Annotated in this window: 215 protein-coding genes, 4 tRNA genes and 1 pseudogene (2 of these 220 cut by a window edge); 122 read left to right on the top strand and 98 right to left on the bottom strand. The window is 48.9% G+C overall.

The genetic code is table 11. The annotated features are described in order from the left end of the window. On the top strand, nt 1-913 hold the end of the coding sequence (locus tag ACZ5ZS_RS02250) for a 4Fe-4S binding protein (protein WP_188596265.1). 1001 nt of this gene lie to the left of the window's left edge; 913 of the gene's 1914 nt are visible here — the last part of the coding sequence; its start codon lies beyond the left edge, outside the window; it ends in the stop codon at nt 911-913. A 160-nt stretch (nt 914-1073) separates the two neighbouring features. After that, entirely contained in the window at nt 1074-1886 is an 813-nt protein-coding gene (locus tag ACZ5ZS_RS02245) for a hypothetical protein (RefSeq protein ID WP_188596264.1), read from the top strand. Here ACZ5ZS_RS02245 and ACZ5ZS_RS02240 read toward each other — a convergent pair. Both ACZ5ZS_RS02240 and ACZ5ZS_RS02235 read right to left on the bottom strand, forming a co-directional pair. Continuing rightward, nucleotides 1843-3315, bottom strand: coding sequence for a hypothetical protein (locus ACZ5ZS_RS02240; RefSeq protein WP_188596263.1), 1473 nt, complete (start codon nt 3313-3315; stop codon nt 1843-1845). The two genes, ACZ5ZS_RS02245 and ACZ5ZS_RS02240, sit on opposite strands and share 44 nt — an antisense overlap. A gap of 225 nt (nt 3316-3540) precedes the next feature. Then, nucleotides 3541-4281 carry an ABC transporter ATP-binding protein gene (locus tag ACZ5ZS_RS02235; protein ID WP_188596262.1) on the bottom strand — a complete coding sequence of 247 codons (741 nt, stop codon included), beginning with the start codon at nt 4279-4281 and terminating at the stop codon, nt 3541-3543. A gap of 228 nt (nt 4282-4509) precedes the next feature. On the opposite strand from ACZ5ZS_RS02235, the gene ACZ5ZS_RS02230 reads away from it, so the two are divergent. Beyond that, nucleotides 4510-4839: a hypothetical protein gene (locus ACZ5ZS_RS02230; RefSeq protein ID WP_075058975.1), complete on the top strand. Its 330-nt coding sequence runs from the start codon at nt 4510-4512 to the stop codon at nt 4837-4839. Here the strand turns inward: ACZ5ZS_RS02230 and ACZ5ZS_RS02225 are convergent, their stop codons facing one another. Beyond that, nucleotides 4840-6255, bottom strand: a complete 1416-nt coding sequence (locus ACZ5ZS_RS02225) for a phosphohexomutase domain-containing protein (protein ID WP_188596261.1) — start codon at nt 6253-6255, stop codon at nt 4840-4842. Nucleotides 6256-7111: 856 nt separating this feature from the next. Continuing rightward, entirely contained in the window at nt 7112-7735 is a 624-nt protein-coding gene (locus ACZ5ZS_RS02220; protein ID WP_075058971.1) for a superoxide dismutase, read from the bottom strand. Nucleotides 7736-7819: 84 nt separating this feature from the next. Here ACZ5ZS_RS02220 and ACZ5ZS_RS02215 point away from each other — a divergent pair, with 84 nt between their 5' ends. Beyond that, complete coding sequence (locus ACZ5ZS_RS02215) at nt 7820-8539, top strand: endonuclease III domain-containing protein (protein WP_188596260.1); 720 nt, start codon at nt 7820-7822, stop codon at nt 8537-8539. A gap of 258 nt (nt 8540-8797) precedes the next feature. After that, nucleotides 8798-9424: a 6-phospho-3-hexuloisomerase gene (hxlB, locus tag ACZ5ZS_RS02210; protein WP_188596259.1), complete on the top strand. Its 627-nt coding sequence runs from the start codon at nt 8798-8800 to the stop codon at nt 9422-9424. Between the two features lie 76 nt (nt 9425-9500). Here the strand turns inward: hxlB and ACZ5ZS_RS02205 are convergent, their stop codons facing one another. Beyond that, nucleotides 9501-10604 carry a PhoH family protein gene (locus ACZ5ZS_RS02205; protein WP_188596258.1) on the bottom strand — a complete coding sequence of 368 codons (1104 nt, stop codon included), beginning with the start codon at nt 10602-10604 and terminating at the stop codon, nt 9501-9503. Nucleotides 10605-11059: 455 nt separating this feature from the next. Here ACZ5ZS_RS02205 and ACZ5ZS_RS02200 point away from each other — a divergent pair, with 455 nt between their 5' ends. Next, the gene (locus ACZ5ZS_RS02200; protein ID WP_188596257.1) at nt 11060-12025 is read left to right on the top strand and encodes a ParA family protein; all 966 of its coding nucleotides are present in this window, start codon (nt 11060-11062) and stop codon (nt 12023-12025) included. Nucleotides 12026-12042: 17 nt separating this feature from the next. Here the strand turns inward: ACZ5ZS_RS02200 and ACZ5ZS_RS02195 are convergent, their stop codons facing one another. After that, a complete protein-coding gene (locus tag ACZ5ZS_RS02195) occupies nt 12043-12426 on the bottom strand; it encodes a hypothetical protein (protein ID WP_188596256.1) in 384 nt (127 codons plus the stop codon). 230 nt (nt 12427-12656) lie between these two features. Here ACZ5ZS_RS02195 and ACZ5ZS_RS02190 point away from each other — a divergent pair, with 230 nt between their 5' ends. Next, complete coding sequence (locus ACZ5ZS_RS02190) at nt 12657-13526, top strand: DMT family transporter (protein WP_188596255.1); 870 nt, start codon at nt 12657-12659, stop codon at nt 13524-13526. On the opposite strand, the gene rpoA2 is transcribed toward ACZ5ZS_RS02190, so the two are convergent. The 3 genes from rpoA2 to ACZ5ZS_RS02175 form a co-directional block, all read right to left on the bottom strand. Further along, nucleotides 13510-14670, bottom strand: a complete 1161-nt coding sequence (gene rpoA2, locus ACZ5ZS_RS02185; RefSeq protein ID WP_188596254.1) for a DNA-directed RNA polymerase subunit A'' — start codon at nt 14668-14670, stop codon at nt 13510-13512. The two genes, ACZ5ZS_RS02190 and rpoA2, sit on opposite strands and share 17 nt — an antisense overlap. A gap of 122 nt (nt 14671-14792) precedes the next feature. Next, nucleotides 14793-15914: a hypothetical protein gene (locus ACZ5ZS_RS02180; protein ID WP_188596253.1), complete on the bottom strand. Its 1122-nt coding sequence runs from the start codon at nt 15912-15914 to the stop codon at nt 14793-14795. Between the two features lie 205 nt (nt 15915-16119). Next, the gene (locus ACZ5ZS_RS02175; RefSeq protein ID WP_188596252.1) at nt 16120-16593 is read right to left on the bottom strand and encodes a hypothetical protein; all 474 of its coding nucleotides are present in this window, start codon (nt 16591-16593) and stop codon (nt 16120-16122) included. Between the two features lie 287 nt (nt 16594-16880). On the opposite strand from ACZ5ZS_RS02175, the gene ACZ5ZS_RS02170 reads away from it, so the two are divergent. After that, the gene (locus tag ACZ5ZS_RS02170; RefSeq protein WP_188596251.1) at nt 16881-17879 is read left to right on the top strand and encodes a hypothetical protein; all 999 of its coding nucleotides are present in this window, start codon (nt 16881-16883) and stop codon (nt 17877-17879) included. 63 nt (nt 17880-17942) lie between these two features. Here the strand turns inward: ACZ5ZS_RS02170 and bgaS are convergent, their stop codons facing one another. Further along, on the bottom strand, nt 17943-19397 hold the full coding sequence (bgaS, locus tag ACZ5ZS_RS02165; RefSeq protein ID WP_188596250.1) for a beta-galactosidase BgaS: 1455 nt from the start codon (nt 19395-19397) through the stop codon (nt 17943-17945). Nucleotides 19398-19533: 136 nt separating this feature from the next. Here bgaS and thsA point away from each other — a divergent pair, with 136 nt between their 5' ends. Both thsA and ACZ5ZS_RS02155 read left to right on the top strand, forming a co-directional pair. Next, complete coding sequence (gene thsA / locus ACZ5ZS_RS02160; RefSeq protein WP_188596249.1) at nt 19534-21204, top strand: thermosome subunit alpha; 1671 nt, start codon at nt 19534-19536, stop codon at nt 21202-21204. Between the two features lie 43 nt (nt 21205-21247). Continuing rightward, nucleotides 21248-21520 (top strand): DNA-directed RNA polymerase subunit K, encoded by a 273-nt coding sequence (locus ACZ5ZS_RS02155; RefSeq protein ID WP_188596248.1) that lies wholly within the window; start codon nt 21248-21250, stop codon nt 21518-21520. A gap of 137 nt (nt 21521-21657) precedes the next feature. Here ACZ5ZS_RS02155 and ACZ5ZS_RS02150 read toward each other — a convergent pair whose 3' ends face one another. Together ACZ5ZS_RS02150 and ACZ5ZS_RS02145 are read right to left on the bottom strand one after the other, a co-directional pair. After that, nucleotides 21658-22872 carry an NAD(P)/FAD-dependent oxidoreductase gene (locus ACZ5ZS_RS02150; RefSeq protein WP_188596247.1) on the bottom strand — a complete coding sequence of 405 codons (1215 nt, stop codon included), beginning with the start codon at nt 22870-22872 and terminating at the stop codon, nt 21658-21660. Between the two features lie 100 nt (nt 22873-22972). After that, nucleotides 22973-23173 (bottom strand): SDH family Clp fold serine proteinase, encoded by a 201-nt coding sequence (locus tag ACZ5ZS_RS02145; RefSeq protein WP_229657677.1) that lies wholly within the window; start codon nt 23171-23173, stop codon nt 22973-22975. Nucleotides 23174-23438: 265 nt separating this feature from the next. On the opposite strand from ACZ5ZS_RS02145, the gene ACZ5ZS_RS02140 reads away from it, so the two are divergent. The 3 genes from ACZ5ZS_RS02140 to ACZ5ZS_RS02130 are packed head-to-tail and all read left to right on the top strand — an operon-like array spanning nt 23439 to nt 26184. Next, entirely contained in the window at nt 23439-23888 is a 450-nt protein-coding gene (locus tag ACZ5ZS_RS02140; protein WP_188596246.1) for a RecB-family nuclease, read from the top strand. A 14-nt stretch (nt 23889-23902) separates the two neighbouring features. After that, on the top strand, nt 23903-25117 hold the full coding sequence (locus tag ACZ5ZS_RS02135) for an acyl-CoA dehydrogenase family protein (RefSeq protein ID WP_188596245.1): 1215 nt from the start codon (nt 23903-23905) through the stop codon (nt 25115-25117). 41 nt (nt 25118-25158) lie between these two features. Further along, nucleotides 25159-26184 carry an MFS transporter gene (locus tag ACZ5ZS_RS02130; RefSeq protein WP_188596244.1) on the top strand — a complete coding sequence of 342 codons (1026 nt, stop codon included), beginning with the start codon at nt 25159-25161 and terminating at the stop codon, nt 26182-26184. Between the two features lie 210 nt (nt 26185-26394). On the opposite strand, the gene ACZ5ZS_RS02125 is transcribed toward ACZ5ZS_RS02130, so the two are convergent. Both ACZ5ZS_RS02125 and ACZ5ZS_RS02120 read right to left on the bottom strand, forming a co-directional pair. Next, nucleotides 26395-26871 (bottom strand): aminoacyl-tRNA deacylase, encoded by a 477-nt coding sequence (locus tag ACZ5ZS_RS02125; RefSeq protein WP_188596243.1) that lies wholly within the window; start codon nt 26869-26871, stop codon nt 26395-26397. After that, entirely contained in the window at nt 26868-29393 is a 2526-nt protein-coding gene (locus tag ACZ5ZS_RS02120; RefSeq protein WP_188596242.1) for a YncE family protein, read from the bottom strand. The genes ACZ5ZS_RS02125 and ACZ5ZS_RS02120 overlap by 4 nt, the downstream gene beginning before the upstream one ends. Nucleotides 29394-29570: 177 nt before the next feature. Between ACZ5ZS_RS02120 and ACZ5ZS_RS02115 the strand changes: the two genes are divergently transcribed. Beyond that, a complete protein-coding gene (locus ACZ5ZS_RS02115) occupies nt 29571-30545 on the top strand; it encodes a hypothetical protein (protein ID WP_188596241.1) in 975 nt (324 codons plus the stop codon). Between the two features lie 97 nt (nt 30546-30642). Here the strand turns inward: ACZ5ZS_RS02115 and ACZ5ZS_RS02110 are convergent, their stop codons facing one another. The 3 genes from ACZ5ZS_RS02110 to ACZ5ZS_RS02100 all read right to left on the bottom strand — a co-directional run bounded on the left by ACZ5ZS_RS02110 (nt 30643) and on the right by ACZ5ZS_RS02100 (nt 34279). Beyond that, nucleotides 30643-31473: a hypothetical protein gene (locus ACZ5ZS_RS02110; protein ID WP_188596240.1), complete on the bottom strand. Its 831-nt coding sequence runs from the start codon at nt 31471-31473 to the stop codon at nt 30643-30645. Nucleotides 31474-31567: 94 nt separating this feature from the next. Continuing rightward, nucleotides 31568-33571, bottom strand: coding sequence for a (Fe-S)-binding protein (locus ACZ5ZS_RS02105; protein ID WP_188596239.1), 2004 nt, complete (start codon nt 33569-33571; stop codon nt 31568-31570). Nucleotides 33572-33676: 105 nt separating this feature from the next. Beyond that, nucleotides 33677-34279, bottom strand: a complete 603-nt coding sequence (locus ACZ5ZS_RS02100; RefSeq protein WP_188596238.1) for a cyclase family protein — start codon at nt 34277-34279, stop codon at nt 33677-33679. Between the two features lie 302 nt (nt 34280-34581). Between ACZ5ZS_RS02100 and ACZ5ZS_RS02095 the strand changes: the two genes are divergently transcribed. Continuing rightward, nucleotides 34582-35379, top strand: coding sequence for an MBL fold metallo-hydrolase (locus ACZ5ZS_RS02095; RefSeq protein ID WP_188596237.1), 798 nt, complete (start codon nt 34582-34584; stop codon nt 35377-35379). Nucleotides 35380-35423: 44 nt separating this feature from the next. On the opposite strand, the gene ACZ5ZS_RS02090 is transcribed toward ACZ5ZS_RS02095, so the two are convergent. Then, complete coding sequence (locus tag ACZ5ZS_RS02090) at nt 35424-35891, bottom strand: flavin reductase family protein (RefSeq protein WP_188596236.1); 468 nt, start codon at nt 35889-35891, stop codon at nt 35424-35426. A 155-nt stretch (nt 35892-36046) separates the two neighbouring features. Between ACZ5ZS_RS02090 and ACZ5ZS_RS02085 the strand changes: the two genes are divergently transcribed. The 5 genes from ACZ5ZS_RS02085 to ACZ5ZS_RS02065 all read left to right on the top strand — a co-directional run bounded on the left by ACZ5ZS_RS02085 (nt 36047) and on the right by ACZ5ZS_RS02065 (nt 41243). Further along, entirely contained in the window at nt 36047-37279 is a 1233-nt protein-coding gene (locus tag ACZ5ZS_RS02085; RefSeq protein WP_188596235.1) for a metallophosphoesterase family protein, read from the top strand. Beyond that, nucleotides 37263-39689, top strand: coding sequence for an AAA family ATPase (locus ACZ5ZS_RS02080; protein ID WP_188596234.1), 2427 nt, complete (start codon nt 37263-37265; stop codon nt 39687-39689). Before ACZ5ZS_RS02085 ends, ACZ5ZS_RS02080 begins: the two co-directional genes overlap by 17 nt. Nucleotides 39690-39787: 98 nt before the next feature. Beyond that, nucleotides 39788-40183 carry a 30S ribosomal protein S8e gene (locus ACZ5ZS_RS02075; RefSeq protein ID WP_188596233.1) on the top strand — a complete coding sequence of 132 codons (396 nt, stop codon included), beginning with the start codon at nt 39788-39790 and terminating at the stop codon, nt 40181-40183. Between the two features lie 8 nt (nt 40184-40191). Then, nucleotides 40192-40497 carry a signal recognition particle subunit SRP19/SEC65 family protein gene (locus ACZ5ZS_RS02070; protein ID WP_188596232.1) on the top strand — a complete coding sequence of 102 codons (306 nt, stop codon included), beginning with the start codon at nt 40192-40194 and terminating at the stop codon, nt 40495-40497. Then, on the top strand, nt 40491-41243 hold the full coding sequence (locus tag ACZ5ZS_RS02065; protein ID WP_188596481.1) for an ATP/GTP-binding protein: 753 nt from the start codon (nt 40491-40493) through the stop codon (nt 41241-41243). Before ACZ5ZS_RS02070 ends, ACZ5ZS_RS02065 begins: the two co-directional genes overlap by 7 nt. Before the next feature lie 20 nt (nt 41244-41263). Here the strand turns inward: ACZ5ZS_RS02065 and ACZ5ZS_RS02060 are convergent, their stop codons facing one another. The 5 genes from ACZ5ZS_RS02060 to ACZ5ZS_RS02040 form a co-directional block, all read right to left on the bottom strand. Beyond that, the gene (locus ACZ5ZS_RS02060; RefSeq protein WP_188596231.1) at nt 41264-41554 is read right to left on the bottom strand and encodes a hypothetical protein; all 291 of its coding nucleotides are present in this window, start codon (nt 41552-41554) and stop codon (nt 41264-41266) included. A gap of 174 nt (nt 41555-41728) precedes the next feature. After that, entirely contained in the window at nt 41729-42475 is a 747-nt protein-coding gene (locus ACZ5ZS_RS02055; RefSeq protein WP_188596230.1) for a hypothetical protein, read from the bottom strand. Nucleotides 42476-42673: 198 nt separating this feature from the next. Continuing rightward, on the bottom strand, nt 42674-44365 hold the full coding sequence (locus ACZ5ZS_RS02050; RefSeq protein ID WP_229657676.1) for a hypothetical protein: 1692 nt from the start codon (nt 44363-44365) through the stop codon (nt 42674-42676). A 154-nt stretch (nt 44366-44519) separates the two neighbouring features. Next, nucleotides 44520-45605, bottom strand: coding sequence for a threonine synthase (gene thrC / locus ACZ5ZS_RS02045; RefSeq protein ID WP_188596228.1), 1086 nt, complete (start codon nt 45603-45605; stop codon nt 44520-44522). A 115-nt stretch (nt 45606-45720) separates the two neighbouring features. Continuing rightward, the gene (locus ACZ5ZS_RS02040; protein ID WP_188596227.1) at nt 45721-46440 is read right to left on the bottom strand and encodes an RAD55 family ATPase; all 720 of its coding nucleotides are present in this window, start codon (nt 46438-46440) and stop codon (nt 45721-45723) included. Between the two features lie 151 nt (nt 46441-46591). Here ACZ5ZS_RS02040 and ACZ5ZS_RS02035 point away from each other — a divergent pair, with 151 nt between their 5' ends. Continuing rightward, the gene (locus ACZ5ZS_RS02035; RefSeq protein ID WP_188596226.1) at nt 46592-47272 is read left to right on the top strand and encodes a metal-dependent hydrolase; all 681 of its coding nucleotides are present in this window, start codon (nt 46592-46594) and stop codon (nt 47270-47272) included. Nucleotides 47273-47287: 15 nt separating this feature from the next. Here ACZ5ZS_RS02035 and ACZ5ZS_RS02030 read toward each other — a convergent pair whose 3' ends face one another. From ACZ5ZS_RS02030 to ACZ5ZS_RS02010, 5 genes are all read right to left on the bottom strand, one after another. Further along, nucleotides 47288-48193 carry a DNA-directed RNA polymerase subunit D gene (locus ACZ5ZS_RS02030; RefSeq protein WP_188596225.1) on the bottom strand — a complete coding sequence of 302 codons (906 nt, stop codon included), beginning with the start codon at nt 48191-48193 and terminating at the stop codon, nt 47288-47290. A gap of 274 nt (nt 48194-48467) precedes the next feature. Continuing rightward, entirely contained in the window at nt 48468-49097 is a 630-nt protein-coding gene (locus tag ACZ5ZS_RS02025; RefSeq protein WP_188596224.1) for an acetate uptake transporter, read from the bottom strand. A gap of 174 nt (nt 49098-49271) precedes the next feature. Beyond that, nucleotides 49272-50912, bottom strand: coding sequence for a cobalamin-dependent protein (locus tag ACZ5ZS_RS02020; protein WP_188596223.1), 1641 nt, complete (start codon nt 50910-50912; stop codon nt 49272-49274). A 91-nt stretch (nt 50913-51003) separates the two neighbouring features. Further along, complete coding sequence (locus ACZ5ZS_RS02015) at nt 51004-51921, bottom strand: homoserine kinase (RefSeq protein WP_188596222.1); 918 nt, start codon at nt 51919-51921, stop codon at nt 51004-51006. A gap of 23 nt (nt 51922-51944) precedes the next feature. Beyond that, a complete protein-coding gene (locus ACZ5ZS_RS02010) occupies nt 51945-52709 on the bottom strand; it encodes a thioredoxin family protein (protein WP_188596221.1) in 765 nt (254 codons plus the stop codon). 341 nt (nt 52710-53050) lie between these two features. Between ACZ5ZS_RS02010 and ACZ5ZS_RS02005 the strand changes: the two genes are divergently transcribed. From ACZ5ZS_RS02005 to ACZ5ZS_RS01970, 8 genes are all read left to right on the top strand, one after another. Next, a complete protein-coding gene (locus ACZ5ZS_RS02005) occupies nt 53051-53509 on the top strand; it encodes a hypothetical protein (protein WP_075058927.1) in 459 nt (152 codons plus the stop codon). 429 nt (nt 53510-53938) lie between these two features. Next, entirely contained in the window at nt 53939-54976 is a 1038-nt protein-coding gene (locus tag ACZ5ZS_RS02000; protein WP_188596220.1) for a 50S ribosomal protein L10, read from the top strand. Then, complete coding sequence (locus ACZ5ZS_RS01995) at nt 54951-55499, top strand: hypothetical protein (RefSeq protein ID WP_188596219.1); 549 nt, start codon at nt 54951-54953, stop codon at nt 55497-55499. Before ACZ5ZS_RS02000 ends, ACZ5ZS_RS01995 begins: the two co-directional genes overlap by 26 nt. A 58-nt stretch (nt 55500-55557) precedes the next feature. Further along, a tRNA-Arg gene (locus ACZ5ZS_RS01990) sits at nt 55558-55637 on the top strand. A 183-nt stretch (nt 55638-55820) separates the two neighbouring features. Next, the gene (locus tag ACZ5ZS_RS01985; protein WP_075058924.1) at nt 55821-56237 is read left to right on the top strand and encodes a hypothetical protein; all 417 of its coding nucleotides are present in this window, start codon (nt 55821-55823) and stop codon (nt 56235-56237) included. Nucleotides 56238-56738: 501 nt separating this feature from the next. Further along, nucleotides 56739-57326 carry a hypothetical protein gene (locus tag ACZ5ZS_RS01980; RefSeq protein ID WP_188596218.1) on the top strand — a complete coding sequence of 196 codons (588 nt, stop codon included), beginning with the start codon at nt 56739-56741 and terminating at the stop codon, nt 57324-57326. A 78-nt stretch (nt 57327-57404) separates the two neighbouring features. Continuing rightward, a complete protein-coding gene (locus ACZ5ZS_RS01975) occupies nt 57405-58751 on the top strand; it encodes an NAD(P)-dependent malic enzyme (protein ID WP_188596217.1) in 1347 nt (448 codons plus the stop codon). Next, complete coding sequence (locus tag ACZ5ZS_RS01970) at nt 58752-59225, top strand: GNAT family N-acetyltransferase (protein WP_188596216.1); 474 nt, start codon at nt 58752-58754, stop codon at nt 59223-59225. Nucleotides 59226-59267: 42 nt separating this feature from the next. On the opposite strand, the gene ACZ5ZS_RS01965 is transcribed toward ACZ5ZS_RS01970, so the two are convergent. Then, the gene (locus ACZ5ZS_RS01965) at nt 59268-60128 is read right to left on the bottom strand and encodes a metallophosphoesterase family protein (RefSeq protein ID WP_188596215.1); all 861 of its coding nucleotides are present in this window, start codon (nt 60126-60128) and stop codon (nt 59268-59270) included. 58 nt (nt 60129-60186) lie between these two features. On the opposite strand from ACZ5ZS_RS01965, the gene ACZ5ZS_RS01960 reads away from it, so the two are divergent. Continuing rightward, a complete protein-coding gene (locus ACZ5ZS_RS01960; RefSeq protein ID WP_188596214.1) occupies nt 60187-61110 on the top strand; it encodes a hypothetical protein in 924 nt (307 codons plus the stop codon). Between the two features lie 299 nt (nt 61111-61409). On the opposite strand, the gene ACZ5ZS_RS01955 is transcribed toward ACZ5ZS_RS01960, so the two are convergent. Next, the gene (locus ACZ5ZS_RS01955; RefSeq protein WP_188596213.1) at nt 61410-61643 is read right to left on the bottom strand and encodes a TRAM domain-containing protein; all 234 of its coding nucleotides are present in this window, start codon (nt 61641-61643) and stop codon (nt 61410-61412) included. Nucleotides 61644-62015: 372 nt separating this feature from the next. Here ACZ5ZS_RS01955 and ACZ5ZS_RS01950 point away from each other — a divergent pair, with 372 nt between their 5' ends. The 3 genes from ACZ5ZS_RS01950 (at nt 62016) to ACZ5ZS_RS01940 (ending at nt 64435) form a co-directional block, all read left to right on the top strand. Next, on the top strand, nt 62016-62216 hold the full coding sequence (locus ACZ5ZS_RS01950; protein WP_425445008.1) for a chromatin protein Cren7: 201 nt from the start codon (nt 62016-62018) through the stop codon (nt 62214-62216). 248 nt (nt 62217-62464) lie between these two features. Further along, nucleotides 62465-63154 carry a UMP kinase gene (gene pyrH / locus ACZ5ZS_RS01945; RefSeq protein WP_188596212.1) on the top strand — a complete coding sequence of 230 codons (690 nt, stop codon included), beginning with the start codon at nt 62465-62467 and terminating at the stop codon, nt 63152-63154. A 72-nt stretch (nt 63155-63226) separates the two neighbouring features. Continuing rightward, nucleotides 63227-64435 carry a M20 family metallo-hydrolase gene (locus ACZ5ZS_RS01940; RefSeq protein WP_188596211.1) on the top strand — a complete coding sequence of 403 codons (1209 nt, stop codon included), beginning with the start codon at nt 63227-63229 and terminating at the stop codon, nt 64433-64435. Between the two features lie 64 nt (nt 64436-64499). On the opposite strand, the gene ACZ5ZS_RS01935 is transcribed toward ACZ5ZS_RS01940, so the two are convergent. From ACZ5ZS_RS01935 to ACZ5ZS_RS01900, 8 genes are all read right to left on the bottom strand, one after another. Next, nucleotides 64500-65342, bottom strand: a complete 843-nt coding sequence (locus ACZ5ZS_RS01935) for a DUF4097 family beta strand repeat-containing protein (RefSeq protein WP_464858444.1) — start codon at nt 65340-65342, stop codon at nt 64500-64502. Next, nucleotides 65339-65629 carry a hypothetical protein gene (locus ACZ5ZS_RS01930; RefSeq protein WP_075058918.1) on the bottom strand — a complete coding sequence of 97 codons (291 nt, stop codon included), beginning with the start codon at nt 65627-65629 and terminating at the stop codon, nt 65339-65341. Before ACZ5ZS_RS01930 ends, ACZ5ZS_RS01935 begins: the two co-directional genes overlap by 4 nt. Continuing rightward, nucleotides 65619-65933 carry an ArsR/SmtB family transcription factor gene (locus ACZ5ZS_RS01925; RefSeq protein WP_188596210.1) on the bottom strand — a complete coding sequence of 105 codons (315 nt, stop codon included), beginning with the start codon at nt 65931-65933 and terminating at the stop codon, nt 65619-65621. Before ACZ5ZS_RS01925 ends, ACZ5ZS_RS01930 begins: the two co-directional genes overlap by 11 nt. Nucleotides 65934-66085: 152 nt before the next feature. Continuing rightward, nucleotides 66086-66604 (bottom strand): methyltransferase family protein, encoded by a 519-nt coding sequence (locus ACZ5ZS_RS01920; protein ID WP_464858616.1) that lies wholly within the window; start codon nt 66602-66604, stop codon nt 66086-66088. Nucleotides 66605-67198: 594 nt separating this feature from the next. Continuing rightward, on the bottom strand, nt 67199-68788 hold the full coding sequence (locus tag ACZ5ZS_RS01915; RefSeq protein ID WP_464858441.1) for a hypothetical protein: 1590 nt from the start codon (nt 68786-68788) through the stop codon (nt 67199-67201). A 201-nt stretch (nt 68789-68989) separates the two neighbouring features. Beyond that, nucleotides 68990-69613: a KEOPS complex kinase/ATPase Bud32 gene (locus ACZ5ZS_RS01910; RefSeq protein WP_188596207.1), complete on the bottom strand. Its 624-nt coding sequence runs from the start codon at nt 69611-69613 to the stop codon at nt 68990-68992. Beyond that, complete coding sequence (locus tag ACZ5ZS_RS01905; RefSeq protein ID WP_188596206.1) at nt 69601-70728, bottom strand: DNA topoisomerase IV subunit A; 1128 nt, start codon at nt 70726-70728, stop codon at nt 69601-69603. The genes ACZ5ZS_RS01910 and ACZ5ZS_RS01905 overlap by 13 nt, the downstream gene beginning before the upstream one ends. After that, nucleotides 70694-72268 carry a DNA topoisomerase VI subunit B gene (locus tag ACZ5ZS_RS01900; protein WP_188596205.1) on the bottom strand — a complete coding sequence of 525 codons (1575 nt, stop codon included), beginning with the start codon at nt 72266-72268 and terminating at the stop codon, nt 70694-70696. Before ACZ5ZS_RS01900 ends, ACZ5ZS_RS01905 begins: the two co-directional genes overlap by 35 nt. A gap of 130 nt (nt 72269-72398) precedes the next feature. Between ACZ5ZS_RS01900 and eno the strand changes: the two genes are divergently transcribed. From eno to ACZ5ZS_RS01845, 11 genes are all read left to right on the top strand, one after another. Continuing rightward, nucleotides 72399-73649, top strand: a complete 1251-nt coding sequence (gene eno / locus ACZ5ZS_RS01895; protein ID WP_188596204.1) for a phosphopyruvate hydratase — start codon at nt 72399-72401, stop codon at nt 73647-73649. A 91-nt stretch (nt 73650-73740) separates the two neighbouring features. Continuing rightward, nucleotides 73741-76542 carry a DEAD/DEAH box helicase gene (locus tag ACZ5ZS_RS01890; protein WP_188596203.1) on the top strand — a complete coding sequence of 934 codons (2802 nt, stop codon included), beginning with the start codon at nt 73741-73743 and terminating at the stop codon, nt 76540-76542. 164 nt (nt 76543-76706) lie between these two features. Beyond that, nucleotides 76707-77078 (top strand): hypothetical protein, encoded by a 372-nt coding sequence (locus ACZ5ZS_RS01885; protein ID WP_075058909.1) that lies wholly within the window; start codon nt 76707-76709, stop codon nt 77076-77078. 229 nt (nt 77079-77307) lie between these two features. Beyond that, complete coding sequence (locus tag ACZ5ZS_RS01880) at nt 77308-78033, top strand: ABC transporter ATP-binding protein (protein ID WP_188596202.1); 726 nt, start codon at nt 77308-77310, stop codon at nt 78031-78033. Further along, nucleotides 78033-79538 (top strand): hypothetical protein, encoded by a 1506-nt coding sequence (locus ACZ5ZS_RS01875; protein ID WP_162508189.1) that lies wholly within the window; start codon nt 78033-78035, stop codon nt 79536-79538. The genes ACZ5ZS_RS01880 and ACZ5ZS_RS01875 overlap by 1 nt, the downstream gene beginning before the upstream one ends. Before the next feature lie 242 nt (nt 79539-79780). Then, entirely contained in the window at nt 79781-80194 is a 414-nt protein-coding gene (locus ACZ5ZS_RS01870; RefSeq protein WP_188596201.1) for a hypothetical protein, read from the top strand. A 70-nt stretch (nt 80195-80264) separates the two neighbouring features. Next, complete coding sequence (gene tnpA, locus ACZ5ZS_RS01865) at nt 80265-80678, top strand: IS200/IS605 family transposase (protein ID WP_188596480.1); 414 nt, start codon at nt 80265-80267, stop codon at nt 80676-80678. Continuing rightward, the gene (locus ACZ5ZS_RS01860; protein WP_464858437.1) at nt 80665-81996 is read left to right on the top strand and encodes an RNA-guided endonuclease InsQ/TnpB family protein; all 1332 of its coding nucleotides are present in this window, start codon (nt 80665-80667) and stop codon (nt 81994-81996) included. Before tnpA ends, ACZ5ZS_RS01860 begins: the two co-directional genes overlap by 14 nt. Then, nucleotides 81993-82580, top strand: coding sequence for a hypothetical protein (locus ACZ5ZS_RS01855; protein WP_188596200.1), 588 nt, complete (start codon nt 81993-81995; stop codon nt 82578-82580). The genes ACZ5ZS_RS01860 and ACZ5ZS_RS01855 overlap by 4 nt, the downstream gene beginning before the upstream one ends. A 92-nt stretch (nt 82581-82672) precedes the next feature. After that, nucleotides 82673-83206, top strand: a complete 534-nt coding sequence (locus ACZ5ZS_RS01850; protein ID WP_229657674.1) for a THUMP domain-containing protein — start codon at nt 82673-82675, stop codon at nt 83204-83206. Nucleotides 83207-83496: 290 nt separating this feature from the next. Next, nucleotides 83497-84066, top strand: a complete 570-nt coding sequence (locus ACZ5ZS_RS01845; protein WP_188596199.1) for a DJ-1/PfpI family protein — start codon at nt 83497-83499, stop codon at nt 84064-84066. A 113-nt stretch (nt 84067-84179) separates the two neighbouring features. On the opposite strand, the gene ACZ5ZS_RS01840 is transcribed toward ACZ5ZS_RS01845, so the two are convergent. From ACZ5ZS_RS01840 to ACZ5ZS_RS01830, 3 genes are all read right to left on the bottom strand, one after another. Next, entirely contained in the window at nt 84180-84872 is a 693-nt protein-coding gene (locus ACZ5ZS_RS01840; protein WP_188596198.1) for an acyltransferase, read from the bottom strand. Next, on the bottom strand, nt 84818-85720 hold the full coding sequence (locus ACZ5ZS_RS01835; protein ID WP_188596197.1) for a zinc ribbon domain-containing protein: 903 nt from the start codon (nt 85718-85720) through the stop codon (nt 84818-84820). Before ACZ5ZS_RS01835 ends, ACZ5ZS_RS01840 begins: the two co-directional genes overlap by 55 nt. A gap of 239 nt (nt 85721-85959) precedes the next feature. Beyond that, nucleotides 85960-86412 (bottom strand): hypothetical protein, encoded by a 453-nt coding sequence (locus ACZ5ZS_RS01830; protein WP_188596196.1) that lies wholly within the window; start codon nt 86410-86412, stop codon nt 85960-85962. 122 nt (nt 86413-86534) lie between these two features. On the opposite strand from ACZ5ZS_RS01830, the gene ACZ5ZS_RS01825 reads away from it, so the two are divergent. After that, nucleotides 86535-87293, top strand: a complete 759-nt coding sequence (locus ACZ5ZS_RS01825; RefSeq protein WP_188596195.1) for a hypothetical protein — start codon at nt 86535-86537, stop codon at nt 87291-87293. Between the two features lie 120 nt (nt 87294-87413). Here ACZ5ZS_RS01825 and ACZ5ZS_RS01820 read toward each other — a convergent pair whose 3' ends face one another. Next, on the bottom strand, nt 87414-88049 hold the full coding sequence (locus ACZ5ZS_RS01820) for a peroxiredoxin (protein WP_188596194.1): 636 nt from the start codon (nt 88047-88049) through the stop codon (nt 87414-87416). A 139-nt stretch (nt 88050-88188) separates the two neighbouring features. Here ACZ5ZS_RS01820 and ACZ5ZS_RS01815 point away from each other — a divergent pair, with 139 nt between their 5' ends. After that, nucleotides 88189-89028, top strand: a complete 840-nt coding sequence (locus ACZ5ZS_RS01815) for a metallophosphoesterase (protein ID WP_188596193.1) — start codon at nt 88189-88191, stop codon at nt 89026-89028. A gap of 1 nt (nt 89029) precedes the next feature. On the opposite strand, the gene ACZ5ZS_RS01810 is transcribed toward ACZ5ZS_RS01815, so the two are convergent. Continuing rightward, complete coding sequence (locus ACZ5ZS_RS01810; protein ID WP_188596192.1) at nt 89030-90118, bottom strand: NAD(P)/FAD-dependent oxidoreductase; 1089 nt, start codon at nt 90116-90118, stop codon at nt 89030-89032. Between the two features lie 203 nt (nt 90119-90321). Here ACZ5ZS_RS01810 and ACZ5ZS_RS01805 point away from each other — a divergent pair, with 203 nt between their 5' ends. Further along, complete coding sequence (locus tag ACZ5ZS_RS01805) at nt 90322-90813, top strand: hypothetical protein (RefSeq protein ID WP_188596191.1); 492 nt, start codon at nt 90322-90324, stop codon at nt 90811-90813. A gap of 105 nt (nt 90814-90918) precedes the next feature. Here ACZ5ZS_RS01805 and ACZ5ZS_RS01800 read toward each other — a convergent pair whose 3' ends face one another. Continuing rightward, on the bottom strand, nt 90919-92127 hold the full coding sequence (locus ACZ5ZS_RS01800; protein ID WP_229657695.1) for a cation:proton antiporter domain-containing protein: 1209 nt from the start codon (nt 92125-92127) through the stop codon (nt 90919-90921). A 271-nt stretch (nt 92128-92398) separates the two neighbouring features. Here ACZ5ZS_RS01800 and ACZ5ZS_RS01795 point away from each other — a divergent pair, with 271 nt between their 5' ends. Then, complete coding sequence (locus ACZ5ZS_RS01795; protein ID WP_188596189.1) at nt 92399-93169, top strand: enoyl-CoA hydratase/isomerase family protein; 771 nt, start codon at nt 92399-92401, stop codon at nt 93167-93169. A gap of 124 nt (nt 93170-93293) precedes the next feature. Then, on the top strand, nt 93294-93779 hold the full coding sequence (locus ACZ5ZS_RS01790) for a hypothetical protein (protein WP_188596188.1): 486 nt from the start codon (nt 93294-93296) through the stop codon (nt 93777-93779). A gap of 16 nt (nt 93780-93795) precedes the next feature. Here ACZ5ZS_RS01790 and ACZ5ZS_RS01785 read toward each other — a convergent pair whose 3' ends face one another. From ACZ5ZS_RS01785 to ACZ5ZS_RS01755, 7 genes are all read right to left on the bottom strand, one after another. Further along, nucleotides 93796-94539, bottom strand: a complete 744-nt coding sequence (locus ACZ5ZS_RS01785) for an ABC transporter ATP-binding protein (RefSeq protein ID WP_188596187.1) — start codon at nt 94537-94539, stop codon at nt 93796-93798. 72 nt (nt 94540-94611) lie between these two features. Continuing rightward, nucleotides 94612-95514 (bottom strand): FecCD family ABC transporter permease, encoded by a 903-nt coding sequence (locus ACZ5ZS_RS01780; protein WP_464858432.1) that lies wholly within the window; start codon nt 95512-95514, stop codon nt 94612-94614. Then, a complete protein-coding gene (locus tag ACZ5ZS_RS01775; RefSeq protein WP_188596185.1) occupies nt 95511-96500 on the bottom strand; it encodes an ABC transporter substrate-binding protein in 990 nt (329 codons plus the stop codon). The genes ACZ5ZS_RS01780 and ACZ5ZS_RS01775 overlap by 4 nt, the downstream gene beginning before the upstream one ends. Before the next feature lie 286 nt (nt 96501-96786). Beyond that, entirely contained in the window at nt 96787-97671 is an 885-nt protein-coding gene (locus ACZ5ZS_RS01770) for an EF-Tu/IF-2/RF-3 family GTPase (protein ID WP_188596184.1), read from the bottom strand. Between the two features lie 280 nt (nt 97672-97951). After that, nucleotides 97952-98395 (bottom strand): hypothetical protein, encoded by a 444-nt coding sequence (locus ACZ5ZS_RS01765; protein ID WP_188596183.1) that lies wholly within the window; start codon nt 98393-98395, stop codon nt 97952-97954. Between the two features lie 27 nt (nt 98396-98422). Further along, nucleotides 98423-98689: a hypothetical protein gene (locus ACZ5ZS_RS01760; RefSeq protein ID WP_075058883.1), complete on the bottom strand. Its 267-nt coding sequence runs from the start codon at nt 98687-98689 to the stop codon at nt 98423-98425. 159 nt (nt 98690-98848) lie between these two features. Beyond that, nucleotides 98849-99673 (bottom strand): inositol monophosphatase family protein, encoded by an 825-nt coding sequence (locus ACZ5ZS_RS01755; RefSeq protein ID WP_188596182.1) that lies wholly within the window; start codon nt 99671-99673, stop codon nt 98849-98851. A gap of 271 nt (nt 99674-99944) precedes the next feature. On the opposite strand from ACZ5ZS_RS01755, the gene ACZ5ZS_RS01750 reads away from it, so the two are divergent. From ACZ5ZS_RS01750 to ACZ5ZS_RS01740, 3 genes are all read left to right on the top strand, one after another. Further along, nucleotides 99945-100559 (top strand): restriction endonuclease, encoded by a 615-nt coding sequence (locus ACZ5ZS_RS01750; RefSeq protein ID WP_188596181.1) that lies wholly within the window; start codon nt 99945-99947, stop codon nt 100557-100559. A 72-nt stretch (nt 100560-100631) separates the two neighbouring features. Further along, on the top strand, nt 100632-101726 hold the full coding sequence (locus ACZ5ZS_RS01745) for an S-methyl-5-thioribose-1-phosphate isomerase (RefSeq protein ID WP_188596180.1): 1095 nt from the start codon (nt 100632-100634) through the stop codon (nt 101724-101726). A gap of 2 nt (nt 101727-101728) precedes the next feature. Next, nucleotides 101729-102082 (top strand): hypothetical protein, encoded by a 354-nt coding sequence (locus ACZ5ZS_RS01740; protein ID WP_075058880.1) that lies wholly within the window; start codon nt 101729-101731, stop codon nt 102080-102082. Between the two features lie 44 nt (nt 102083-102126). Here the strand turns inward: ACZ5ZS_RS01740 and ACZ5ZS_RS01735 are convergent, their stop codons facing one another. From ACZ5ZS_RS01735 to ACZ5ZS_RS01725, 3 genes are all read right to left on the bottom strand, one after another. Further along, nucleotides 102127-103176 (bottom strand): sn-glycerol-1-phosphate dehydrogenase, encoded by a 1050-nt coding sequence (locus ACZ5ZS_RS01735; RefSeq protein ID WP_188596179.1) that lies wholly within the window; start codon nt 103174-103176, stop codon nt 102127-102129. A 225-nt stretch (nt 103177-103401) separates the two neighbouring features. Then, a complete protein-coding gene (locus ACZ5ZS_RS01730) occupies nt 103402-104175 on the bottom strand; it encodes a CoA-transferase subunit beta (RefSeq protein WP_188596178.1) in 774 nt (257 codons plus the stop codon). Continuing rightward, nucleotides 104172-105182, bottom strand: coding sequence for a CoA transferase subunit A (locus ACZ5ZS_RS01725; protein ID WP_188596177.1), 1011 nt, complete (start codon nt 105180-105182; stop codon nt 104172-104174). Before ACZ5ZS_RS01725 ends, ACZ5ZS_RS01730 begins: the two co-directional genes overlap by 4 nt. A 527-nt stretch (nt 105183-105709) precedes the next feature. On the opposite strand from ACZ5ZS_RS01725, the gene ACZ5ZS_RS01720 reads away from it, so the two are divergent. Next, on the top strand, nt 105710-106141 hold the full coding sequence (locus tag ACZ5ZS_RS01720; RefSeq protein WP_188596176.1) for a hypothetical protein: 432 nt from the start codon (nt 105710-105712) through the stop codon (nt 106139-106141). A 98-nt stretch (nt 106142-106239) separates the two neighbouring features. On the opposite strand, the gene ACZ5ZS_RS01715 is transcribed toward ACZ5ZS_RS01720, so the two are convergent. Beyond that, nucleotides 106240-106497 carry a hypothetical protein gene (locus ACZ5ZS_RS01715; protein WP_188596175.1) on the bottom strand — a complete coding sequence of 86 codons (258 nt, stop codon included), beginning with the start codon at nt 106495-106497 and terminating at the stop codon, nt 106240-106242. Nucleotides 106498-106779: 282 nt separating this feature from the next. Further along, a complete protein-coding gene (locus tag ACZ5ZS_RS01710; RefSeq protein WP_188596174.1) occupies nt 106780-107754 on the bottom strand; it encodes an RIO1 family regulatory kinase/ATPase domain-containing protein in 975 nt (324 codons plus the stop codon). Between the two features lie 253 nt (nt 107755-108007). Between ACZ5ZS_RS01710 and ACZ5ZS_RS01705 the strand changes: the two genes are divergently transcribed. From ACZ5ZS_RS01705 to ACZ5ZS_RS01685, 5 genes are all read left to right on the top strand, one after another. Further along, entirely contained in the window at nt 108008-109141 is a 1134-nt protein-coding gene (locus ACZ5ZS_RS01705) for an AAA family ATPase (protein ID WP_188596173.1), read from the top strand. After that, on the top strand, nt 109131-110471 hold the full coding sequence (locus ACZ5ZS_RS01700; protein WP_188596172.1) for a vWA domain-containing protein: 1341 nt from the start codon (nt 109131-109133) through the stop codon (nt 110469-110471). Before ACZ5ZS_RS01705 ends, ACZ5ZS_RS01700 begins: the two co-directional genes overlap by 11 nt. Nucleotides 110472-110702: 231 nt before the next feature. Continuing rightward, nucleotides 110703-110793 (top strand) — tRNA-Gly (locus ACZ5ZS_RS01695). Nucleotides 110794-111041: 248 nt separating this feature from the next. Next, nucleotides 111042-111518 carry a DoxX family protein gene (locus tag ACZ5ZS_RS01690; protein ID WP_229657673.1) on the top strand — a complete coding sequence of 159 codons (477 nt, stop codon included), beginning with the start codon at nt 111042-111044 and terminating at the stop codon, nt 111516-111518. Between the two features lie 112 nt (nt 111519-111630). Continuing rightward, on the top strand, nt 111631-113223 hold the full coding sequence (locus ACZ5ZS_RS01685) for an NAD(P)H-hydrate dehydratase (RefSeq protein ID WP_188596171.1): 1593 nt from the start codon (nt 111631-111633) through the stop codon (nt 113221-113223). Here ACZ5ZS_RS01685 and ACZ5ZS_RS01680 read toward each other — a convergent pair. The 3 genes from ACZ5ZS_RS01680 to tes all read right to left on the bottom strand — a co-directional run bounded on the left by ACZ5ZS_RS01680 (nt 113168) and on the right by tes (nt 116521). Next, a complete protein-coding gene (locus ACZ5ZS_RS01680; RefSeq protein WP_188596170.1) occupies nt 113168-113644 on the bottom strand; it encodes a PUA domain-containing protein in 477 nt (158 codons plus the stop codon). The two genes, ACZ5ZS_RS01685 and ACZ5ZS_RS01680, sit on opposite strands and share 56 nt — an antisense overlap. A 5-nt stretch (nt 113645-113649) precedes the next feature. Further along, a complete protein-coding gene (locus tag ACZ5ZS_RS01675; RefSeq protein WP_188596169.1) occupies nt 113650-114687 on the bottom strand; it encodes a hypothetical protein in 1038 nt (345 codons plus the stop codon). Between the two features lie 121 nt (nt 114688-114808). Next, nucleotides 114809-116521, bottom strand: a complete 1713-nt coding sequence (tes, locus tag ACZ5ZS_RS01670) for a tetraether lipid synthase Tes (protein ID WP_188596168.1) — start codon at nt 116519-116521, stop codon at nt 114809-114811. Nucleotides 116522-116580: 59 nt separating this feature from the next. Here tes and ACZ5ZS_RS01665 point away from each other — a divergent pair, with 59 nt between their 5' ends. Beyond that, a complete protein-coding gene (locus ACZ5ZS_RS01665; RefSeq protein WP_188596167.1) occupies nt 116581-117324 on the top strand; it encodes a TrmB family transcriptional regulator in 744 nt (247 codons plus the stop codon). Between the two features lie 71 nt (nt 117325-117395). Here ACZ5ZS_RS01665 and ACZ5ZS_RS01660 read toward each other — a convergent pair whose 3' ends face one another. Beyond that, nucleotides 117396-117845: a UPF0179 family protein gene (locus ACZ5ZS_RS01660; RefSeq protein WP_188596166.1), complete on the bottom strand. Its 450-nt coding sequence runs from the start codon at nt 117843-117845 to the stop codon at nt 117396-117398. Between the two features lie 593 nt (nt 117846-118438). Further along, nucleotides 118439-118840 carry a DUF1641 domain-containing protein gene (locus tag ACZ5ZS_RS01655; protein WP_075058994.1) on the bottom strand — a complete coding sequence of 134 codons (402 nt, stop codon included), beginning with the start codon at nt 118838-118840 and terminating at the stop codon, nt 118439-118441. A 353-nt stretch (nt 118841-119193) separates the two neighbouring features. Between ACZ5ZS_RS01655 and ACZ5ZS_RS01650 the strand changes: the two genes are divergently transcribed. The 8 genes from ACZ5ZS_RS01650 (at nt 119194) to mobA (ending at nt 127473) form a co-directional block, all read left to right on the top strand. Beyond that, nucleotides 119194-119589 carry a hypothetical protein gene (locus tag ACZ5ZS_RS01650; protein WP_188596165.1) on the top strand — a complete coding sequence of 132 codons (396 nt, stop codon included), beginning with the start codon at nt 119194-119196 and terminating at the stop codon, nt 119587-119589. Between the two features lie 200 nt (nt 119590-119789). After that, nucleotides 119790-120587 carry an ATPase domain-containing protein gene (locus ACZ5ZS_RS01645; protein ID WP_188596164.1) on the top strand — a complete coding sequence of 266 codons (798 nt, stop codon included), beginning with the start codon at nt 119790-119792 and terminating at the stop codon, nt 120585-120587. Nucleotides 120588-120599: 12 nt separating this feature from the next. After that, entirely contained in the window at nt 120600-121928 is a 1329-nt protein-coding gene (locus ACZ5ZS_RS01640; RefSeq protein WP_188596163.1) for a signal recognition particle protein Srp54, read from the top strand. Between the two features lie 19 nt (nt 121929-121947). After that, a complete protein-coding gene (locus ACZ5ZS_RS01635) occupies nt 121948-122448 on the top strand; it encodes an RNA methyltransferase (RefSeq protein ID WP_188596162.1) in 501 nt (166 codons plus the stop codon). A 257-nt stretch (nt 122449-122705) separates the two neighbouring features. Beyond that, nucleotides 122706-124571, top strand: coding sequence for an ATP-dependent DNA helicase (locus tag ACZ5ZS_RS01630; protein WP_188596161.1), 1866 nt, complete (start codon nt 122706-122708; stop codon nt 124569-124571). A 148-nt stretch (nt 124572-124719) separates the two neighbouring features. Further along, nucleotides 124720-125829 carry a glucose ABC transporter ATP-binding protein GlcV gene (glcV, locus tag ACZ5ZS_RS01625; protein ID WP_188596160.1) on the top strand — a complete coding sequence of 370 codons (1110 nt, stop codon included), beginning with the start codon at nt 124720-124722 and terminating at the stop codon, nt 125827-125829. Further along, nucleotides 125830-126375: an HD domain-containing protein gene (locus tag ACZ5ZS_RS01620; RefSeq protein ID WP_075059000.1), complete on the top strand. Its 546-nt coding sequence runs from the start codon at nt 125830-125832 to the stop codon at nt 126373-126375. A 333-nt stretch (nt 126376-126708) separates the two neighbouring features. After that, nucleotides 126709-127473: a molybdenum cofactor guanylyltransferase gene (mobA, locus tag ACZ5ZS_RS01615; protein WP_229657672.1), complete on the top strand. Its 765-nt coding sequence runs from the start codon at nt 126709-126711 to the stop codon at nt 127471-127473. On the opposite strand, the gene ACZ5ZS_RS01610 is transcribed toward mobA, so the two are convergent. Together ACZ5ZS_RS01610 and ACZ5ZS_RS01605 are read right to left on the bottom strand one after the other, a co-directional pair. Continuing rightward, nucleotides 127463-129133: an ABC transporter permease gene (locus ACZ5ZS_RS01610; RefSeq protein WP_188596158.1), complete on the bottom strand. Its 1671-nt coding sequence runs from the start codon at nt 129131-129133 to the stop codon at nt 127463-127465. The two genes, mobA and ACZ5ZS_RS01610, sit on opposite strands and share 11 nt — an antisense overlap. A 54-nt stretch (nt 129134-129187) precedes the next feature. Further along, a pseudogene (locus ACZ5ZS_RS01605) lies at nt 129188-130653 on the bottom strand (ABC transporter substrate-binding protein). Nucleotides 130654-130834: 181 nt separating this feature from the next. Here ACZ5ZS_RS01605 and ACZ5ZS_RS01600 point away from each other — a divergent pair. Together ACZ5ZS_RS01600 and albA are read left to right on the top strand one after the other, a co-directional pair. After that, nucleotides 130835-131359 (top strand): hypothetical protein, encoded by a 525-nt coding sequence (locus ACZ5ZS_RS01600; protein WP_188596156.1) that lies wholly within the window; start codon nt 130835-130837, stop codon nt 131357-131359. A 180-nt stretch (nt 131360-131539) separates the two neighbouring features. Beyond that, a complete protein-coding gene (gene albA, locus ACZ5ZS_RS01595) occupies nt 131540-131827 on the top strand; it encodes a DNA-binding protein Alba (protein ID WP_188596155.1) in 288 nt (95 codons plus the stop codon). A gap of 107 nt (nt 131828-131934) precedes the next feature. Here albA and ACZ5ZS_RS01590 read toward each other — a convergent pair whose 3' ends face one another. Beyond that, a complete protein-coding gene (locus tag ACZ5ZS_RS01590; RefSeq protein ID WP_188596154.1) occupies nt 131935-133008 on the bottom strand; it encodes an aminopeptidase P family protein in 1074 nt (357 codons plus the stop codon). 85 nt (nt 133009-133093) lie between these two features. Continuing rightward, nucleotides 133094-134161, bottom strand: a complete 1068-nt coding sequence (locus tag ACZ5ZS_RS01585; RefSeq protein WP_188596153.1) for an inositol-3-phosphate synthase — start codon at nt 134159-134161, stop codon at nt 133094-133096. A 96-nt stretch (nt 134162-134257) separates the two neighbouring features. Between ACZ5ZS_RS01585 and tmk the strand changes: the two genes are divergently transcribed. After that, a complete protein-coding gene (gene tmk / locus ACZ5ZS_RS01580) occupies nt 134258-134881 on the top strand; it encodes a dTMP kinase (RefSeq protein WP_188596152.1) in 624 nt (207 codons plus the stop codon). On the opposite strand, the gene ACZ5ZS_RS01575 is transcribed toward tmk, so the two are convergent. Further along, nucleotides 134829-136949, bottom strand: coding sequence for a hypothetical protein (locus tag ACZ5ZS_RS01575; protein WP_188596151.1), 2121 nt, complete (start codon nt 136947-136949; stop codon nt 134829-134831). The two genes, tmk and ACZ5ZS_RS01575, sit on opposite strands and share 53 nt — an antisense overlap. Continuing rightward, nucleotides 136888-137733, bottom strand: a complete 846-nt coding sequence (locus ACZ5ZS_RS01570) for an ABC transporter ATP-binding protein (RefSeq protein ID WP_229657671.1) — start codon at nt 137731-137733, stop codon at nt 136888-136890. The genes ACZ5ZS_RS01575 and ACZ5ZS_RS01570 overlap by 62 nt, the downstream gene beginning before the upstream one ends. A 233-nt stretch (nt 137734-137966) precedes the next feature. On the opposite strand from ACZ5ZS_RS01570, the gene ACZ5ZS_RS01565 reads away from it, so the two are divergent. The 4 genes from ACZ5ZS_RS01565 (at nt 137967) to ACZ5ZS_RS01550 (ending at nt 140398) form a co-directional block, all read left to right on the top strand. Continuing rightward, the gene (locus ACZ5ZS_RS01565) at nt 137967-138524 is read left to right on the top strand and encodes an SLOG cluster 4 domain-containing protein (protein WP_229657670.1); all 558 of its coding nucleotides are present in this window, start codon (nt 137967-137969) and stop codon (nt 138522-138524) included. A gap of 53 nt (nt 138525-138577) precedes the next feature. Next, complete coding sequence (locus ACZ5ZS_RS01560) at nt 138578-139627, top strand: TIGR04084 family radical SAM/SPASM domain-containing protein (protein WP_188596150.1); 1050 nt, start codon at nt 138578-138580, stop codon at nt 139625-139627. A 95-nt stretch (nt 139628-139722) separates the two neighbouring features. Continuing rightward, nucleotides 139723-139798 (top strand) — tRNA-Gln (locus ACZ5ZS_RS01555). A 360-nt stretch (nt 139799-140158) separates the two neighbouring features. After that, the gene (locus ACZ5ZS_RS01550; protein WP_188596149.1) at nt 140159-140398 is read left to right on the top strand and encodes a sulfurtransferase TusA family protein; all 240 of its coding nucleotides are present in this window, start codon (nt 140159-140161) and stop codon (nt 140396-140398) included. A gap of 48 nt (nt 140399-140446) precedes the next feature. Here ACZ5ZS_RS01550 and ACZ5ZS_RS01545 read toward each other — a convergent pair whose 3' ends face one another. Further along, nucleotides 140447-140869: a DsrE/DsrF/DrsH-like family protein gene (locus ACZ5ZS_RS01545; protein ID WP_188596148.1), complete on the bottom strand. Its 423-nt coding sequence runs from the start codon at nt 140867-140869 to the stop codon at nt 140447-140449. A 291-nt stretch (nt 140870-141160) separates the two neighbouring features. On the opposite strand from ACZ5ZS_RS01545, the gene ACZ5ZS_RS01540 reads away from it, so the two are divergent. From ACZ5ZS_RS01540 to ACZ5ZS_RS01525, 4 genes are all read left to right on the top strand, one after another. Next, a complete protein-coding gene (locus ACZ5ZS_RS01540) occupies nt 141161-142441 on the top strand; it encodes an MFS transporter (RefSeq protein WP_188596147.1) in 1281 nt (426 codons plus the stop codon). Then, a complete protein-coding gene (locus ACZ5ZS_RS01535) occupies nt 142434-143348 on the top strand; it encodes a carbohydrate kinase family protein (RefSeq protein WP_229657669.1) in 915 nt (304 codons plus the stop codon). The genes ACZ5ZS_RS01540 and ACZ5ZS_RS01535 overlap by 8 nt, the downstream gene beginning before the upstream one ends. A gap of 91 nt (nt 143349-143439) precedes the next feature. Continuing rightward, nucleotides 143440-143934: a nucleotidyltransferase domain-containing protein gene (locus tag ACZ5ZS_RS01530; protein WP_188596146.1), complete on the top strand. Its 495-nt coding sequence runs from the start codon at nt 143440-143442 to the stop codon at nt 143932-143934. Between the two features lies 1 nt (nt 143935). After that, the gene (locus tag ACZ5ZS_RS01525) at nt 143936-144358 is read left to right on the top strand and encodes a HEPN domain-containing protein (RefSeq protein WP_075059016.1); all 423 of its coding nucleotides are present in this window, start codon (nt 143936-143938) and stop codon (nt 144356-144358) included. 49 nt (nt 144359-144407) lie between these two features. Here the strand turns inward: ACZ5ZS_RS01525 and ACZ5ZS_RS01520 are convergent, their stop codons facing one another. After that, nucleotides 144408-145433, bottom strand: a complete 1026-nt coding sequence (locus ACZ5ZS_RS01520) for an aldo/keto reductase (RefSeq protein WP_188596145.1) — start codon at nt 145431-145433, stop codon at nt 144408-144410. 135 nt (nt 145434-145568) lie between these two features. After that, entirely contained in the window at nt 145569-147245 is a 1677-nt protein-coding gene (locus ACZ5ZS_RS01515) for a hypothetical protein (RefSeq protein ID WP_188596144.1), read from the bottom strand. Between the two features lie 104 nt (nt 147246-147349). On the opposite strand from ACZ5ZS_RS01515, the gene ACZ5ZS_RS01510 reads away from it, so the two are divergent. Beyond that, a complete protein-coding gene (locus ACZ5ZS_RS01510) occupies nt 147350-148078 on the top strand; it encodes a coiled-coil domain-containing protein (protein ID WP_162508237.1) in 729 nt (242 codons plus the stop codon). Nucleotides 148079-148325: 247 nt separating this feature from the next. On the opposite strand, the gene ACZ5ZS_RS01505 is transcribed toward ACZ5ZS_RS01510, so the two are convergent. After that, a complete protein-coding gene (locus ACZ5ZS_RS01505; RefSeq protein ID WP_188596143.1) occupies nt 148326-148724 on the bottom strand; it encodes a winged helix-turn-helix transcriptional regulator in 399 nt (132 codons plus the stop codon). 144 nt (nt 148725-148868) lie between these two features. Here ACZ5ZS_RS01505 and ACZ5ZS_RS01500 point away from each other — a divergent pair, with 144 nt between their 5' ends. Both ACZ5ZS_RS01500 and merA read left to right on the top strand, forming a co-directional pair. Next, a complete protein-coding gene (locus ACZ5ZS_RS01500) occupies nt 148869-149108 on the top strand; it encodes a heavy-metal-associated domain-containing protein (protein ID WP_188596142.1) in 240 nt (79 codons plus the stop codon). After that, entirely contained in the window at nt 149105-150526 is a 1422-nt protein-coding gene (merA, locus tag ACZ5ZS_RS01495; protein WP_188596141.1) for a mercury(II) reductase, read from the top strand. Before ACZ5ZS_RS01500 ends, merA begins: the two co-directional genes overlap by 4 nt. Nucleotides 150527-150678: 152 nt before the next feature. Here merA and ACZ5ZS_RS01490 read toward each other — a convergent pair whose 3' ends face one another. Next, nucleotides 150679-151257: a hypothetical protein gene (locus ACZ5ZS_RS01490; RefSeq protein ID WP_188596474.1), complete on the bottom strand. Its 579-nt coding sequence runs from the start codon at nt 151255-151257 to the stop codon at nt 150679-150681. Nucleotides 151258-151348: 91 nt separating this feature from the next. On the opposite strand from ACZ5ZS_RS01490, the gene fdhF (ACZ5ZS_RS01485) reads away from it, so the two are divergent. The 4 genes from fdhF (ACZ5ZS_RS01485) to ACZ5ZS_RS01470 all read left to right on the top strand — a co-directional run bounded on the left by fdhF (ACZ5ZS_RS01485) (nt 151349) and on the right by ACZ5ZS_RS01470 (nt 155827). After that, nucleotides 151349-154291 carry a formate dehydrogenase subunit alpha gene (fdhF, locus tag ACZ5ZS_RS01485; protein WP_188596140.1) on the top strand — a complete coding sequence of 981 codons (2943 nt, stop codon included), beginning with the start codon at nt 151349-151351 and terminating at the stop codon, nt 154289-154291. Continuing rightward, nucleotides 154288-154611, top strand: coding sequence for a helical membrane plugin domain-containing protein (locus ACZ5ZS_RS01480; protein WP_188596139.1), 324 nt, complete (start codon nt 154288-154290; stop codon nt 154609-154611). Before fdhF (ACZ5ZS_RS01485) ends, ACZ5ZS_RS01480 begins: the two co-directional genes overlap by 4 nt. Continuing rightward, nucleotides 154604-155371, top strand: coding sequence for a formate dehydrogenase accessory sulfurtransferase FdhD (fdhD, locus tag ACZ5ZS_RS01475; protein WP_188596138.1), 768 nt, complete (start codon nt 154604-154606; stop codon nt 155369-155371). Before ACZ5ZS_RS01480 ends, fdhD begins: the two co-directional genes overlap by 8 nt. 380 nt (nt 155372-155751) lie before the next feature. Beyond that, nucleotides 155752-155827 (top strand) — tRNA-Gln (locus ACZ5ZS_RS01470). A gap of 290 nt (nt 155828-156117) precedes the next feature. On the opposite strand, the gene ACZ5ZS_RS01465 is transcribed toward ACZ5ZS_RS01470, so the two are convergent. Together ACZ5ZS_RS01465 and fdhF (ACZ5ZS_RS01460) are read right to left on the bottom strand one after the other, a co-directional pair. After that, nucleotides 156118-157002: a hypothetical protein gene (locus tag ACZ5ZS_RS01465; RefSeq protein ID WP_188596137.1), complete on the bottom strand. Its 885-nt coding sequence runs from the start codon at nt 157000-157002 to the stop codon at nt 156118-156120. 296 nt (nt 157003-157298) lie between these two features. Further along, nucleotides 157299-159317 carry a formate dehydrogenase subunit alpha gene (fdhF, locus tag ACZ5ZS_RS01460; protein WP_188596136.1) on the bottom strand — a complete coding sequence of 673 codons (2019 nt, stop codon included), beginning with the start codon at nt 159315-159317 and terminating at the stop codon, nt 157299-157301. Nucleotides 159318-159416: 99 nt separating this feature from the next. Here fdhF (ACZ5ZS_RS01460) and ACZ5ZS_RS01455 point away from each other — a divergent pair, with 99 nt between their 5' ends. Together ACZ5ZS_RS01455 and ACZ5ZS_RS01450 are read left to right on the top strand one after the other, a co-directional pair. Next, nucleotides 159417-160355, top strand: a complete 939-nt coding sequence (locus ACZ5ZS_RS01455; protein ID WP_188596135.1) for a 4Fe-4S dicluster domain-containing protein — start codon at nt 159417-159419, stop codon at nt 160353-160355. Beyond that, on the top strand, nt 160348-161148 hold the full coding sequence (locus ACZ5ZS_RS01450) for an FAD/NAD(P)-binding protein (protein WP_229657666.1): 801 nt from the start codon (nt 160348-160350) through the stop codon (nt 161146-161148). Before ACZ5ZS_RS01455 ends, ACZ5ZS_RS01450 begins: the two co-directional genes overlap by 8 nt. Before the next feature lie 55 nt (nt 161149-161203). Here ACZ5ZS_RS01450 and ACZ5ZS_RS01445 read toward each other — a convergent pair whose 3' ends face one another. The 5 genes from ACZ5ZS_RS01445 to ACZ5ZS_RS01425 all read right to left on the bottom strand — a co-directional run bounded on the left by ACZ5ZS_RS01445 (nt 161204) and on the right by ACZ5ZS_RS01425 (nt 169820). Beyond that, nucleotides 161204-162415, bottom strand: coding sequence for an MFS transporter (locus tag ACZ5ZS_RS01445; RefSeq protein ID WP_188596134.1), 1212 nt, complete (start codon nt 162413-162415; stop codon nt 161204-161206). A 72-nt stretch (nt 162416-162487) separates the two neighbouring features. Next, nucleotides 162488-163585 (bottom strand): MFS transporter, encoded by a 1098-nt coding sequence (locus ACZ5ZS_RS01440; RefSeq protein ID WP_188596133.1) that lies wholly within the window; start codon nt 163583-163585, stop codon nt 162488-162490. A 376-nt stretch (nt 163586-163961) separates the two neighbouring features. Continuing rightward, entirely contained in the window at nt 163962-165137 is a 1176-nt protein-coding gene (locus tag ACZ5ZS_RS01435; protein ID WP_229657665.1) for an MFS transporter, read from the bottom strand. Nucleotides 165138-165177: 40 nt separating this feature from the next. Further along, on the bottom strand, nt 165178-167496 hold the full coding sequence (locus ACZ5ZS_RS01430) for a thermopsin (RefSeq protein ID WP_188596132.1): 2319 nt from the start codon (nt 167494-167496) through the stop codon (nt 165178-165180). After that, nucleotides 167493-169820: a M1 family metallopeptidase gene (locus ACZ5ZS_RS01425; RefSeq protein WP_188596131.1), complete on the bottom strand. Its 2328-nt coding sequence runs from the start codon at nt 169818-169820 to the stop codon at nt 167493-167495. The genes ACZ5ZS_RS01430 and ACZ5ZS_RS01425 overlap by 4 nt, the downstream gene beginning before the upstream one ends. 382 nt (nt 169821-170202) lie before the next feature. Between ACZ5ZS_RS01425 and cobA the strand changes: the two genes are divergently transcribed. After that, a complete protein-coding gene (gene cobA / locus ACZ5ZS_RS01420) occupies nt 170203-170931 on the top strand; it encodes a uroporphyrinogen-III C-methyltransferase (RefSeq protein ID WP_188596130.1) in 729 nt (242 codons plus the stop codon). Nucleotides 170932-170987: 56 nt separating this feature from the next. Next, the gene (locus ACZ5ZS_RS01415) at nt 170988-171743 is read left to right on the top strand and encodes a recombinase family protein (RefSeq protein ID WP_188596129.1); all 756 of its coding nucleotides are present in this window, start codon (nt 170988-170990) and stop codon (nt 171741-171743) included. Nucleotides 171744-171766: 23 nt separating this feature from the next. Here ACZ5ZS_RS01415 and ACZ5ZS_RS01410 read toward each other — a convergent pair whose 3' ends face one another. Then, the gene (locus ACZ5ZS_RS01410) at nt 171767-173323 is read right to left on the bottom strand and encodes a sodium:solute symporter family protein (RefSeq protein WP_188596128.1); all 1557 of its coding nucleotides are present in this window, start codon (nt 173321-173323) and stop codon (nt 171767-171769) included. Further along, complete coding sequence (locus tag ACZ5ZS_RS01405) at nt 173320-173538, bottom strand: DUF3311 domain-containing protein (protein WP_229657664.1); 219 nt, start codon at nt 173536-173538, stop codon at nt 173320-173322. Before ACZ5ZS_RS01405 ends, ACZ5ZS_RS01410 begins: the two co-directional genes overlap by 4 nt. Nucleotides 173539-173886: 348 nt before the next feature. Between ACZ5ZS_RS01405 and ACZ5ZS_RS01400 the strand changes: the two genes are divergently transcribed. Next, nucleotides 173887-175257 (top strand): MmgE/PrpD family protein, encoded by a 1371-nt coding sequence (locus ACZ5ZS_RS01400; protein ID WP_188596127.1) that lies wholly within the window; start codon nt 173887-173889, stop codon nt 175255-175257. 43 nt (nt 175258-175300) lie between these two features. On the opposite strand, the gene ACZ5ZS_RS01395 is transcribed toward ACZ5ZS_RS01400, so the two are convergent. Further along, entirely contained in the window at nt 175301-177217 is a 1917-nt protein-coding gene (locus ACZ5ZS_RS01395; RefSeq protein WP_229657663.1) for a DEAD/DEAH box helicase, read from the bottom strand. 187 nt (nt 177218-177404) lie between these two features. Between ACZ5ZS_RS01395 and ACZ5ZS_RS01390 the strand changes: the two genes are divergently transcribed. The 3 genes from ACZ5ZS_RS01390 to ACZ5ZS_RS01380 all read left to right on the top strand — a co-directional run bounded on the left by ACZ5ZS_RS01390 (nt 177405) and on the right by ACZ5ZS_RS01380 (nt 180053). Beyond that, the gene (locus ACZ5ZS_RS01390) at nt 177405-178289 is read left to right on the top strand and encodes a dihydropteroate synthase (RefSeq protein WP_188596126.1); all 885 of its coding nucleotides are present in this window, start codon (nt 177405-177407) and stop codon (nt 178287-178289) included. A gap of 40 nt (nt 178290-178329) precedes the next feature. Beyond that, nucleotides 178330-179163, top strand: a complete 834-nt coding sequence (locus ACZ5ZS_RS01385; protein WP_188596125.1) for a DMT family transporter — start codon at nt 178330-178332, stop codon at nt 179161-179163. Between the two features lie 248 nt (nt 179164-179411). Further along, nucleotides 179412-180053 (top strand): methyltransferase domain-containing protein, encoded by a 642-nt coding sequence (locus tag ACZ5ZS_RS01380; protein ID WP_188596124.1) that lies wholly within the window; start codon nt 179412-179414, stop codon nt 180051-180053. Between the two features lie 264 nt (nt 180054-180317). Here ACZ5ZS_RS01380 and ACZ5ZS_RS01375 read toward each other — a convergent pair whose 3' ends face one another. From ACZ5ZS_RS01375 to ACZ5ZS_RS01365, 3 genes are all read right to left on the bottom strand, one after another. After that, the gene (locus ACZ5ZS_RS01375; protein ID WP_188596123.1) at nt 180318-180659 is read right to left on the bottom strand and encodes a zinc ribbon domain-containing protein; all 342 of its coding nucleotides are present in this window, start codon (nt 180657-180659) and stop codon (nt 180318-180320) included. A 71-nt stretch (nt 180660-180730) separates the two neighbouring features. Continuing rightward, nucleotides 180731-181246, bottom strand: a complete 516-nt coding sequence (locus tag ACZ5ZS_RS01370; RefSeq protein ID WP_188596122.1) for a nucleoside-triphosphatase — start codon at nt 181244-181246, stop codon at nt 180731-180733. 1 nt (nt 181247) lies between these two features. Next, nucleotides 181248-181934, bottom strand: a complete 687-nt coding sequence (locus ACZ5ZS_RS01365; protein WP_188596469.1) for a nucleotidyltransferase family protein — start codon at nt 181932-181934, stop codon at nt 181248-181250. Nucleotides 181935-182059: 125 nt separating this feature from the next. Here ACZ5ZS_RS01365 and ACZ5ZS_RS01360 point away from each other — a divergent pair, with 125 nt between their 5' ends. After that, a complete protein-coding gene (locus ACZ5ZS_RS01360) occupies nt 182060-182932 on the top strand; it encodes a putative RNA uridine N3 methyltransferase (protein ID WP_229657662.1) in 873 nt (290 codons plus the stop codon). Between the two features lie 22 nt (nt 182933-182954). Here the strand turns inward: ACZ5ZS_RS01360 and ACZ5ZS_RS01355 are convergent, their stop codons facing one another. Together ACZ5ZS_RS01355 and ACZ5ZS_RS01350 are read right to left on the bottom strand one after the other, a co-directional pair. Next, nucleotides 182955-183539 (bottom strand): indolepyruvate oxidoreductase subunit beta, encoded by a 585-nt coding sequence (locus tag ACZ5ZS_RS01355; RefSeq protein ID WP_188596121.1) that lies wholly within the window; start codon nt 183537-183539, stop codon nt 182955-182957. Further along, complete coding sequence (locus tag ACZ5ZS_RS01350; RefSeq protein ID WP_229657661.1) at nt 183536-185386, bottom strand: thiamine pyrophosphate-dependent enzyme; 1851 nt, start codon at nt 185384-185386, stop codon at nt 183536-183538. The genes ACZ5ZS_RS01355 and ACZ5ZS_RS01350 overlap by 4 nt, the downstream gene beginning before the upstream one ends. Before the next feature lie 116 nt (nt 185387-185502). On the opposite strand from ACZ5ZS_RS01350, the gene ACZ5ZS_RS01345 reads away from it, so the two are divergent. Next, nucleotides 185503-186015 carry a helix-turn-helix domain-containing protein gene (locus ACZ5ZS_RS01345; RefSeq protein ID WP_075059043.1) on the top strand — a complete coding sequence of 171 codons (513 nt, stop codon included), beginning with the start codon at nt 185503-185505 and terminating at the stop codon, nt 186013-186015. A 46-nt stretch (nt 186016-186061) separates the two neighbouring features. Further along, a complete protein-coding gene (locus tag ACZ5ZS_RS01340; RefSeq protein ID WP_188596120.1) occupies nt 186062-186682 on the top strand; it encodes a DUF6884 domain-containing protein in 621 nt (206 codons plus the stop codon). 54 nt (nt 186683-186736) lie between these two features. Here ACZ5ZS_RS01340 and ACZ5ZS_RS01335 read toward each other — a convergent pair whose 3' ends face one another. Then, the gene (locus ACZ5ZS_RS01335) at nt 186737-187099 is read right to left on the bottom strand and encodes a 30S ribosomal protein S25e (RefSeq protein WP_188596119.1); all 363 of its coding nucleotides are present in this window, start codon (nt 187097-187099) and stop codon (nt 186737-186739) included. Nucleotides 187100-187282: 183 nt separating this feature from the next. Here ACZ5ZS_RS01335 and ACZ5ZS_RS01330 point away from each other — a divergent pair, with 183 nt between their 5' ends. From ACZ5ZS_RS01330 to ACZ5ZS_RS01315, 4 genes are all read left to right on the top strand, one after another. Further along, the gene (locus tag ACZ5ZS_RS01330; RefSeq protein WP_188596118.1) at nt 187283-187870 is read left to right on the top strand and encodes a TATA-box-binding protein; all 588 of its coding nucleotides are present in this window, start codon (nt 187283-187285) and stop codon (nt 187868-187870) included. 19 nt (nt 187871-187889) lie between these two features. Further along, complete coding sequence (locus ACZ5ZS_RS01325) at nt 187890-188519, top strand: hypothetical protein (RefSeq protein WP_188596117.1); 630 nt, start codon at nt 187890-187892, stop codon at nt 188517-188519. Between the two features lie 73 nt (nt 188520-188592). Continuing rightward, nucleotides 188593-190329 carry a glutamate--tRNA ligase gene (locus ACZ5ZS_RS01320; RefSeq protein ID WP_188596466.1) on the top strand — a complete coding sequence of 579 codons (1737 nt, stop codon included), beginning with the start codon at nt 188593-188595 and terminating at the stop codon, nt 190327-190329. After that, on the top strand, nt 190326-191363 hold the full coding sequence (locus ACZ5ZS_RS01315) for a DUF354 domain-containing protein (protein ID WP_425445007.1): 1038 nt from the start codon (nt 190326-190328) through the stop codon (nt 191361-191363). Before ACZ5ZS_RS01320 ends, ACZ5ZS_RS01315 begins: the two co-directional genes overlap by 4 nt. Here ACZ5ZS_RS01315 and ACZ5ZS_RS01310 read toward each other — a convergent pair. Together ACZ5ZS_RS01310 and ACZ5ZS_RS01305 are read right to left on the bottom strand one after the other, a co-directional pair. Then, nucleotides 191341-191748, bottom strand: a complete 408-nt coding sequence (locus ACZ5ZS_RS01310; RefSeq protein ID WP_188596115.1) for a hypothetical protein — start codon at nt 191746-191748, stop codon at nt 191341-191343. The two genes, ACZ5ZS_RS01315 and ACZ5ZS_RS01310, sit on opposite strands and share 23 nt — an antisense overlap. A 66-nt stretch (nt 191749-191814) precedes the next feature. After that, entirely contained in the window at nt 191815-193011 is a 1197-nt protein-coding gene (locus ACZ5ZS_RS01305; RefSeq protein ID WP_188596114.1) for a thiolase family protein, read from the bottom strand. Between the two features lie 183 nt (nt 193012-193194). On the opposite strand from ACZ5ZS_RS01305, the gene ACZ5ZS_RS01300 reads away from it, so the two are divergent. Next, nucleotides 193195-194841 (top strand): AAA family ATPase, encoded by a 1647-nt coding sequence (locus tag ACZ5ZS_RS01300; RefSeq protein ID WP_464858410.1) that lies wholly within the window; start codon nt 193195-193197, stop codon nt 194839-194841. Nucleotides 194842-194970: 129 nt separating this feature from the next. Here the strand turns inward: ACZ5ZS_RS01300 and ACZ5ZS_RS01295 are convergent, their stop codons facing one another. Further along, the gene (locus tag ACZ5ZS_RS01295; protein WP_188596112.1) at nt 194971-195825 is read right to left on the bottom strand and encodes a DNA methyltransferase; all 855 of its coding nucleotides are present in this window, start codon (nt 195823-195825) and stop codon (nt 194971-194973) included. Between the two features lie 77 nt (nt 195826-195902). After that, nucleotides 195903-196199 carry a hypothetical protein gene (locus ACZ5ZS_RS01290; protein WP_188596111.1) on the bottom strand — a complete coding sequence of 99 codons (297 nt, stop codon included), beginning with the start codon at nt 196197-196199 and terminating at the stop codon, nt 195903-195905. A gap of 64 nt (nt 196200-196263) precedes the next feature. On the opposite strand from ACZ5ZS_RS01290, the gene ACZ5ZS_RS01285 reads away from it, so the two are divergent. The 4 genes from ACZ5ZS_RS01285 (at nt 196264) to ACZ5ZS_RS01270 (ending at nt 200422) form a co-directional block, all read left to right on the top strand. Beyond that, on the top strand, nt 196264-197250 hold the full coding sequence (locus tag ACZ5ZS_RS01285) for an AAA family ATPase (RefSeq protein WP_188596110.1): 987 nt from the start codon (nt 196264-196266) through the stop codon (nt 197248-197250). Between the two features lie 83 nt (nt 197251-197333). Further along, nucleotides 197334-198752 (top strand): vWA domain-containing protein, encoded by a 1419-nt coding sequence (locus ACZ5ZS_RS01280; RefSeq protein ID WP_229657660.1) that lies wholly within the window; start codon nt 197334-197336, stop codon nt 198750-198752. 159 nt (nt 198753-198911) lie between these two features. Continuing rightward, a complete protein-coding gene (locus ACZ5ZS_RS01275) occupies nt 198912-199508 on the top strand; it encodes a cobalamin adenosyltransferase (protein ID WP_229657659.1) in 597 nt (198 codons plus the stop codon). 8 nt (nt 199509-199516) lie between these two features. Next, nucleotides 199517-200422: a sodium:calcium antiporter gene (locus ACZ5ZS_RS01270; RefSeq protein ID WP_188596108.1), complete on the top strand. Its 906-nt coding sequence runs from the start codon at nt 199517-199519 to the stop codon at nt 200420-200422. A gap of 55 nt (nt 200423-200477) precedes the next feature. On the opposite strand, the gene ACZ5ZS_RS01265 is transcribed toward ACZ5ZS_RS01270, so the two are convergent. After that, nucleotides 200478-202178, bottom strand: coding sequence for a SelD-related putative sulfur metabolism protein (locus ACZ5ZS_RS01265; RefSeq protein ID WP_188596107.1), 1701 nt, complete (start codon nt 202176-202178; stop codon nt 200478-200480). Between the two features lie 91 nt (nt 202179-202269). On the opposite strand from ACZ5ZS_RS01265, the gene ACZ5ZS_RS01260 reads away from it, so the two are divergent. From ACZ5ZS_RS01260 to ACZ5ZS_RS01250, 3 genes are all read left to right on the top strand, one after another. Continuing rightward, complete coding sequence (locus ACZ5ZS_RS01260) at nt 202270-202515, top strand: sulfurtransferase TusA family protein (RefSeq protein WP_229657658.1); 246 nt, start codon at nt 202270-202272, stop codon at nt 202513-202515. A gap of 113 nt (nt 202516-202628) precedes the next feature. Continuing rightward, complete coding sequence (locus ACZ5ZS_RS01255; protein ID WP_229657657.1) at nt 202629-202931, top strand: AbrB/MazE/SpoVT family DNA-binding domain-containing protein; 303 nt, start codon at nt 202629-202631, stop codon at nt 202929-202931. A 192-nt stretch (nt 202932-203123) separates the two neighbouring features. After that, entirely contained in the window at nt 203124-203498 is a 375-nt protein-coding gene (locus tag ACZ5ZS_RS01250) for a hypothetical protein (protein ID WP_464858407.1), read from the top strand. A 73-nt stretch (nt 203499-203571) separates the two neighbouring features. On the opposite strand, the gene ACZ5ZS_RS01245 is transcribed toward ACZ5ZS_RS01250, so the two are convergent. Further along, entirely contained in the window at nt 203572-211752 is an 8181-nt protein-coding gene (locus ACZ5ZS_RS01245; protein WP_188596106.1) for a hypothetical protein, read from the bottom strand. A 401-nt stretch (nt 211753-212153) separates the two neighbouring features. After that, the gene (locus ACZ5ZS_RS01240; RefSeq protein ID WP_188596105.1) at nt 212154-214286 is read right to left on the bottom strand and encodes a S53 family peptidase; all 2133 of its coding nucleotides are present in this window, start codon (nt 214284-214286) and stop codon (nt 212154-212156) included. Nucleotides 214287-214490: 204 nt separating this feature from the next. Here ACZ5ZS_RS01240 and cca point away from each other — a divergent pair, with 204 nt between their 5' ends. Continuing rightward, a complete protein-coding gene (cca, locus tag ACZ5ZS_RS01235; RefSeq protein ID WP_229657694.1) occupies nt 214491-215816 on the top strand; it encodes a CCA tRNA nucleotidyltransferase in 1326 nt (441 codons plus the stop codon). A gap of 525 nt (nt 215817-216341) precedes the next feature. On the opposite strand, the gene ACZ5ZS_RS01230 is transcribed toward cca, so the two are convergent. Next, nucleotides 216342-217490: a hypothetical protein gene (locus ACZ5ZS_RS01230; protein ID WP_188596103.1), complete on the bottom strand. Its 1149-nt coding sequence runs from the start codon at nt 217488-217490 to the stop codon at nt 216342-216344. A 95-nt stretch (nt 217491-217585) separates the two neighbouring features. Between ACZ5ZS_RS01230 and ACZ5ZS_RS01225 the strand changes: the two genes are divergently transcribed. The 4 genes from ACZ5ZS_RS01225 to glyA all read left to right on the top strand — a co-directional run bounded on the left by ACZ5ZS_RS01225 (nt 217586) and on the right by glyA (nt 222705). Next, on the top strand, nt 217586-218797 hold the full coding sequence (locus ACZ5ZS_RS01225; RefSeq protein WP_188596102.1) for a redox-regulated ATPase YchF: 1212 nt from the start codon (nt 217586-217588) through the stop codon (nt 218795-218797). A 120-nt stretch (nt 218798-218917) separates the two neighbouring features. Next, the gene (locus ACZ5ZS_RS01220) at nt 218918-219979 is read left to right on the top strand and encodes an asparagine synthetase A (protein WP_188596101.1); all 1062 of its coding nucleotides are present in this window, start codon (nt 218918-218920) and stop codon (nt 219977-219979) included. A 19-nt stretch (nt 219980-219998) separates the two neighbouring features. After that, nucleotides 219999-221369: a glutamate synthase-related protein gene (locus ACZ5ZS_RS01215; RefSeq protein WP_229657693.1), complete on the top strand. Its 1371-nt coding sequence runs from the start codon at nt 219999-220001 to the stop codon at nt 221367-221369. A 40-nt stretch (nt 221370-221409) separates the two neighbouring features. Continuing rightward, entirely contained in the window at nt 221410-222705 is a 1296-nt protein-coding gene (gene glyA / locus ACZ5ZS_RS01210) for a serine hydroxymethyltransferase (protein WP_188596100.1), read from the top strand. 168 nt (nt 222706-222873) lie between these two features. Here glyA and ACZ5ZS_RS01205 read toward each other — a convergent pair whose 3' ends face one another. Together ACZ5ZS_RS01205 and ACZ5ZS_RS01200 are read right to left on the bottom strand one after the other, a co-directional pair. Next, nucleotides 222874-223404, bottom strand: a complete 531-nt coding sequence (locus ACZ5ZS_RS01205) for a ferritin family protein (protein ID WP_188596099.1) — start codon at nt 223402-223404, stop codon at nt 222874-222876. A 73-nt stretch (nt 223405-223477) separates the two neighbouring features. Next, nucleotides 223478-224569, bottom strand: a complete 1092-nt coding sequence (locus ACZ5ZS_RS01200; protein ID WP_188596098.1) for a glycosyltransferase — start codon at nt 224567-224569, stop codon at nt 223478-223480. Nucleotides 224570-224761: 192 nt separating this feature from the next. Between ACZ5ZS_RS01200 and ACZ5ZS_RS01195 the strand changes: the two genes are divergently transcribed. The 9 genes from ACZ5ZS_RS01195 to ACZ5ZS_RS01155 all read left to right on the top strand — a co-directional run. Further along, a complete protein-coding gene (locus ACZ5ZS_RS01195) occupies nt 224762-225874 on the top strand; it encodes an NAD(P)/FAD-dependent oxidoreductase (protein ID WP_188596097.1) in 1113 nt (370 codons plus the stop codon). Between the two features lie 206 nt (nt 225875-226080). After that, nucleotides 226081-227673 (top strand): APC family permease, encoded by a 1593-nt coding sequence (locus ACZ5ZS_RS01190; RefSeq protein WP_188596096.1) that lies wholly within the window; start codon nt 226081-226083, stop codon nt 227671-227673. A 173-nt stretch (nt 227674-227846) separates the two neighbouring features. Beyond that, nucleotides 227847-228074 (top strand): hypothetical protein, encoded by a 228-nt coding sequence (locus tag ACZ5ZS_RS01185; RefSeq protein ID WP_188596095.1) that lies wholly within the window; start codon nt 227847-227849, stop codon nt 228072-228074. Between the two features lie 5 nt (nt 228075-228079). Then, the gene (locus tag ACZ5ZS_RS01180; protein WP_188596094.1) at nt 228080-228619 is read left to right on the top strand and encodes a CDP-2,3-bis-(O-geranylgeranyl)-sn-glycerol synthase; all 540 of its coding nucleotides are present in this window, start codon (nt 228080-228082) and stop codon (nt 228617-228619) included. A 123-nt stretch (nt 228620-228742) separates the two neighbouring features. Then, nucleotides 228743-229042 carry a 50S ribosomal protein L30e gene (locus ACZ5ZS_RS01175; RefSeq protein ID WP_188596093.1) on the top strand — a complete coding sequence of 100 codons (300 nt, stop codon included), beginning with the start codon at nt 228743-228745 and terminating at the stop codon, nt 229040-229042. A 5-nt stretch (nt 229043-229047) separates the two neighbouring features. Next, nucleotides 229048-229482, top strand: coding sequence for a NusA-like transcription termination signal-binding factor (locus ACZ5ZS_RS01170; RefSeq protein WP_188596092.1), 435 nt, complete (start codon nt 229048-229050; stop codon nt 229480-229482). Between the two features lie 73 nt (nt 229483-229555). Continuing rightward, nucleotides 229556-229783, top strand: coding sequence for a hypothetical protein (locus ACZ5ZS_RS01165; protein WP_188596091.1), 228 nt, complete (start codon nt 229556-229558; stop codon nt 229781-229783). Nucleotides 229784-229842: 59 nt separating this feature from the next. After that, nucleotides 229843-230433 (top strand): glycosyltransferase, encoded by a 591-nt coding sequence (locus ACZ5ZS_RS01160; protein ID WP_188596090.1) that lies wholly within the window; start codon nt 229843-229845, stop codon nt 230431-230433. Beyond that, on the top strand, nt 230430-230686 hold the 5' portion of the coding sequence (locus ACZ5ZS_RS01155) for a glycosyltransferase family 4 protein (RefSeq protein ID WP_188596089.1). The gene runs 919 nt beyond the window's last position; 257 of the gene's 1176 nt are visible here — the first part of the coding sequence; the start codon lies at nt 230430-230432; its stop codon lies beyond the right edge, outside the window. Before ACZ5ZS_RS01160 ends, ACZ5ZS_RS01155 begins: the two co-directional genes overlap by 4 nt.

Raw genomic sequence — 230686 nt, 5'->3', positions numbered from 1 at the left:
CCCGGGTTTCTTAATTATGATGGGGATAGAAATGGGATGGTTAGTTGCTGCAAAGATGAGTGAATCGCGTAATCTAGAGAATAAGGTAAGGATGATCATGATGATGATGGCCTATGTACTCTATAGCATTTATATTCCAAGTTTCCTCCCAACTGGGTTGGTAAAATATCCTTATTTGGATTGGAGCATGGGTCTTGGCACTGCTGGACCCCTTGCTCCCTCGCTTTTAATAGCTGTGTTGGGCACCTATGCCATAAATGGCATCCTGTCATTCCTTTTCGGATCAAGACAGGTCTGTTCCCTAACGTGTTCCGCAGCTTATATGTGGCAAGGCACATTCTATGATGATCTCAAACAAATACGATTCAATGCTGGAAATCGCCAAGTACCGCGGGGAGTTATACGTAAGATACATGATGCATTGATTACATCAATAATGCCTCTTCTAATAGCGCTGGCTGTAATCTCTTACATGGACCAAACAAAGTACTTAAACGTGACCGCATGGGGAGTCGATCCATTGGTGTTGCTTTACTTGATCTCCTTTGGAGTTATTTGGTATGTGATGTTCGCATTATCGCCGTTGCTGGGCACTTATAATTGCGTCACGTATGGATGGTGTCATTGGGGAGCGTTCAATCAATTGATAGGCAGGCTCGGCTTTTTCAAGTTGGTGGCGAGGAACCCCAATGCATGCATATCATGTAAAAGCAAGGACTGCATTAGAGCATGTCCCACGGGTAACTCAAGCATGCCTGGCAGCTTCATAGCCAAGGGGTATTATAAGAGCATTACTTGTGTGGGCGTCGGCGAGTGCGTAGAGGCTTGTCCCTACGATAACATAGAGATGTGGGACGTTAGGCGTTCGTTGCGACTTCGCCTTCCCATGTTGAAAAGCACGAGTTCTACCTAGGTCCCGCTCAAATACGCAGATATTTCCATAATGCTTGGTGCATCACTCATTAATAATGAAGTTATCGTTAATCAATAATTAATATTAAATTATTGAAGTGCTAGGACTCCCCTTAAACTGGAGGTGTTGGATTTAAAAAGGCAGATGCTTGCGTGATTTAATGAGCATACCTGCCAATCCAATGATAGCTCTACAGACGAGACCCGTTAATCTATCCTACGCATCATCATTTTTGAAAACTGTTGGATGTAATGTCGATGATTCAATCACCCCAGTGATAAGGACGGGCAGGGAACCGGAGATAATGATAATGAGCGGGTTTAATTTCAATGAATATTTAATATCGAATTCCTTGACGTTAATGGCATCATCGTCTTGCCCCACCAACATAAAGAGGCAATTGTTTCCTCATGTAGATGACGCTGTATATGTACCATATGCAAATGGTGGGGCGTTCTCCGACATAACAATGGATAGGGGACGATTGGATGAGGATGGAATAGATGTATTCAACGACTTCCTATTGCTGAATTCCAAGTACTCCTCCTACATACATGAGCTTATGTGGAGACTAAAACCGAAGCTCACATTAATAGTGACCCTAAACGAGGAGGGGGATGAGATGTACAAGCCCCATGCGCATTTTCTAATGGAGGGATTTAATGTGCATTTAATGACGCTCCCACAAGGCTTACCTCCATATGATGTAGCGTATAGGTTGGCCAGGCATATACACGATACATTGAAGGTCGCGCTAGAAGGAGAGGCATTTACTCCCTATAAGGCAGAGGTGACTGCGGAGGGCGATCTAAAGTCATTAAGCAGACTGTTGAGCGTTCATGGAATACCGTTTGAGCAAGATGGGGATAGGTTCATAGTCACAGTCATAAATAGGTTCACCGATCAATTGCTTCCAATAATAGACCATTTCATTCCAATATATTCACTATCAGTACGACGGCTAGCTCAATGAGGGATAAGACGCCCATGCCCATTAATGCAGCCCGCTCGCTGGATACGTAGAATAACACCGCGGCTGAAATTAACGGCAAGACCGCCACTAAAACGGCTAACCCTATCAATATTATCATGAATAATGGCAGCGTACCCATGGTTATCTGCTTCATAAACGAATTTATTGTGGTATCCAGCAATCCAACCCCCACCATTATGGGCATAACCTCCAATATCATTATTGGAAGTAGATTCAACAATGCATTTATTCCAAGCACTAACAGCAACGGTGAGGAAAATGCTAAGTATAGGATAAATGATAATAACACCTTTGATTCCAATATCTTCTTCCTGCCTAACGGCAGCATCTTGAGCAAGTAATACCCTCCCAGGTCCACCATATAGGATAGATAAACAATCATCACGGTGACTATGCTCATCATCAATTCAAACGGCATGATGCTTATCAACACAAGCCTAGGACTAAGGTATTTATATGGAACTATTAGCACCATTATCAGGGATATGATACCATAGGCTATAGGAACCATAGTCATCATCAACAATCTGCTGGATCTATATATTGCCTTCAGTTCCTTTAATATCATGGAAACAACCAAATTTCTCTTCCTTAACCTAATAGAACCAACGCGCGAAGCCAAACCTCCCTCCATGAACAGCGATCTATAATCTATCCTCGCCAGCAATGATATGATTGCAAGGGCTGCTGCTGAGTATAGCACGACCGATGCTATAACAGGGGAAGCTGGAGATAACTCAGCCGACACTAAGTTTATTATTGGGACATATCTAATCAAGGACAATGGCAGCTCAACTGATGTGAAGATCGCAGTGGATGTGGAGTATTCCATCATTATAAGAGGAAGGAAGCTGCCTATCATTAAGAAGGCTATCATCACCGCCGAGACAAGCATCATCTGCATCATGGAAGATGAGCCCTTGGTCAGCACCATCATCATTATTGAGAAACACGCAAATGCATAGATTATTGCAGCTGCAGTTATCAATGGCGATAAAGGAGATAAAAAGAATGATAATGCAATACCGACCACAACATTGGCGGCGAGCGGCGCATCCATTACCCTCAAGGTAGATCCTATCAGGCCACGTTGAATTGACTCTCTATCGATGGGAAGCACCAAGAAGAAATCCATCAAATATGTACCTCTAATGGAATATAGCAATTGAAGAGTGTCTATTAAGAGAATGGAGAACGTATACGAGAACACAGTCAATGGATATGAAGCGGAGAGGGCCACTGGATTTAACTGACCTACTATATGGGCAATGGATTGCCCCGGCATTGAGGCGGTGGATCCCAATCCCTTCACGAACGTGGCCGATAGCTTTATCAGCGCAACATCCACTACATACATGAATATTATGAAAAGCGATATGAAGGCCTTCTGGATATAGGATATCTTCATCACCCTCCTCAATGCGCTGCCTTCAATAATGGTTGGCAACCCATGAAGTCTAGAGCCTACAACACCCTGAAATAACAATTCCCTATACATTAATTCTCTTATGCCCAGTTTTCCCGTGATTTCCCGCATAGAATCACGGCATAAATAAATGTTCCAGCGGCGAACCTACGTGAACTTATAGTCAACAATCACCGCCATTTTGCGGGACTCATCAAAAGGCTTAAGTTATTGATTTCCGCTTAGGACTGCCTTAACGTATTTATCCATTTCAGTCTCCTCCAGAACTAATTTCTCCAGTTTATCCTTGCTTAATTCTGAGGAATCCACTATATTAAGCACTGCGCCATTATTGATTAGAATCACCTCGCTGCATAATCTCTCGGCCACGTCTAACATGTGAGTAGCCATCAGAATGGACCTTCCATTATCCTTGTATTTATTTAATAATTCCCGCAATATAACGATGGAGGCTATATCCAACCAATTGAAAGGCTCATCCAATAACAGAACTTCAGGCCTATGCATCAATGCCGTTACTATGGAAATCTTTTGCCTAGTACCTATTGATAACGATGAAATCAATTTACGTGCCTGCGCATCTAATCCAAAAGCATTCAATAACCACTTAATCCAGTCGCTATGCTCAGAGCCCAAGCCTCTTACCGACGAAATGAATTGAATTGTCTCTTCAACAGTCAACGAGTCAAATAATAGAGGAGACTCAGGAACGTATCCTACTATTTTCTTGAATTCATTACTGCCGGGATCCATTGGTACCCCATCTATTTTAATAACACCGCTGAAAGGCATTAATCCCATTATCGATTTTATAATCGTGGTCTTGCCAGCGCCATTTGGGCCCAAAAGGCAGGCTATCCTTCCTCTCTTGACGTTGAACGATATATCCTTTATTATGTATGTGCCGCCTATTGACACCCTCAATCCATCAACGCTCAAACCATCCATTTCGTTCGGGATAATGCCTTATTATTTAAAAACGTTAGCAAATAGGCAAGTGTTAATACATTGAGTTACGGGCAAAGCATGGAGACCATGCCAATCCTAAAGGACTATTATTCTAAGCATGCCATCAAAAGCCTTATTACTCGCATCAGGCCATGTCTCCCAAGCGAGATATAGCTTGATCAAAATAATTATAGGAAAAATTTAATAGTATGTAATAGCCATGCTCCAATGGATGCAGGAGATGAGGTAAGCAAGGCAATACAGAAGATACATTCAGAGGTAATGATGGAATTCATGAAGGATTGCTCCGGGCTGGAATTCACGGATATAATCAATTGCGTCTCCGAGAAGCTGAGGGGAGCCGGATTGGAGGTGAAGGATATACGCATGCTGGATTTAGATGGAAATCAAACAAATGAACCTAACGCGGTCAAGTACGTGAGAGCGGTCGCTATGGGTAACATGCCTAACGTGGAGCACATATTCACATTTGCAACAATAAAGAGAAGAGATAAATTCAATGTATTATTCATGCAATCCGCTGTCAATTACAAGTAATTATTTGATCCCCTTCACAGAACCCAGCTTTGATATAATGGAGATTGCCCGTTTGAGCAGTTCCTCCGTTGATTCGCGGCTCTTGGTCTCCGCGTATATCCTCAGCTTCGGCTCGGTTCCGCTTCCCCTGATCAATAACCAACTTCCATCCGCGTAAATCACCTTTATCCCATCCATTCTAACTACCTTGCTTACCTCGCCGAGACTAGACAGTGAATCAATGATGGCATCTCCATTTGATGCAACGAATTCCTTTGAGTTCTGCATAGCCATATCTATCCTGGACGAATACATGGTCCCGCATATCGAGGTGATCCTATCCAACTCCACGCTTGCATTGCCATCTATCAACGATGCAAACAAAGAACCACTGTATATCCCATCTTTCTCGGGTACATGCCACGAATACGCCAAACCACCGCTCTCTTCTCCTCCAATATCTATTTTTCCATCTATTATTAGCTCAGATATGTATTTTATTCCAACTGGTGTCTCATAGAGCGGAACCCCAAACCGGGACGCTAAGCAATCTACCAAGTGAGTTGTGGCAACAGTCCTTCCTAATCCCCTCCTTATTAATCCTAAATCGTTCAACTTGTTAATCATGATCGGTATGATTCTATTTGCACCGAGAAAACCAAGCCCCTTCACAGCAACTGCCAATCTATCTGCATCACCATCATGGGCGATGCCTAAGTCAAAATCACCACTTGCCACTGCATTTATCATCTCACCCAAGTTCCTCTCCTCAGGCTCCGGCTCTAAGCCTCCAAAAGACGAATCGTGAAAGCCATGTATCTCCTTTACCCTCATGCCCAGGGATTCCAGTATCTTGGATGTATATCCAACAGCTGCCCCATGCATTGGATCCACTATTACGTTGAGGGATTTATTGATGTCAACCCTGCTTTCAAGCCATGATAGAATGTAATCAATATATGGATCCTTTAACGATACGGTAGGCATTGATTTGCTAGGCACATCCCTTATCGACTTAATTATATCATCCCCCTCGTCACGTATTATCTTCTCTACCTCATCAGTGTCATTGGGAAAAGCTGAGGAACCGGCCATAGTTATTATCTTGATGCCGTTATATTGAGGCGGATTATGGCTGGCAGTTATTTGAAAGCCTAGGTGAAAGCCCATCGATTTAACAGCCCAAGCAACGGTGGGGGTGGGGGTGGGCGAGTCCACCACCAACGCATCAAATCCATGACTAGCAGCTATCACCGCGGCTACCTCGGCGTACTCCTTCGATTTACGCCTGGTATCGTATCCCACCAACAAGCGAGTCGCTCCATACTGCCTACTCCAATGCCGCAACGCAGCCTCAACTATGGTGGCCACCACCAATTCATTAAATGTAGAATCTATTATTCCCCTAACACCATCCGTGCCAAATCTTACGTTCACGACTATGACGAAACGCTGGAGAAATTAAATATTTTCCAGAAAAGGACGAGAAGTCCTAATAGAATTACCATCTACTTAAAGCAGCCATTTTTGAATTAACGTTCATAAAGGAAAACATGAAAGATAAAAATACCTTATTTTATTTTACCTTAATTTTACCTTGACTTACTGTTTCTTTTTCTCCTGAGTCCCTTCCTCCTTCTTCTTCTTCGCCACCCAAATCACCCAACTATAGAGTGGGATCTCCTCATATTAAATGTATCGATAACTATTTTTACTTATTTTTAAGTGAGAAAAAACTCTTTTTCCCATTTTTATTGAGGATCCTATTAATTAATATACAACCTATAACCGTGTTTTTCTGCTATAACTATCGTAGAAAAACACCATCAAATTGAGCAGACCTATGGTCAGTATAAATGATAACCAAAGCCGTTGCTAAGACACAATAAATGCTAAATAAGTAAACCGCTTTAGTAATAGAAAAATATATTGCATGCTGAGCCCTCCAATACTTGAATGCTTTTGTTGCTGGACTATGCCTCATTGCTATAATTTTCAGAGCATGCAAGCCTCGCCCTAGATTAATTCCATAAGGTGGGGAGCAGGATCTACCACCGTAATGACTAGCAACGGAGTAGCGACAGTAAAGGGGTGTCCCCCAAGACACCAGGAACCCCACCCCTTTAGAGCAGGGAAGAGGTCAGAAGAAGAGACTGCCTTCTTCAAAGGAGAGAGGAAGTCAGGGCGAAAAATATACCTATATTCGTTCTACCAATGGGATCTCCTAAATTCTCCCTTAATTCAGCTTTAAATAAAAACAATTATATTATTTATTATTTCTATTTTTCTTAATTTATAGATATTTCGAGAGCCTCTTCTCGGCCTCCTCCCAATTCAATACGTTCCAAATGGCATCTAGATATGCATTCCTATTGTTCTTATATTGTAGATAATATGCATGCTCGAACTCGTCAACTATCAGCAAAACTGGTAACTCGGCTATGTGTTGATTGTAGTGGTTCTCGAATGTGGTGAAAACCAAATTGCCGGTCTCCGGGTCATAGTATAGCGTTGCCCATCCAGAGCCGGGAAGAGACCTCATCACCTCGTCAAATATCTTCCTGAATTTATCGTACCCTCCATATTGCTTCGTTATTAGATCAGCTAGCTTGCCTCCCGGTTTTCCTCCGCCCTTGCCGCTGGGCGCCATGCTGTGCCAATAAATTGCATGCAGTTTATGGCCGTTTATGTTGAAAAATAGATTTCTCAGCAATCCTTGTATATCGTAGCTCGTCACATCACCTTTCAATATCTTCTCCAACCTATCAACAGTTGCATTGGCACCATTTACATAACCTTTGTGATGTCCATTATAATGAACGTCTATTACCTGCGCACTTATGTGCGGCTCCAAGTCGCTTGTTTTATATGGAAGCGGAGGTAGTTCGTATCTCTTGAAGAGGTTTGCGCTAGACATGGTTTTGTCCACCAGTTATTATTTAAAAATGTTTTTTCTAAACCCACATTATAGAGTACGGCAATGCTTAAAAAGCTAAGTGAAATGGAGGGATCTATAAATGGATCATTCACATACACGCTTAGAAGGCTGATCCATATATTTCAATCCAATAAGGAACTATTATCGAGTCAAGGATGGGTGGTCGGCGATCCATACTCCTATTCTTGGTGGGGAGGAATGAGGACTCCTGACGAGATAGCCATATCGGCATTCTTGGTCCAATTAACAAAATGGGAAGTGGTTAGAGAGGTCATGATGAAGTTGAGGGAAAACGGCATTTCAAACGTTGAAGAGCTGAGCAAGATGGATATAGATGATATAGACAAGGAGATAAGTAAAGTTAACTTCCACAAAACCAAGGCACGTAGGCTAAAGGCCTTCTCAATGGAGGCAGTTAAGCTAGGAGGAGTGACCGCGCTGGTATCCCCTATCAACGAGGAAAAATTATTGGAAATAGAGGGAATAGGCAAGGAGACCGCGAAATCACTGTTGCTATTCATATCCAATGCACGGGTTTTTCCTCCATCCTCCTACTCCGCAATAGTCCTTGGACGGGTGATTGGAAGGCATGTGAGCCAGGAAGAGGCGAGCAAAGCGGTGGCCGAAGCCTTGAGCGATATATATGAATTGAAATTAATGCATGCCGGATTGATCTCAGTTGGAAAAGCTTACTGCAACAGGAAGAAGCCAAAATGCCATGAATGCATATTGCGAGATGTATGCCATTATAAACTTAACACTATCTCGTATATCGACCGCTGATTCAATGCATGTTAAAGCAGACCGCAATTCCGTATAAGTATCTAGTATTAAAAACATCCTCTTCCTTTTTGCCTTCTCATCTACGTCAATTAATGTCCCCGCTTGGGCTGCGAATCGACCTAGCATGAAAACTCGATCCCGTCTCTAGATAATGATAAATGCCACTGACCCCTAAAGCCCTAAGGGGTGAGGCGCGTCGCTCTTTTATCGATGCCCTCCGTGGGCAAGACTTAAAAACTAATCCTAGCGCTACGACAAGTGAGCCAAAAGGAGGCGCTTCCCAAATATTTTCTAGAGGCGTACAAGGAGATATCCGGCTTCATAGAAACCGTGCTAGATAAATTGAAGCCGGAGGAAGTCAATAACTTCATTGATGAATTAATAGAGGCCTATGTGAGCAATCATAAGGTAGTTGTGGTGGGAATGGGAAGATCCGGCTTGGTAGCACGTGGATTCGCTATGAGGCTTATGCATTTGGGCTTTAGATCATATGTGCTGGGCGAGACAATAACCCCTAGCATCGGAGAGGGGGATATAGTAGTGGCGATAAGCGGCAGTGGAACTACAAGCCTAGTAATAGAGGCTGCAGCAGCAGCCAAGAAGATGAAGTCCACCATAATCGCCATCACCAGCTACAGCGATTCGCCGCTGGCCAAGACAGCTGACTCATTAGTGGTCGTTCCTGGCAGGACAAAGGTATCGCGAGTTGATGACTACTTCGCTAGACAGATACTGGGGCTTCATGAACCATTAGCGCCGTTAGGCACGTTATTCGAGGATACAACAATGGTATTCCTGGATTCCGTGGTGGCCGAGTTAATGAAGAGGCTAAATAAGACGGAGGAAGATATGGAAAAAATGCATGCAAATGTGGAGGTACCGTGAACACAAGAGTGGAGAAATCATAGATATATGGAATACAAAAATGGATTAGGCCATTAATCGGCGGTCGGCAATAGACTTACCGTTCCTCCTCAACCACGGTAACTCCTATGTTCATTAATCTCCTGAATATCCCGTCCAAGAACTTGACGTATATTCCTCGCGGTCCTATGAACGCGCCGAATTCCTCCCTCAGTGTTATTTGCAGATCAGGGCCTGCAAAGTCGACGTCTGTTATATGCTTTCCAGCCCAACCTAATGGATGAAGGACTTTTATCCATTGCTTGAAATCCAGGGACATCTCAACGGTTCTTATCTTTAAGTTTGTCTCCTTCTCTATCTCCTTCACCCTCTCTCCTCCTTTTCCAATAACCCTCCCCAAGTTTCCTTCCTTGGCTATCACCAATGCATCCGGCGCCTCCGCCTTTATGCTTAACCTTCGCTTAATATCATTGAACACAACGGCAGTGACTATATCGGCATCAGGCGCCGCCGACCTAATCGCATCCAACAGCTTGCTTTCCTCTCCGGATAGCCCTCTCTTTCTAAGCCTTAATTCCAAAACCAACTTAAGACCCCTCCGCGCTCCAGGCCTGACTATATCCTTTATGCCAAGATCCACCACGGCTGCCTTCTCCTCGTTTAATAGAACTTCTCTCATCAACGTGGCTCCATCTCTTTCCAAGTTCATGGGCTTCTGAAGAATTGAGTCGCCGGCTATCACTAGCCTGGAGTTATTACCGGTTCTAATCAGCACCTCCGCGGCATTCTCAGGAGGAACATTCTGAGCATCATCTAGAAAGATCATGCAATTATCAAATGTACGTCCCCTCAAGTAATCTATGTCGGTCACCATTATCTTGCCCTCATCCATCAATTGCTTGATCTTCGCTGGGTCCTCTATAGTTCCCATGATATCCAGCATATAATTTGACGATAATTTATAGAAGAGCTCGCCTAAAAGCTCAGGAGCCACGGACTTCCCCGTCGTCACGTCTATGAGGGGCCTTACCACCACCAACCTCTTATATTTACCTGATAAAATGGATTCCAGTCCATAAGATAGAACCAAGAGACTCTTGCCCGTGCCGCTGGGCCCAAATACCCCAACTATCTCATTATCATCATCGCTCAATAAATTCACAAGTCTTTCTTGACCTATGGTCAATGGCTTTATCTTCATCAATTTTCACGTTAGGCATAAACCAAGCATTATAAATATTTCCGGCTAAGAATCACAGCTTCTTATTTATCATTAGAGAACCATGGAATCCAGCAATTAATTACTCTTACAATTACCAAAGTGGCAGCGTAATGTGGATTCATGAATTACATCGAAAGCGACCATTACCGCTAATTTGTTCCTAATCAAGAAAGCAATTGCTCCCCTTACCGTAAGAGGCGGATTTACGGTTTTACGGTAATTTATGAAATGATCTTCATTGATACGAGCGATAAAATTTATGTATTGCCGACGGCGGAGGCAAAACGTGGCGCCGGGTGAACGGCTCGGTGGGCCGCGACTGCGCTTAACTAAAGGCAGGGAAGGCCTGCCTTCCAAATATTTATTATAATGAATCATTAAATGTTATTAACATAGTTAAATATTTAAAATTCAATAATTATTAATGCTAGTCAATGTACGATAAGGCAACGATAATGCCCATAATATCCGCGGCAGGAGGCACGGGCAAGACAACCATAGCTCTCCTTCTCTCACTTTTCCTATCCAATTCGAATTACCGACCTATTTTAATGATAGACCTAGACCCCACTGCCGGTCTCTCGATTAGATTAATGGGAGATAAAGCCTATTACTATTATGATAATAATGGAAAGACCTTATCGAAGATGTTCACCGATTACAAACAGAACAAAACGATCGATATAAGCCAATACGCAATACAAATAAAGGAAGCAAAGGCCCATTTCGCGGACTTGGAGGTAGTGGAGGATCTATATGATGTATATCTACTGCCTCCCGGCGAGGACTTAATGGATCAGTTCACCGACTTCTCCACCACCGGAATAGGAATACCAGAAGCGCTGTGGGGATTATTGAGAAACTCCAATATAGATAAATTCGATTCAATAATAGTCGACACGGCGCCCTTCTTCGACATGAGATACACACTGGCCGCAGTGCATGGTTCTGACAAAAGCATCGTGGTGGCCAGGCCCACTCTAACCGATCTATTCAGGACTAAAAGAATGATTAACGCAATAAATAGCAATTTAAGGCTCTATGGAAGAAACGTCAATTATTCGCTTCTCTTTAATGTGAATCAAAGCCTTCTTGTGAAGGAGGCGGCCACGCTTATTGATATGAGGATTTCAATATCATCCAAGGGTGGAGGGACCGCTGGAAGGGCGAAGCCAGATATGGAATTGAGAAACGCATTAAACGACCTTGTTAAATCAAATAGAAGCTCCCTTAACATTCTAGAATCGGCATTGAGTTATTATAAGGATTATAGCGACGAATCATTCCCGAAAAAGAAACTGCCGGGGAACAGTTATGGCGCGGCTTGCCGACCGGTTCAGGACGCATTGAGATTCCATGGAAAAAACATAAAGTGTCCATTTGACGTAGAAGATGATTAGTGACCTATTAATTCCCCCTAAATGAATTCAACGCCGCCACGATGCACTATCGCAGCCATTATTCCAAGCCCCGCAATCAATAGTGGAAGCTTGTTTAAGTGCTGGGAGGGATCCCCATCAACTACGTGGATCAACCATACTTCTTCAATCCCCAATATTCTTCTATAGGCCAGTGCCTGGCCTATTCCATCATAGAAATGCGAGCCCATCTTAACCTCGGCTGCCCATCCATTTCCCAACACATCAACCTCTATGCCATCAATCACTACATGATAACGGGCCATCAATCGACGGGCCAAATACCGCTGTATGCAATATTCGTTGGAACACATGCCAGGCTTGATCCCAAGCACCGCATCCTTCACCGACGCATTCATGGATTTACTAAACAGTGCACCCACATAAGGCCATTTCGCAAACAAACCGCAGATTCAATGAATGCCAGAAGCATGTTGGGTAAGCAATTCGCCTTGGTCAATGCCTAACGAGGGAGCAACAGCTTACCGCTTCCTTAGTCACATGGTTAACTGAATTAAGGCCGCGAAGCGTCACGTCATCTCTAGCTCCTGCATTGAAAGGTTCTTGAACTCGTATTAATAATTTAAAATCCAGGTAAAAGAACCATGATTTCATGAATGGCAGCAAGAAGACAGGCATATATTTAGCGGCCTATACAGTTGGTGCATCCAGCAATTATTTCTTCGTTAAGGATGGCCTATCGTACTCGCCCCCGCTCATCTTCATGTCATTACGATACGCCATAGCTGGCGCATCGCTTTTGATTCCCTTGATTGCACTTCGCAGATTTAAGCCATTCATGAATCTGGATCTATTTCTTCTATCCCTCTTCACGACCCTCAGCACTGGTTTCTGGTCGTTTGGATTGCTCTACATTGATCCAGGCACATCGGCAGTGCTCAGTTATACAATGCCCCTCTTTGCCTTGCCTTTATCCATGCTTATTTTGGGGGAAAGACCTGGCAGGAGCAACATAATTGGCATCATAATAGGATTTTTAGGCGTCGTAATTTACTACCTCTCGTTCCTGGGAAGCATGAAGTTGATCGGGGCCATCCTGACAGTGATCAATGCATTCTTCTGGGCAATGTATAGTACTTACTTCAGAAAGCTAGGATCGAGGGACCCCCTAACAGTGGTTTCGCTTCAGATGCTGATCAGCGCAGCTATGTTGTTGATTCCATCCTTTATATTTGGCGATCGCTTGCTGATGAGAGATAAATTCATCATTGACTTACTGGGGACGGGATTGATGGGGGGCTCCATGCTCTTCCTTTTATGGAACTTATTGATAAATTCCATGGGAGTATCAAGGGCTGTTGCATTGGTTTTCCTGGTTCCTGCATTGACGATAGCAATGGATTATCTATTGCTGGGCATGATACCCACGCCGCTGGAGCTGATTGGAGCTGTCGTGATGTTCATTGGAATTTATGTAAGCCAACGGCCAGCCTTGACCAATGCTGCTACTTCATCTCCATGAGCAATTCCACGAAGCCCGTCCCTATCGGTATATACTTCCCAGCTATTACGTTCTCCACGACTCCCTTGAATCGCTCAGTCTCTCCCCTCAACGATGCCTCCACCAAGTTCTTAACCGTCACCTCGAATGCAGCCTTGGCTAACGGGCTCTCTTTCATGCCGGCGACTCCATGCCTACCGACTTGCCTGACAACTCCGTCCCAAGTCATCACATCAGCCACCATCATCAAGTGCCTCACATCCACCTCCAGCGACTGGCTCTGGAGTATCTTCTGTATCTCATTTATTATGGCGCTTCTGGCCGCCTCTATGCCGAGAACCTCAGCTATCTCATGGATGTCGTTAGTGATGGTTCTCCTATGATCAACGCCCTCCGTTAATAAAACCGCCTCCAGGTTCGTTCCCTCGGTTTGTATTATGAATTCGCCCTTTTCCTCTATCACTACCGCCTTCTTTATTCCCTTTATTCCCTTAACCTTGGTTTGCAATATTCTATCCCGTATCTTCTTCAATTTGCTCAACTCCGTAGTATCCACCTTAACCATTATAGTGAAACCATTCACCTCTATCTCGCCGCCCTTGCCCTTAGCCCTATCCAGCACCTTTTTCACGTCATTCACGCTTATTCCCTTATACTTCAATTGATCCTCGTTGAGCTCAATTATTATGGTGGAGGCTATGTAATCTATGCTGACCGCCTTCGCTATGTTCTCTATCGTGGTAGCCTGGAGCTGCTTAGCCACCTCCAATGCCTTTTCCTTGTCCTGCTTTATTGAGTCATCCAAGTAAACAGTCATCATGGGCCTCTCAGGCTTCTTCCTAGCATCTATCACCTCTATCAATCTGGGCAAGCCGAGAGCCATGGAGAACTCCCTCAATCCTGCGAAGTGAAACGATCTGAGAATCATCTGAGTCGATGGTTCTCCCACGCTCTGCGCGGTGACAACCCCTATAGCCTCTCCGGGATCTATCATTGCCTTCACATATTCTTGAACCAAGAATTTCAAGGCCTCCTCGAATTGCTCCTCGGTTAGATTGACGGCCTCGGCCTTGGCTAAAAATTCATCCAATAGCTTGGGCGGGACAATAGCCCTAAGCTTCTCCACCTTAGCCTTTATTTCCTCAGTGGATAAATAGGTAGACATGTATGCGTTGGTATTCAATAGCGGTTTATAAACTTTGAGAACTAAGCTAAACCCATCCAAGCAAGTAATGCGCTCTAAATCATTATTATTTTATTTTATCCCTATCTCAGTTTTATTTCCAGCTATGGCTTACCCATGGCTATTGCGTTCCTCGTGCAAGTAGCCGTGCATAGCCCGCATCCAATGCAGAAATCCACAATCACGGCAGGATAACCACCCTTCATCTTTATTGCATTACATCCCAATCTAACGCAGTCGCCACAAGCATCGCATTGCTCCACGTTAATTATGGCCTTATTTTCAGTTGGGATTATCCTTCCCAGCCTCGCAATGCCCAGTTCCTTCACAGCGGATATTATGGAATCACACGACTCCGATCCAGAATTCCCAATGATCAGTACTGCAGCCTTATTGCTTACTTCCGCTAAGAGAGATTCATCTACGTCCTCCTCCCTTGTAATGCCTATCACGGGTCCATATTCATAACCCATCCTGATTATCTCGTGGACAGCTATTAAGGGTTTGTTCACGGCCACGTCTGGAACCTCAGATGACAGCCTGGGCAGGAAAGCCGTGGGCCTTGGATTGAAATTGCCCCTACCGCTGACGTTAACGACCATATCCCTCCCAACAACCACTATGGGTACCCCAACCTCCACCATGGGGTCATAGAGCGCTTTATAGAGACAATACAAGGCAAAGTCTACTATATCTACTGGATCCCTAGATCTCACAGTATTGTTCCTAGGCCTTGGTTCCACATATGAGGCGTCAAGCCCTAATGATCTTAATCTTCTTATTCCCCATTCTGGTCTTTCCACGGATGCAGTGAATGACAGCCCCAACCATCTATACCCGCTTATCCAGTTCTTATTAAAAACGGCTCGCCTCCTTCTCTGCATTCTAACTGCCATCGTCCAATCCAACGATTCATCGATTACGATCACGTATGGCAATTGAACCACCTCGCTATAGTCAGCGGCTTCCTGAGCCGCTATTCTAACTTGTTCCATACCATTAGGTCTAATACATATGGTACCTCCAGGGCACTCTGCATCGCCCATGACAATTATCAATAGAGAGCCGCGGATTGGCATAACCATTGCTTCCCAATCCTTTAATTCAAAGGAGGGCACCACTGCCGCTGCCTTAAGTCCCAGCATTGAATCCACGAATCCCCTAAGCAACGCATCTCCAAACCCATCGCTCCTCAATGAACGGCTGATAATTACTGAATCGAACACGCCGTCGCCATCATGAACGCATTTTTAAAGGTGTTAGTCCTCCCTATATTTACCGCCGATTGGATGTCTATGGACTATGGTTAAGGAAGGTCGTGAGGCCTCATCCGACCTCCTTACCTTGAAGGCTATTTTGTTGATTGTTTCCAACTTACTTCCAGCCTTTAAGGAAAGAGGGCTTCCCGAGACCTCAGGGATTACGCCACTATCAACTTGGGGATAGTTGATCCATTATTGTTGATTGTAGTGTGAGACCTGAATTCGTCACTGCCTGAACTGTATAGGTCCCATCAGATAGGGGCTGACTGCAAGTGAATGACGCTATCAATATGTTGCCCACAACCGTTTCGTTTAGCTTAGATGGGGATGCCTCGCCATTTCCATCACCGCTGGGAGTGGCCGTGCATATAGTCTCTCCATTGATTGTTAAAATAGATGCTTCCGTTATGTATATGCTTGTATCTCCTACATTCTCAACAGATAAAGTAACGCTGGTGTGATTATTTATCATCAATGTCGCCTCGGTTATCGAAGCGGCTGGCAATAAGTTTATTGAAGCGGCGCCCGTCTGAACCCTGGACTGGTATCCGGTGAACCATAGATACAAGAGCACAGCGGCTATCATAGTTATTAATACGAGCATTACGGATCCAACCATCATCCAGATCCCCTCTCTTCTCATGAATCATACTCTCATGTTTCCATTAATATATCTTTCTCCATTAATCCATAAAACCAGATTACCTTTCTATTTCCTCGATAAAGCGCGGGCCCGGGTTTCTCCAGCGGCAAGTGCAATTATTAGAGATTAGAATTAATAGAAAAATAATTCGTGAGGAGACCTCATTCTCCTGACCACCAAGACTCTCTATTGCTTGATCGTTAGGATCTCCTCTCCGAATTAATGGCCTCAATTTAATTTCAATCTAGAATTTAAGTTTATAATAATGCAGGGATGCTGATTTTTCAATGAAATCCAAGCTAATAGTGGAATTTGCATTCTTGGCTGTAATGATATTATTCATTTCAACTATTTTGGTCCTCAAAATAAACGTGGGTAATCTTCAAAAAAATCAATTAATGTACTCTAATTTTTCGATTGCAAGAGATCCGGCGGGAATCAAGGAAAGCAATATAACGTTCGCAGTCTACTACGGAGACGCCGTCAATGAATCCGTGATTAAATACTTGAATAACTTCAGCATGGTAATCTTGGAGCCGTGGGCTTTCAATTCATCTACGCTCGCCGAAATACGGGGGATAAAAATAGCCTATATAGATCTCGGGGAATACGATAACTCCTCCTTAGGATCGTGCTATATAAATGCTACTGAGATATCGTTGGGCTATGATGCTTTCTGGGATCAAGTCATAGTAAATGCATCAAGCCCGCTGTGGCAGGACTACATAATGTGTGAAGTTAAGTACGTGCTCAACGAGGGCTTTAATGGGGTTCTTTTCGATGACTTGGATGTAGTGGACGAATACCCCAGCGTGGGTGGAGGCATAATACATATATTGAACGAGACCAAGAATTCTTACCCTGGAATAATAATAGGAGTGAACAGGGGATTCGATATACTGCCCAACATAACTAAATACATTGATTTCGTCATGTATGAGGACTATGGTACTCAAGTCGTATCTCAAGGCAAGGTAAGCTTCGTGGGCAATGAGGATTATATAATTCAAGAGACCTCAAAAATAAGGGAACTCAATGTAACGCTTCTCGCTCTGGCCTATGCAGAACGGCCTGGCGATGCTTTTTTCAATTTCTCTGAAAGGCTAGCCGCGGCGGAGGGCATCCCATTATACGTGACCAACTGGAACGTAACTGCCCTCTGGCCTCAACAATTCATTCCGCATAATACAAAGACCAAGTACCCCATATCTAAATTCACCTACATAATTTTAAGGCTCGAACACTTCCTCTTTACCAGGTGGTATCTAATCTTCTCTATTTCTTAAGATGTGGTATCCTCACTACAATACGAGTTACCCAAACTTGAGGGGGAGGCACATCATAATTATTTAGGAGTTAAACGACTTGCCAAGCGGAACGTGGGTCAAGTGCTCAAATTCATCTGGTATTGCCTTGCTAATTGCTATTTCCCTGTAAATTAATGCCGATGGCCTCCATAGTCGCCTTTTACTAGCGTAATCAACTTGCAGCAGTCCAAACCTCATCTTGAAGCCGGAGGCCCATTCATAGTTGTCGGCCAGCGACCAATGCATGTATCCCCGTACATCGACTCCCTCACTCATTGCCTTATGCACTTGATGGATGTGGCTGACCAAGTAATGTGGCCTCCAAAAATCAAGGGAATCCGCTATTCCATTCTCGGTTACGTATATGGGAATGCCATATCTACTCCAGTATTTAATCAATACATCATAAATGCCCTCAGGATAGATCTCCCAGCCGAAGTCACTGCATGGCCTGCCATCTCTACTAATGGAACCGTTGCAAACATGACCGTAGCCAGGCACCACGGCGTATGAATCATTGCCCGTCGATCTAATCATTAACCTGGAATAATAATTGACCCCGATCCAATCTAACCTGTTTCTCAAGTCATCTCTATCCCCATCCCTCGCCACCGCATCCAGAAACGACCACCTGGAATCCCTTTCCGCTAACTCCACGGCAGCGGCATCCTTCTCCGTCAACGGCGTGTACGAATTATTGGCATATATTATGCCGACGGGCTTCTTGGTCATCAACTTAATCGCATCATATGCACGCGCATGCGCTCGGATCAAATTTGAAGTGGCTTTCTTGGCCAAGCTGGAATCCAAGCGGCCAGGCGGGAACCCGGACTTTATACCGATATAACCACTCCAAGCAACTACATTTGGCTCATTCATGGTTGAGTACATATCCACCAAGTCGTCGAATTTCCAGGATACGTATCCAGCGAACCTGGCGAAATCCACGACCGTCCTCGCATCAATCCATCCTGATGGCCCTCTTAGATCGCCATTTCTGACCCTTATTGGATCATGTATCCAAAGGGGAAGGGACCAATGGTACATGTTCAAAACGATGAATATCCCTCTCGACTTCAAATCTTCAAGTATATTCCTATAGCGATCCACGGCCGCCTTATTTACAGCCCCATCCAATTCCTCGAGATCGTGCCCATCAATATCGACGTGAATTACTTCGTCTCTCTCCATATTAACATTGCTCTCAACTGGCCTCGGCATCCCTTTAGGAAATATCCTGGACCATTCAATGTTTATCCTGGCGGCGTTTAATCCCATTTTCACGGCATCATCATGAAATGCCCTGTAGAGGCTCCAATACGCAGGTCCATTCTCTGGCAAATCACCACTGACGAGCCCTGCCGTTATATTATCTCTATCATGAACCCAGACGAACCAATCGCTGTTTGGATCCTCATCTCCTGGAAGTCCCATTTCGGATTGAAAGCCAGCTTGAGACCAACCGAACTTGAAGTCCTTGGGAAACAATGTTCCCATTTCGGTTGCTCTTGACCCAGTTAATTAAAACTAGCCTTTAAGATGGAGCGCCACGTCGTAATCCATCCAAGGGGCCAGAATGGGGAAATACATACCAGAAAAGTTTATATAGAACCGTTTCTGGACGATGTTAGCTATGTCAGCTCAGCAATCGCAACCTAAGACGGGAGCTCAAGGCGTTCCTGTCTCAATATTAAAGGAGGGTAGCCAAAGAACCGTTGGAGCGGATGCACGGAGGAGCAACATAATGGCAGCGAAGGTTGTCTCCGAGATACTTCAAACTAGCCTAGGACCGAGGGGAATGGATAAATTGCTAATAGATGCGTTTGGGGACGTAACAATAACGGGAGATGGCGCAACGATCCTCAAGGAAATGGAGATACAGCACCCTGCCGCAAAGCTCTTAGTTGAAATAGCTAAGGCCCAAGACGCCGAGGTGGGCGATGGAACCACCACTGTGGTTGTCTTGGCTGGCAAAATGTTGGAGAGCGCTGAGAGCCTGCTCGACGAAGGCATACACCCCTCCATAATAATTGATGGATATAAGAAGGCTATGGATTATGCCTTAGAGGCAGCCAAGGGAGTTGCAATTCCCATAGATATAACCAAGAAGGAGGAATTGGTAAAAGTGGTGGCCAATAGCCTTAGCAGCAAGGTAGTTGCTGAGGCCAGGGATTACCTAGCCCAGAAGGCAGTTGAGGCGGCTCTAATAGCTGCTGATAAGGTAAACGGAGGATATAATCTAGATCTTGACTGGATAAAGGTAGAGAAGAAAAAGGGCAAGAGCCTCTATGAGACTCAATTGATACAGGGAATAGTACTGGATAAGGAGGTCGTGCACCCGGATATGCCCAAGATGGTGACCAATGCCAAAATAGCCCTGCTGGATACTCCATTGGAGATAGAGAAGCCGGAGTGGACCACTAAGATATCCGTATCGTCTCCCCAACAAATAAAGGGATACTTGGAGGAGGAGACAAGCATATTGAAATCATACGTTGATAAGCTCAAGTCGATTGGGGTCAATGTGGTGATAGCCCAGAAGGGCATAGATGACACTGCTCAGCACTTCCTCGCCAAAGCAGGAATAATGGCGGTCAGGAGAGTTAAGAGGAGCGACATAGAGAAGCTGGCCAAGGCAACCGGCGCCAAGATAGTGACCAGCATAAAGGACATAAAGCCCGAGGACTTGGGAACTGCTGGATTGGTTGAGGAGAGAAAGGTTGGAGAGGAGAAGATGGTGTTCGTGGAGCAATGCCCCAATCCCAAGGCGGTTACCATACTGGTCAGAGGAGCAGCAGATAGGATAGTTGACGAAACTGAGAGGAGCCTTCAGGATGCGCTGCACGTGGCCAGAGACCTGTTCAGGGAGGCCAAGATAGTCCCCGGCGGCGGCGCGTTCGAGATGGAGATATCCAGGAGAATAAGGGAGTACGGTAGGAAGCTGCCCGGTAAGGAGCAGTTGGCCGTACTGAAGTTCGCAGAAGCCGTTGAGCAAATACCGGTTATATTAGCGTTGACTGCTGGATTGGATCCCGTGGATGCAATAGCAGAGCTCAGGAAGAGGCATGATGCCGGCGAAATAGATGCCGGCGTGGATGTATTGAGCGGAAAGATAGCCAGGATGGGCCAGATGAACGTATACGATCCATTGATAGTTAAGGAGCAAGTGATAAAGAGCGCAGTGGAGGCTTCAATAATGGTGCTTAGGATAGATGATATAATAGCGGCGTCCCAGAGCAAGGTGGGTGGAGGAAGCAAGAAGAGCGAGGGCGGCGAGGGAAGCGAGGGTTCTAAGGAGGATTAAGCAGAAACATTTTTAAAATAATCTATTTCATTGCTTTTTAATTATGGAGAATGGATTACCCTATCCTCCCCGCCTGACCAAATATGAAGTAGCCAAGATGGTAGCCATACGAGCCAAGCAATTGGCAATGGGGGCTGCTCCCCTAATTGATGCAAGAGCCATGGGCCTTCAAGACCCGATTCAAATAGCAATAGAGGAATTTAAGGCCGGCAAATTGCCGTTCATAGTGGTGCGCAGTCTACCTAATGGAAAGAAAATAGAATATACTATTGATGAATTGAAAAAAATAGAGGAATCCCTTGAATCGCTGATGTAAACTGGACAGCCTTAAAGGATAGCGATCAGGCATCATCTATAATCGATGACAAGCTCCAGTATTGCTGACACAAAGCAAGTTATAAAGGGGAGTTTAATGATAACTTGGTTGATCAGCCAACATTAAACTGGAAGAAGCTAATTTGAAGCAACCAAGCTCCTTAAATCGAACTCCTCGCTTACCAACTGCTTGCGATGGCTGGATGCGTCGAATTTATTAATTATCAATTTATTGAGTACCTCCAGCTCTCCGTAATCCCTATTAACAGCCAAGTATCCGATTATGATCCCCCGCCTCAGGTAAATGGTGACAAACGATGGTTTATTCACGTTGCCTCTCACCAATTCCTCGTCCCTATTAACAGCATCACCGGCGGACTCCAAGTGCAGATCGAATACGTCGGACCATATTGTGGATAAGAAGTCATATCGCGATCTAGATCCTCTCATATTTGCCGCCGCTAATTTGCCTGTGTACTCCGCATTGTTCCAATGCTCTATCCTACGCCTATCGCCGGTTACTGGATCCAGTATATTGGCCACATCGCCAGCCGCATACACTCCGGGGGAATTGGTCTCCAAGTATTCATTAACAATAATTCCATTCCCAGTTGATATGCCGCTCCTCTGCGCCACCTCCGAGTTGGGTATTATTCCGATTGATGCAACAACTAGATCGGTCTCTATTTCTCTGCCATCTCCAACCACCGCTAGGTTTCGTTGGAACTCCCTTATGGTTTCGCCCAATATGAAGGAAACCCCCCTGGCCTCAAAGTATTGCTGCATTACCATTGCAGTTTTCTCATCCATGAATCCACTCCATATTTGGGGCTTGGCCTCCACAACCGTAGGCCTTAATCCCATCATGGCCAAGCTGGCCGCTAATTCCATTCCAAGAAACCCAGCGCCCACAACTAATGGGGCCTTGCTTCCCCTCGCCCTTTCCCGTATGGAGCGAGCATCATCTAATGTCCTAAAATACGTCACGCCGACCTCAGCCTCGCCGGGCACTCCCAGCTTTCTAGGCCTTCCTCCTGTCGCAATCAATGCCTTGCTGAACTCAATTGTAGTTCCATCACTTAATATAGCTATTCCTTCCCTGGAATCGAGGGATTCCACTTTTTTCCTCAGAATCACCTTAACTCCATGCTTATATATTTCCGGCTCGAAAAATATTGATGACTCATCCACCTCTCCCCTCAGATATGTCTTGGAAAGAGGCGGTCTATCGTAAGGGGTAAACCCTTCCTCGGTTACCATCACGACGGATCCAGCATTAATTAATTGTTTCGCAGCACTATGTCCAGCCAACCCTCCTCCAATTATCAAGTAATCTATGCGATTATTATCCATTTAATTAAAAGCAAAATAATTTATTTAAAATTTTCTAGTTACTTCTCCGCAATTGCGAAAGTCCAACATTAATTTTAGCAAAAAAGCCAATATATTAATTTCATCTATTGACCTCCTTAACATTAGGCCTCGGAATTGCAGGATACGGCAAATACTCTATCCCGGGCCTATTGGTCCTGGCTTGTGGATACAATGACATTAATTGATATGCCTCAGGCGGCACATTGGTGGATACCTTAATACCCATATCCCTTAATTGCTCAACCGTGATTGGGTAATCATGCGTATAATAGCCACCCACTAATTTATCGGCTATTTCTTGAGCCTTCTCGTTGCCTACCTTATCCTCGATTCAGCAATTTTAGCCTCCATGCTGGCCAGAAAATATCCCTTGTCATTTCATGTAATTATTTTTCGCAATATTTAAAGCCTTTGACCACTACGCCCTGCAATTGATCTCCCTGCTCCGAAGGCGCATTTTACGGCAGTGACTCGATTAATACGACATGAATTGTATGATGCGTGGAAACGCATCCGATTAAAAGGGGAGGCAGGGGAGGCAATACATGAATTGCAATGATTTGATCGTGGTGGTGAACAATGTATCCAGCATAACCAGGATGTTGGACTTCGTCAGAATGGTTTATGGATTTGGAGTGAAGAATTTGGTGTTGACTAGGGTGTATGGAGCAGCTGCACAGCAAGGAGTGGGGGAGGCATTTAAGATAGCAGTAAGGCACTCGGCCTCGCTCCTGGTTCTCCCAGATGCGCTGGATGCCATAAACCTGCTTGCACCGGATAGGGTGGTAGTGTTGCGGAGGATTGGGGGAGGAACAGTCGATTTAGCACGGGCGGTTGAGGGGGGAGGAAAAATAATGATAATAGTAGATGGCTCCGATCAAGAACTGAAGTTACCCAACTCAATAGAGGCCCACTCCACTCAATTTAACGTGGGCGGTATCGCTATGCTGGCAATAGGGTTGGATAAATTAATGCAATGCTTAAATAATGGCTAGGCAGCTGAATCTACATGGAGTTCTCCTTCACTCAGGAAGAGGAGCTATTCCGAAAATCCGCGCGGGAGTTCGTGGATAGATACGTGAAACCGAATTGGATTGAATTAGATGATGGAAAGTATAAATTGATAGATATAATCCAGCGAATGGGGGAGGTGGGGTTGCTGGGCATACCGTTCAGCTCCAGGTATGGGGGAGGCGATGGTTCCTTCACCATGGTGGCCTTGGCGACGGAGGAATTAGCATATGGCGATCCATCGCTCGCCACTGCAGTATATTATCTTCTAAACAATGCTTGGCCTTTCATGGTTCAACGACACGGCTCCGATTCAATTAAGGAGGAAGTGCTTCCATTGGTGGCCAGTGGAAAGGCCTTCATAGGCATAGCGAGCACAGAACCCCAAGGGGGAAGCGACGTAGCATCATTCAAGCTGGAGGCCAAGAGGGGGGGAAGTAAATGGATATTGAACGGGGAGAAGAACATAGTGACGGGCATATCGCTGATAACTAATTATTTGGAGGAGGGGGGTTTCGTCACGATCGGCAGAACCGGGCCCATTGAGGCAAAGCATAGAGGATTAACGGTTTTCCTCCCGCTCATAAAGAGACATGGGAAGACCATGGAGGGATTCGAGTATAGCGACTACGAGGAAATAGGTAGGAGAGGGCTTCCCACCGGCCTATTGCGGTTCAAGGACTTCGAGGTGGAGGATTCCCAAGTAATGGGGGAAGTAAATGGTGGATTCAAGATAGCCATGGAGGGATTCGATCTGGCGAGAACCATGATAGCCGCAGCATCGATAGGAGCAACCAAATGGTTATTGGATGAGGGGCGGAAATGGATAAAGGAGAGGCAAGTGTTCGGGAAACCCATCGCATCATATGAGGGAATAAGCTTCAAGTACGCGGAGCTTGCCACACGATTGGAAGCGGCCGAGCTGCTAATGTTCAAGGCGGTATGGGCAGCTGACAAGGCGTTTCTGAGGGGGGATAACGTCGATATACTGGAGGTGGCCACCCTAGGCGCTATGGCCAAGATGACCGCTGTGGAGTTGGCCGTCGATGCTGCGCTGGAGGTAATGAAGTGGTTTGGAGGCATGAGTTACTTCAAGGAATTGCCCGAGGCCAGGGTTCTTCTCTCCGCCCTCAGCTACTACGTGGGCGCGGAGGGGGCCGCCAACATAATGAGACTGATAGTGGCGAGGAATAAGATAGGCAAGGAAGTCTAGCCCGAATCCTTACCCTTTTTAAAACGAAAAGTGGGCACATCATGAGGAGGGATGAGTTGGCCATAGCCGTGAGTTGGACCTTGTGGGGAGTGGGCTATTACACATACTATCCCTTTCTCTCCATATTTCTTGTGAAGTTCATGCCGGAGACCCAATTGGGACTGTTCTATACCATCCTAACTGCCGCCGCGGTACCTATACCCATTTTAGGGGCTGTGTTGGGCAAAGTGATCGGAATAAAACGCACAATGACCCTAGGCATGACATTATCAGGCCTTGGCCTAATGACCCTAGGCTTTGCCAATTCCATGACATCAGCATTATTTTCCTTGGTACTCTACTATCTATTCTTCTTATCTCTCCCCCACTTCTACGCGTACATGAGCAGCATGGGAAGAGGAACCATAGCGAGGATTTGGGGAATATCGATTCTTCCTTCGATAATAATGCCAACCATCGGAGGGTACGTGGCCACAGCGCTTTCCTTAAAGATGGATTTCCTGCTAAGCGGGGCGGCCGTGCTGATCTCCGCCGCGCCATTAATTACGATAAATGATATTGCATCTAATCACAATGAATCCTCAAAGACCTCCAGCTTGATCCCTTTCCTGGTGATACTGCCAATAGCGTTGGCTTCCCCCTATGTATATTTGGTGGATAAGATCATTTACAAGTTGAGCTACTCCTCAATTGGGATCATAGCCACAATAGCTGAGTTAATGGGAATGATCTCTGCGCTGATTGGTTCTAGGATAAAGAGGAACTCCTTCCTAGCAGTGAATATAGGTCTATTTTCATTAATAGGATTATTGAGCATTAATTATATATTCGCGGTCTTTTATGGCTTTTGGGAATCCATAATACCGCTATCACTTGAGGGGGTTAAGGCCAGTAGTCCACGGGATTATGCAGTGATAAATTCCATGCAGCAACTAGGATGGTTATCCGGCTACATATCGTCCGCTGTCTTAAATGAACCCATAGTAGCCGTTCAAGCATCGTCGTTGATCTCAATCTTAATAGCCGTCCTTGTATATATTTATGGGAAAGAGGATGCAAGTCCGTGAACGCCAAATTCCATAAATAGTGAACGGAAGAGACACGATGCCGCCAACATTACTTTATTGACGGAGAGGACGGGCATGCATTATGCTGTCAAGGACGATAAATAGACCCTCTAAGCGATGCTTCATCAAGTCCTTAATGGATCCTTTATGAGGGAATAACTGCATTTCTCATAGATAATCACTGATAAGTCTCGCCTTTTATTGTAAAACTCATTGCAATTGTTGAGGGATAGATACAGACAATATCCTGGGATGTTGTAATCTAATTATATCTTCAATGCTTATCTCAAGCAAGGTTCTTGAGTCTCCACCCCCAGCGTACACTACTCCCCCCATTGAGGCTAACTCCGAATCCAACACGGAGTCTAGGGGCAGATCTATTGGAGGGACCCCGCCAGCCTCATACCCGGTTAACTTGACTACCTCCTCCCTAGCAGCTAATCTAATCTTCCTAGCCCCCAATTGTTTGGCCAACGCGTTTTGATTCACCTTCCTTGATCCTCTCAACATAACGGCAAGCGGCCTTTCCAAATCATCCAGGAAGATCACGGTCTTCATGATTCTATCAATATCTATGCCAAGGGAGGCGGCGGCCTTCATAGATGTGGCTGCATCTCCGACTACCATCAGCGTGGCCATTATACCATTCCTTTTAATGAAGCTCTCCAGATCGCTTGGTCCCTTCACGAAAGCTCTCCCCTGCTCAGGTAGCCTCTACGCCAAACCACGAAGAAAGCAACTACGGCTATTATGGCCACTATTATAGCTATTAATATTATCGAGTAGACTGATGCGACAACGGTGGCCGGCACGGCATCTATGAATAGGTGGCCCGATGAGCCGGTTATTATATATAGGCTGGCCCCTATCTTATATTGATAATCGCCATCCGGCAAAGATATCACGGCTGTTGGCCCGACTTCCGTGAAGGTTTGATCTAGGTATTGACCATTAAACTCGCCTCCGCTCACCGTTATGCTCCATTCCTTGGATCCCAATAAACCAATGTGATTCACAGTTATATACACATCGTAATAGGCGGTATTGTAGGTGAAGTTAGCGCTGGCCGATGAACCGTTAACAACGACGTTAGCGCTTGTGGGAGCCGGAGTCAAAGCCTTGCTGTACGAGCCGTACTGGGCCGGCGATGCAGATATAGAGTAGGAGCCGTCGGGCATGTAAAGAGTGGTCGAGTTGGGCAACTTAATCGATATGCTGCTCGTTATTGCAGAGCCGTTGAAATCCTTTCCGCTTAATGAAATTGCCGCAGAAGCCCCGCTCAAGCCATTTGTGCTTATCTTTAATGGATACCTATTCACCACGTATTGATCGGTGATGTTAACGCCGCTTCCCCAAACGGATGCTTGAATTCCCCCCTTAATTGGAGTTGCCACATTAGAGTAACTTCCCTGGGATGCCGGGCCAAACGATATGCTATATCTACCATCTGGCAGGGAAAGGGAGAGGGAGCCGGTCACGGTTTCCACCATATTCACGCTGGATCCATTTATGATGGAGCCAGTTATGGAGATCGGGTACGTTAAGGTAGATGAGTTCACCGAGATGTAGACCGGGTATGTCTGAAGAGCATACCGAATTACGTTGATGGGGCCCGCATGGCCTGATGCCGTCGTGGATTTATAACCGAAGGGCACGGTCGCGCTGTATAGATATGATCCTTGAGGAACATATAGTTTAATTACCTGCCCCGGTCCTAAAAACGTTATTATGCTAATCCCATTGCCGGAGAAGGAGGTGCCATATACGTTGAGTCCCCACGTGAAGTTAAGGCCCAATCCCTCCTCGCCGAATGTCAATGATTCGGTGGGTATGAATATTGAGGAGGGACCGCTCAACACTATGCTTCCGGAAACCACTGGAGCCGTGAAGTTGGGGAAATCGACGACATAGCCGTACTCCCCGATTGGAAGGTAAAGCATGATAGATGAGTTGGAGGTGGTTATGGATTCCCCATTAGATAAGTGAATGCTCCACTTAAACCCAGCCACGGGCCCTATTCCCACCGAGAGCTGGTAGGTGGGTATCGTTATGGTTACCGTGGAGTAGTGGACGACAAAGCTTCCTATATTGATTGGATACGATGTATTGGATGGAAGGTAAAGCGATGCACTATATATTCCATTGCCCAAGTAAATAGTAGCGTTCGGACCCGTGAACCAAGTGGGACGTGCACCGTTCAATGATAAACCCCACGTGGAATTGCTGCCCGTCACAATGGTGACTGGATAAGTGCCTGTGGAGCTGGGCAGGTAATTGATTATATCCAATGAGCCGCCGGAGGGCGAGCCGGAGAGGGATAAATATATGCGTTGGGAGTATGGATTTATTGCCACCGAGGTTGGTTTGTTTTGAACCGGTATTTGCACCGCCGTATCGTAGCCCATTGACAGGAACACGGCGTACAGCGATTGGCCTTGAACTATGTAGAGGATGTTGTTGAAGGGGTCCAACGCCAGGCTGGAACCGCCTATGGGTATTGTGCCCACCACGTCAAAGCCCTCCACAACATACGTGGCAGACGACGTCAAGATGTAAACCGTTCCAGTATAATTATTTATAGCGGCCGCCACGGGTGCGCTCGGCAAGTGGATCACATATACTACTTGCCTTGATGTGGCGTTTATTATGGTGACGGTGCTTGCTCCCTGCGATAATACATAGACTAAGTTATTCGATGGGTTAACGGCCACGGATGAGGGCGACCAGTCAATGGTTGGCGATGATCCCATTATTATCAATTGAACATTTGTGCCCCTCACCACGGCCAATTTATTGCTGGTGACTGCCGCGACATACGCCACGTGAGTGAGGGGGTTAACGGCCACGGAAATAGGGGTCCAGGGAAGCGGCACCACAGTGGTGGAGCCACTTGGGCTCACCTCGATTAACTCATTCTGTTGAGGGCAAGTTACATATAATGTCCCAGTTGATGTATCGACGGCAACATCGGACGGCGATGCGCACAACGTGACGTTGGCCACGGGTCTCCCGCTCAAGCTTATTTGATAATATCCTTGCGGATTCAGGGCATAGATGTACCCCAAGTATGGATTTATTGCAAGCACATTTAATCCAGGATACGAGTAGAGAGATTCATTGAATAGCACGGAGTAGGTCACGTTGAACTGCGCAGCATGCAAAGTAACGGCCATGGCTACTGCTATTAACGCCAAAATTAAGTAACGCATGGGAAAGGTTCCTATATTTATATTTAAGCATTCTCTTCCTCGACAAAGATCGCTCCATGGACTTCCCGCCTAGGTTATCAGACGCTGTGGAATCTATCCTCCTACAAATGGCGCTCGGCCATTTTTCTTAAGCATGGGAGAAAGGCTTATATAATAATTAGGGCAACCCTAATGAATATGGTTACCATAAACCTATGGAACCCGCAAAACGTGGATTTCATAAGCGCGTTGATAATTTCATACTTGCTGGGAATAGTGCATGGAGTTACCCCAGACGAACATACGTGGCCAATAACCTTCTCCTATTCGGTGGGCACATTCAGCGCTAAGGGAGGAGCAAAGACCGGGCTCACATTTTCGGCTGGATTCACCGCCCAGAGGGCAATATTATCGGAGCTGGCCTACCTAGCATTGGCCGGCCTATTCATGACCACCACTGCATTTGGCATTACATACATAATGGTGGGCATAGCCATGGCGGCGGCTGGCCTCTACATATCAAGGCATGGGGAATACCTTCACTGGCATTATCTAGAGAGGAAGCTGGGCATATTAACGGGGATACATAAGAAGGGGAGCCAAATACAGGAGGAGGAATTAAAGCACAAAATAAACCCAGCGGTAGTAAATGAAAGGGACCTCACGAAACCCGTTCCTGTGAAGCTGGCTCTCCTCCACGGCTTCATAGCTGGCTTCGGCTTCGGCGCATTTGCATTGATAATATACACCGTGTTAGCTCCATCGATGCCATCTCCCTACCTAGGCTTCGTGCCCGGCCTGCTCTTCGGCTTAGGCACAATGACGGCTCAGATAATGTTTGGCACGTTATTTGCAACTTGGTTAACCAGGATGAAGAATCTAACAATGGCCGGAATAGCCGTGGTGGGAAAGACGATAACCACCATGGTGCTGGAGTACGGGGGGCTGGCATTCATCATAGCAGGAGCCGCAATACTGGAGTGGCCTCAACTGCTTAATTATAATATAATAACTCCCATAAAAGTACATAACCTGCATTCCCTGGGAGTGGGATTTTTCCTGGTAATTGTCGTAGTAGTGATATTCGGGGTGCTGGGCTATAAGCGGGGAGTGAGCAATGCGTTAAGGCTGGGCTTAGTTAGGGCACATATTGGTCAGCAGCCTGGATCGTAAATCACGCATCATCAAATATAATTCATCACTCAATAGAACCGGCCTAGGTCTGGAATTAAGTATTTCCAGGCAATCTATAGAGGCCGATCTGAGGTGGCTACATTGAAATGAACCTCTTGAGTTCCATGTTTCTCTGCATCACGTTAAGGCTCCTGGACAACATGTAGTTAATCAATGGCCATTTATATATTGTGACCCCGTTTATCTCGTATTCATCCATTGACAATACAAGGTAGCCGGCGGTGGAAATCACGCTACGCGAAGCCAGCTTGGCGACTACCTCATCATGATACTGCCTAGAGACGAAGGGATGCATTAGGACCAATCTATCGAATCCATATTGTGCGTATCGCTCAAGCGATGATAATCCCATGTGAACGCTGCGCCTCGCATCGACGTATTTATGGGCTATTGTCTCATTGTCAGCTATAACCAATAGATCCACGTTTTCGTCAAAGGTCATTCCATCCATTATCCATGTCCGCATCAATACATCCTTTATAGGGCCCACCATATAGAAGCCGACGCCCTTAACAAGCTCCGCGAATCCCTGCTCCACACCGCCTAGCTCTGCGTATGGGATGACGCCGACGCCGAACACTTGCATGGGCAGTACATTGATGAACTCCTCCCCCTCCAGATCAGGACATATGGGCCTCACCCAGTAAGTCCACGAGAAGAAGCCGGGCAGAACCACCAACCCACTCACCTCCATTCCAATCCCGGCCTCCACCAGATCTCGGCCCAATTGGGATCCTTGGAGCATCAATGTTCCATTCAACGTGACATAAGCCTTCCCCTTCGAATCAACAACCATGCCTAGTTCCAAATATTTGCACACCGTACGCATGGTTTCCTCGGGCAGCCCGGCTATCCTCCTCATCAATGCTCTGTAATCCTCATTCCCCAAATCCTTGAATGCATCCACGTGGATCCCGGCTAAGACCAGTCCTCCGTAGATTAATGATGCTTTAAATTTTTATTGGATGGAAGAAAAGAAAACGGGCTTGGAATACCACATGTTATTTATCATTAATCGATGATTTAACCACTTGGGATATATCCAGTACCTTGACTTGAGATCCTTTTGCCCTCGATGCCTCATCCAACATGGCATTACAGAATGGGCAAAGCGTTATTATGGTGTTTGCGCCCGTAGCCTGGAGTTGCTCGAATCTTTCATGGCTTATCCTTTTCCTCTCAGGAACGTCGTACCAGTAATTGGCGCCGCCGGCGCCGCAACAGAAAGTGTTTTTACCATACCTATCCACCTCCACCAAATTGCCCAGCGCGCTGGCCACTTCGCGTTGGGGCTTCACCACATCGTTGTTTCTAGCCAAATAACATGGATCGTGTATCGTCAGCTTATCGACGTTTATCTTCAATTTTAACGTACCACCTTTGATCAATTCATTTATCAACTCCACATGATGAATGACTTGGACGCCCGCCAATCCAAGTTTGGGATACTCATTTCTAAACGTGTTGAATCCATGGGGGCAAATCGTCAATATCTTCTTGACTCCATATTTCTTGAATAAATCTATGTTGGTCATGGCTATTTCCTGGAACCGTCCCTCCTCGCCCAACCTCCTTGCGGGATCTCCACAACAGGTCTCCTCATCGCCTAGAATTGCTATTTTATCAAGCATGCCAGCCCCCCTCAGTATTTCAATCAATGACTTGACTATCTCCTTGGCCTTCGCATCAAAGCTACCCATGCAGCCCACCCAGAACAGGTACTCAAAGCTGGGATTTTCTTGAACTGTCTTGACCCCAAGCTCCTTCAACCAATCATGCCTACCTGCATTGCTCATGCCAAGGGAGTTATTGGATTGCGAGAGATTGAGAAGAAGACCGCTTTTCTTTTGATCCATTCTCATATTCATAACTAAGTTCCTCCTCATGTCTACTATGTAATCGACGTGCCGTATATAGACGGGGCAGGCCTCCATGCATGCACCACAAGTGGTACATGCCCATAATTCATCATCTGCAATTGAACCATCAATTAACTGATTCTTGCCGGCCACCTCAAGTCCTTGCTTCACCTTGGTGATTATCATCATTGGAGAGAGAGGACGGCCCACCGCATAGGCTGGGCAATTATCTTGGCACCTGAAGCAATCCGTGCATGCCAATGCCTCTAATTTATCCAGCTTGGGGATCTCGGATGCGGATGTATATCCTACTTTGGGCATCTCCGGGTTTTCCTTCTCCAAGATCTCCCTTAGATCGAAGGGCTTCCTCAACTCGCCGAGGGGACGGCCATAGCTTAGAATGTAGTTATATAGCCCTAATATTGAGTGGAATATAGCTGTGGCGGGGAGGATAGCTATCAAGAGGAAGGCAATGGGGAAGTGGGAGTAGTAGAGCGCGTAATAGCCATCCCTGGATATGTGCAGGAATGAGAGCATGTAGGCATTGGGCATGAATACCGCGTATTGAGTGAGATTCCTTCCCGTGAATCTATAGGATTCTATGAATGCACCGCTTATGGCCAAGTATATCAAGCCCAGCAGGAAACCTATGTTACTATAGTACTCCATGCCCGTATACAGTTCCCGCCTCTTTACAACCCTATATATGCCCAATATGGAGCCCAGCACCATCACCCAAGCCGTCACATCCATCACGAAGCCACTATAGGCAAGGAAAAGCGGGCCGCAGTATACTTGCTTAGAGAAAAATATACCGGAGTATTGATTTATGGCCACCAATATGGTCCCTATTAGTGACGCGACGAGCGAGTAGAATATCATTAAATGCGCCGCTCCGCCCAGCTTCTCCTCTTTCAGGAACTTCCTATGGCTTAGTAAGTCCTTTAGAAACGGAATCCATGCCTGATATCCCTTTAATACTATTGATATGAATTCCCACAATCCTATTTCATATTTTCTTAGTCTCACTTGTAGAATATAAAAAAACAAAACCACGGATAGAACGGCTAATCCATATACGGCTATCATAGATGGAGACCGTGGCAAACCATAGTATTCTACATAGCATACCTGTAAATTATTCATTGGAAGAATAGCCGAGTAAAATCTTTAAAAGCATTGCCTCCCGATCTATTCATGATGATGCTGAGCCGACTGAGCCCATGATGCCTTATGAGCCTGCTGACTGCATCAAAGAATTGCCACGCATCTCGCCGGAGCTCCGTCTACGCCTGCTATAAGTAAGGGCAAGCAGTATAGTTGAAATGATTTTCCCACCAATGTCTTTAATTGACTCGATACGTTCTCTATTATCACTATGCCATTGGATAGCAGTATTCTATGAACCTCGGGAGATCCTACTGAGGGAGAATCTATTCCCACCGCCTTTACCTTGCCCACCAACGCCTTCGCCGCTCCCTCATCCAACAAACCTATCCTGCTTACATCCACAGGCCCTCCCAGCAACTCATCCCCGGTGCCCGTATATATCAAGACAACGTCGTGGTTTTCCACGCCTGTTAAATCAGTAGAATGAACTATTCTCTCCCTTGATAACACCGCAATCGCCTTGCCGCTAAAGGCAAGGGGATCCAATTCATCTACAGTTTTCCCTCCAATCAGAAAATGATCAGGAGCATCAACATGCGTTCCCGTGTGGGTTCCCATTATTAGTTCATGCATGTTGTATCCATCCTTTTCTATTGTCTTATAGCCCCTCACCTTAGGCTCCGGATCGCCGGGGTAATATGACATTCCATTCCGTATCGGCATGGATAGATCAACTATCTGCATGCATTAGCCGAGACCAAGCATACTAATATATCTATCTAGATCTTAGCTGACGAGCTGCCGCCCAAGGGACGAGAGTTCTTTCCGCCTTCCACTGGGGCTTGCCATAATGGTTCCGGTGCCCCTCGTGGAGACGGCATCACGGATCAGATCCCGTCAGCTGCGGGCAGCTCATAGTCTGTGAAACTATCTCCGCCCTAACGGATGGGGCTTTAGGTACCTTTCATAATGGATCTTGAAGGAGCATCGTCGAGCTGGAGGTAATTACGCAGAACGCTTTTATGCTATGGCTTACTATCCATTAAATGAGCAAGCCCGTGAGGCTGACCAAGAAAGTAGAGGTGGTGCCCGGAAGCCCTAATACGCTTATATATGATGACCGTATTGTAATAGACTTGGGTGGGCGCAATGCCTCCCTCCAAGTGAGCGGAGAGGTTCAGCTGGCAACCCATGGTCACAGCGATCACATAGCAGGGCTTCTGAGCAATGCCAAGCGGAAATACTTGCCGCCCGAGGATTACTGGACCCTTAACATGATTGGAAGAAGAGCCATGACGTATGGATTCAGTTCCCGCGACTCACCTTTCTTCACGTTTGACTTGGTGAGACAAAACATAGACCCCGACTTCTCCGACATCGAGGTGGAGAAGATAAAATTGCCGGGCCACACGCCGGGGCACACTGCATATCTAGTGGATTCGGTGCTCTACGCTGGCGACTCTTTCTTCGGTCAACGCGTGTTGGAGGGGTTTGGGGTCCCATTCTACACCGATTTCTGGGCTGCAATGGATTCCTTAGAGAAGCTGCGGGAAGTGGTCGGGGGAGTGGAGAAGGTAGTGGTATCCCATGGTCCTGTTCACCTGGATTCCAAGAAAGCAAGGGAGTTGGTGGAATTCAACATACGCTTCGATAATGAGTTGGTGAATAAGGTCAAGGATTTAATAAAGGACCGAGAAGCCACGGCAGAGGAGGTGGCCTATTTATTGTCCAATAATAAGGAACCAGCCAATATATATCTAAATTCGATTCCAATAAAATCCATTTTAGTCCAAGTGGCCAAAGAAGTTAGGACCACGGAACGGGGAGTGGTATATAAACTATGATCAGTGATCCCAGTTATCCATAATTTTAGCTTCCGTTTACCTCATCAACACACTGTAGTGTATTCCTTATTGAAATATACTAGTGGCTTATCATGCCTCTTTATCCTAACCTCCTCAACAAGGCCTAGGAATAGCCAATGATCTCCCGCATCTACGATGTTCCATACCTTGCAACCCAGGGATGCCGCTGATTCAACTATATATGGATATTTGCCTTCCTCGAATATTGATGCCGGTTTCTCCGATCTTGAGGCGAAGTCCTGCGATGTCCTGGATTCTCCCTCGGATAATAGATTCACAGTAAATGTACCGCTCTTAATTATGGGCTGCGATATCGACGATGATTTGAATATAGCCACCATTATCAGCGGAGGTTCCATTGATACTGACGTGAATGCACTAACGGTCACCCCGAGGGGCTTGCCTTCATGCCTGGTGGTAACTATGGTTACTCCCTGGGGATACATCCTCATGAATTCCTTCAATGAGTTTTGAACGCTCATCTCCATCATGTTAGTCAATTCATTATCTATTTATTAATTTCTTTCGTTTAGTGAGCATTATGGCAGGCATATATTATCTATTATGAATGTTCCGAAAGTTTTTCCGAAAGCCACGCATGGAAAATCATGGGAATGTTTATCAAAGGGAAGTCAGAACACGCGTTGTGTTGCTCGCGCATGTGTCAGACATACACTTGGGGAGAAGGCAGTATGGATTGGAGGCGCGAGCTAAGGATTATGAAAAGGCATTCATGCAAGTAGTAGATGACTTAGTGAAGTTAAGGGAGGAAAAAGGCTTGGAGGCCGTCCTCGTAACAGGCGATGTATTCGATAGTCCCAGGCCCACTCCCTCCATGTACATGGCTGCAATAGAGGGATTCGCCAAGCTGAGGGATAGCCATATAGAGGTTTTTGCAATACGGGGAAACCACGACGCATCTCCCTTGAATCCGGTCGATAATCCATTGAGGGTGCTCAGCAACACGGGCATGCTTAGGTTATTGGATGATGAATACGTGGATCTGGGCGATATAAGGGTGGTGGGCATTGGATGCAGGCCAGGGGATCGAGGAGGAGAGGTTATTGAGAAGATAAAGGAAATGTACAAGGGAGAACGAACGGTGGTTATGTTACACCAATACGTTAAGGGCACTCCATATAAATATCCTATGCCGGATCTGGATTACTTTGCCATAAACGAGGAATTACCGCGCGAGCCATACTATGCCTTGGGCCATATACATGAACATGGATTGAGGCACCCAAAGCTGAAGGCCGTCTACGCCGGATCGCTGGAGATCTGGGACTCAAGCGAGTTCGAGACGTATGAATTGGCCGGCACTGAGTTGAGGTTCAAGAAGGGCCAGGATAAGAAGGGATTCCTTCTATTGGAGGTAGATGGAGATGTCAAGACCGAGGGCGTGGAGATCAGGGGTACTCGCAGAATGATTAGATTAATTGTGGGGATAAGCGGAGATGAGCCCGGAGAAGTTAGGAAGCAAGTGGAGGAGGCCATTCATAAGATAGGGGTGCGGGATGCATACGTGGAGGTGGAATTGGTGGGAGTCATGCATGATGGGGCTAGGCTGAGGGATTATTCGCTGAAGGAGTTAAGAAATGAGCAAAGCGGCGCGTTGAAAATAGATGTACGTATGGATTTGCATAGAAGGGCGGTAAAAGCGGAAAGAGGATTACAACGATACGGTATTAACGAAATCATAAGGAGCGCACTGTTGAGTGGTTTGACCGATGCGACCGGGAAGGAGGATTTAGTTAATGCAGTTATGGAGGCACTGGCCTTGGTGGAGGAGGACAAGATAGATGAAGCCATCAAATTGATCAGGAGGCGGGTGGGATTGGACGAGGGGCTGGGGGACGCGCATGATACGAGAAGTTGAGCTGAGCAATTTCAGGAGCATCTTGACGGGTAGGGCAGTGCTAACCAAGGGCATTAATTTCATTCATGGATTGAATGGGGCGGGAAAAAGCACCTTCCTCGATGCGATTGCATTCGCATTATACGGAAGCGAGTGGGCTCGCAAGAGCGGCGTCAAAATACAAAACTTCGTTAAGCTGGGAAGGGGGGTCGCTAGGATAAGCCTTATCATAGAGGGCGAGGATGGAAAATACATGGTGCAGCGAGTGATATCTCAGAGCAAGTCGGATACCCATCAGACATACGTTAACCTGATAGACGATAAAGGTTCTCATAAGGTGGCTGCAAGGGATAAGGAGGTAACGGCCTTGATGGGGCGCATCCTAGGCGTGGATGTCGATCTATTCGCTAGATTGCTATATATAAGGCAAGGCGAAGTCCGCGATGTATTGGAAGCGAATAAGGCAGGCAAGAATAGATTAGACGCCGTGATAAAGATAGACGCGTTGAATAAACTCCAAGATACTGTGATAAAGGATGTAAGTCGTGACGTGGAGCGCCGCATTGATTCAATTACAGGTGAGGCCAAGGAGATGAACAGGCAACTGACATCCATGTATAAGAGACTGGAGGATATAGGGAAACAGAAGGAGAGCATCAACCACGAATTGGATACCATAGAGAAGGAAATAGCCAACCTAGAGAGTGAGCTCAATGAGGCGGAGAAGGAAATAGCCAACCTAGAGGAATATGAACGAAAAGCCCACACCTTAGAGGCGCAACTGGATCAAGTTGAGGAGGAAATCAAGGCTTTACGGATAAAGCTAAGGGAGGCCGAGCAAAGCGGCGCGGAGTTGAGGGCAAAACGGAGTCGCTTGGAGGAGATTTCGAGAAGATTGGATGAGCTGAGAAGGGAGAAGGAAGCATACGAATCGCTGAGGAGGAGGGAGGAGTCGTTAAGGGCAACGTTCGAAGAAGCTGAGGTACTCAAGAGGGATAGGGACGCCAAGAGACGGGAGCTAGAGAGAATCAAAGAGGAACTGAGTAGGGAGGAAAAGGAGATTGCTGAGCTTAGAAAGTCAATAAATGAACTGGAGGAAAAGGAATTGGAGGCTGATTATGAGGCGGAGAAGGCCAATAATAAGCTGAGGGAGCTTGAGGAGGAGGGGGCTAGAATAAATGCTGAGTTGAAACACATTGAGATGGAAATAGAATTGCTCAGAACAAAGGGGGGACAAACATGCCCAGTCTGCGGCAAGCCGTTGACGATTGGGGAGGCGGATGACTTGATGAGGAGAATTAGCGAAAAAGCTGATGAATTGAGAAGTAAACTGAAAGAAAATATGACTGCACGGAGAGAGGCGGAGACGAGGGCGAAGAGAAATGAGGAAGAGCTAAGAGAAATATCGCGTGAGGTATCCGAGAAGAGGGGAGTAATCGAGAACGGAGAGAGGCGGATCAAACGATTAAGCGAGGAATCACAACGCCTAGGCGAGGAGCTAAGGGCCATTGAGAACCGCATCAACGAATTGAGTCCCGGTGTACAAGAATATCTATATGTCAAGGATGAGATGAATAGACTTGGGGCCAGCGTAGATGAATACGATAGATTGAGCGAGGAATATAGGTACTTAGCGAGCGAATTAAGCAAGTATGGTACTAACAAGGAGGAAGATATTAGATCCAGGTTAGAGGATGATGAGGTAAAGAAGAGGACAATCCTTGCCTCACTTGACGAATTAAAGGCTAAATTAAATGAACTCGCAAGTCAAAGGACTAAGGCAGAGAAGATTAAGGAGAGACTAAACAATGCAAACATGAGAAGGAGCGAGGCGAGGGGTAAACTGACGCTATTGATGGATGCCGAAGAAAAGGCTGTCGCGGAGGTGGATGAGTTGAAGAAAAGACTAAACAATGCAAACAATGAATTAAGCAAGCTTAAGGGATCCCTGTATTTATTGAACATGATTAACAACTCGATAGAAAGCGCGAAACCGCTGATCAGGAAGACATTCATAGATTTCATGAACGAGGAATTAAGGGAGTCATTCACGTCGTTGAGGCATAAGGAGTCCTACGTGGATATTAGAATGGATGGAGACTACGATGTTTACGTGAGAAGAAGCGATGGAAAGGAGATCCCATTCGATGCATTATCCATGGGAGAGAAGAACTTAGTGGCATTGATATTCAGGTATGCTATGGCAAAGGTGATATTGGGGCACATACCTTTAATGATGATGGACGAGCCCACGGAGCATCTGGACTCCGAGCATAGAGCCAAAGTAGCATCATGGTTGAGGGACATTTCATCCAACATAGATGTGATATTGATAACATCCCACATAGATTCGTTTGAAAACAGCGCGGATAATGTTATAAGAATCGAGGCAATCAATCCATCAGGAGATACTACCGTGGTAAATGCCTAATTCCATTTTTCAACGCACAACACGACCCTGAGGAATTTAGGGGAAGGCCATGGGCTTCACGCAATCTATTTAAAGACGCATTTCATGAATGAATTAATATGGCAAAGTTACTTAGCTATTTCCAGGGAAACGATAACAAGAAGATCAGCGGCGGCTATAGGGCTAGGACGTATAAGGTGAAACCCAAGCACTTGGGCGGAGGACCGGCAACAAATACTAGAATAGGGGAGAATGCGGTGAAGAGGGATAGGTCCTATGGAGGAGTCATAAAGATAAGGCTGTTGAGGACGCAATATGCTAACGTAGTTGATGCAGCAACTGGAAAGACCGTCAAGTCAAAGATAGTTAAACTAGTCGATACGCCGGCCAACAAGGACTTCTTGAAGAGGGGAATAATAGTTAGAGGGGCCATAATAGAGACGGAGGCAGGCAGGGCAGTGGTGACCTCCAGGCCTGGACAGGACGGGGTTTTGAACGCTGTATTATTGAAGTGAGGGGCTTAATGAGGAGGAACCGCTTAATAGTCTGGAGGGTCAACCTCGCTGCAATCCCCAGGAGGCGGGGCAGGGCGGTTCCCAAAAACCTAGCCATCAAGGATCCATCGCTGGAGGAGATAGCCAATGCCATGAGAAGGCTGGGCCTGGAGCCTGAGACTCATCCTGAAAAGAGATACCCATCTCTATGGTTTGACGAATCCGTCAATGGTTACGTGTCTGCCGTGAAGAGCGAAGATGTAAAGCGGAGACGAATTCTAATTGAGATTGCGAGGATAATAAAGACAAGCAGGGAGGCGGAGGCCAGATCCTAACAGTATTCATAGTAGGGACGGCGGGAAGCGGGAAGAGCACCTTAACTGCATCGCTTTCCCAGTACTTGGAGGATCAAGGCAATGAAGTGGCCACCCTTAACCTGGATCCAGCGGCGGAGTATCTACCGTATACGCCCGACATCGACATACGCGATCAAATATCGGCTAGGCAATTGATGAGAAAATACAAACTGGGGCCCAATGCTTCCATGTTGGCCGCAATGGATTTGATGGTTACCAAGGTGGAGGAGATACGGGAGCAGGTAAACGCGTTTGAGCCTGAGTACTTGATAATAGACACGCCGGGACAGATGGAGCTGTTCGCGTTCAGGGGCTCCGGATCCATGGTTGTTAACAAGCTGGCGGGAGAGAGATCCTTGGTGCTGTTCACAATAGATTCGAACCAAGCTAGATCGCCGTCCGGATTGGTCTCCAATTTACTATTATCGCTCTCCACGCAGTACAGGTTTCAAAGGAATCAATACAATGTATTGAATAAATCCGACCTATTATCACCTGATCTAATAGATGAAATAATATCGTGGGTGGAGGAACCACAGCAATTGGAGATAAGCCTTCAAGCAGAGGGGCTGGAGGCGGAACTCAATCTCAGGATAATACAAATAATAGAGGCGATGGGATCCACCTCAACCCCGATTCCGGTTAGTTCGCTCAATAGGAGCGGCTTGGATAGACTTCACGCCGTGCTGGAGCAAGCCCTGACCGGCGGCGAGAAGCCCCAGTGAGAAATCGCAGCATTGAGCGCTCACTTATCCTCTCCCTCCCCGCGCTCCCTTCGCTTCCTCTGCTCCGCTATCTTCATGAATTGAAGCGAGTGCTGCCTATGCACCTCCAGTATTGTTAGGGCTAGGTGGGCCGCCTCCGCCTCGCTGAGGTGGAAAACCGCGTCCCCGATCCTCAGGAAGTACCCGCCCTCCTCAGGGAACCCGTTCTCGTTGAGGCTTGGGGGCTGTGAGTCGATTGTTAACTTGTTGGGTTTCTTATCCTTGCTGAAATGCGTTATCTCTATTATCCTGGACGTAGATTGATCTGACACAGGCATTGAATGTTTCCGGCTTAATAAATGCTTCTCCATGCAAGAAATCCGCTAATTCTCGGGAGGTCCAAGGACATTTCCCACTTATTTTCTCCTTTACATGTTCTATCCCACAGCATAATCGGTTAGTTCGCCATTTCATGAAGCCGCCCCAAGCCATTGAGGACATGAACCTCACTGCCCTGGATCGGGGCCTTCTGCGTCGATGCTTTTAAGATAGAGGCAATGTCGTTCCCTGAGCTCCTGCGTTGCATGTCTGTAAACCTTTCCAGGATCATTCTTGAGGGGCATGAAGACCGAGTTATCTATCCAGACGTCAAGTCTTGCCTTCTTGCCCTCCAGGAACCCATCCCTAACGCTGCAGACCTCTAAGCCATCAACGTAGAACCTGGCTAGACCTTCCTTCCACTCTATTTTATACAGATGATGGGATGCCACATCGAAGCCCTCCAGCGCTGGCCTTGAGCTCAGTACCTTCACCCCAACCCAATCTGGGAAGAGCCTTGAGATGATAGATAGAATTGATGTGCCGAGGCCGGGTTCCTTGAGAATCAAGGGGCAGAAATTTCTTCCAGCCTGGGCGAAGAATCCCCGTAAGGGGTACTTGCCCCTTGAGTTCAGATATATGAACCAGATGGGCATTGAGAGATCGGTAACCATGCTATAATTCCAAAAGCCAAACCCAGCGCTCCCGAAGTGGTCGAATTGAAATTTAACCTTGAACTCGGCATTACCGCCCCGCCACCTCAAGCCCTCGAAGCCGCCGTCAGAGATCTCCGCGTCTGAGTAATACAGAGCCTCGGAGGGACCAACGCACATCCTCAGCCCCTCCCCATCCAGCTCTATGGAGGCGGAATTCTCAGTTCTATACATCCAGGCATTGCTTTTAACCTTGAAGTCATCATGGATCCTCAATGCCATCGATTTAATCTACTCCCCAAGATATATATCTATAACTGCCTTTTTCCATCTTCGTGAATTGCCGAAGAATGACGATCAACGATCAAAATATGCCTGACCCCCTCCTCTTTCCCTGCCTTAAAGGACGATAGTTCCGCTGAAGTCTTGGGCATTACTCCCCTTTAGGGCTATCCGAGCCGTCGTGGTCGGCATCGGGACTTATGGAGGGCAGAAATTAGGTGTAATGTATGATGTGATTCCCGTGATGTAGGTGTTGGGCGGTGCGTTCACGTTGTTTAGGAGTAGGTTGGATTGCGAAAGGCTCACCGTGCTGCTCGATTGAGGAACCACCACGACGTCCCAAGTGGTATCAACCCAAATGGTTTGAAAAACGTCAAAGGCACATGGAATCTGAGCCGTAAGGACATTATTCTCAAAATCAACATTAAATGCCGCAGCGCTCTGCGACGATAAAATAGGCATAAACACGTTGGCCGGCGCTATATCCTCAAAGGAGTTTGGGAATCCTTTATCATTAGCGCCATAGCCTATGCTGAATATCCATGTAATATTAGGTACCTGCACAGTGGGTTCGCCAGGTATGCCCGTGGCTGCTGGTGGGCTTTCTGAACCGCTAATGGATTCACTAGTACCGGTGGGCAGTGATATGCCAACGCTGACCGTTGGAATCCCTAAACTAACACCGACGGATACCGTATAGCTAGTTACGCTGCTCGTTGATGGCGGATTCCACGAGCTAATGCCGAAGAGTCCATCACCTGGATCGCCGATTAGGTCATTGGTTACGCCCTCATTGAATAGTTGGTAGCCGTGGTAGTAATCAATTGCCCCTAGTTGAGAGTCAACATAACCATTATTGTTATACATTGTCGAACTCTCATAGTAATCCTCGTAACCAAGGACCTCAGCAGGCAACCAATACCAATTACTTTCACGAGGATTCACAGCATAGGCAATATTATCCATCGCTAAGCATGTATCCCAATAATACGTCCCATTACCATCAGTATAGGCTACTATACCACTAGATGAAACGGCATTTATCAACATTGGCGTCGCCCATACAAATGTACCATTACCATTCGTGTATATGCCGGGTTTTGGACTTGAGTAACTTCCAAGTTGCTCGTATTCATAGTAGCATGGATCCACAGTATCAACGACACCATCAACTACCTTCGGACTTGCAGTTGGTCCCATCATATTCGTTATGACTGTTGGTAATTGTTTTGGGTGTACTGGCCCTATGACCAGTCCTACTGGTTTGATGGGGCTCACGATTATTATCACAGGCTCGCTCATGTTCACTGGTATTATTGGGTATGCCAGCAGGTAGTCCTTGTTCTGCGTATATGGATGTGCAATGCTCGAATAAGCCCTCAACGTGTTATTGGTGGCTACGGCCCATGAGTAGGATAGAATGAGTTCCACAATCCTCTCATCGCTTCCATTCGCGTAGATGCCGACAATATCGCCCCTAATGATGGCGCCGGTCAACCCATGAATTACTGGGCTCGCTAGGTTAATGGTCGCTTCGCCGCCAGGATCATTGATGATGCCGGGCCTAATCAAGGACCAATCAATGATGACGACGCTATTGCTTGGCAGCTCGGGGAGTTGGTCTATGCTTATTGGTTTGATAAGCGATTGATTAATGCCAATGCTTGCCAGCCCCTGGGCAAGCGTTGATGGACCAACAACATATACTGGAACGTTGATGGCCGGCGGCCTGGTAATGCTTTGATTCACGACCATGTATTCATTAATCACTGCATTACCGGAGTCGCTCACTGCCCCACTGGCGGGGAGCCTCGGCAGGAGCACCGCAAGTGCGATGCCGACAATCACAATAATGGAGATAACAATCAAAAACTTGGATCCGGAACCCATACTCATCACCTAATTACCACTCGCGGGACTTTTTTTATCCCAGCTGTTCAGCGAAAGTGAACTGGATAGAAAAGTTTTTAATTTTGACTATCTTCGCTGCCTTGAGGAGCAAGGTTTGCCGTCCGTTATCAAGTTATGAGTCGTTAACTCTGGATCACACCTCGATTATATGCATCTCATATTTGGCCGCCGCATCAGGATCCTTTAGGCCATGCCCCGTCGCTATTAGAACTGTTGAGCCGCTTAAATCGCTCGCCAGCCTCAGATATGCCGCATACGTGGACGCACTTGCCAGCTCCACGAATATGCCCATTTTTGCCAGTGCCTTTTGCGCGTTGATTATTTCCTCATCGCTCACCGTTATGAACTCGCCGCCAGCGGCCTTAACCGCCCTCCAGGCACGGAACCAATTAACTGGTTTCCCGATCCGTATCGCTGAGGCCACTGTTTCCGGTATAACCGGAATCGGTTCCTCCCTCCCCATTATCCAGGCCGACGCTATTGGACTGGCTCCCTCTGCCTGCACTCCTATCAATCGTGGAATGCTATCCGTCAAGCCCGCCTCCATGGCTTCCACATATCCCTTCCATATGGCATATATATTGCCCGCATTGCCGACGGGAACTATGATGTTATCCACCTTGGCTTCCTCGATCACCTCTAACGCAATAGTCTTTTGGCCCTCCAACCTCCACGGATTAAAAGAGTTAAGCGGGTAGCTGCGTCCTACCTCCCTCGCCAACACATAATTTAAAGCCTCATCGAAACCACCCCTCACCTTAAGTATCGTAGCTCCGTGAATTATTGCTTGGGCCAATTTCCCCATCGCTACATGGCCATCCGGCAAAGCTACCTTAACCTCCAGGCCGGCGGCCGCGCCATAGGCTGCGGCGGATGCCGCGGTATTCCCAGTCGATGCGACCACCAAAGAGCTGGCACCGGCCTCCTTAGCAATGCTCACCCCGACAGTCATGCCCCTATCCTTAAATGACCCAGTTGGATTGGCGCCCTCGAATTTAAGCAGCAAATCCCTTCCCATACGTATGAGGGGGGTGCATCCCTCCCCGAGCGTTATCTTATTCCTGGGCCTGGGCAGCAGGGAGGAGTACCGCCACACGCCCCTACCGCTTGGATTGAGGACGGGAGATTCCAGCATCGCATCGAGAAGCTCGCCGCAGCGGGGACACTTGAAGGCGGTGGGGGATGGAGTGACCTCGGCCCCGCAGCGGGGACATTTCATCACATATCCGGAGAATAGACCGTTGTTTCCCGACTATCCATGCGATTACGATTTGCTGGGATTAAAATACATATTTGAATAATTGACAATAATCAAGGATATATTATTGATAAATTTACTTCTCCCCCCGCAGCAATGTCATTAACTTGCTCACATCAACAATAGTTATTTCGTCGTTTATTATATCGTAATGAACCCAATTAATGGAGCTGGGAACGCCTTTCATTCTTTTCACTCTGAACCTACGTATTGATAGACCTATTTGCTGCAGCGTGGAATCGACATCCACTTCCATAACTCCATCAAAGGTGTATTCTATTGTATCTAGCAAGTTAGTTATATCATCCGTCGTGGTGTGGGCCGTTATTATCGATAGAAGGCCCTTCTCTCGTGAAAGGGCTTTCATGCCTTTTATGAACTTTATCATATCTCTCGGATCCATGTTAATCAAGTAATCATTTATTGAATCGATTATTATCAATTTAATATTAAACTTCCTCGCCACGTTGAGAATCGATGAGTTAAGCGAGTCTATGTTGTATTCCGAGATCACATCCGTCACTCCTTTAGATTGAACCTGGGAAGAGAAGCCGTTGATCATCAATAAATTCTCCTCATTGCCTCCCAGCCTAACCACGGAGTCCATCACCGAGGCCGGATCATCATCGAAGCATACATAGAGAACCCGGGCGTTTTTACTCATGTTGGCCGCGATCAATTGATTGAAGAACGTCTTTCCCATGCCCAAGCCACCCCTTATCAATATAACATACGAAAGAGGTATTCCCTCTGGAAGGATGGATTCCATGAATGGCAATTTAATCCTGTCCACCATGTCTGCACAAATCCACATCGCCGGTAATAAAGATTGCCTTTAAATCATCGATAAGGCCTTTCGTTGGCGACAGGAATCGGACGCGTGGATCCATGCAATTCGAAATCCCATCGACGTCATGTTTTTAAAGATGAGACGGCGTTCCCGGCACATGTCCTACCTGAGGTGGTTGGGCCACGCGGCGTTCGAATTAAGGGCAAGCGGAAAAACGATCCTGATAGATCCATGGATAACCAACCCTATGTCGCCGGCATCAGTGGATGAATTCAAGAAGGTGGATTTCATCTTGGTCACCCACGATCACTCAGATCACTTAGGGGATGCAGTTCAGATAGCGAAACAGTCTGGAGCCACCGTGGTCGGCATTTTCGAATTAATGGTTCACCTGGAGGAGAGCGAGGGGGTGAAGAACACGATTGGAATGAATGTGAGCGGCACGGTTAAGCTGGGCGATAACGTAGAGGTCACAATGGTGCCCGCGGTCCACAGCTCCACCCACGGCTCCCCCGCGGGTTTCGTTATCAAGACGCCCGAGGCTGTGATTTACCACGCGGGAGACACGGGATTGTTCAGCGACATGGAGTTGATAGGTCGGCTGTATAAACCCGACATAGCTCTTCTACCCATCGGCAGCACCTTCACCATGGGGCCGAGGGAGGCGGCATACGCTGTTTCCCTGATAAACCCCAGAATGGCAGTGCCCATGCACTACAACACATTTCCCCCGATAAAGCAAGACCCCACCGAGTTCGCGGGGTTAGTGGCTAAGATGTCTCCTCATGTCAAGGTAGTAATAATGAAGCCCGGCGATAAAATCGAGCTGCCGCCGTGAATGTTTAGGCAAAAATCACTCCTCCAGCTCCTCCTCCATCTCCTCTCCAAGTCCCTCCTCCATTACCTCCCCGGCGCCCGTCTCTTCCACTCCCTCCAGCGATGAAATGGATTCGGGCCTCGGCTTGCTGGCCTCCTCGATATACCTAGGCAGCATCTCCGCCTTCCTCCTCAATATCCTGAATGCTTCGTTTATTAGACTATTCATGTCTAGATTACCGAACGACTCGATCCAAAAAACGTACTTCTCCTCGTCCCATTCCACACGTATGGCGCCGCCGCAGACCTCCTCGCATGTCTTCCACTTATCGAAGGTGCATTTAAGCGGATCCAATATTCGAGGCTTGCCGTCCTCCACCGCAATGGCGTCCGGGCATATTTCGACGCACTTGCCACAATCATCGCTGCCGCCCCTCACCGTTATGCGGGGGTAATAGCCATACGATGCCAGACAGGGCTGCCACTTGGCATGAGTCCTTCCTCTCCCCAGCTTGGCATATGCCTCCAAGGAAAGGACCTGCCCCTCATCTAACTTAACTATGGGTATATCTGGATGAACTGGGGAGAAATCCGGGTCGTCGGGTATTAAATCCTTGCTGTAAACCGTGACTGGTTTTTTGGCCTCCACGTTCAATTGATACCTTATTTGGCATAGGGATGGATCCACCAATTCATCCTCGCACTCCTCTATCTTGGGCATCTTCTCCAAATTAGTCCTCAAAGGCACCATTGCGAGCCTATGCGCTATCACCTCATCGTAGAGCACGGACGTGTTGTCCAGTATTATCACGTTATCTATGGCTACTATGGGTACCTCCGATATTAACGTCCTGCGCAATGCATTCACTAGACTCGGCTTCACTCCATCTATGACGAACTTGACGAAGTCATCCCGCCTCTCCACCAATTTGATCGAAACCACTATTAAATCGTCGATTCCCTCTATTTAAAAACCTCACCGCGCCGTGAACCGACCAGCCCTAATGAGGGGACTCTCCACTTAGATCCCCTGCCTTACCCACTCTCTTCCGCATCTCATTTATCTCAATATTAAACGCAGCTCCACATATCCATGGGTTGGCTACATCCTCAATGAAATAAATGCCATTACCTATACGCTAACCGAAGCATGAGGAAACATTCACATGGAAAAACATGGAAAACAAGCGAATTTAAAGCGCTTGGATGATTGGATCTTACTTCTTTTTCCCCAATGGAAATACCGGAATGGGGCCTTTTAGCCCAGCCATCTCCCACCTATCGTTTATCACGGTAGCAGCGCCCACCCACATAGTGAGGAGGGAGTCAAGGAATCCTACATACCCCGCAGGCTTCAACGCGCTTGGGAATGTGCCCATTGCCGTGGACATGGATGGGGCTAGCGTGGTTAAGGGCACCGCGTATAAAGCGAAGGTTAGCAGCAAGAAGAGAAGAGTCAAGTTGAGGGCTAGATTCATCTTGAAGCTGCCCAACCAGTAGATGAATGTCATTATCGTGAATGCCACCGCCATCAAGCCAACGAAGTGAGCCACCTCAATCGATGAGAAGCCCCAAGCGAATATTCCAATATGGGCTATCCCGAACGATAAGAAGAATGCTGAGTAAGTTCCAAATGCCGTGGCACCAAACGTGTTTCCATTATTATACTCCCAGTTCGCCGCTATTAAAAGGAACAAGCCGCCGAACACCAATGCCGGCGATATCATAACTATGCTCTCGGACCAGCGATAAAAGCCAATTGCATATATTGAAAGGAAAAATAGGGAGAAGCCATAGGCAAATATGCCCAGCGCCGTTGGATCGCCCTTCCTCTTTTCGAATGACATGTTAATCGCTTAATTGAGAACATGCATGACTAAAGGCATTTCCCAGGTTAATGCCTACATATTATATTATGATGAATTCATTTATATTAATGCAAAAATAGGAAGTAACTCCCACGAATTATTGCGCGATAGTGCGGAGAATGATTGAATAAGCCCCCGCTGAGGCAGGCCGATTCATTGTCCCTTGAACCACTTATCCAATAGCCTCACCGTTTCCACCGCGTTCTTGGCATACCCATCAGCGCCTATCTTTTTGGCGTACTCCTCTGTGACCGCCGCGCCTCCTATCACTACCTTTATCTTTCCCCTCAATCCCCGCTTATCCAATAACTCCAATACCTTCCTCATATTTATGGCGGACGTGCTTAATAGGGAGCTCAGCCCTATTACCTGTGCGTTTTCCTTTATCGCTTCCTCCACGAACTTCTCGGCGGGGACGTCGACTCCGAGGTCTATAACGTCGTAGCCATTGGCCATCAACATCATCTTGACTATGTTCTTCCCAATGCTATGAATATCCCCCTCCACGGTTCCTATAACTACCTTAACCCGCTCCGCCGATTTATTTTCCTTGAAGAAGGGTTCTATTAACTTAACCACGCCCTCGCCTATCTCCCCCGCCATGACCAACTCGCTCACGAAGTACTCGCCTCTCTCGTATCTGTCGCCCACAACATCCATTCCCTTCTTCATCAATTCTATCAACTCCAGCGGAGAGACTCCCCTCTCCAAGAGCTGCTTCGCCAATTCCACCGAATCATCCTCTAAATCGCCAACCGCTACGGAGAACTTGGACTTCAAGTCATCCAAGCCAGGTAATTCTTGCTTAGCGATTATTTTTCCATTATCTATGTTGGCCTCCGCCTCGTTCAGTGCCGCCTTCAAATCATCTATCATGCCGGAGAAGGGGCGAGGCAACCGCACGATTGGGCTGACCGCGGGCTCTCGTGAATCATCCCTCCACTCCACCGCCTTGAAGTCGCCCGTCAACACGGCGGCCACGTTGGTGGTTATTATGGTCGATTCCCTCAACGGCCCGAACAAGATGAAGTCTATGTATGGAAACATGGCGGAGACGACCGCCATTGATGCGCGCATGGACGTCTTCACGAATTGGGCATAGTCATCCACAACGCCCCTCTCCTTGAGGGACCTCAACACTGCGTCGACCTTCTTCCACGTGGGAACAACGTTGGCTGGCGCGAAGCCCACCAAGTAATTTCCAGCTATTCTCGACTTGAAGCTGGGAATCAATGCGGCCGTGGCGGCCATATCCGGCACGTCCAGCACGGATAGATCTATGAGCGTGGGAATCCCGCCCAAGCCGGCCTCCCTCAACCTGGCCATTATGGAATCCGCCACCTTAACCTTATTATTGGGATCCACGTCGAATGCCGCCGCCACGAGACCCGCCACCCCGAAATCCCTATAGTGAACCAACTCATCAACTGTGGATTTATAGTCGATGGAATTTATGATCAATCGACCGCTGAGGCCTACCTGCCATGCCCAGTAAGCCACTCCAAGCCTCAAGTCCTTGGCAGTGGCGTCAGCCATTATGACCCAATCCCTTGGCACTATGCCCGCAACGAAGTCCAGGAATTTCTGAAATGCCTCAACGGTCTCTCCCTCCACATCTATCGTGCACCTCAGCCCATAGCTGCTGCATAGTTCTACGTACTCCCCAATAAGGGCCTCGGCCTCGCCCTTCTTGAACTCGCCCCTCTCCCTATCCACCACTAGCTTATCCTTAGGATAAAAGATCGAGCCCACCAATAGCGGCGAATCCTTGAAACTCCTTCGTCTTCCAAGCATTAACTCATCCGCTCCCGAGCACATTATATAAATCTTAGTCCAAGCTCCAAATACAACTGCCCCGCCCTAAAGGGCGAGGCTCGTCGTCGCTTCATCGCTGGGCCTCTCCCCGCGTATGGAGACTATCGTCGATGATCGACTTGTCTATTAACGATGTGCCTGAATTGCTTGGATGCGTTAAAAACACATTGGCTCCTTCGATCTCATCCCTAATGCATTCCAGGCACGGCTCCTCCTTGAATATGCCGAAAATCGAGGGCCCAGCGCCGCTGAGCCCTACCCCAATTGCTCCGTGCCGCAGCAGGACGTCCCTGGCGCCCGCGAAGTGCGGGTAGGCCTTTATCCTGTGGGGAGTTACTAAGTGATCTATGCCGACCGCTCGCCCGAGGAGCACTACATCCCTGACGTGGGCAGCGTGGATGAGGGATGCTAATCCAGCCAAATTCTCCACAGCGCTTCTAATATCCACCTTGTCCGGCAATAGCTCGCGCATGTAACTCGTGCTGGGCTTGCTCCCGACGGTCACCACCACTATGGGAAATCGCCATAAATCCATTTTATCTATTCTTTTCAATTCTTCGTTGATCAAAACCAAGCCCCCAAATAAGGATGCGGACACGTTATCCAAGTGCGGTGAGCCGGCGGCCTTCACCTCGCCCAAAGCCGCTAACCTAGCCAACTCCCAATCACTCAAGCCAAGCCCCAAGAGCCGCGCGGCCAGGTAAGCCGACGCCGCGGCATCCGCGCCGCTGCTCCCCAAACCGCTGGCAGGCCGGATTCCCTTCCATATACTAGCCGTGAATCCCCCCTCATACCCGGCGATTCTAGCTGCCCCAGTCAACACTGGGTGAATCACGTTTTCGGATGCTTGAGGCGGGACCAGGGATGCGTGGGGACCCATTACCTCTACATCCAAGCCCGGCTCTTCCCGTAGGTCCAGGCACACCACGTCAAACGGTCCATCAAGGGCCACGGCCACCACGTCGAAGCCTGGCCCTAAATTAGCCATTGATGCAGGCGATTTAGCGCAGATCATCTTGCCAAAATTGACCAGTCCTTAGCTATCTCATCTTGCTCCTTTGACACCTTATCCATCAATTCATCGAATCTCCGCTCCAAATACTCGTATACCCTATCTACTTTGGAAGCAAAGCCCGGCTCGCTCAACCTATGGGGCCGCAATCCCACCCTGCCCAAGGCGCTCCTCACTATCATCCAATGAGCCACGGCCTCCCTGGAATATAGACTTTTTACGGTTGCCCAACTCACCTTGCCTAAAACCCAGTAGATCTCCCTAGCGAAGTTGGTGCTTATTACCCTTAAGAATGATTCCTCATTGCTGGATACCAGTTGGGCGCAATTCATGCCTTGAACAATGGCCTCGAATTTGCCGAGTTCTTCATCGCCTATTCCCATCATTGCCTTAAGCGTCGCCCCATCCCTGAGAAACGCGCCGCAATCCTCGTTGACGTAAAGCCATAATGCTGTGGCGACCGAGTCCAGCACTCCACGCATGAATGCTTGCACCAACTCGTTCTCGCTTGGCGATGAGGAACGCATCGGAGCGTTTCCCAGCAACGCGCTCCTGACTTCCTCGAAATCCATCACTCCGGCGAATGCCAGTTCTCCATTTATGAAGATGCTGGGAACAGATCTAACGCCCTTCTCAATCGCAACGTATGGGTCCTTCGACGTATCGATTATGCGCACCTTATCGATGAGACCCCACCTATGCAACCGTTGAAGCAGGGCATGGCACGTGGAGCACGTTGGATGGACGAATACCTCTATATCCACATTGCCTTATAATAGATACTATATTTAAACATTGATCCCGCCGCCCCAGACGCCCTACTACGCGATAATTAAGGAGAACACCCCCTCATCAATCTACACTGATAGATAACTAGTAATGATGATCTTATTGATAAATCGATATCCAGGATTAACATAATGACATGCAGTTCCGCTGGAGCACTGCAATGCCCTGAAAAATAGATGATGCGGCGAAGCTGAGATCTACATACCTCGTAAGTATAGGATCGATCCTTGCTGGGTTTAAAAAATTACCCTTGGTTAGCCAAGGCCTTGGCCGAAATAATGGAAAAACGGAAATAATATTGACAAACTATGAACGCATGGCGGACTTGCTACGCGTGCTGGAGAATGCCTCTCAGCTGAGGCTGGAAATAGAAGGCGACGCGATAAAAGCCATAGAAGGCCAGACATCCGAGCTGGCAAGTGAGGCATGCGCTGGGGTGGACAACGAGGATTGCAAGGGTCTTCTTGAGGAAGCATTGAAAAAAGCCGCCAGAGGTCCCCTGGATTCCAACTACTGGAGATATATAGCCTACATCGAATTAATGCTTGCGCCAAATCCCACGGAGGCGCAATCCCTATTGAGGATGTGGAGCTCATTGATAGAGGCTGCGTTCCGAAGGAATTGCCATGCGGCGGCGGAGCTTGGCAGAATTGCCGCGGCATCCATGACAATAGCCATGAACATCTACATGGCGGCATTCTCAGAGCTCGTGGGAGCCAATTGGGAACTGTTGAACTCCATCGTCAAATCAGCTATAGGGCAATTGATGACATAGACAAAATAGAATGCCAAAAACCCAACCCCCTAATGGAGGGACCCCCCACCAACTGGCCCAGACATGACCCCTTCCCACACCGGTGAACCAAAAACTTCAACGCTTCAATGCTTCAATTAAACGATTTCATTATTTTCCACCGTTAGAGAACCGCGATTAAGGTCACCACCACGCTTCGCTGCAGACACGGGTCACGATGCTCCAGAATCATAGAATGGCAAATAATTGCGTTACCAATTTTTGGACACGCAATTTATCTTGACTAATAACTTGCTTTCCTTTACCTGAAAAACAACAAGGATAAGATTTATATATGCGTTACCAAAAATTGGACACGGTTTTACCTTATGAAAAACGGAGCTATTCATCTTCATTTACTCGGCATGCCTTTGCGGAAAATTTTATTAGGAGTAAGTTATGGGTCATTTTATGGCTTCATCCACTGCAGTGAGCGGCCATAGATATGTTAGGAGCAAGCCGTATCCAAAGCATAAGGTAGATACGCTGAACGAGTTGGTGGAGGACCTTCAAAGGTATGAGACTATCATGTTGATAGATTTGAAGGAGTTGCCGAATAGGGTTCTCAAGGAGTATAGATACTTGTTGAGGGGTAACTCCAAGATAAAGGTCGTCAAGGGAACGTTGATTAAGATAGCCATGGAAAAGGCATATGGTGGTGTAAGCGATGAAGTGGCTCAGCTTTTAAGGGGCGAGATAGGCTTGTTGTTCACCAATGAGAATCCATTTGAGCTGAATAGATTCATTGCTAGAAACGGAGTTAGGAGGTTTGCCAAGGATGGCGACATAGCGCAATTCGAGCTGACCATTCCCGCAGGCAATACCGGCATTAATCCAGGTCCGGTGCTCAGTAGGTTCGGCAAGATGAAGGTGCCAACCCAGATCAAGGATGGCAAGATATGGGTTGCCAAGGATACGGTCGTGGCTAAGGCTGGGGATAAGATAAGCGCAGATCTAGCCGACATATTAAGGCTGCTCAACATAAAGCCCGTCTTCGAGTCGATAAGGATCAAGGCAGCGATAGTGAGGGGCAAGTATGTGATCCGCGGCGAGGAGTTGATGCCGAATGCTGAGGAGTATAGAAAGCTAATAGAGGCATCCGCCGCTCAAGCGTATAACCTAGCCGTCAATGCCGTCTATCCGCTGCCCGAATTGATGCCGGTCTACATAAGGAAGGCCGTGGCGGAGTCCATTAACTTGGCTGTGAATGCGTTGATATTCACGGAAGAATCCGCGGCGCCGATACTGGCGAAGGCGGAGGCGCAGGCGAATGCTTTGGCATCCGCAATAGCGAGCAAGGCGCCGGAGCTCGGCATACAAGTCTCAACTCCGCAACAAGCCCAGCCGGCGAACCCAGCGACTGAGGAGAAGAAGGAGGAGGCGGAGGAGAAGAAGGAGGAAAAGGGAGAGGAGGAGGCCTTGGGTGGCTTATCCAGCCTCTTCGGTTAGGATAATACTTCACGGTTCGAGGGATCCTCGGTACTTGAGGGCGGTGGCGGATTTCGCCGAGTCCCTTAAAATCCAATACTCATTTCAATGCTTGGAACCTGGCTACGGCATTCCGCTCTACGTGGCCAGGGGAGCCGATTATGAGAGGGCGGAGGCTGCATGCGCGTCCGGCGTCCCACCGCTCATGGAGTGGCCTGGCTTCGTGGATTTCATTAATGAGTTGGGAGTTGATCTAGTAGCTGTTCATGGATCCAATAAGCCACTCACATTAAGAGGTCTAAAGCCAGATGTATCCTTTATAGAGAGTGGGGAGCCGCTTCTCTCCAGTTACGTGAGGAGCAAGTGCCCTAAAAGCTTGCTTCTCTTGATTCTGGCGCCCGGCGTAATAATGGATAAGGCCATAAAGCAATTAGGGGAGTGCCGGCCCGAGATAGTTGGTCCCCTCATGGAGCTGCCGAGCTTCAGGGAGTACTTCAGGCGAGCCCTCCCATTAGTAATCCAGCATTGGAGGGCCATGCCGTGATCCAGCCATGCCGAAGGAGCCCTGGAAAAACTTAATACGAGCCAGAAGCTAACCTCCTGGACCCGTAGCTCAGTATGGAATCAGAGCGGCGGCCTTCGGAGCCGTAGGTCGTGGGTTCAAATCCCACCGGGTCCGCCAAAAACCATTAATGCCGTAATTGAGCTGGCCTTAGGCCTGGGATTGGTCCATTCCTTTGATAATTCATGTTAATTCTTTATTATTTGCATTCAATGAATTATCTTGTTTGAATGTGGTGGTGCGTTATTGGGAAGTTTGAGGGTATAGGCAAATTTTTAAACATTGATAGAACTGAACAGGTAAATGCGCGTTATCGTCAAGCATTTCAGGAACTCTAAGGAGTTGAGAGCATATGTAGATACGGAATTGGCATCGCTTAGGCGTGAATTGATGAGTTTGAGTGCGGTGACCAAGAATTACAGTGGAGAAGACCCTCTTCCCTCCAATGAGGCATTTAAGGAGATAGTATTCAAGAATTCAAGCGGACAGGAGATATTCAATGCAAGGATTTACTATAAGGCAAGCAAAAACACAGAAATGTTGATAATAAACGAGGCCATAGCTTATATAAAGAAGAAGTACGCTTTGTTGGAGGATTTTAAGAAAAAGATAGATTTCATAATGTGGGATGGACCGCTCCTGGTATTAATGGTGGACTCCATACCATACATTATAATAATGGATAAAAACACAACAAATAACATAGAGGATGAGAAGTAATTAATTGAACGATATATTCAATGATCAACTCGCACATATATTTGACATATATCTGGTTTAATAGCATCATGAATTACCACCTTCTCTCGTTTGACCTCCCTCCCTACCCTGAAGGAAGGGGACCACTATCCTTTGCCATCCATAAAACAGTCCATGCAAGGACTTGATGGAAATGGAGATAAGCTATGAATAACTGCCTAAATACAATGGAATTAATTCATTAAGGCTGAGAAGTTTCATCATGCCAACGAAGCACGCGGTATATCTATTCCGAGTCGATTTGATTGATGATGCAGAGGAGAGCGTCAACCTGCCTCTGATTTCGCGATGCCTTAGAATGCAAGCCATTAATGCAATGCATGGGGGCGTTGGATGGAATACCATTATTTTCCCATGTAGAGCCAGTTTTCATCTTTATCACCAGAGACCCAGTTCGTAAAGATGGGGTAGTTTATGAATTAACCGCTATGTTTTTTATAATGTTATAATTGCATTAAATCGGTGGATTCCCTCAAGCTCGCCGTGGCGGAGGTGGGGTTGAAAAGGATCTACGTGGAGGTCCTCCCGGACGATGAGTTATTCGTGGTGTGCGAGTGCCGTAGGAGGAGGCTGACTAAACCTGTAAGGTACGCCCTTGGACAGCTGCTGCAGAGGCTGCATTACATGAAGCCTCGGGTAAAGTTGGTAATGGGTGCTCGCATTGTGGAGATCAAGCCATACGTCCACGCTAAGCGGGGCAAATACATCGATGCAGCCTCCAGCCTGGGTAGGCTCAGCTGTGATTTCCATGGAGTACTCGCGGTGGTGGATGCCAACGCCATATATATAGGCAAATTGCTGAGGGAGGCCGAGCGGATTGGAGCCATTAAGGGAATGGATATAATGATAATAAGCGATCCAAGGCCTGACTCGGATATAGCAGCCATGGCTATAAACATGGCTAAGAAGTATGGAAGGGTCATCTTGATAACCCATGATAAATGGTTCGCCCAGCTGCGGGGAATAGACGTGATAATACTCAACAACAAGGGCCTTAATTCCGCCACAATTGCCGAGCTGATCGATAAGCTGGAGATGGCGTTGGTTTGAAAGATTATCGATTATTGATTATTATTATTGCGTCGATCAACGAAAAGCATATTAATCCACTTAATTGTATGTTTGTCAATGAGTGCCGACAAGACAAAGTCATGGTATAAGGTATCAATAGAGGTGGCCAAGCTATTCGGCGGAAAGATCTCCGCCATTCCGAAAGTTCCCGTGACTAACTTACAGGACTTCTCAATATACTACACTCCCGGCGTGGCTGGGGTCTCGCTCGAGATAGCCAAGGACCCTGATAAGTCCTTCGACTTAACTTGGAGGTGGAACGCCATAGTGGTGTTAACTGATGGAACCAGGGTGCTGGGCCTAGGAAAGGTCGGGCCGGAGGCCGCTATGCCGGTCATGGAGGGGAAGGCCCTTATATACAAGTACCTGGGCGGAGTGGATGCCATACCGATGCCCATAAGGGCCAAGACGCAAGAGGAGTTCGTGCAGGTAGCCAAGGCAATAGAGCCAGCGTTCGGCGGCATAAACCTGGAGGACATAGAGTCCCCCAAATGCTTCTATTTATTGGATACCCTAAGGAAGGAGCTGGCTATACCTGTGTGGCACGATGATCAGCAAGGAACGGCCGGGGCCAGCTTGGCTGGGTTATACAATGCATTGAAGCTGACTAATAGAAGAATAGAAGATACAACCATTGTGCTATATGGAGCGGGGGCGTCCAACATAGCCACCGCCAGGCTCTTAATGACGGCGGGCGCCAAGCCTGGCAACATAATACTAGTCGATAGCAAGGGGCCGCTGCACGCCGAGAGAGACGATATGGATCACTTGATGTTGAGCCATCCATGGAAGTACGATTTGGCGTTGAAGACTAACTCCCGACGGGCGAAGACCATGGAGGAAGCCGTCAGCGGAGCAGACGTTTTGATAGCGGCATCCACTCCAGGGCCGGGCGTTGTAAAGAAGGAGTGGGTTAGGGCCATGAATAAGGATGCAATAGTGTTCCTGCTGGCAAACCCAGTGCCGGAGATGTGGCCGTGGGAAGCGAAGGAGGCGGGGGCCAGGATAGTGGCTACCGGAAGAAGCGATTATCCAAACCAAGTCAATAATAGCTTGATATTCCCAGCGGTGTTCAGAGGAGCCTTGGATGTGAGGGCTAGAACCATAACTGACGAAATGATCATAGCCGTCTCCCAAGAGCTGGCCAGGTATGCGGAGGAGAGGGGAATAAATGAGGATTACATAATTCCCAGCATGACGGAGTGGGAGATCTATCCGAGGGCTGCCGCTGCGGCGGCGGTTAAGGCCGTGGAGGTGGGAGTGGCGCGGAGGAGTACGACTAGGAACGAGGAGTACGAGAGGGCCAAGAACATAATAAACTCATCGAGGAATTCCCTAGATCAATTGATGAAGATAGGCCTTATAAAGCAGATACCGGAGGAGTTGTTGGTAGAGGTGAAGTGAATGATAACCATAAGGGAAGCGGGCGAGAAGGATATGGATAAAATGGTCGATCTGGTGGTCAGGCTCAAGCGATTAAACGAGGAATTCGATCCGCTTTTTAAGGTGAGCAACGATGCGGCTGAACAAGCAAAGAAATATTTGGAGGAGTGCTCCTCCAATAAGGACAGGAAGCTATTGATGATAGCTGAGACCGATTCCGGGGATGTGGTTGGGATAGTGGTGGCCGAGATCAGGAGGAGGCTGTTCTACGAGCCATCTATTGAGGGCGTCATAACGGACTTCTATGTGATGCCGGAGTGGAGGAGGAAAGGAGTTGGAAAGCAAATGATGGATAAGGCCATAGCTCTCCTGAAATCCAAGGGGGCTCAATTGATATCCGCCGAGTTCCCCGCCCAGAACCAAATAGCTGTGAACTTCTATAAGAAGTACGGATTCAGGCCATTAACTAATATATACGTAAAGGAATTCCAGTGAAGTACTCCAATGAATCCCTTAATATTTCTAAATTAATCCGCTCTATGCTTGAGATGACTCTTCTTCCCGCTGGGCGAGGGCCATCTTTTTGATGACTTGGGAAGTCTCCACGTCGATTATCTCAGCCTCGCCATCCACCACTCGAAGCACCTTGGGCTTTGTTTGCCTATAAACGCCTCCCTTCGATGTGAAAATGCTTATCACCTTTGAATCGTGATACAATTCGTAGCCCTCCGCGAAGAATTCATGGCCCCGCACTATTGCAGATAAGTGATTGATCTTCAAGAAGCTCTCCGTGACATCGCTTCCAAATAAGTATATGCCTGGACCCCTTGGATTAGGCGCGTACCCCTTTATTTCGGCCGGATCATTCCATAACAGCTGAAATGCCACTGGATCGGCCGGATCCGCGTCTCCCATGCGAAGCTTCTCTATATCTGCAAGGCTTGGAATCGGGTTGGGCACCCCGCCATGCACTAAGAACAAGCAGTCATTCAATACAGCCGCGTAGGGCAGCCGTGGAAATAGATCGCTTAACACCCTATTGAACAAATCACCTCCCAAGTAATGCATTGCTTCCTCAGCGAATCCATAATCGAAGCTGGTTAGCCTGGATTCGTGATTCCCCCTCAATGGAATCAGGGAACCATCAACGAAGAGTTCCAATACCTTGTAGAGCGTCTCCACTTGATACTCGCCCCTATCCACGTAGTCCCCAAGAGCCACGTACCTTGGATGGCCATCGCCGTACTTCTCCAAAATGGATTCGAGCGTGTGCAAATCGCCATGAAGATCGCCCAATATTATTGCATCCTTCATGGTAACTCGCACCAGCGGCCCCGCACCGTTCATTTTTTTAATGGCTAACTCCATTACTTCCTCGAAGGAGCGGCGATCTATCATTGAGCCATCCGTGGGCGATTAGTTTTAAAACTTCCTATAGCGTTCAATTAATATAAATATGGAACAAGTACTAATCAAGATAAGGCTGCTTCAGGTAACGGAGGACTTGATAAAGGATGCATTTATACAAAGATCCATGTTCACGAAAAGGATTGATAAGCTCACCCTAATGGATATCATTGAATCATATCCATTTGATCAATACGACTATAGGGCGGATGGAAGGCATCTTGAGTATACCATATCCACAAATGAATTGAATAAATTATTTAATGTTGCCCAGCAAAATAGGCTGCAAATAAACAGCATCAGATTCGAGGAGTTCGAGGACTGCGTCGAGATAAGTAACTCCGATGGAAGCATAGTAATCACATGCAAGGATGCCGCGTTGGGCAGCATTTATGAGCGGGTGGTTTTCCTCAATAAACAATCCGTGAGAAAATACGTGGGATTAACTTATGAATACAATAATCCTACTAAATCCCTTGAGGAATTGCTTAAGCAAGACGTGGTTTCCGTGGATGTGGAGGCCGGGATGGAATTAATAATATACTTCACAGTAGATGTGGCCAAGACGCCGCTTGAAGACGTGGCGGATGCGTACATAAACATATTGAGGGAAGGAACCAATAGAACCCCCACCGCCAGCGATATAGTTCCAATAGCGCTGTCGCGCGGGGCTGCATATGTCAATGCATTCATGCAGCGACCACAAGCGAGTCAGTTGCTCACCGCGAATGACATGGAAATAAGCATGGATGGAGGAATCGCTACCTTATCCCATAATTCCACTCCATTGATCAAACTGGATGCGAAAACACTGGATGAATACTTGGTTAGAGTTCTCTGGGCTGATTTGAACTTGCTTAAAATTAATTCAATCAACTATAGGTTAATTAATTTGGGAATAGAAGATGTAGAGGAGTGCAGCGAATCAATAGTGGAAAACTCGCTGAAGAGCTATAGCAAAGCATCTAACTAGAATTCCCATCTAAGAAACATAATCGAGGCATGGAAAGATAACCATCCTAACTATGAAGTCTATTACTCGCCGATCCCTGAGGAACAATGGCCACTATAGCCCTATCGAGTTCAAGGAATATCCATGAACGGCCGAAAATAAGATAAAAAACCTTCACTCCATCAGTCTGGGGCATGGCCATTTCATCCATCGTCATCATCAGAAGTGGTCATCACTGCAGCACTTCCCTAAACTAAGGTATTTAAACTTTAGGAGCGGGAATAGATAGCGGATTATTTTTATGATCGCGGAGATGAAGGTTACTCTTCGTCTTCCTCCTCGTCTTCCTCTTCGTCCTCTGCTTGAGGAGAAGCGCCCGCGTTGACGGTTGGCTCCTCCGAGGAGACCTCTCCCACAGCGTAGGATCGGCCTACCTTGGAGATCTTAACGCGGACCTTATCTCCCGGCTTAGTGTTGGGGACGAAGATTATGAAGCCGTTGACCTTCGCAACCCCATCCCCTTTCCTGGAGGTCTCGACGACCTCCACCTCCACTACGTCGCCCTCATTAACGGGCTTGGGTAAATTTCTTCGCCTCGGTGGGCCTCTTCGCCCATACGGTCTTCTTTCCGCCGTTCAAATCGCCTCGTTCAAGCGTGATTCCTACACATGGGTTAATAAATGTTTCCCTAGCCGATTGCAGGCAAGAATCAGCATTAGCCCATAGATGTAATGCTTCCTCATCTTATCGTCCGCGCTTGGGCCTTTCATCACAATTTTTAAATAAAGCAAAGAATAAAAATATTGCTATTAATAATAGAGAAAATGCAGTATTGTCCATTAAATCATTGCAAAAAGAGAATTAATAGATTGATTCTCACCATTTAAATCATATTAACCATTTATATACCTGAATACAATTAAGCAGTGCGACCAGATATGCCGGTCAATCTACAAGACTACCAAAAGAAAGAATACGACGTGGAATGCGATGGACGCACCACGAAACTAAAGCCAATAAAGGTATGGACCCTTGCACCAAAGGGTAGAAAGGGAGTCGTAATAGGACTATTCAAGTGCCCCAATGGAAAGACAATAAGAAAGTCGATAGGAAAAATCGAGCCCTAAGGAAAAACAACCAATTCCCTCTCAAAAACAAATAATTAATTTTATCACAAATAATTAATTTTATCTTCAATATCCTCCCTACCCTGAAAGATAAGAAATCCAAACCAGGAAACCGAGGTAAACGCGTCCATGGATGAAGGCTGCATTAATGAGCCGTGTTTCGGCCTTAAATGAGACTGAATTCCAATGCTGAGCCGAACAATAGCTTGTCCAGCTATATTTTAAAAACGGCCGGCGCAATCATGACCGTGGATTCCATCACAATAAAGATGTCGGGCCGAATATTCAATTCAGTCGATATCATTTCGAGATATATAGATATAATTTTGGCAGCCAAGGAGAGGGGGATGCGGCTAGCCATAGTGACGGGCGGGGGGGACACCGCGAGGCGATACATAGAGGCGGGAAGGCAATTATCGCTAAGCGAGGCGGCAAACGATATGTTAGGCATAGGGGCAAGCAGGTTAAATGCCTTGCTCTTGATATACGCCATAAACGCTAGGGGAGGCACAGTCCATCCCAGGGTGGTGACCAGCCTGGAGGAGGCTGGGGAGGCTTGGCTGGACAGCGGCCTAGTAGTAATGGGTGGACTACAGCCCGGTCAATCTACAACAATGGTTTCCACGCTTGTATCGGAGTACTTGGGGATACGCAAGATATTGAACTGCGCTAACGTTGATGGATTATACGAATCCGATCCCGCAAAGGATCCTAAGGCCAAGAAGATACGCAGGGCAACCATAGACGAGGCCGAGAAGATACTTGAGCGCAGCGCGGAGGTGGTCGCCGGCACCTACGAATTAATAGATAGATGGGCCCTCTCCATAATGAAGAGGAGCGGAATATCTATGCAGATAATCGATGGACGGAGCCCTGAGATGCTGGAGGCAGCGTTGAGCGGCAGGGATGACGTGGGATCCATCATAGTTCCATGGTAATTGACAAAGAAGAACCGAGCCCCAATCGCGTTTTGAGGGAAATGCTTTATTGTTGTTGGCAGCTGCTTATTTATGGATACAAACGAGCTACGGGCGGAGACAATCAAGATAATGAAGGAAATGATACCGATAAAGGCTTTGGCTCCCGAAAACGGCGGGGAGGGCGAGCTGGATAGAGCGGAGTTCCTGCAAGGTTATATAAGGCCCTTCTTCGACGAGGTGCGACGAGTGGATGCGCCGGACCCCCGCGCTAAGGGCGGCGTTAGGCCCAACATAGTGGCCACCACTCGAGGCGAGAGAATGCTATGGATAATAGCGCACATGGATACGGTTCCAGAGGGGGATCCCAACCTATGGAGATATCCGCCCTTCCAAGCCACGGTGGAGGGAAATAAAATCTACGGGAGGGGAACGGAGGATGATGGGCAGGGAGTATTGGAGGGGATCCTATTGGCGGAGGCAGCCAGGGAGGAGGAATTAAGGGGATTAGGCGTCATACTGGCCAGCGATGAGGAGGTGGGGTCCAAGTATGGCATCCAGTACCTGCTTAAGGCGGAGCCCAACCTAATCAAGCCCGGCGATTTGGTTATAGTACCAGATGCGGGCAGCCCAGATGGCTCCAGGGTGGAGGTGGCCGAGAAGGGCATTCTTTGGATGAGGATTAGCGTTGAGGGGAAGCAAACGCACGCCAGCACTCCCGGCAAGGGGCTTAATGCGGCGAGGCTGGGAATGAGGCTGGCAATCGAGATGGATACGTACCTGCACGAGAGGTATAACGCAATAGATGCTATGTTTGAGCCGCCCATATCCACATTTGAGCCAACCAAGAGGGAGAAGAACGTGGATAACGTAAATACTATTCCGGGCACCGATGTGTATTACTTCGACTGCAGGATACTTCCGGTGTATAGGATAGATGATGTTCTTACGGATGTGAGGAAGCTCGCGGAGTCCTTTTGCTCCATATATGGTTGTAAAATCAATGTAGAGGTCGTCAATAGGGAGGACCCCAGCCAACCAACGCCTCCCGATTCTCCCGTGGTGACAGGCTTGATAAATGCATTGAAGCGAACCCGGGGAGTAAGCGCCGTTCCCGTGGGCATAGGTGGGGGCACATACGCCAAGTATCTGAGGGAGCGCGGCATGCCAACGGCGGTTTGGATGACCATAGATGAGACCGCCCACTCCCCTAATGAATACATGGTGATCGATAATGCCATAAAGGACGTCGAGACCCTGTTGGTAATGCTAAGGGAGCTGAATTCAACCACAAGCAAGTAATGTGTTTTTCGCCTCAAATTCTAATAGTACGATAAACCCTTTTTGTTCAATACATCATAAATTTCTACCGCTCGCGCATTTTCACGACGCCGTTTATTACGGATATAATAAACGAGGGAGAACCGGAACTCTTTTCATATTGTAATGATGTACCAGCATAATTTTCCATTCCAGTTGGGGTCTCAACGGTGATTTTACCATTATTGACTGATATTAGCACGGATGAGTTGGCCGGAACTTCGGAGTTCACCACGCCGTTGATGATGGATACGGAATATTTGCCGTAGCTTTGATGAGTAAATGACATATTGGCCACGCCGTTGACCAAGGATATAGCAGCGTAACTCGAGCTGGAGTTAATGAGGAGGGCCACGCCGTTGACCAAGGATATTCGGAGGCTCGATGCATTCACGTCATTTAGATAAACCATTCCATTGACGAGGTCCACTCCAGCTGTCGTTATCTTGGTTCCATTCAGCGAAACAAATCCGTTGGTGCCGTTAATGGATATTAGTCCGAGGACCCGCGAGTCGGGAACCAGTAAAACCAAGTTAATGGAGCATAGCCAGCTCGGCCACCAATAGAATTGCTCGTTGGACCTTATGCTCAAATAAAGCGAGGCATCGACCTCCGAGACAGTGTAATGCAAATAGTTCGGTGGACATAAAATTGAGCGTTTAATCTCTATCGCTTGGAGGGATTGACCAGCATAGGAGCGAATGGTTAAGTTACCCGCAGAATCACGTGCGGCTATATATATGTGGTTCACATCATTCATGGGAATGGACTTCGTGGTAATGGATGCAGTCCCATTAATTAGATGATTTACGAGAAAGCTGAGAATGACTGAGGCGGCTACCACCGCCAGCACTAATATAGTTGCCTTGGTCTCGAGCCTCATACTCACTCCTGGAGCTCCTTCTCAAGCTCCCTTATCCTCTCGTTTAGCATCTGTATCTGCCTGTTTAACTCCTCAATGGACTTCCCAAAATCGCTTACCTGTCCGACGGAGGGAACCGCCTCCTTTGTCCTGATTATCCTGCTCCACGAGGTGACGCCCACTACCAGAACCACGAAGGAAAAGACCACGCCCGTCACTCCCGCGTACATCACCATGGCCACCACGCTGATCCCCACTACGGCCCACACTATTGCAGTTTCCACTATGAAGCTCCTGTCGTATTTACCGCTCATCTCCGCCACCCGCCAGTTCCACTATTATGCGGGGGTTCACGGTTATATTGAAGTCCACCAATTCGTAGTACCTCAATGCCTTCGCCTCTCCTTCCACTAATTTCACGCTGCTTCTCACCAAGCCTGCCTTCTGCAGCTTCACCAAGTGGACCTTTGCCAAGGCCCGGCTCACCCCCAGTCTCTTCGCTATATCCGATAAGTAAAGCGAGCCATTCATCGCCAGTATCGCTATTATCCTCAGCCTCAGCGGATGGCCGAGGCCATCCATTATGGAGGCCATCTCCTCCAACCCCTTCTTTTCCATACATTTCCATCAAAGTAACTAAAAAATTACGCGTATTTAAATTTTTCTCAGGCGAGGAATCGCAATATACCAACAATTGCACCCGATATCAAGGCGAGGATCAACCGAGGAAGAGCGAAGCTTCCGACAAAGTGTTTCCAGACACGATCTTCTTAACGCAACCTCAAGCGACTGCCTCTCAGGATAATGAATAGAGCCAACCCCATCATAAGCAATGAAAAGAATGAGACATAAAAGACCATTGATGATAAAAATACTCCGCCTATTAGCGGAGATAAAATGAAGATATATAGAACTTCGCTCTCTAACCCCTTCCTTAAGTCGAATCTAATCGCTGAATTGCAAGTTATTCCCCTAAACCTAGGTATTATAGCATGGACTGCCGACCTATATTTCAAGTATTCCTCTCCATGGCTTAATATAAGGATTCTCTCTTCTGCAACTATAAGCAAGTAAATCAAGACACCGAGCGCGGCTACAATGAAGATTAAACCAAATAGCGACAAGATAGGGAGAAAGCCGATAATCATCAATAATGAGCCTAAATATAGCGGATGCCTCACATGCGCATACGGTCCACAAGTTATCAATGATTCGTCATGAATTAGTCGCGAATGAACTATTGAAGAACCCAAGTAACCCGAACCCCATATCCTTAATAGAAAACCCATTATGCCTATTATGGAGCAAGCCATTACGAATATCTTGATCTGCATGAGAGAAAGATGAAACAAAGCGAGTAGGTATGCGGCCAATGAAGGACCTCGAGAAACCGCAAACCCCATAACATAGATGGCAATGAATAACACCAAACGATATCTGAATACGTGTTTGTAGACATCCATAATGTAACTAAAAAATTACACGTATTTAAATATTTTCATTTGAACAAGACATCCATGTAAAAAAGAAAGAAATAGCGCGGCGCCAAGGGCGAACAATGACCTCGATCCCTTAAGGAAAAGGCCTTATCAATTAATTGATCCACAAATCGACAACTCCAATGCCGGGAGACATAAGATGAAGACCGACCTCAACAAAGGACGCACACAGTTCCGGAAACCCATTAAATACACTTAAGAAATAGAGCCTAATGACACACGATTTAAGGTATTACATTGCCCAAAACCTGGGAATAACGTAAACGGCAATGCCGTATAGCGCTACGGGTAACCGCAAAGCCGAATTGAAGCCACCCCCCTCAGCTAAAGGGCGTTCCCCCATCTCCCACGGCGAATTGTTTCGATGTGGAAACTAGCGTGAATTCAGGATTGAGGGGGAGGTGATTGGGGCGGCAATCCGTTTCCCGTGCACGAGAACCTCCAACCGCCGGTGGAGCTGCTTTGATGAGCATAACCCCAATTAATCACGTGGAAGTAGGGAGTCAAGCTGGGCGGTGGCTGTGGATAGAAGACCAGCCAATACATATCAAGCGAGGCCAGCTCGTTTGTGCAACCCATCCAACCGCCCGTGTTCACGCTGGCGGAGACCCCCATGGGAACGGCTATCTCGACGAACGAGGAGGCCCCCCACGTCAAAGCCCCATTTACTATGTAGAAATTAGAGGTGGCCGTATCCAATGAATTAGGCTCCATTGCATAGGAGACGCTCGGTTGCATAACCCATGTGTAATTAGTTGATAAGGCTACGCTGGGCTCTCCGTATATGCTTATGGTTGATGGGGGAACCATCACATTGACCCCACCGGTGAAGCCCACGCCTGAGGTAGATATGCCCACGCCCACATCATATGATTCTTGGTCTTGCCCGGCCATTGGATAAATCCCCCACCAGTAACCCCAGCCAGCGAAGGTTACTCCATTTATTGGGCAGACCGGTGCCATGTCGGGCGTCACCACGCCTTTGGCGCATTCATACGATGAGTAGTAGTCTTGGTAGGAGGAAAGCCAGTTTATGCTGGTTCCAGGGCCAGGCCTAACCCAGATCCAGGTCCAAGTGTTGCCCGGTATGTATGGATACCTGATATTATTGAAGGCGCCTAGATTGACATCACCGCTTACCGCTATGCAGAAGTCCGCAGCATATTCCGTGTCAGTATCAATGCCATACTGATTGTCATAAACATACTCTTGGCCCGTTAAGAAGAAGTAGGTATTGCCGCCATTGATATAATTGACTTGCCCGGGAACTGCATTGTATTGACTGGCCATGTATTCACACACGTCAGAGCCAGCGGTCGAGGAGGAGAGCGGCTGGAAAGATGATGCAATCAATCCGAACAATTGTGATGATGTAGGCCTAGTCGAACTTACCATGAATTCGCTCCACTCGTACCTCTTAACCCCTAGGTCGCTGGCAGTGGCTGGCCCCATAAGTAGAACCCTACTCCCTATCGCCGCCGCAACAACGTAGTCCTCATTGCCCGGCCCAGGCACCACTACGACATTAGAATTAAATGCTTCCCTCCACGCATTAGCTATCGCCACCTCAGCCGCTAAGGCATCGCTACCGTTGATGCTTATGATTATGAAGTCATGGCCCCTCAGGAGGGGCTCCAAGTAATTGGTTACTGAAGAGGAGTTAATATTCTTGATAAGATAACCCCAATCCACCGCCACCACGGAGCCGGGAGGCACATCCTTGATGTTTGACGCATTGATCTGCCTGAAGTTAGGGAACCCAGCCGCCGCCAGCCTAGCCCCTAGAGAAACTGGGCCAGCCAAGTACACAGCGCCATTGAAGGGAAACGCTTGAGGTGGACGTGGTTCGTGAGGTGAACCAATGAATGACCTATGCACGTGAAGTGAACCATATGTGGCCATTACTAGGGAGACCGCTATGATTACGCCCACAATCGCAATGCATCTCTTGCATGATCTCCCAGCAACTCGCATAAATTAAGAATTGATTCTCGCTTTTTTTTATTGCGCTTGTTATTTTGAGCGAACAAGCGATCAATTATGCCAAACGCGGCGGGACGCAACGACTAGGAGGCGAGTCCATGGGCTAGAGATCGTTGGATCCCTTCACTTGAAGATCAATGACAGAATTAAGCTGCCCGCGAGATTTTGAGTCCACGGACGGAGGTAAGTGCCTCATCCAATGCCCCTGAGCTGGTACCTCGCCATTCTTCTTATCTTCCTTACTTGGTTGACGACGGAGGAGCCGAGGGGCCCCAGTTCCCTTTGGTATGCATCCACGGCTATCTGCACCAGCTCGGCCATATTATTGCTCTCCAGGGACTTCATTAGAATGTTGAGGTCTATTGCGGCCTCCTCCACTGATAAACCGTTACCGGGCATCCTGGCGCTCAATCCGAAGTCTATTATGTAGAGGCGGTCGCCCACCAATGCATTTGCCGGGGTGGGATCTCCATGCATGAAGCCGTTAGAGTGCAGGATCGCCAAGTACTTCGCGAACAATTGCAGCAAGTCGCTCCGCGAAGGGAGAAGATCCATTAATCTAGGCGATTTTATGTACCTCATCCTTATAATGAACCTGGATGTGTCGACATCATATACCTCTGGCACGGGGACCAGCCGGGACGCGGCAAGCATGTTCTTGGCCTCGTTTATTGTCCGCCTAAACCTGATCCTCTCGTCCACCTCCCTCAACCTGTACGGCTTGGCAACGCGTTCCTTGACCAGCACCCTTAATCCCAGCCAATCCTCCAAGTAAAGAACGGCCTCCGCCCCCCTGGCTATCATCACTCTATCCATTTTCCCGAGTGTATCTTCTCCAATAGGTAATCGTGTAGGAATTTAAGTCCATGCGTGGATAAGGCCTCAATCTCGACCTTCTTCTTCATCTTGAGGAATAGGTTTATCTCCTTCTGCCATGCCTCGGATTGGAACCAGGGATACCTTACCAATTCCTCCGCCCTCTTTATGTCGCGCTCGTTAGCGGCTATCACGTAGTCGCTGGATATCTTATAGTTTATTATATCGGACGTGGTTACTCCTATGAACTTGGCATCGGGCGTGGCCAGCCTCTCCGACTCATAGCTTAGCTTTATTGAGCCGGACTTATACACGGAGTAGATGTAATACCCATATGGATCGCTATCCGTCAACACATACACGGGCAGCTTGTAATCCTCGTTTAACCTCCTAACGAACTTCCTAGTGGCCCTATCCGGCATACCCCTCGCGGTTATCAATATCGCATTCTCCCTATTCCAGTACCCCTCCCTATTTAGCCTTTGGAAAATGGCATCCTTCTCCACGACCAGTACGTAGGATGCCTCTATCTTCACTATGTCCAGCTCATCGGGATTCGGGGGCAGACCCAGGGCCGTATCCCCCATCCTAGTAGCATCTATCTCGAACCCCTTCGATCTAACCACTATGGGCCCGACCACCTTTCCCTTAACGTCGGCCGAAAGGCCCATCTCCTCCCTCAACACGTTCAGACCAACCTCCAAGTCCTCTATTGCCGCGTTCGACTCAGCCTGCTCATCCCACGTGTTCTCCCTAACGGCGCCCACATTGGGCACCCTGAATGTTATTGTGTGCTTCCCGTTATAGTAGAGATCCCTTATTGTGGGGTAAACGCCCTCCCTTATTGATGATACTATCAGCTTAAGCATCAATATGGTTTGCATGAATCTCTTGGATTCCTTCATGTCCAGCAATCTACGCTTCAACTTATCGGGTCCCAGGACCACTATCCTCCTCTTCGGATCCCACACGGTGTTGCTCAACGTCCTCGACGGGATCTCCAATACGGGCTCCTCTCCACGCTCTATCTGTGCATATAATTCCTGCGCCAAGCCCTCCATTATCTTAAGTACCTCCGATCTAGGCTTGGCCTTGCTGTTGCTGCTGCTCTCCATCTCCTTCCACCTCCTCTATGGCTTCCAAGTATTTAATCTTTCTTGAAATGACCTTCTTCAATTTATTGAGGACTTGATCCTCCTTAATCCCCAATATGGATGCTATGGATGACGCCACCTCTCGCGAGAACATGGTGAACATGGCATACCTCATCATTGCTTCCTTCTCCTTCTCCTTCCTGGAGAGATACACCCTGAGGCGACGCGCGACCTCCCTGATGGCTAGCCTGACCTCGCTCTCTATCTCGGGAACATCGGCTATTGCCTCCTTACCTGCGCTGGCATACGGTATCTTGGTGGAGCATATGTGCACCACGACAACCAAGGGCGCGGGGAATTTCACCTTGTATAGACTCCAATCCACCTCGTCCACCACATGCCTCACGACATCGTTTCCCTCGTCATATAGTAGGGGAACCTTGTTGGCGAATCTATATATTATCGGCCTGTCGCTGGGCTCTATCTTTCCTCCCCAAGCCACCGCTGCCTCCACTATGAAGGGATTGCCGGAATAGGATGATGGTTTCCTGGTGGTGGCGAACACGGCCTCCGGCTCCAGAGTTTTGCGGATGCCTTGCTCCAAGAGCTCCGTGCCCACCGGACTCAACCAATCCGCTCGAGGCCTTCTCCATTCGTTGTACTCCCTCATCTTGGTGACCAGGTGGGTTATTTCATCGGTGTTCAATTCCTTTATATTCCTCCCCGGATCTATTCCTATGGATTGCAAGAAGTTCATCGCAGTCTCCTCCCCCACCCCATCGAAGTTCTCCACCATGAACTCCGACACGGGGGAGTCACCATTCCTGGATATCAACTGCTTGACCGCCTCTATGTCCACGCTCTTGGGATGGGGAAGCCCCTCCTTCGGGGGAATGGGCAAAGTCAAAGTTACCCTCTCTATATCAATGACCGCGCCGTCAGGCTCCTTCACGTGTATCTCGGCATACGGCGCAACCATAGCCACTCTCTTGATATACTCCTCCACCCTGTGCTTCGCCTTCAACCAATCGCCCTCCATCACCACGTGAACCGCGGTTCCATGCCACTTGTACTTGTTATCCCACTCCTCTTGGTATTTTATAAGCGGCTCATTGCGGAGCGTGTCTATCATTATGTCGAATCTATATACCTTGTCCGATCCCTGTTGGGCGCTTATCACAGTTATCGGTTTATTGGTGGTCGATTGCGCATAGAGAATCACCATTTTAGCCCCTAATCCGAAGATGCCCCTGTGCTGCTTCACCTTGTACTTGGAGCTATAGAATACTCGACCAAAAACATTGGGTATCTCATCCTTAGGTATCCCAATCCCATTGTCCTCTACATATATGGATAGCCAATTATCCCTCTCAGCGTATTTTATGTAGGCCTTTATGAATGGGTGGATCCCAAAGGTCTCCGTTGCGTCTAATGCATTTTCTATTAGCTCCCTAACGGCTTGATAGAGCGCCCTAGATGGGTTGGCGAAGCCCGCCAATTCCTTATTTCTGCGGAACCACTCCGATGGCGATAATGATTCGAACTTTACGTCAGTGGCCATTCTTGGCGAACCGTGGCAGTCGCCTTAATAAATCTACCCCACCATGCTTAACCACATCAATATGGGCATAATATAGTTAGCCATCTGATTGAATGAAATGTTTAATAGGGCGGAGTCGGCTGGGATTTCCATGTCTTCAATAGATGACGCGATAATTAGGAAATCCTTCACTGGACGGGGGGATCAAACCGTCGAGGTAGAATTAATCCTGGAGAGCGGGGTTAGGGGGCTGGCAACCGCCCCCGCCGGCGCCTCCAAGGGGAAGCATGAGGTGCAGTTCCTGCCTCAAGATGGAGTAGATGCTGCCATAGATATGTTCAGGAGGTGGGTAGCGACTGACCTAATTGGGATGGATGCTGTGGATCAGGGAGGAATAGATGCCAAGCTGGAGGAGGTGGATGGCACGCCGAATTTCGCGAGAATAGGAGGAGCATCCGCGTTCGCCACATCCCTGGCCGCTGCATCGGCCGCGTCGAATTACTTGGAAATGCCATTATACAAATATTTGGGCGGAGCCTTGGCATCATCGTTTCCATATCCTGTGAGTAATGTAATAGGAGGGGGGAAGCACTCCAGGAATTTGGGGCCTGACTTTCAAGAGTTCCTCGTGATTCCATACGGTGCGCCGGATATATACTCCGCCGTTAGCACCAATTTGGAGATACATAAGGAGGTGGGAAAGGAACTTGCGAAGGAGGACCCGACATTTGCTGGGGGCAAGAATGATGAGGGTGCTTGGACTGCCAAGATATCCACCATAAAGGCATTGAGCATACTATCTACCGTTGTAAAAAAGAAGGCCGAGGAAAAGGGGTTCGCCATAGGTATAGGTATAGATGCGGCTGCCTCCGGGATGTGGAACGGGGAAAAATACGAGTACAGGAGTGAAGGCAAGGAGAGATCGGCCGAGGAGCACATGGAATTCATAAAGCAGTTAGTTGATGAGTACAACATAGTTTACTTCGAGGACCCACTTCATGAGGAGGACTTCGACGGTTTCGCGGAGTTGACGGCGGCGTTGAGGGGCAAGTGCTTGATAGTGGGGGATGATCTGTTCGTCACCAATTCGTCCAGGCTTAGGATGGGAATAGAAAAGAAAGCCGGGAACGGCATAATAATAAAGGTGGACCAGGTCGGCACGCTTAGCAGGGCATTCGAAACCGTTAAGCTAGCCAAGGAGAATGGCTATACCATAGTGGTGTCTCACAGGTCCGGGGATACAGAGCGGGAATTACTGGCCCACGTGGCGCTGGGCTTCCAATCCCCGCTCATAAAGACCGGCATAGTTGGTGGGGAGCGCATGGCTAAATTAAACGAATTGATTCGGATGTGGGAGGCTGAGGGGAAGGCGGCCCATATGTCTAAATCGCCCTTCAAATAGATGATGTGATGAGTTGAGAGCCCGACCCGTTGGCGAAGGCAAGCCAAAAGCAATAAAAGCAGAGGTTCTAGACTCGGTCTAAGGCTTTATGGTGTTTGAGCTGCTACATCCTGAGGTTAGGGAAGCATTGAGGAGAATGGGTTACTCAAGGCCAACCGATATACAGTCAAGGGCCATCCCAATAATATTGGATGGAAAGAATGTCTTGATCTCCAGCCCCACGGGGACCGGCAAGACCGAGGCGGCGGTGCTGCCAGTGGCATCTAAAATGCTGGAGGAGAGGGGCGTAGGCATACATGCCCTCTACATAACTCCCATGAGGGCATTGAATAGGGATTTATTGAATAGATTGGAGAAGTTCTTCGGCTTGCTGGGCCTTCGAGTGGGGGTTAGGCACGGGGACACGCCGCAGAGGGAGCGGAGGAGGCAGAGGGAGGAGCCGCCTCACATGCTGATAACCACCCCGGAATCTCTTCAATTTCTATTGATAAATAAATCCATGCGTAAATGGTTGAGGAGCGTCAAGTGGGTCATAATAGACGAAGTGCATGAATTAGTGAACGATAAAAGAGGCATTCAGCTCTCCCTGTCCCTGGAGCGGTTGGTCAATTTAGCGGGTGATTTCCAGAGAATAGCTCTATCCGCTTCAATAGGCAACTTGGATTTGGTCGCTAAATACGTGGGCGGCGCGAGGCCCGTCCAAGTAATATCGTCCTTGGCAATAAAGGAAATGCGATTAAGCGTCCGGAGACCCCAGGAGCACCCCGATCCGCCTGGGGATATGACGCCGGAATCTTATGGCAGATTGCATGCCCTCAGCGAATTGATAAAGGAAGGCGGGGGGGTTGTGTTGTTGTTCTCTAACACTAGGGACACGGCTGAGCTTCTTGGGAATAGGTTGAAGGGGATCTTCGGACTTAACGTGGAGGTATACCACGGTTCTCTAAGCAAGGAAAGAAGGGAGGGGGTCGAGGAATTGATGAGGGGGGGAAAGGTGGATGCCGTGGTCACTACATCCAGTCTGGAGCTGGGCATAGATGTGGGTAGGATAAGCAAGGTGATCCAATACATGAGTCCAAGACAAGTCACGCGATTAATTCAAAGAGTTGGAAGGAGCGGCCATGGTGTTGGATTGATCTCTAGGGGAGTCATAGTGGCCAGCGACTTCGACGATTACTTGGAGTCCGTGGTGATAGCCGTCAGCGCCAAGAAGGGCCTGCTGGAGAAGGATGTGGAGTACCACGAGAAGGCAATGGATGTGTTGGCGCATCAAACATTGGGAATGCTGATGGATGCCAAGGCCGATGGCAGGAGCGCTACCATTGAATATATATATGAAACAGCAAGTCGAGCACATCCTTATGCATCGCTCGGCATAGATGAGGTTAAGAGGCTGGTGGATTTCCTAGTGGAACGAAGGTTGATAGGAATAGATGGGGATGTAATTTACCCCAGGAGGGGATCCATAAGGTATTACGTGGAGGGGGCATCCATGATACCTGATGAGCAGCATTACTTAGCCGTGGATTACGTCACCAATAAGGCGGTGGGGGAGTTGGATGAGGAGTTCGTCTCAACTATAGAGCCCGGCACAAAGATAATATTATCGGCCAAGCTTTGGAATGTTTTATCGATAAATCAAGAAGAGAAGAGGGTGTACATGGAGCCCGCCGCCAGCCTTAATGGCGCGCTCCCGGCATGGATAGGAGAGGAAATACCGGTTCTCCGGCAAGTGGCAAGCGAGGTATGTGAGTTGAGGGCCGAATTAATGAGGAAGGGAATCAAGGCAATTCACGAATACGCGGGAAGCGACGTCAGCTTGAACGAGGAGGACCTAGACGCATTATCCAGGGAATTGGAGGATGTGGATTTAGACATACCAACGCCGCACAACATAGTGGTGGAGGCGGGGAAAAGAGCAATCGTAATACATAGCTGCGGCGGCAGCAAAGGCAATGAGGCGCTCGGGCTATACCTATCCAGGTATTTGTTTCAAAGATTCATGGTGAGCGTGGGGTACAGGGCAGACCCGTATAGGATACTCCTAATGCCCGCCAGGCCTATACCGGCAGAGGCAATTCGAGACGCCCTCATGGCAAGCGATGAGGATGTCAAGCAGAGGCTGTGGGATGGGGTAAAGGCAAGCAAGCTGTTTAGGTACAGATTCATACACGTCGCTAGGAGAATGGGCGTGTTGCCGCGGGGACCCATAGACGTGAACATATCGCGGCTAGTGGAGGCGTATAGAGGGTCAATTCTGGAGGAGGAGGTAATTAAGGAAATAATGGTAGATAAGCTGGATGTAAGTGCCGTGATGGATCTGGTCCGAGGGGTAAGAGATGGAGGGATAAACGTATCGATAAAGCAAGTCACGGAATTCAGCTCCCTAGCGCTTCCCATAATAGAGATAGAGGGGCTGGACTTCACCGTAGATGAGGTGCCCAAATCCGCGCTAATGGATGTAATAAAGAGGAGAATAATGGAAAATGAGGTAACGCTGATATGCATGAAGTGCGGATGGAACTTCACAGCAAAGGTAAAATATATGAAGGAGGACACATTGAGGTGCCCCCATTGTGGTTTGAGGACCATTTCCATGTTGAAGTACAGGGATGAGAAGGTGGATTATGCGATCAAAGTCATAAACAAATTCCGCAACAAGAGACCTCTCTCCCCCCAAGAGAGGCAATTCCTAGAGGTGCTTAGGCAGCGATCCCTTGTGATCCTTCAATTCGGCCTCCATGGATTGATTGCATTGGCGGCGCATGGAGTGGGATCCTCATCAGCAATAAGGAAGGTATTGACAAAGACTCATAGCGAGGAGGATCTCTACGCATCCATAATGGAGGCGGAGAGGGAATATATAAGGACCAGGCTTTTCTGGGATGATTGATGCGGCTCCCTCAAAGGATCCAGCCATAATTTACCGTTAACTCATCGAGGGTTAAGGGTGGAAGTCTCAACGCGAGAACGGAGTGCTCCCATTCATGGAGGTGGCTTATTGTTTATGTTAACAATAACCTTTAAATGATGGCCCGATAACTCAACGCGACCCAAGTGCTTAACGTGGAGGTGAAGTACAGCGATGGAATTTATTTAATATATGTAAATGGAGAGAGAGTTGGAATTAAAATAGATGATTTAGTGGAAGTCGATGTCGTGAACGAGTGGACGCACTCGGTGTCCGCCGTTGTCGAGGTGGGCGATGGGAAGATGCTCTACGGCAACGACATAATAGATGGAAAAGACGTGGAGTTAGTGGGTTATGAAAACAAACGGAGGCGGGAATTGATAGCCGTGCGAACCAAGTGCCAATGCAGCCAAGACGAGTTAAGGAATCTAGTGATGGATATCCTGTCTCGATACCAAGGAAGGGCATTGATGGATTATCTACAATCAAGGAGAAAAACAACTCAGGCCTCAGCCTAAGGCTGAAACCGCATAAATTAAATGAGGCTTTTACCTTTAAATGGATCTGCCCTCCTCCCCACCTTGAAAGGGCGAGACTTATCATTCATTAACGATTCATCTATCAAATTGCGTGTCCAATTTTTGGTAACGCAAATCATTCAGAACAATTTTTATATTAATCATTAAAGGCCAATCACCCAGCCGTTCCAGAAAAATAATATTAAGCCTTACGTGGCGGGACTCGTATATGTGCATTGATGCTTCTGATCTAAGGAAAAATTATGGATTGGTGACGGCCCTTGATGGATTATCTGTGAAGGTTCCATGTGGGGCTGCAATGGCATTGATAGGGCCCAACGGCGCCGGCAAGACGACCACCTTGAGAATACTGGCAGGCTTGCTTCGGCCTGACTCCGGTTCCGTCATAATAAATGGGTTTAACATGTATGAGGAGCCGATGAAGGCAAAGGCAGTTTTAGGGTATCTGCCCGAGGATGCTTCTCCATTCTTAACGTTAACCGTGAGGGAGAACATGGAGTACATAGGAGCCTTGCGAAGAATGGATAGGGCCATCCTTATGGATAAGGTGAATTACTTACTGGATGAATTGGAACTTAGGGAGTACGAGAATTCGCAAGTGGCTAGACTATCTCGGGGAAATAGGCAGAAGGTGGCAATAGCATTGGCAGTGCTGCATGACCCTAAGGTGCTTTTAATGGATGAGCCATTGAATTACTTGGATATACCGACCCAGGAAAGGGTCATTAAAATGCTTAATGCAATGCATTCCAGAGGCACCACCATTTTAGTATCAACCCACATAATGAGCATAGCCCAGCGATTGGCTGATCAAGTCTTGATAATAAATAAGGGCCACGCTATATGGAGCGGCTCCATGACCGACTTGGCCGGCCTATCCAAGAATGATGAGCGAATAGAGGAGGTAGTTGCCAGATTAATGAGTGATGAGTGATGGATGCTGCCATAATAATGAAGATGGTTAAGGTACTGCTAAAGGAACGCTATACGAGGGGTGGGTTATTGATAGCGCTGCTGGTTATTGGCATATCGATGTTCTTCGTCTCCCTATCATATCTTGTTGGCCTCAGCAACGTTCACATGGCCAATATAGAGCTGCCGAGCGAGTACGTGTTGTACATATCCGTTTTCCTCGTCTTTTATCTATTTCCTTCTATTTCGATGTTCAGCAAGGCAGAGGCGGATTTCGTCCTAACAGCACCAGTGGACCCGCTTGACGTGATGATTTCCAAGATACTTACCGCGGCAATAACCAATATATCAGTTATGCTGGCAATGACGTATTGGTATCCAATGATCATGGCAATAACGGGAAGAGCGTATGTTGTGCCCGAGTACTTAGTGGAGGCAATTGCCTTGGGAGTGATAATATCTTCAATATCCTTACTGCTTGGTCTGAAAGGGGGAAAGATAATGATTTTGACAATAACGGGTTATGCCATCTACGCCATATCAACCAGCATATTATACCCACAGCTCAACATAATATACATGGTCATGAAGCCCAACGCATATTACATGGCAGTCATCATGTTAGTTTTGCTCTTGTCCCTGGCATCTCTGAAGCGCAATATGAAATCCATATCGATCAATATATACAGCCTAACGCTGAGCGGATCGCCCAGGCCTAGGAGAAGCAGCGTCAAGCCCTCCACTTCATATATTAGCTTCGCAGGTCTGGGACCGATCATGGCTATGCTTAAGTCATCCCTATTATCGGCAACACTTCAGCTCAGAATCAACGCCGGCGCCTCCTCGGCGTATAGGTTGCAGCGGGTTAACGCGTTATTGATTGGACTGCCTATATCAATAGGATCGGCGGTCGCTTACTTGATACTATTCACTAGGATGGGAAGCTTCGGCAAGGGTGGGAGCATCTTTATTTGGTTTCCAGCATTCTATATAGGGATATTCGCCTTCTCATTCGCGTTATCTGGAATAAGCGGCGAGCGGCTTTGGTTATCCTGCATGGCAATGGACTGCACGTCGTATTTCAGGAAGCGGATGTATGTTAGATCGTTTATTGGGTTAGTATTGGCATCTCCGTGGATAATAGCCTATGTTCTAATATATATTGCCACGGGATCCTTTTTGTCATTGTTGGTGGCCATATCGTTGATCTCCATGATGCCGAGCATAGCCTCCATGTCATTGATTGTAGCGCCTTGGACTGGCATAAGACAGAATAGATTCGTAGGCTTGGAGGAGTACGTGCCGCGCGTTAATCCCCTTGGTTTCTTAATAGGAATAATAGCTGTGATTTTAACGGGCACCTACTTGATACCTCCTCTGCTCTATGTTGTGGATCCAATTACCCTCCTAACTGCTGCAATATCTATATTGCTATTAATCATTTCCTTGTTGATGCCCAGGATACTCAGCTCTAAGAACATGGTGGAAAAACTCTTCAACAAACTAATAGAGGAAGGCTTCATTTAAGGCCATTTAAACCACTCCGCATAAAAGGGGAATGCAACTTAAAAAACGGCCCTAACTGTTCAAATGCATCCTTGAATTGCGATGAAAATTAACGGGTTGTTACGACTTAATTATTAGCTTGCGCTCCATACTTGAGGAGCGGGGCCTGGACATTCCAATTGAAACCCATTAGACAGCCATGGCCATAATGAGCTAATTCTTCGAACAAAAAATTAATAAATCATGGGCAAAGATAGCTATGTATGGATTTTGCAAAAATAGTGGGTATTTTGGTATTTATTTCATTCGTTGCCCTTGTATTTATAGTTAGCAAACCAATGCTTGGCGTAAATCAACTCATCTCGCTGATGAAGGGAGGCATAACCATGGAACCACACATACTGATATATAGTAACCATTCCATTAGTCATACAATTAACTTGACCGTGTCCAATTCCTTTGACTTCTACGTTACCATATACAACGTTAGCGGCAAATACTTCAAATTGGCGAATCAAGTCTCCATAATGCCCAGATCCACTTCCACAGTAGCCGTTGACGTCACCAATCAAGGGGCGGCGTATGAGTGTTTGAATGTGGGAAACTGCACAATGCGCATAATGATGGGGTTCTTAGGGGTTAACCTGACTGAGACCATCAACATGACTTTGAAGTGACGAAAGAACAACAAGCCTCGCCCCTTCTAGGGGCGGGGTAAAGTTTTTAAATCTCTGAATACTTTAAAGTATTGCGGAACATAAATCAACGAGGCATGTGGAATACCTATGCAACTACCATTTCGTATGGATTCCTAAGTATCGTAGAGGCATATCAATCGGAAGCGTTGCTGAATACATTAAAGAGGTCTTGAAATCAATCGCTGAAGAGTTGGGTTGTGAAACATTAGCCCTAGAAGTGATGCCAGACCATATACACCTCTTCGTAAACTGTCCGCCCAGATACTCACCATCATACCTTGCAAACTACTTCAAAGGGAAATCAGCTAGGCTAGTTTTGAAGAAGTTCCCAGAGTTAAGAAAATACACGGGAGGAAAGCTCTGGACTAGGAGCTACTTCGTATCGACTGCTGGAAACGTATCCAGCGAGACGATAAAGAAATATATTGAGGAACAGTGGGGGAAAGAAAATGAAGAGAACTAACGTAGTTAAACTCGTCGTGGACAAGAACACCCACGAGAAGCTAAAGGAACTGGCTATAGCAACAGCCAAGTGTTGGAACGAGGTGAACTGGTTAAGAACGCAACAATTCAAGAAGGGGGAGGGGGTGGACCTCGCCAGAACCGAAAAGGAGGTCTACGAGAAGTACAAACAAGCGCTGAAGGTCAATGCCCAGCAGGTGGCTAGGAAGAACGCTGAGGACTGGAGGAGCTTCTTCTCCCTAATCAAGGAAAAGAAGGAGGGTAAACTACCGAAGTGGTTCAAACCAAGACCTCCAGGGTACTGGAAGGATGAAGACGGCAATTACAGATTGATTATTCTCGTTAGGAATGATAGGTACATCATTGATGAGACTAACCAACTCATTCACCTAAAGGACTTCAAGCTAAGCCTCAAGTTTAAAGGGAAACCTAAGTGGCGTGGGAAACAGGGTAGGTTGGAGGTAATTTGTGATGGGGCGAGGAGGAGTTGGTACGCCCATATTCCAGTGGAGGTTGAGAATAACGAGAGAGTTGAGGGTAGCTTGAGGGCTTCCGTGGATTTGGGGATCGTTAATTTGGCAACTGTCTATGTTGAGGACGGCACTTGGTGCCTATTCAAGGGTGGTGGAGCACTCTCCCAATACGAGTACTTCAGTAGGAGGATAAGTAGCGTGCAGAAGCTATTGGCAAGGCATGGACAAAGGAGGAGTAGGAGGCTGAAACTGCTTTACGATAAGAGGAAGAGGTTCTTAAAACATGCCTTGAATAGCATGGTTAGGAAGGTAATGGAGGGGTTGAAGGAGAAGGGGGTAAGCGAGGTTGTTATAGGTTATCCTAAGGAGATAGGACAAAACCATGGTAATAAGCTCACTGTGAACTTCTGGAACTACGACTACGTTATTAAGCGTTTTGAGGAGGTTGGGGTGGAATTGGGGATAAGGGTTGTTAGGGTGTATGAGTCTTATACTTCTAAGACTTGCTCCCTATGCGGGGAAGCCCACGAGGGTGGGCGTATTAAGCGTGGTCTTTTCAAGTGTCCCCGCATGGGGAAGGTTATAAATGCGGACTTGAATGGGTCGATGAACATCCTACATATCCCCGAGTCCCTAAGAACCGCGGGTCGAGGGCTCCCCTCGGCGAGGGATAGGGGTAATGGGTTGAAGACCCAGCCCGTGGTTCACCGCTGGACGAGCGGAGCGGGGTGGGTGCTTTACGCACCCGCCAGCTGTGAAGCGGTGAGGGTGATGGCGGTGCACCACGAACCAATGAACCGCCCAGAGGGAACCCCCACCCCTCAAGGCGGGGAGGAGGTCAGATGAGGTATCCCCTGGCCGTTATTTATTACGTGGATTCTGCCCTAATTGTAATAATCTCCCTTATCTATCCTGTTCATTATTGGTGGTCGTATAGCATGGGCGAATTGATTGCGATAAAGGATTCGCCCTTTTATTTATCCATTATGCTTCTCGGCAAATATCTATTGATATCCAGGGTAATTACCGTGTTGTTAATGGGATTCGCCCTCTATATCCTCACAGTATTGGCGTTCCGCCTATATGAATCGATCTTCAGTGATGAACCCGGTAATTATTCCACCATGTTTTGGTTGCCCATATTATATATTTTGGACCCAGTAATAATATACCTGGTGCTCGCCATAGCATTACCTCGCTTGGCTCCATTCCTTGGAACTCTGGGAACTAACTTGAGTGGTTTCTCCTCCTATCCATTGCTGATAATCGGCAGCGAGCAATACGTCATAAATATGGGCAGTGAGTCCTTAGCCTTGATGGTGGACAGCCAACCTACATTGCTTTACTGGATCTCGTTGACCGCCCCAGCGTTATATATTGCCTCGCTGATCGAAAGGCGAAGAAGCAAGAGATTCAACAAAACCAAGTGATCCAGCCTAAACAGCGGAGCTAGTTGTATATTTTTATCGGATGGAGCCCGCCTTTAGGTACATTTATAAGCAATGCAGTTAACTATGATTTCGTGTTCAACCTAGTCGTCTCCACGGGTAGGAGAACCGAGGGTTATTGCATGAGTGAGTTAAAGAAAATAGGGGACTTACTGGGAGTCAGCGTTAAAGTTCAATTCACTGGATTCGATGGGTTATTGACCGCCCTCTCAAGCATTGATCCATTTAATTATGTAAGGGGCATAAAGAGCCTGATAAACAGTAACAAGTATCTCCCCAAGTTTACGCTGAAGGTAGTTCCTGTGCAAGTGGTTGTGGACACCGACGTGGACAAGATAAAGCAAGCCGCATTGGAGCTGGCCTCCCGTAACATAGGGGAAAACGAGACATTCAAGATAGAGATAAGGAAGCGCGGAGTTGACTTGAGGCGGGCCCAGATAATAGACGCGATAGCTCCCCAAGTGGGCAGGAAAGTAAACTTGGACTCCCCCAGCAAGATAATAAACATAGAGGTGTTTCCCAGCGAGACCGGAATATCAGTGCTCACCGATGATGATGTGTTCAGCTTATTGAAGAGCGGATTTGAGTGGCAGCCTGATAATTATTGAAAGATTCAGCTAATGCCCAACATAGTTTAACATCTATAAACGTTGTGATTATGAAAGATAAAAAAGGCATTTAACCGCAGGAATTACTGTAAAAAGGCCCTCTTGCATTCATTAGCAAATAATAAAAGGAATGTGAGCTGCTTTGCCTCAATGAATTAAGTATCCAGCGATTGAGATAAATATTAGGCCCTCGCTTGCCCAATAATGGTTCAATAAACTACGATATTATGAGAACGGGATCGAGCGGGCGCTTCGCGATAAGTATTTAAAACAATGCTCATAATTAGTTCATGGCGAAATATAAAGTTCTCATTCTGACAGGGGATGCAGGCGAAAGCTTGGAGGTGCTTTACCCATACCAAAGGCTATTGGAGGAGGGATACGAGGTCCACATAGCCGCGCCCAGTAAGAAAATGATCCAAACAGTGGTCCACGACTTCGTGCCTGGATTCGATACATACACGGAAAAACCCGGCTACTTGGTAAAGGCTGATCTAGCCTTCAAGGATGTGAACCCAGATGATTATGTGGCGTTGGTGATACCGGGAGGCAGGGCGCCGGAGTATATAAGAAACGACCCAGATGTTCAGAGGATAGTTAGGCACTTCTTCGAACGTAATAAGCCAGTGGCTCAGCTATGCCATGCTCCTCTAATACTGGCGGCCTCCGGCGTGCTCAAGGGAAAGAAATCATCTGCTTACCCAGCGTTAAAGCCCGACGTCGAAAATGCGGGCGGGATATTCATAGATGGCGCTGCAGTGATTGATGGTATGATGGTGTCCGCCAGGGCATGGCCTGATCACCCGCAATGGATGCGGGAGTTCATGAGGATACTTAAATCCAAGTATCCGCCCGAGTGATCGATCGCCGCGCGACGAATTATTGATTTAATACGAAAGGATTATTTTTCATCCCTCGCGTGATCTCACCATCCTTATGAGTAGGAAATTTCAACTATGTTAGCGCTAGTAAGTCATTCCTTGGACTCTGCCTCGTATTTTCTTTGTTTCTCCAAATATGTTGATCTATCGTATATGACCCTGGCGGGGGATCCCGCCACCACTACGTTGGGGGGGACATCCTTCGTGACCACGGATCCCGCGGCAACCATTGATCCCGATCCCACCCTTATCCCGGCTATTAACGTGGAGTTGGCCCCTATTGCTGCATTGTCCTCTATTATGACTCCATCCAATCTCTTGCTGGGTGGGTACCTATCATTTGTTATAACGACGTTGGGACCTATGAAGACGTTATTTCCAATTATGGAGCCGATGGGAATGTACACCATGCTCTGTATGCTAACCTTACTTCCTATCTTCACGGTTCCGTCTATTACAGTGGCGGTTCCTATTCTGGTGCCGCTGCCTATAACCGTCTTCTCCCTTATCAATACATTATGGCCCGTCTCCACGTCATCGGCCAAAGTGGATGATTCATATATCACGGTTCCACTCCGTATCACGCAGTTACGACCTATCAAGCTGCCGGAGCTGAGTTCATCCATGTCATCCATTTTTCCTATCTTCTTAAGCGTGGATCGTATGGGATAACCGATTATTACATTCCTATCTATTATAGACCCCTCCCCAACACTGCTGGGACCGAGGATCACGGCGTCGCCCACCAAGGTGGTCCTAATGTTTGCCCTCCTAGAAATGTACATAAACTAGCAAGACAATAACCCCCATTAAAAATTATTCCCCGGCAATGTCTCCGGAAGCGGGTTCCGTGGAGTGCCAGCATCATTGTTATTATAGCAATTGAGATGGATGCGTTCTCGTCCCTGTCCAGTATTATTCCACAGCCGGCGCATAAAACGTTGCGGCGGCCGAATCGACGAACCTCGCTCATCAAGCCAAGCCTCATGCAATTACTACAGAAGCCGCTTGTCCTCGCTGGATTTATCAATATCAATTCAGCCAAGGAGCCTTCAAGTAATGACCCTCTCCACCTCATATTGGTGGATCCCCCCAATTCGGCTTCTATTTGGATTGAGCTGAGAGGATTCACCTCCAGTGACAGTTCAATATTATGAAGCAGGCCATCGAAATCCATTTCGAAATCGTACATAGCGCCCAACTTATTCATGGAGTGAAGAGCCTCCATGCCTATAATGGGATGGATTCCCATATTTGCCACGAATTCCATGGCTCTGCGCATAGCAATCACGCTCAACTTCATATCCAGCTTACGTTCCCGCGATAAAAATCTCCTGAACTCAGTTGCGCCTACCCTAAGAAGGTCGAGCCACTCCATATCAATGCGTTTATGAGCGGATGAAAATATCGCCGATAATAGCTTCTCCACCTCGTTATCATTAAATGATGGAAGGATTATCTTAGCGTGAGATATGAGGTACTCATCTATCAGACCAACGTTATTGATAGCATAGGCGAGACCCAGGGATTTTAATTCGCTGGAGAGTACCTTGATAAACACATTAATTACATCAATGCAACCTATGATGGCTACATCAATGCTTGCCCTATTTACATCCATGCCTAAGAACATGTGCTCGCTTGGGTTCCCGGGGTTCCGGAACCTTTTTCCAAGCCTACATGGAGAGCCCCTATTTTTACCCGTATATGGGATGTATGTGGTGTTCATATTTCATGCCTCGGGAGGGATAACCCTCCCTTGATGGGAGGGCCTCCCAAGGCAACGGTCATCATTAATCAGCCTAGGGGCTCTTTAAATCACCTGGCTTGGACTGCTCGGTCCTCCTTGGCCATTCTTGGGCTCATCGGCCTTCATCGATGGCCAACTCCCCATTGAGTGGGAAGCCTCTCGGATTGGGAGGTTTGGAGGGCCAAGCACGTAATGCATAATGCAGCTATTAACCATTGATGGGATAGGACGGCCATCGCAGCCGAGGATGCCAGAAGCAATAGCCTTGATATAACGGCGATCCGTCGCTTTTCATTTTTCCTTGGTTTTATCAATTCAATTATTGTGCCCAGCTCTGCCTCCAATTCCTTCACGGCCATTATGGCCTCATTCGATTTAATCATCGCTTTTTCAGCTGTCAATCTTGTGCTGCTTAAATCATCGCTAATCTCGTATCGAAGTTCCTCCATATCCACCTCAAGCCTAGATATGCTTTCGTTCAGCTTCCTCTCAATATCGTTCGCGCTGCCCTTCACGGTTCCCCACCTATCCGGCATTGCCGTTTCTATCATCCCCAACTCGCGTCGGGAAATCATTAGGCTCACCCCTCACTGCTCGGGGCAACTTGCATAAACGCGCATTTACCATTATATTCCTTGCCTTTTATGGGAACCAATACACGATAAAGCTTTTCTTCCATTAAATTTACCATGATCTAATGATTCCATACCTAAACTGGAGCATAATATACGCATCGATTTCCCTGCAGGCGGGGTATGGGTTAATCAAGATGAATATGGGAAGCCTACAGCAACGCAGGGAGGGGGAGGAGCACCTTTATAATACAATATATGGCGTCGTCCTGCTAGTCGTCTTTTATGTCATATACGCCAAACTAGGTACTATATGTGGGGCAATAGCTGCCTCCCTGGGAATACGAAGCATAAGTGATCCTGTCATCATCTTCAATTCGCTTTTCACATCCATATCTAGCACGCTGGAGGGACTCTACTTGAGCATAATAGCCCTGGACGCAGCAATAGTGACGTCGCCCCTGGGAGTATACCTGAGCCAATCTACGCAGTATTTTCAATGGATGGCCCAATTAGCGCTATCAAATGCATGGCTTTTCTACGTTCTATCAAGGATAGGCGAATACTCGCCGGAGCTGGCTGGGCTTGGATTTAACTTAGTGATATTGAGGCAAACAAGGACCTGGGGAGGCATATTGCTGGCCATTGCAATAACACTGCCCATATCCACCACGCTCCTCGCATCATGGGCATCATATATATCAATAAACATAAGCTTTGCCAACGTGGCAAGGGATATAGAGCAGATATTGACCGGCGCCTACTCCTATGGAAGTCAATTGCAGGAATTCAACATAGCGAGCGAACTTACGTTGGCCATAAGCGGCGCATCGATATATGGAATATCAAAGGCCATAGACGATGTTGGCCACCAATTATTATAAGACAGCATAAATGCATTTATTTGGTGTGCCTTGGAAGATTTTGCACATAAGAACTAGAATTCAATAAATAAATTGAAGATAAAAGACCGATTTTAACCCGATGCCCTCACAGAACTTGGGTCACTTTATTTCCATTCTCTTAAAGCAGATGTACCAATCCTTGCATTCAACTGATGGATCCTTCAACCGAGCCTCCACTTCCTCCTTTGTCTTGGGTGCGGGAATCACAACGGGATCCCCTGGTCTCCAGTTGGCCGGCGTGGATACCCCGTATTTATACGTGGTCTGTATAGCATCTATTACCCTAATTATCTCATCTATGTTCCTTCCATTTGTATATGGATAATATGCCATCCACGCTATATTGCCGTCGGGGTCTATTAGAAGGACCGCCCTAACGGTCTCTCGCTTGCCTTCAGGTATCATTCCAAATGCCCTGGCCACCTTTCCCTCGGGATCGCCTATTATGGGAAATGGTATATCTACTCCGAATTTCTCCTTTATATTGCGAGTCCACGATATGTGGCTGAACACCGTATCTATGGAGAGGCCTATCAGGAAAACGCCGCGCTTGGAGAAGTCCTGATACCTCTTCGCGAACTCCACGAACTCCGTGGTGCATATAGGCGTGAAGTCGCCTGGATGGCTGAAGAAGAGGACCCATTTGCCTCTTAGATCCTTAAGGCATACCTGTCCTTGAGTTGTGTCGGCGCAGAAATCGGGTGCTGGTTTTCCTAACTGAAGTTGCTGACTCATGTATTTCCTGGTTACAACAATAGATTAATAATGTTTCCAATTTTGCATTAATTGCATCTGTTTTCTCTCTATTTAAGCACGAAAATCGAACCTACCACAGAGGAAAGGGATTTAATTTAAACCTGCAAGCGATGCAACAATGGATTCGAGGGGAATAACGGTTACCATTGGTGGACGGAAGTGGGTGCTGGCGGCCGATACGCATGTTGGATTGGAGATAGAGATGGCAGCCAAGGGCATTATGGTTCCCTCCCAAACGCAGAGGATCCTAGATGAGATAAAGAAGACCGCAGATGCGGAGGGAGCCAACAACGTGGCGATACTTGGAGACCTAAAGCATGAGCTGCCATTACCCCTCGAATCCACAAAGGAGACCAAGCAATTCCTAACAGGCCTATCCAAGGAATTTGATAACGTCCTTGTTATTTTGGGAAACCATGACGGAGGGCTTGACAAGATAATTAATGACTTAGGACTGCCGAACTTGACGTACACGGATAGCAGGGGCATTGTGATTGAGGGAACGAAGAACGTCTTGTTGCTTCATGGTAATAGCAAGCCGAGGGAGGAGGACTTTGTCAAGAGCGACGTAATTGTGATGGGACACACACATCCGGCCATAAGCATGCAAGACTCAACGGGGTACATAATGAGGAGGCCAGTTATGGTTAGAATGGAGCTTGATAAGAAACGCATCGCCAATAAGATGTATTCTAAAAATGTAGGCAAGGGCAAGGTAACCGTTATAGTGATGCCCACCTTCAATCCATTAACTATAGGCATGGATGTATCATCATCATTGGCGGCAGAGCCAGGATTTAACACCATTCTAAAATATATGGAACCATGGAGGATGCCAAAGAATATTGAAATATATTTGACTGACATGACTTTCTTGGGTACTCTAGACAACTTGGTCGAATACAATGAACATAGAAAAGGACGTTATAAGGCTAGAGGCGGCAAGAGAAGGAGTTAATTTAAAGAATTTCGTGAGGCTCATGCCCTATTTCCCAATCATCCGAAATAGGCGCGCCCAAATATCTATTCACTAAATACCTACTCGCATCGATTCTAGTTTTTCTGTTCAATATTATATCCGCTAATGCTTCAGCCAATGCTGGCCCCACCTCTGCGCCGTAGCCGTTGAATGCACCTACCACATAGAGTCCAGGCCTAACCTCGCCGATTATTGGGAACATATCAGGAGATGATTCGCATGCACCTTGCCTTCCAACCAAATTAATCGGAGTTCGCCCGAATCTAGCTCGGAAGCTTTTCTTCATTGAATCCACGAATGCGTTATCTATTAACTTGGGCATATTCAATGGGTCTACTATGGGCGATTCCTCGTCTCCTATCGATGCCATCAGAGGCATGGCAGGCCTCATATAGAAATGATTTACATAATCGTATATTATCACGTTGTCCAGCCTGGATCCGACGAGGAATAGCAATGCCCTGCATCCATATGATTTAAGGGGAATCTTGATCCCAGCCCTTTTGAGCAATGTACCGTTAATCGCGCCAGCTGCCATGATCACCACATCCCCACGGTATTCAGTTCCGTTTACAGAGACGGCAAATCCATTGGAATCAGACCGTAGAGCGGCAAATCCATTCTCTACCTTGATTCCAGACCGGATGTGCCTAATTATGCCCGCTATGTTCACCAATCTATCGACGGATAATATTACGCGACCACCTTCCATCAGTTTCACCCCAATTAATTGGGATGCCTCATTAATGGTTATCTCCTTGGATGGGGAACCATATGAGGACCAAAGCTCTATGTATCTTTTTCTATCCACATCATCGCCGATGAAAGTATATGCCGGATATTCCCTCAATGTCCAACCACAACACTTGCCTAATGACTTATATATCTCAAGTGTTCTTTTAGCCAACTTCATATCGCTATCAAAGCGAAGAAGCATGGAATGTATCAAGCCAATCGATGGGTAAGAGACCTTTCCCGTTATCATGGTCACGTTTACCCCAGCCCTATTTAGAAAATGCGAAACAAACGACCCAGCTATTCCGCCTCCAACTACTATGGCCTTCAACATGGATCGGAAACGGTGTTATGAGTGCCTTTTTATCTTTGTCCGTCTAACGAGCTCTTCAAAATGTTGCAAATACATTGAAGACGACATGATTATCTTCTCTCTAGTGGAAACCTATAAAAAATCAAGCTAATCCTATAGCTATGCGCCATGAGATGCTCCGTAACATTTCGTGGTTTTATGTCGCTTTCGTAGTGGTTAACTTCATGGTAATGCTTTGGTATCTAATAAGCGGCTATCTAACCATTAGCACTGGCTTGCCTCTGCCTTATTTCATGTTATACATACCCAGCAATTTAATGGCAGCTGGCATCATCTCGTACATAATGACATTAACATTGTATGCTTATCTGGGCATTGCATTAATTAAATCGTGGTTTTTAAGAGGGATGATTCCAATTTCATTCTCTGCTGCATTGGTTGGAGAATTACTATCCTTTTTGCTGGGCCAATATATAATAGCTGAGATGTTCCTCATCGTGATCATGATTACTGAGATAGGCACCTACATAACTCTGGCAAGCATAGCGGCGAATAAGGTATCGAGGATTTTATGGAGCATCGACGCTGTAATCTCAATAATCATGACCATCATATCAAATGTGATGTATGCCTACGTTTCATATTTATCTTCCATTTCTATATCCTTAGCAATATTAGCTTGTACGATGGATTTTTGGATGTATACGAGATATTGAATAATGGTTTATGGCTTTTATTTTCTTGAGCAGCGGAAGACCCAGCCCACGAACCACGAATTCTGCCCGAAGGGATGGGTAGACCAATTAATCTCGCTAACAAGCTCAGTTGGTGCCGCTATTTCCATTTCCTTCATCAACCTTTAAGGTAGTCTCCAATGCATGGGCCGAGTAGCTTATGGCTATGCTGGCTATTATATTGGTTATTATTATTACCATAAATGATAAATAGAATATATCATTGAAGTAAGTGCCTCCAATTGAGTACAGTATGCTGGCCAACACCGCGACAGTTAATCCCCTGGGCATCAGCGACCATACAAATCCTCTATATTCTTTCTTCACCAACGGCATGACCTCCGCATACCTGATCAACAACAGAACCGCTGTTATTAAAATTGAATATATTAAATAAGTTATTGATATCAATGCTATCATTCCTATGAATACGAAGAAGAACGTGCGCACTATGAATTCCAATTCTCCCTCCACTATTTCCATGTCTTTCTCGCGTATATCAATGAAGAGATTCAAGTGCTGACCTATGGATCTGTAATTTCCTATTATCATTGCAAAGATCAATATGGCCACGACGGCCGCTCCACCCAAGTAATCCACCACCCCATACAACAGGAACGCAATGCCTATCGTAGCCACGTATCCCCGGGTTCCCTTCAATATATTCAAAATGAAAAGCCAGAGAAAACCCATCAATAATCCCATGAATACCGCCACGCTTAGGTAATCGACGACATACTTAGCATATGATTGAGGCGAGAAGGATGATGCCCCGGTCGCAAATACTAGCAATAGATAAAATATCAATATCTCCACCACTGAATTGAAAGTCGCTTCAGTCACAGCCAGATTGTATAAATCGCTTGGTATCTTCATCCTGGCTGCTACGGGGACTATTACTATGGATGTGGTTTCCCCCACTATGGTACCCAACAATGCCCCATACACATATGGCCAATCAAATAGAAAATTCATCAAAAATGCTATTATTACCATTGGTATTATTATATCCAGTAAGCCCAGAAATAATCCCAACGCGCTCGCAGTTAATGAACTGAAATCTATTCTCCTCCCTCCATCGAACATTATAATGACTAATGCAATGCTTCCAAAGAGTGGCGCGAAAAGCCTCAGCACCTCAACGTACCTTATTGGAATTAAGTGACCTATTGGAACTAACAATATTCCGATGAACATCAATATCAATATCTCCGGTATGCGAGTTGCCCTGAATAATGCATCACCCAAGTAGCCAATCAATATTATCATTGCAATGGCTATCAATAAAAGATCCACATTTATCAAACTGGCTCGCCTATCTACGGATCGGCGAAGGGGCTTAAAAATTCAATGGTCAACCAACAGCGAATCATTGTAATCCTCCTAAATGAGGGAACTTATGGCACATTTTTCCATTAATGACGTCATTAGGATTTAACTAGATAAATTCGAGACTCTACTCTAACTAATATAATTGAATGTGGACAATTGAATAAAATAATAGAAATATTATTGATATTTCTAATGGAATAATGCATAAAAATTAATTATTTTATTCATATTATACATGAATGTAAATAAAAAAGTATTATATAGGCATGAGGGAGATCTATCGTGGATAATATTCAATAGGCCTGATAAGTTGAATGCCATTGATGAAGAATCATGGATTCTCCTCAACGATTACATAGAGGAATCGCAACGCGACGATTCCATTGCAATAGCGATAACTGGGACTGGACGGGCGTTTTCGGCGGGAGACGATATAAATTCAATGCTGGCCCTATCCAATAAAATGGATAGCAATAGATTCTTCGCTAACCTGTCCAAGGCAATCAAGGCAATGCTAAACTCCAGGAAACCCATAATAGCGGTCGTCAATGGTTTGGCCTATGGTGGGGGCTGCGAGCTATTGTTGGGGGCCGATGTAGTTATAGCCTCAAGCAATGCCAAGTTTTCCATACCGGAAGGCAGAATAGGACTCATACCACCCATAGCGATAAGCATAGGATACTCCGCGATAGGTAAGTCCATAATTCACCTAGCAATAACAGGAAGAGAATTGAGCGCGGATGATGCGGCCAAGATGGGGCTTGTGGATTACGTGGTTCCCCCAGAGGAATTAATGAGAACCGTGCAAGCAATAGTGGATGAGATACGCAAGATGGATCCAGAATCCATAACCACCATGAAACGATACTTGAATGAGAGACGATACGAAGACTTAGAGAGGGCAATAAAGGAACTCGCCATAATGGCAATTGGAGAGACAGCTAAGGCTAGAATGCGGAAATTCATTGAGGAGAGAAAAAGAGATCAAAATAAAAATAGGCAATGAGGACCTAACATTTGATCCCGGCCATTACAAAAAATCATGGCAAGGCCCCGCCCTTCAGGGCGGGAGGAGGCCAGAAGTAAATACATGCATAGCATTTTTACGCGTATCGCTGCGCGCCTCTCAAATGATTGCTCGGAGGCCGAGCGATGATGGATCCACTCGATTCGTGCGCGCAGTTATGGATGCATATAATGATTATAAGGTTGACCTTAAGATAATAGACGTATATGTCTACGATACGCCCGGCAAAAGCGTTAGGGCTACTGCGATGATAATAATCAAGAGAGAGACCCCCAAGACCTTGATTATGTATTACCTAGCCAATAGAAGCATAATAGCCTTAATTGATGTGAGCAACCTAATTCCGACCGATCATGAGGGCCTAACGACTTATATCACCGTGGATCTATACAAGCCGCCCGAAGAGGTGCGGCTACGCATAATAAATAAAGGCAGGAATACCTTTGCCTTCACTCACGAAATGAATGAGGATAAGGCCTACCTGATAAAGACCAGCAATCAATATGACGATTCATTGGCGATTGCATCCATAATAAAGGAAATAATGGATTCATATGATGAGTTAACGCGTGGTGGGGGATCTCATTAAAGGCTCGTTGGTAAGCTTATTTTTGATTATACTTCATAAATATGGCGGCCATAAACCTCAGTTCGCTTTCATCTATGTCGTAAAGCTCCGCTATAACCTTAGGGGCGAGCTCTGAGGGCGGGCCCCTCATCAATACTCTGCCGTTTTTCACTGCGACCACCAAATCGCTATCCATCGCTAGCTCCACGTCATGGGATGCTACTATAACCGTGGAGAAGCCCGCCACTTTCCTTATTATGCTGCGTATTCTCACTTGATTACCTAGGTCTAAATTGGCGGTGGGCTCATCCATAACTATTATGGGTGAATGAACCGCCAACGCCCTGGCTAGCAATACCAACCGCTTCTGGCCAGTGCTTAATTGCTCGAAATACTTCATGGCGAGCTCCGCGGCGCCAACGAACCTGAGCGATTCGATAGCATCTTGTTCCGAGACCCATTTCTTTCCTTTCTTGGCGGACATCACCACCTCCACTACCCTCATATTAAACATGTTGGGAGGCTCGGGCGGGGCATACGATAAGTAAAGCGATCTGTCTTTTTCCATGCCTAGGTTTATTCCATTTATAGTTATTGTGCCACTCCATGGACGTAAGGATCCTATTAATGCCTTCAATAAGGTTGACTTGCCAACGCCATTCGGACCCAATATAGTCGTAAGACCTGGCCCGGGGGTGGTGAAGGTTATGTTTTCCACCACCGGATGCCCCTTATATCCAACTGTAACTTCCTTGAATTCCACCTTATATCCTTGCGACATTATATGCACCCTTATATAGCATCAATACTATCAATGGAATTCCCACTATGCCCGTCACTGCCGTTATTGGTATTACATAGTTGGAAATGGACCTCGATGCAGCATTGGAGAGAGACAGCATAAGCGCACAACTATTCCCGACATCGGAAGTACTGCAGCGTGGGATCCCCGACCCTCCACGTACCGGGCAACATATGGAGCCACCAATCCAACGAATCCTATTATTCCGGTGAATGCCATGGCGGTTGCCACGGGTATGGATGCCAATGTTAATATAATGAACCTAGTCCTATTGGGATCTAATCCGCTTGCATGAACCACATCGTCGCCCAACAACATCAAGTCCAATCTCCTTCCATAGCTAATCAATGCCAACAAAGGGATTATTGATGCGATAGTTATTATAAATACGGTACTCCAAGTGACCCCATTTAAGTCACCGTACAGGACATAAAGCGGCTGTACTATTGCGGATGGATTTAATTCAGATATTAATATTTCCACTATTATTATTAATGACGATGTGAGCAGCGTAAACATTACCCCAACCAATATCAATCCCAGGGAGCCCCCATGTGATCCTATGTAAGATACTGCCAAGCTTGTCGCCAATGCGAAGATAAATGCAAAGAGGGGCATCGCTATTAATGAAAAGGATGAACTCAATAGATGCATCAATATCATCAAATACGCTAGAAGAGCCCCCAACACGGCGGCGCCCGCATTGCCTATGGTGAATGGATCCACCAATGGATTTCTGAACACGCTTTGAAATGCAGCGCCTGTAGCCCCCAATATAAATCCAACTATGACTCCTATCAATGCCTCCGGCAATCGTATGTCGAATATTATTACTTTATAGATGCCGCTGGGCATTAATATATCTCCGATGGGTATCTTGACGGTGCCCACCAATATATTTAACGGAATGCTGAGCAGTACCGCTATAGCCAGCGATGCCGCTAAAGCCTTCATCCAATGCTCATCTCAGGCCTTATATAATTCATTATCCACGTCGCATTTATGCAATGAGGCGGATTCACCCCAAATGCTTGAGGGTGTATTATATACGCGATCAACTTAACGCCGTACACCGAAAGTGGGCCTGGCTCCTCCACCAAGCTCTGGCCCAAATTGCCTATTATGAAGACATGGTTCTCACGTACTGCCTTAATGGAGTTTACGCCTGGCAAGCTCAGTATTGCTTGAAGGGTGGCTGAACAATTCCCCATGAAATCTGAGGCAATTATATAATCCGCATTATATAACAAGAATTGAGACACCGAAAGTTGAGGCCAAGGATATGTGGTGTTCACAACATCTATGCCATTAGCTGCCTTTATTTCATATCCTATGAATGTGTTGAATGACGCTGAGTAAATGGGATTAACCCCATCTAGATATATAACCGTCGGCCTAGAAAGAGATGCCGTGGTGGAATTTATGCTAGCCAAGATAGCATTTATCCCGTTTACCACCTCACGGGCATTGGAGTATGACCCTAATTCCTCGCCTGCCTTGAGTATATCGTTATCTATCTGGCTCATATTGGAATCGGAAGTCCCATTAATTATAACAATGGTCCAGTTATAGCCCGCTAGCTTGGATAGCTGGGGACCGTACCAACCATAATCATAGCAAATAGCGGTTGGAGTGGAGTTCAGTATGGATTCAAGCGATGGGAATGGCCATATGGATTGTAAAATAGTTACATTATTTCCGGGAGTTTCATTGAAATAATTCAATAATTGAACTGAGTATTCATCCATCGCGACTACATCCTTGCCCAATCCTAATGAATAAAGCAATTGAGTACAAGTGGGATCAAGCGACGCTATCCTTTCATGGATGGTTGGATTCCGTTGAGATGCATTGGAGAACCAAACCGCATATACCCCTATTATTATCATGACTAACACTATTACTCCCACCACGATGATCAATAACTCGTTCTTCTTCATAAAAATAGGATAATTATCCTATTTTTAAATTTTACTTGGTAGCAACAAAAACACAAATATACAATCATATCTAATCCACCCTACAATCATAAGAATGAAAATCAAAAAGCTTTCCAACTCGATTAGGTCATTTCCCTGAAAGCCTATGTACCCTATAAGCGAGACAATAAACCTTTGGGACCCATAACATAAACGTTTATTAATTTAAAATCAAATCGTTTCAATTCTTAAAACTTGAATCTCATCTTCAACTTAATTAATTAAGGGAGGCTTCCCTTGGAGTCATTCACAAAATTATAGCTCCCGCTATTCTGGGAAGCTTAGCATCCAGTTTCATTATGGCAGCTCTATTTCCGATTACAGTGATTGGTGAGTCCAGCTCCACAAATGAACTCTGACCCTCCAGTTTCATAGTCTTTATGGGGCGTATTTTAGATCCTATAGCTGCATGCATCTGTCCTTGAGCCTCCTTGAAATATTTATTGGCGATGAATGGACCGCTAATCGAATTGGATGCATGACAGTCACTACATAATACATCTCCCTCCTCTATATCATCAACATCCACTCCCTTCAATGCCAATCCCACCCGAACCCCCAAATCCGCTTCGTCGTAATTTACATCCTGGATCTGAATTGATCTGACCTCTACGTCTATATTGCGCGGCATTAATTTCAATCTATCGTGTACTCTGACCTTGCCCCCCTTAACGAAACCAAGCACTACGGTGCCAACGCTCTTCACGTTGAATGCTTGATCCACCACAACTAACGTGGAATCACTCAATCGAGTAGGATCTATTTGCCTTAATTCGCTTAATGCATCATATATATCCATGTATTTATAATTGCGGCCCAGATCACCGGCTATTTGTTTTATGGATTCATGATTGGATACCACGATTATATTTTTCATTCCCATTAAGTCTAACGTTATCAATGCCTCGGCAAGCGAAGAATCTATGCGGACTGGATTAACTATAGCTGCGTCAGCATAGGCGATTGCCTTGATTAAGGGCTGGAATTTTTCCGGGTACTTGGTGGGCTCTATTAGGGTTATAACATCATCATCTATTCTCCTGTGATATATCGTTATATCAGTCGATGATGATTTCTTGGCTAACTCCGCATTAATGCTGTAATCCCCTATGGTAACAACATTTACATGCATCTGCCCTACTTCTCCACCCGATTAATAAGCGATGCTATGCCTGGCGGCGCTTGGCAAGCAGCCTTAGCGTAGGAATTAGTCGCACGCTACTCCTCGCTAAAACGACAAGGCTTTGAACCACCCCGTTCATGAATCAATCTAATGCTGGAGTCAAGGCGCGATAATAATTGAATTATCAAGTCAAAGTTAAAATACTCCTCCCATTTAAGCCAAATTAACCGTGCTTGCTGGGCATCCCCGATACAGCCCCACGAGAATGCTGGGCGTCTTTGAGTGGGGACTAGTGTGGAGGACCGCCATCACTGATATTTGATGAAGTACCAGGGTTCTGAACTCCGCGTCTCTGAGCATCTCCATGGCTCTCCAGCCATTTCATCTCATCTATGTCGATATCCTTGCCGTATTTGCCCAGGCTTATGGCTTCCATTATTATTAACCCAGCCACTATGTGCTTGCACAGCTCATTCCCCAAAGTATTGGCCTCGCACGTGCATTTAGCTCCATATCTTCCCACCAAGGCGTAATGGAACACATCATCTCTTGTCTCCGATTTAAACCTGAGCCGTATCCCATATATCTTTCCATCACCTTCCTTCACCTCGATCACCTCCGCTTCACCTGCATACTCCGCTATATCTATCAATCTCGATAATCTATATCCTATCCTTCGCGATAGAATCACCAAGAATTCCTTCAACCTAGTATCCCCATCCTTATCGCCCACGCCTAGATCAGCCTCTGCGAGTTAGATTTACTTGCTCTTAATGATTTCGCCCGCGGCTTCCCTTCTGCTCAAAACCCTTCTAAGTCCATGTATGTATTTATCGTAGAGTATTGCCATGATGGCGTCGAAGCTATTGGAGCCATATCTATCCTGGGCCTCCTTCATCACGACCACCTTTGACGTGAAGACCACCACCTTACAATTAGGACAGCCTATTAATATCAAGTTGTTTTTTATGTTCAACGATAAGGGACCTCCACAGTTCGGGCAGCTATGATCTATTGAATTGACCATGAAAATCAATGATCCACTGAATTTTAAAGGGTAATTCGCAATAATTCTAGATCAACAGACACACTATTCCGAGCAACGGTTAAATTACTTTGACCGATTTATATAAATCAACGTGCACGTATTCGTGGGCTCCATAAATGAAAAATAACTAATCTTCCGTCACTCTTTAAATGCAGCGATTACTGTATCCATCACTTTCTTGCTTTGCGTCACCAATATATTTATGTGGGGTTGTTTTAAAATGCCCAGATCATCCAACGAACCATTCAATGGATTAATAATGTACGCGCCCAATTCCTTGGCTATCACGTAGGCAGCGGCTATATCGAATATCCTCAGCTTGTTTCGTATATCCATGAATAAAAGGAACCTGCCGAATGACGCGAGCGTTGCCTCTAGGCTGGAGGAGCCCAGGGTCCTTACCTTAAACGTGCCCAATAACTCGTATATTTTCTTTATCTTGGAGAACATATCCATGCTAATGGATGGCTCCATATAGATCGATGCTATGGGCTTATCCAACGCCTCGCCGAGCGGTTTGACGGTATTGCCCTTAACGAATATGCCCTTTCCCTTCTCTGCATAATAATAGGCATCGCGCTGCACATCTATTATTATTCCAGCAATTAAATCCGACATCCTGGGATCGCCGGAGTACTTTGCCACCCCTATGGAGACCGAATAAAAGGGTATATCCATCACGAAGTTGAGCGATCCATCCAATGGATCAACAACAAATAAATATGATGGATCGCTACTTATCTTAACTAAATCCCGTTCCTCAGTCAATATAACGGCCGGCACATCATGTTTTCTCAAGCTATCTATCAAGTAATCCTCAACTTCCCAATCTATTCTCCTGGTAACGTCATTTTTCTTTTCCTTTATAATGGTCTTATAAGATGGATCTGTGGATTTACTCATGATTAGGGATGCGGCGCCTTTTCCCACGTCCTCTAGGATTGACTTGATATTTATGCTCACTAAAATATCGCCCCTTTGGCATTTTAAAAACATTTAGCATTTTGTAGCCGCCACGTAATGCATAAAACGAATGAAATTGATGGCCAAACAAGCTTCCTTACCTGCCTCCAGTCAACATTCATGGCCCCAATGCACTGAGTCCAGCTATTGTGCTTTAAAATGTAGGTTTTTCGAGCATTGCCTCCACGTAAAGGAGCTATAAGCGAAGAAGCCGCCGTCTCGATTACCAGCACGATAAAGCTTAAACCGTTCCTCGTGGATACATTGATCCATGGGAGAAAGATTTGAGGATTACGTTGCATCGCTCCTGGTCGACCTGGGATATTCGATTTTAGGAAGCAGGGTTAAGATCGAGTCAGGCGGCGTGGAGGTGGGGGAGGTCGATCTATTGGTTTCCGACGCCGCGGGTACTAAATATGCAGTAGAAGTTAAGGCAGGGAAAATAGATGTGAGCGGTGTGAGGCAAGCATATGTGAATTCCGTCGTGTTGGGGGTAAAGCCCATGATAGTCGCAAGAGGCTTTTCAAACGATTCTGCATCTCAATTGGCAAGCGAGTTGGGAGTGAAGGTGATTAACCTGGCCGAATCCGTTGTGATGGGAATTGATGAGTTGAGACTAGCCATAATGGATTCATTGTATCAATTTACAATGGAGTTAATGGAACCCGTGAAGGTGGCAATGCAGGGTAACATTCATCCAGATATAATAAATGCATTGGTGGAGTGCAGCGATGTGGACTGCATATGTCATAAACTACAAACAGATGATTGTAATAAATTAATGGCATCTATTAGACAAGCATTTAATGTGAAGGATGCATCACTTAGAAAGTTACGCTTATTGGCATTAATATATAAATTATTTATATCGGCTGGAGGCAAATAATTATTCGTCAATGATGCCCACAATTGTGGAGAAACCTTAAAAATAGCTGAGAAATAAAGAGTCGGTGCATTCATGAAGCCATCTATAGAGGATATAAGACATTTATATAAGCCCAAGGTAAAACCCATAGAGTGGAACCATAATGGCCATCTGATATTGCTAGATCAATCCAAGCTACCCTTTGAAACCACATACGTTACGCTGACCACCCCCGAGGCCACGGCAGATGCAATACGTACAATGAAGGTCAGGGGCGCGCCCGCTATAGGAATAACGGCGGCGTACGGTATGGTCCTAGCTCTTTTCAATGGATCCTTATCCACCTTAAACGACGCATTGGAGGCGCTGAGGAAGGCCAAGGTAGTCCTAGATGCAGCTAGGCCCACTGCAGTTAACCTAGCATGGGCCACTAACAGAATGGTGAAAAAAGCAATGGATCTATCCAACAATGGAGACGCCAAAACACCCGCGCAATTGAGGGAACTCCTGATAAAGGAGGCCGAGGCTATATTCGACGAGGAATATAATGCTGAAATAGCAATGGGGTTATATGGACTGGAGAAAATAAACGAAGGAGATACGATCCTAACTCAATGCAATGCAGGCGGCCTAGCCACCGGCACTGGACTCGGAACCGCCACCGCCCCCATCAAGATAGCACACGCTTTGGGCATCGAGGTATCCATGATAGCCCCTGAAACTCGTCCATGGCTACAAGGCGCCCGATTAACCGTCTACGAATTAATGGTGGAGGGAATACAGACTACCCTCATAACGGATACAGCGGTGGGATTGGTGATGTATAAGGGCATGGTGAATAGCGTGATGGTTGGAGCGGATAGGATACTGAGGGATGGCCACGTGTTTAATAAGATAGGAACCATGAAGGAGGCCATCATAGCCCATGAATTCGGCATACCATTCTATGCATTGGCTCCATCATCTACGTTCGACATGAAAAGCAAAGTAGATGAGGTGATAATAGAGGAGAGGGATCCGGACGAGGTCAGGAAAATACGAGGTGTGCCCATAACCGTGGAGGGTGTGCCCGTTTATAACCCGGTGTTCGATCCAACACCGCCCAAATACGTCACGGGCATAATTACAGAGAAAGGAATAATATACCCCCCCTTTGCTAGAAATATACCAAGGATGATAGGTGAGTAGCCATGGAGGACATGGAGGACAAGATAACCAAGGCTATAGTGGAGTTGATAAGGAGGAGCAAGGGACGCAAGTTAACCTTGAAGGCAACCGTGCTCGTCAGGGTAGCGGGCCTCGATGAACGGCACAAGAATATATTGAAGGCAGCTAGGCTGCTCAGCAAGCTGGCCGGCGAGAGGGTGATAAAAATAGAGAGAAAAGCCAAGACTTCTAAATCCAAGTCAATAATGTACGTAGTGGATGAGTCCTTGGATATATGGAGAATGTCCAAGGATAAGCCGGATGAGGCTACTAGTTTTCTAGGCTCATTAACTAAGCGATTCCATAACCGCTCCTCGCCAACCCAAATGCGGCGGTAAGGCCTGCCTATTTGCTGGCTTGAGGACCCGATTAATAATAGGAATTAAACTAATTCCGTGGCTTCCAAGGCAGCCTCCGCCGCCTTCCTAGTAATTCCATCTGTTCCCAGTATAGTATATCTATCTGGCCTTATGGTGTGGGCCATGGTTAATGCTTGTAATGCAGTCTCCTTATCGATCCCTATATCGGCCAGCTTGACAGGTATCCCCAATTCTTGCATAACTCTCTTTATTCTCCTCCAATTAAGGCCATGTAGGTATGCCATCACTATGCTGCCCAGCGCCACCTGCTCTCCGTGAAGTGCACCATGCAATCTCCGCTCCTTGGACAGCAAATCCAATGCATGGCTGAACAAGTGCTCGGAACCGCTGCATGGACGCGAACTGCCCGCTATCGCCATGGCAACGCCACACCCTATCAATGCCTTAACCACAATTCTGGTGGCCACCTCATCATGTCGCCTCAGATTTTGCCTATTTCTCATTATTATCTGATAACTGGACAACGCAAGCGTGGCCGCGTACTCGCTGTATTCCTCTCCCTTTATCTTAGCACCCAACTCCCAATCCTTAACTGCTATCAATTTGCCTATTAACTCGCCGATCCCCGCAATTAAGTACCGCCGCGGTGCCTCCGTTATTATTGATGTATCGGCTATTATCGCTAGAGGGGTTTTTCGAACCTTGGGAAAGCCCATTTTCATCAACTCAAGCTGAAGAGTGTAAGATACGTATGGGGATGCTATTCCATCATGGCTAGCAACCGTGGGAACCGATATGAATGGCTTGTCCAAGATGAATGCCACGGCCTTCCCAGCATCCACTATCCTGCCACCGCCTATGCTTATCACGGCATCCACATTTCTATGCTTCTTGACTAATTCCTCTATCAATTGTGCATTTACATCATCTAGTTCCTCTATTACCGCATCGTTCCTTGACCTATCAACTACCTTCTTGCTATGGGTGATGCCCGTCAGCAGCAATGCATTATTGCCTAACTTGAGCATATCCAATATTTTATTCAACCTCTCTATCGCGCCCGGCCCAAATAATGTATACCTAGGTATCTCCAATTCTTCCAATTCCTTCATTCTTACCTCCAACTTACGAGGAGGGAAAAATCCTGGGTCTTAAGGGTTACTATTCATTAAGCAAGGACAAGGAACTGGAGGCAAGCATGGAGATACGGCATCTTATAGATAGCGTGAGCCCTAGTGGAGAATATCGTGGAACGGCATTACTCGCTTTACTTTGACAAGTAATTATTCATAAAGGGCAAACTAAGTCTGGAGGGCCTCAAAAGGCGACCCGCCATTTTAGTCTTCCTTTCCTGTTAATATCTTGTACTTATCGATGTCCCTTAATATCTTCACCTCCTCCTCCGTTGGATCGCATACGGTTCCCACTTTATCCGAAACCTCTATCTCGAAACCACTATTTGCCTGTATGTCCTCCAACGTAACGCCCGGCATCATTGCTATAAGCCTCATCCTCTTGTTCCTCCCATTGAAGTCATATAATCCCAACTGAGTAATGACCATCCATGGACCAGATAAGCGCGGCAGGCCAACCTCGTTCCTGGAATCGCCCCCGCTCAGCCAGCCAGGAGTCGTAATGAAGTCCACCTTAGGCACGAATTTTCGCTTATCCTGCCGCATTATTATCATGACCTTATTGGAGAGGGAGCCGACCTCATTTGCACCCCCGCTTCCCGGCAACCTAACCGTGGGTTTCTCCCAAGTGCCTATAACCGTCGTGTTTAGGTTCCCGTACTGATCTATCTGCGCACCTCCAAGTAGACCTAAATCCACGCGGCCAGTTGCCGCCAGCGACATAACATAATCCATTGTCGTGGTCATAAATCCACCCTTATATGTCCTAGTATCGGCGACAGATATAGGCAAGTATTTGGGAGCGTGCGATATGCCGCCCGATTCGTATATAAGCGTTATATCGTGCATGTAAAGCCTAGCCGCCAAGGTGGCCGCCAACAACGGTAGGCCTGTTCCCACGAATATAGTTTTGGCTTGGGACTTAGCTATCATCCTAGCCGCCGCAATAGCCATTAGTTCGGTTCTGGTGAAGTTCATTTTCTATTCACCCATGGATATTGAGGCTCCATAAATCCCTCCTCTATATCCTCTAGTTCCTTTATTTTCTTTATGCCTACCTTAGTTTCCAAGTAATTCCAGTAATCCGTGGTATCCAGTATATATTTCTTGATATAGGCCCTAGCCCCCTCCTCCGTTTCCGTGACCTTAAGGAATTCGAAGAGGTGGTCCTCGTCCCAATAATACTTCGTCGGCATCAAAGTGGGATGCGCTCCATATGGTTGAACCACCACGGCATCCACTAGGAAGTGCGGTATAGTGGTTAGCCACGGCTCTTCTCTTATATGTTCCGGTGATACCAATTCCTCCGCAACTATGATTAAGTTCTTTGCTGCTCTAACCAAGTTGAAGTCGGCCATCAATGGACCTATTATCTGGGAATTTCCGTATTTATCTGCCTTATGCACGTGTACGACTGCCACGTCTGGCCAGCAAGCAGGAACCATGGTGATGGGCTTATTAGTCATGGGATCCACCATTTGCATGGCCGCGCTCTTACGGAACGTATCGCTTCCAAGCAATGATCTAATTGGGGTCCATGGAATACCCATAGCAGCAGCCCTTAACCTCCATTGAAAGCTTCCCAAGGACCACTCAGAGAGAACGCGAACCTTGCCTGTCTCGAATAGCCGTCTTATCCCCCTCAGTAATCCCCGCACCTCCAACGATGCCGTGAACGCCAATTCCACCTCATTGGATACGCCGGCCAGCAATAACAGTCCATATATGTAATTATCCGGCACCATCAATAACTTGAGGCCGGTGACTCCTTGTCTGATCATCTCATGAGCGAATGCAACGGGGGTCCTAACATAACCGAAGCCTCCAAACATCAATGAATTCCCCGGCTTTATGAATGTCTTAACAGCATCCTTTAGGTCCATTACCTTATCCTTGAGTCCCTTATCCTTGGCTGCAAACCATTCCCGCATATCATCGGGATCGCTCCAACAGACTGTGCTGCCCTCTCCCTTTACCATGTCCATGGGTAATGCTCAAATATATCCCTATATATTTTTTATTGTCAAATCTAGCATATGGAGTTACGCATGAAGCCGCGAATTAAGGAGGGCCATGCCTTCCGACTCGCATCGATTTATCGTGGAGGCAACAGAGCATTAACGATATCTTATGGAAGACCACATTTGACATGCTAACACGCATTGCTGGGCCCTTCATGCCGATTAAAAAGGATGATTCAGCCGAGAAGCACCGCCATATTAGCATTAATCCTAACGTATCCTCATCCGCGGCAGGGAACGAATAATCCCCTACAGGAGGTTTTTTATGGTGAAGGCTAAAACAATGCCTCGTCTCTATTATAAGCGTTGAGCCATGTTCCCTAGGACAGAGCAAGCCCACCATAATCCCTCCTCCTAAGATGGATTGAAACTACTCCGAGAGATGGAATCCTCACCGTAAGATGCTAATTCGCGAGGGGGTAATCGCTGTATGGAACCGCGGCTTTAGTTTATCAATATTTATAAATCGTTAACTAGCAAATATTAACTAAATGAGCGCCGAGGATAGGATTTACCTGGAGGAGCTGCTGGGTAGATTGGATGCTGTAAATAATATAGAGGTTATCGGTTATGATCAAGATGGGGCCGCCCGGGTTACTAAGGTCAAGGGCATAATAAAGGGCGAGCTGAACGAGAAGGAGCTGGGCGAGCTGAAGAAGAGAAGACCTAGGGGAAAACCCACTCCCAAGCAGGTAAAAACGGTTAAGGATCTGGCCAGCATATTATACAATAACAAGGTTAAGTTCAAGGTGGTATTTGGATCTAAGGAGGCAACAATAAGGTTTGATCAAGGCTATATCAGATTGACGGAGGAAGATGCCAGAATAGCAGGGTTCAAGAGCGAGAATGATTTTCCCCTTCCTCTAATAAAAGATGAGCTAAATAAATACGGCAAAGTCCTATTCCTAAAACCGCTCAAGTAAGGCGCTTCTATACATTGATGGAATCCATAGGCCTTCACATGCTAAATTCCTAAATTACTCATTGAATTAGCTCGAAGAAGTCCTGATTATCAGCCTAATCATTTATACTTGGTTAAGTCCAAGAATTCCTTAACGGTTATCTTGGTTATGGAGGTCCCGCTTCTACATAATATAAGTGGTATCTTGACCATGGAGTCCTTGGCTCCATACCTCAATAATAGGTCCAGCGCCTCAGGCGAGTCCAGCGACAACATCTTGCACTTAGATCCCAAGGCATTGCAAGCAATCGATAATTCCCTGAAATTGATGTCCCACTCCTCAGTTATTACCACTATTTCATCGGGCTGACCTTGCATTCAATCACCAACCATTAGAGCTTGTTGTGAGGGATCCATGACTGAGATGCTGCCTGCGATATGTCCTAGCCAGTAGGGCGACCATCACACTTCCAACCATAATGAGACCCCGGTCACGACATTATTAATATTACTTGAATCGGACCAGCCCTATAATTTAAGCCCCGCGTGATTACAGTTTAATAATAAAGGCCTCGCTATAAGGAGCCCTCCCTTCTGGAATTAGACCTACATGATTTTAGTACCATTCCCATAAATTAAAAGATTACATGACAACAAATATTAGACTTTTTTCTCCGATATTTCAGTTTCCTCATCCATTATATGGATCAATTCATCCAGTATTTCGCTATATACATCATCTGGGTTCCTTAATGTTCTATTCTTTAGCCTATTCTCATATTCATGGATTATATCATCAATGTCTGGCCTATAATCAAATCGCTTTGCAAAGAACAGAGACAGGGAATTCATGTCCCTTACAAAATATTCAATGCTATTAATTAATGTGGTTGGAACCCATTGAGGCCAATCTATCAAGAAGGGCTTCTCGGAGATCATTATGTTGAACTCGCTTAGATCCCCATGTATGTATCCCGCATCGAAGGCTACTCCCACGGATTCCATAATGCTCTTCCACGTCTCAACAGGATCATCTACTTGAGCATCAACCAGCCTATATCCGTCTATGTAGCTCATCACCACCGCATGCCTATTGACAGATATGGGTTTTGGCACATTGGCCCCAGCCTTGTAGACTCCCCTTAATGCTATATACTCCATGTGAGCCGATATTCTGGACTCATAAAGCCAAGATATGTGACGATGTTTGCCCACCCATAATCTGTATCGCCTCACATTCCTGAAGCTGGTCCGTCCTAATCTATGAAGCTTCACCACCACGTCTTTGCCCGTAACAGTCCTAGCAGCATATACATCAGACTCCTTTCCTGTCCCAATTGGTGACGGTGATAGCGACTCTATTATCCCTTTCTTGGCCAACGCATGAATCGCAAGCATATCGTATCCTCCATACGTCAGCCTATAGCCTACTCCCCCTTCGCGAGATACCAATGAGAATTTATTTAATCGCTTGAGTGATTCGCGAACTGAACCCTCATCCCAACCTAACCATCGGACCAGTTTATCGATGGGGACATATTCATAATGCTTATGCAAGATCTCCATTACCATCAAAGTCCGTATATCTCTCTTCTCTATCATTTCATACGCAGCGGCTATATCCTTTATGCTCACTGATTACACAATAATAAAGCGCCCATTTAAATCCTTGCCGGAAAAGAGAATGAAACCAAGTTCAAAACCAGCTACATGGACGTATTGGACGTGCATGAAGATGAAGAAGCGCGAGATGATTTCCTTCAATGATCCACCGTTTACCCATTGTAGGATGAAGAACCTAACATAGCATAATGGTTAATCATATATGTTTTGGGACGTGATCTATGAAAAAAACCTTATATTTAGGTTGAGCAGCATTATATGCGTAATGCAAAACATCAACGATTCAATAAACCGGATGAAGAACATCAATGAGAAGCTTAACGATATGTTCTATAAATATTCCGATGAGGTGGCCGGCATATTGATATCCATGATTTCCAGGGAAAACTTCCTACTGGTCGGCCCCCCAGGCACCGCTAAGACCACGTTAGTTTATACCCTGTCTAAGTTAACCAATATTAAGTGGTTTTACAGGCAATTAACCAAATTCACCGACTTGGAAGAAATATTAGGGCCCATAGATATAGCGAAGTTACTTGAAGGAAAGGTGGAGCGCATATATGCAAATTCCATAGTGGAGAGCGAGCTGGCGCTGCTGGATGAAATATTCAATGCATCCAGCGCGATACTGAATACCTTGCTTTCTTTGTTAAATGAGAGGGTAGTGTACGATGGAGACAAGATAATCCCCGTCAAGACCTGGGCCGTATTTGGCAGCAGCAATAGGGTACCCGATGAAGAGGAGCTGCAGGCATTATTCGATAGATTTCCCATGAGGACTTTCACAGAATATGTGTTGCCTGAGGACACCGAGAACCTGCTGGTGAAGGGTTGGAACCTGAGGCGGGAACTGGACGAGCTGAGGCCAATGGCGTCCATGGATGATATAAAAATCCTGAACCAAATGCAGACTAATTTCATCTTAAACAATACAAAGGATATATCTAAGGTACTCTCTCCAGTTATAGCGGATTACGTGGAGCATATACCCATTAGCAATAGGACCAGGATCAAAATACCACTCTATGCATACTCATTACTTATGATTCAAGGATTCAAGCCGGAGGAGGTGACGCCGATGATGCTCAAGGTAGCTGCCATAAGGATAGCAAAGTATTTGATTCAAAACAAGGATCAATTAAGCGAATACGAGGCGTTCTCGATGACCCATATGCCGGAGGAATTATTGAAGATAAATGACCTAATAAGCGAGGCCAAGGCATTGCTGAGCAACAACATAGTGGATGATGCGAGGATAAGATTGATAGATGCGAGGGACGCCATAAATTCGATCAAGGCCAAGTGGGATAAAAGCCTCTTCAGCTTATATAAATATGAAATAGAAGAGATGATGAATAACATAGAGAGGTTGGAGGAGATGATAGAGAATGAGCGATGAACGCCGCAAACGCGGATTATTGTTGAATGTGGATTATGATGATGAGCTGGCCCGGTATAGACTACGCGAGGTATTCATGGAGGGAAAAAGACGCATGGTTCCTGGAATGGAGAAAATACCCCAATATACCTTAATAGATTCATTCTACGTCCACTACAGAAGCCCAATGCTCGGTCAATTGAAGGATTTAAAGGATGAAAAAGATATTTTGTGGTATCATTTACTCAACACCTACATACGCAGCGATCAATATAGCGAGGCAACCAAGGTAACCAAACTAAATGGCCATCTCTCCAAATTAATGGCAGTCAAAATGCTGAGGATATATAGCAATTTATTGAGCAAAATGGAGAGAAGCGAGGGATTCAAGCAAATGGTCAATGATTCGACGAACAGATCGTCCAGCTCCAAGGAAAATAAGGCAATGATAGAGCGCGAAATACGCTCCCTCCTTTCCTTTTATCTCGGCAATATGAAGCGCATAAACGATACCGTAAAGAAGGTTAAATCGGTGATGGGCAGCTCCATAGGCCATGAGGTGGCCGATATATTGTTGAGCACCGATATAGATCCATATAGAAGCAGGTTAATAAACATGCTGGACTCGCTGGTTAGACTAATATCGGATGTTAAGTATAAAATGGATCTTCTTAAGGAGGAGGACGTAGTATATAAGGGAATCTCGTCTGGAATAAAGAAAATATCCAGGGTCTCGGAGCTCAAGGATATGACACCATCCGAACGGGCATTGATACAAGTATCCAAGCCGCTATACGCATATAAGCTGGGCACGAATAATCTATTCGTAAATGAAAGGAAGCTCACGAAGAAGCCCAAGGTATACTTATTAATAGACAAAAGCGGAAGTATGTTCTATACCGTGATGAATAATCTATTCGAATTCGGAAGCATCAGCAAGATAACTTGGGCCACTGCCTTGGCCACAGTGTTGGTAATGAAGGGAAGCGATGTCCAGGTGAGGTTCTTCGACCAACAAGTATATCCAGCCATAAATGACAAGAAAGAGATAATACGAACGCTTCTCTCCTTAATTCCATTGGGGGGAACCAACATAACGGCAGCCATCAATATGGCGATCGAGGATGCACGCCATAATCCACAGCTACGCGATTATAAATTAGTATTGATAACAGATGGGGAAGATGATGAATTAAGCATGGAGCCCATAGATCACGTGCATGCAGTATTCAGCAACTTCAAAATAGTTCTAATAGGGAATGAACAATCAATGTTGGACTCATCAAAGAATACCATAAAGATAAATAGCTTGACATCTAAGTCATTGATGAGGATATTGAAGTCAATTTGAGCGGCGACTCTAAATCAATAGTTTAAAGCCCAGATGCCTTAATATTATTTAAGAAGCAGACAAGGATGGAAACGGGAAACCGCCCAACGACGGAGTGACTCGCCACGTGAAAACACTTTTCTTCCATTTAATTTTGGATATCTCCTTTAATTTAGCTGTGTAATTAATGCCCATTATCAGGATAATGCCCTTAAGAAAAATTTAAAACCGCTGCGCAAAGAAGGGCTATAGGCGGCCGTAGTCTAGTCTGGATCAGGACGACGGCCCCCCATCCATTGAGGGGGATCGCCGTAGATCGTGGGTTCAAATCCCACCGGCCGCATCAGTGCTATGTTGGATTAAATATTTCTAATAGATTAATACCTTCAGGGGCCTGCCTTATCGTGAGGAATTAGGCTTTCGTTATTGCCGGTAAATTGGGGACATCATAATTTAAATATTTATCTTAACAATTATGAAATTAAGCTAGGCAACCGCGTTGAGTATCGACAATAAGCATGGTATGGAATTATCCTCCAATTTCTGGGAAGCTGGATCAAAATTTTTAAACAAATAATTTAATGCTTCATTATGGCAATCAATTACATGATGTACGCAATATATGCACTACTACAAACAATAGTAACGCCAACCAGGGGACCCAGCGCGGCCGGCGTAGGCCTATTATTGTTCAGAGTACTATATGGAATAGCGCTGCTACCTCATGGCATACCTAAGATGCCTGGATCACGCATGAGAAAACAACTAAGAGACGGAATGAGACAAATGGGAATAGCGCCAGCTCTCTTTGACTTAGCCGCAATAATAGAGTTCTTCGGATCTATACTGATAATGCTTGGATTATTAACTGGTTTCACCGCAGCTGTACTCACTATATACTTCATAGCGCTTGTCATCGTCAGCTCTACCAAGATGAAGAAGCCCTTCCCAACAGGCATGAGCCCAGGATGGGATCTAGATTTCTTGTTCTTCATAGGAGCACTGCTGCTATTGTTAACGGGCGCCGGACCATATTCGATAGATGCATTGATATTGCACATGGCATGATCAAATAGCAGGGATGGATATTTTAGATTATTTATTTCATTTTCATCTGACTTAGAAGAGGTCAGAATTAAATGCAGAAAAACGTTATATTTTCTTGCTAAACTGTAATGGCATGGATGGAATATCCACGCTCGAAATGAGAATCCTTGATAAAAATGCCGAATATTTAGGCATAAGCGATAGAATATTGATGGAGAACGCGGGAAAGGCCGTCGCCGATGCCACGTTAAGCAGGTATCCCACTGCCAACAATATAACTGTGGTAGCGGGGTTAGGCAATAATGGAGGCGATGGTATAGTGGCCGCTAGGTATTTGCTGAATAGCGGTAGAAATGTTATCATAATATTGCTGGGCAGGGTCAGCGATGTCTCTGAGGAACCGGCGGCGACGAATGTAAGGTTATGTAATAACCTATTGAGGTGCAAGATAGTAGAGGCGCGTGACGAGTATTCTCTATTGATGAATCAAGACTTGATATTGAGGTGGCCTCACGTGATAATAGATGCTGTTTTGGGAATTGGGGTCAAGGGTAGATTGAGGCAACCGCATGCAACTGCAATCGATTTAATGAATATGTCTCCCGCGCCGAAAATAGCGGTTGATGTTCCAAGCGGCCTGGACTCGGATTCAGGCAAGGTATGGGATAAAGCGGTTAAGGCGGCAGTGACCGTTACAATGCATAAGGCAAAACGCGGCCTGCTCTTAGATGATGCCAAGAGCTTTGTGGGGGAATTAATTGTGGCTGATATAGGAATCCCCAAGGATGCCGAGCTGCTGGTGGGCGCTGGCGACATGCTGGTGCTCAACTATGGGAGGGACGCTAATTCCAAGAAGGGAGACAATGGTAAAATAATGGTGATAGGGGGGTCCAAGTATTATACGGGCGCCGTGATGTTCACTGCATTATCGGCATTAACCATGGGAGCGGATTTGGTGAACGTATATACCCCACGCGATGTAGCGCACGATATACGGAGCAATAATCCCAGCATAATAGCGATTCCAATGGAGGGGGATTCCCTGGATAATTCCCACGTGGAGTCATTAACGAACGAGATGGAGAAATTCCACGTAATAGCCATAGGGCCTGGTTTAGGGCTATCGGCCGAAACCCAAACAGCCGTTCTAAGGCTGTTGGAGAACGCGATGAGGCTGGGCAAGAAGGTAGTGATAGATGCGGATGCAATAAAGGCCGTGGGAAATGCCGGTAGGCTGGACCTATTGAAGGGGGCCGTGGTTACTCCCCATGCAGGTGAATTCAAGAGCCTCTTCGGCATCGAAGTCCCAACGGACCCTCTGGAGAGGGGAGAGGTAGCCAAGAGGATCGTTGCCGAAAAAGCTCCTGGCACCATAGTATTATTAAAAGGCAATACGGATATAATAACTGATGGTTCTAGGTTGAGGCTAAATAAGACCGGCAATCCAGGAATGTCCATAGGAGGAACAGGGGATGTATTAACTGGGGTGACTGCATACTTAGCATTTAAGGTAGGGGACCTAATGGAGGCCGCCTCGCTGGCGGCATTCATAACGGGACTGGCAGGCGATTTAGCGGTTATAGATAAGGGCTTTCACATTACTCCCCTGGATGTTGTGGAGAGGCTTCCCAAGGTATTGAGTATGTTCTACGATATAAGGAGGATCGCTGTTAATTCCCTGCATCCACAAGTTCACGGTTTCCTCGATGCTGCCGGATCCTTATGATGAACCCCCGGCCGATTCCCTTCAATTCATCTGGCGAAATAAGCAGGCGGCCCACCGCCACTAAGCTCCCTGTTTCATCTCGCACGGCTATATCCATACCTGCCCTGGCATTCACTATCTTGATTACCATCGATTTAGGCACGTTTCTTCCCTTCATTATGAAGGGAACTGCATCGCTCTTCACAATGGCGTGGGAATCTATGAACTCAGCGCCCAGAATAGTTGGCAACAAGTAACCATCGCTTGCCCTTATTGTGAAGGCCAGCTCTCCATTATAATACAATTGCCTGATCCTGTTAAGGGCCACGTTGTATTCCACCATCAAGTCGCCCCCGGACAATCTCTCCACGACTTTATGGCCATACTCGTAGCCTATTATTGATAGGGCCCTGCGTATTAAGTAGGGATCCCGCGTCTTCATTAAATTCACCCAACTGCGTGTATGGTAACGTAGTTGCTGTCCACCAGATTAGAAAGAAGCTGCGTGTGGACTTCCCCTATGACTTGCTTACCTGCTCCCAATTCCTTCAGTAGGGATGCCAAGATTGAGCTTGACTTCTCGTCCAAGCAATAATCCATGTTATCCACAAGAATTATGCTGCCCGACTCGCTTGCCATTAATTGAGCTGAAATCGTCAATATATTCTTCAGACTACAAGGTAGCTCCCCACCCATTACTTCATTGCCATTCTTATCGACATATGTTATCCCAATCCCATCTCCCATCAAACCCGCGCGTAGCCTCCTATATCCCAATTGATCCAATGCCTTTCTTAAGAACCGCATTTTACCATCCATTTTAGGATCCATGCTTAGCCTCGCCAGAACTTCCGCGGTATGCTCGCCATGGCTACCCACCCACTTCTCTCCGCTTACTCTGGAAACTGCAGGAAAATCAAAATATGGACCCAAGTAATAAACCCTTAATTTTCCCACTTGATCGGCGAGGAATTTAACGGCATCTATGACAGTCTCATAGAGGGATGCAAATTCATCTATCAACTGAACCGCATTGCTGCCCCTTAATGATAATCCATCAATGGATAGAAATAATCCCCCATCCTTCACCTCGACGTCCAGGGGTACCTTTATGGAGCTGCCCTCATTACCCCTCCTCGCCACCAATAGGGTTCCCTTATCCGTTTTAACGGCTTGCTCCACATCATTTCCACGCCGCGATGCCGATATGGTGATCAAACCATCGATGGTCGGCAAATTAGCCGCCGACAATCTATCGTTTATCCTGTCAAGCCTCCATTGAGATGTATTAAACGTTAATTCCACACTTCCATTTGGCATCAAGATCAATCCCAAATCACTGCCTACCCCGGATAGAAGCCCATATATTGTCTTCAAAACCAATGATTTACCGATTCCCGGAAATCCCGTGATTAAGGTAATAGGAGATAGATCCAGTTCTTTCTCCACATCATTTGCAAACCTTGATCTAACCTTGACCAGCATCTACCTACTCCAGGTAAGTCCAATTATAAACTTGCCTTTGCCATAATGATGAATTACTACCTAAGATAGAGAAAGACAAGAGAAATTTATTTTACAAGAGAGAAGAGAGTGAAAATGTGAATTACGCGAAGCCGCTGAGGAACTTGCCTGGATGCAGCTTTAACCATTCCTTGGAGTCTACCTTGAACGAGTGCTCTATCTTCTCCCTGTGGAAGTTATTCAGCGTGCAGAACGGCACTATCCTGCCATCGGGCTCCGCGTAGTGGATATCGCATCTCTGTATCCTCTGTACGTCGAAGTTCATGGTGTCCATGAAGTGCATTATGCCAAGTCCAACCACATTCATCATGAACTTGCCCAAGGACTCGTAGCTCTTCGATATCAATACATCTTGTAGCAAGTCCTTAACTGCCTTGTGCTTAACATGTCTGAGCAACTTCAGCGTCTTAACCTTACCTACCTGAGTCCAGACGCCGCCCTTAGCTGCAGTATTGTATATATCCCATATATCCTTCTCGAACGCATCAACGTCGACCAGTTTAGTGATCGGCACTATATCGTCCTTATCCTCATCATAGTATATGAATGTGGAGGCACCGCACACGGGATTGTTGGTGAACAAGGGCTTCGGCTTTCCCGTGAGCGCCTCCATCATCTTGCCCAACGCCACCGGCCAATTAACGGGGCGCCAATCCCATCTGCTTATCTTTCCTCCAGTCTGCTTCTCCACCTCTATTATTACATCGGGAATCGTTATCCTGAAGTTCCTGAGCTCCTCCTTGCTATAATCGGTCTTAGCTCTCCCCGAGAAGGAAACGGGTTGAACATTTATCCACCTAACTACATCCCTGTTCTTTATGGCGAAGTCCAGTATCTCCCCTATGTCCTTCTCATTGTAGTTCTTAGCCATGGTCACTACCAGCACTATGGAGTGGTGGTTTAACTTTCTCGCATTCTCTATCACCTTGTTCTTCAACGCAGCATAGGCCTTTGGATCATAGAGCCTATGCCTCCACACGCCCTTATTGGTTGGATTTATAGTATCGAATTGCAAGTAGAGGGTAGATATACCGGCATCCAGTAGTTTCTTGTAGAAGTCAGGCTCATTGGCAACCCTTATCCCATTAGTGTTGACCTCAACATGATCGAACCCCAGCTTCTTGGCCATGCTGACTATCTCCGGTAAGTCGTTTCTGATGGTGGGCTCCCCGCCGCTCAATTGTAAGGCATTTGGAGCCCATGGCTTCTCATTTCTCAACGTCCTCATCATGTACTCTATCTGCTCTAGGCTTGGCTCATACACGTAGCCCGCCGCAAAGGCATTGGCAAAGCACACCGGGCATTTCATATTGCATCTATTGGTCACATCTATTATTGCCAAGGCGGTGTTAGTCTTGTGAACCGGGCAAAGACCACATCCGAAGGGGCAACCGCCTGCCTCCTCATAGTAATCGAGGGTCGTGTTGGGATTGGCAACTCCCTTTCCTATATAATCAGGATTATCCCACTGCAGGAAGTAGTAATACATCTCGGCGTCTCCCCAGTACATATCCGTGAAGGTTCCGTGCTCAGGGCATGTCTTTTGGAGCCAGATAGCGTTGTTCTCCTCATAGACTACCATTGGTAATTGCCTGTTGCATACCGGGCAAACAGATGTGCTTGTCTTTATTACGCGAACTCCTTGGGGCAACTTGAATTGCTTCTTCCAGTTCTCCTGTATTTTCTCGTTGAAGAGTATCCTCTTATAGCTCTCCGGCATCTTGAACCTAGATATGTCCACCAGCTTAGTGGTGGTTTCCTCGGCCGCCTTAACCACGGTTGTTGTTTCCGTCATTAAACCGATAATAAGCGATGCACTTAAAAACTTTATACCCTACTGATACTCTCAGTTGTATGAGCTACGACGAGCTAAAGAGACTGGCAAGGATGATAGGATATTCATCATATCAATTAAAGGCATACATGGCTTTGGTGGAGCATGGTCCCTTGCCAGCAAAGGAAGTCGCCAAGCTGGCTGGGATCCCATCCTCCAAGGTATATACCGTCCTCTCTAGCTTAATCAGAGATGGGGTTGTGTACTCCGAGCAAGGAAGGCCGCTCAAGTTCGTGGCAAAACCTCCCCGGGAGGTTTTCTCAACAATAACTGAGAAATTGAATAATTACATAGAATCCACGCGGCCATTGATAGACTCGCTTCAATTAATATATGAATCAAACAACCCAAGCAGGGTAATGGCGCAAAGCGATGTCTTCTTCATTGTAAAGGGATTGGAGAGCACGAAGCAGCTTATGTGGAAGGCGCTGAATGCTCCATCCATAGATATCGCTATTCCCTACGCCGATTTGCTGGATAACGAAGCCATAGCAATGATAGATAGTGTATCCAGAGATAGCGAGGTAAGGCTATTGGTAACGGAGGACCTAATAGACCGCGCAAAGAGATTACCGCCAAGGATCGTATCTAGAACTCGTAAAAACATGTTCGGTGCAGGCATAATAGGAGACGGCGTGGTTCTGGCAGTCAGGTACGATAACTCATATCTAACCCTTTACTCAATACAAGATTATCTACTGGACATAGCTAAGACATATTTCAATTCGCTTTGGAAAGATGCGATGCCCATAGCTATTACGTGAGCCAATATACCCATCTATACGCCGAGGGGAGTCTATGAGAGATTAATCAAAATCAACTTGTCGAGAACGAGCTAGTCCATGGGGAGTACCTTTGCCATGAATATCTTAGATCCATTGCAATTCCGCGTCGATAAAATTTCAATTACCTTAACCTTAGTTCCCTGGGATAACGTCGATGAATCGGGGCATTTCACGTCAGGGCAATTGCAAGCGGATGAATCATAAGTAACTATCATGCCTTCCACTACGTATCTCAGCTTCAGGGGAACTATTATGGGATCCTCCACTACTGCCACAGGCACCATATTGTCCCCAGTCAATAAACATTTGAACGGTGAGGGAAGGCTAAGTGGCTTAGTGTCAATTATCCTATATGTCCTGCCCGGTCTCAATCTACCCATGCATATATCATACAATTTACATCTATGACACTCATCAGGTATGCCGAATACCTTAAATGAGCTACCCACAATAGCCTGCTCTTTACCTATTAACGTTATCCTTGTCCTATCATAATCCATATACGTATACTATACGTATACTTCTTATAAAGCTACCCAGGCTAGACAGAGGCGTAGTTCATGGCGATTACCGATCATGTATGCAGCAGTATTTAATATCCTCCCTGAACAGATCCTGACCTAAACGAAAGGGACTAATCCTCACCCTGAAGCGCCTAGCCAATAGAAAACAAAATAACCTAAGAGATGAAATCAAGACTTCATTATTTACTTATTGTAGTAACCACTAAGAGGCTCTAGCTGACAGTCTCCTCGCCTTTTGGGGTTTCCCGGGGTCTGGAGGGGGGTTGGGGGTCACTGCCCTTTGTGTGCGTTGCTCGCCTTCATCCTTACAATCGGCATTGCGGGGGAAAGCCGACCCTCACCCCCAAGGAATTGACGAACCGAAAGCCCAACACAATGCCCCCTCCCTCCCCCTCATATCCAAGCTTTACCCCACCCCAAAGGACGGAACTTTACATTAGCGTTATCAGGGAATCCTTCAGGGTGAGGGAGGCCAGCTGGCGCTGGGCCTAAATCCTAAGGCAATTTATGAAGCAATGAACGGGATTAGTATTATCTGGGGCGATAAGTTGCTGGGAAGAGATTATTTCTTATTGTATGGCTTTCATGCAAACCGATGCTTGCTTAATTATATTGATCAATAGCCCTATCATTCGTTGCGTATCTTCTTCATTTAATTGATTGATCAAATCAGATAACGTGGCTTTCGGTGCATTTGCTATCGCGTCGATATCCAACGATGGAGAGATGCAGCCTATTAAGGTTGATAATAGGATTATGGTAGCTGGATTTACCTTACTTAATGCATCCAATAACTGGGTTGCCTTATGAATTAGATCTATTACCTTGGGTTCCATCAATAGCTTTATCAGCTCCTCGAATTTAGTGGATGCATCGGCTTCCGCCAGCAAACCTATTCCAGATGCGTTTAATTTATCGTTTATGGACTTCAACAGCTCCATTATCTCCTTGATCTCTCCATCGCTGGACATGGAATTGGATTCTCTATGGATTTTAATAAAGTTGTCTTCCTAGAGGACAGGTTGTAGGATGCGGGATGAGGATGATGGTAATGGGGGCCTGTCGTGTTGTTCCTAGGATGGGATAGAATTGATTCGCAGCCTTAAAGGTAATGGCGAGAAGAGGCGGGGCAGTGCCATTGTTCAATTCACGAGACGCGAGCTTTAGCATGATAAAAGGGCAATCGCTCTTTAGGGCAGGAGTCAGGGATAATGAAGGGTCAGTTACATAAATTCTAAGGCATTGCTCATAGATTAGTGGGAATCATGGGGTCTTTTTGTCATATTGGAAACGAATAATAAGGGGAGATCCTATCGTTCGTTTAATGAGCAAGGTAAATCCAGTGTTATATAGGTTCGTCAGGTTTTGCTTGAATAGGGCCTATGCATCGATTGATTTCAAAAAGCTCGATGCAGACAGGAGATATGCGATAGATGTATTTGTAGATTCAATAAAGAATAGCGAGGATTCATGGAAATCGGTGGATGATTTGATAACCTTCATCAAAAATGAATTGCCCAACTTATATAAGACAGCATTAACTGCGGTTCCCAAGGATATACTAGATAAATTAGTCGATTCCTTCTTCAATAATTGCCTAGAGTTGGACGAAGTTAACACGGATAAGAAACTCAGCGCGACCATCAAGGAAGTCCATGATGTATTGAAGAAGATGGAGCCCACTAGCTCAAGTGCGGCTTCAGAATCCCCCTCTTATTAAGTTCAATTCTGAAATAAACAATTCCGGATAAGTATAAAAAGGTATTATATTCGAATTAGACCTAAATGAATGTAAGGAGTTTACGTGCGTCTCAGGACAATGGGAATGGATATGATTATTCCACTGCTCCATCTGCTCAGCCAACTTATTATGACAGTAACTACTACGGTAATAATTATTATGATCCCTATGCATCCACAATGTATAGCTATAGCCCATATACCGATAGAACGCCCACGGGCATTCAATACCTAGATACATATATATTGCAAGGTGGATTAAAGAAGGGAGAAGTTTACTTGGTGGCAGGAGAAGCCGGAATGGGTAAGACCATTTTTAGTTTGCAGTTCTTGAAAACGGGCGCCGAGATGGGTGAGACTGGAATATACATAACAGTGGATGAGCCAAGCGAGGATGTGAAGCGAGGCGTTCAGGATGCATTGGGTTGGAATTTGGAGCCTTATGAGCAGCAGAATAAGCTGGTCATGCATGATTTCAGGACGCATTTCAGACTTTATGCTAGCGATGATAAGCTATCCATAGATCCCAAGAATATAGCCAAGATATTGGTGGAGACCGTTAGGAAGTACGGCGCGCAGCGAGTGGTGATAGATCCCATTGCTCCATTATTGATAACTAGCCATCAGGATGTGCTTTGGATAAGGGAGTACATGCGGGAATTGGTATTTAATCTGAAGAAGTTAAAGGACGTCACGACGCTGATAACGTCGGAGATACCAACTGGGGAAACCACTAAGATAAGCAGGTTTGGAGTGGAGGAGTACTTGGCAAGCGGCGTGATAATAATGCACCTGTATGAGGACGAGAGAACCCATGAGATATACAGAGTCATGTATATAAGGAAGATGAGATGGATGAGGGTTCAACCCATAAAATTGGCCTTTGATATATATGAACCATATGGAATCTTAATAAGGGGTAAGCTATCTCAAGTCCTGGCGGCCCAGTACCAGCCTCAATACGAGCAAGCGTATTAATAGGCGATTTTGATGAAGGACTTGACGGATTCGCTTAGCAAGTTAGTCGATAAAATAAGGGGGGCAAGTCATATAGATGAGGAGACGCTCAAGGAAGTATTGAAGGATTTACAGAGGGCATTGTTGAAAGCCGATGTTGATGTTAAGTTGGTCTATGAGCTCACTAAATCCATAGAGGAAGAGTATAGGAAGGAGGAGCCGCCCTCCGGCATATCCAGTAAGGACTATCTGCTTTACTTGATCTATAATAAATTGATATCAATTATGGGAGGAGAGACCGAGGCCAAGGTGGAGTTAACCAAGCGACCATACGTTATACTGCTGGTGGGCACCGAAGGGAGCGGCAAGACAACGTCTGCTGGAAAGATGGCCTACTGGTTTTCCAGGAAGGGGTATAGGGTTGGATTAATAGAAACGGATACCGTGAGGCCGGGGGCTCATGATCAATTGAGGCAGTTGGCCGAGAAATTGAATATTCCATTTCACGTAGATCCCAACTCCAAGGATGCCGTGGACATAGCCTTGAAGGGCCTTGAGAAGATGAGAAAGGAGAAGGTCGATTTGATAATAATAGACACCGCTGGTAGGCATAGAAATGAAGAGGAATTGATGAAGGAGATAAAGGAGATATATAATGCTGTGACGCCCGATGAGGTAGTATTAGTGATAGACTCAACAATGGGAAAACAAGCCGCGGCTCAGGCTGAGGCATTTAATAGGAACGTGCCAATAAATTCCATTTTCTTGACCAAGATGGATAGCACGTCGCGGGGCGGCGGTGCATTGGCCTCGGTGGTAAGGACTGGCGCCAAGATAAAATTCGTGGGCAGCGGCGAGTATTTGGAGGATGTAGAGCTATTCAATGCGAAGAAATTCGTCCAAAGGCTGCTCGGCATGGGTAACCTAGAGGAATTAATGGAGAGAATGAAGTCCATTGAGGAAGAGGACCAGGTATTGATGGAGTTAAGCGAAGGCAAATTCAATATGCTCACATTCATGAAACAACTGGAATCCATGACCAAACTAGGGCCATTAAGCAAGCTCTTGCAGATGCTTCCCATGACCATGCTGCCGGCTCCCATGAGAAGCCTTAATGACGATCAATTGGAGGATGCGCAAATTAGGATGAGGCGTTGGCTGGCGGTGATGCGATCCATGACTAGAGAGGAATTGATGGATCCAAGCGTGCTCGATGCATCCAGGATAAAGAGGATAGCCCTGGGCTCGGGAACCACTCCGAAGGACGTGCGTGAACTGATTCGGCAATATGAATTGATGAAAAAGATGGTGGGCGAATTAAAGAGAAGCCAGAGACGCTTAGGCAGATTCATAAAGCAGTAATGGCACCGGCGCTGTTCTGATGCGCGAGTTCATCTTAATTACATCCACGCAATCAGCATTGCAATACATAGGACTACATTCCAGATTCATTCAAGGAGCCATGATGGTCTCCCATGGTTATAGGCACAATGTAAATATCTACCTGGTATTCATGGATAAATCCAGGTATATGTTGATTAAGAGCGATGCAGTGAGAAGGATATTGCCCGATGAATCGAGCATTGCATATTTGATAAAGGATTTTTTATCGGGTGAGGCTAGGAAAGGAATCATAATTGGAGCCACGGAGCTACGTGATATATTAAGGAGGGCCCCTCAACCCATATTGATAATTCCTATGGTACGGGAATGTAATTCCCACGTGAGACTTGACCGGGATTTTACGCTCATCGCTAATTACTACTCCCCGGATTTAGACTCATTACTGTGCAGCAAGGGATTTGGGTTAAGCCGCATTTCCCTAGATCAAGCCTCCATAATCGTGAATTACGCGGCAGATAATGGCCTGGAAATACGTTAATGAGCCTCCTACTTCGCCGTTCCTTAAGTCACTAATCACCTCTTCGAGACTGGTTATTCCATGAATTGCGCATTATATATGCGGCCGGCAAAGCATTGACCTAAGATCTATATATCTTCCCCAACGACTGAGTCCCCATACAAGTTCTAAGCATCGTGCAGTAAACGATGATTGCAGAAAGTTAAATTGGTTGAAAAGGCATTCAAGGCCGGAGGGAACAATAAGGTTTAAAACGATACATGCAGTGCCTCCCCAAGTTGTCGAAGATAATGCAATATTTTCCCTATGATTCGGCCAGGAAGCCACAGGAAAAATTGATAGAATCCATATTGTATGCTTTAGATGAGGGATTAAACGTAGTGGTGGAGGCTCCAACTGGCGTTGGAAAAACCGCTGCTGCCTTGGCATCAGCCCTTTCTTATGCGATGGATAGGGACTTAGACGTGATTTACCTGATAAGAACCAAGAACCAGGCCCAGGCGCCTATGAGGGAGCTGTCCAAATTATTGGAGAGGAAAGGCATAGCTATTCCTTACGTGCTGCTAAGGAATAGAGCGGATATGTGTTGTCTCACCTCTTCAAAGAAACTGGCATATAAGGATTTCTTAATGGAATGCAATTACCTCAAGTCTCAACATGAATGTCGATATTACGAGGGAACTATGAAGGGAGTACCGGAGTCCTTAATACAGGGAGTAAAATTGAGCTCACCGTCAAGTTACGTTAGGAGGTTCTGTGCGGCCGGTCTTTGTCCATACGATTCATCGCGTATGCTGTCCAACAAGGCCAGGTTGGTGATATTATCCTATTATTATTTGTTTGCGATGAATAGGCCGGAGACCGTCGATCTTAACCTGGAGAGCTCCATCTTGATCGTGGATGAGGTACATAACCTTCCTTCATCGATAATCGATTTAAACACGGTTCAATTAACTGAGTATACCATACGTGCATCGATAAATGAGGTAAAGCAGTACTTGACTGATGAAGAGGCCAGGATTAAGGCCATGTCATCGCTTAAGACTCTTTTAACTATGTTTAGAAAGTTAAGGGAAAAGATTATGGAGGATGAAGAATCATTCAAGGAGAAACGCATAGATGCATCGGATGTCTTGCCGTATTTTGATGGCATAGATACATTAAAGGCGATTCACGCTGATATAATGCAGGGGAAGAGAACCAAGGGGTTGCAATTCTTCTCATCGCCGTTGACTGAGGTATTGGAGTTCTATTCATTCATAATAACCAAGCTTCAGGGCCGTGGGCTATTCTATAAACCCAGCAAGGAAGGCGATGCGGTGTTAAGCAAATTGCTGGATCCATCCATAGTGAGCGGCGAGGTATTCAAGAAGGTTAATAAATACATATTGATGAGTGGTTCCCTTCCTCCCGTAGATTACATTAAATTGATGCTTGGATTAAGGGATGATTATCGATTGGTGAGGGTTCCCTTGAATGAATATATAAGCATGGATAATATAAGGGCCGTAATATATCCAGCCGTCACCACTAAGTATGATATGAGGGATGAATCCATGTATTCCAAGATAGCTGAAGCAATAGAGTCTTTGTTCAATTCAACCAAGGCTGGGCTTTTGGCGGTTTTTCCATCATATGATGTCATGAAGCGCGTTAGAAAATATATTCATTCGCGCAATGTAATAACCGAACTGTCCAGCACATCAATAGATGGCGTCATGGATAAGCTGGCCGATGATCCGCATCAATTGATATTGGGGGTGGCTGGCGGCAAGTTAATAGAGGGAATAGAATTTAAGGTAGGCGATAGAAATGCGGTGGATACCATCGCTATAGTGGGCGTTCCATACCCTGAGCCCAGCGACTTTCTTCAAATGATATTGAATGGTTTGAGCGCTAAGATAGGCAATAGGCAATTGGCGTGGCACATAGTATATACATGGAATGCATTAATTAAGGTAAAGCAATCAATAGGAAGGGGAATCAGGTCGGAGAGGGATAGGGTATACGTCGTTCTAATGGATGATAGATTCGCCCAGAATAAGGCATTATTTGATGAGTTGAAAAGCTATCTAAGCGACGTTGCGGTAATAGACGAATTGGGAAAATTAATCGATGATGCGAAATCATTCAATAAGCATTGAATTAGCATTGAATTCAAGATGGTGGAATCAGAAGCCATAACTATATAACTTGTTATTTAACGATGAATATAAATATTGAGTTAAATGATTTTGAAGAGTATTAAGCATTGCAAGATAAGCTTTATTAATGAGAGGAAGCAAGCGGCATGTGGTCAAGGTACTGCTAGATAATGTGACTAAGGTATTCGGCAAGGGAAAGAAAACCGTAGTGGCGTTGGATCACATAAGCCTGGAAATAAAATCGGAGGAATTCTTCGTTATACTTGGCCCCAGTGGGGGAGGCAAGACAACCACGCTAAGATTAATAGCCGGCTTAGAGGAGCCGACGGATGGGGAAATATGGATAGGAGATAAGCTGGTGGCGTCCGCATCGAAGAAGATATTCATTCCCCCAAATAAGAGGAACGTCGGTATGGTATTCCAAAATTGGGCTCTTTATCCTCACATGAAGGCATTCGATAATATAGCATTCCCCCTCAAGATAAAGAGGGTTCCTAAGGATAAGATAAATAGCAAGGTAATGGAAGTGGCCAAGATGCTTGAGATAGATAAAGTACTGGATAGATATCCGCGTCAACTATCAGGGGGACAACAACAGAGGGTAGCATTGGCTCGTGCCTTGGTCAAGGAACCTCAAGTGCTCTTACTGGACGAGCCCTTCAGCAACTTGGATGCCAGATTAAGGGCAACGGCTCGTGCCTTGGTCAAGGATATACATAAGAAGTTCGGCATAACATCAATCTTGGTCAGCCATGATCCAGCCGACATGTTAAGCCTAGCCGATAGGGCGGGGGTTATATTTAATGGAAAAATGAATCAAATAGGAGTCCCAATGGATCTCTACGACAAGCCCGCTAACTTAGCAATAGCCAATCTTGTAGGCGAGATAAATATAATAGAAGGCACCTTAAAGGGCGGGGAGTTCACCGCTAACGATCTATTAATTCGCCTTCCCGTGAAGTCCGATCTAAAGGCCGCGGTTCTCGGCATCAGGCCTGAGGATATGTCCGTGAAGAAGGATGAGGAGGTCTCGCCGGGCGAGTCTCCCCTTGGATGGGGAGTAGTCAGGATAAGCGAGTATGCTGGGGGTAAATTCACGGTAGTGGTTGATATAGGAGGCAACACCTTGAGGATATCGGCCTCGGCGCCCATTCCACGAGATGAGAAGGTATTCGTGGTAGCGGTTACAAACAAGATAAAGATTTTCGATAAGGAAACCGGCATCAATATTTTAAATGAGGAGCAGCGATCCCAATAAATGGACTTGGATGAGTTGCCCAAAATTGTGGATGCGCTCTGCTTGCTTCCCAGGATAGGCTGGGTCAGCAGGGGAATAATGAATCCAGAAACCGTGGGAAGGCACTCCCTTCTGGCCGCATTAATCGCCGCTCAACTCGCAAAATCGTTGGGCTTGGATGTTGGACGGGCCGCATTGCTGGCACTAATACATGACGTGGCGGAATATAGATTAGGCGATGTGGTTAGGGATGTGAGGGAAATAGATATGTCGTATTGGCGCAGCATGGAGCAGGGGATAGCGAGGGATCTGGGATTAGGCGAGGAGTTCGAGGAGTACTCCATGGGCGACAGCAAAGAGGCCAAGGTAGCTGCCATTAGCGATAAATTGGCGACCTTTCTAAGGGCATGCATTTATGCAAGGGAGAATGCCTCTATCATTCCCTTGATCAAGCGTTATGCCGAGATGATAAAGCCAATGCTGGGTTCCCTGGGCGGGGAGGCAGCGTTGGAGATCGAGGGCGTCATTAGAAAATGCTTATTGAATTATTCTATTCATATGGATTAGGCAATTTTTAGGCAGGTTCTATTCTAGATTTACCAATATGTTTAAAGCAAGGGAATAAAAATGCACCCAGTGTTAACCGCATCTATGAAACGATCATCGCGATCTACAGAGGTGAGCGGTTTAGCTTGCCGTGGGTATGGCAAGTTAACGATGCATGGAGAAAGTAGATTTAGGGGGCTTGAATTTCTCCCAGTAATTTCGACCGTTATAGGATCGCCGGAGAATCGGAGATAATCGCCTTAATGGGGGATGGTTAGTATGCCACGGGGAGTCTGTTCAATAATATTGAGCGGTGGGGAGTCTCGCCGATTTCAATTGCCTGGGGAGCAACATGTGGATAAGGCATTGTATTTGGTGGATGGTAAACCCATGATAGAAAGAGCATTTTCCGCGGCCTCTGCCGTATCGAGTGAAGTTATAATCGCAGTTAATGATTGGACCAGGGCATCCAGTTACTCCATGTTGCAGGGAGCTAGGTTCGTCGTGGATGAGGGCTTTAAGGGACCGTTGGGAGGCATTTTTTCAGGTCTAAAGTCATGCAGTGGAGATATAGCATTGATATTGCCCAACGATATGCCTCGAGTGACTGATCGGTCTCTCTCGGAATTATTGGGGAGAGTGGATGGGTTTGATGTAGTTACGTTTATCTTACCTAACGGCGCCTTGGAGGCGGTAATGGCGATTAAAGTCGACGAGGGTCGTAAATTAATTGAATTATTGAAGATCCATGGAAGAAATAAAATAACCGATATATATAGAGGAGTGCCTAGGCTTCTTTTATTGAGCGCAGCCAAGCTGGGCATTTCAGGTGAATTGATCAATATTAACACGAGGAATGATTTGAATTTGATCGAGTTGCGAGGCGATTTTGATTCAGATATTCTTCTTAAGCGGGATTTCGATCTAAACGGATTTAATGGAACTGATGTTCAAAAATCGCTTTGGGGAACAATATCAACCGGGGATCCATGGAGCGAGGCCATTTATTATGCGGAAATGGGCGTCCCCTTCTTGATGGCCCATACATTACTTGATTCAAGAAACCCAGAAGTTAGGCGTGTAGGGCATGCATTTCTCCGCGGTCTTGCTATCCCTTAATCCCGCCAAAGCTAAATCCCTTGAGTAGCCTACCCATAACTATGTAGCTGAGTATCATGACTGGCAATGCCACTATTAAAGCCGCCGAGGCCAGGAGGCCCCAATCGACTACTTGATTTCCTATCGCCAGTGCAGCAAATATGGTAACAGTCTGTGCACCGGTTGGCGGGAAATTGAATTGCCACGGAGTCTCCGTTAGTACCAATGGATAAAACAGCAAGTGCCAGTTAAATATAAATGACAATATGAAGGAGGCGGCCCATGAACCCATGGTTATTGGCATTATTAACCTAAACAATATATACGTGGATGAGGTACCCTCCAATTGAGCTATCTCTTCGTATACGTCGGGCACGTCTTGGTATATGTTGAACATGGTCCACGCCACCATGGTTATGGTAAATATCGGGGTGCCCATCATTAAGATCCACCAGGTATTTATGAGTCCAACACTTGATGCGAATACGAATAATGGAAAAATAAAGCTGGTGGCCGGAAGAGAGTATAGATATATGGAGAGCAACAGCAAGCTGTATGATTTTCGCTTTGCCATTATGTAGGAGGCCGCTCCCGCAAATATTGTGGATATTGTGGCCGCGACCAAACCCACCGCCAAGCTGGTCATTATGTAGGGAACGGACTCCCTGAGCGCCTCCAAGAAATACTGCGACGTTACGTGAGTGGGGTATAGGAGTGGAGGGAAGGTGAAGTCCAAATTGTTCGGTCTAAAGGCTATCAAGAACATCCAATAGACGGGCATTATCAAGAACATCAATATGATTGCCGCTACCGCCCAGAGAATCGTATGGAAAGCTAAGTCCGGCATTTTAATGCTGGGCATCCTTACCCACCCCCTCTCCCCCCTCAATACCAAAAGGAGAAGCACCGCCGGCACGGTTGCCATTAATGTCAACACGGCTGCCATGACCTCCCCTCCTGAGAAATTGCCCATGAAGAACATCATTAGGTAAACCAGGAGAGGTAGGGTGGTGGAGGAGTAACCGGGTCCTCCCTGAGTTAATATGAATGGAGTGTCGAAATTGCCCATAGAAAGGACCAACGTTATCAGAAAAGCCGTTAGAATGCTTTTAAACGAATATGGGATCACTATTTGGGAGTAGTATTGGGACATGGTAGCTCCATCAACCATGGATATCTCTTTTAGTTCCTTGTTGATGGATTTGAAGCCGGACAGTATTATCAAGTATGCAAATGATACGGAGCTCCATATTCCAACGATGATGACTCCCCATATGGAGAAGTTGGGCACGGTTATCATATCTATCGGCTTTAAGTGCAGTATGGAGAAGACGTAATATATCGGTCCATATCTGGCGTCGAATATGGTTCTCCACACGAGGGTAGATGCGGTGAATGGTATGGTGAAGGGAAGCAAGATGAGGAGGGAAAGGGGAGTTTGCCACTTGTCCGGCAAACTATCCACTCTCACCGCTAATGCCAACGCCATTAAGACCGCAAATACGGCCACCGATATGGAGAATACCAGCGTGTTGATCAGTGAGATATTGAATATATTGATTGGAAAACCATGCAAGACCCCCCTAAAATTTGCCCCCACCAAATAAAAGGTAGCCAGCATCGGTATGAGGCCGAACCCCACCACATAGGCGACGTATGGCCATAGCCAAGTCCTATTCATTGGAACGACCCATAAAATGATTATTTTAATGTTTTATTTTCTAAAATTATCGCATTAGCTGCTGCAGGGACCGTAGGTCTGCACTAGGTCGCTGGTCCATGATTGCGCAGCTTGCTTCAGCGCGGCTTGAGCGCTCTCCGTTCCCAGCAAGTAATTGTAAACCTGCGAATTAAACTGTGGTATTAGATCAGTGTATGTTATGGGTATGTTGGGTGGATTAGCCCATGCATTCAAGGCAGCCTCGTATATTCCCTTTATTATTAATCTATCGTGAAGCGGTATGCTGCTATTGGAGAGCAATGCGTTGGTCGCCATCTTGGATACGGGGAACTTATGGAAGAGTAGGTAGGCATCCTCCTGCATTTGAGGCGATACTAGAAAGGCCAGGAACTCCGCGGCTGCTTGCTGGTGCAGGGAGTACTTGCTAATGCCCAGGAAGTCCGTGCCGGTCTCGGCATATCCACCGGGAAGCGGAGCAACCAGCGTCTGGTTGTAGGCAGATGAAGAGAGATACGATAATTGCGTGCTGAACATGAATGCGCCTGGGCGCCTCCCTCGTATAAGTTGGGCAAATTGTCGTATTCCACGACGGTCACGTTAGGCGGCGGCTCGTATGAGACCAACTGGCCGTAAACCTCCAATGCTTGCAACCCGCTGGTGGAGTTAAATGATGGCAGTGGATAGGAGCAACCGGGGGCTGGCTTGCCCATGAACATTATATTAAATGTTGGAACGCCTCCCACATTTCCCTGGTTTAACGTGGAATTCCTGGCGTAGAACCATCCATACACGGCTGGGAATGCGTCTATTATCCCGTGGGCAGCATGATCGTCTATTAATAAGCCCGTCTTCGTTATTCCATTACTTGTCAAGAATTTATCTACCTCTAATACGGTCGTCCAGTTCTGCCAAGTCTGGGGATTAAATTCAGCTCCATACTGGGATTGGAATTCGTTGGCCAACGTTGGATTATCGAAGATGGTGGAGTTATACGCCAGCAGATAAACCGCCGTCTCGTACACTATGCCTATATACTCCTCTTGACCTGTGGTGGTGTTAAAGTACAAGCCGCCAAATGCTTCCTGGGGCTGTATTATATCGCTCATATTGAACATATTGAGATAAGGAGCTAAATTGACTAAATACGGCGCAACCCTCAATGCTGATGTAGAGGTAAACCCAATTATATCATATTGTGTGGAATGGGCCTCCAAGGCCGTGAGTTCCACGGTTATATAGTTGCTGAATGGTTCTTGAATAACCTTTACGGATATATTGGGATGTAGTTTATGGAACTCATTGCCGGCATATTGAATGAATTGTGCAGATTCGCCGGAGAAGGTCACCACGGTCAAGGTTATGTTGGATGAGCTGACGGCAGCCGGCGAGGTGGTGGTCGATGTCGAGGATGTCGGAGAAACGGGATGTTTGCTTGTCCCAACATAGTATGCGGCGATCGCTATGACTAGAACTACTATCACCACGATAGCTATTAAGAGGGGACGATTTACTCCTCTCATGATATTACCTCAAAAACGACCCATTTAAATACCTATTTTCAGTATATTCCTATCAATATATATTAGAATATATGTAAATGATAATATTAAAGATAATTGAATAGCTATAAGTTCAATGCAAGACCGTTAGGATAACTCGATGCGATATGCTTAATAATAACGACAGCTATGCCAGATCATTATGGCAGCTGACAAATACATGAACCTGGCCTTAATAGTTAGCGTGGTCGCGGCAGCGTTAATAGAAGTGGCACTGGCATTTATTTACTTCGTGGGAATATATGGAATATTCAATTGGCCATATATATCGATCTTAATAGTGCTATTATTACTGGGTTTTCCGGCCTATTATGGCTATTCCAAGTCAACCAAGCATGCAATGAGCTTCATTCGATACGCCACTCCCTTGGCATTGATTTTAGCAATAATAGGACTGATTTTGGGCCACATGCATGAATTCTCGGGCATAATTTCGCTTTTTCTGGCCTACATAATAGAGGAGGCCACGGGGATATTGTTAAGGATGGATTTCAGGGAATTCAGCAAGACTTGGACAGACGTGTTTGCGGTGGGCATGAGCATATTCGTGGTTTCTATACTATTAGTGCTCATATCCACCAAGCTGGTCGTGATACCAATGATAGGGGACGCCATAAAAGGATTGGGAATATACATGATATATTCTGCGGCAAATGCCAACAACTAACCATTAATTGATGGTGGCTCACTTTGAATGCGGGTAACTAATGTAATGTATTTTTCCATTGTCATGAATCGACTGAAAGGTGATTTTAAGCCACATGGTTCTGTAATTAACAAGGCTTTGGGCATCAATTTGGAACGCAATGCTTTAAAAGGGTTATGGGTAGGAGAGAGCGGACAGCATATGGCGTCTCCACAAGAAGCTACGATACTGGTAGGAAAGAAACCAACCACGAACTACGTAATAGCAACGGTGATGCAGTTCAACCAGGGCAGCAAGAGGGTTACCCTGAAGGCAAGGGGCGGAGCTATAGCCAGGGCAGTGTCCGCCGCCATAATGGTAAGGGATAGGTTCCTTCAAGGCCAAGTTGATATAAAGGAGACCAGGATATCCAGCGACAGAGTTCAAGGGCAAGGCGGAAAGGACAGGAACGTCGCTGCAATAGAGATAGTTCTCGAGAAGAAGCAGTGAAGGATTAAAATAAATAGAATGGGCTCAACTTTGGATTGTTTTGCTGCACTTTGGTCCTGGTTAATGATAATTCCCCTTATGGGAGGCCATGAATAAATATATTTAGCTCACTTTGATATAATTTCTGCGCCAGATGATGTGACGAGTATCATGTCCTCTATTCTGACCCCCACTCTATCCCTTATATAGACGCCGGGTTCTATGGTTATCACTTGGTTCTCGTGGAGCACGTCATCGCTGCTTGGGCTGACGAATGGTTTCTCGTGGACTTCCACCCCCACTCCGTGACCTAAGCTGTGCATGAAGTACTTGGAGAATCCATATTCTTCCAGCACCTTTCTTGCCACGGCATCGACATCCCTAGCCTTTGCTCCTGGTCTCACGGCCTTTATTGCTTGATCGTGTGCATCCTTAACGGCATGGTATACATCCATTGCGAATTTATCGCTTTCCTCCAATAACATGGTTCTGGTTATATCGGCACAATATAGCCTATACCTGGCGCCTATATCCATCACCACCGCCTCAGTCTTGTCTATCATCTTGTCACTGTAGGTGTGATGGGGCTTTGCCCCATTCCTTCCCGATCCTATTATGGGTTCGAATGCAACTCCATCGCTCCCCTTTTCTATCATGTGCCTATAAATAGATGCCGCTACATCCCTTTCCCTCCTGCCATGCAGTCCCTCCTCTAATACATCGCCGAGGGACTCCAGTGTTATCTTGGCGGCCCTCCTCATGAGATCTAGCTCTTGTTGGGTTTTGATGCTCCTGGCATCCAGTATCTTTTCGCGGACATCTATTATAGCTGCATTAGGTGCCTTGCTTCTCACCTCGCTTATCAACCAATTCCTCGTATCGTCGACCTCTATCACCTTATTTCCTCCTCCTATCAGCATTCTCATCAATTCCTCCCTATCTATCATTTTTATATCGTCGGGAGCATTCATCTTATATGAGGCGTAGCCCAGCACAGTTACGTCACTTTCCAACATCTCCCTTGCTCTATAGTAGTCGAGCACCGGCGCTATAACGGTGATGGAGTCCCTAGTAGCGATTGTGGCGAATGCATCTTCATAGCCCAGCAGATAACCCATATCATAGGGATCCGTCAATATCAATTCATCCGCCCCCTCTTCATCTATCAATCTAAGCATTGCATCTAGTTTTTGCTTAATCATGCGTTAAGTGTGAGGGGTTTATTTTAATCTTTTCTTGCATTCCCGTCGAAGAAGCCCTTCCGAGGATGTCTGAGGTTTTTAACAATCACTTTTCGCGTTTTCCATCTATGAAATCGTCAACCCATGCCTTGGCCACGTCGGGTGGGGCATGTACTGGCGGGTTCTTGAACGCCCATGCAGTGACGCTATACAGAGGACCACCCACCTCTCTGTCAAGGGCAAGCCTGGTTAGCCTCAATACATCCACCGTTATGCCGGCGTTGTTCCAGGGATCATGCACTTCCAGCATTACCTCCATTCTAACCGGCACTCCTGCAAGGCCTTGCGCCTCTATTAAGGTATGGGCTATTTTCCTGCTCTTCAGGAACGGTATGTATGCAACCGGCGATATGTATGCATCGAATTGTTGATCCTCTGCCATCCTCTTCACCGCCTCGGTCTTGGTCTTCTCCTTCTGACCCTTTCTATACGATAGGTTCAAGAAATCAGGCGTTCCTCCCACGTTTATTTGGTAGGTATCCACTATCTTAACGCCCCTGATCTCCAGTAGGTGCACCAGCGTCTTGTGTAGGATGGTTGCCCCTATTTGGTTCTGTATATCATCGCCCAGCAATGGCAGGCCTGCCCCCTCGAATTTTTCCTGCCACTCCCTCGATACTGCTATTTGGGAGGGCATGGCATTTATGTAGGCCGCTCCAGCCTTAAGAGCCGCCTCCGCGTATGCCTCGCTTGCCTTTTGGGATCCCGTGGGCAGGTAACTAATCAATATCTGGGCGTCGCTTGCCTTCAGTTCGTTGACAACATCATCCAAGGAACCCTCTACAATGGGCACTGCGTTGCCCCTGAGTTCGGGCGCAATGCCGTCTAATAGCGGGCCGGCCTTGACGGGTACGCCCACCTTGCCCACATCCGTTACCTTGTATGCATTATTTGGAGGGGCAAATATGGCCTCTCCCAGGTCCTTTCCTACTTTTCTGGCATCAACGTCGAACGCCGCCACGAACTTTATGTCTTGGATCTTGTATCCATTTATGGATTTATAGGCCACGCCCGTCGGCTCCTCCTCCCGTTGAGAGTAGTAAGTAACGCCCTGAACCAATGCGGATGCGCAGTTGCCCACGCCCGCTATGGCTACCTTTATATTGGACTTCATGGCCTCCGTTATATTAACAACTGTTAATAAATTTTACTATTAATAGCTGTTAATAGTGGGTCCAAACCTAAAAACCCGGACACAGCATCCGTGGGGATGGGCATATTCGTCGCAATAGAAGGCATAGATGGAAGCGGTAAGTCAACTATAGTTTCCTCCGCCGTCTCCAAGTTAAGGGAAATGGGCTTCTCCATATACGCCACCAAGGAACCCTCCAGCAGCGAGGTGGGGAGGCTCATTCGATCGTGGGCCCTCAAGAAGGAGACTCAAATGCCCCATCCATCCATCTATGCACTGCTCTTCGCAGCGGATAGAACCATACATTACATGACCGAGGTATCTCCGGCTTTGGCCGTTAACGACGTAGTCATCAGCGAGAGATACATGGAGTCCACAATAGCTTATCAAGGCGCCCTTGGGCTGTCCATTGATTGGCTAATAAGTTTGCACAAATACATCCCCCGATCCGATATAGTGATAATACTTGACTTAGATGTAGATGAAGCAATGCGTAGGTTGGAGAGGAGAGGCGACTTGGAGGTATTCGAGAGAAGGACCGTGTTGGAGAAGGTAAGGAACATATTCCTAGAGAGGGCCCACGAGAATGGATATGCGGTGGTGGATGCATCTAAGAGGCCGGAGGAAGTGACCTTGGACGTGGTGAACATCATATCCAAGGCCCTTTATGACCGCGGCGGCCCACGTAGGATAAAGCCATGATTAAGGCAACGGCGGATCCCGCTGCCAAGCCCGCGGCCACCCCCACTCCAATCCTCGTTATCCCGCTGCTCCGGGAATCGGACGGAACCGTTAAGTTGGTGGAATTAATTAAGGAGAGCAATGCATTTTCATCCACCACAGCCGGGAGATTTACAATGAATGATTGCGTCACCACCACGTCCAATGAGTATGGAGCTGTGGTGTTTATCACTAAATAGCTCTCCAATTCCCTTTGAAGCCCAGTTAAGCTCTCCAATTCATACTCGTATTTAGCCATGGATAATGATGCATTGGCTCTTTCGCTTCCTATGGATCCATTTATGGCCAGCTTGAGATTCAGCAAGGTCTCGCTCACGTTGAAGTACATCCTGAGCGCCTCCAAGGAAGCATTGCTCAACTCCTCCGCGGTCCTCATCAACGTAGTGGAATCCGCGGTTGAATTCCCGTACACAGGCGCCGCCAGCCCCACGGCATTCGTAGCATTGGCTAACGCGCCGTGAAGCGATGCCAGCGATGAATTTAATGCCTTTTGCGTTGCGCCGAGGGCCTTGTATAATATGAAGAGGGAGGAATTCGCGTTGGAGAGCGAGTCGCTTATGTTAGTTAAGGTCGACGTCAGCTGCACCCCGCGTTGGCTCAATTGATTGCCCACGCCCGTCAGCTCTGTCTCCATCGTGCTCAGCTCGGCGTTAGTTATGGCTATGTTCTGCCTAACCCCGCCTAGCTCCGTTAACAATAGGCCTAGCGTGGTGGATATGGAGGTCTTGGCCGCCGAGATTGCTGCCAGCATGGCCAACCTTTGAGTTGAGTTTATATTGCTCTCGTTTATCAATGTCTCCAAATAATTCAACTCCGACGTTATATTGAGGTATGTGGAATATAGGGCATTGTATTGCGTGTTAACGGTAGCCGATAATTGCTTTAACGCAAATTGAGCGTTGGCTAGGGTGGAGTTAGCCGAGTTCACTACCCCATATGCATATATTATATCGGATGTGCTCTCCCTCTGAAGCGTGTTTATCTCCCTTATTATGTTGCTCACGTTATTCATGACCCGTAATGTGGCTTCCTTGAGCTGGGGCACCGTGTAATTCAATTGATAAAGGGCGGAATATTCAAGCTGAACAGCCCCCCTGAGCTCCTCGGCCTGCAGTTGAATCAATCGCTCTATAGCAGTGGTTTCATTTACTTGCGCCGCGGAGAACTTGAAGATATTGGCGGTGTAGTTAAGCATAGTGGATAAATCGTAGAGCTCCGTCAGCAACTCCGTGGAATTGCCCAATAAGTCATTGTACTTTCCATAATTGCTCAGTTGAGCAATGGTGGAGTTCAGTTTAGCTATCGCTTGGGATAGGTACTTCGAATAAAGCCCAGTGTCCAAAGTGGATACTATCACCACGGGCTGAAGCCTTATGCTCCTCCACGGCCCTAAATTGGTTATTCTGTAGTCCACGGTTAGATTGTAATTGCCAGATGATTGCCAGTAGACCAGGCTTGTGGAGCCAAGCGTTGCGAACCCGCTGGGGGTTTGAGTATAAGAGTAGGCCACTCCATCCTGCTTCACTAAATAAATGCTGTTGGTGGGAGGAACGGGCGACTCACTCATCAACCCCAAATATAGTTGAACCAAGGTACCGTTGCCTCCGTTTATTATGGAGGAATCATACGACGTGGAGTTCACCAGTAACGTCTGGTTTAAGTCAATTATGTTGATGGAGTAGAGCGGATTGGTGAACTGGACCTGAACGCTTGCTTCCCCGTATGCCGGCACTGTTATGTTCCAATATACCAGATCACCGCTTACTGTGGAATTACCGCTGGAGTACGTTATGGTGGAATAGGGAGGCAGTTTGAAGCCTATTATCAATTGCTGGGGATAGCTGGAATTGCTGACGGCCTGCGCCGTGTATATTATGGAGGCGCTGGTTCCCTGACCAGGCGAGTAAGTAACTTGGTAATTAACTGTGTACGTTATCGAAAAACCCGCGTGCAGCACCAGCGCTACGCTAATCGCCGCCAACAATGCTGGAAATAACGCTGAGCTCAGCCTCGATCCTATCCACCTCATTGGATGCGCCGATTCTCTTGTTAACTAATAAATCTATGTCCAAACACCTCTTATATGCGGCGGCCGCCCTCCTAATATCCACCGCATCCGCTCGCACCTCCGCGGAACCGCCCTCGCTTAGCTTTCCATTTCTAAGCGTTACTACCCTCTTGCCTATCCGCGCCACATCCGGGTTGTGAGTGGCTATTATGAAGGTCTTCCCCAAGGCATTTATGGCTCGTATTATGGATAAAAGCTGGGCTGCGCTGACCGCATCTATTGCGCCCGTGGGTTCATCCATTATTATGAAGGAGGGATCCATGCCCATAGCCCGCGCAACGGCGACCCTCTGCTGCTGGCCGCCCGATAGCTGTGTGGGCTTGTTTCCTGCCCTATCTCCCACCCCCACGAGCTCCAGCAATAGCCTGGCCTTGGTCTCCGCCTCCTCCCTGGAGTAAAGGCCGCTCATCAACATGGGCAGCTCCACGTTCTCCAGCGCAGTCAGGTTTTGGAGCAAGTTATATTGCTGAAAGACGAATCCAATCCTCCTCAACCTGAACCTCGTTAAATCCTCCTCATCCATCTCCGTGACGTCTGATCCCTCTACGATTACCTTACCCGCCGTGGGTTTATCCAGGGTCCCCATTATGTTGAGGAGGGTAGTCTTTCCACTGCCGCTCGGTCCCATTACCACCACTATCTCTCCTCTCTCCACGCTGAGGTTAACCTCCATCAATGCATCCACGTATACCGACTCCGATAGGCGATATCGCTTGCTTACATTAATCAATTCTATGACGGCCACACGTAAACCCCGCTATCCAATCAATAAAAACCTTGCACCCTCCCTATCGCCGCTTGGCATTTATGGTCCTCATTGACGGCCCGCTTTGACGCCGGCATTAATTAGATGAACTAAGTGGCGCTCAAGGGAGGAGTCGTCATGAGACGCCATATTAGATAATATAATGTAATGCTCCCAGCGGGGAGGGGGAGTTCCTCCCATAACGTTAAAAGCCTCTCCGCTCGATTTCAAGCGTGACCATCAATAGGCATGTACAAATATCCGTGGCAGCACACAGTGGGGATTACTCCAAGGAGGACGAGGAGAGGGCTAGGGTATTTGTGCGCGAAGCAGCCAAGTGCAATCCCATCTTAATACTAGGAGGATATTGGGGATTGATGAAGGTGGTCGTGGATGAGGCCTACGGCCTTGGGCTCAAGGTGGTTCTAATGCTTCCCATGGAGAAGGAATCCGTGGATCCCCCTCCCGGCGTTATCTCTATTAGGACGGGTATGGAGTATAGGGCTAGGTCGGTGCCGTTGGCGAGGAGCGGCGATGTGCTTGTGGCGCTGGGCGGGGAGGTGGGCACAATGATAGAGGTATTGATGGCATATGCGATGGGTAAGCCCGTAGTGGTCTTAACTGGAAGCAACTTCTCCACGGATGGGCTGGCAGCATCCTTTCCAAACGGCTTCGATAGACGGAGGACGGCCCCGGTTAACTACGTTGATGACCCCATAAAGGCCGCTCAATTGGCGTGCAGCGGAGCAGGCGCTCGGCTTGCCGGCGATTGGGGAGGCGAGGACGTCTAAGCAGAGTGAACATTGGACCCAACAATTAAAAATGCTTGGCGGCAAGCGATCCAGTGCTTTGGCTGCTCTTGACCACCGGCGCATGCAATCTAAGGTGCAGTTACTGCGGCGGTTCGTTTGAGAGCAGGGTGGTTCCGTACAAGACTACCTATGACTTGAGCAAGTTGAGGAAATTGATGGAAGACGATCCAGAGCCCACGGTCATATTCTACGGCGGCGAGCCCCTCCTCAATCCCAAATTCGTGATGGAGGCCATGAATTCGTTGCCCGCAGTGCGATGGGGAGTGCAGACCAATGGGTTCTTCGTGGACTTGCTCCCGGACGAGTATTGGAATAGGATGTCCGTGGCCTTATTGTCAATAGATGGCAGGAGAGAGGTCACCGATGCGAATAGGGGGAAGGGGGTTTATGATAGAGTTATGAGGTCCTTAAGCAAACTACGCCGATTCCCGCTGAAGATAATTGCAAGGATGGCGGTGACTCGATTGACTGATATATACGTTGATGTGACTCACTTATTGAATTCCGGGTTCGATCAAGTGCATTGGCAATTGGATGTTATATGGAGCGAGAAGTGGGATGTGTGGTCATGGGCGGAGACCAGTTACTTGCCTGGAGTGAGGAGGTTGGTTGAATTGTTCGTTAATGAATTGGAGAGGGGCAGGGTCCTGGGATTAATTCCAGTCCTAGGGGTATTAAGCGCTCACTTCTTCGAACCGTATAGAGCCTCGCCCTGTGGTGCGGGGTACAGGTCCGTGGCCGTCTCCTCTGATGGCAGGGTACTGGCGTGCCCCATAGCGGTAAGGGAGAAGTGGGCAGTGCTAGGCCACATTGAAACCGGCTTTAAGCTAATGGAGCCGGAGCTACCGGAGCCCTGCAATTCATGCGAGTATAGGAGGTACTGCGGAGGTAGGTGCCTCTATGCATTGAGGGAGAATTATTGGGGCAAGGATGCCGAGAAGGTGGACGAGATAACGAAGGAAACAATAAAATCCATCCTATCCATAATACCCAAGGCGGAGGCGTTGATGGAGAGGGGCATAATAGATAGGGAAGCCCTTAGATACGACCCCATCCTGGACTCCACCGAAGTAATACCGTGATAAAAAGAATGCGAGGCTCACCCTTCCAAGACAAGGGAGCGGGCTCTATTTTCGCAGCGAAGTGCTTAAAAACGTCCTTGGAGTTACCATGTCTGAGCCGGGTCGTCTAGTGGTCAAGGATGGTGGGCTTTGGACCCATCGACCCCGGTTCGAATCCGGGCCCGGCTACCAGAAGAACGTGGTTTTTGCTAAATTATACATAACCTTAATCTCGGCATCTTCATGATAAACTATGATTGGTACCACTGCCTTAGAATGAGGGCCCACGTCTTCTCCGTGAAAATCACGATAATAGGCGCTTGTCCAGTAAGTGTTCTAGGCCATGTAGAGAGGGTGACCTCCCATTAAGTCGTGGGCTTCGCTTGGATTTGAACTGTAGGTGCTTTAGTGGGGGGAGTGTGTAATCGAGGGTGACCCTTTTTCCAGGACAGGGAAGGGGATCAACCTATGTATTGTAATAGAAACAGCATGTCGAATGCATATATTGCATGGATAATAATTACTTATATTGCCTGTGTTCCTCTTCATTCTATGGTTGATGAGTTAATCCTGGACGTTCGTGGCAAGATGTGTCCAATGCCCGTAATGGAGGTAAGCAAGGCGGCTAGACAAGCAACTCCAGGCCAAGTAATAAGGGTGCTGGCCACGGATCCCGCAGCCAAGTCAGATATAAGTGCCTGGGCACAGAGGACAGGCAATGAGATAGTGGATATAAGGGACGAGGAAGGCTACGTGGTAATCATCGCCAAAATAGTGAACCCCGGCAAGTAATTGAAATTTAATTATTCAACAGAAAAATAGTTAATTCTCTTCTTTGCATTAAATGAAGAGTGTTACGTTTGCATCGCTTGATCTCTCTAGGAATGTGGCTGCGCCCACCACATCGCTTACGAAGTCGGCTAAATCCTCTCTCTTCACCTTGAGCAGATCCATGGTTGTGGAGCAGGCATAGATCTTGACCTTATCCCCGGCGATCTCCTTGGCCTGCCTCAATAAGTCCCACCACGGCGGCAGGCCCGCTTCCTGCATTGCGCTAGCCATGTTGCCGGCGAATTGAGAATAATCAGTCGATATCTTCTCCATGGTCTTCTGCATGAAGTTCTTGGATATCGACAACAAACCCCAGAACGTAAAGAATATCTCCACGTCCCAGCCGCTGGCGGCGGCCGCCGATGATAGTATGGCCACAGGATACAGTTTATCTGCGGTTCCGGACCATGCTATTATGGATAGCTTCGGCATAACAAATCGGAATAATCACTATGGATAAATCAATCAATTAATGCATAAAATGCAGAAAACGTTAAGCTGAGCCGTATAATAAGTACTTGCCGTCTTGAGATGCAAGCCCTTGCGTGGCGGGCCTTCTCGTGGTTATCCTGGCCCAAGAGGAAAACCTATATTCACTAAATGCTCGGATGGGAACGGCATTGCCATTAAATGGGAATTCATTGCCCTTTATATCCCGCCCTCCTTTTACGTGTAAGAGCTTTGAAGCGGAATCCATTATAAGCGGACCGTAGCTCCGGGTCTATGGATGAGGTGTCGTCCGTCGTGGAGGAGTTACCGTGGGTTAGAGCTCACTCCCTGGCATTCCTGACCTTTTCCCTGGGGACGGCGATCGAGGCCTACATCTACTCTATTGCCTACATAGCCACAGGGTGGGTGAGCGTTCCGAGGGAATTCACCGCTCTTCTCTCCATATGGCCGCCGCTGTGGTTGCTGGTGGGTGGGGCTGTCATGGGTCCCGTGGCGGATATTATAGGTAGAAAGAGGAGCCTGTACCTAACATTGATTATGTACGTCGTGGGAGCCTTAGGGCTGGTCCTCAGCCATGATTACTCATCTCTGTTGATATTTCTAGGCATGTTATTGCTGGCCACGGGAGGCGAGTATAACATCATCATGGCCGCATCCCACGAATACTTCCCGAGGAGGTATAGGAGCAGAGCCGTGTTCCTCATCCTTAACTTCACCAACGCTGGCGGAGCTCTGGCTTCGCTTCTCGCGGTCATGAACATCTCATCGCCCTCGCTTCAAAGGATAGCCATAGGGGCCACCATACTGGTTGCGGCTCCCATGTTGTACATATTGAGGACGAGGCTTCCCGAGTCCATTCGCTGGCTCGAGTTCAAGGGCAAGGTGGATGACGCCATTAATGAGGCGACGAGGCACTACGGCGAAATAGCTCCAGAGAAGAGGAGGAGGGGGGTTGCAAGCATTGCATTGCCATCCAGCCTTGCTCGGTTGGTAATAGGCGCTCTCCTGGGTTGGTCGTACACCGCCGGCATCACGTTGATAGCCCTAACCCTCGGCCCATATTTCATGCCTAGCTTGACCAATTGGTTGATACTGGCATTCTCATTGGCATCGCTGGCTTCTGGCGCTGCAATGGGCTTGATGGCTGATAAGGTTGGTAGGAGAGCATTGTTGCTGGCATCATCGGTTCCATTACTTGTATTGGCGTCATTGATGGCATTGACATCCAGTGCTTGGACTCGCGAGCCCCTTCTTTTCTGGTCGTTGTTCGTGCCATTCTCCGCCCTCGCCAACGTGTTTTACTTGGGAGAGGATACGTTGAAGTCAGAGTTTTGGGCTACTGGGAGGAGGGCATTGTTTACGGCCGTGGTGAGGGCGTCATCTCTCGGCGCCACGATACCCGTGATCTTCCTGCTTGCATACTTGCCCGTTGCGGCGTATCTGGCAGTGACGGCCGTCGTGTTTGCAATTGGGGCTGTGGCTGCCATGGCTTGGTACTTCATGGGGGTGGAGACTGGACGGGGTACCAGCGTAGGGGCTTGGGATTGTGCCTAACCATTTATTCGACTTAATAGTCGTATCTGATTGCGTCTTGGATATCTATTACATCGTCGATAAATTGCCCATAGGGGCTGGGGACTTCGTCGTTTCTCGGCGGACAGCCCTCTCGCCTGGCGGTGCGTGCGCCACTGCATTGCTGGCCCGTAGGCTGGGGCTCGAGGTGGCGGTCATAGATGAGGTCGGCGATGACCCGTTCTCGGAGGCCCTAATTGGAGCATTGAAGGATGCCGGCGTCAATACGGGATTCATGAGGAGGATTCATGGCTTTACTACGGTATCCAATGACATAATATCAAGCGATGGCCATGCCTTCGTGGGGTACTTGGGGGTTGGGGCTGGACTTGACTTGCGGGACTTGGATGAGAATGCGTTGCGGGGCTCCAGAGCGGTGTTCATCAATGGCACCTATGCCGCGCTCTCCGGAGCTGCCGCTGATGCCTTGATGGAGCTCGCCAGGATGGCTAGAAGAAGCTCTCTCCCAGTCTTCCTGGATCCGGGCCCCGTCATTAATGAGAGGACGAGGAGATTAGTGGAGGAGGCGGACGTCGTATTACCAAACGAGGAGGAGGTCAAGTCATTGTTTCACGCCTCCCTAGAGGAAGCCATCCACGCGATTAGAAATGCAGGTAAGGTATTCGCCATCAAGCTGGGCAGGGGAGGCGCGGTGGTCATAGACGGGAATAGGACTATCCATTGCGGCCCCTCAAGTCCTCGGAGTATTATAACCACGGTCGGCGCCGGCGATGCGTTTAATGCGGGATATGTGGCGGGCATGTTGAGGGGATTAGATCCCATCGCTTCGTGCAGATTGGCTAACGCGGTGGCATCGCTGAGGCTGGAACACTTGACTCCGCTGGAGGTACCCGACTTAGGCCACTTGCTTCATTCTATGGACAAGTAAGCCAATAAGTCGGCACTTGTCTCAATCCTAGGGCTGGTTATTGGCATTGGCCATTGCATAGGTTTATAAAGAACGAGGAAATTATATTAATGTGATTGAAGAGCCCTATGGATCTTTATTGAATAAATTGCTTAACCTGTTGGTTAACCGTTTCAGGGATGAATTGTACTCGGTGGTGGTTTACGGAAGCGTGGCTAGGGGCGATAATAGAAAGGATAGCGATATAGATCTTTTAATCATAGCGGAGGGTTTGCCGAAGTCGATGATCGGAAGGTATAGGATATTCGAGCAAGTAGAGCTCCAGCTCATGGGTGACGTGGAGAAACTTTATGATGAAGGTTACTACGTATCTTTCTCGCCAATAATGAAGACCCCCGAGGAGGCCTCTCATTTCTCTCCATTATATATGGATATGGTAGAAGATGCAGTAATTCTATTCGATAAGGATAATTTTTTTGGGAATATATTGAAGAGGGTTAAGGAAAAGTTAAATGAGTTGGGCTTCGAAAGGGTTTGGCTTGGTAGAAAGTGGTATTGGAGGAAAAGAGATTATAGGTTTGGGGAAATAATAGACTTCGGCGATTAACATGGTAAGTAACGATGACTTAGCCAGATCGTATATTAGGCAAGCCGAGGAGAGGATAAAGCATGCCCGGGAAGCATTTCATGATGGCAACTATCCATTTACCATGAGACAATGCCAAGAATCCGTGGAGCTTTTCCTTAAGGCAAGCCTAAGGTTGGTCGGCGTCGAGCCTCCGAAATGGCATGATGTAGGAACTACTTTAAAGAGGGAACGGGAGAGATTTCCAGAATGGTTTAGAAATGAAATAGATGAATTGGCCAGCATCTCTAGGATTCTAGCCAAAGAAAGAGGAACTTCTATGTATGGCGATGAGGAGACAGGAACGCCGCCTGAATTAATTTACTCGAAGATAGACGGCGAGAGCGCTATAAGGATGTGCGAAAAAGTTAGAGAGTTAGTTGAAAAACTAGTGGAATCTCTATAGGCGAGGCTTTTTTAAAGGAAAAGGAATGAGATTAACCGAGTTTAAGCTATCAATGGGTCCTTATGATGTCATCGATCCGCTTCAAGTCGTCTTGGCTTAGCTTTACGCTTAGGGCGCCCAGATCATCCTCTAAGTGCTCCATTTTGCTGATGCCTATTATGGGTATAATATTGACTCCGAGCCTTTCTTGCATGCTGATCAACCATGCCAGCGAGGCTTGGCCTAATGTGATGTCCCTTGACTTGGCCACCTCGTTGAGCTCCAAGAGAATTCTGAGGTTTCCGTCATTCATGTACCCTTGCATGCTGCTCGATATTGCTGCTCTAGAATTGTTGGGCGTGATCCACTTTCTCGCGTTGAAGTCAACGTACTTGCCCGTGAGCACTCCCTGAGCCAGGGGAGAGTAGGCCAATATAGCCACTCCATATCTCTTGGCAACGTGGATCTTATCCCTCTCGATATCCCTGTTAAGTATATTGTAAACCTCCTGCATTGTAACGAAGGGCTCCATTCCGTGCTTATCGGCCAACTCCATGAATTCCACCACGTCGTGGGCTGGATGATTGCTTTCGCCGATGTAGTTCACAACCCCCTCCTCTACTAAGTTGTTGAGCGTTCTGAGGGTTTCCATTTTCGGCGTGTCGGGATCGGGCCAATGTATCTGGTATAGATCTATGTAATCCACCCCCAGCCTCCTCAGCGATTGCCTGACCTGCCATCGAATATGCTTCCTGGACAGCCCCTCCCCGTTGGGCCAGGCAGCCATTTGACCCCTGACCTTAGTGGCCAACACTATGGACTCTCGGTCCACGGTCTTTAGGAATTGACCGACGACTCTCTCGGAATTACCGACGTGATTGAGGTCCACGGGGGACATCGCTCCATGATACCTATTGGCAGTATCGATGCAGTTGATTCCCTCATCATGGGCCCTCTTCATGATCTTCATGACGGCATCCACGTCGACCTTATGAACCCCATATTCATCCCTCTCGTCGAGTCTGGGCAAGTACCAAGTGCCCAGGCACAACTGCGAAACCTTGACTCCGGACCAACCGAGCTTAACGTACTGCATGATAGCCTTCATGTTTTTGATTATTTAAAGGTACCTAAAACCTGCCCTTTAGGGGCGATAGTTTGATGCTCCTCCCAAGCGCTTGGCGGCAGCGTCAACCATGATCATCAATGAATCCCCGCTGGCCTTCGCGCATCAACCAATGCAGGGCCCCGCATTGAAGTCCACGTATAGGGCCGGGGCTGGGTAGTAACCATTGAGTTGCTGGATGTAAACATCATAATCAAACCAATAGTCCACGGGGCTAGTGCAGACAGAGAACTTGGGAGGCGTCATGCTTATGAAGACCGCGGACCCGATGGCGGACACAGACTGCGACTGGGCGGAGACCCCCACAATCAAGTAGTTGAGGAACGGCTCCAAGCCCGGCGGGACCTCTACCCCCATTGCCTTCAACATGGCGCCAAGGCTGCCGGACAAGGCAAACAACGGCGTCGCGCCTACCTGGGAATCAATGGAGCCAAGGGTTAAATATATCGCGTCATCTTTTAGGAGAGTTATATTGAGGTCGCCGTAGTTCATTAACTCATCAATGTAGTTCATCATGGTGGTGGGGCTCATGGTTCCCGCCTCGAGCTCCCCCACGCTCGTATTATTATACGCTGCGAACCACGTCATTATTGCCCACCGAATTGGGGTGATGGAGCCATAGCATGGATCGCCCACCGGTCCCTTGCACTCATACTCCGTGTAATTGGCCACCTCCAAATAACCCACCAAGTCTATTCCATATGCTCCAAGCCGCGTGAGGCTGGGAGCAGTTGAAGGGGGAATGCCCGAGTAACTACAATAAGACGAAGAAAAATCATAATTGGGGTTTGCGAAGACGCATTGATAGCTCAACAGCATGTAGCTGGATCTACCCGTGGGGAGGCTTAGCTCGTAGCCGTATCCGGGCGACACTATGTTAACCCCCGTGGTGGTCGGTATGGATAGGGTCGAGTAGAAGCCCACCTTGGTGTAGGAGATAATGGATAATTGAATTAAGGAGTCGGCAGTTATGCTGGCTATGTAGTTGGACTCGTTATAGGTCCCCCCGCCGGCGTAGTTCCTCTCTTGTCTCACCATCCCCGCCACTATGGGGAATGGCGTGTTGTTCTCCTCCAGGAGAACCTTGGTTAATTCCCAGTACCAACACTCGCCGTAGTTCTGGTACGGGCCGTTGCCTATGGCCACGCATCCCAGCGAGATCTCGCCAGGGGGCTGCGGCGCGCTCGATGATGCCGTGAAGCGCATGGGGGAACCATTGATGGCTAATGTGGGCGCCTTGGGGATCCCGCTGAAGTTCACGTCCAGATATATCATGGACCCCTCGGCCAGGCCGGGAATTATGGGTATTGTTACGAAGCCCGTGGAGACGCCGGGGGAGCCTCCGTAGTAGCCTATGGAGCTTATGAATAGGGTGACGGAGGGTCCGGCGTCGTCCGGCGTCATCCCCAGGTAGCGGTCGAGCTCGTCAGCGTACTCGGTGTAGCCGCCGAGATTCATGGAGAAGCTCGTGGAATTGCTGAGGTAGCGGCCGACGTCTACGAAGCCGTTCACGGCGGGTCCTACAGCGTACACCGAGAACCTGGCATTGGCGCGTGGGTACGGCTTGGGCGCGTTCATTATGTTGACTTGAATCGATGGGTATTCTCCGGGCTGGTCAAACGCCAACACGTCGAGGGGCCACGGAAGCCTGGGGTACCTGACATACGTGAGGGAGTAGCCCTCCCACGAGTATCTGAAGATGGCGTGGCCGGCGTGGGCATATATGAAGAGGCCTAGATAGGCAATAATTATGATGGCTAGGACGGCGAGCAACGGCTTCATGAATGTATTGCGCCTCTCAATTAATATTTTTTTTCTCCATTCAATTACATTGAGAATAAATTATCATGGAAACATATTTAACACTGCTGATAGCCCTCTTCGCAGTGGAGACAGTAATAGAGACCACCATCACTAAGGCGATGGATGCAGTGCTCAAAAAGATTGGGGAAGGCAAGAAGCTATCCATGGAGGATTTAGTGGTGCTAATGATGGGTTTATTTAGAGAGACCAAAAATAGCGTGGATGAGACGAATAAGAGGATGGATGAGATAATCAACATGGTCATGAATATGAACGATAAGGTGGATAAGAGGATGGAGGAGACGAGCAAGAGGATTGATGTGGTTGTGAACATGGTTATGGATATGAATAATAGAATTGATAAGAGAATTGAAGAGACGAATAAGAGGATTGATGAGATGAATAAGAGGATGGATATGATGATGGATGTGTTAACTAAGAGGATGAATGAGATGAGCGATAAGGTGGATAAGAAGATCGAGGAGACGAATAAGAGGATCGATATTGTTATGAACATGGTTATGGATATGAATAATAGAATTGATAAGAGAATTGAAGAGACGAATAAGAGGATCGATATTGTTATGAACATGGTTATGGATATGAATAATAGAATTGATAAGAAGATCGAGGAGACGAACAAGAGGATCGACGAAATGGTGGGCGTGCTGATTAAGAGGATGGAGGAGATGAGCGATAAGGTGGATAAGAGGATGGAGGAGACGAGCAAGAGGATTGACATGCTTTATGACCTATTGGGAAAGATATATGATGCCTTGATAAAGGACGCGGTCAGGCGAGGCAGTGACTAAATATCTTTTCTTCCTCCGAATCCTGATGCATTGATTGATGGTTATTGTTAAAGAAAGAGAGGAGAATTTCGTTTTATTTGATCTATTTGAGGAGGATAGTTAGGAGAATCATAATGCCTCCCCAGTCCGGTGAAGAGGGGTTGGGCATCGCCTTCTCACTGATCATCAAGTCATGCCCCCCTCCCTTCTCAGGGAGAGACAATGGCGGAGCATTGAGGTGAGAGACCCATCCCAAAGGAAGAGTGGCTCACATTGATGGATCTATATAGACGTGGTTCCTTGACCCTCGCTCGGCGACTCCTTCCTCATTTTTCTCCAGCCACCTGAATAATGGGATCAATAGCCTCCGTAATTCCCGTCCCTTCTCGGATAGGGCGTAATTGACCGTCACGGGCCTCGTATTCTTGACCATCCTAGTAACCAGCCCCGCCTCCTCCATTTCCTTCAGCCTAGTCGACAAAACGCTGGGTCTTGGATTTCCTATGCTTCTCGCCATCTCGTTGAATCCAATGCCCTCCTCCACGTTGCCCAGCAATCCAATTATCAAGAGCGTGTACTCCTTGCCCAGTAGCCTCAATATCTTCTGTGATGGGTAAATGCAGATCTCCCCGTCCTCCGCGTATATCATGCATGCCCTCTCCGACACTTCTTTTGCTCAGCGTAGATGTCTTATAAAGCTTTGGAGATATAACAAAAGAGGACGGGGTGGCAGGGGGCGGTCTTCAAAACAGTAGTTGCTTCGCTATCAATTACTACATGCTATATAAGTCCCTTGCTTGCATGCATAGACATGACCGAGAAAATAGTAAAGATGAGGGTTTTTGGAATGACGTGTGATGACTGCGTTAGGGCGGTCACAAACGGAATTAAGAGCAAGGAAGGGGTAATAGATGTTAGGGTCTCCCTGTCGGATGGATCCGCGGTGGTTAGAATAGATACAGATAAGGTGGATCCCCATGAGCTGGAGGTGCTCCCCGTGTTCACGAAGACCCGCTATAGGGCTCAGGTGAGGGAGGTGGCAGATTCGTGAGGAATGAGTATGATTTGGTGATACTGGGCTGGGGAGCGGCTGCGTTCTCGGCCGCAATAAGGGCATCAGAGATAACGAGCGGTCAAGCATCAATAGCCATGATTGGGTTTGGGAATCTAGGAGGGACATGCGTCAATGTGGGCTGCGTGCCCAGTAAGTACTTGATAGAGGCGGCCAAGGTCGCCTTCACTCAAAGGAACCCGCGATACCCAGGCATCTCCTCCACGGAGACCAGAATAGATTTCAGCGTATTAATGGAATCGCTGATGAGTGCGGTTGAGGGTGAGAGGAAGGCTAAGTACGTCGACGTCATCTCCCAATACGATAATGTGGATTTGATTGAGGGTAAGGCATCCTTCACCGGGCCCAGCGAGGTGTTGGTGGATGGGCCCTCCGGCGCGGTGAGGATAAAGGGGTTTAACTTCCTAATAGCCACGGGATCCAGCCCTGCCGTGCCTGACATAGAGGGGCTGCGCAACGTTAAGTACTTGACCAGCAACGACGTGTGGGGACTACGGGAGCTGCCGAAGAGCTTGGCCGTATTGGGAGGCGGTGCAATAGGGTTGGAGCTGGGCCAAGCCTTCTCGAGGCTGGGATCCCGCGTCACCGTGATTGAGGCGATGCCCACCATATTGCCGCAAGCGGAGCCAGAGGTATCGGCGGCCCTCCTGGAGTCGCTGAGGGGAGAGGGCATCGGTTTTGAATTGAAGGCGAGGGTCTCCAAGGTATATGAGGAGGGAGGCGAGAAGGTGATTCGGCTGGTCACATCTGATGGTCAGAAGGAGGTGAGGGCAGATGAGGTTTTGGTGGCCACGGGCAGATTGCCCAACGTGCTGGGCCTTAACCTGGAGGCGGCCGGGGTTGAGTACTCCCGAAGGGGGGTGAGGGTTGATGACGCGTTGAGGACCAGCAATCCCAGGATATACGCGGCTGGGGACGTGGTGGACCAACGATTGATGCTGGAGACGTTGGCGGCCAGGGAGGGGGTGACGGCGGTGGAGAACATGTTTGAGCATGCGGGGATGAGGATAGACATGATGTCGATTCCGTGGGCGGCATTCACGGAGCCGCAGGCAGCATCCGTTGGATACACGGAGAGGGAGTACTCGGAGAGGGGTGGGTGTAGCTGTAGGTCTATTGGCTTGGCGTCGGTGCCCAAGGCCAGGTTGATGCGGGAGAGCAATGGTTTGTTCAAGATAGTGGTGGATCCCAGGACTGATAAGGTGGTCGGCGTGCACGTGTTGTCGCCCAACGCTGCTGAGATAATAATGGAGGGAGCATATGCCGTGAAGCATGGATTGACGTATAGGGACATCATAGATAGCGCCCACGTGTTTCCGACGATTGCCGAGGGAATAAAGCTGGCCGCTCAATCTTTCATTAGGGACGTAAGCAAGATGAGCTGCTGCATGGAGTGACAAAAATAGGTAATTATCCTTTGGGGTCAAGGCGGCTTCAGCGGCTCCCCTTTTGGGTAGGGTTTTAGTGCCATTTGCATTATTTGCATTGCCGCGATTCAATGCCACTCGTCGGCATGCAGACAATGCAGTCCTAGTCCGTTTTAGGTCGCTTAAAGGGGTAGGTGGAGTCCCAATGCGAAGTTGACCGCTGCGGCGAACATTAGATACATTAGCCAAGTGCCTGTCACCAAGTGCCAGAGCCCCTTTATCCTCGTCCAGGACGCTGATTGCAGTAGACTAGCAGGTATGTCGGATATATAAACTAGTGCTAGCAAAATGAAAAGTATCATAACGGGGTAATCCGCCACGTATCCGAAGACGAAGGCGCCCACTATTGATATCCACAGGAATGCTATCGCCATGTATCCGTCCACCCTTGCATCGCCGCCCACGTATTTGTTCAATCCCAAGGCAAACCAATGAACTCCATATGCGGTGAACGCCAGCGCAGCCATATAGAGAACCGGGGTCGACTGAAATGCCTTGAATATCGTTAATCCCAGCCATAAATAGATCCCGGTTAGGAACTGTAGAAAGCCGGGCATCCATATGCCCCACTGCCCGAGCGAGTGATTGAGCGCGGGGCTGTTTTCCTTGGGGTAATCGAAGAACTCCTTCCCGCCATAAACGTAATACCCCACCCCTAGGCCAAAGAAGCCCACTGCTATTGGGGGGAGAGGTTGCATAATTTAGCTATTTTTACTCAGTTTTTAAGCATTTTTATTTATAAATATTTCGATTTATATTTGTTTATTTACACAAGCAATAAAAGGATTTTATATGGAATATCATTCCTCAAATGTGTCCTTCACCGTAAAGATAAATGATAAGGAAGTGGTTGCACATAAAGGAGATACCGTCCTAAAGCTGCTCGAAAACAATGGGGTTTATGTACCTCATGTATGTTATAATCCTTACTTGGGCCCGTTAAGGACATGCGATACATGCGCGGTGGAAGTAAATGGAAAGATAGTGAGGGCTTGCGATACGCTAGTGGATCAAGGCATGGTCATAAATACCGATACCGCTAGGGCAATCAGCGCGAGGCAAAAAGCATTTGGGGCTATCTTGAGGAACCACGAACTGTATTGCACACTTTGTGATAATAATGTTGATTGCGAGCTTCACGAGGCCGTGTCCAAGCTGGGTATATATTCGCAACACTTCGTCCCGAAACCCTATGACGTAGATGATTCGAATCCATTCTATGTATATGATCCCAAGCAGTGCATCTTATGCGGCAGATGCGTTGAGGCGTGTCAAGACGTGGTGGTCAATGAGGTGATAAGGATTGACTGGGGAGCCAATCCTCCTAGGGTTGTGTGGAGTAATGGAAAGTCAATAGATTACTCCTCCTGCGTGTCTTGCGGCACTTGCGTCACCGTGTGCCCGGTAAATGCATTGATGGAGAAGTCAATGCTGGGCGAGGCTGGGTATTTCACGGGCATTAAGAAGGAAACCAAGGAGAAATTGATATCAGCATTGAAGGCCGGGGAAAAGAGTTTTTCTCCCTTCGTGCTGGTCAGCGATATAGATAAGCAATTGAGGAAATCCCTGATAAGGAAGACCAAGACGGTATGCACGTTCTGCGGAACTGGTTGTTCATTTGAGGTATGGACAAAGGGCAGGAAGATTCTCAAGGTGGAACCAAAGCCGGAGTCCCCGGCCAATGGGATAGCCACTTGCGTGAAGGGGAAGTTCGGCTTGGACTTCGTTAACAGCGGCGATAGGCTTACTAAGCCATTAATTAGGGAGGGCAATCACTTCAGGGAGGCGACTTGGGAGGAGGCCCTTTCCCTGGTGGCCAAGAGGTTGATGGAGATAAGGGATAAATACGGCTCCGACTCCATAGGGGTAATAGCTTCCTGCACGTCCTCCAACGAGGAGGGATATTTAGCCCAAAAGTTCGCCAGGCAAGTAATAGGCACCAACAACGTGGATAACTGCGCGAGGTATTGCCAAGCCCCGGCCACTACGGGGCTGATAAGGACGGTGGGATACGGGGCGGACAGCGGTTCATCCGACGACCTAGCCTGCGCTGACTTGATAATATTGATGGGCACAAACACTGCCGAGGCTCATCCGGTGATAGCTGGCAAGATAAAGAGAGCTCATAAGCTTAACGGCAAGAAGCTGATCGTCATAGATGTGAGACGACATGAAATGGCGGAGAGGGCGGACTTATTCGTGACCCCCAAGGTGGGGACCGACATCGTATTATTGAACGGGATAGCCAAGTACATAATAGATAAGGGATGGGAGGACAAGAAGTTCATAAGCGAGAGAACGGTGGGATTTGAGGATTATAGGAAAAGCCTTGATGAGTACACCTTGGACTACGTGGAGGAGGTCACGGGGATTAGCAAGGACATAATTATCAAGATGGCCGAAATGATACATGAGAGCAAGGGAGTTGCAATAGCCTGGGCAATGGGCATCACCCAGCATCAAGACGGCAGCGAGACATCCACTGCTATATCTAACTTGCTATTGTTGACGGGAAATTACGGCAAACCATGCGTCGGGGCATTTCCATTGCGGGGCCACGCCAATGTTCAAGGTGTCAGCGATGTGGGGGCGCTCTACAACTTCCTTCCAGGGTATCAATCCTTGAACGACGAGGAAATAAGGAGGAGGTTCGAGGAGGCATGGAATTGTAAGTTACCAAGGAACCCCGGCATACCCAGTACAGAGATGGTCGACGCCATATTGGATGGAAGGATACACGCCATGTATATAATGGGGGAGGACAAGGTATTGGCGGACTCCGATCAAGCAAAGACAAGGGAGGCATTGGGCAAGCTCGATTTCTTGGTGGTGCAGGACATGTTCATGACAGAGACAGCCAAGTATGCGCATGTAATACTACCAGCGGCGGCATTCTTGGAGAAGGATGGCACATTCATCAACACGGAGCGGAGGATACAGAGGTTCTATAAGGCCATGGAGCCCCTCGGCGAATCCAAGCCCGATTGGGAGATAATCCAGGCACTGGCCAATAAAATGGGATATGGATGGAACTACTCTCATCCCTCCGATATAATGAAGGAGATCTCCGAATTAGCCCCAATATTCGCCGGAGTGACTTATGATAGATTGAATGGGTTCAAGAGTCTCCAGTGGCCCGTCAGGAAGGATGGCGCTGACACTCCATTTCTATACAAGGATGATTTTCCGCTTCCCGGCGGTAAGGCTAGGTTCTATGTAACCAAGACAGTGATTGCGGCTGAGACGGACGAGGAATACAACCTATACCTTGTGAACGGCAGGATGTTGGAGCACTTCCATTGGATGCACATGACGGGTAAATCAACGGGCATAATGCACAAGGTTCCGGAAACGTTTCTAGAGGTTCCTCCCGAATTGGCAGAAAGGCTGGAGTTAAAGAATGGGGATACGGTTATGGTTAAATCCAGGGTTGGAAAGTTAAAGACCAAGGTGTTGATATCCAACAGGGTCTCCGGCAATAGGGTATTCCTCTCCATACATGATAACAAGGATTCCAATGTAAATTTGGTCACGCTTGATGAAAGGGACCCAACGGCCAAGACTCCCGCCTATAAGGAGACCCCAGTCAAGATAGAGAAGCTAGCATCGTGCCAGTCATGCGAGCCCCCTCTTCCCAAGTGGAATCCCAGGAACTCCGAGAGGACTCCCCAGGTGGGGGTCAAGGTGGAGGAGAAGTGGGCTAGGAAGGATTACATCAAGGTGATAGATGAATGACCGAGGAAGCGGAAATAGATAAGATCCTTGATCTGGCGAAGAAGTTGGTGGACTCAGGGCTGCTTGACGTGGCGGCGGCAGTCTTGGATAACAAGGAGGAAATATTGTCCGAGATAGCCGATTGGCTTCAGAACAATGGGAGCCTTTTGAAGAACTTCTCCACGGTATTCTCAGCGTTAAGCAAATTGGACCCGGATACCATGAGGAAGGCCAGGGGGTTCAGGGACTTGGTTGTAATGCTGAACGACCCCGACGTGATGGCAGGCCTATCGTTTTTATTGAACTTCATGAAGGCTATAGGTGAGTCACTGCATGAGTGAGAGGATTAGGGTGTTGAGGTACGTGGAAGGCAAGGCCTTCCTAGATTATGATGGCATAGCTGTGGAGGAACCATTGAGGCTCACGATCGTTCACGGCGGCTCGCATAGAACAATCTACATAATGAGGACGCCCATCGATGATAGGGAATTAGCAGTGGGCTTCCTGTTCACGCAAGGCATCATAGGAGGCCTGGACGATATAGAACATATCGAGGAGAGCGGGAACTTCATGACGATATACTTGGCGAAACCCTTCAACTTGGAGCGGGAGTTCATGGTTAACTCCAGTTGCGGGGTCTGTGGTGCCGGGTCTCTTCCTGGGTTAATTCTCGGGGGTGGCTCCATAAAGGTCCATAGCAAGGTGCTTATTGAGATGCCGAGGATAATGGCTGCCCGCCAGAGGATATTCTCGGAGACCGGCGGCCTACATGCGGCTGGCGCATTCAACGCCTATGGCGATCCATTGTTCGTGGAGGAGGACGTGGGGCGGCACAACGCTGTGGATAAGTTGATAGGAAAGTTATTGATAGCAGGCATTGATCCGAGAAGCTTGATATTGCAGGTGAGCGGGAGGGTTGGTTATGAGATAGCCGAGAAGGCTGCCATTGCTGGGTTTCCCATTATTTCGGCGATTTCTGCGCCAACCACGTCCGCCGTTCAATTGTGTGAGCTAGCCGGCATATCGCTGGTGGGATTCGTGAGGGGCAGCAAGCTCAACGTATATTCACATCCAGAGAGGATAATGGATGTACCGCGTTAAATCGCTGACCTCATCATGATCATTCATGGAATAAAAGTCACGCCCTGTCGCTGTTAGTGATCCCCCATGGCTAACCAATCTTAGCGGATTAACCAGTAGGTTGTTATATGTCGCAGATATGTCGCAGACAGTCTCCTGGCTGGTTCTTCCTGGCTGGTTCTTGTTAAATGCATCGATGTCGCTGTCTATTGTGATGGGAATTGCAATAGTTGCTGAGCCCCATCCTTTAATTCGTGTTCTTCAAGCACGTGGATTTCACTGGATTTAGGAAGCGCGTTGCTTAATCATGCTTTTAGCGACCTTTATCTATGCCATTACACGCTGAATTGATGGGTATGGGGCACAAAATTAAAAAGGGCATTGGCACGCCTTATTTGAGGAGCCGGGTCGTCTAGTGGTCAAGGATGGTGGGCTCTGGACCCATCGACCCCGGTTCGAATCCGGGCCCGGCTACCAAGGAGTTATAGTTATATCTATTTTTATGAAAGTTTAGGAGGAGCGGAAGGTCTATTCTGCGTGTTCTCTTTAATTTGGGTTTTAGGGGATGAATTAGTTAGGTCGTGACTTGATTAGGAGGTGATCCTTGTATATGGAGTTTGGGGAATCTCAGGCTTTGCGGGAAGGCAATCTCAGCAACTTAGTGCGCGGGGAGAGGAGTTAATGTCTGGGAAGGAGCGCCGTGGGGAATGTTGCGTCCGTAATTGTTGAGCAATTCGCTATTATTAGGTGGCTGATCATTATGCTCGTCATGGTGGTGCTGGGCATGTTCCACATATTGCGGGGCCCTTATTGTAGTAGGTATTGTTGGATATTTGTGCTATTGAATTGACGGACCACAACGCTTGCATGACCCACCAAGTCTCCAAGCTGCTGGGGCAGGACAGCCATTCGTAAAATGATGAATCGGCACCATCATATATCGTGAGGGCTTGTTGGTATTCAGGCGAGTGATCCGAGTTATCCGTGTTGGCGCAATTAATGGTCCACGGCACGAAGGTCCTGTATTCATTATTGACGCTCTCCAATTCTACCCACTCGCCGTATTCGCCGATAAATGTTCCATAGGCTATCGTCGATGATGTTAGCACGCCAGCGACGTAAAATGAGATCGTCTGATTCTCGTACCCGCCGAAGAACTCGGCACCGGGGAAGTACTTGCTAAGCGTTGGACTGGTCAAGTCATATATAACATATCGTTCAGTAACTACAAACGTGGTATCGCCACGTGAAAATCCCTCCCTCGCCGTGCCCTCCCTTATTACCACCTCTCTAAGGCCCGCATCCAATTCCGCGTTGTCACCGCGTATTAGGATGCCTATGTTGGATATATTACCATGAGCATGCACGGCAAGCAATGCATAGTAATCGAAATTGCCTAGCATCACTATTAATGAATAATTATATATGCCGTGGATTGCCAAGGCCTTAGCAATGAGGCTTGCTAAATCGCCCGCCTCATGCGTTTCATTATAGGGCGGCGATGTGTAATTTATGAACTCCACCGAGTAATGATTTACTGCCCTAAAGGATGCCCCTTTATAAACTGTATTGATTGAACTAAATGGATCGATGAACGCTGCTAAAATCAATACGAAAAGGACCCACATTAAAGCCACGCTCATCAACAACATGATGCCCACCCGATTCATGTAGTTTTTACCGCGATGAGGCGCGTGCATTGTTCTTACCTCTTTCGTAGCTACTCTACAACTTGAATGTTTTTAAATATTGAAGAAAGTCTGTTTAACAGACTTGTCAATCCTCAATAGAATATAGGCCGGTATTTATTTTTGTATATTATAATTGATTGTGAAGATAGATTAAATGGAGCGAGTGGATCCTGCCTGGCAAGGATGCGATTGGGGCGGGGTGAGGTTGTAAGCTGTTATCAATTCTTAGGGCTAGGTTGCCCGCCCGCTCATATCGGTCATGCCTTGCTTATCTTGACTGGTACTACCTTGTACTCAGGCATCTTGGCGTACTTATCCACGTGCTCCACCCCGACCAAATTATTCACAATCGCCTCGACGAAGTGGAACGTGGAGAAGACCACTCCTCGCGGTACTTTATCCGTGACAATTGCCTTTGCGGTTATTGCTCCCTGCCTCGCCTCAATTCTAATGAGCTCCCCGCTCCTGATCCCTAGCCTGGCGGCGTCATCTGAGTTTATCTCTATTAGGGGCTCCGGGTATTCCCGTGATAGTATGTTGGATTCCCGGGTTAAGACCCCGGAGTGCCAGTGATAGTAGCTCCTCCCCGTGGTGAGTATGAATGGGTAGTCATTGTCCACCCACTCGCTCGGCGCCGTCCACTCCACCGGGACGAGATCGGCCATTCCCCGTGGAAATCCCCCCTCATATAATCTCCTAGTCCCGGGGTGGCCACGCGATGGCACTGGCCATTGTAGCCCATAGTTCTCCAGCGCCTCGTAGGTCACCCCCGCGTATTGAGGAACTAGCCTGCTTATCTCCGACATGACGTCGCGGGGAGAACCGTAATCGAACCCCCTCAACCCCAAGGCATTGGCAAGCATTACTATTATCTCCCAATCCGGCTTGGCCTCCCCCGGCGGTTCCCTGGCCTTCCTGATCAATTGGATTCTCCTCTCCGTGTTCGTTATGGTTCCCTCCTTCTCCATGAATGAAGCGGCGGGCAGGATTAGGGTGGCATGCTTGGCCGTCTCCGTCATGAATAGGTCCTGCACTATAACGAACTCCGTCTCCTCCAAGGCCTTGGGGACATCCGCGGCGCAAGCCTCCGTTATTGCTGGGTTCTCTCCCATTATGTAAAACGCCTTAACCTTGCCGCTCACGCCGGCCTTGAACATCTCGGTTAAGTAAAGCCCCGGCTTATCGCTTATCTTGAATCCCCAAGCTTCCTCGAACTTAGCCCTGCCTTGATCCCACACCCTCACATAGCCTGGCAGGAAATCGGGCAGCGCAGCCATATCGCTGGAGCCTTGCACGTTGCTGTGGCCCCTCAAAGGCGCGACACCAGTCCCCCTCCTCCCCACGGCGCCCAGTATAAGCGCTAGATCGGCCACCGCCATTACGTTCTCCGTCCCATGCTCGTGCTGTGTTATTCCCATGGCATAGAACATCATAAGTTTGCCCCCAGCAATTATCTCAGCCGCTCTCCGCACCATCTCAGGCGCAACCCCCGTTATGTCAGCCACCTTCTCCGGGTTGTACTTCTCAACCACCCTAGCGTACTCCTCGAATCCCCTCACCTTATCGAGCATTGATTTATCAAAGAGCCCCTCCTCTATCACAACGTGGGCCAGCGAGTTGAGCAGCGCTATATCGGTTCCGGGCCTGTGCCTGAGCCATACGTCAGCCATGGTGGCCAGCTTTATGCCTCGGGGGTCCGCCACTACCAGCTTAAGCCCCCTGGCCCTATTCCTTATTATGCGCGCCCCTATTATGGGGTGCTGCTCCGTGGTGTTGGATCCTATAATGAATGCTGCATCTGCCTCATCTATATCGTCTATGCTGGCGGTCATGGCGCCCGCGCCCAGCGTCCTAATCAATCCCTCTATAGTGGTGGAGTGACAGCTTCTGGCGCAGTGATCCACGTTGTTGGTGCCGAAGGCCCTGGCCAATTTCTGCATCAAGTAATTCTCCTCGTTGGTTGCCTTGGCTGAGCTTATGAATGCAACTGAATCAGCTCCATATTCCCTCCTGATTCTGGTCAATTCCTCCGCCGCTATCCTAATGGCCTCCTCCCAGGATATGGGCGCGAAGCCTGACTTGGTGCGAAGAAGGGGCCTCGTCAATCTATTGGGCGAGGTAACGAATTCCATACCTTTCCATCCCTTCACGCACAGCGTTCCCTTATTTATGGGATGATCAGGATCCGGCGTGATCCTCACGGTTCCCCCCAGGTCCTGCACTATTATGCCGCAGCCCACGCCGCAATAGGGGCAAATGGTCCTGGCAGTTCCCATGAGTTATTTTGTTCAAACTAGTTAATAAATATTGATATATAACAATGTTTTTCAATTCATTAGGTAATGCTTTTATTTAGGATCTGCAATAGATATGCAATGAGATATTATTTATTGAGGAGGGAGGATTTGCCCAGGTACGTGGACTTTTTGATGAAGCTTGGATTCCGAGTGATTGCTCCAAAGGTGGAGGGAGGTGCGCTGGTTTACGGTTATTTGAGTAAGGGAGAGGAGTTCGTGGACGCTGTTCCCACGTTCTTTGCAAAGCCCTTCATGGGAAAGGAAAGCATATTCGATTTGAATTCGTCGTCTCTTCCCCCCACCATATACTTCACGAGGTCCTGCGAGGCGGCAGGGGTAGGCATGCTGGACGACGTCAGATTGAAGGGTCCATTCGTGGATGCCATCTATATGAAGAAGAGGAAATCCATAAAGCTGGCCAACTTGGCATGTACTCGGTCCTGCTCCCCCAAGGCCTTCTGCGGCAGCTTGCAAGGACCGAGGCTCGAGTCTGGCTTCTCGATGCAGTTAACCGATGTGGGGGGTGATTACTTCGTTGAATTGAATGATGATGAATTGCCCGCGGCCGACTTCATGAGGCCCGCCGGCGCCGAGCTGCTGGGGAAGGCGCGTGAAGCGGTCCGTGGAGTGTTGAGCGAGCAAGCTAAGGTATCCTTGGACTACGAACTTAAATGGAATGATGCAATATGGAATGAATTGGCGGGCAAATGCATAGAGTGCGGCGCATGCACCCTGGCTTGCCCCACTTGCTTCTGTTACTCCGTGGATTATAGGGATTGGAGCAGGCAGGAGGATAGTTGCCTATGGGCTGGCTTCACCAGGATGGCCGGCGGGAATCCGCGTCAATCCCTGGAGGCAAGGCTCAAGCAGCGATTCTATCACAAGCTGGAGTATCATAGGGATCGCTATGGCTACATCCTGTGCACCGGGTGTGGGCGATGCACTATGGCCTGCCCCGTGGACATTGATATTCGATCCATAATGACCCGCTTCTCAAGGGTGAGTGGAAGTGATTGATAAGGGAATGGCCAAGCTAGAGACCTTAATACCGCTGAGGAGCAGAATAGTTTCCAGGAAGGAGGAATCCCTCGATACAGTCACCTTGGGATTTGATAGGTCCCTTCCCTCGGCCATGCCGGGGCAATTCATAATGGCATCCACAACAGATGGAGAAGTGCCCATATCGCTTGCAGGGGAGAACCTGATCACGTTCAAGAGGGTGGGCAGGACGACGGGTAAGCTACATGGATTAGGCGTGGGCGATTTCATTGGGATCAGGGGTCCCTATGGAAACTCCTGGCCAAGCAAATACGATAGTTACGTAATTCTGGCGGGCGGCATAGGAATACCTCCCATAAGGTTCTTCATGGATCGCTATGCCGGCCGCAAGGATATAACGTTGCTATATGGAGCTAGGAATCCAAGCGAGATAATATACAGGGAACTATTAATGGAGGAATGGCCTCGTAAGGCAAATGTATTGGTGACCGTGGATAGGGGAGATGAGGGGTGGAGGGGTAATGTGGGGGTCGTCACGTCTTTGCTGAATAAGGTTAAGTTGAGGAGCGGGGAGGCGGCCTTGATAATAGGACCGGAGGTGATGATGATGCATGCCGTGAAGGATTTATTGGGTATGGGCATGGATCCCGGCGATGTGTACCTATCGCTGGAACGGCACATGGAGTGCGGCGTCGGCTTTTGCGGTCACTGCAATATAGGCAAGCATTACGTTTGCGTTGATGGTCCCATATTCAGCTATAAGGAAATCAAGGGGGAGTTGGCCAGGGAGGGATGGCCGGTAATAGGTTAAGCCGCAGTTCCAGTTAAATGAAAGGCAGCTTGAGTTCCTTCATGTCTAGCTGGGATCACTCAAGCGAGGCGCTTATTTTTCTTCCGTCGAATGCCATGGATCCAAAGAATTTCTTGTATAGATATATGTTGGCTACATTCACCGCCAATGCTAGTGTGAAGGGAATGGGTATGGGCAAGTAATCCAACATCGCGCCGGACGCCGTGGTGGACACCGCGGATGGAAAAAGCCTTGCCGCTTGGTTCACTCCAGCAGTTGTGGAACGCGCCTCCCTGCTAACCAACCCCATCATCAATGATTGCTGGGCCGGCAGCGCAGCGACCCTGAACATAACGAAGGCCAAATATGCCATCACGGCGATAATCAAGTCATTGCTGAGGGGCAGATATCCGATGAAGGGCAGCGCCACTAATGCCGCCGTGGATATGGTTCTCGTCACTATTATTGCATTAACGAACCCCATGCGCTGCGTCAATGTGGGGGTGGCCAATGACATGAGCGCTGCCCCCACTCCGCCTAGGAAGAATATGTTGCTGACCATGCCCTTGGTAGCGTGGAAGAGCAGTTCGAATAATATGGGAAGGAACGGCGTCACCAATCCTTGCCCAGTGCCGTTTAACACGCCCACTGCGGCGAACATCTTCATGACCTTCCTATCCCTCTCGCCACTTCTCCCGTCCCTCGTTTTGGTGATTTTTCTGGGCCTATAGTCATCCTTTATTGGCGCGATGGCGATCAACGATATAGAGGATAGGATCAATGATATTGTGAATGATTCCGAATACCCCAGGTGAACCATCAATACGCCGGCCGCCCCAGCCAAGCCGGAGCCCACGTTGAGGAGCGAGTAGGTCATCGTTCTCTCGCTATCCTTAGTCTTATCGGCCAGTATGGCGGTCATCATGGGCGCCACCACTGCGCCTACGCTGCCGCTGGCCAACGCGCCCGCCGTGCCGAAGCCCCCAAGCGCGGCTGCCACAAGGAGCAAACCGTAATTCCTGGTAAGCAATAATATGGCGGTGGCTGTTGGAAGCATTGCCGTGGCCAGCATCAACATGTTTTTCCTGCCGTATTTATCGCCCAGCCTCCCGAAGTAGAGCGATAGCGCGGGGGCGGTGAATGCGCCGACTCCGAAGAATATTCCTATTAATGTCAGGGATAGGTGGATCACGTTGTATAAATAGAGGCTGGTGGCTATGCCCAGCGCTCCTGCTGCCATGCTTCTAAGAACCCTTGATGCTAATATTAGCAATATATCTCTATCCATGCTAGGGAGAAAATTAACTGCTTAAAAAATTTATCGATATCGAATACATTATCGGAACACGAACGGCGGCCTTCACACCCTCACCGCCTCCAACCTGGCGTTCCTGAAGAATGCGTAGAACAAGGCGGTGGCCAAACTATAGAGGCCCGCGGTTATGAAGAATGGAGAATATAGGTTCCCCTCCCCGAACAAGTAACCCCCTATGGATGGGCCGGCCGCCCTGGGTATCGAGCTGAGGAGATTTATGAAGCTGGTGGCGCTGGCTCTTCTATTCTCGGGCATCAGCTTCAATATCATGGAGCTCAACAATGGATTACCCATGTTCATCAATGCATTCCGCACGACGAAGATGGCGCTGGCCGCCGGGAAAGTCGGCGAGAAGGGCAGTGCAATTAATAAAGCTATGGCGCTCACGTGAGTTAGCACTATTGCCTTCACGGTGCCCACCCTGGCCGCCAATCTAGGCGCTGCCAGCACCGTCAACGCCAGGGTTAGATCGGATAAGGCGAAGACAGGGCTCATGTCGCGGGCGGATTCATTGAACCTCAGCTCGAACCATAATGACATGAGAGGGATAACTATCCCGGCGCCCAGCCCGATAACCGCCTCCGTGGAGAATTTGCCCATGGTAATATCTACCTTAAACGACGTGTGCCCGGACCCCTTGTAATTCTCGCTAACCATGGATATGAGCAGCAATGACGTGAATGCTATTCCGGAGTCGACTAGGAAGATGAACCTTATTGGAACTCCGAGCGGAAGCAATGCGCCGATGAAGGATGATACTATGGAAAGGGAATTCATCAAACTCAAGTCCCCCTCCACGTTCCTGGTCTTCTCCGCCAGCATCGCATTAACCAAACCTCCTCCTCCCCACGATGATGAGAAGATATAGGCGTAGGGGATCTTCATGAAGAGGAAGAGAAAGGAAACCGCAGACACCAACCTGCTTATCAACGCGTATCGCTTTCTCCCGTGCGCATCAGCCAATATCGAGAAGGCAAATGCCAGCGATGAGGAAAACACTATGGATGCCGAGAGAAGCAAGCCGACGTAGAAGGGAGGAAGGCCCAATTGCGTCAAGTATATGGGCACCACTATCGTGTTGGCCCCCCAAGCAACTCCGGATATGGAGGACGATGACACTAAAAGCAACTCCTCTTTATTCATTCGCGCATTTGCCTGTCCATTCCATGGATTTAATAAGTTTGCCCTTATGTTTTAATGTTGTGGTTATCGAACATCGCGTCCATGCTGGGAAATAATCTATTTGTCTGACCTCCTCCCCGCCCTTTAGGGGGTTCCCCCGGGGTCTTGGGGGTTACGCCCCCTTGGCGCTACTCCGTTTCCCCTACTGGTATTGGGGTAGTCGGCCCCAGCCCCCCATCCTCAGAGAGTCGACCAGCAAGAAACAAAAAACCGACAAAACATGACCTGAAAACACACCCCAGCCCCTAGAAGGAGCGAGGCCTGCCCCATCTCTTATCAGAAAAAGAAGAGCGAAGCTTCATGGCTTTAATTTCTTCAACTAAAGGTCAGGTTGCAATCACATAACCAACCTAGTGGCCTCGTCCACGGCCTTGGCATTCCTTCGTATCAACGGGGCCAATGCAGACACGAATATTATCAATAAGCCGAACACGTACCTAAGGCCTATGAGATCCGCGAGCGTTCCAGTCAGCATTGGAGTAACTATGCCCACCAGGCTCATTACGGCGAAGAATTGGCTGTTGGCTGCGTTTCTCTCCTCGGGCTTGAATGTCCTGCTTATTGATATCAGGGACAAGGGGTATGTCAAGCCATGGGGGAAGCCGAGCACCAGCAATGCTATTGCTAGCTCAATTAGGCTTCCGGCCACGGTCATGAGCAGTAAGCCAAGCACGGTCATCGATATGGAAATCGCCATGTGAGCCCAAACACCTCCTATGGGCCTAACGGATAGGTAAAGCCTAGCCAATAGGGATGTGATGAAGAACAGAGAAAAGAGCCCCGTCGCCTCGGAGTAACTTGCATGGAACTGGGAGACGGCGTATATGCCGCCGAATGCGGTCAGCGTGGAGAAAGGTATGTTATAGGCCAGTATGTTGTACGTCGCCGTCTTGAATCCTGGGTTGGAGATCACCTTTGAGGCCCCGCTCCGCTGCTCCTCGCCCTCCGGGAACTTTATCAAGGGGGACATCGCCGCCACCAACGCGCCGAAGGGGGCAAAGAAGAGAAACGATGATCTCACGCTGAAGTGCTGCAGTATTGCGGACTCGATGGCGGGGCCCACCACCAAGCTAACGCTGAGCGAGAGCGTGTAAATGGATAGCAAGCGTTCCCTGGCCTTCCTGTCCGGAAGCATCCCCGCCGACGTTATTATGTTGGGCATTATATTGCCCATGACAACCCCGGCCACTGCGGATAATATCCATAGAGATAATGGGGTGGCCAGGTAGAATAACGGCAGTATTATGGCGTAGCCCATCGATGATATCATGAAGATCCTCCTGCGTTCCCCAGAGTTCAGCCTAGCATTAATCAAGCTGCTTGCCAAGAACGTGCCCAACCCCATCAAGGCGGATAGCGCGCCTATTTCCGTGTTATTATATCCAAGGAAATACCTGGCCAGTAAGGGCACAGTAGTCATGGCCATGTTGTTGCTGGCCCTCATGGCAAAGGTCATTGTGACTATTATGAGCAACACCAACAAGAAATTCGCTTCGTTGCTCTTGATCTTCATGTCAATGCATCGTTGATGATCAGCTTTTAAAGCTTCGTATCTATTTCCCTCGCCTGCGCAGGAGCATGGATATCGCCAGCACCAATATGCCGATGCCCACCAGAGCAGCTATGCGAGGCGCATCGTATCCGTAATCTATTAGAAAGCTGCGGGCCAGCCTATACCCGGTTGAATCCTCGACTATCAGGGTTAGATTGTTGATGCCCATGTCCGTGAAATTTGCGATAATCTCGCTCCCAGTTCCAATCACGCGGCCATTCATTAACCACTCCACTTTATATGGCGGGACCCCGCCCATCGCCGTTGCCGTTCCCTTGACCGCATAGTCATCCAACACGAAATTGGAGATGGGAGTTATCGATACGTTTACCGTGGGATCGGGATTGACAATTAACTCGATCTCCCGCTCGACGGAGTATCCTGCGGAGTCCGTCAGAACTATTGTCAAGTTATGTTGGCCCGCTCCGGGCAATATAGGTTGTGATATGTTTATGAGAGACCCATCCAAGAAAGCGCTCACTTCGTATGGCGGGGTTCCATTGTATCCATTAGCGATCACGGAGATCGATTCCCCGTAATCTATATTGGATGCATTTATTGATGTTGATAACGTGGGGTCAGGATTAACCTTCAAGTCGGTTGTCCAATTAACGGCGTAGCCGCCTCTATCATGCATTATCACCTCGATTACGTGAATGCCGGGCTCTATTGCCTCCAGGGGGTACGTCACCTCGTTTGCTGCAGTGATTTGCCCGGCCAGGCTGCCATTATTCATTACATAAAAGGTGTATGGTGGTTCCCCCGCGGTTCCGCTTAAGTTAAGGTATATTGTTTGCCCAGCATCTGTCTCGCTTGTGCTGATGGAGTGCCTAAACAATGGATCTGGAACCACATCTATTACGCCGCTGCTTGTCTTAATCGTGGAGCCCCGAGAATCCATCACGGTTATTTCGTAGTTATACTTCCCGATAGCCAAGCCGCCTGTATTCAGCTGGAATGAGTGTGCGGCATAGGTAGTGGCGTATCTTTCCGCGATCGATCCATTAAGAAATAGATAATAAGTATATGGCGGCGACCCCCCGCCCACCAATGCAGATGCGTTGACGATTTCGCCGACCCCCTCGTCCACGGTAGCGTTGGGGATATCTTGGCCTAACAAGGTTAGTCTAACTATGAATGGAATGCCCAGCTTAGCGGCGCCGGGAACCAACGTCACTCCTCCATCCGCATAATGAATGTTTGCTCCATAGCTGGTCTCGGCGGTGTCGCTGCCAAATGCATATATTGACTTGGGCTCTTCATAAGTTCCATTTACTATGTAGAGCAATCTAAGGGATGCATTTATATCGCCCAACACGGCCTCCGAGGCATTTCCATCCCCAACAATTACCAGCTCCGCATCGTAATAAGATGGACCTGACCCCACCAATCGATAACCGTTCACCTCTATTGCGGCGGATGAAATGTTGGGGACAGCTATTGTTACGTTATCATACGTGGTCAAGTTATTTTCAACGCCATACGCGAAATGAACCATCACCGAGTCATTACCCCGCTGTATCCATGTGATCAACCTCACGTGAAATGGCAGGGAGTAGCTTTGATTTAAGTAGGGAAAGGCATAATAGTTTCCGATCGATGATGATGATAAGACTGTTCCCATTCCCCTCACAGTGTCGTTGCTCAACCCTCCGCTTCCGGTCAAGTTCCATATATTATCTATGGCGTAGTACGTCATGGATGATGTATCGATGGCAATTACGTTCTGGAGCCAGTAATCGTATTCCTTACCGTTTGTTGAATTCACGGCCAGCACCACGTTTAATTGAAGCGAGGCGGCGTGGGGAGGCGCGGCTCCCATCGGCTTGCTTTCATTAACGTAGATGGAATAAATGGAGGCTTCCCCCACCGCCCCATTTGCCAATTCCTCATATGGAATGAGGGTTCCCGATTCATTCAATATGCCGTAATCTGCCAATCCAAGGGGCGCGGGAGGGTTGATATATGATAGGAAGGGATTTACCGGTATCGTGCCATACGAGTAGAGGATCGCCGCAGATGAATTGCCCGGATTCTCTATTATCAGGTACCAATTCCCAGGCCCGATCTCCCTACTTCCGCTCAGATTCACTCCAATATAGGGCTTGCCCCATTTGCCTTCCCCGAACTGTGTTTGATTCACTATGTATGCCTCTATCGTGGTGTTGGAAGATATGTTGAACCAGAGCTCGTAGCCGTCCCAGTAATCGCTTATATTTATCGGCAATGACGTGCCCGCCCCAATCACTGCTTGGGAGGCATGTATTAGGGTGGCCACCGCCAATGCCATTATTGATGCAATTATTATTGCCTTAATCATTGCCTCAGCCTCCCATACACGCTGAGGAGCTCGAGGCCCACCTTTATCCCCATATCGGCCTCAGGGATATTCAAGCCATTCAGGAATGCCATTAATTCCCCCTCCTGGCCCAGGCCTAGAAATGGTATTGATGCCTCCATTATCCTGGAGAGAGTCCCGGTTGCTTGGTACAGCCTCCTCAGCTTATCTATGTTTACCTTCAGCCAAGATAGCGTGATTCTCCTAGTGAATGGATTATATGAACCAGCGGAGAACGCGGCGCCTACGTCTTGCCGCTTCACGTCGCCTGACAGCAATAATCCAAGCGCCAATCCATATTCGGAGGGGTCCCGTATGCTCATCATCGATAAAAGAACCTTGACTTTATCCTCATCGTTTTTCAACTTGAAGTAGAGCGAGGCAAGGGTCTCGAAGGGCCTCTCGCCCACCACGGCGTAGGCAGTGGCTACTGCCCTCCTCATGTTTGGGTCAATCGATTCAAACCTGGATACATCGCTCGCCAGCCTTTTAGCGTACTCATCATCTACTTGAGCCAATCTATTGGCCACTATACCCCTTAAAAGCGCACTGTTGGGGTCTCTTCTCCCCTCCAACAGCCGCAGCTGGGCTCCGTGAAACTCCGCGCTGTGGGGGCGTATAGATACATTTATGGCGAATAGCGTGGATAATTGGGAGGAGACTTCCCATGCAGGCAAGTAATCCTCCTCCTCGTGGAATTTCGTTATGAAGGATAGATAATCCTTGAGCTTCACGCTGCCCTGAAGCAGGTTGGCATATATGTCGCTGACGATTCCCCACCTATCTATCGCCGTCTTGCTTGCCTTTAACGCGGCATCCCAATCCCAATACCGTGCCCTATAGAAACCCGTCTGGTCGATGTTCAGCTTAAACGATGAAATGCTTCCCCCTATTGTCAAGTCCCCCTCCATTAATTGGGCTTGCTTGTCTCCATTCAAGTAATACGTAAGCGGCACCGGCCACTTGCCCTCCTCATCCCCGGCCAGCTTGAATCTGGCCTGCTTGAGCTTGATTCCATCGCTTCCCAGCGATGCTGAGATGACTGGGTACCCGGCCTTGGTGATCCATGCCTCCATTATCTTAACGACGGGCTTTCCAGATGCCTCCTCCAGGCTCTTCCATAGGTCCTCCGCAGCGGCGTTGGAGTATTCATGGGCTTTCAAGTACTTCCTGAGTCCATTACGGAAATCCCCCTCTCCCAAGAAGGCCTCCATCATGCGTAGGACGCTGGCTCCCTTACCGTAACTTATCTCATCGAATATTTGCTCTATCTCCTCCTCCTTATTGACAGGAACATGTATGGGGTGCGTCGTGGAGAGGGAGTCCCTCATCATGGCTCCCCCGGTCTCGTTGAGGAGGAAATCATACCAATGCCTCCACTCGGGGAATAGCGTATCTATTGCCTTATAGCTCATGAATGTGGCGAAGCTCTCGTTCAGCCATAAATCGTCCCACCACCTCATTGTAACTAAGTCGCCGAACCATTGATGGGCCAGCTCATGCGCCACCACCTCGGCCACCCTCCTCCTCTCTCCCTCGCTGCTGTTCTCGTCCGCCAGCAGCGCGGTTTCCCTGAACGTTATGGCGCCCCAATTCTCCATGGCTCCAGCGGCGAATTCCGGCACCGCTATTAGGTGGAGCTTGGGCAATATATATGGTATATTGAAGTAATCCTCATAATACTTTATGACCTTCTTGGCCACGTCCAAGGCAAACAACCCCCTCTTGGCCTTGCCGGGCGGCGTCGCCACAATAACGTCTATGTTGCCCAGTCTATCCCGCACCTCTTCGAATTTGCCTATTCCTAGATATAATAGATATGTGGACATCTTGGGGGTTTCCTGGAACTCTATGACTTTCTTGCCTCCCTCCTCCATTACCCGGGCAGGAGGCATGTTAAATATAGCATCCAAGTCCTTATCTATCTTTATGGTTACCTTGAAGATGGCCTTATATGCAGGGTGATCTATGCATGGAAACATCCTCCTAGCCCCCGTCGCCTCGAATTGAGTCGTTATCATGTAGCCCCCCTCATATGGAGCCCTATAGATGCCCATCAATAGGTCCGGCACCTTCCCCTCGAACTCTATCTCGACGCGCTCCCGCACGGGGTTCTTGATGCTTATTGCTTTGCCATCATATGAATGCTCGCCGTCGCGTCCATCTACTTTGACCCTCAAAATGGTTAGGTCCACTGCATTTATGTTAGTAACATCTTCATTACTCATATATATGGTAACGGACCCCTTATAGGATAATTTCCTATAGTCCACGTCCAAGTATAGGTCGTATTTGTTCACTTGCATTGGCGGATCATCATGCATCCCTATTAAAGGTTGCGTCAACTCATTAGAGGTCTTTAATAAAACGCCCGTCCCCGCCTTAATGGTTGAATAGAAGGAAACGTAGCCAACCTCCTCCCCGCCCTTTAGGGGGTTTCCCGGGGTCTTGGGGGTTACGCCCCCTTTACGGGCGCTACTCCGTTTCCCCTACTGGTATTGGGGTAGTCGGCCCCAGCCCCCCATCCTCAAAGAATTAACCGAGGGGGGTGAAAAACCGACAAAACATGACCTGAAAACACACCCCAGCCCCTAGAAGGAGCGAGGCCTGCCCCATCTCTTATCACGTGGAGGGGCCTCGCCGCCGTTCATCCCATAAAGATAAAACCGGGCTTGCGCAGAAGAAGCGATGTGCTCGGTATACATAGTGGGAGTTGGCCCCGGCGATCAGGGCTTGGTCTCGATGAGGGCCCTAGAGATTATAAGGGGAGCGGATGTATTGGTTTACGATAGGTTGATCCCGCAAGGTCTCCTCAAGCTTGCTAAGCCCGGCGCGGAGTTGATATTTGCGGGCAAGGAGTTGGGGCATCATGTTATGGAGCAGGAGGAGATAAATGAAGTGTTGGTGAGCAAGGCGAGGGAGGGAAAGACAGTAGCTAGGCTTCACGGTGGGGATCCATTTTTGTTCGGCCGCGGGTTTGAGGAGTGCCTTGAGGTGACCCGTAATGGAATAAAATGCGTGGTAGTGCCCGGCATAAGCAGCGCCATAGCCGCGCCGGAGAGGTTCTTGATACCCGTGGTGTTGAGGGGCGTCGCCAGCAGCGCGGCGATAGTCACGGGCACTGAGGATCCAGGCAAGCGTCGTCGCTTCGTGGATTTCAGGGAGTTGGCGGGGAGGGTGGATACCATCGTGGTCCTCATGGGCAGGCATAGAATAAGGGAGATAGCCAAGGAATTGATTGAGGGTGGCCTCGATCCCGGCACTCCCGTGGCGGCCGTAAGCAGGGCGTTCATGGATGGGGAGAGGGTTATTTTCACGACGCTGGGCGAGGTTAGCGGGGATGGGCTGGAATCCCCCGTCGTGTTCGTTATAGGAAACGTGGTGAATGCAGCTAAGTCCCTTGTCGATAGTCAATAATACCGGTGCGGCGATCCGAATCGATTTAAAGCTCGTGGATTCATAGAGATGATTGGATGATACCCGCAATATCTTACATAAGGGTATCCACGGAGGAACAGGATCCGGAGAACCAGCGCGTCTACCTGGAGAAATGGGCCTCGGAGAGGGGCTTCACAATAGTCAAGCACTACGTGGACTTCGCGGTGAGCGGCAGCACCAGCGTGATGGATAGGCCTGCCTTCCATAGCATGGTTAGCGAAGCGCCATCGCTTAATCCAAGGCCCATAGCGTTGCTAGTGTATGAAGTGTCCAGGCTGGTGAGGAATTTCCAGGAATTCTTTAGGTTGCTGGATATAGTGGAGAATAGAATGGGGCTTCTAATAGTCTCCACATCAGAGAAAGAGAGCGTGCTTCAGAACTTGGATGGAGCCTATCGCCAATTCCTAAGGACCGTGCTGGCGTTCGTGGCAAACATGGAGAGGGACTTCATAAGGCAGAGAACCAAGGCAGCTATGGATAGGCTGAGGGCAGAGGGGAAGATAAGGAGCAAGTTGGAGTCCATACCTCCAGAGGTCATGGAATCCGTTGTGAGAATGTATGGGGAGGGCCTATCAATGAGGGAGGTGGCTAAGAGGAGCGGGGTGAGCGTGTACATGGTGAGGAGAATACTGGGCGGCAATGGTTATAGGCCCGGCCCCTACACGTGCCCGAGGTGCTTCGGCAAGATGAGGATAACCGATAGATCGCTGAAGCAGTTGGATGGCAAGTATGCCGTCGTGGAGAGGCTCTACTGTCCTAGGTGCGGTTATGAAGAAACAAAGGTATTATGATGTTTTGATGAGTCGTGAATATATCATGCCTTCTCCTTAACGGCTTGTTCCCTCTTCATCATGGTTGGAACGCTGAACACCAGGGCTACCACCACGTTTATGAGAAGCGATAATAGCCCTATGAATATCAATACGTGGGCCACCGGGTATAGGCTGGTCTTCAGAGGGCCGAAGTGATTGGCGACCTCCACCAAGTATAGGCCAGATGCTATGCCGGCCACCCAACCGGCCATCAATGCGTATTTGTTCAGCCTATTGGTAATCAATCCCAGGAACACGGGCGGCAGCGTCTGGAGTATTATTATTCCTCCAAGTAATTGTAGTTGAATGGCGTAGGTGGCCGGTACCGTGAACACGAATCCCAAGGCTATGAACTTGAATATCACGGAGGCCCACTTGGAGGCCCTGGTCTCTCCCTGCGGGGTTATTTTGGGATAGAGGGGCCTTATTATGTTCCTGGTGAGCAAGTTGGCTTGTGCTATTGCCATTATTGCGGCGGGCACTAGTCCTCCTATGAAAATGCCAAGCAGAACTATGCCGGCAAGCCAGTCCGGGAGGGATGCCACAGCCAACGCAGGCACCGCCAGTATGCCCGCGCTGCTTAGAGGGAACTTGCTCAGTATCGCCATGGCTGTTGGATCGGCGTAGACCAATATGCCCAGCATAGCCAGTATTGCCAACCCTATTCCGTAAATGGGAAGAAGGGCCGTGCTCATGGCCAACTGCTTCTTTCCCTGCGAGCTGAGCGAGCCGTTTATTGCGTGGGGGTATAGGAAGAGGGCCATGGCGCTTCCCAGCCATAGAGTTGCGTATCCCCATGCCAGGGATGCGGCTGGCTTCAGATTCGTTATGCCCGTGGTTAGCCAAGCAACCTTGTGCGCGGCCAATTGCTGGGCGAAGGCTTGGGCATTGGCGAAGGCAGTGGCGAATCCACCGTACTTGAGCGGCACTACTATTATTAGGACTATAACTGACAAGAATATGAGGGAATCCTTCAGCACAGCTCCAAGGGTGGCGCCGCGTAGTCCGCTTGTGAAGGTGAAGGCAGCCAGTATTATGAAGGAGACCGTTAAGGCTATGTCGGACACCTCCACCACGTTCTTCACCAGTCCATATAGCATTATAGTCAGCACTGCCTGCATTCCAACTATTTGCAATGCTATGTAGGGCAGCTCAGCTATTATTCCCGTGATCGCCACGAGACCAGCCAATGCCTTGCTGGAGAATCTGTCTGCCACCATATCGGCGGCGGTCACGTATCCATGTTTCCTGGACCACTCCCAGAGCCTGGGCATGGTGAGCATCGCTATGGCGAACGTTATGGAAACGTAAGGAACCGCGAAGAAGTAGAGAGCCCCGCTGGCGAACATGCCTGATGGAACTGCCACGAAAGTATATGCAGTATATAGATCAGCGCCTATCAGGAACCAAACCAGGAACGTCCCCAGCCTCCTCCCGGCAAGGGCCCACTCGTGGAGTTGGGACATATCCCCCCTCCTCCACCTGGCGCCGTAGAATCCCAACGCAACAAATACGACGAATAATGCAAGGAATAACGCCCACCCCAGTATCCCTATCATGAGCTCTCACCCCAGTACAACAGCACCGCGGCTATCGCAAATAATATTGCAGATAACGCCAACCAAAGCGTCTGATACCAATAAAAGAAGGGAACTCCCAGCAAGGTTGGATTCACGGTATTATATGAGGGCAGGTCAAGGTATATTATTAAAGGTATTATTATTAGAATCACCGCTATTATTCGTTTCACCATGGTATTGCCCCTATTGCTCATAGAATGGTAGCAATAATAATATTTTTAAGTTTTATCTGGAATTTTATTTAAATAATAAATAAAATAGTCAACATAAGTAATTAAAGCGTGGGATAAAGACCTCAATACAAGCGAAGGAATTGCCAAAAAGGCTCCTGGTCGCGAGGCTCCGGGAAAATCGAGGGTTAGGAATACCATCGACCCCCCCCCCCCCTTCCATGGCCCTTGTTTGCTGGGCTCTCTCGCTAAATTGGTATTGCCCGATATATTATCGCGCGTTATCTAGCTTCCTCAAGGATCCTTCCATTGAAGATGCGCTTAAAGCTTTGGTTTGGGAAAAACTTTTATTGGCTTCATGACCTCCCAACTATGGACTCGATAAGTAGCTCGATTTCCCGTTATGCAATTAGCATTAAGTACGATGATTTGCCGGAAAAAGTGGTTCATGAAGCAAAGCGGCGATTGCTGGACAGCTTGGGAGTAGCGCTGGCCGCTTACTCGGCGGAGCCGGTCAAGATAGCTAGGTCCGTGGCCCTGGGTTCTCCGGGCAGGTCCACTTTACTGGGCTCGGCCGGTCAAGTCGGGGTCGAGTGGGCCTCATTTGTCAATACATTGATGATACGGTACTTGGATTTCAACGATACGTATCTATCTAAGGAACCTCTCCACCCCTCCGATATGTATGGACCTGCCATCTCGGTGGCGGAGCAGGAGAAGGTGAGCGGCGCCGCGTTGATAACATCGGTGGCGGTTGGTTATGAGGTAGCCGTTCGCCTCTGCGATGCGGGTTCTTTGAGACTTCATGGTTGGGATCACGTGAATTATACGGGCGTGGGGCATGTGTTGGTGGCGGGCAAGTTAATGGGATTGGATGAGGGGCAGCTTGGAAATGCGTTATCGATACATGTTGTTTCCCATGCATCGATGAGGCAGACGCGCGTTGGTGAATTGAGCCATTGGAAGGCCGCCACCACGGCTAATCAGGCACGGAATGCGGTGTTCTCCGCGCTAGTTGCCCGCTCCGGCATGACTGGACCGGATAAGCCGTTCGAGGGCGAGATGGGGTTCATCAAGCAGTTGCTGGACGGGGACTTCGACTCATCCCCCCTGAGGGATATATCCAATCTATCTAAGCCAAGCCGATTATTGGATACATACATAAAGCCGTATCCGGTGGAGTATCACGCGCAATCAGCAGTTGAGGCGGCAATTAATATAAGGAATGAATTGGGCCCCATTGATCCGGACCAGGTAGAGTACGTTAAAATAGAGACCTTCAAGGCCGGATATGATATAATAGCGAAGGATCCGGAGAAGTGGGATCCCAAGACGAAGGAAACCGCGGATCATAGTTTGATGTGGGCCACTGCGACCGCATTATTGAAGGGCGATCTTTGGCTGGGAGACTACGAGCCGCATGAGATACGGAACCCCAAGGTGCTTTCATTGGTGAGGAAGACGAAGGTAAGCGTGGAGCCAGAGCTAGATAAGTTATACCCAAAGGCAATACCCAACAAAGTCGTAGTGAAATTAATCAATGGAAAGGAGTATGAAAGGAGGGTTGATTATCCCAAGGGTCACCCGATGAATCCCATGACGGACGAGGAGGTGGAGGCCAAATTCAAGAAATTGACGAAATCGCTGTTGACGGAGAAGCAACAAGCGGAGGTAATCGAAGCTGCGTGGAAGTTGGATGCATTGACCAACATATCGAAGTTAATAAAGGCCACAATGATATAATTCCATTCTTAAGAGAGGCACGAGCGCGTAGAAATTCAATTACCTACTTCAAGAAATCCTCTATATTGCCCCTGGCCCTGAGGGAATTCACGTGCCTAATCAGCCTCTCTACTTCGGTTCCAAGGTACTTCCTACACTCGGATTCATGTATTTCATTATCATGCCTCATCTCGCTCAGCGCCTCCTCTATGGTTCCTTTGCTTATAACCTCGTATATTCGCGCCTCCCTCTTCCCCGGACTGGCCCTCACCACCCGACCAACCCTCTGTATCATTTGCCTCGGCGACCCCGTTCCCGATGCGATTATGGCGACATCGGCGTCGGGCACATCAACTCCCTCGTCCAGCACTGTGGTGGTGATCAAAACTCTGGTACGTCCCTCGCTGAATCTCTTGAACGCTTCCTCCCTTCCCCGTGCCTTGGACGTTATGAGTTCCGCATCATTCATGGCCAACGCCTCATATATTTCCCGCGCTTGATCTATATACTGCGTGAATATTATGATCTTGCTTCCGGCATCTCTCTCCGCCTTTGTCAACTCCACTATGGGCTTTATCTTCGCCTTCGCCTTGGCGGCTATGTTTCTTAGCACTATCGGGTTATCTCCGGCCTCCTGGTATGTATTCCTCTCCTCCCAATCCATGTCGACGTATATTCTATAGTGGCGTATCGGCACCACCAATCCGGCGGCCATCATGTCGTCATACGATGCCTTGAACACGACATCGCCAGCCGACATGTATATCAAGTGTTGATTCTCATCCTCCCTATCCGGGGTGGCCGATAGGGCCAGCCTATACGGAGCTGTTAACCTGAATGCAACCTCTTTGAAAGTCTCGGCAGGGACGTGATGGGCTTCGTCGAATATGGCTAAGTCGAAGTAATCCTCCACCTCGCCTATATGTTTTATTGCGGAGTTGTATATAGCCACCGTTACATCCCTCACCTCGGTTTGACCATTCCCCAACGCACCGACGCTGGCTCCTAATATGGTTTCCACCCTCTTCATCCATTGCCTCATCAATTCGGCCGTCGTCACCAAAATTATGGTTCGCACGGATAACGTGGCCATTGCCTTCATGGCTATGAATGTCTTTCCTCCCCCGGTCGGGATGACTATCGTCCCCCTATACCCGTTCTTGATCCACGCATCAACGGCGTTATTTTGGAACCCCAATAGATTAACATCCCTTCTGGGCAGCTCTATTCTTCTGACCGTGGGCTCGCATTTAGCCATTATGAAGCCGTGCTTGGAGATTATGTCCACCACCTCCTCCTCCATGAATATGGGGAACTTGATGATCCACCGTCCATTGACGTTGGATACCCCACCCCGCTCCACCGCGTGGAACCATCCCTCCATTAATTTCCCATCCTTGCTGATCCTGTTGTACCTTATCTTAAGCGAGTAGAGATCCCGTAGCAGGGCGGAGGTGATGAAGTTTAGCGTCGCTGTTCCCCTGCACACCTCCGCCCTCCGCCACTCCCTTCTCCGCTCGAATGATTGCTTGCTGTTCATTATCATGTCCACGATGTAGGCCGGCACCGGTTTTTCCGGCGACAGTTTCCTCACCTCGTCGAGCACCATTTTGGCATATTCATCGAAATTCGATGCCTTGGCTATTAAGTCCCCCCTCCTCATTATTGCCTTCGCCGCGCAATATATTGAGGCATTCCTCCCTTCATTTAAATCATCGCATTCTCGATCAGCCTGCAAGTAGTTCTTCCCTCCCTTCATTTCGATGAGCATGGACTCCGCTTCGCGGTGGCTTAATCCCAACAATTTCTTGAGTTTCTCCAATTGCTCTTCATTGTTGACGTGGCCGATCCACTTCTCTCCATTCCATTTGAAGCCCATCTTTTTCAATTTCTCCTTGACAGCAAAAATCGTATCCCAATCCCAATCTCTCTCCACCTCTACTCCATTAATGGATGCCCTAAATCTCATGTCGTTATGCATGTAATGCTCCGTCGCCGTTGATAAATTTTTCAGCCGCTCGTAAGAGGCGATTTTCCGCACAATGATCCATCAGCCAGGTATGAAATATCGTGAGGATGCATTAATTCGAGCCTTAAAACCCATCATAGCCTCCCTTGAAAGCAAGGTTTACCATAGCCTTTATCAAGTGGAAGGGGAAGACCCGTTTGTGGGAGTAAAATTCAATGGAGATCCATTGGTGATGGGAGTTATAAATGTAAGTCCAGAGTCGTTCTATCCATCCTCGGTTAGACGCATTGAGCAAGTCACGGCTGCCGCCAGGGCTATGGTAGAAGCTGGGGCGGCCGTGGTGGATCTGGGAGGAATGTCGACCGCCCCCTTCAAGAGCACGTGGATATCGGAGGAACTGGAGGCGGACAGGTTGATGGCCGCGGTCAAGTCGATAAGGGATGAGCTAGGCCACAATGTGGTAATTTCAGTGGACTCGTTTAGACCCAAGGTGGTGGAGAAGGTAGCTAGGCTGGGCATTGACGTAATAAATGACGTAACTGGGCTCTGGTTCAGCGAGACCCTGGCCGACGTGGCGGCAGATAATGGATTGCAGATGATACTGTGCGCCAGGGAGCTACAGGACTCTGGGCGGGATCCGGTCGAGACCATTATTGATGAAGGAAGGCGAGCCATAGAGGTGGCTGCCAAGCATGGCGTGGAGGATGTAATAATAGATCCATGCATAGGCTTCCCGCCGATAACGGGCGATCCATCAATCAACCCATTGCTGCCGCTTCGCGGTAATAGGTATGAGAATTGGGCTGCGCGCGACGTATACGTGTTGAGTCACGTGGATGAATTGAGGGCATTGGGCAAGCCGCTGTGCGTGGGCGCATCTAGGAAGGGCTTCATTCGTAAGTCGCTCGGCAAGGCGATGGGGCGCGAGCTAGGCGGCTCCCTGGGAGTGGCGGCATACCTGGCCATGAAGGGCGTGGACTTGATACGGGTTCACGATGTCGAGGAAACCGTGGATTTAATCAGAATTATGAGGATCATCAAGAGATGCGAGGGCAGGGGCTTCGGCGAATGCTTGTTAACATAGATATGCGACATGCTTAAGAATAGTTAGGCATTGGCGTGGTGTGACTAATAAGGCCAGGGGATACCTTTACTTGGCATCCCTAGTGCTGGTGTGGGGAGCAGCGTATCCATTAACCAAAATGGCATCGGAATACGCGTCTCCCATGGTGATCTCGTTGTTCAGAACCGGACTCGGCGCGGCGCTTCTCTACCCAGCAGCAAGGCGAGTCGTGATAAGCAGGGAAATGGTCGTATCCGGGTTATTAAACATGGGATTATTCCTGGTATTCCTGAATGCATCCATAATGCTGTCTGTGAATCCCGGTCTCTCGGCCGTCCTCATATACACCCAACCCCTCTTCGTAGCCGCTCTACAAGCCGCTTTTTCCCGCCGCAGTCCACCGCCGGGCAGGATGTTAGCGTTGACGGCAGGCTTCTTCGGAGCGCTCTTGACCGCGTGGAGCAGCTTCAGCGTGGGTAATTTATTAGCGCTCCTCGGCGGCTTCTCGTGGGCCCTCGGCACGATTTACTACGCATCGAAGGTGAGTGAACGAAACGTCACCGTGGCCAATGAATCGATGACCCTCCTATCTGTGCCCTTAATAGCTGCATTGACGCCGCTAGATTACTCCATCCATTTATCTATAAAGGCAATCGCGCTCTTGCTATTGGTTGCCTTACTCGCCCAAGTGCTGGGCTTCCTCCTTTGGTTCAATGCATTGGAGCTCGTAGATCCATCGCTTGCATCATCTATACTGCTGGCAACGCCGGTGATGGCGTTGATATTCAGCTCATTAATGCTGGGAAGCCCCTTGACCCACATGGATGAAGTAGGCGTGGCCATTACCCTGGCATCCGTTGCATCGATAGTAACAATGGAGAGACGCAAGCAATGAGTTGAGCCAATGCCTTACGAGCCTCTTCTCCCCTCCCCTTCATTAGGGCGTGGGTCCCCCTGCTTCTGAATGTAGTCTCGATCCCCGTTAAGCATCCACGGGGCTTGCCCTCCAAGGCAAATCACGCTTCGTGAGTGTGGACCATGAGGCTGGATTAATCTTTTCCATTCCTTAAAAACATTTTAGTAATGCCCATCTTTATCGGGTGCATTCGATTAGAGATATAAACGCTGGGTCATTGTAGAGACATGGGAGTCTCCGGCGATGTAATAAGGGCTTTCAATGCGTGGGCGACCGATTACGATGCTTGGTACGCCGAGAATCCGCGGCTTGCCTCGCTGGAGCTTGCCGTGCTCAAGGCAATCGAGTTACGCGGCCGTGGCGTGGAGATAGGCGGTGGCTCCGGCTTCTTCTCGTTAATTCATCAATCAATCGTGCTGGAGCCCGCGTGGGGCATGGCGGTTCTGGCCAAGGCCAAGGGGCTTGACGTGATTGTTGGCGTGGGCGAGCTTCCGCCAATAAGGGATTCATCGCTTGATTATGCATTAATGGTGGTGACCCTCTGCTTTCTAAAAGATCCATCACAAGTGATGCGGAGAGCCGGCATCATGTTAAAGCCAAACGGCTTATTCGTGGCTTGCATAGTGCCTCGGAACGGGCCGTATGGTGCCAGGTACGTCGATGAGGGACGGAAGGGCCATAGGTTCTATTCAATGGCGACGTTCTATACCGTGGCGGAAACCATGGATATGATGAGGACGGCGGGCTTTAGCGTATCGCCTAAAGTCATTGCATCTCTGGGTCCAGTTGATGGTCCTACCACGGTGGATCCAGGAGATGCCGAGGGGTTCGGGTTTGCCTGCGTGAGCGCGTTTAAGCAGGCAACTTGATAAAATGAACGACAAACCTAGCCTTTTAAGGCGGGGTAAAGGTTTTAAGCTTCGTCGGCACATCTTTCTTCATGACGCCCTCCCCTGGTCAATTCCCTGAGGATGAGGAGCGGGGGCCGATTACCCCCGCAATACCAGAGGGAGGTGCCCACGAAGTTGAGTTTAAAACAAGAGGACAAATATAATTCGTTTCCTACTAAACCATCACTAACACAAAAAGTTACTGAAATTAGCAGATGTTTCCGCCAAGTTGTTCAACGAGCCTTATAGCTGTCCCCCTCCGGTTCCGTATATGCTAATTGCTATTTTAACTATTCTCTCCACCTCCTCTCGCGGAAGTAGCTTGGAAATGGAGTTCAGGCCAGCCACCTTATCTACTACGTCCGAGGCGGACGAGCCGCTGCGAAGCAATTCCCCGGCAATCGTGATCATTTTCTCCTTGGTGGCCTCCACCTCGGTCCAGTGATATTGTGTCTCGCCCACCTTCACATAGCCGGGCCTGGGGATGGAAGCCGGCCATTGATTGCCGCATTTCTTGCATAGGAACATTATTGGTTCTCCTGCCATTATTGATATATCGTGGGAGCCGCATTTTGGACAGGACATACTGCATTCGGAATGGGTGCATCAAAATAAATGTAACCCTCAAGGAAGGGGAGACACCGGTGCTTGGCGCTTCATCGATTTAACATTATATCCATTATGTAATTCACGACTAGCGGTGGAATATCATTCCGATTGTGCGGAGCTATCCTGAATAGCCTGCCCTCACAGATGTGCATCACCTCATTCACCAGTCTTTCATGAACGGTCAATACGAAGGGCCTTTTCTTAATGGCATTGATGACAGTATTCATGAAATCCGGATGAAGCATCTCCATGGGTCCCACCTCATCGATGACCAACACATCGCTCATCCCCGCAATGGATTCTAAGCCCCAGGAAATTGCGTCGAGATCCACGCGATACCTGCCCACCCGCGGGCTCCCCTCCCCAATCAACGCCATGATTCGCTCGCCCCTGCCGGCGGCGTCCACTATGGCAAACCCAACACGCTTACCCCCGCTTCTTCTCTCTTCCGTGTAGAATCCGCTGACGCTTATGCCTTTGCTGGAGAGAATCTCAACGATTCGCTTCACTGCGGTGGTTTTTCCCGCCCCTGGAGGGCCCGTCAGCAGCGCGCCCCTGGGCACGTTAGTTCACTTGCTTGGCCGCTAACATTGCGCTGACTTCCTCCACGTCCTTCACGGTATCTATGGACCTCCAGAATGAGTTGTTGTATATCACCGCCCTTATCTTTCCTTCCCTGGCCAGCTTTGGAAACACTCCCTTCTCTATATCGCCTTTGTCCGCCATCATGTCTATGGTTTTCCTTTTCATCACGTATACGCCGGCATTTATCATGTATTCCAGCAGTGGTTTTTCCTTAAAGCTCTTGACATATCCATTTTCATCGACCTCCACTATTCCATAGGGGCTCCTCATGGGAACCAATGCTATTGTTGCCAATCCATCGCCCATGCCCTTGACTAATGCGCTTACATCTATGTCCGTTATCACGTCGCCATTGGTTACCACGAAGAGATCGGTGTCTATGTACTTGGATGCATTCTTTATTGCGCCCTCGGTGCCCAAGGGCTCCTCCTCCACGCTGTAGAATAGCCGCACCCCGTATTTTGATCCATCCCCCAGCTTCTCAAATACCTTGGTTCTTAAATGCCCCACTGCTAGTATTATGTCGGATATGCCCTGTCCCCTCAGCCACTCTATCTGCCTGACCAATATGGGCTTGCCCCCTATCTCGACGAGGGGCTTTGGTTGATCGATTGTTAACGGCATGAGTCTTTTCCCGAATCCCCCAGCCAATATGAGTGCCTTCATGTCTTGCTCCACGTGGTTTTCGCTGGGATTCTCAATTAAAGCTTTTTCGCGGGCAAAAGCTTTAAATTCGCATGGTTTTTCGCTCAAAGCCATGGGAGGAAAACAGAAAACATCGATATTCATGAATGCTGAGGGAGAGGAGAAGCGGGTCGAGAAGGAGAAGGAACAGAAATGAAATGATAAGGATAGCAATACCCCACTCGTCCTTGGAGGAAGCGGCTGACGACCGCGAGGCCGTCAGGAAGATAGGCTATATCGGCAGGGCGGCTGCCATATTCAAGGTAAGCAATATATACATCTATACCCATAAAGGCGAGACGCCCAAGTCGAGGGCCCACTTCATAAAGAGATACCTGGAGTACATGGCAACGCCTCCCTACTTGAGAAAGGATTTGTTTCCCATGAAATCGGAGCTTCGATTGGCCGGCCTACTGCCCCCGCTTCGACTTCCCGTCTTTTCATCGAAGCCCCGACCAGGCGTCGTCTTGATGGGCATGGTTGTGAAGTGGGATGGATATGCATCCATAGTTAAGGTGGGCGAGACAGCGTTTGCCCGAGTTCCTAAACCTTATCCCCTCAAGTCCCGCCTCTTGGTTCAACTGGAGAATGAAGTTGATGAGGGGCTCTATAGGGCTCACGTGGTTCCTGCCAAGCAACCCGGTCACTATGCGGGTTTCTCCGTGGATATAATGACGATTGGAGAATTGATTAGGCGGCCCCCCCTCCTCCTCACGGGAAGGGAGGGCAAGCCTATTGGCGATGCATTAGATGAGCTGGCCGGCCTGGTCAGGAATGGAGATGTAACGGTGGTTTTCGGGTCTCCCAGGCATGGAGTGGAGGAATTGATGCGTGGGGAGGGTATAGATGTGAAGGGCCATCCATTCATTAACTTCGTGCCGAGGCAGGGAGTAAGAACCATTAGGTTGGAAGAGGCTATTATATCCGTGTTATCCATAGTTAATCTATTTATTAATGGAATAACATGCTCAAGGGCATAATCGCATTTCATAATTGAATTATTCATCGTGGCGAAGATCCATTAACCAAGTCAATGCCCATCTTGAATGCCTTAACGTTTAACTCCGGCATCCTCATTGTGCTTTTTATTGCCTCTATTATGGCGTTCTCATCAATTGCTAGATTAAGCCCCGCAGCGTGAGCTGCCCCCAGCAGCACCATATTCTCCACTATGGGATTGCCTAGCTTTATTGCCGTATTGAACGCATCTATTATCTTTACATTTCTAATCGCGTTCAGCTTATTTATTAATTCCTCGGCACTCGGCAGCCTTAGCCTTGGGGTCGGCGGCCTTATGAGTCTGCTATTTACTATTATCTTGGTGTTCTCGTTTATGTATGGAGCCGCCCTGAACGCCTCCAGCAGCTCGAACGCTATGACTAAATCGGCTCCGCCCAACGGTATCAGGGGCGAGTTGACGTCGCCCAACCTAACGTGGACGTCGACTGATCCCCCTCTTTGACTGAGGCCATGGGTTTCGGAGGTGAGCACCTTGATGCCGCGAGACGTGGCTGCCGCGCCGATCAAGTTGGAGGTCGTTATCAGTCCCTGGCCGCCCACGCCGATCATGTATATATTGATCCTCACAATGTCTCACCCCACCTTTTTATCCAGTCCAAGTTACCGCTTGGCTTTATGGCATCATATGGGCACACCTGCGCGCAGACGCTGCATCCAACGCATGAATTTGGGTCTATCCAAGCCCTTCCATCATCCTTGGGCTGTATGGCTGGGCACGCAATCATGTTGTAACATATGCCGCACGCCTTACAAGCATCCTCTACCACTGAGTAAATAAGCGGCTCCACGCCTTCCCTCCTCAATTTTCTAGCTGCCTCCAAAGCACACGCCCTCTTGGAGACCACCACCGCGGTCTCCCCCCTCTTCACGGCATCTATTGCGTTGCGCATAGTGTTCACGGCTTCCTTCACGTTAAATGGATCTATTGAGTACACGTTCCTAACGCCGAGCCCCCTCACCGCCTCCTCTATTGGTATTGCTTGGGTGGGATTGGGCTGCCCGCCAGTCATGGCGGTAGTTCTATTATCCAGGACGATGAGGAGCAATGGTGTCTTGTTATATATGGCGCTGGCCAACGCCGGCAGGCCTGAGTGGAAGAAAGTTGAGTCCCCTATTATGGATACCACGAATGATCTTCCATTAGTTCCCCTATTGATGCCCATGCCGACCCCGAGCGAGCTACCCATGTCCGTCAACACGTCTTCCTCATCGAACGGCGGGTTTATTCCCAGGCTATAGCACCCTATGTCGCCGCTGAAGAGCGGCTTAACCTTTGATGTAGTGGATGCCAGCTTCAATTCATAATACGAAGCGGCATGCGGGCAACCTGGGCAGAATACTGGGGGCCTCTGGGGCGGCTCGTATCCTAGATCCATCCCGCGTCTGCGGGGGGCCTCAATTCCCATTGCTCCGGCCAGCACGGAATTAGTGATGTCTATGCTCAGCTCGCCCACCGGGGAAACGAAGTTGGACTTGCCCAGCACAGGTACCTTTATTCCCTCATCGAAGAGAACGGCCTTTATTTGGGTCTCCACCACGGGGTCTCCTTCCTCCACGACAATTATCTTATTGGCCTTGGTGGCTAGGTCAAGCACCTTCCTGCGTTGAACTGGAACGGGAACGCTTAGGTTGATCACCGTGGGGCTTATCTCCAACTCCTTTATGGAATCCATGACGTAGGCAAACGCAGATCCGCTGGTTATCACCAGCAATCCAGGATCGCCCTCCTCCACTTTAACCGGCAATTCCTCCACCGCCTCCTCTATCTTAGCCCACCTGCCCACCAGCTCCGCCTTCAATTTACGCGCATTGGCGGGCACCAATGCGAACCTCTTTTGTGTCCTATCAATGCCTTTGCCAAAGACGGGGGATTTGCCGTCGCACACATAGACTGGTCCCCTGGTATGCGATACTCTCGTGACTGTCCTGAAGAGCACTGGATGCTTCATTTTCTCGCTGAATTCCATCGCGATTTGAGCCAATTCCTTGGCGTTGGCGGGGTCGTAGGGCTCCAGCACTGGGATGTAGGCGTGTAACCCTACCCACCTATTGTCTTGCTCGTTCTGGCTGGACCACATGCCTGGATCATCTGCGGTGACTATTGCTAGGCCCCCCTCCACTCCTGTGTACGCGCTGGACATGAGTGGATCCATTCCAACGTTTAACCCGACGTGCTTCATGGTAGCTATGGCCCTGGCGCCCGTCATGGCGGCGCCGTATGCTCCCTCCAATGCGACTTTCTCATTGCTTGACCACTCCGCGTATATGCCGCGCTTCCCGCCCTCCTCCATCAAGTACTCCATTATCTCGCTGCTGGGAGTGCCTGGGTAGCCCATGGCGACCGATATACCTGCCTCCAAGAATCCTTGAGCAATGGCGTGGTTGCCTAACATGAATCTTTTACCGCAAGCCATGCATCGCCTCGATTTTCGTGCATTTATATATATTTTCCTATTTATATTATATATAATACCCCAAAACGAGAACCTATGCTTATATTAAGCCGGCGGCCTCAATCATTTATACGGGCATGTCGTACAAGCTATCGAAGACCGAGTTAACCGTGGGAGATATGTACTTCAAGCAAGGAATGAAGCCCAGGGAAATAGCGGAGAGGCTCGGCATATCTGTCAATACCGTGTATAAAGCCATATCCAAGTACAAGGCGGTTCATGGAGAGCAACAAGCGGAACCCGAGACTCAGGTAGAACAGCGAGTACCCTCCGTCAACGCTGATGATGTTAAGCCGGCCCATTACACAATTACGTTCACGATAAGCACGCAATACCAGCCGCAGCTCCACATGATCCAGGAAAAATGCGATGATCAATTACAGGTGGAGCTCTTGCTCAAGCTGGCCTCCTCCCTAGATGCCCTATCAAGCAAAGTAAGCGAGTTGGAGAGGAAGATAATGGATGTCATATCGCAGCGGGGAACCGGCGACGGTGTGTCCCAAGCGGTCGGAATCGACTCAACCTCCGCGCCGGATTTCGTGAGGGACAACGTATGGGTGGATGTCATACGCTCCAAGCACTTCAAGTGATTCCGACAGGGGAAAGCTTTAATCATATGGCCAACGCATTGCGGAGATGCGGTCCCTCATCTTAATTAACTGCAGCAAGCGCAAATCCATGGATCCCCTCAACTTGCCCGAGGTATTGAGGGGAGAGGTTAGCGTGCCCAGCGATGACTTGGAGAGGGAGGCGGATTATAGGCGAGCACTATCCAAGTACTCGATAAAGGCGATGGATTTGTACGATGGCCCCGAGTTCAAGGCGTATAGGGAATTGGCGTCCAGCAGTGGTGCTCGGTTGCTGGTGATGTCGGCTAGATATGGGATAATCGATGGAAATAGGAGCATCATCCCTTATGATGCAACGTTGGCTGGGAAGAGCCTAACATATATAGAGGAAATGGTGAGTAAATGGCTTGAGCATGGGAATTATGACGTCGCCCAGCTATCCATGGATTGGGATTGTGCCGTGATACGGCTCAGCGATAATTATTTGCTTGCCTTGGAGTTGATGGCCATGAGATTGGGCATAGATGTGTGTAGCATCGGTGGGACAACCATTGTAATAGGCGGTTCCAGGATCGGGGAGTTAAATGGCTGCGTCAAGATATTCGTGAGGGGTAATGGCGATGCGCGATCGAAGAAATTAATCGAAAAGATAAATCACTGCTTGAGCAGTGGATCGTATAGGGTGTGATACTTGGCGAGTAACGCGCCACGATGCGCCGCTTATTTTATTTATTTCTTCTAGTCATCTTATGGGGAATAACCCCAGCTCTTGCGCCCTGGTGGGCGTTGTGTATATCTCTATCCTGTGTCCCTTGGATACCAGCGATATTATTCCCTTTGAGTTGAGCGTCCTCAACACTTGTATGGCTTGATTCATCTTTATTCCATACTTAGATGATAGGAGATAGGGGGTTACGTATTCCATCTTGGTCACCTCCTTCTCTATTTGATTCATCAACTCAGCGGTTAGATCGCCAACGGGCTTAATGTTCTCTTCCTTCTTTCCCTTACCCTTTTCGGGCTTCTTTTGGGCTGTCTCCTTTGCTTTATCTTGTTGTTGCTTCTTGGCCATCTGGGACAACGTGGGCTTCTTTTTTCCACCCATGTATTTACCCGTCCGGTTTTAGATTAAATATTTTACCACGATGTACCCAGTGCCTCATCCCCTCGGGGTGGGGCGGTCATCATACTCATCGGTGCGGGCATTGCCTCTCAATTTATATTCAATTTTTAATATTTTTAAACAAAATGCTTTTAAAGCTTTTTAAACTCAGTATAAAAAGTAGTTATGCCGAAGGAACCCAGCTACAGGATAGAGAACATAGTTGCAACGGTCAATCTAGGCGTTGATCTCAACCTGGAGACCTTGGCGGAGAAGCTGCCGGCCGCCGAATACAACCCGGAGCAGTTTCCCGGCCTCATATTAAGGCTGCAGAAACCGAAAATATCCGCCTTGATATTCAGGACGGGCAACATGGTTTGCACAGGCGCTAAGAGCGAGGATGAGTTGAAGAAAGCCATAAAGAGCTTGATAAAGATACTCAACGAATACGGGGCCGAGATACCCATGAACCCTGACATTCAAGTACAAAACATAGTGGCCTCCGGCAATCTGCACGCTGAAGTCGACATAGAGAGATCAGCATTGATGTTGGAGAACTCCATGTATGAGCCGGAGCAGTTTCCCGGCCTCATATACAGGATGGGAGATCCAAAGGTTGTGCTCTTGATATTCAGTTCCGGAAAGATAGTGTGCACTGGGGCTAAGAAGGATTCCCAAGTTAAGGATGCAATAGTGAAGCTATACGATAAGCTGAAGGACGTGGGCGCACTCTACGAGGTGGGGGAGGAAACTAGCGAGGCGGAGGAATTGTAAGGCTATGTGCATTAAAAACGTGCGCACCCTAGTCCTACGTGGGGAGCTGGGTTCGGCGGATCCTCGCGACTTAATAGGTCCCATTAAGGGGAACTTGCTTGCATCGCTTATAGATAAGGATTGGAACATATTGGTGGAGATCAATGATATTTCCCAGCTGAGCCCTAGACTGCTCAAGGGAATTAAATCGAAGCTGGTGGTGTTGACAGTGAAGAACATGACGTGGTTGGATACGTACTTCATTTCCCATATAATCTCAATTCACGGCGGATCCAAAATAATGCTTGGACTCAGCTTCGAGAGGTTCCTGGAACTGGCGTCGCTGCCCCTACTGACCGACATACCTATCTTTTTATTTCCTGGGGAGGAGCATGTAGACTGGCTCCCGCGGGTGCGTAATGAGAATTGGGGGCTCTTCATCGGAAGAAATCAATTGGCTCGCTTTGATAAGCTGTACAGGGACTTGCTGGCCATGGAGCCGCGATATATTGTGTTCGATAATGAGGTTCTCAGAGACAATTTCCTAAGCATAGAGAAGGCGTTCTGCGGCGGCTACTCGATATCGTGCCCCGTCAATTGCCTTGACGTGGTGGAGTGCCTCATAAAGTGCCCCGTGGCCGCCGCGGCTAGGCAAATAGAACCGACTTGAGGCCTCCCCGGGGAAAACATTTTAAGCATTGTATCGCCCTCATCGTGTGGTCGATGATATATACGAGGCAGTCATGAGAAGCGCATTGATAAATGCAGTAAAGTTCGGAGGCTCGGCAGACGTTAGGGCCGTCATGACGAGGCTCCTCACAGAGAGGCCGGAGCTGAGGCAGAGGGCCAGGGAGGTCAAGGCCATTGTGGAGGAGGTAGTCGCTAAGGTTAACTCCATGAGTCCAGATGAGCAGAGGAGGGTTCTTCAAGAGAGGTGGCCCGATGCCCTGGCCCCGGAGAGGAAGCGAGTGGAGGAGAGGAGAGGCATTGAGTCGCTGCCTCCCCTACCCAATGCCGATCGATACTCCATGATAAAGCTAAGATTCGCGCCTAACCCTGATTTCGTCCTTCACCTGGGCAGCGCAAGACCTGCCGTTATTAATTATGCATATAAATTGAAATATGAAGGGAAGGCCAGGTTGGTGTTGAGATTCGAGGACACGGATCCGCGAACCAAGAAACCGATGAAAGTTGCATACTCCATGATAAAGGAGGACTTGACGTGGCTGGGAATCAAGTGGGATGAGGAGTATATACAATCACAAAGAATGGAAATATATTACGAATATATAAGGAAGGCCGTGAATATGGGCAAGGCATACGTGGTGGCCAAGGGCACTCAATGCGATCCGGATTTGTGGAAGTCATTGAAGTCATCCGGATTGCCGTGCCCCAACAGGGATGCCGATCCAGTCACCAACATGGAGCTATTGGACAAGATGTTCCAAGGCAGCTTCAATGAGGGGGAGGCCGTGGTGGCCATGAAGACCGACATATCCAGTCCAGACCCATCGTTAAGGGATTGGGTGGCGATGAGAATAATAGATACGCATAGGGATCCGCATCCCCTCGTTGGGAGTAAGTACATCCTTTGGCCCACCTATAACTTCGCGGTGGCCATAGACGATCATTTGCTGGGAATAACTCACATATTAAGGGCTCAAGAGCATCGCGTCAACACTATTAAGCAAAGCTACGTCTATAAGGCGTTTGGCTGGGAGATGGGGGATACCATTCACTTCGGCAGGCTGCACATAGAGGGTGCATCGTTGAGCAAGTCCGTGTTGAAGAAGATGGGCCTGTCATTCAATGATGTAACGCTGCCCACGTTGGCCGGTCTAAGGGAGCGGGGCATACAGCCGGAGGCCATCTGGGAGGTAATGCTATCGGTCGGCATAAAGGAGAACGACGCCACGATATCTCTGGACAACTTGTTCGCCGCCAACAGGAAGGTGCTGGAACCCCGCGCGAACAGGTTCATGTTCGTTGAGGCCCCGGTCAAGGTCAATATAGCCACGAGCGCTCCGTTGAAGGCTCACATACAGTACCACCCAAGTCATCCGGAGAGGGGCTCCAGGACAGTGGAGGTAACGCCCATCAATGGATTCGCCACCGTTTATATCTCGAGGGGGGATGCCGAGTATATTCAGAATGGATCCATTGTGAGGTTGATGGACCTAGCTAACGTGCGGTTGATCGCCGAGGGAGATCATTATAGGGGGGAGATCGAAAGCTTGGGGGTGGATGATGCGAAGAAGCATGGATATAAGATAATACAGTGGGTTCCATCATCGGCGGTCCCCGTCTCAGTTATGGTACCGATTAGGGTGGGCAAGATAGATAAGCAAACGGGTTTGGGAGAGCCCGCGCTCCTCTCCGATGTTGGGGAGGGCGATGTAGTTCAATTCGTTAGGTACGGCTTTGTCAAGCTGCGATCCAAGGTATCCGAGGAATTGGAGTTCATCTACATTCACGGGTGACCAGCTTGAGGATATGGTTCGATGCCTTAACCGCGAAGCAGGCACGCATTGCCTCCATCCTATACCTGGAGGGCAGGCAGCGGGGCATTGATGTGGAAATAACGTGTAGGAATTATGATTACGTGGAGAATATATTCAAGTTGTATGGAGTGCCCCATAAATGCGTTGGGATGCATGGATCGGATCCCATGGATAAGCTAAGGAAGGGCTTTGAGCGGTCCCTTCTATTGTTGGACGTGTTAGGCGAGTTCGACGTCCACGTGTCCCTAACGTCCCCCGACGCGTTCCGCATAGCGTTTGGCCTCAACAAGCCCATAATAGCGATAACGGACACGGTCCACTCGACGTTCGTGAACAAGCTAACCTTGCCGCTCGCATCCCTAATAATACTGCCCAACGCGTTGCCCCACAGCGATATCCTGGAGTACGTCCCGTGCGACGAACGCCGGGCCATAAAGTGGTTTAATGGATTGTTCGAGATAATGTGGATAAAGAGGTTCTCCCCCAAGGTAGAGGAGATAAGGGCATTGGGGTTAGAGCCGGATGAGTACGCCATATTCAGGTTCGAGGAGAGCCTGGCATCATATTATGGATATGGCGATAAATTGAATCTTGGAATAAAAGCCGTGGAGGAGCTCGTCAGGAGGGGCCTCAAGGTGGTGGTATTTCCACGTTATGATCATCAAGCCAAGGCGATAGAGTCCAAGTTCGATGGGAACGACGTAGTGATACCGAGGGCTCCCTTGGATGGGCTTAATTTAGCCTATCATGCCGCAATGGTTGTGACGGGCGGATCCACTTTCTCCACTGAGGCAGCCCTGCTGGGCACGCCGGCCATATCATACTTCCCGACGCCGTATTACATAGATGATTACTTAATCAAGCTGGGATTCCCGCTGCGCAGGTGCAGGCCCGAGGAGCTGCTGGGTTGTATATCGACAATGGATCTAACCAAGGAAAGGCCCAGCCTAGGCAGCCTAGTGGATCCAACGGATTTGATACTGGATGCCGCTAGATCCTTCTCGCGTTCTTGATGCTCAAGTCCTCCCCCCTCACCAGGTATATTGGTTCCTTCTCATCCATCGATTTAATGACGCCTAGGGCGAATTCCAACTCCATCAAATCTATCTCGGTCTCCACGGAGCTCCGCCTCAACTTGAGTAGGGATGCGTGATCCATTCCATACTTGCTCTCCACGGCCTTCACCGTCTTAGCGAATTCCTCGCGTCTGTACGTTCCGTAATCCGAGTAGCAAGGCGCGTTGCCCAAGCCAAGGGCCGGGGATAGCTCGGAGAGGTATATGCAGGTTCCCGGATCCCTGCCGGCAGGGCATCTAGTCTCGCAGAAGGCGAGGGAGTACTTGACCAGGCGTTGAAGCACCTTTAAGGGAAGAATCACGTATTCCTCTTCTGGATCCAAAACATCCTCACCCGGTGCATTAATTCATTTGACCAAATAAACGTTTTCGCCTACTGCATCTGCGGTTCACGCCATCTCTATCGCTATCGCGGTGCCCCCGCCCGTCCCATGGCACAAGGCGGCTATTCCCCTTCGTCCCCCCACGTGCTGCAGCGCCGTTATCAGGGTAGTCACTATCCTGGCGCCGCTGGCTCCCAGGGGATGGCCGAGGGCTATCGCGCCGCCGAATATATTCATTTTGTCGTATGGAACTCCCAGTACCTTGTTGACCAATACGTTGACCACCGCGAATGCCTCGTTGATCTCGAACGAGTCGAAATCAGCCACCTTTCTATTCAATCTCTTCAACAGCTTATCGATGGCGTATATAGGGGTCTCCGGGAACCTCCACGGCTCAAGCATCGCCCAGCTGTATCCCATTATCTTGGCCAGGGGCTTCAACCCCATTTCCTTGGCCCTCGCTCCCGTTGTTAGCACTAACGCAGCCGCGCCGTCGCTTAACTGCGATGAATTGCCCGCCGTGTGCAACCCATCCGGGCCAAATGCCGGTTTCAGCGATCTCAGCTTGTCCAGGCTAGTGTCGGGCCGTATCCCCTCATCCCGCTCCAGCGATACCTTGGTTCCCCCGATCTCTGCGTGGAACGGCTCCACCTCCTTGAATAACCCCTCCGCCACAGCCTTCACTGCCCTGGTGTGGCTTAGGTACGCGTACTCATCCAACTCATCCCTGGGCACCTCGTATTTCTTAGCCACCGCATCGGCCTCCTGCCCCATTATCATTCCATTAGTTGGATCCATCAATCCGTCATTTATCATTAAATCCATGAACTCCATTTTCTTGTTTATCAAGTGCTTCACCCCCCACCTATACTCGCTGCTCAGGGCCAGCGGCTGAGTGCTCATGGAATCAACGCCCCCCGCTATCATTATCGACGCATCGCCTACCTTCAGCTCGCGGTACGCCTCGAATATGGCCTGCATGCCAGATGAGCACACCCTATTTACGGTATATGCGCCGACCTCCTTAGGCATGCCAGCCAGCAAGGCGGCGTAGCGGGATACGTTCTGCCCCATTCCGCCCTGCAGCGTGGACCCCATCACGACCTCATCAACCATCTTTGCATCTATCCCACTGCGATTAATCGCCGCCCTTATGGCCTCGGCGGCCAAGTGTGGGGAGCGAACATCCTTGAGGGAGCCCCCGAATCTGCCTATGGGGGTTCTCGCATACCCAACTATTACTATATCATCATCGTTTACCATGACCTAGCGTCCCAGCTCGAATTAAAAAATCTTAGTGCCTCGATTTTTTGCATTTGTAGTAATATTTTTCAGTAGTTATTAATATTTAGAGTTAAATATGAGACGCTCAATGCCCTTGATCAATGGTCATTCCGAGGGCTTCTTGCCTGATATGTTTTTTAACGCTGACGAGATGCATTGATTATGGCCATAAGCCAGTTGAGGAGCGGCGCGTTGGGGGCCGTGACTGCCTTAGCCGCCTCGCTGCCCTTAATCTATTTCTCGGTGAGTAGAGGGGAGTGGATAGGCATTGCGGCGACGCTGGGCGCGGCACTGCTGGCCGCGCTGGGCAGAACCAACGCATCATCCGGCCTCCTATTACTGGGAGGAATGGGCGTGATCGCAGTATCGCTCTGGGGCGATATATACGTGAATCCCGGCGGCACCGCATTGCTTCTTGCCCCGCTCTTGGTGGGCCTCATCATGATAGCGTCCCACCTCGGCCTGCTCTCGGCCTCCTCCACGAGGGGCATGGGTCCTTCATTCGCCTCATCCTCCCTAATAGCCATGTTCCTCCCCCCTCCCTGGCCCATCCTGGGCTTCGCTTGGGCGGCGGCGGGGGGAATAACCTCCGAGTTCGAGGCATTCTCCACCCCCCTCATCCCGCCGGCGTCCTACGCGTTGACGTACGTGTTGGAGGCCATGCTGAGCGGCGCCCCGCTTGGGGGTGAGATACCGTTGAGGCCCCTCGCCTTTTACTCTTCCTTCATAAATAACATAAATGCATATGCGAACCCATTCACCATAAGCGTGCTGGCCATATCCCTCTCCCTGTTCGCTGCATCCCCCCTAGTCGCCATGAGGCGGCGCACATTGGTGCCCCTCTCCTCCCTCCTCTCCGTTCTAGCCGTGTTGATCTTGGCTCCTCCCCCCTCCCTTCCTGCGATTCTGATTCTATACCTGGTTACCTTGGCGTTGGGCTTCATTGGCTTGACCTACGTGACCGATATGGACGTTATTCCAATACTATATGGGCACTTGGCCAGTATTCCCACCTCCGACGAATTGAGGAGCCTATACCGGGAGAATTGGGAGGGCTTGATAGGAATGGATGCCGCCAAGAGGGAGTTAATGGCCGCTGCGGCCAGCTTCAACGGGGGAGGGAAGGGCAGGGTGGTTAGGCCGGTTCACGGCGTGCTTCTCTACGGCCCCTCCGGCACCGGGAAGACGGCGTTGGGGCTGGGCTTCGCCGCTTGGCTGGGCTTGGAGAGGGGGTTCCGCGTCCTCATCATAAGGACAGGCGCGTTGATGCGGGGAGGCCCGTGGAGCGCGGCCCACAGGCTTTACCTGGTCTTCCGCCTAGCCCGAGCGCTTCAGCCCAGCATCGTCTACATAGATGAGGTGGATGCATTGGGGAGGGCGAGGGGCGAGGCCGACTCGGGCGGGTATCGCTTGGTGGGGGTCTTGCTGCAGGAGATAGACGGCACGGTTTCCCGCTTTGACAAGGTAATGGTGGTGGCGACCACGAACGTGGTGGAATCGCTTGATCCAGCCCTGGTCAGGCCGGGCAGGCTTGGGGATTTGAAGATATTCGTGCCAAAGCCCCCGCCCGACGTCGTGGCGGGAATATTGATGGGCGTCGCGCAGCAACGAGGGGTGCCTCTCCCCGATTGGTTATTGAGGGAAGCCTCTCAGAGGGTGGAGACGGGCGCGGAGGCGGAGGCGCTGGTCAACTGCGTGGCCATAAAGATGGGAGCCGGGGCCGGTGATGACTCGCTCGCCGCGTGCTTGGCCGGCACCACCACGGGAATAAACGCGTACGAGACCGGCGAACAGGAAGAGGAGCGTTGATGAGAAGTTCTCTTTCAGGGTTGGAAAGGTTTTCAAGCCATCATCTTTTGGCGTCTCCGGTTAAATTTAACCGGAGAGAAGCCGATTGACCGCTCCCCGTGGAAATTTAATGATTAGACCTGGGATTGCCTAGCTCTTTTCCATTATTATAATATATTCATGTACTATGCCTGTGATTGACTTTGGATCGTATTCCTTTCTCTTGTCCCAGATTATTATGTCCCTTAAGCTGAAGTTCATTCCCTTCATCATTGTGATTAAATCCACGTGTAATGGATATATGATTGGCCCCGCTCTCATGTCCTCCACGGTCATAATCATGAAGCCTCCCCTTCTCAATATGGTCCATAGCTTTGCAATTATCTTGCCCAGCTCCCCCATGTAACTCTCATGATTGGTGATCAACGCTAGATCCCTTGGATCCAATCCCCTTAAACTGCCTGGCGCTGGGTTGAAGAGGGGAGGGGCTGTTAGCACTATGTCAACGGACTCGCGTTCCAAGTATTTATCCACGTTTCGGGCATCGTCTTTAATTATTATGGGCTCATGGTCGACCTCTCGCCTCACTGAATCCATTTCTAAGGCCAGCCTATCGGGCAGGGTTAAGGGGACGTATCCCCTTGATTCCTCCTCCAACTCCTTAAGCCTTTTGACCGCTACGTTGACCAAATCATCATATATCTCGAACCCCACTCCCTTCCTTATCAATACGTAGGCCGATGCCAGGGTAGACCCGCTTCCCATAAATGGGTCCACCACCACGTCGCCCACCTTAGAGTACATCATTATGAGCCTGTTTATCAATTCCATGGGCATGACGCGCTGGATCCCAAGTTTTTTCTCCTCCTTGGATCTCTGAATGTCCCATACGGACGTTAACCAACGCGTTATGGTGGCGTTATCCAGGGTGCTCCAGCTTAATACATCATAGTTGCTCCTGGTCTTATTGATTGATGCGGGGGGATTATTTAGTAAAAGCACCATGTATACTATAAAGCATTTAGCATTTTAAATATTACTTATTAATCGGCGGTATATGCATTCAGTGCTCAACGTGGAGATTAGACAAGCGCCAAGTCGCGGAAATCGTATGGAAGTGTCTTGCCCTTCGCCTTTATCTCGTCGTACCTCTTAACTAAGAATGCCTCGAGCACTGGGCATCCCTCGTATTTGCCGTCCCTTGGGCACTTCCCCTCGTCCCCCTCCATTATGAAGCAATCGCTTGAGTGCAGGTCGAAGTATGGGCATTTCTTGTAGTATATCTTTATGGACTTGACTATTCGATCGGCCCATTTACGTTTCGGATCCTTTATCTCCTTCCTCAGCTCGAACTCGTTGAAGTCATCCTCATCTGACATCCTTTTCCCTCTAACTAATGCTGATAGAAAAGGTTAATAGAGTTTTCCCTTATTGCAAAACGGTATGGATGAGTTGACGGAGAAAATGCCTAGGCTATCCAACCTGCTTAGGCGGGAGGCGGTGCCCGTGGATCAATTGGTGGCCAACGCGATAAGATCCAGGGGAGTCAACAACATAGTGGCTGGGCTGGAGAGGTCATTGAAGGGCCTCGGCGATATAGCGCTCGACATATTGAGCGGACTGGCGGTGGGGCGGCACGTGATGATAATGGGGCCCGTCGGCGTGGGCAAAACAACCCTGGCCGAGGAGGTTGCCTCCTTGCTTGACATATCCTCTCCTCCCTACATGGAGGTTGCCTGTCATAGCCATATGACTGCCGCGGAATTGACGGGCGATATAGATATAGCGGTGGCGCTTCAGGCAGGCCTTGATCACCCGCTCGCATTCATTCCAGGTCCCTTGGTGATGGCCCACGGCGGCATATTGATACTCGACGAGATAAATAGGCTGAATCCCTACAGCCAAGCTGCTCTGCTTCAAGCGCTGCAGGAGCACTTCGTGTTCATAAGGGGCTTCCGCATACGGAGCGATTTCCTGGTCATAGCCACGTCAAATCCCTCCGAGTACTCCGGGGTGTACGAGTTGAGCGAGGCATTGGCTGATAGGATGAAGGTGGTCAACATAAATTACCCGGACAAGGATGTATTGAGGGCCATACTTAATTGGAAGGCAAATGCGATGCTGGAGCACTTGGGGGTTAAGGTGCCCGACTTCGCTGTGGAGGTGGTGGCTAACTTCATGACCCAGATATCCCAGGATGGATTGGTCGACATAGGACCCAGCGTAAGGTCATCCATATACGCCATATCCGGCGCATTATCGCGTGCTTGGATAGAGGGCAGGGATATTAGCCTGGCCGATTTGAAGAAGGAGGTGGTCAGCAACGTGGCCCACGTGATTAGGGGTAATTTCTCCAATGATGAGGAAAAGGTGAATTACTTATTGAGGAAATTCGACGACGCTGCCGCGCTTAGCAGGAGAAAGCATTAATATTAACTCCAATTTCCGATGCGCTCCCCGATTTTCTTTAAATGCCTATTAATTTAAATTTCCGGGAATCGGGGTCAGTCGCGGTGTATCCGGACTACGTCTCACAGGTGCTGGATAAAGTGTATGAGTACTTATCAAGAGACGGCCGAGTAGTCAGGCCCGGCTCGGTGAGGGGCTTCCAGTCCGCCGTCAACGATATAGTGATGAGAATGATGTTGTCAAGGAATTACGATGTGAAGACTATGATTACCAGGATTGGAATAGAGAATCTATTCACCTCCGTTGAGACCGCAAACCCTGACGATAAGATACACGTGCTGGAGGAAGCCTTTCAATATGCCTTCAACTCAATGGAACAACATGAGGAGGAAGAGGCGGCGGAGGGTCTGGAATCGGATGCGGGCAGCGGCGAGGGCGGCAAGGGAAAAGATAATGGAAATGATGAAGCTAAGAAGGAACTTGCCCCCACCAATGTGGAGTCAATGGGCTCCGTGGTTACAATAGATGGATCGAATAATATGGTGTCAGCCATATATGAGGCCCTCTATGGCAGCGTGGGCACCGCTAATTTCCTGAACCTAGCCCAACTCCTCAACATGTTCGTGGACCCCATGGCTAACATAACGGAGAAGCTGAAGGCTGTGGAGAAATTGTCTCCATATCTTACGACGTATGGATTATTGTCTCCCCAGGACAAGGGCAAGAAGGCGGACTCCCTTGATAGCCTGAGAAGCAAATCGAGGGGCCCCTCCTCTCCGGCCAGCGTCGTCAGGGTAGTTAAGTTCACCGAGACCACGTCATACCCCACCTACGTGGTGAGCATGAGGGAGTATAAGTTCGGAGATGGGATCTCCAGCATAGATTTCGATAAGACCGCGTTGAACGTATCGAAGAAGGTAATGATGGGGAAACCCATCACGCAGAGGGACATAATAGTCAAGGAATACGCTGATATAAAGATGCTGGATATAGTGCTTTGCCTGGATGTGTCGGGCAGCATGCGCGAATTAAGCGATGGGGTGACTAAAATAGATATAGCCAGGGACGCGATTTCCAGGTACATAACCTTCCTCTCTAAGACAAGCGATAGGCTAGCGATGATCCTCTTTAACTTCAGGGCGGACGTGCTTTGGAAGTTGCACCCCGTCTCAAAGTATAGGCGGGAGATGCTGGAGATAACGAAGTACATATACGCCGGCGGCGGCACCAATATATCCAATGCGTTGGAGAAGTCCATGGATGTAGTGGCCGGGATGAGCGGTGCATCGCGTCACTTGATATGTGTCACCGACGGTAGGACGGTTAATGCGGCCAAGGCGATAAAGGACGCGGTAAAGCTGAGGAGGATGGGAACCACGATATCAACCATTGCCATAGGCAATAATAGCGACGATGACTTGCTGCTCAGGATATCGAAGCTGGGCAATGGATTGTACATAAAGATAGGCAGCATGAGGGATCTGGATAGGGCCCTCTTGATGGATAAGATGATGATGCATTGAGCAGTTGGGGCCACGTATTGCAAAATGCCGCGATGCTCCCTCTTTATTCGAGAATTAACGGCGTCAATATCACACTTATATGTTGAAGCTAACCTTAATTCCATGCGGATAATCGGGTGAGAGATAACAATAAATAGAGCAGTTCATATAAATCCAATAATGAAGCTGCCGCTGTTCGTAGACTGCGTGGAGGCTGGAGAGGCCATTTCCTGCCCAGGCGATACGGGGTACAGCACCATACCCCTCTTCGGGAAGACCGTCAGGTTGAGGAAGGACTCGCCCCCCATTCAATTAATGGGCTGCCTCGATGAATTGGGGAACTTAGCTCATGGATTTAGGTTGCAGGGGGATTCCTTCCTATCCAGGGCCGCCTCGTTGGTGGTGGGCTTGGCGGTTCAATTAAATGCATACATGGTGCAGGGAAGCGACGAGCGGTTGGATAAAGTAATGGTAGTGGAGAAGGCGTTCGAGGCCTTTGCAGCGGATAACTGTAAGGGCAATAACGCCAAGTTGGGCTGGATAATGCCCACGACGCCCCGAGGGGTTGCCGTGGATTCGCTTCGCGTTAAGTTAAGGCAATGCGGTAGGATAGCGTCTAGCATGGTGGAGGAGTACGGCAGTAAGGCCGCCAACGTCATGATGATCCTCAACCAGGCCGATAAGATAGCGGCCCAGCTACTGTACTGCATGGGGGAGGGCCAAGTCTTTAAGTCGGTGGATGATCTTACTGCTCAACTATTGAGGAGCTCGCTTTAAGTGATTATATGTGGGAGGAGCTTCTGGGAGGGATCGCGATAGTTATGCTGGGCTCCTACCTATTCACGGAGGGGGCCGAGGGCATTGGATCCCGCTTCTCGCTGTCAGCGTCTTTTCTGGGCTCCGTGGTAAGCCCGGTATTCACGTCCATGCCCGAGGCAGTGGTGATTTTAATCTCTATGATTGAGGGGGCGCGGGACGTTGGGGTGGGCACAGTATTTGGGGAGCCCTTCATGGCAGCAACCATCTCTTACTCCTTGGTAGCGGTGTCCGCGTTGCTCGGTGGCCATGTAGTCTTGGACGTCGAGAGAAGCCTCTCGGCTCCCTATATTTTAGTCATAGCCGCCTACCCCTTCACCCTCTTGGCCTCGGCGGGTCTTCACTGGATAGGAGGGTTAATTCTCCTCTCCGCCTACCTCTTATTCATAATCTATATGCGGAGGGGGCCGCCGGCGGGAGAGGGCGAGTACTCCTCGACCCGCTGGTTCCTCCCCAAGCTTCTATTATCCATCGCTTTGATGCCGCTGGGCTCCCATCTATTAATTGAGGGAGTGGAGTCCACTGCAAATTATCTGGGGGTGGGGGAATTGGCGTTATCATTGGTGCTGGTGCCGCTTGCGACGGCTCTTCCGGAGACGATGAGCGCGATGATATGGGCATTCAAGGGGAGGGGCACGCTGTCCGTGGGCGCATTGATAGGCGAGCAGGTCGTGTTTTCAACTCTTTACCCGGCAGTGTTTTTGCTCACCGTTGGATTTCCCGTTGGGACCGCGATTGAGTGGAGCGTGACAGTAACCACGCTTTCCTCGTTAATCCTGCTGCCCCTCGTATCGAGGCGCAGAATACCTGCCGCCGCCCTCTTCATGGGATTGGTGCCTTACATTGCCTATCTGATAGTTATGATCCATTTATGAAACCATAAAAAATACAATCGCCCCTTAAGGGCTGGGAAGACGGTGGCAGTCCTCCTCATGAGTACGTGAAGGTTTTGAACTCCCCCTTGTACTCGCTCCATTCGACGTCGACTCCAGTTATCCTCCCCACGCGTCCTCTCTTGAGCCAATTTATTAATTCCTCTATTCTAAATGAGTCCCCCTCAACTACTGCCGTGACGGTTCCATCGGGTTCATTACGAGCGAAGCCGGTTAAGCCAAGCATCATTGCCTTCCTCTTAATGCTGGGCCTCAGCCCCACTCCCTGCACCTCGCCCCTTATTCGCATCACGGCCCTCCGCTGTCTCTCTATTGTGAGGACGGGCATGCTAAGCTTATTGGCCAGGGCCTTATCCGCTATCAAGGACATCACGTTGCTTGGAACAATTAACTCCCCGCCTCCCCTACCCGTGACGCGTCCAATCACCGCTGGCCTCAGCCTGCTTATTCCGCTTAACTCCTCCATTATTTCCTCGATCACCCTGTGATGAGCTATTATGGCTAAGGAACCGTTTGTGCCTGCCGTGGCATCCGCCATTATGAAGTTCTCCGCGGCGAACCTGGCAACCTCCTCATTTATCAGGGGAACTTTGTCCAGCTTTATGTTTACGCCCGCTTGCTCCGCCAGTTCCTTGAACACAAATATGCCGGGCCCGCTTATATCCACGGTGGCCGCCACGTGCTTGAGTGGGTCGAATTCCCCCCCACTCATCGGCAAGTGGTTATCGATTACCTTTGCAACGTCGATGTTTGGAATCATCATTGCCTTCATGGTCTCATTCTTCAACTCTTCCAATTCATCCACGCTCATCACCTCCTCCTCGAAGTTCCTCATTAAATCCTGGTCTATGTGAATGGTCACGAAAGTGCCGATCACGCTTAATTGACCGAGGGGACCCGTGACCAGGACTTCGAATCCCTCGTCTATTTTATCATAGAAGAGAGGTGGTTCCTTATCGGTCTCCCCGGTGACGGTGGCGCCTATCAGTAGGTAGCCCAGGTTTGGCTGGGGCTCGTTCACCAGCTTGGCGCCTATCGAGTCCGCAAACTTGGAGATGTTCCGACCAAGTTCCTCCACATATCCCATCGGCGCATCGTAGACTGGGTGTATGGTTAACTTCTCATGGACTCCCTTCACGAATAGATCATTCAATGCATTGCTGATGGCCACCGATGCTTGGGCGTAGGATGCTATATCATCCGTGGGGTCTATTACTTGAATCGTATCGTTGTTGGCCAGGACGTACCCCTCCCCGTCCTTCCTATTGGTCTTTATCATGTCCACCACGAACATGTCGGTTCCAGGCTTCGTGGTAACTATGCTATGCCCCTTCCCTATCAAAACCCTCCGCCTAGTGGATCCTAGCCTTCTATACAGCCTCAGAATGGCATCGGCGAATTCCTTGGGATTGCCTGCCCTTCCCTGATAAACCTGGGCAAGCACCACCACGGCATCCGGCTCGAACCTCTCCACGGCATCCGCGTCTATATTCACATCATCAACCCCGCTCATAAGGCGGGAGACCACAGCTTCGCGGCCGCTCAACACCGCCACGTCCTCCCTCGGCGCGATGTCCAGATTGAGGCCAGCCATGTCTTTCTTGGCCATGGAGAGGGCGGGGTAAAGCACGTTGTAGAGATCCACCTTGACGGAGCACCCCAATGCAAGCGACGTTAAGTTTATGCCGGCGTTGGCATACTTTCGTATATGATCCTCGAACCTCTTGATCCTTTCCATGGCATCATCATTTCAATGAACCTTTAAAGGCGTTGAGCTATGCATAATATGCAGGGCAGGTTTTTAACCGCGCGCCTCCCCCGCGGTTTCGGTGGATTCATTGGCGCAGGAGTACTTGATCGATGTAAAGGGAATAGAATGCCCCCAACCAGTCAATGTTGTCGCGAAGGAATTATCCAAAATGCCGGTGGGAACTCAGTTCAGAATAGTCACGGATAATTATGTATGCTACATGATGCTGCAGCGGCTGCTCAAGATGCTTGGAGAGCGCGTGGATTCCACGGCGGAGCACGAGGACGCGGAGGAGTACGAGATAATAGCGACTAGGTTGATGTGATAAAAAAGACAATAGCCCCTTAGGGCGGAGAGGAGATCAGCCCTTACCTCCATGCATGAGGCATTGCATCTCGCGAGTTGAATATTTTTATTCCATTGTATCACCCGCAGTTTGTGCGCAGAGGCGCGCCTGGGTTTAAGGTCGATGGATTGCCGTACGGCGCTAGGGTGTACATTAACAACCAAGTCCTGCTACCCGCCAGCCTGGTGAGGCTATTAAACATGGTTCACGTGAGGTACGTGGATATGGTGGTTCAACACAAGGGAGACAAGATAGAGCTGCGTGGAGTAAAACTGCTCAAGACGAGGCACACTGACTCCAGGCAATTCACCATACCCAAGGAAATAAGGGATAAATTCGGAATACGGCCAGGGGACAAGATAGTTATAGTGGAGATCCGCAAGTCATTCATTTAAACTGCTCCACCCTTTAGAACCTGTTTTCTAGCATGAGGAAAAACCGAAGGGGTTTAGTGGAAAGCTTAAGGTGAAGGGATCCTATGGTGTGGGCCATTCTTAATCAAATGCCATACAATGCCTTATCTGCAATGCCGATTCGCTTCCGCTCCCCACACAAAAGAGTTAAAGCTCTACTTAGGCTTCAATCAAGTGTGCGAGTCTTACTGGGAGTTGAGGCAGGAGGTGGAGGTGGTTTGCGGCCCTAGATCCATGTTGAGGAGGCTAAGGGGGCTTCAATCACCCGATGATTTAGCAATGTATTGGAGGGACGCCGTTAATGAGCGGGTCTTTAAGTTGGCCCTTCCAGGCTTCAGCTCCAGATCCATTCTGATAGACGGGTTGCCGCACGCATCGCCGGAGGACATCTTCCTATCCCTACCCTTAAATCCAGGCTACCTCAATCCAAGCGAGTTGAGGATGCTGCCGCAGGCCGACTGGGACTGGGTAATTTTAAAGGCGCACATCTTGGGTGGGAAGTACCTGTCATCCATGATAATGATCTTGAATGAAATGACCGGGAAGTAAGTGAACTAGGAGAAAAGGAAAAGAAAGAGAAAAAAAGAGATGATTTTGATTTTCTATTATTTATTATATATTATTACTTGCTGCCTGGGCCGAAGAGTCCTCCAGCCATTCTCTTCCTTCTCCAGTTGCCGTACTCTATCAGCGCTATGACGACTATTATCACTACTATTACCACCAGCACTATCAGCAGTATTACGGTGCTCATTGGAACGAACGTGTTACCTATCATGTAGCCGCTGACCGGCAGGGTCACGGTCAATGGGTAGCTGGTTCCCGGCGTCAAGGTGATGGTCTTGCTGGAAGTCGCTCCGTAAGCGCTCACGGTCACCGTGTAGGTGTAGCCGCTGCCGCTGGGCAGGACCACGTCCACGGATCCCGTGCCGCTGGCCACCACCACTCCATTGTAGCTCACGTTTATTGCTGCATTGGTGAATGCAACTCCATTCTGGGACTGGGCGCTAACCTTCAACTCAGCCACCGGTATGGATAGGGTCGACACCGATCCATTGCCCACAGTCACGGTGGTGCTGTAGGGCACATTGCTTATGCTGCCGCTCAGCGTGTAGCTTCCGGTTGGCAGCGTCAAGCTCACCGCTGCCGCGTTTCCGCTGGCTATGGTCTTTCCGCTATACGACAAGGACAGCGTGTAGCTCTGCGGCGTCAAGCCGCCGGTGAATCCAACGCTCAACGCTCCAGTGCTGAACGTGGCCGGCGCTATGGCACCGCTGCTCACGGTCACGGTGACTGGAGCCAATGGTACTCCAGCCAACGTGCCGCTCAAGGTGTACGTTCCGGTCGGAACGACTAGGCTCACCGCTGCCGCGTTTCCGCTCGCCACGGTCATGCCGTTGTATATCAGGTTAACGGTGTAGGACTCGCTTGAAGCCGGGGCCACGGCGAATCCAACCGCCAGCTTTCCAACAGGCACGGACTCCGGCACTATCTCTCCATTGCTCACGGATACAGTCAATGGGCTTATCGGCACGCCATCCACAGATCCACTCAGCGTGTAACTCAAGGTACCGCTGGGCAGCGCGGGAACCACGACGGCTCCCGTGGCGCCCAGAGTCGCTATATTCATTCCATTGTAAGTCAAGTTATAGGTGGCCTGGCTGGGCACTAAGCTGCTTGGGTACTGCAGCGAGATCTCAGCTGCGGGCACCGTGAACTGTATCGGGGCGCTGTAGTTGCCGCTTCCCAAGTAGTAATTCACAGCATAGTTTATGGGTATGCCCATCCAGCTATTTTCTGTTACTGACACGGAAGCGCCGGATGTGCTTATGGGCAGTAGTGGAGTCTGTATCTGTCCGCTGCTGGGAACGGTGAAGGTGCCGCTGTACACGGTGGTGGTTCCTACCTGCTTGACCTTGGCCAGCCCGCCCACTCCGGTTATGCTGTAGACGGGCTCGCTGACAGCCACGCTAAGGCTTGCACCGGTGGGTATCGTTCCCAGGCTGGTGGACGCGGTTATCGGCAGGCCAGTGCTGACTCCTATGGTTACTGGGGTCAACACTGCCTTCATCACAACGTTGAATCCACTGCTTGGGACAGTGGCTCCTCTCTGTATCGAGAAGCTGCTAACTCCAACGGGCACGTAGCCGACGCCGGGCACGTAGGCGTAGGCCGTCACGTTGAAGTTGGTGGCAGGCACCTGGCTGTATACTTGCTGCGTGAGCAGGTGGGAAACCCTTATGTCGTATATGGTGGAGCTACCGTCGTCGCCGGTGACTCCGCTGGCCATGAACTCAAGTCCCCTGGTTGCAGTGTCAGTCACTATGACTGTGGCGTTGCTTACAGGCTGTCCTCCCACAGTGTCCACGGTTATCGTCACTGGGTACACGTAGGTCCTGACCGCCGTCACTTGGAATGCATCTCCGAGCTGGTACACGTCGTTCTGCACTCCAGTATCGTATACGTCAATGAACGGATACTTAGCGCTGTTCATCAAGTAGAGCGGGTAACTGTCGTACCAGTAAACCACTATCCTCGGCGTTGGAGAGCCAAGCGATTGAGCCACGGTATTGCTGCTGACTCCTATAGTGGCATTATCGTATGTGGTCGACGTGTACGTGGCGGTAAAGCTGCTTGCCGGTATTCCCTCTGACTTGCTGCTGGAGACAGTGGATATCATGTGCATCGAGTTCACATAGCCTGCGGTCAAGCTCACGCTGATGCTGACAGGCAATGGTTGCATCAAGTATCCATTGTTTCCGCTCACGGTTAGCGCTATCAATTGGTTGCCGAAGTAGGCAGCCAGGGTCTGGTTAGCCAACGGCCTGCTGTTCCAGTCTTGTACTTGGCTCAGCGGCGAGTAGTAGACGGTTGGCACCGCCGTTCCATTAACCCACAGCTTGGCGAACTCATCTCCATCGGTGGTTGGGAACACATCGTTTGGAGCCACGTATCCAGTATCATTCTTTAACCTCAGCACGGCTGGTCCGCTGGTTATGTATCCATTGCCGGAGCCAAGGTGAGTTCCAGCGTATATCTCGCTAAATAGATCGGGCACCTCTATTGTGGTGGTCACGGTTATTGGCTGGACATAGCCCTGTAAAGATCCGAGGCTTATCATGGTTCCATTGGGCAGCACGTAGCTGAAGCTGGCAGTGCCCTTGGTGTAGGTGACGTTGTACTGGTAGGAGTAGACCGCTGTGAGGCTGACGTTTAGCTGAGGCTCGTAGAACGCCAGCTTCGGCACGTATCCAGTCTTCATGGTGACGTTAGCCAATACGCTGCTTCCATAGATGTACTTGGCGGGCACAGTGGTTATTGCGCCGAACGGCAAAGCCATCGGCGAGCTGTAGGTGTACGTGTTGACGGGCGTTCCATTCACTATGAAAGTGTATCCGCTGAGAGTCAGCGAGAGGCTCTGTATTGCGTATGGCTGTGGAGCTGGCTTGCTCATGTTATTGAATATGGATATTCCCTCCAAGGCTATCGTGGGTAGCTCAATTGCGTTGCTCGCGCTGTCAGCCGCGTAGAGCGGCGTTCCATCTACTTGTCCGTATATGGCGTATATGGGCCAGGAGCCCGCTCCGGTTCCGAACCCGACTCCGGGCACTATTAAGTTGCTGGTGACGGGCCCTAGGCTTCCCATTACGCTGTTCCATCCGCCCGATACGTTATATGCGTTCATTACTACGAATGTGGTCGCGTTGACGTAGGGCATCGGCTGTACGTCGGTCACGCCGGACGGCGCGTAGCCGGCAGTGTACACGTCAAGCATGCCGGCTGGGGCCAGGTTCGGCGTGTTCTGCGTGCCCAGCACGTATGCCCTGGCTATCTTGGCGAAGAACGCTGCATTGCCCACCGAGGTGTATGGAGCCTCGGAGAGCTGGCTGGCTAGGGATACCAAAGTGTTCAGCCTGCCGGTTATGTTGGTGGGCATTATTGGAGTGTATCCAGCCGTGTTGGGAGCGTAGGTGGGCACGTCGAACGTGGCGACTCCGCTGCTTCCCACTGGTATATATACGGTGAATGGAGTGCCGAAGTACGGTGCCCAGGTCGCATCGGGCACCACCTTCCACCACCACACTCCATTGGTATTGGTGGTATTGCTGTAGAGGTTGGCGCTGGTCAGAGCCGAGTATCCGCCGATTCCCGTGGACAGCACGGCATTAGTCTCGTTAGTCCAGGTACCGCTTCCCTCCATAGTTACGTTAACGTATATAGCGGTTACCTTGGCAGTTCCCGCCAATATTTGCTTGGCTAGGTTGAGGGTGCTGTTCGGCGTCTTGACCAACTGGGCCACTAGGTTAGGCAGTGACACTGAGGTGAGTGGGACTATGAGCGGGTCCCACCTCCCCACTGCGGCCTGGAACTGCGGGGTCACGTCAACGGTTCCTAGGGTGAAGTTGTAGCTGGCGGTTGCGTTGGTGACCGTCACTATTATCGTGGCCAGCGCGCCCGTTACAGTGCTTCCTGGAGCCACCATTATGTAGGTCTCCATGGACCTCAAGCTGAGCGGCGGTATTCCTCCGAAGTTGGTGAATACGAAGGTGGTCTCATTGCCGGCGGCGTTGGTTACCATCATTGAGGCAGGCGGCGTCGTCAACTCATTCGTCAACTCGGCGAACTTGGTGGTTCCAGTGACGCTGGGCACTTGGTCCAACGCGACGAATGGCTCCGCGTAGTTGCTGTACCCTATCGCGAAGACGGGGGTTCCAACGGTCACGTTGAAGAAGTAACCCATCGCATTGTGGTATAGATTGCTCATCGGCAACTCGGTCTCAGTGGTTCCGCTCAAGCTGACGCCCAACAGGTTGGGCAGCGAGTAGTATACCAGAGAGGCGGAGTTGTTGTACGCCTCCTTGGAGTAGTCCGCCACTAATGCGTTGTTGGAGACCTTCCTGATCTCTATCCACTTGCTTCCCTGCGTCACGAATAGGTTGCCGGTCGTGTAGGCGCTGGAGTAACTGGTGAATGGATACACAACTCCATTGAGGTAATCGCCGCCCCAATTCGCGAATCCCGTGTTGCTGGTGTTGACGTATCCCCTGAACAGCGAGTCGTAGAAGGTCAGCGACACCACGGTATTGGGCACAGTGTAGTGCAGCGACTTGCTGGTAACCGTGAACTGTATCGGGTAGGTGCTGGTCACTATCACCACGGATCCAGGAGCGACTGGAGTGGCCTTTCCTCCAACGTACACGGTGTAGCTAGGCACGTACTTTATGGTTCCATTGCTGAAGGCCAGCGCCACCTCATTGGAGGGCGGCACTGGGAACACGCTGCTGAACACTTCATAGCCTAGGTAGAACACCTTGGCCTGGAACTCTTGGCCGGGCATGAAGAGCCTGGCCCTGAAGGCGGTTCCTTGGCCTGATATTATGTAGCTGGGCAGCGTGAATATAGCGTATGGGCCTGCATTGGATGCGTTGGCCAGCAGAACAGCCGTGTCGACGAACGATGCATTGCCCAGCACCCAGTTGTAGTTATGGGCTGCCACCGCGGCCCTCTCGTGGTACAAGTAGGTCTGGCTCAGGTTCCTGAACTGAGCCAAGCCTCCCGCTATGGCTATCAAGTTGAAGTCTGTCTGGTTATACACCTCGTTAGCCGTCTCGTTGTACCAAATGCTCGCCAAAGCGTATGGACTGAACTTATCGTTTATCACCAGGGTGGTGTTGCTCCATATAGCGACTCCAGGCATTGCTGGGTAGATGGGTTGGTTAGCCAATACGTTACCCTCCACGTCGGTCACGTAGACGTTGAGGGTCTCCACGGGCACTTGAACCTTGAATACCTCGTAGCATGTGGCGGTCATCGGGACGGTGTACGTCGTGTTATCATATATTATCAAGTTCTGGTCCAATACTCCCCTGGTTCCATAGGTGTACGCTGTGGTGGTCTGGTTGAGGTTGAGCCAAGCCGCGTATGCGGCGAACGACTGATTCAACGCGTCCTGCTCCGGCGTGTAAGTGTACGCGCTATCGACGCTGGGATAAAGGGTCCTGACCTCCAGCGTGAAGTAGGAGAACGGCTTTATGTATGGAGCATTTATGGGAACGCTCGTCACTATGGCCATGCCGTAGGGCTCGGCGGTGCTGAATCCAGTTATCAATCCATTGCTCTTGAACTCCTCGGTGCCGTTGGTTATTCCCTGCACCATCTCTTGCCCGTTCACTCCGCTTATTGCCTCCACCACGAAGCCGGGCAGCGAGTACCCGGTGGTGGAGACAACGTTCACGGTTATATCTATCAATGGGAAGTATATGTTGTTCACGCTGGTGGCGTTCAGCGTTATGGTGCCGGTCGGCTCCCGAGTTACCGGGCTGACCGACGGCATTATGTAGCCGAAGTATACCAGCGTGAAGTTAGCGGTGGGCTTCACCACTTGCACCGGCACGTTCCACACGTTCACTTGCACTGGGAACTGCAGCAGAGTGTATGGGTAGGAGAAGGCCACAGTCTCGTTGAAGCTACCGAATGGAGTGGAGACCTCCACCACTCCACTGGTTATGGGCTCATTGCAGAGATTGAGGAACTCTACCTTGACGAAGTATACATGAACTGCGGTGTAGGCCTGCTCGCTGAGCAGCGTCAACCCGTTGGACAGGGTAACGGCTTTCTCAGCGGCGGCTCCGTACAGCGTGTCATTAACAGTGCTTGGGTAGAGCGACGGTGGATAGAACGCAGTGAACTCCGGCACCACGTACTGCCCGCTGGACGTGGTGGGAGAACCAAACACGGTAGTGGTTATCCCGGTGGTGCTAGCCACATAAGTCGCGTTAAACGTGCCGACGCCGACCTGCATGCCGACGTAGTTCAACTGCAGCCTATAGAAGGCCGTCTTTATAGTGGGCTGGTACTGTCCCGTCACTCCGCTGCTGGTGACGGTTATGTCGCCCATCAGTGTGGGCAGAGGCACTAGCACTGCGGGGGATTGACTCAGTACTCCATCGTGGTTATACACCATTTGTAGTGATGGGAATATGGCCACGTCGCTGAAGCCGCTTATGGTGACGCCTCCAGTGGCCAGAAGCGATAGGGAGGCCGTGGAGGTTCCATAGTACAGGGTGGCTGATACTGCCTGTGCCTTCTCGGCCGGCAGCGGGGATTGACTGAACACGCTGTAGGTCGGCGTGTAGAGGGTCACGTAGAACTCAACGGGCAACAGCGACGTGTAGATCACCGGTATCTCCTCATAGGTAGTATCATGCTGTATCATGTATTGAACTAGCGGGGCTATGTTGAGGTCAGCCACGTCCCACGTTCCAACATTGGTCTGGTACTCCAACACCAAGTTCAATGCGCTGACGGACAAGGGGGTCACTGTTGGAATGGAGTTGCCGGTGGGAGTTTCATAGACCACTCCCGTGTACTCGACGGCGGGTATGCTGACTACGTTGGGCGTCAACAGGAAGTTTATCGGCAATGGGCCGTACAATATCGTCCTATTCGCCATGACCTCGAACAACAAGGAATCCTGGGACACCGGGTAAGCGCTGAGGCCGAACGCGGAGCCCGCTATCAAGTTGCCCTTTATATCAGCCACAGCTCCAGCATTGAACGATATCAACCCAATGCCCAAGACGAACTCAGGCACCGCGGCTCCAAGTCCATAGTTATACCCATTCATTGAAGATACTCCCACAAGAGTATCGTTGTAGAAGTCGTATGCTGCCATTATTCCTCCTTGCAGTAAAGAGCCACCGTAAGCGCTTGTGTATCCGCCCCATGGATAGTGCGTTACGTCGTATAGCGTGACCGTTACTTGGGAGCCGGTTCCTGGGTTGAAGTAAGTGTAGTTAATGCCTATGTGGAAGCTGACTGGGTTTGCCTCCCCTGCCTCATGCCACCCTATCAATTGGCCGTTCTGGTATATTAGGGCGGGCAGGTACCAAATGGGCCCGAAGACCGCCCATGGGCTGCTCTTGAATATCAATGCACCGTTGCCTGTGAGGCTCTCGGCTGTGTTGTTGACGCCGAGCACTTGGGATATTATGGTTTGGCCATTATATGATTCGGAGAACGCCAGGCTCAATTGATTGAATAGCTGGGTTGATGCCAGTGGAGATGCCTTGAACGAGGTGCTCAAGTCTTGGCCCACCCATATGTACATCACGTTGAACTCCGTCATGACGACTGCCGCATAGTTTTGTGGAGTCATGGTGGTGGGGTTTAATCCCCTCACGGTCTGCCACACTGGGTATTTATAGGGACTTAATGTTCCGGTGGGCGATGTTAAGTTGGCTATTAATGATCCTAGCGAGGCATTTGCCGTGGTGAAGTTGAATAGGACCCATTGGTATCCGTCGTACGTCATCGTGACTGCGACCGTCCATTTGGCGTATGTTGAGTCCACGAATAGTCCGTTCTTGGTTCCCGGATAAGTTATGTTGAAGTTCCAAGTTACTCCGCCCGTTGAATTGCTCATGGATGTTGCGCTGTAGAATAGCTTGGGGTAGCTGGCCGTTCCGTTCACGTACGTGGCGTTGAATATGTAGATGGTTAATTGTTGGTTGGCCAGCCCGTACCAGACAGGCGTGGTGTTATAGAGGAGCTCATACTCCTCGTACAGCATGGGGTTGCTGCTCTTCAACCCCTGAACGTAGCTGTAGGGTGGTTGTGCGTATGAGAGGTTCCAGGATATGTGCACCGGCACCGGTGGCACGGTTATTGGAGGCGGCACCGGTGAGGGTAGAGTTGATGCGTGTGCTATTTGTATTGCCCCTATTGCTAGGGCTATCGCGAACACCATTGCCACTATTCTCGTCCAGTTTGTTTTTGATTCGGACATAGCGGTAAAGCCCATGTCGCCCCCCTTTTTAAGAACCCCGCCCGCCTCGCCTTGGAACTATAATTTACCCCTAATTCAATTACGCGTGGAACAGTTCAAAACCCCTCCTACTTAACGGGAGAACGGCTCCTTCACCGGAAAACTCGACATAGTTGTTGAAGGATAACTTCGACGGTCCCTCGCTGAAGCGCGGCAAGCCCCTCCATAAAGCGGAGAGGGGGGAGGATGATGAAATGAATGACGAGCCCCATCCCTTATGGGCGGGGAGGAGGTCGACAGCAATTAAATAATATCCCCTGATAAAAAAGAGGACAAACCTCGCCCTTCAAGGCGGGGAGGAGGTCAGTAAAGCCGAATAATAAGAATGTTTTTGAGAAAAGAATAAATTGATTGTTTTATTTTTCAATTACTAGCTATTACTTGAGCAGTGGTGTGCCATAGAAGACTAGGTTGCCGACGTTGAAGCTCCCCAGCCCGGTCACTGGGTTCCACTCGTACGGCCTGACCACCCAGCCCGTGGCGGAGTTGGCGCCGTTGAAGCCGTAGGCCACGTTGATGAAGATGGGGTTGCTGCCGGTATACGCGTTCCTGCCCAGCTCGTACCACAATTGATAAGCCACTGGAGCGGCTTGCCCTATCTTGTAATTCATTCCCTTAGCGTTTATGTAATCCTGCCACAGCGTGGTCATGGCCATGGTGAGAGGCGACGCAAGCGACGTGCCTCCCCATATGAATGGGGAAAGCGAGCCGTTGACCACTATGGGCACGCCGGTTATGGGGTTGGCGTCAGCGGCCAAGTCGGGGTAGCCCCTGGCCCCCACCGGGCTGTAGAGGCCGGGCTCCAGCAGGTACTCCACGGCCCTATACCACGGTAATCCCTCCGTGGGCACCGGCCCTCCATTTATTAGGTATCCCCATATGAATGGCAGGAAGCTTGACCTCTCGAAGAAGCGGTAACCCTCCATTAAACCCATGGGTCCTCCAAACGCGTAGAGGTATTGATACAGGGGCATTGCGTAGAATATGGAGTAACCGCCCCCGGTTCCCCAGAAGATGAAGTCGTTGAAGTATGGCGGCACCCCGAAGTCGTAGAAGTTCCAGGCGAAGGTAAACTCATGGCCGTTCCACGGGAATATGTAATTGCTCGTCCCGCCCACCCCAGTCACCATGGGATCCACCGAGGGATAGAGCGCGCTTTGGTATGGGTATCCCACCACGTCCTCGTACGCTCCACTGTCGCCGCTGCTTGCGAAGACCCCAATGCCCTCCGCGGCTGCTTGGAGGAATATCTCGTGATAGGCCAAGGCATAGAATGGATCCATGGCATCCTCCGGCTCTCCCCAGGATAGGCTTATGAAGTTGGCCAGGCCATTGTTCACCATGTACTCCACCGTGGCGAATAAGTCGTCGCCGGCGTCCGGGGAGACGCCGAAGAGTATCTTGGCGCCGGGCGCTATGGAGTGGCTCCACTCCACGTCCAGGACAGACTCATCAGCCCATCCACAGGCCGTGGCCGCGTTCAGCGCAGTTATCTTTGGAGTGCCCATTGGGTAAATAGCGGTTAAGCTAACGTTAGGTAATCCGAAGATGGTGGAGAATATATCCGCGTCCTTGGTTATCTGGTTGACGTAGGGCGACTCAGCCAGCCCGCTGGAATTGCATATGGGATCGCCGAACGCGTCGACTATTCCCATGGTTATTGATGAGCCGTTTATCCCATTATAATTGCCAACATACCACATTGGGTATAGGGGAGTTGCGTTGTAAAGGATCTCCATGCCTTGCGGGAAGTACATCTCGAATGGGAATTGGAACAGGAACTCCTGCGGAGAACCGAAGAGGGGCTTCACCGTGGCGGACTGGGCGTTTATCTCCACGGCCACCGGCCTCTTGTTGATTTGTATCGACGACTTGTAATTGATAGTGCCGGGGCTTATGCTTTCGAGGGGCGGCATTATGGGAGCCAATTGCCTCTTTACAGTTATTGATGAGCCATTCCCATAGAAGCGAATCCCATTCTCAGTGATGGGCTTCGTGAAGAAGTCCCCAACGGGATTGCACTCGCCAATCAATACCCAAGTCGTCCACGTGGCATTGGATTGTATGGCGCTTATTATTGCATTTATTGCGTTGTCCACGTCCTGCGCCGTGCCGTTTGCCACGAACATGGATGGGCTGGTCATCACGACGCTCAAGCCGTTTCCAGTTGCTATGCTCGACAGCTCGGAGTCCACGGATGACGGCGGCGAGTACAGCGAGTCGAACTTGCTCGGAGTTATGAATGTATGGTAAAGAGGCGAGGATGAATTGTAGTATTCTTGATATATTGTGTTGTTAAGATCGGCGAAATTCAGGTACGTGAATACTATTAGGTGGGCAGTCGATGAGTTGGTATAGTATGGCGGAAACAGATATGGACTGCAGTTGAAGAATTCGTTTCCTATGAAGTATGGATTTACCGACGTAGTTGCGGTAGCTGCGTGAGCTACTGCGGCAATGGCCATCGCCGCGAGGGCAATGACCAACGCATATATAGCGGATCTATTCATGTGTTATTGCCATGAGTAGTTTTTTTAAGTTTTTCTTTATTCTGTAAACATCGGCTTATTAGAAACAAGTAATTAAATTATTTACCAATATGGGGAAGTAAATATTGCAAAAATAGGAAAACGATGGGCATATATGGTTGATGGTTGATCTCCATTATCCAGGCGATTACTTTAAAGGGACACGTGACCGACGAATGCGTGGACATGGAGGAGATCCTCTCCCTGGTAAGGCCCAGCAGGGAGGAGGAGGAAATGGTGGCCAGAGTGGCCTCGGAGTTGGTGGAGGTTTTCTCGAGTGGCCTCTCGGCCCGGGGGCACGGCGACGTGGAGGTGACGGTGCAGGGATCCGTGGCTCACGGGACTTGGCTGCCAGGGGAGTTTGATATAGATGTGTTCGCCGCTTTTCCAAAAACCTATGGGCCGGAAGCCATAAGGAGTGGCCGGGCTCTCTCCCTCTTGGCGGATATAGCAACTGCGGCCGGCATTCCTTGGAGCACCAGGTATGCCCAGCACCCCTACCTCACCCTGCGGTACGGTGGGTTCAGGGCTGACGTGGTTCCCTGCATCCGCATAGAGATGGGGGAGAGGCCAATAACGGCGACGGATAGAACGCCCCTCCACACCCTGTATCTAAGGGATAAATTGAAGGGGAAGGAAGACGAGGTTCGACTGCTCAAGGCATTCATGAAGGTCGGCGGCATCTATGGGGCTGAGGTGGGGATAGGCGGGTTCAGCGGCTACCTGGCTGAGCTGTTAATAGTGGAGTATGGCTCCTTCAAGGAGACCGTCAGGGCAGCCAAGTCATGGCGACCCCGCCAAGTGATAGACGTGGAGGGGCACTACTCACCCCCATCCCTGGCCAGGAAGAGGTTCGACTCCCCACTCATAATAATAGACCCCGTGGATCCAGCCAGGAACGCGGCCGCCGCCGTCACCTTGGAGGCCATGTCCACGTTCATAGCCATGTCCCTCGCATTCACCGAGAAACCCTCCCCCTCCTTCTTCAAGCCAGGCCCCCCCTCCCCAGCCTTCTCGCCGCTCCTCGTCTTGATGGCGCCCTACCCCGCTGGGGAACCGCCGGACTCAGTCTGGGGGCAGCTTAGGAGGGCCTCCTCCTCCCTGGCAAACGCATTAAGGGCCCGTGGCTTCCAGGTATATAGAAACGGTCAGTGGACGGACGAGGAGTCCGAGGCCGCGGTCTTCATAGCAATGGAGTCCCTCGAGCTCTCGCCGCTTCAATTAATGAAGGGCCCACCAGCGGGCTCGCTTGAGTCCCTTTCCTTCCTAAGGAAGCACGTCAATGCAGAGATGGGTCCCTTCATAGCTGGGGATAGGTGGTACGCCGTGGAACGTAGGAAGGTCAGGGACGCGGTGGATGCCATCAAGGAGGAGATGCCCAGCATGCCGGCCATGATTAAATCGGCCTCTATCATTAAGGTGAGCAATAGGGAGGAACTGGAATCACTGTCGAAAAGACTGCGTGAGGCAGTACTGGTCTTCCTTTCCAGACCGACTTGGCTTCAACCATAGTCTCTCATAGAAGCTATTATACTTTACTATAGTTATAGTTATTAAAATTGAACATTAACTCATCTCGTTTAGAGAGATAAACAGAAAGTAAAATACTCCAAACGGCTTTAGCATGTATCCTATATATGGTAAAAATTAACAAGCCTAGCCCTTTAGGGGCTCCTGGGAGGGTCAGTGAAAATCCAAGTTCTCCCGGTTTCTTGTATCAAGGCGTTGAACTGCGTCTTAGTATGGAAAAGAATAACAGGTTGTTAATGGGTTGGGAATTAATGCAAAAGCCCAAGAGATTCAACTGCCGATCGCATTACAGATGTGATTCGTCTCCATTAATTCACTGCTGGTCTCTTGGATGTATTGTTAGAGTGTGGACCCAAACCAAGGAGGAAATCCTTAGGTAGTAATGAGCGGTCACAGGCGGTTAGTTAATTGAATAGCATGAACGACATGTTGGGAGGTTCAATGGCGGTCGCCATGCTAGTCGCATATTCACTTCACTAGCACGACGTTCAGTATCTCTAACCCCAATCACTTCTCATCTTCCAGCGTGCTCATCATTAAAAGCCCAATCAATGCCCCCGCTATAAGCGCTACCGCTATGGCGTACCCCAGCGCCGTAAATGAGGTAGCTGCCGCTGGCTGTGGCTCGCTTGGGACTATGGCGTTGGTAGCCGTTGCTATGAATGGCTCGCCCACGAGCTCGGTGAGGTTATAGAAAACATTGATGCCGCCCCCCACCTCCAATTCCTTGGTAACGGCGAACGCGGCTCCATCAAGAGGAAGTTGATAGGTTATTGCCCTCCCATTCTCCACCAGGGCCACGTATGGAGCCCAACCCGAGTTTATCAAGTAACCCCCAGCCACTGCCAGCGCCGTGGAGTTGATGAAGGAGGCGTCAAATATTGCCCCGTAGCTCATGCCCAGGACCGGGGCCAGGTCGCGAAACGTTCCGTTCACCAGCAGCAACGCTATGGGCTTGAACCCGAGCTGGTTTAGTTGAAGGTACTCCCCCTCCCCAACCGGCTCCTCGCTCCCCGCCACGCTGAAGCCGCCTATGAATGCCTCATCCCCGTAAACCGCCACCGTGGTTGGGAAGGCGAAGTCGGGGTTTATGGGTAGCCTCCCCGTCAGGTCGGTGAACCCCCTGCTCCCCAACACGCCGATCAGCATTGAGGGGTATTGAGTGGACGCCGCCACGAGGAGGGATCCGTTCAGGGGGGCCAGCAGGACTATAGTGCTACCCAAGTAATTGCTGGGCAGCTCGCTCGTCTCGTTAATTATAGTGGTGCCGTTCAACGCTATCAGGGAGGCGTGGCCTTGGGATGAACCGCCCAACACCAGCTCACCCCCCAAGTCCGCCGCGGCGTATGGCTGGAAATTCGTCGGCAGCTTCCCGGTCTCGTTGGTGATGGTCCAGCTCCTCACGTTGATCTCAGCCATGAAGGGCCTCGACCCGTTTAGTCCCGTCACCAAGAGGGAGCCCTCGTAGGGCATTGCGTCCGTCAACGTTACGCCGGGAAGAAGCGTGGAGTTGAGCACAGCTCCCCCGCCCAGCTCATATATTGCGGAGAAGGCCCCGACGGCCGTGAAATTGGTGGCCAAGGCTATCAGGAATCCATTCATGTGAAGCAGGAAAACTATGGGCGCGTTCCCCGCTAAGTGTATGAGAGGCAGCATATCCCCGCGCCGCCCGATCCGCTTATAATGGTTTCTCTCGGTCTCGCCGCCATTGCGGTAAAGCTTTTTTATTCGGTGGTCGTTCTATGCATGGAATGGTAACGCAATCGCTTCCTCAGGTTGGGGTGGTCGGCAAGCCGAACGTGGGTAAGTCCACGTTCTTCGCCGCCGCAACCATGATAGACGTCAAGATCGCGCCCTACCCCTTCACCACGGTTGAGCCCAACGTGGGGATCGGGCACGTCAGGATAAAGTGCGTGTGCACGGAGCTGGGCGTGAGGGATGATCCGAGGAACTCCATTTGCTTGGAGGGCAATAGGCTGGTCCCCGTGGAGTTAATAGACGTGGCTGGACTCGTGCCCGGGGCCTGGCAGGGCCGCGGCCTGGGCAATCAATTCCTGGACCACCTTCGCCGCGCGTCGGCGTTGATACACGTGGTGGACGCCTCGGGGGGAACTGACGAGGAGGGCCGCCTGGCCAGGCCTGGATCCCGCGATCCAATGCTGGACGTGGAGTTCCTGGAGGGAGAGGTCACTATGTGGATGATTCAAATAATGAGGAAGGATTGGGATAAGATGGCTAGGCTGGTCGATTACGCCAAGAAGCCCCTTGTGGGGGTGCTATACGATCACTTGAGCGGTTTAGGCATCAGCGAAGCAGTGATAAGCGCGACCCTGGTGGAGTTGGGCCTAGATAAGAAACCCCTCCACTCCTGGAGCGAGGATGACCTAAGGCAGTTCATGGGGCTTCTCAGAAGTAGGTCGAAGCCCATGGTGATCGCGGCCAATAAGATAGACGTGCCTGAGGCCGAGGATAACGTGAAGCGGATGATGAAGGAGCTGGGGGACAGGGTGATCCCGACTAGCGCTGAGGCGGAGTTAGCGTTGAGGAAGGCGGCGGGCAAGGGATTGGTGAAGTACATACCGGGCGATCCATCGTTCGAGGTGGTGGCGAGGGACCTGCCCCAGGCCCAGAGGGCCGCGTTGGATAGGATAGCCGACCTCATGAGGAGGTGGGGAGGCACCGGCGTCGTGCAGGCCATAAATAAGACCGTGCTGGGCGTCTTAGGCATGGTGGCGGTGTATCCGGTGGCTGATGAGAAGAGGTTCACGGACACGGAGGGCCGCGTCCTCCCCGACGTGGTTCTAGTGCCGGGGGATTACACGGTGCTGGATCTGGCCAAGTCCATACACAGCGACGTTGCCTCTAAGGCCATGTTTGCCATAGACGCGGTGAGCGGGAGGAGGCTGGGGCTGGATGCCAAGGTATGGCATAGAGCCGTCATCAGAATAGTCACCTCGAAGTGAGGCTCCTTATGTCACTTTATCCTCAATTAACGGTAATTTACTGGAAGAATGATAATATATTATGGATTATAATAGTTAATTAGTCGGTTATTCTTATATTATGATGGGCTTTATGGTTCCATGGATGCCGAACTAGTCAAGGGGCAGGTCAATAAATCCATACTGGAGCTGGAGGATATGGTCAAGGACGAGCGGGCCTTCCTGGGCTTCCTGGAGAAGTGGGTGCAGAGCTCGTGGAGGTGGGTGAAGGAGGATAAGTACAAGGCAATGCTTCGAATAGAGGCAACTACATTGAGGGAGGTGCGGGCCTTCCTGGACTCACGGGGATTCACAGAGGCCCTCGCCCCAATAGTGGGCCCCGTCACGGATCCCGGCATAAGGGGCGCCAAGCAAGCCACGATAGATTTCTACGGCCATGAGTATAAGGTGATGAGCAGCGCCATACTGTACAAGCAGTACCTGGCCTCATCGCTGGATAAGGTGTACTTCGTCTCCCCCAACATAAGGCTCGAGCCCAACGACAGCGCATTGACGGGGAGGCACTTAGTTGAGTTCTACCAAGTGGATCTAGAGGTCAGGGGAGCGTCCCTGGAGGAGGTCATATCGCTCGCGGAGGACTTGGTGGAGAGCGTTGTGAAGGCCGTGGAGGAGGAGCACTGGAGGGACTTGGAGAGGATGGGGAGGACGCCGCCCCAATTCAAGCGCCCCTTCAAGCGGTACACGCACGCCGAGGCAGTGGAGCTAGCCAACAAGCTGGGCTGCAGCAACCCGCGCAACACGGAGTTGAGGTGGGAGTGCGAGAAGACGATATCGGCCCACCACGGATCCCCGCTGGCCGTGTACGAGTACCCCAAGGGCTCTAGGGGCTTCTACGACAGGGAGGACCCCGGCAGGCCGGGCTATTTACGGGACTTCGACCTGCTCTACCCAGAGGGATTCGGGGAGGCCGTGTCCGGCGCGGAGAGGGAGTTCGAGCCCGCCAGGGTAATAGCAAGGATGAGGGAGTCAGGCGAGGATCCCAATAAGTACAGGTGGTACTTGGAAATGCTGAAGGAGAACTACCCCCTCCAAACGGCGGGGTTCGGCATAGGGGTGGAGAGGCTGGTTAGGTACATATGCGGGCTGAGGGGGGTTTGGGAGGCGCGGCCCTACCCCAAGGTGGCCGGCATAGTCTCTCCCTAGGCGATGACGCGTGTCAAGCATAGCGATAAAGGCTGCAGAGCTCGTCGTTAAGATAAAGGCAAGACTAGCGGCCTTCCGGGGATTGAGGGAATTCATGGATGATTACCCATTCGACGAGATATCCATGAAGGCCTTGAGGGGGAGGGAGGGGGCGTACCCGTTCGGCGAGGTGGGCACCTACGGGGCCGCCGTCCTAGGCGCCTCGGTGAGCCGCCGATCGTATCCCAGGTTCCTATCCCTCGATGACTTGGTGCTGTACCCGCCCGCCTTCACGCCGCGCAGGCTTGAGAAGATGGCGGAGCTACTGCGGGAGCCAGTCTTCACGGACGTGAACCTGGAGACCGAGCTGGGCGGCTTCAAGTCCGCCGCGCCATTCGTAGTGGCATCCATGGGGTCGACGGACATAGCGAGTAGGTACTCCATTCAAATAGCCAAGGCAGCCGCGGCGGAGGGCGTGCCCATGGGGATAGGCGAGAACGTGGCTACCGTGAGGGGCTATGGAGCCAGGAGAAGCAAGCTCCACCCATCCTTCAAGGAGAGGGTAATGGCGTACCTGGGGAACTTGGATGGGAGGGGGGGAGTATTCATACAGCAAAACGTGGAGGATTCCTACGATGAGCACTGGAACAAGGTGTACAGCGATAAGGACTTGGAGCCATTCATAGAGGAGGGCCGCGTTGGGTTCGAGGTGAAGGTGGGCCAGGGAGCGAAGCCGGGGCTCGGCGGCGTGATAAGGATGAGGAAGGAGGATGCAATCAAGGTGAGGGATAAGTATCACTTCCTTGAGGATCCATTGACGGCTAAGGGGAAGTACGTGGAGAGGTACTCCGTGCCGGGCACCTTCACGCCGGACATATTGAGGGGCACGATAAGGATGATGAGGAACAATTATCCGCGGGCCAAGATATGGATAAAGACGGGCCCCTACAGGGATGTGGCGGAGATAATAAGGATAGCGAGCGAGGAGGGGGCGGATGCCGTGGTGATTGATGGAAAGGAGGGAGGAACGGGCATGGCTCCCTCCACGGCAATGAAGGAGCTGGGCTACCCGACCGTGGTGGGCCTCAAGAAGATAATGGACGCGAGGCTGGGCGGCGCTGGGCTGGGTCTCCTCGTAGCGGGTAGGTTATTTAATGGAGCGCACGTGGTGAAATCCATCGCGTTGGGCGCGAGCGGGATATACGTTGGCCGCCCCCTAATCCTGGCAGCAATGATAAGGGGTGAGAAGGGGGTTAGGAATTACATAGAGGCGGTTAAGGTGGAGACCCAAATGCTCGTGTCAGCGCTGGGCAAGTACGACGTTAGGGAGGTCTCCAGGGAGGACGTGGCGTCCCTCAACCAGGACTTGGCGAGGATGTTCGGGATACCCTACGTATACTCCAGGGAATGACAGGCGCAGTGTTTAATAGCACCGCCCATCGATTCCATTAATGAGGGAGGAGGAAGCAATAGCCGCGCTCTCCAAGCTGCGCGCCATAATGGATCGTCACAATAATTGGAGGCGGAGGGAGACCATTAACCTCATACCGAGCGAGAACGTGATGTCCCCCCTGGCCGAGTACTTCTACCTCAACGACATGATGGGGCGATACGCGGAGGGAACAATTGGGAAGAGGTATTACCAGGGAGTCTCCTTAGTGGATGAGGCGGAGCAGATGCTGGTGGACTTGATGTCGTCCCTGTTCTCGTCCAGATTCACCGACGTGAGGCCCATATCGGGCACCGTGGCTAACATGGCGGTGTACCACTCCGTGGCCGGGCTCGGGGAGAAGATAGCATCGCTGCCGACCGCGGCCGGCGGCCACATAAGCCATAACGAGACTGGGGCTCCTAAGGCGTTTGGCTTGAGGGTGTCCTACCTTCCCTGGAGCCAGGAGAACTTCAACGTGGACGTCGATGCCGCGAGGAGGCTCATAGCGGAGGAAAGGCCCAAGCTGGTGCTTCTGGGAGCATCCCTCTACCTATTCCCCCACCCCATCAAGGAGTTGGCGGATGCGGCCCACGAGGTTGGCGCCGTCTTAATGCATGACTCGGCGCACGTGCTCGGCTTGATAGCCGGCCATCAATTCCCCAACCCCCTAGAGCTTGGGGCCGACATAATGACGTCCTCCACACACAAGACGTTCCCAGGCCCCCAGGGCGGGGTCATCTTCACGACGAGGGAGGATTTATTCAAGGAGATACAGAGATCGGTGTTTCCCGTGATGACCTCCAACTACCACTTGCATAGGTATGCATCAACGATAGTGACCGCCATAGAGATGTCCACGTACGGGGATGAGTATGCCGCCACGGTGAGAAGTAACGCAAAGGCCTTGGCGGAGCAGCTTCACGCGAATGGCTTGCCCGTGGTGGCTGAGGAGCATGGGTTCACGGCCACTCACCAAGTTGCCATGGATGTATCGAAGTTCGGGGGAGGAGGGCCGATCGCCAAGGCATTGGAGGATGCCAATATAATAGTAAATAAGAACATGCTTCCATGGGATAAGAGCCCCGTCAAGCCAAGCGGGATACGGATGGGCGTCCAAGAAATGACTAGGATGGGGATGGGCAAGGGAGAGATGGCCGCGGTGGCGGAGTTGATCGCCAAGGTCGTAATCAAGGGAGTGGAGCCATCCAAGGTGAAGCCCGAAGTGGTGGAGCTGCGCCGTGGCTTCACGAAGGTTAGGTACGGCTTTGACCTAAGCACCCTGGGATTGAACTGCCCCTGCCTACCGCTTCTATAAATTGAGCCTCCCCCTAGCTGCATTAATGGGGGGCTTTAAAATGTTGATTTTCTTCCCTGTCCTGCCTATTGAGCATTGATAGGCCCCATCGCTGCCTGGCTGCAATGGGTTTAGGCAGTCACCGCTTAATTTTTCGATTAGATAACTATATTAAATTATAGAATTAAATTATAGACTGATTATCTTCTCCAGCAAGTCCTTGTGGTTTTTCTCGTCGTTTATTATGCTCTGTATCAGCACTTGAGTCACTTGGACTCGGGGGTCAGCCGACGTCGGTATGGCGCTCGAGAGGAACTCGTAGCTGGTTAGCTGGGTTTCCTCTATGTCCTCGAGCCGCTCGAGTTTCTTGGCTATATCCTTTAGTTCCCTGGTGCCTATGGGGCCGCGCATGTTGTTCCTCACGTCCTTTATTATCTCCATCATTTGAGACACCATAGCGTCCAAGTTCCTTCTCTGACTTATCACGGATTCTATGTTTGCGCGCATTCTAACCGTGTTTATCAGTAAATCCTCCACCAGCGTCAGGACGTCCTTGTGCTTGAGGGAGTCATGGTAAATTATCTGGAACACAGTCTTCACGAGGGGATCGCTGGCCCTATTGCTCAGCTCACCGTATAGGAGGGCCGCCTCGCCCTCTATGTATTCCCCATCCTTCAGGATTATAAGGATATTGTCCTCAAGCGTTCCTATGTTGTCCATGAGGCGTTCATGTTGCAGCATTTTTAACTGTGGCGCTACAATATTCTTCCCACTCAGCCCGAGGGAGATAGAATTACAGGTCACTTTTAGGCGCGGCCGGCTTCTTCTGCTTATCCCACATCAATTCCTTACTGCGGAGATTCCTCACGCTGGCCACGAGCAGGTAAAGCTGCTGAACCATCCATGACCTATAGGGGCCCCATGCAGCCGCGGCCAGTCCAGCCGCAAGCAAGGCCATTGCCTGCACTCCGTGATTCATCAATAGAAGCACAACCGCGGCCGCCAATATCCATGGATTGATAACGTGGAGGTAGAACTCCGTGTAGATTATGGGCTTGAAATCGCTGGGGTATTCCAGCCTTATGGCCTTTATGAAATTCTGAATCAAGTGCTGTGCCCTCCTCACCTTCCACTTGGAGAAGCCGGCGGTGGGCACCAGCTCAGCGCAGGTAACGTTCTCGGGAATTATTGATCTGAACCCCATTGCCGCTATCCTGGTGGCTGTGTGGCTATCGTCAGCTCCTATATCTGTAGGGAATCCCCCTAATTTCATCAGCAAGTCTCTTCTGAACGCCGCTAGTTCGCCGTGGAATATGGGCGTAGCGAACTTCTTGCTCTCCCCCACCCTGAGCACGTTGTATAGATTCCTATATGAAAGCTCCGTTGAATTGCCAGAGAGGGGGGTCTTCACGCATGAAACCGCGCCTATCTTGGGATTGGAGAACCAAGACATCGCGTTGGGCAATGCATTTGCTCCCCAAAACGCATCTGCATCCGCTATCACCACCACATCGCCCGTGGCCAACTTCAGCCCAGCATTCAACGCCTCGGCCTTCCCCCGCCGCTCCTCCTCCCTCAATATCGAAAGTCTCAAGCCGCTTGCCCTGGCCTGCCTCTCCGCCTCATCTGCCGTTCCATCGCTGCTGGAATCTACTAATATCACGTTCATTTTATCGAGGGGATATCCTTGCCCAGCTATGTTGATTATCCTCTTCCCGATCACATCTGCTTCGTTGAAGGTGGGGATTATTATGGAGACGCTGGGCAGATCGGCATTCGCTACATCAGGCCATGGCCGCTTCATCCACTTGATCACTGTGGCATAATAGGCAATGGGAACCGCGAAATGCAGCGTTATCAATGCAATGGCGACCTCCAGTATCATTGACTCTCCATTTACCATCTCTTATAAAGCATTGCTGTCATAATGAATTGAATTGTATGCGTTACCAAAAATTGGACACGCAATTCTCTCCACCGACATACATAGATTACCAAGATCCAATTGATCTATAACATTTGTCTTATTATTAAGGGATTGCGAAAAAGTTAAAATAGCCAAGGTTTTACTTTGCATATGTATGATGTAGTCATCATTGGGGCCGGATCGACGGGCTCCAGCGCTGCGTATCATTTAGCCAAGATGGGCTATAGGGTGGCAGTGGTGGATAAGAGGGGAGTCGGGCAAGGCATGACTGCCTACTCATCTGGGATAGTGAGGGCATTCTACAGCGTCAGGGAAGTGGCCGAGATGGCGTTGTACAGTCTCAAGTTCTTCCAGGGCTTTGAGAGGGAGTTCGGGGTTCCCGCCTACATGAGAACGGGCCTGTTGGTGATAGCGGGCGATTACTTGAGGGATAACGTGGAGATGTTGAGGAGCATGGGGGTTAGAATTGAGTTGATCGATGCGGAGAGGGTCCACGAGTTAATTGGCGCGGAGATAGGCGAGGGAGAGGTAGCAGCATGGGAGGACGATGCGGGTTACGCGGATACCACCATGGTGGCCAACGCATTCGCGACGAGGGCCAAGGAGCTGGGCGCGTCATTCATTGTGGACGAGGCCAAGCTGGACGTGCGTGGAGGAAGGCCTAGGGCAATTACGTCCAGACACGGCGAGTTGATGGCGGACAAGTACGTGGTGGCTGTGGGGGTTTGGGCCAATAAGGTGCTTCCCGTGGAGTTGCCGCTCAACATCGTGCCCGAGAAGACGCTTAGGGTTAAGGTGGATAGGCGGGTCCCGATATTCTTCGACGCAATCAATAATTTCTACATGAGGCCTGAGGGGGAAAGCAATGCATTGCTAGGAGACTTGGATCCAGGCATGGCCTCCGCCGATCCCGATTCGTTCAATCCATTGGACAGGCCAGGCATAGATGAGGCCGTGAGGTATATGGAGAGCGCCGCCAAGAGGCTTGGGTGGGCGTCTAACATGGGCTACATCGATGGATGGGGCGGTCTCTACGATGTGACGCCGGACTGGATGCCTATATTAGATGAGCCCATTAAGGGAATAGTGACCTGCGTAGGACTTAGCGGCCACGGCTTCAAGCTATCCCCCGCGCTTGGATTGATGGTGGCGGAGATGGTGCGAGATGGCCGTCCCTCATCCTTTGCTGATGTCTTCAGGCTCTCCAGGTTCAAGGCACTATCCAGCATAAGGAGCAAGTACTCGCAGGGAATACTGGGCTGAGCCGGGCTTGATTTAATGAATGATAAAAGAGCGGTAGGCCTCGCCCTTTAGGGCTGGGAGGGGTCAAGTGCATATATTAGGTTCCTACATCCATGCATAACTGTTATTTCGTACTCCATAGCTTAACCTAGTTGATATTTATTAGTAGTATAATATAAAATGAAATTAGTAATACTTAAAAATCGATATATATTTTAGTTTATTGCATGAGTGAAGGAGTTCCGCAGGGCAGGCAATTAAGAAAAGAGCTCTCGTTTACAGAGCTGGTTATAATAGGAGTGGCGGGAGCCGTGGGAACGGGGATACTGTTCAGCACCGCCGCCATGACCGGCTCGGCAGGGCCAGGAAGCGTGTTGGCATGGCTGCTGGGCGGCATATTTTATTTCTTCATAGGACTGACCTACGCGGAGCTTGTGACTACCTACCCGGAGGCAGGCGGGCCGTCCCGTTATGCCCTATACACCCATGGCTGGTTCACCAACATGATAAACTCTATGGCTGACTTGATTTGGTACATATTCATTCCGCCAATAGAGGCGTTCGCTGTGGTGGATGGATTGTCCGTCTTCTATCCATCGCTGGTCACCAGCAGCGGTGCGCCAACCCTCCTAGGGGCCATTGTGGCCGTCATCATCATGTTGCTCATGATACCGTTCAACTATTATGGGGTTAAGGCATTCGGGCTCTCCACAGCATCGTTTGGCGCCGTGAAGCTGGCGTTCTATATAGCGGTGGCCGGCGCTCTGGCTGCCGCCTTCTTCGATTCCAAGAACTTATTCGCATACCACGGCTTCCTTCCCTTTGGCTTCACCGGCGTCTTCTTGGCCATACCGTTCGCCATGTTCGCGTTCGGCGGCATAAGGGTTCTTCCCGACTACGCGGAGGAGAGCAAGGATTTTAGGAAGCTGCCCTTGGCAATAGTACTGGTGGTCATAGGCCAATTATTGATCTACTTGCTGCTGGACTTCGTGTTCGTGACCGGCATAAACTGGAGCAAGTTGGGCATGGCGGCAGGCGATTGGGCGTCCGTGTCCTCAATACCTGGCAATCCGTTCATAACAATGGCCCACGATTACAACGCTGAGTTGCTGTTCATCTTGACGGTGATAGTCGGCGTAGTGGGGCCCTTCGTGGTGGGCTATATATACTTGGGCGGAGGCACGCGTGTCCTCTTCGCTCAGGGACGGACTAGGATAATGCCGAATTTGGTCAAGTACATACATGAGAGGTATTCAATACCTTACTGGGCGCTCCTAATAACGGCCCTTGTGGGCGCGGTCCTAGCCTTCCTGGCGGCGCCGGTGCCCAGCATATATGGATTGATAGAGGATGCAGTGGTGGCGGGCTACCTCGGCTTCAGCGTGAACCCGGTCGCAATGATCGTGTCTCGCAGGCAGGGCGTGACGAAGTATAGAATACCGGGCGGCTCCATAATAGCGCCGATAGCCTTCGCCTCCGCCGCGTTGATAATATTCTGGAGCGGTTGGGTCACGGTTTACTATGCAGTGATTCTATTAACTGCGGCGGCAGCTATATTCGGCATAATACTCCCATTGGTTAGGGGAACGGCTGGGAGAGATTTGAGGCATGTCTTGAACTCGCTGTGGTATATAGCATACATAGCGTTCCTAACCGTGATGACTTACATAGGCAGCGACGGCGCATTGAACTTAATATCGTTTAACTACGCGACGCTGATAACCGTGGTGGTATCGCTTGCAGTGTTCTATCCATGGGGAGTATTCTCCGGCTTGAAGCAGAAGCTGTCTGATGTCGATTACATGCCGGAGACGCAGTGATGGCGAGCCCTTTTGCGTTTCCCTGAATAAAAATAAACAAGGTTAATTTTTACAAATGAATATTATTTATTTCATTAGGGAAATGTAGGGCATTTTTCTCTCCAATGCCGTCGTCATCCCTAAAGGGAGGATTGGGCGGGTTTTATTTTTAAGCGGCCGCTCGCCATCCCTTTGTGAAATGCTCCATATGCGGCTCGGAGATAGGCGTCAGCGGCATTGCCTATCTTAGGGGGGGCATGGTAATATGCAGCAAGTGCTTTCCCTCATACTACGTGAGGAATTGCCCCTTGGCTACCCGTCGATTACGGGGGGAGTCCCCCATCAGTTGCAAGTACTGCTCGTATAAGCCTCAATGCGATTCACATATAGGCTCCCTGGTCGCCAATAGCAAGGGTGAGTGATGGCAATGGATTTGGCTAAGCTTGTCGCGGAGGCATTGATAGTGATTTGGCCGGCATATGTTGCCAATGCCACGCCCGTGGTGGCATCCAAGTTGATCAAGAGGAGAACCCCCATAGATATGGGTCGGCTCTTCCCAGATGGGAGGAGAATATTTGGGGATGGCAAGACGATAGAGGGGTTCGCGTTCGGGGTGGCGGCGGGGACGGCGTTGGGAGGATTGACCATATATATCATTAGTTCATTCATCGGAAATGCATTGCGCTACCCCACCTACTTGGACTGCCTCTCGCTCTCGTTTTGGGCGTTGGTGGGGGACTTGATAGGTGCTTTCCTGAAGCGTAGAATGGGCCTTCCCCGAGGCGCGCCCGCCCCGCTCTTGGATCAACTGGACTTCCTGGTGGCCGCCTTGCTTGTGACTAGATTGTTGGACCCCGCCATAGTCTCGCTTCAAGTATTCGTGGCGGCCGTATTGCTCACGCCTCCCATACATTTGGCCACCAATGCTGCCGCATATGTGTTGGGGTTGAAGAAGGAGCCTTGGTAGATGGGCTCCAAGTCATCGAGGGCTCGCCGGTGATTGGGGATTGGGACGTGTTTTTCAGTTATTCGTGGGATTCTCCGTCGGGAAAAGTTTTTAAGTGGTGCGTGGGAATGGGGGTTATAGGTTATGATAGATATAGGCAGGGAATTGCAGGTCGTGCTGAATACAGGCAAGATTGCAATTGGGAGCAATCGAGCCATGAAAACTATTATAAATGGAAGCGCTAAGTTGGCAATACTGGCCGCTAATGCGCCGGCTGAGATAAGGCAGGAAGTGGAGTACTACGCCAATCTGAATAGAACCCCAGTATTCGTGTATCCCGGTTCCAGTTGGGAGTTGGGGGCTGCCATGCGTAAGCCGTATAAGGTGGCCTTGCTCGCCGTGTTGGAGCCGGGCGAGAGCAATATACTGGAATTGATAAGGTGATCGCGGTGCCGAACATAGTTATAACTGAGGAGGAATTGCGATATGCCGCATTATTCGAGAGCATAACGGGAATAACTCCAAGGGATACCATAATAGATGACAAGTACAATAGGGTGATCTTCATCGTAGACAAGAACTTCGCTCCCCTGGCGGTTGGGAAGAACGGCATCAACATACGAAGGCTCAGGGAGCACTTGGGCAAGGACGCGGAGGTCGTGGAGTACGGCGAGACCCCGGAGGACTTCATAAGGAATGCGCTGTATCCAGCTAAGATAACCAGCATAAAGATAACCAAGCTGCCGAGCGATGGCAAGGTAGCCATTGCAACCGTGTCGGAGGACGAGAAGGCGGTGGCGATAGGAAAGAACGGCAAGAACATAAATAGGGCAATACTGTTGGCCAAGAGGTACTTCGACATAGAATCCATTAAATTAACATAGAATTATCGGCGCTCCCCGTTTATTGCTGGGAAAATCGCAAGAACGCTTAAAAGGATTCGGCGGTTTCAGTGGCATGGAGCACGTGGTTCAGCATGTATTAACGGTGCTTCAATTCAATTCAGCTGTTAGCAGGGAGCGCTCCATTAAGGTGAGGGATTTGGCTAGGATGGCCGGGATTGGCGAGGATGAGTTGGCTAGAATGTTGAGGGATCTGCGGGGTTATGGATATGTTGAATTAATAGATGATTCCGTGTACTTGACTAGGAAGGGCATGATGCGGGTTATAAGCAAGTTCTCGTAGCGCTGACGATGAGTTCCGCTCGGGTTAACTTATTAAACCAAGAACGCCTAAACAGAAGCGTGAGCAGATCTGTGGCTTTATTTTCCTGGGAGTACCCGCTTCCTAATAGCTTCATCACGGATTTAGGCTATTTGGTTAGCTCCATAGCGAGTGGGCTGCGTGCCATCGGCTTGGATGTTCACGTGGTGGTTCCTGGCAATGGGGATGACAGCGATGATAGGTTGGGCATAGATGTGTTGAGGCTGGGCATGGACGTGAGGGATCACCCCAACGTGATAGCGTACGGGCTCTCCCTTCCCGCGCAAATTGCTAAGAAGCTTCCCTACCTGTTGGGAAAGCGGGTTGACGTGGTGCATGGATTTGAGTGGGGCGGTTGCTTAATGGCCTTGGCGTACAAGTTATTGTTCGGCGGCTCCAAGTTGATCTGCAGCGTCCTCTCCACGGAGTACGAGAGAGGAGACCCGCGGTCCTCTAACTTGAGCGCATCAATAGCAAGCATCGAGGAATACGTGTTCTCCCAGAGCGATGAATTATTGATACACAGCAAGCCGGCTCACTCCTCCATGTCATCCAATTACACAATAAAGTCCCCCATGCTGGCCGTGGAGGATGCTCCCCTCGACACCATACTTGAGGTGTATGCTTTATGAAGGTGCTTCACTTGAGTTGGGAGTACCCCCCAAACATTGTGGGGGGCCTCGGCCGCCACGTCTATTACCTAACGAAGGAATTGGCGAAGTTGGGAATAGACGTAGTCGTCATTACAATAAATTACGGATACGAGGAGGTGGAGGAGGAGGTCAACGGCGTTAACGTGATTCGAGTTAATCCATTTAAGATAAAGGTTCTGGATTTCATCTCGTGGGTCCACTCGTTCAATCTTGAGATGCTCAAGCGCGCCTC

The organism is Thermocladium modestius (genome assembly GCF_055398215.1).
Note: the sequence above shows the minus strand (reverse complement) of the source record. Positions and strands in the feature narration are given on the sequence as shown.

Bases quoted from the DNA above. Each gene is read 5' to 3' on its own strand.
- ACZ5ZS_RS01380 (WP_188596124.1), top strand. From the start codon at position 179,412: ATGGGAGTCTCCGGCGATGTAATAAGGGCTTTCAATGCGTGGGCGACC.
- ACZ5ZS_RS01835 (WP_188596197.1), bottom strand. From the start codon at position 85,720: ATGTTCTTAGGCATGGATGTAAATAGGGCAAGCATTGATGTAGCCATC.
- ACZ5ZS_RS02100 (WP_188596238.1), bottom strand. From the start codon at position 34,279: ATGCAGATAGTTGATCTATCCATGCCGATACGGAATGGAATGTCATAT.
- ACZ5ZS_RS01700 (WP_188596172.1), top strand. From the start codon at position 109,131: ATGAGCGATGAACGCCGCAAACGCGGATTATTGTTGAATGTGGATTAT.
- ACZ5ZS_RS01815 (WP_188596193.1), top strand. From the start codon at position 88,189: ATGGATTCGAGGGGAATAACGGTTACCATTGGTGGACGGAAGTGGGTG.
- ACZ5ZS_RS01405 (WP_229657664.1), bottom strand. From the start codon at position 173,538: ATGAGCAATAGGGGCAATACCATGGTGAAACGAATAATAGCGGTGATT.
- ACZ5ZS_RS02025 (WP_188596224.1), bottom strand. From the start codon at position 49,097: ATGTCATTCGAAAAGAGGAAGGGCGATCCAACGGCGCTGGGCATATTT.
- ACZ5ZS_RS01345 (WP_075059043.1), top strand. From the start codon at position 185,503: ATGTCGTACAAGCTATCGAAGACCGAGTTAACCGTGGGAGATATGTAC.
- ACZ5ZS_RS01540 (WP_188596147.1), top strand. From the start codon at position 141,161: ATGGATGAGGTGTCGTCCGTCGTGGAGGAGTTACCGTGGGTTAGAGCT.
- ACZ5ZS_RS01265 (WP_188596107.1), bottom strand. From the start codon at position 202,178: ATGGAAAGGATCAAGAGGTTCGAGGATCATATACGAAAGTATGCCAAC.
- ACZ5ZS_RS01740 (WP_075058880.1), top strand. From the start codon at position 101,729: ATGGAGGACATGGAGGACAAGATAACCAAGGCTATAGTGGAGTTGATA.
- ACZ5ZS_RS01245 (WP_188596106.1), bottom strand. From the start codon at position 211,752: ATGGGCTTTACCGCTATGTCCGAATCAAAAACAAACTGGACGAGAATA.
- ACZ5ZS_RS02080 (WP_188596234.1), top strand. From the start codon at position 37,263: ATGATACGAGAAGTTGAGCTGAGCAATTTCAGGAGCATCTTGACGGGT.
- ACZ5ZS_RS01810 (WP_188596192.1), bottom strand. From the start codon at position 90,118: ATGTTGAAGGCCATAGTAGTTGGAGGCGGAATAGCTGGGTCGTTTGTT.
- ACZ5ZS_RS01970 (WP_188596216.1), top strand. From the start codon at position 58,752: ATGATAACCATAAGGGAAGCGGGCGAGAAGGATATGGATAAAATGGTC.
- albA (WP_188596155.1), top strand. From the start codon at position 131,540: ATGGCGTCTCCACAAGAAGCTACGATACTGGTAGGAAAGAAACCAACC.
- ACZ5ZS_RS01430 (WP_188596132.1), bottom strand. From the start codon at position 167,496: ATGATTAAGGCAATAATAATTGCATCAATAATGGCATTGGCGGTGGCC.
- ACZ5ZS_RS01650 (WP_188596165.1), top strand. From the start codon at position 119,194: ATGAGCAAGGTAAATCCAGTGTTATATAGGTTCGTCAGGTTTTGCTTG.
- ACZ5ZS_RS01365 (WP_188596469.1), bottom strand. From the start codon at position 181,934: ATGAAGGCACTCATATTGGCTGGGGGATTCGGGAAAAGACTCATGCCG.
- ACZ5ZS_RS01190 (WP_188596096.1), top strand. From the start codon at position 226,081: ATGAGTGAAGGAGTTCCGCAGGGCAGGCAATTAAGAAAAGAGCTCTCG.
- cobA (WP_188596130.1), top strand. From the start codon at position 170,203: ATGTGCTCGGTATACATAGTGGGAGTTGGCCCCGGCGATCAGGGCTTG.
- ACZ5ZS_RS01845 (WP_188596199.1), top strand. From the start codon at position 83,497: ATGGCGAAATATAAAGTTCTCATTCTGACAGGGGATGCAGGCGAAAGC.
- ACZ5ZS_RS01330 (WP_188596118.1), top strand. From the start codon at position 187,283: ATGCCGAAGGAACCCAGCTACAGGATAGAGAACATAGTTGCAACGGTC.
- ACZ5ZS_RS01440 (WP_188596133.1), bottom strand. From the start codon at position 163,585: ATGAATAAAGAGGAGTTGCTTTTAGTGTCATCGTCCTCCATATCCGGA.
- ACZ5ZS_RS02020 (WP_188596223.1), bottom strand. From the start codon at position 50,912: ATGCTTGGAAGACGAAGGAGTTTCAAGGATTCGCCGCTATTGGTGGGC.
- ACZ5ZS_RS02245 (WP_188596264.1), top strand. From the start codon at position 1,074: ATGAGCATACCTGCCAATCCAATGATAGCTCTACAGACGAGACCCGTT.
- ACZ5ZS_RS01805 (WP_188596191.1), top strand. From the start codon at position 90,322: ATGGTAATGCTTTGGTATCTAATAAGCGGCTATCTAACCATTAGCACT.
- ACZ5ZS_RS01640 (WP_188596163.1), top strand. From the start codon at position 120,600: ATGAAGGACTTGACGGATTCGCTTAGCAAGTTAGTCGATAAAATAAGG.
- ACZ5ZS_RS01410 (WP_188596128.1), bottom strand. From the start codon at position 173,323: ATGATAGGGATACTGGGGTGGGCGTTATTCCTTGCATTATTCGTCGTA.
- ACZ5ZS_RS02235 (WP_188596262.1), bottom strand. From the start codon at position 4,281: ATGGATGGTTTGAGCGTTGATGGATTGAGGGTGTCAATAGGCGGCACA.
- ACZ5ZS_RS01360 (WP_229657662.1), top strand. From the start codon at position 182,060: ATGCTGAGGGAGAGGAGAAGCGGGTCGAGAAGGAGAAGGAACAGAAAT.
- ACZ5ZS_RS01795 (WP_188596189.1), top strand. From the start codon at position 92,399: ATGAATGTAAATAAAAAAGTATTATATAGGCATGAGGGAGATCTATCG.
- ACZ5ZS_RS02050 (WP_229657676.1), bottom strand. From the start codon at position 44,365: ATGGGTTCCGGATCCAAGTTTTTGATTGTTATCTCCATTATTGTGATT.
- ACZ5ZS_RS01735 (WP_188596179.1), bottom strand. From the start codon at position 103,176: ATGAAGGAATTGGAAGAATTGGAGATACCTAGGTATACATTATTTGGG.
- ACZ5ZS_RS01455 (WP_188596135.1), top strand. From the start codon at position 159,417: ATGAGATATTATTTATTGAGGAGGGAGGATTTGCCCAGGTACGTGGAC.
- ACZ5ZS_RS02070 (WP_188596232.1), top strand. From the start codon at position 40,192: ATGAGGAGGAACCGCTTAATAGTCTGGAGGGTCAACCTCGCTGCAATC.
- ACZ5ZS_RS02055 (WP_188596230.1), bottom strand. From the start codon at position 42,475: ATGGCATTGAGGATCCATGATGACTTCAAGGTTAAAAGCAATGCCTGG.
- ACZ5ZS_RS01705 (WP_188596173.1), top strand. From the start codon at position 108,008: ATGCAAAACATCAACGATTCAATAAACCGGATGAAGAACATCAATGAG.
- ACZ5ZS_RS01220 (WP_188596101.1), top strand. From the start codon at position 218,918: ATGGATGCCGAACTAGTCAAGGGGCAGGTCAATAAATCCATACTGGAG.
- ACZ5ZS_RS01985 (WP_075058924.1), top strand. From the start codon at position 55,821: ATGCGCGTTATCGTCAAGCATTTCAGGAACTCTAAGGAGTTGAGAGCA.
- ACZ5ZS_RS01335 (WP_188596119.1), bottom strand. From the start codon at position 187,099: ATGGGTGGAAAAAAGAAGCCCACGTTGTCCCAGATGGCCAAGAAGCAA.
- ACZ5ZS_RS02240 (WP_188596263.1), bottom strand. From the start codon at position 3,315: ATGAAGATATCCTATATCCAGAAGGCCTTCATATCGCTTTTCATAATA.
- ACZ5ZS_RS02095 (WP_188596237.1), top strand. From the start codon at position 34,582: ATGAGCAAGCCCGTGAGGCTGACCAAGAAAGTAGAGGTGGTGCCCGGA.
- ACZ5ZS_RS01725 (WP_188596177.1), bottom strand. From the start codon at position 105,182: ATGGACATGGTAAAGGGAGAGGGCAGCACAGTCTGTTGGAGCGATCCC.
- ACZ5ZS_RS01910 (WP_188596207.1), bottom strand. From the start codon at position 69,613: ATGGATAGAGTGATGATAGCCAGGGGGGCGGAGGCCGTTCTTTACTTG.
- ACZ5ZS_RS01240 (WP_188596105.1), bottom strand. From the start codon at position 214,286: ATGAATAGATCCGCTATATATGCGTTGGTCATTGCCCTCGCGGCGATG.
- ACZ5ZS_RS01820 (WP_188596194.1), bottom strand. From the start codon at position 88,049: ATGAGTCAGCAACTTCAGTTAGGAAAACCAGCACCCGATTTCTGCGCC.
- ACZ5ZS_RS01175 (WP_188596093.1), top strand. From the start codon at position 228,743: ATGATAGATATAGGCAGGGAATTGCAGGTCGTGCTGAATACAGGCAAG.
- ACZ5ZS_RS01425 (WP_188596131.1), bottom strand. From the start codon at position 169,820: ATGCAAGTGAACAAATACGACCTATACTTGGACGTGGACTATAGGAAA.
- ACZ5ZS_RS01840 (WP_188596198.1), bottom strand. From the start codon at position 84,872: ATGTACATTTCTAGGAGGGCAAACATTAGGACCACCTTGGTGGGCGAC.
- ACZ5ZS_RS01200 (WP_188596098.1), bottom strand. From the start codon at position 224,569: ATGATACTGGAGGTCGCCATTGCATTGATAACGCTGCATTTCGCGGTT.
- ACZ5ZS_RS01340 (WP_188596120.1), top strand. From the start codon at position 186,062: ATGCGGTCCCTCATCTTAATTAACTGCAGCAAGCGCAAATCCATGGAT.
- ACZ5ZS_RS01635 (WP_188596162.1), top strand. From the start codon at position 121,948: ATGCGCGAGTTCATCTTAATTACATCCACGCAATCAGCATTGCAATAC.
- ACZ5ZS_RS02090 (WP_188596236.1), bottom strand. From the start codon at position 35,891: ATGATGGAGATGAGCGTTCAAAACTCATTGAAGGAATTCATGAGGATG.
- ACZ5ZS_RS01550 (WP_188596149.1), top strand. From the start codon at position 140,159: ATGGTTGATGAGTTAATCCTGGACGTTCGTGGCAAGATGTGTCCAATG.
- ACZ5ZS_RS01300 (WP_464858410.1), top strand. From the start codon at position 193,195: ATGGCCATAAGCCAGTTGAGGAGCGGCGCGTTGGGGGCCGTGACTGCC.
- ACZ5ZS_RS01320 (WP_188596466.1), top strand. From the start codon at position 188,593: ATGAGAAGCGCATTGATAAATGCAGTAAAGTTCGGAGGCTCGGCAGAC.
- ACZ5ZS_RS01770 (WP_188596184.1), bottom strand. From the start codon at position 97,671: ATGCATGTAAATGTTGTTACCATAGGGGATTACAGCATTAATGCGGAG.
- ACZ5ZS_RS02075 (WP_188596233.1), top strand. From the start codon at position 39,788: ATGGCAAAGTTACTTAGCTATTTCCAGGGAAACGATAACAAGAAGATC.
- ACZ5ZS_RS01785 (WP_188596187.1), bottom strand. From the start codon at position 94,539: ATGTCGCAAGGATATAAGGTGGAATTCAAGGAAGTTACAGTTGGATAT.
- ACZ5ZS_RS01715 (WP_188596175.1), bottom strand. From the start codon at position 106,497: ATGCAAGGTCAGCCCGATGAAATAGTGGTAATAACTGAGGAGTGGGAC.
- ACZ5ZS_RS01285 (WP_188596110.1), top strand. From the start codon at position 196,264: ATGGATGAGTTGACGGAGAAAATGCCTAGGCTATCCAACCTGCTTAGG.
- ACZ5ZS_RS01685 (WP_188596171.1), top strand. From the start codon at position 111,631: ATGGATGGAATATCCACGCTCGAAATGAGAATCCTTGATAAAAATGCC.
- ACZ5ZS_RS01225 (WP_188596102.1), top strand. From the start codon at position 217,586: ATGGTAACGCAATCGCTTCCTCAGGTTGGGGTGGTCGGCAAGCCGAAC.
- ACZ5ZS_RS01270 (WP_188596108.1), top strand. From the start codon at position 199,517: ATGTGGGAGGAGCTTCTGGGAGGGATCGCGATAGTTATGCTGGGCTCC.
- ACZ5ZS_RS02005 (WP_075058927.1), top strand. From the start codon at position 53,051: ATGGCGGACTTGCTACGCGTGCTGGAGAATGCCTCTCAGCTGAGGCTG.
- ACZ5ZS_RS01480 (WP_188596139.1), top strand. From the start codon at position 154,288: ATGACCGAGGAAGCGGAAATAGATAAGATCCTTGATCTGGCGAAGAAG.
- ACZ5ZS_RS01180 (WP_188596094.1), top strand. From the start codon at position 228,080: ATGGATTTGGCTAAGCTTGTCGCGGAGGCATTGATAGTGATTTGGCCG.
- ACZ5ZS_RS01875 (WP_162508189.1), top strand. From the start codon at position 78,033: ATGGATGCTGCCATAATAATGAAGATGGTTAAGGTACTGCTAAAGGAA.
- ACZ5ZS_RS01275 (WP_229657659.1), top strand. From the start codon at position 198,912: ATGAAGCTGCCGCTGTTCGTAGACTGCGTGGAGGCTGGAGAGGCCATT.
- ACZ5ZS_RS01500 (WP_188596142.1), top strand. From the start codon at position 148,869: ATGACCGAGAAAATAGTAAAGATGAGGGTTTTTGGAATGACGTGTGAT.
- ACZ5ZS_RS01880 (WP_188596202.1), top strand. From the start codon at position 77,308: ATGTGCATTGATGCTTCTGATCTAAGGAAAAATTATGGATTGGTGACG.
- ACZ5ZS_RS01545 (WP_188596148.1), bottom strand. From the start codon at position 140,869: ATGCCGAAGCTATCCATAATAGCATGGTCCGGAACCGCAGATAAACTG.
- ACZ5ZS_RS01775 (WP_188596185.1), bottom strand. From the start codon at position 96,500: ATGAAGAAGAACGAGTTATTGATCATCGTGGTGGGAGTAATAGTGTTA.
- ACZ5ZS_RS01665 (WP_188596167.1), top strand. From the start codon at position 116,581: ATGAGCTACGACGAGCTAAAGAGACTGGCAAGGATGATAGGATATTCA.
- ACZ5ZS_RS01720 (WP_188596176.1), top strand. From the start codon at position 105,710: ATGAGCGCCGAGGATAGGATTTACCTGGAGGAGCTGCTGGGTAGATTG.
- ACZ5ZS_RS01205 (WP_188596099.1), bottom strand. From the start codon at position 223,404: ATGGACAACATAGGAACGCTTGAGGACAATATCCTTATAATCCTGAAG.
- ACZ5ZS_RS02230 (WP_075058975.1), top strand. From the start codon at position 4,510: ATGGATGCAGGAGATGAGGTAAGCAAGGCAATACAGAAGATACATTCA.
- ACZ5ZS_RS01745 (WP_188596180.1), top strand. From the start codon at position 100,632: ATGAAGCCATCTATAGAGGATATAAGACATTTATATAAGCCCAAGGTA.
- ACZ5ZS_RS01590 (WP_188596154.1), bottom strand. From the start codon at position 133,008: ATGATTAAGCAAAAACTAGATGCAATGCTTAGATTGATAGATGAAGAG.
- thrC (WP_188596228.1), bottom strand. From the start codon at position 45,605: ATGAAATGTCCCCGCTGCGGGGCCGAGGTCACTCCATCCCCCACCGCC.
- ACZ5ZS_RS02040 (WP_188596227.1), bottom strand. From the start codon at position 46,440: ATGGTGGACAGGATTAAATTGCCATTCATGGAATCCATCCTTCCAGAG.
- ACZ5ZS_RS01960 (WP_188596214.1), top strand. From the start codon at position 60,187: ATGGAACAAGTACTAATCAAGATAAGGCTGCTTCAGGTAACGGAGGAC.
- ACZ5ZS_RS01465 (WP_188596137.1), bottom strand. From the start codon at position 157,002: ATGTTGTTGATGAGCGTGGCTTTAATGTGGGTCCTTTTCGTATTGATT.
- eno (WP_188596204.1), top strand. From the start codon at position 72,399: ATGTCTTCAATAGATGACGCGATAATTAGGAAATCCTTCACTGGACGG.
- ACZ5ZS_RS01290 (WP_188596111.1), bottom strand. From the start codon at position 196,199: ATGTCAGATGAGGATGACTTCAACGAGTTCGAGCTGAGGAAGGAGATA.
- ACZ5ZS_RS01750 (WP_188596181.1), top strand. From the start codon at position 99,945: ATGGGAGAAAGATTTGAGGATTACGTTGCATCGCTCCTGGTCGACCTG.
- rpoA2 (WP_188596254.1), bottom strand. From the start codon at position 14,670: ATGTCTACCTATTTATCCACTGAGGAAATAAAGGCTAAGGTGGAGAAG.
- ACZ5ZS_RS02000 (WP_188596220.1), top strand. From the start codon at position 53,939: ATGGCTTCATCCACTGCAGTGAGCGGCCATAGATATGTTAGGAGCAAG.
- ACZ5ZS_RS02205 (WP_188596258.1), bottom strand. From the start codon at position 10,604: ATGAAGATAAAGCCATTGACCATAGGTCAAGAAAGACTTGTGAATTTA.
- ACZ5ZS_RS01395 (WP_229657663.1), bottom strand. From the start codon at position 177,217: ATGCATAACGACATGAGATTTAGGGCATCCATTAATGGAGTAGAGGTG.
- ACZ5ZS_RS02120 (WP_188596242.1), bottom strand. From the start codon at position 29,393: ATGCGTTACTTAATTTTGGCGTTAATAGCAGTAGCCATGGCCGTTACT.
- ACZ5ZS_RS01165 (WP_188596091.1), top strand. From the start codon at position 229,556: ATGGAGCACGTGGTTCAGCATGTATTAACGGTGCTTCAATTCAATTCA.
- ACZ5ZS_RS01230 (WP_188596103.1), bottom strand. From the start codon at position 217,490: ATGCTGCCTCTCATACACTTAGCGGGGAACGCGCCCATAGTTTTCCTG.
- ACZ5ZS_RS01965 (WP_188596215.1), bottom strand. From the start codon at position 60,128: ATGATAGATCGCCGCTCCTTCGAGGAAGTAATGGAGTTAGCCATTAAA.
- ACZ5ZS_RS01730 (WP_188596178.1), bottom strand. From the start codon at position 104,175: ATGAACTTCACCAGAACCGAACTAATGGCTATTGCGGCGGCTAGGATG.
- ACZ5ZS_RS01660 (WP_188596166.1), bottom strand. From the start codon at position 117,845: ATGGATTATGATAGGACAAGGATAACGTTAATAGGTAAAGAGCAGGCT.
- ACZ5ZS_RS01350 (WP_229657661.1), bottom strand. From the start codon at position 185,386: ATGGCTTGCGGTAAAAGATTCATGTTAGGCAACCACGCCATTGCTCAA.
- ACZ5ZS_RS02220 (WP_075058971.1), bottom strand. From the start codon at position 7,735: ATGTCTAGCGCAAACCTCTTCAAGAGATACGAACTACCTCCGCTTCCA.
- thsA (WP_188596249.1), top strand. From the start codon at position 19,534: ATGTCAGCTCAGCAATCGCAACCTAAGACGGGAGCTCAAGGCGTTCCT.
- ACZ5ZS_RS01975 (WP_188596217.1), top strand. From the start codon at position 57,405: ATGAGTGCCGACAAGACAAAGTCATGGTATAAGGTATCAATAGAGGTG.
- ACZ5ZS_RS02150 (WP_188596247.1), bottom strand. From the start codon at position 22,872: ATGGATAATAATCGCATAGATTACTTGATAATTGGAGGAGGGTTGGCT.
- fdhD (WP_188596138.1), top strand. From the start codon at position 154,604: ATGAGTGAGAGGATTAGGGTGTTGAGGTACGTGGAAGGCAAGGCCTTC.
- ACZ5ZS_RS01760 (WP_075058883.1), bottom strand. From the start codon at position 98,689: ATGGTCAATTCAATAGATCATAGCTGCCCGAACTGTGGAGGTCCCTTA.
- fdhF (WP_188596140.1), top strand. From the start codon at position 151,349: ATGGAATATCATTCCTCAAATGTGTCCTTCACCGTAAAGATAAATGAT.
- ACZ5ZS_RS02115 (WP_188596241.1), top strand. From the start codon at position 29,571: ATGGTTACCATAAACCTATGGAACCCGCAAAACGTGGATTTCATAAGC.
- ACZ5ZS_RS01930 (WP_075058918.1), bottom strand. From the start codon at position 65,629: ATGAGCGGTAAATACGACAGGAGCTTCATAGTGGAAACTGCAATAGTG.
- ACZ5ZS_RS02015 (WP_188596222.1), bottom strand. From the start codon at position 51,921: ATGGCTAATTTAGGGCCAGGCTTCGACGTGGTGGCCGTGGCCCTTGAT.
- ACZ5ZS_RS01690 (WP_229657673.1), top strand. From the start codon at position 111,042: ATGGCAATCAATTACATGATGTACGCAATATATGCACTACTACAAACA.
- ACZ5ZS_RS01610 (WP_188596158.1), bottom strand. From the start codon at position 129,133: ATGAATAGGACTTGGCTATGGCCATACGTCGCCTATGTGGTGGGGTTC.
- ACZ5ZS_RS01860 (WP_464858437.1), top strand. From the start codon at position 80,665: ATGAAGAGAACTAACGTAGTTAAACTCGTCGTGGACAAGAACACCCAC.
- ACZ5ZS_RS01830 (WP_188596196.1), bottom strand. From the start codon at position 86,412: ATGATTTCCCGACGCGAGTTGGGGATGATAGAAACGGCAATGCCGGAT.
- ACZ5ZS_RS01940 (WP_188596211.1), top strand. From the start codon at position 63,227: ATGGATACAAACGAGCTACGGGCGGAGACAATCAAGATAATGAAGGAA.
- ACZ5ZS_RS02135 (WP_188596245.1), top strand. From the start codon at position 23,903: ATGGAGTTCTCCTTCACTCAGGAAGAGGAGCTATTCCGAAAATCCGCG.
- ACZ5ZS_RS01515 (WP_188596144.1), bottom strand. From the start codon at position 147,245: ATGAAGCCGTTGCTCGCCGTCCTAGCCATCATAATTATTGCCTATCTA.
- fdhF (WP_188596136.1), bottom strand. From the start codon at position 159,317: ATGGGAACTGCCAGGACCATTTGCCCCTATTGCGGCGTGGGCTGCGGC.
- ACZ5ZS_RS01925 (WP_188596210.1), bottom strand. From the start codon at position 65,933: ATGGAAAAGAAGGGGTTGGAGGAGATGGCCTCCATAATGGATGGCCTC.
- ACZ5ZS_RS02215 (WP_188596260.1), top strand. From the start codon at position 7,820: ATGGAGGGATCTATAAATGGATCATTCACATACACGCTTAGAAGGCTG.
- ACZ5ZS_RS02130 (WP_188596244.1), top strand. From the start codon at position 25,159: ATGAGGAGGGATGAGTTGGCCATAGCCGTGAGTTGGACCTTGTGGGGA.
- ACZ5ZS_RS01920 (WP_464858616.1), bottom strand. From the start codon at position 66,604: ATGGGTTTTCTATTAAGGATATGGGGTTCGGGTTACTTGGGTTCTTCA.
- ACZ5ZS_RS01400 (WP_188596127.1), top strand. From the start codon at position 173,887: ATGGACTCGATAAGTAGCTCGATTTCCCGTTATGCAATTAGCATTAAG.
- ACZ5ZS_RS01675 (WP_188596169.1), bottom strand. From the start codon at position 114,687: ATGCTGGTCAAGGTTAGATCAAGGTTTGCAAATGATGTGGAGAAAGAA.
- ACZ5ZS_RS01585 (WP_188596153.1), bottom strand. From the start codon at position 134,161: ATGAAGTCCAATATAAAGGTAGCCATAGCGGGCGTGGGCAACTGCGCA.
- ACZ5ZS_RS02035 (WP_188596226.1), top strand. From the start codon at position 46,592: ATGTCCTACCTGAGGTGGTTGGGCCACGCGGCGTTCGAATTAAGGGCA.
- ACZ5ZS_RS02140 (WP_188596246.1), top strand. From the start codon at position 23,439: ATGAATTGCAATGATTTGATCGTGGTGGTGAACAATGTATCCAGCATA.
- ACZ5ZS_RS01445 (WP_188596134.1), bottom strand. From the start codon at position 162,415: ATGGATAGAGATATATTGCTAATATTAGCATCAAGGGTTCTTAGAAGC.
- ACZ5ZS_RS01295 (WP_188596112.1), bottom strand. From the start codon at position 195,825: ATGGTGCTTTTACTAAATAATCCCCCCGCATCAATCAATAAGACCAGG.
- ACZ5ZS_RS02170 (WP_188596251.1), top strand. From the start codon at position 16,881: ATGAAATCCAAGCTAATAGTGGAATTTGCATTCTTGGCTGTAATGATA.
- ACZ5ZS_RS02200 (WP_188596257.1), top strand. From the start codon at position 11,060: ATGTACGATAAGGCAACGATAATGCCCATAATATCCGCGGCAGGAGGC.
- ACZ5ZS_RS01870 (WP_188596201.1), top strand. From the start codon at position 79,781: ATGGATTTTGCAAAAATAGTGGGTATTTTGGTATTTATTTCATTCGTT.
- ACZ5ZS_RS01855 (WP_188596200.1), top strand. From the start codon at position 81,993: ATGAGGTATCCCCTGGCCGTTATTTATTACGTGGATTCTGCCCTAATT.
- ACZ5ZS_RS01575 (WP_188596151.1), bottom strand. From the start codon at position 136,949: ATGAGGTGGATAGGATCGAGGCTGAGCTCAGCGTTATTTCCAGCATTG.
- ACZ5ZS_RS01655 (WP_075058994.1), bottom strand. From the start codon at position 118,840: ATGTCCAGCGATGGAGAGATCAAGGAGATAATGGAGCTGTTGAAGTCC.
- ACZ5ZS_RS01915 (WP_464858441.1), bottom strand. From the start codon at position 68,788: ATGCGAGTTGCTGGGAGATCATGCAAGAGATGCATTGCGATTGTGGGC.
- ACZ5ZS_RS02190 (WP_188596255.1), top strand. From the start codon at position 12,657: ATGAATGGCAGCAAGAAGACAGGCATATATTTAGCGGCCTATACAGTT.
- ACZ5ZS_RS01525 (WP_075059016.1), top strand. From the start codon at position 143,936: ATGGTAAGTAACGATGACTTAGCCAGATCGTATATTAGGCAAGCCGAG.
- tes (WP_188596168.1), bottom strand. From the start codon at position 116,521: ATGACGGAAACAACAACCGTGGTTAAGGCGGCCGAGGAAACCACCACT.
- ACZ5ZS_RS01620 (WP_075059000.1), top strand. From the start codon at position 125,830: ATGGACTTGGATGAGTTGCCCAAAATTGTGGATGCGCTCTGCTTGCTT.
- ACZ5ZS_RS01520 (WP_188596145.1), bottom strand. From the start codon at position 145,433: ATGCAGTACGTTAAGCTCGGTTGGTCCGGAGTCAAGGTTTCGCAGTTG.
- ACZ5ZS_RS01825 (WP_188596195.1), top strand. From the start codon at position 86,535: ATGATTCCATACCTAAACTGGAGCATAATATACGCATCGATTTCCCTG.
- cca (WP_229657694.1), top strand. From the start codon at position 214,491: ATGGAGGAGATCCTCTCCCTGGTAAGGCCCAGCAGGGAGGAGGAGGAA.
- ACZ5ZS_RS02155 (WP_188596248.1), top strand. From the start codon at position 21,248: ATGGAGAATGGATTACCCTATCCTCCCCGCCTGACCAAATATGAAGTA.
- glyA (WP_188596100.1), top strand. From the start codon at position 221,410: ATGAGGGAGGAGGAAGCAATAGCCGCGCTCTCCAAGCTGCGCGCCATA.
- ACZ5ZS_RS01600 (WP_188596156.1), top strand. From the start codon at position 130,835: ATGGCAGCTGACAAATACATGAACCTGGCCTTAATAGTTAGCGTGGTC.
- ACZ5ZS_RS01780 (WP_464858432.1), bottom strand. From the start codon at position 95,514: ATGAAGGCTTTAGCGGCATCGCTGGCTATAGCGGTACTGCTCAGCATT.
- ACZ5ZS_RS02175 (WP_188596252.1), bottom strand. From the start codon at position 16,593: ATGAGAAGAGAGGGGATCTGGATGATGGTTGGATCCGTAATGCTCGTA.
- ACZ5ZS_RS01900 (WP_188596205.1), bottom strand. From the start codon at position 72,268: ATGGCCACTGACGTAAAGTTCGAATCATTATCGCCATCGGAGTGGTTC.
- tmk (WP_188596152.1), top strand. From the start codon at position 134,258: ATGGGCATATTCGTCGCAATAGAAGGCATAGATGGAAGCGGTAAGTCA.
- bgaS (WP_188596250.1), bottom strand. From the start codon at position 19,397: ATGGGAACATTGTTTCCCAAGGACTTCAAGTTCGGTTGGTCTCAAGCT.
- ACZ5ZS_RS01415 (WP_188596129.1), top strand. From the start codon at position 170,988: ATGATACCCGCAATATCTTACATAAGGGTATCCACGGAGGAACAGGAT.
- ACZ5ZS_RS02105 (WP_188596239.1), bottom strand. From the start codon at position 33,571: ATGAATAATTTACAGGTATGCTATGTAGAATACTATGGTTTGCCACGG.
- ACZ5ZS_RS01195 (WP_188596097.1), top strand. From the start codon at position 224,762: ATGTATGATGTAGTCATCATTGGGGCCGGATCGACGGGCTCCAGCGCT.
- ACZ5ZS_RS01645 (WP_188596164.1), top strand. From the start codon at position 119,790: ATGTATAGCTATAGCCCATATACCGATAGAACGCCCACGGGCATTCAA.
- ACZ5ZS_RS01375 (WP_188596123.1), bottom strand. From the start codon at position 180,659: ATGTCCTGTCCAAAATGCGGCTCCCACGATATATCAATAATGGCAGGA.
- ACZ5ZS_RS01790 (WP_188596188.1), top strand. From the start codon at position 93,294: ATGATTGCTCGGAGGCCGAGCGATGATGGATCCACTCGATTCGTGCGC.
- ACZ5ZS_RS01905 (WP_188596206.1), bottom strand. From the start codon at position 70,728: ATGGAGAGCAGCAGCAACAGCAAGGCCAAGCCTAGATCGGAGGTACTT.
- ACZ5ZS_RS01435 (WP_229657665.1), bottom strand. From the start codon at position 165,137: ATGAAGATCAAGAGCAACGAAGCGAATTTCTTGTTGGTGTTGCTCATA.
- ACZ5ZS_RS01680 (WP_188596170.1), bottom strand. From the start codon at position 113,644: ATGAAGACGCGGGATCCCTACTTAATACGCAGGGCCCTATCAATAATA.
- ACZ5ZS_RS01305 (WP_188596114.1), bottom strand. From the start codon at position 193,011: ATGGTAAACGATGATGATATAGTAATAGTTGGGTATGCGAGAACCCCC.